This window comes from Methylobacterium aquaticum, assembly GCF_016804325.1.
Classification (GTDB): Bacteria; Pseudomonadota; Alphaproteobacteria; order Rhizobiales; family Beijerinckiaceae; genus Methylobacterium; species Methylobacterium aquaticum_C.
The window spans coordinates 3,720,066-3,944,172 of sequence record NZ_CP043627.1 but is presented as its reverse complement, the minus strand read 5'-3'; the positions used below and the strand labels follow the sequence as shown (position 1 = coordinate 3,944,172).

Annotated in this window: 193 protein-coding genes, 1 tRNA gene and 11 pseudogenes (2 of these 205 only partly in view); 112 read left to right on the top strand and 93 right to left on the bottom strand. The window is 70.4% G+C overall.

What is annotated here, in order from left to right; all coding sequences use genetic code 11:
- The 4 genes from F1D61_RS17870 to F1D61_RS17855 form a co-directional block, all read right to left on the bottom strand.
- Positions 1-68 carry the 5' portion of a quinone oxidoreductase family protein gene (locus F1D61_RS17870; RefSeq protein ID WP_203153015.1) on the bottom strand. It extends 913 nt beyond the left edge of the window, so 68 of the gene's 981 nt are visible here — the first part of the coding sequence; the start codon lies at positions 66-68; its stop codon lies off the left edge, out of view.
- Between the two features lie 302 nt (positions 69-370).
- Complete coding sequence (locus F1D61_RS17865; protein ID WP_203153014.1) at positions 371-751, bottom strand: response regulator; 381 nt, start codon at positions 749-751, stop codon at positions 371-373.
- Positions 752-945: 194 nt separating this feature from the next.
- Positions 946-1,530 (bottom strand): hypoxanthine phosphoribosyltransferase, encoded by a 585-nt coding sequence (gene hpt / locus F1D61_RS17860; protein ID WP_203153013.1) that lies wholly within the window; start codon positions 1,528-1,530, stop codon positions 946-948.
- The gene (locus F1D61_RS17855; protein WP_203153012.1) at positions 1,527-2,261 is read right to left on the bottom strand and encodes a zinc-ribbon domain-containing protein; all 735 of its coding nucleotides are present in this window, start codon (positions 2,259-2,261) and stop codon (positions 1,527-1,529) included. Before F1D61_RS17855 ends, hpt begins: the two co-directional genes overlap by 4 nt.
- Positions 2,262-2,423: 162 nt before the next feature.
- Here F1D61_RS17855 and ftsE point away from each other — a divergent pair, with 162 nt between their 5' ends.
- The 3 genes from ftsE to F1D61_RS17840 all read left to right on the top strand — a co-directional run bounded on the left by ftsE (position 2,424) and on the right by F1D61_RS17840 (position 5,105).
- Positions 2,424-3,143: a cell division ATP-binding protein FtsE gene (ftsE, locus tag F1D61_RS17850; protein ID WP_203153011.1), complete on the top strand. Its 720-nt coding sequence runs from the start codon at positions 2,424-2,426 to the stop codon at positions 3,141-3,143.
- Positions 3,144-3,161: 18 nt separating this feature from the next.
- A complete protein-coding gene (locus F1D61_RS17845) occupies positions 3,162-4,121 on the top strand; it encodes a cell division protein FtsX (protein WP_203153010.1) in 960 nt (319 codons plus the stop codon).
- Positions 4,122-4,286: 165 nt separating this feature from the next.
- Positions 4,287-5,105 carry a YdcF family protein gene (locus F1D61_RS17840; RefSeq protein WP_246775392.1) on the top strand — a complete coding sequence of 273 codons (819 nt, stop codon included), beginning with the start codon at positions 4,287-4,289 and terminating at the stop codon, positions 5,103-5,105.
- A 356-nt stretch (positions 5,106-5,461) separates the two neighbouring features.
- Here F1D61_RS17840 and F1D61_RS17835 read toward each other — a convergent pair whose 3' ends face one another.
- From F1D61_RS17835 to rpoN, 4 genes and pseudogenes are all read right to left on the bottom strand, one after another.
- Positions 5,462-5,779: a hypothetical protein gene (locus F1D61_RS17835; RefSeq protein ID WP_203153009.1), complete on the bottom strand. Its 318-nt coding sequence runs from the start codon at positions 5,777-5,779 to the stop codon at positions 5,462-5,464.
- Between the two features lie 18 nt (positions 5,780-5,797).
- Entirely contained in the window at positions 5,798-6,262 is a 465-nt protein-coding gene (gene ptsN, locus F1D61_RS17830) for a PTS IIA-like nitrogen regulatory protein PtsN (RefSeq protein ID WP_203153008.1), read from the bottom strand.
- Between the two features lie 91 nt (positions 6,263-6,353).
- A complete protein-coding gene (hpf, locus tag F1D61_RS17825; RefSeq protein ID WP_203153007.1) occupies positions 6,354-6,965 on the bottom strand; it encodes a ribosome hibernation-promoting factor, HPF/YfiA family in 612 nt (203 codons plus the stop codon).
- A gap of 180 nt (positions 6,966-7,145) precedes the next feature.
- Positions 7,146-8,698, bottom strand: a pseudogene (gene rpoN, locus F1D61_RS17820) (RNA polymerase factor sigma-54).
- Here rpoN and F1D61_RS34300 point away from each other — a divergent pair.
- Positions 8,627-8,803: a hypothetical protein gene (locus F1D61_RS34300; protein ID WP_246776025.1), complete on the top strand. Its 177-nt coding sequence runs from the start codon at positions 8,627-8,629 to the stop codon at positions 8,801-8,803. The pseudogene rpoN and the gene F1D61_RS34300 sit on opposite strands and share 72 nt — an antisense overlap.
- Positions 8,804-9,144: 341 nt before the next feature.
- Here the strand turns inward: F1D61_RS34300 and lptB are convergent, their stop codons facing one another.
- The gene (gene lptB, locus F1D61_RS17815; RefSeq protein WP_432443314.1) at positions 9,145-9,972 is read right to left on the bottom strand and encodes an LPS export ABC transporter ATP-binding protein; all 828 of its coding nucleotides are present in this window, start codon (positions 9,970-9,972) and stop codon (positions 9,145-9,147) included.
- Between the two features lie 273 nt (positions 9,973-10,245).
- Here lptB and F1D61_RS17810 point away from each other — a divergent pair.
- Positions 10,246-11,489 (top strand): annotated as a pseudogene (locus F1D61_RS17810) (amidase).
- Between the two features lie 7 nt (positions 11,490-11,496).
- Here the strand turns inward: F1D61_RS17810 and F1D61_RS17805 are convergent.
- The 5 genes from F1D61_RS17805 to F1D61_RS17785 all read right to left on the bottom strand — a co-directional run bounded on the left by F1D61_RS17805 (position 11,497) and on the right by F1D61_RS17785 (position 18,262).
- Positions 11,497-14,217 (bottom strand): bifunctional diguanylate cyclase/phosphodiesterase, encoded by a 2,721-nt coding sequence (locus tag F1D61_RS17805; RefSeq protein WP_203153005.1) that lies wholly within the window; start codon positions 14,215-14,217, stop codon positions 11,497-11,499.
- 324 nt (positions 14,218-14,541) lie between these two features.
- Entirely contained in the window at positions 14,542-15,828 is a 1,287-nt protein-coding gene (locus F1D61_RS17800; protein ID WP_203153004.1) for an NAD(P)/FAD-dependent oxidoreductase, read from the bottom strand.
- 249 nt (positions 15,829-16,077) lie between these two features.
- Positions 16,078-16,809, bottom strand: a complete 732-nt coding sequence (locus F1D61_RS17795; protein WP_203153003.1) for an amino acid ABC transporter ATP-binding protein — start codon at positions 16,807-16,809, stop codon at positions 16,078-16,080.
- Positions 16,806-17,462: an amino acid ABC transporter permease gene (locus F1D61_RS17790; RefSeq protein ID WP_203153002.1), complete on the bottom strand. Its 657-nt coding sequence runs from the start codon at positions 17,460-17,462 to the stop codon at positions 16,806-16,808. Before F1D61_RS17790 ends, F1D61_RS17795 begins: the two co-directional genes overlap by 4 nt.
- 17 nt (positions 17,463-17,479) lie before the next feature.
- Positions 17,480-18,262 (bottom strand): ABC transporter substrate-binding protein, encoded by a 783-nt coding sequence (locus tag F1D61_RS17785; protein ID WP_203153001.1) that lies wholly within the window; start codon positions 18,260-18,262, stop codon positions 17,480-17,482.
- 156 nt (positions 18,263-18,418) lie between these two features.
- Between F1D61_RS17785 and F1D61_RS17780 the strand changes: the two genes are divergently transcribed.
- Together F1D61_RS17780 and F1D61_RS17775 are read left to right on the top strand one after the other, a co-directional pair.
- Positions 18,419-18,979, top strand: a complete 561-nt coding sequence (locus F1D61_RS17780; protein WP_348649362.1) for a cupin domain-containing protein — start codon at positions 18,419-18,421, stop codon at positions 18,977-18,979.
- Positions 18,980-19,100: 121 nt separating this feature from the next.
- Positions 19,101-19,868, top strand: coding sequence for an EAL domain-containing protein (locus F1D61_RS17775; protein WP_203152999.1), 768 nt, complete (start codon positions 19,101-19,103; stop codon positions 19,866-19,868).
- A 463-nt stretch (positions 19,869-20,331) separates the two neighbouring features.
- Here F1D61_RS17775 and F1D61_RS17770 read toward each other — a convergent pair whose 3' ends face one another.
- Positions 20,332-23,730, bottom strand: coding sequence for a DEAD/DEAH box helicase (locus F1D61_RS17770; protein WP_203152998.1), 3,399 nt, complete (start codon positions 23,728-23,730; stop codon positions 20,332-20,334).
- Between the two features lie 173 nt (positions 23,731-23,903).
- Between F1D61_RS17770 and F1D61_RS17765 the strand changes: the two genes are divergently transcribed.
- Both F1D61_RS17765 and F1D61_RS17760 read left to right on the top strand, forming a co-directional pair.
- Positions 23,904-25,325 carry a phospholipase D-like domain-containing protein gene (locus tag F1D61_RS17765; protein ID WP_203152997.1) on the top strand — a complete coding sequence of 474 codons (1,422 nt, stop codon included), beginning with the start codon at positions 23,904-23,906 and terminating at the stop codon, positions 25,323-25,325.
- A gap of 72 nt (positions 25,326-25,397) precedes the next feature.
- Complete coding sequence (locus F1D61_RS17760) at positions 25,398-25,925, top strand: GNAT family N-acetyltransferase (RefSeq protein WP_203152996.1); 528 nt, start codon at positions 25,398-25,400, stop codon at positions 25,923-25,925.
- Positions 25,926-25,935: 10 nt separating this feature from the next.
- On the opposite strand, the gene F1D61_RS17755 is transcribed toward F1D61_RS17760, so the two are convergent.
- The 4 genes from F1D61_RS17755 to F1D61_RS17740 form a co-directional block, all read right to left on the bottom strand.
- Entirely contained in the window at positions 25,936-26,154 is a 219-nt protein-coding gene (locus tag F1D61_RS17755; protein ID WP_203152995.1) for a hypothetical protein, read from the bottom strand.
- Between the two features lie 54 nt (positions 26,155-26,208).
- Positions 26,209-27,207: a lysylphosphatidylglycerol synthase transmembrane domain-containing protein gene (locus F1D61_RS17750; protein WP_203152994.1), complete on the bottom strand. Its 999-nt coding sequence runs from the start codon at positions 27,205-27,207 to the stop codon at positions 26,209-26,211.
- Positions 27,204-27,965 carry an endonuclease/exonuclease/phosphatase family protein gene (locus tag F1D61_RS17745; RefSeq protein WP_203152993.1) on the bottom strand — a complete coding sequence of 254 codons (762 nt, stop codon included), beginning with the start codon at positions 27,963-27,965 and terminating at the stop codon, positions 27,204-27,206. The genes F1D61_RS17750 and F1D61_RS17745 overlap by 4 nt, the downstream gene beginning before the upstream one ends.
- A gap of 154 nt (positions 27,966-28,119) precedes the next feature.
- On the bottom strand, positions 28,120-28,914 hold the full coding sequence (locus tag F1D61_RS17740; protein ID WP_203152992.1) for an SDR family NAD(P)-dependent oxidoreductase: 795 nt from the start codon (positions 28,912-28,914) through the stop codon (positions 28,120-28,122).
- A 106-nt stretch (positions 28,915-29,020) separates the two neighbouring features.
- Between F1D61_RS17740 and F1D61_RS17735 the strand changes: the two genes are divergently transcribed.
- On the top strand, positions 29,021-29,917 hold the full coding sequence (locus tag F1D61_RS17735) for a LysR family transcriptional regulator (protein WP_203152991.1): 897 nt from the start codon (positions 29,021-29,023) through the stop codon (positions 29,915-29,917).
- Positions 29,918-30,081: 164 nt separating this feature from the next.
- Entirely contained in the window at positions 30,082-30,258 is a 177-nt protein-coding gene (locus F1D61_RS17730) for a hypothetical protein (protein WP_203152990.1), read from the top strand.
- On the opposite strand, the gene gcvA is transcribed toward F1D61_RS17730, so the two are convergent.
- Entirely contained in the window at positions 30,227-31,153 is a 927-nt protein-coding gene (gcvA, locus tag F1D61_RS17725) for a transcriptional regulator GcvA (RefSeq protein WP_203152989.1), read from the bottom strand. The two genes, F1D61_RS17730 and gcvA, sit on opposite strands and share 32 nt — an antisense overlap.
- Positions 31,154-31,280: 127 nt before the next feature.
- Here gcvA and F1D61_RS17720 point away from each other — a divergent pair, with 127 nt between their 5' ends.
- Complete coding sequence (locus F1D61_RS17720; protein ID WP_203152988.1) at positions 31,281-31,511, top strand: DUF1127 domain-containing protein; 231 nt, start codon at positions 31,281-31,283, stop codon at positions 31,509-31,511.
- A 743-nt stretch (positions 31,512-32,254) separates the two neighbouring features.
- Here the strand turns inward: F1D61_RS17720 and F1D61_RS17715 are convergent.
- On the bottom strand, positions 32,255-33,286 hold the full coding sequence (locus tag F1D61_RS17715; protein ID WP_203152987.1) for a cysteine synthase A: 1,032 nt from the start codon (positions 33,284-33,286) through the stop codon (positions 32,255-32,257).
- A 213-nt stretch (positions 33,287-33,499) separates the two neighbouring features.
- On the opposite strand from F1D61_RS17715, the pseudogene F1D61_RS17710 reads away from it, so the two are divergent.
- Together F1D61_RS17710 and F1D61_RS17705 are read left to right on the top strand one after the other, a co-directional pair.
- Positions 33,500-36,990: pseudogene (locus F1D61_RS17710) on the top strand (indolepyruvate ferredoxin oxidoreductase family protein).
- A 315-nt stretch (positions 36,991-37,305) separates the two neighbouring features.
- Positions 37,306-38,157, top strand: a complete 852-nt coding sequence (locus F1D61_RS17705; RefSeq protein ID WP_203152986.1) for an urea carboxylase-associated family protein — start codon at positions 37,306-37,308, stop codon at positions 38,155-38,157.
- Here the strand turns inward: F1D61_RS17705 and F1D61_RS17700 are convergent.
- A complete protein-coding gene (locus F1D61_RS17700; protein WP_203152985.1) occupies positions 38,154-38,909 on the bottom strand; it encodes a sulfite exporter TauE/SafE family protein in 756 nt (251 codons plus the stop codon). The genes F1D61_RS17705 and F1D61_RS17700 overlap by 4 nt on opposite strands.
- Before the next feature lie 195 nt (positions 38,910-39,104).
- Between F1D61_RS17700 and ruvC the strand changes: the two genes are divergently transcribed.
- From ruvC to F1D61_RS17665, 7 genes and pseudogenes are all read left to right on the top strand, one after another.
- Complete coding sequence (ruvC, locus tag F1D61_RS17695; protein ID WP_203152984.1) at positions 39,105-39,662, top strand: crossover junction endodeoxyribonuclease RuvC; 558 nt, start codon at positions 39,105-39,107, stop codon at positions 39,660-39,662.
- A 368-nt stretch (positions 39,663-40,030) separates the two neighbouring features.
- Positions 40,031-41,203, top strand: coding sequence for an isovaleryl-CoA dehydrogenase (locus F1D61_RS17690; protein ID WP_203152983.1), 1,173 nt, complete (start codon positions 40,031-40,033; stop codon positions 41,201-41,203).
- A 221-nt stretch (positions 41,204-41,424) separates the two neighbouring features.
- Positions 41,425-43,032 carry a carboxyl transferase domain-containing protein gene (locus F1D61_RS17685; RefSeq protein WP_203152982.1) on the top strand — a complete coding sequence of 536 codons (1,608 nt, stop codon included), beginning with the start codon at positions 41,425-41,427 and terminating at the stop codon, positions 43,030-43,032.
- An 8-nt stretch (positions 43,033-43,040) separates the two neighbouring features.
- Positions 43,041-44,987 (top strand): acetyl-CoA carboxylase biotin carboxylase subunit, encoded by a 1,947-nt coding sequence (locus F1D61_RS17680; protein ID WP_203152981.1) that lies wholly within the window; start codon positions 43,041-43,043, stop codon positions 44,985-44,987.
- Positions 44,984-45,478, top strand: a complete 495-nt coding sequence (locus F1D61_RS17675) for a MaoC family dehydratase (protein ID WP_246775390.1) — start codon at positions 44,984-44,986, stop codon at positions 45,476-45,478. Before F1D61_RS17680 ends, F1D61_RS17675 begins: the two co-directional genes overlap by 4 nt.
- A gap of 261 nt (positions 45,479-45,739) precedes the next feature.
- Positions 45,740-46,605, top strand: a pseudogene (locus F1D61_RS17670) (HpcH/HpaI aldolase/citrate lyase family protein).
- A gap of 8 nt (positions 46,606-46,613) precedes the next feature.
- The gene (locus tag F1D61_RS17665) at positions 46,614-46,835 is read left to right on the top strand and encodes a UPF0175 family protein (RefSeq protein ID WP_203152980.1); all 222 of its coding nucleotides are present in this window, start codon (positions 46,614-46,616) and stop codon (positions 46,833-46,835) included.
- A gap of 22 nt (positions 46,836-46,857) precedes the next feature.
- Here F1D61_RS17665 and F1D61_RS17660 read toward each other — a convergent pair whose 3' ends face one another.
- A complete protein-coding gene (locus F1D61_RS17660) occupies positions 46,858-47,112 on the bottom strand; it encodes a DNA-binding protein (RefSeq protein ID WP_203152979.1) in 255 nt (84 codons plus the stop codon).
- A 155-nt stretch (positions 47,113-47,267) separates the two neighbouring features.
- On the opposite strand from F1D61_RS17660, the gene F1D61_RS17655 reads away from it, so the two are divergent.
- Positions 47,268-48,458 carry a phenylacetate--CoA ligase family protein gene (locus F1D61_RS17655; protein WP_203152978.1) on the top strand — a complete coding sequence of 397 codons (1,191 nt, stop codon included), beginning with the start codon at positions 47,268-47,270 and terminating at the stop codon, positions 48,456-48,458.
- A 31-nt stretch (positions 48,459-48,489) separates the two neighbouring features.
- Here the strand turns inward: F1D61_RS17655 and F1D61_RS17650 are convergent, their stop codons facing one another.
- Together F1D61_RS17650 and F1D61_RS17645 are read right to left on the bottom strand one after the other, a co-directional pair.
- Positions 48,490-50,166: a methyl-accepting chemotaxis protein gene (locus tag F1D61_RS17650; protein WP_203152977.1), complete on the bottom strand. Its 1,677-nt coding sequence runs from the start codon at positions 50,164-50,166 to the stop codon at positions 48,490-48,492.
- A gap of 151 nt (positions 50,167-50,317) precedes the next feature.
- Positions 50,318-50,971: a TetR/AcrR family transcriptional regulator gene (locus F1D61_RS17645; protein ID WP_203152976.1), complete on the bottom strand. Its 654-nt coding sequence runs from the start codon at positions 50,969-50,971 to the stop codon at positions 50,318-50,320.
- A gap of 212 nt (positions 50,972-51,183) precedes the next feature.
- Here F1D61_RS17645 and F1D61_RS17640 point away from each other — a divergent pair, with 212 nt between their 5' ends.
- The 7 genes from F1D61_RS17640 to ycaC all read left to right on the top strand — a co-directional run bounded on the left by F1D61_RS17640 (position 51,184) and on the right by ycaC (position 59,893).
- The gene (locus tag F1D61_RS17640) at positions 51,184-51,993 is read left to right on the top strand and encodes an ABC transporter ATP-binding protein (RefSeq protein WP_203152975.1); all 810 of its coding nucleotides are present in this window, start codon (positions 51,184-51,186) and stop codon (positions 51,991-51,993) included.
- The gene (locus F1D61_RS17635; protein WP_203152974.1) at positions 51,990-53,924 is read left to right on the top strand and encodes a long-chain fatty acid--CoA ligase; all 1,935 of its coding nucleotides are present in this window, start codon (positions 51,990-51,992) and stop codon (positions 53,922-53,924) included. The genes F1D61_RS17640 and F1D61_RS17635 overlap by 4 nt, the downstream gene beginning before the upstream one ends.
- Before the next feature lie 13 nt (positions 53,925-53,937).
- On the top strand, positions 53,938-54,831 hold the full coding sequence (locus F1D61_RS17630; RefSeq protein ID WP_048429761.1) for a branched-chain amino acid ABC transporter permease: 894 nt from the start codon (positions 53,938-53,940) through the stop codon (positions 54,829-54,831).
- Complete coding sequence (locus F1D61_RS17625; protein WP_203152973.1) at positions 54,831-55,904, top strand: branched-chain amino acid ABC transporter permease; 1,074 nt, start codon at positions 54,831-54,833, stop codon at positions 55,902-55,904. Before F1D61_RS17630 ends, F1D61_RS17625 begins: the two co-directional genes overlap by 1 nt.
- 255 nt (positions 55,905-56,159) lie before the next feature.
- Positions 56,160-57,431: an ABC transporter substrate-binding protein gene (locus tag F1D61_RS17620; RefSeq protein WP_203152972.1), complete on the top strand. Its 1,272-nt coding sequence runs from the start codon at positions 56,160-56,162 to the stop codon at positions 57,429-57,431.
- 253 nt (positions 57,432-57,684) lie between these two features.
- On the top strand, positions 57,685-58,521 hold the full coding sequence (locus F1D61_RS17615) for an ABC transporter ATP-binding protein (RefSeq protein WP_203152971.1): 837 nt from the start codon (positions 57,685-57,687) through the stop codon (positions 58,519-58,521).
- A 739-nt stretch (positions 58,522-59,260) separates the two neighbouring features.
- Entirely contained in the window at positions 59,261-59,893 is a 633-nt protein-coding gene (ycaC, locus tag F1D61_RS17610; RefSeq protein ID WP_203152970.1) for an isochorismate family cysteine hydrolase YcaC, read from the top strand.
- Between the two features lie 19 nt (positions 59,894-59,912).
- Here the strand turns inward: ycaC and F1D61_RS17605 are convergent, their stop codons facing one another.
- Complete coding sequence (locus F1D61_RS17605; protein ID WP_203152969.1) at positions 59,913-60,842, bottom strand: DMT family transporter; 930 nt, start codon at positions 60,840-60,842, stop codon at positions 59,913-59,915.
- A 533-nt stretch (positions 60,843-61,375) separates the two neighbouring features.
- On the opposite strand from F1D61_RS17605, the gene F1D61_RS17600 reads away from it, so the two are divergent.
- Positions 61,376-61,627: a helix-turn-helix domain-containing protein gene (locus F1D61_RS17600; protein WP_203152968.1), complete on the top strand. Its 252-nt coding sequence runs from the start codon at positions 61,376-61,378 to the stop codon at positions 61,625-61,627.
- A gap of 277 nt (positions 61,628-61,904) precedes the next feature.
- On the opposite strand, the gene F1D61_RS17595 is transcribed toward F1D61_RS17600, so the two are convergent.
- Complete coding sequence (locus F1D61_RS17595) at positions 61,905-63,569, bottom strand: alpha-amylase family protein (RefSeq protein ID WP_203152967.1); 1,665 nt, start codon at positions 63,567-63,569, stop codon at positions 61,905-61,907.
- A gap of 259 nt (positions 63,570-63,828) precedes the next feature.
- On the opposite strand from F1D61_RS17595, the gene urtA reads away from it, so the two are divergent.
- The 5 genes and pseudogenes from urtA (at position 63,829) to urtE (ending at position 69,547) form a co-directional block, all read left to right on the top strand.
- Entirely contained in the window at positions 63,829-65,121 is a 1,293-nt protein-coding gene (gene urtA, locus F1D61_RS17590) for an urea ABC transporter substrate-binding protein (protein ID WP_203152966.1), read from the top strand.
- A gap of 199 nt (positions 65,122-65,320) precedes the next feature.
- On the top strand, positions 65,321-66,910 hold the full coding sequence (gene urtB, locus F1D61_RS17585; protein ID WP_203152965.1) for an urea ABC transporter permease subunit UrtB: 1,590 nt from the start codon (positions 65,321-65,323) through the stop codon (positions 66,908-66,910).
- A 2-nt stretch (positions 66,911-66,912) separates the two neighbouring features.
- Positions 66,913-68,049 (top strand): urea ABC transporter permease subunit UrtC, encoded by a 1,137-nt coding sequence (gene urtC / locus F1D61_RS17580; protein ID WP_203152964.1) that lies wholly within the window; start codon positions 66,913-66,915, stop codon positions 68,047-68,049.
- Positions 68,046-68,836: pseudogene (gene urtD / locus F1D61_RS17575) on the top strand (urea ABC transporter ATP-binding protein UrtD). The gene urtC and the pseudogene urtD overlap by 4 nt, the downstream one beginning before the upstream one ends.
- A 15-nt stretch (positions 68,837-68,851) precedes the next feature.
- Positions 68,852-69,547, top strand: coding sequence for an urea ABC transporter ATP-binding subunit UrtE (gene urtE / locus F1D61_RS17570; RefSeq protein WP_203152963.1), 696 nt, complete (start codon positions 68,852-68,854; stop codon positions 69,545-69,547).
- Between the two features lie 399 nt (positions 69,548-69,946).
- Here the strand turns inward: urtE and F1D61_RS17565 are convergent, their stop codons facing one another.
- A complete protein-coding gene (locus tag F1D61_RS17565; protein ID WP_203152962.1) occupies positions 69,947-70,303 on the bottom strand; it encodes a nucleotidyltransferase domain-containing protein in 357 nt (118 codons plus the stop codon).
- Positions 70,304-70,620: 317 nt separating this feature from the next.
- Between F1D61_RS17565 and rimP the strand changes: the two genes are divergently transcribed.
- The 7 genes from rimP to F1D61_RS17530 all read left to right on the top strand — a co-directional run bounded on the left by rimP (position 70,621) and on the right by F1D61_RS17530 (position 79,287).
- On the top strand, positions 70,621-71,238 hold the full coding sequence (gene rimP, locus F1D61_RS17560) for a ribosome maturation factor RimP (protein ID WP_203152961.1): 618 nt from the start codon (positions 70,621-70,623) through the stop codon (positions 71,236-71,238).
- A gap of 49 nt (positions 71,239-71,287) precedes the next feature.
- Positions 71,288-73,012, top strand: a complete 1,725-nt coding sequence (gene nusA / locus F1D61_RS17555; RefSeq protein WP_203152960.1) for a transcription termination factor NusA — start codon at positions 71,288-71,290, stop codon at positions 73,010-73,012.
- A 14-nt stretch (positions 73,013-73,026) separates the two neighbouring features.
- Complete coding sequence (locus F1D61_RS17550; protein ID WP_246775389.1) at positions 73,027-73,818, top strand: RNA-binding protein; 792 nt, start codon at positions 73,027-73,029, stop codon at positions 73,816-73,818.
- 114 nt (positions 73,819-73,932) lie between these two features.
- Positions 73,933-76,941 carry a translation initiation factor IF-2 gene (gene infB / locus F1D61_RS17545; protein WP_203152959.1) on the top strand — a complete coding sequence of 1,003 codons (3,009 nt, stop codon included), beginning with the start codon at positions 73,933-73,935 and terminating at the stop codon, positions 76,939-76,941.
- Between the two features lie 197 nt (positions 76,942-77,138).
- The gene (rbfA, locus tag F1D61_RS17540; protein ID WP_432443313.1) at positions 77,139-77,546 is read left to right on the top strand and encodes a 30S ribosome-binding factor RbfA; all 408 of its coding nucleotides are present in this window, start codon (positions 77,139-77,141) and stop codon (positions 77,544-77,546) included.
- 212 nt (positions 77,547-77,758) lie between these two features.
- Complete coding sequence (gene truB / locus F1D61_RS17535; RefSeq protein WP_203159128.1) at positions 77,759-78,841, top strand: tRNA pseudouridine(55) synthase TruB; 1,083 nt, start codon at positions 77,759-77,761, stop codon at positions 78,839-78,841.
- 14 nt (positions 78,842-78,855) lie between these two features.
- Positions 78,856-79,287 (top strand): acyl-CoA thioesterase, encoded by a 432-nt coding sequence (locus F1D61_RS17530; RefSeq protein WP_203152957.1) that lies wholly within the window; start codon positions 78,856-78,858, stop codon positions 79,285-79,287.
- A gap of 491 nt (positions 79,288-79,778) precedes the next feature.
- On the opposite strand, the gene F1D61_RS17525 is transcribed toward F1D61_RS17530, so the two are convergent.
- Positions 79,779-83,405, bottom strand: a complete 3,627-nt coding sequence (locus tag F1D61_RS17525; protein WP_203152956.1) for an AsmA-like C-terminal region-containing protein — start codon at positions 83,403-83,405, stop codon at positions 79,779-79,781.
- Between the two features lie 232 nt (positions 83,406-83,637).
- Here F1D61_RS17525 and F1D61_RS17520 point away from each other — a divergent pair, with 232 nt between their 5' ends.
- Positions 83,638-85,419, top strand: coding sequence for a carbamoyltransferase family protein (locus tag F1D61_RS17520; protein WP_203159127.1), 1,782 nt, complete (start codon positions 83,638-83,640; stop codon positions 85,417-85,419).
- 58 nt (positions 85,420-85,477) lie between these two features.
- Here F1D61_RS17520 and F1D61_RS17515 read toward each other — a convergent pair whose 3' ends face one another.
- The 3 genes from F1D61_RS17515 to F1D61_RS17505 form a co-directional block, all read right to left on the bottom strand.
- Complete coding sequence (locus tag F1D61_RS17515; protein WP_203152955.1) at positions 85,478-85,840, bottom strand: hypothetical protein; 363 nt, start codon at positions 85,838-85,840, stop codon at positions 85,478-85,480.
- A gap of 382 nt (positions 85,841-86,222) precedes the next feature.
- The gene (locus F1D61_RS17510) at positions 86,223-86,489 is read right to left on the bottom strand and encodes a hypothetical protein (protein ID WP_203152954.1); all 267 of its coding nucleotides are present in this window, start codon (positions 86,487-86,489) and stop codon (positions 86,223-86,225) included.
- A gap of 410 nt (positions 86,490-86,899) precedes the next feature.
- Complete coding sequence (locus F1D61_RS17505) at positions 86,900-88,144, bottom strand: IS110 family transposase (protein WP_203152953.1); 1,245 nt, start codon at positions 88,142-88,144, stop codon at positions 86,900-86,902.
- A 591-nt stretch (positions 88,145-88,735) separates the two neighbouring features.
- Here F1D61_RS17505 and F1D61_RS17500 point away from each other — a divergent pair.
- The 3 genes from F1D61_RS17500 to F1D61_RS17490 all read left to right on the top strand — a co-directional run bounded on the left by F1D61_RS17500 (position 88,736) and on the right by F1D61_RS17490 (position 90,925).
- Positions 88,736-89,131, top strand: coding sequence for a carboxymuconolactone decarboxylase family protein (locus F1D61_RS17500; RefSeq protein WP_203152952.1), 396 nt, complete (start codon positions 88,736-88,738; stop codon positions 89,129-89,131).
- A 74-nt stretch (positions 89,132-89,205) separates the two neighbouring features.
- The gene (locus F1D61_RS17495; protein WP_203152951.1) at positions 89,206-90,105 is read left to right on the top strand and encodes an NAD(P)-dependent oxidoreductase; all 900 of its coding nucleotides are present in this window, start codon (positions 89,206-89,208) and stop codon (positions 90,103-90,105) included.
- Between the two features lie 10 nt (positions 90,106-90,115).
- Positions 90,116-90,925 (top strand): N-acyl homoserine lactonase family protein, encoded by an 810-nt coding sequence (locus F1D61_RS17490; RefSeq protein WP_203152950.1) that lies wholly within the window; start codon positions 90,116-90,118, stop codon positions 90,923-90,925.
- A 724-nt stretch (positions 90,926-91,649) separates the two neighbouring features.
- Here F1D61_RS17490 and putA read toward each other — a convergent pair.
- A complete protein-coding gene (gene putA, locus F1D61_RS17485; RefSeq protein WP_203152949.1) occupies positions 91,650-94,739 on the bottom strand; it encodes a bifunctional proline dehydrogenase/L-glutamate gamma-semialdehyde dehydrogenase PutA in 3,090 nt (1,029 codons plus the stop codon).
- A 120-nt stretch (positions 94,740-94,859) separates the two neighbouring features.
- Between putA and F1D61_RS17480 the strand changes: the two genes are divergently transcribed.
- Both F1D61_RS17480 and F1D61_RS17475 read left to right on the top strand, forming a co-directional pair.
- Positions 94,860-95,324 (top strand): Lrp/AsnC ligand binding domain-containing protein, encoded by a 465-nt coding sequence (locus F1D61_RS17480; RefSeq protein ID WP_203152948.1) that lies wholly within the window; start codon positions 94,860-94,862, stop codon positions 95,322-95,324.
- A 148-nt stretch (positions 95,325-95,472) separates the two neighbouring features.
- Positions 95,473-95,763 carry a hypothetical protein gene (locus F1D61_RS17475; RefSeq protein ID WP_203152947.1) on the top strand — a complete coding sequence of 97 codons (291 nt, stop codon included), beginning with the start codon at positions 95,473-95,475 and terminating at the stop codon, positions 95,761-95,763.
- Positions 95,764-96,057: 294 nt separating this feature from the next.
- On the opposite strand, the gene cysK is transcribed toward F1D61_RS17475, so the two are convergent.
- On the bottom strand, positions 96,058-97,038 hold the full coding sequence (gene cysK / locus F1D61_RS17470; protein ID WP_203152946.1) for a cysteine synthase A: 981 nt from the start codon (positions 97,036-97,038) through the stop codon (positions 96,058-96,060).
- A 353-nt stretch (positions 97,039-97,391) separates the two neighbouring features.
- Here cysK and F1D61_RS17465 point away from each other — a divergent pair, with 353 nt between their 5' ends.
- The 3 genes from F1D61_RS17465 (at position 97,392) to F1D61_RS17455 (ending at position 100,948) form a co-directional block, all read left to right on the top strand.
- Positions 97,392-98,771 carry an NAD(P)/FAD-dependent oxidoreductase gene (locus F1D61_RS17465; protein WP_203152945.1) on the top strand — a complete coding sequence of 460 codons (1,380 nt, stop codon included), beginning with the start codon at positions 97,392-97,394 and terminating at the stop codon, positions 98,769-98,771.
- Between the two features lie 134 nt (positions 98,772-98,905).
- Complete coding sequence (locus tag F1D61_RS17460) at positions 98,906-100,321, top strand: M20 family metallopeptidase (RefSeq protein WP_203159126.1); 1,416 nt, start codon at positions 98,906-98,908, stop codon at positions 100,319-100,321.
- Between the two features lie 222 nt (positions 100,322-100,543).
- Entirely contained in the window at positions 100,544-100,948 is a 405-nt protein-coding gene (locus F1D61_RS17455; RefSeq protein ID WP_203152944.1) for a hypothetical protein, read from the top strand.
- A 337-nt stretch (positions 100,949-101,285) separates the two neighbouring features.
- Here F1D61_RS17455 and F1D61_RS17450 read toward each other — a convergent pair whose 3' ends face one another.
- From F1D61_RS17450 to F1D61_RS17440, 3 genes are all read right to left on the bottom strand, one after another.
- On the bottom strand, positions 101,286-101,561 hold the full coding sequence (locus tag F1D61_RS17450) for a GNAT family N-acetyltransferase (RefSeq protein WP_203152943.1): 276 nt from the start codon (positions 101,559-101,561) through the stop codon (positions 101,286-101,288).
- 107 nt (positions 101,562-101,668) lie between these two features.
- The gene (locus F1D61_RS17445) at positions 101,669-102,913 is read right to left on the bottom strand and encodes a hypothetical protein (RefSeq protein ID WP_203152942.1); all 1,245 of its coding nucleotides are present in this window, start codon (positions 102,911-102,913) and stop codon (positions 101,669-101,671) included.
- A gap of 256 nt (positions 102,914-103,169) precedes the next feature.
- Complete coding sequence (locus F1D61_RS17440; protein ID WP_432443147.1) at positions 103,170-103,547, bottom strand: DUF3140 domain-containing protein; 378 nt, start codon at positions 103,545-103,547, stop codon at positions 103,170-103,172.
- Positions 103,548-103,691: 144 nt separating this feature from the next.
- Between F1D61_RS17440 and F1D61_RS17435 the strand changes: the two genes are divergently transcribed.
- Positions 103,692-104,480 (top strand): enoyl-CoA hydratase/isomerase family protein, encoded by a 789-nt coding sequence (locus F1D61_RS17435; RefSeq protein WP_203152941.1) that lies wholly within the window; start codon positions 103,692-103,694, stop codon positions 104,478-104,480.
- Positions 104,481-105,341: 861 nt separating this feature from the next.
- On the opposite strand, the gene F1D61_RS17430 is transcribed toward F1D61_RS17435, so the two are convergent.
- From F1D61_RS17430 to F1D61_RS17405, 6 genes are all read right to left on the bottom strand, one after another.
- A complete protein-coding gene (locus F1D61_RS17430) occupies positions 105,342-105,497 on the bottom strand; it encodes a hypothetical protein (protein WP_203152940.1) in 156 nt (51 codons plus the stop codon).
- 324 nt (positions 105,498-105,821) lie between these two features.
- Positions 105,822-106,139, bottom strand: coding sequence for a hypothetical protein (locus tag F1D61_RS17425; RefSeq protein ID WP_203152939.1), 318 nt, complete (start codon positions 106,137-106,139; stop codon positions 105,822-105,824).
- 162 nt (positions 106,140-106,301) lie between these two features.
- Positions 106,302-106,889 (bottom strand): NUDIX domain-containing protein, encoded by a 588-nt coding sequence (locus F1D61_RS17420; protein WP_203159124.1) that lies wholly within the window; start codon positions 106,887-106,889, stop codon positions 106,302-106,304.
- A 26-nt stretch (positions 106,890-106,915) separates the two neighbouring features.
- Positions 106,916-107,233, bottom strand: coding sequence for a sulfurtransferase TusA family protein (locus F1D61_RS17415; RefSeq protein ID WP_203152938.1), 318 nt, complete (start codon positions 107,231-107,233; stop codon positions 106,916-106,918).
- Between the two features lie 113 nt (positions 107,234-107,346).
- On the bottom strand, positions 107,347-107,787 hold the full coding sequence (locus F1D61_RS17410; RefSeq protein ID WP_203152937.1) for a hypothetical protein: 441 nt from the start codon (positions 107,785-107,787) through the stop codon (positions 107,347-107,349).
- Positions 107,788-108,270: 483 nt separating this feature from the next.
- The gene (locus F1D61_RS17405; RefSeq protein ID WP_203152936.1) at positions 108,271-109,638 is read right to left on the bottom strand and encodes a glutamate--cysteine ligase; all 1,368 of its coding nucleotides are present in this window, start codon (positions 109,636-109,638) and stop codon (positions 108,271-108,273) included.
- 498 nt (positions 109,639-110,136) lie between these two features.
- On the opposite strand from F1D61_RS17405, the pseudogene dnaE reads away from it, so the two are divergent.
- Positions 110,137-113,672 (top strand): annotated as a pseudogene (gene dnaE / locus F1D61_RS17400) (DNA polymerase III subunit alpha).
- A gap of 472 nt (positions 113,673-114,144) precedes the next feature.
- Entirely contained in the window at positions 114,145-116,106 is a 1,962-nt protein-coding gene (locus tag F1D61_RS17395; RefSeq protein ID WP_281437015.1) for an ATP-dependent nuclease, read from the top strand.
- A gap of 140 nt (positions 116,107-116,246) precedes the next feature.
- On the opposite strand, the gene F1D61_RS17390 is transcribed toward F1D61_RS17395, so the two are convergent.
- The 3 genes from F1D61_RS17390 to F1D61_RS17380 form a co-directional block, all read right to left on the bottom strand.
- The gene (locus F1D61_RS17390) at positions 116,247-117,395 is read right to left on the bottom strand and encodes a winged helix-turn-helix domain-containing protein (RefSeq protein ID WP_203152934.1); all 1,149 of its coding nucleotides are present in this window, start codon (positions 117,393-117,395) and stop codon (positions 116,247-116,249) included.
- 4 nt (positions 117,396-117,399) lie between these two features.
- Positions 117,400-119,229: a dihydroxy-acid dehydratase gene (gene ilvD, locus F1D61_RS17385; protein WP_203152933.1), complete on the bottom strand. Its 1,830-nt coding sequence runs from the start codon at positions 119,227-119,229 to the stop codon at positions 117,400-117,402.
- Positions 119,230-119,322: 93 nt separating this feature from the next.
- A complete protein-coding gene (locus tag F1D61_RS17380; protein WP_203152932.1) occupies positions 119,323-119,589 on the bottom strand; it encodes a hypothetical protein in 267 nt (88 codons plus the stop codon).
- 170 nt (positions 119,590-119,759) lie between these two features.
- Here F1D61_RS17380 and F1D61_RS17375 point away from each other — a divergent pair, with 170 nt between their 5' ends.
- The 3 genes from F1D61_RS17375 to F1D61_RS17365 all read left to right on the top strand — a co-directional run bounded on the left by F1D61_RS17375 (position 119,760) and on the right by F1D61_RS17365 (position 121,253).
- Positions 119,760-119,918 (top strand): hypothetical protein, encoded by a 159-nt coding sequence (locus F1D61_RS17375; protein ID WP_203152931.1) that lies wholly within the window; start codon positions 119,760-119,762, stop codon positions 119,916-119,918.
- 583 nt (positions 119,919-120,501) lie between these two features.
- Positions 120,502-120,735 carry a hypothetical protein gene (locus tag F1D61_RS17370; RefSeq protein WP_246775388.1) on the top strand — a complete coding sequence of 78 codons (234 nt, stop codon included), beginning with the start codon at positions 120,502-120,504 and terminating at the stop codon, positions 120,733-120,735.
- Between the two features lie 110 nt (positions 120,736-120,845).
- Complete coding sequence (locus F1D61_RS17365) at positions 120,846-121,253, top strand: hypothetical protein (protein WP_203152930.1); 408 nt, start codon at positions 120,846-120,848, stop codon at positions 121,251-121,253.
- A 7-nt stretch (positions 121,254-121,260) separates the two neighbouring features.
- Here the strand turns inward: F1D61_RS17365 and F1D61_RS34830 are convergent, their stop codons facing one another.
- Both F1D61_RS34830 and F1D61_RS17355 read right to left on the bottom strand, forming a co-directional pair.
- On the bottom strand, positions 121,261-122,997 hold the full coding sequence (locus F1D61_RS34830; RefSeq protein ID WP_203152929.1) for a sensor histidine kinase: 1,737 nt from the start codon (positions 122,995-122,997) through the stop codon (positions 121,261-121,263).
- A gap of 117 nt (positions 122,998-123,114) precedes the next feature.
- Positions 123,115-125,676, bottom strand: a complete 2,562-nt coding sequence (locus F1D61_RS17355) for a PAS domain-containing protein (RefSeq protein ID WP_432443146.1) — start codon at positions 125,674-125,676, stop codon at positions 123,115-123,117.
- A 299-nt stretch (positions 125,677-125,975) separates the two neighbouring features.
- Here F1D61_RS17355 and F1D61_RS17350 point away from each other — a divergent pair, with 299 nt between their 5' ends.
- Positions 125,976-126,221 (top strand): (2Fe-2S)-binding protein, encoded by a 246-nt coding sequence (locus tag F1D61_RS17350; RefSeq protein ID WP_203152928.1) that lies wholly within the window; start codon positions 125,976-125,978, stop codon positions 126,219-126,221.
- Positions 126,222-126,315: 94 nt separating this feature from the next.
- Here the strand turns inward: F1D61_RS17350 and bfr are convergent, their stop codons facing one another.
- Both bfr and ribA read right to left on the bottom strand, forming a co-directional pair.
- The gene (gene bfr / locus F1D61_RS17345; RefSeq protein WP_203152927.1) at positions 126,316-126,813 is read right to left on the bottom strand and encodes a bacterioferritin; all 498 of its coding nucleotides are present in this window, start codon (positions 126,811-126,813) and stop codon (positions 126,316-126,318) included.
- A gap of 141 nt (positions 126,814-126,954) precedes the next feature.
- Entirely contained in the window at positions 126,955-128,082 is a 1,128-nt protein-coding gene (gene ribA, locus F1D61_RS17340; protein WP_203152926.1) for a GTP cyclohydrolase II RibA, read from the bottom strand.
- A gap of 204 nt (positions 128,083-128,286) precedes the next feature.
- Between ribA and F1D61_RS17335 the strand changes: the two genes are divergently transcribed.
- A complete protein-coding gene (locus tag F1D61_RS17335; RefSeq protein ID WP_203152925.1) occupies positions 128,287-128,826 on the top strand; it encodes a cytochrome b in 540 nt (179 codons plus the stop codon).
- Between the two features lie 251 nt (positions 128,827-129,077).
- On the opposite strand, the gene F1D61_RS17330 is transcribed toward F1D61_RS17335, so the two are convergent.
- The 4 genes from F1D61_RS17330 to F1D61_RS17315 form a co-directional block, all read right to left on the bottom strand.
- The gene (locus tag F1D61_RS17330) at positions 129,078-129,749 is read right to left on the bottom strand and encodes an SAM-dependent methyltransferase (RefSeq protein WP_246775386.1); all 672 of its coding nucleotides are present in this window, start codon (positions 129,747-129,749) and stop codon (positions 129,078-129,080) included.
- Positions 129,750-129,930: 181 nt separating this feature from the next.
- Positions 129,931-130,974, bottom strand: a complete 1,044-nt coding sequence (locus tag F1D61_RS17325) for a glycosyltransferase family 4 protein (RefSeq protein ID WP_203152924.1) — start codon at positions 130,972-130,974, stop codon at positions 129,931-129,933.
- Positions 130,974-131,375 carry a 6-pyruvoyl trahydropterin synthase family protein gene (locus F1D61_RS17320; RefSeq protein WP_203152923.1) on the bottom strand — a complete coding sequence of 134 codons (402 nt, stop codon included), beginning with the start codon at positions 131,373-131,375 and terminating at the stop codon, positions 130,974-130,976. The genes F1D61_RS17325 and F1D61_RS17320 overlap by 1 nt, the downstream gene beginning before the upstream one ends.
- Positions 131,376-131,386: 11 nt before the next feature.
- Positions 131,387-132,289 carry a zinc-dependent alcohol dehydrogenase gene (locus F1D61_RS17315; protein WP_432443311.1) on the bottom strand — a complete coding sequence of 301 codons (903 nt, stop codon included), beginning with the start codon at positions 132,287-132,289 and terminating at the stop codon, positions 131,387-131,389.
- A gap of 72 nt (positions 132,290-132,361) precedes the next feature.
- Here F1D61_RS17315 and mdoH point away from each other — a divergent pair, with 72 nt between their 5' ends.
- Positions 132,362-134,158, top strand: coding sequence for a glucans biosynthesis glucosyltransferase MdoH (gene mdoH, locus F1D61_RS17310; RefSeq protein WP_203152922.1), 1,797 nt, complete (start codon positions 132,362-132,364; stop codon positions 134,156-134,158).
- 44 nt (positions 134,159-134,202) lie between these two features.
- Here mdoH and F1D61_RS17305 read toward each other — a convergent pair whose 3' ends face one another.
- Together F1D61_RS17305 and F1D61_RS17300 are read right to left on the bottom strand one after the other, a co-directional pair.
- Positions 134,203-135,189, bottom strand: a complete 987-nt coding sequence (locus tag F1D61_RS17305; protein ID WP_203152921.1) for a Hint domain-containing protein — start codon at positions 135,187-135,189, stop codon at positions 134,203-134,205.
- A 754-nt stretch (positions 135,190-135,943) separates the two neighbouring features.
- Positions 135,944-137,059 carry a D-alanine--D-alanine ligase family protein gene (locus tag F1D61_RS17300; RefSeq protein WP_203152920.1) on the bottom strand — a complete coding sequence of 372 codons (1,116 nt, stop codon included), beginning with the start codon at positions 137,057-137,059 and terminating at the stop codon, positions 135,944-135,946.
- A gap of 296 nt (positions 137,060-137,355) precedes the next feature.
- Here F1D61_RS17300 and F1D61_RS17295 point away from each other — a divergent pair, with 296 nt between their 5' ends.
- From F1D61_RS17295 to F1D61_RS17285, 3 genes are all read left to right on the top strand, one after another.
- Positions 137,356-138,612, top strand: coding sequence for an allantoate amidohydrolase (locus F1D61_RS17295; RefSeq protein ID WP_203152919.1), 1,257 nt, complete (start codon positions 137,356-137,358; stop codon positions 138,610-138,612).
- A 68-nt stretch (positions 138,613-138,680) separates the two neighbouring features.
- A complete protein-coding gene (locus tag F1D61_RS17290; RefSeq protein WP_165089608.1) occupies positions 138,681-139,094 on the top strand; it encodes a DUF3830 family protein in 414 nt (137 codons plus the stop codon).
- 141 nt (positions 139,095-139,235) lie between these two features.
- On the top strand, positions 139,236-142,070 hold the full coding sequence (locus F1D61_RS17285; protein ID WP_203152918.1) for an ATP-binding protein: 2,835 nt from the start codon (positions 139,236-139,238) through the stop codon (positions 142,068-142,070).
- Between the two features lie 333 nt (positions 142,071-142,403).
- Here the strand turns inward: F1D61_RS17285 and F1D61_RS17280 are convergent, their stop codons facing one another.
- The 3 genes from F1D61_RS17280 to F1D61_RS17270 form a co-directional block, all read right to left on the bottom strand.
- Positions 142,404-142,787, bottom strand: coding sequence for a cell division protein ZapA (locus tag F1D61_RS17280; protein ID WP_203152917.1), 384 nt, complete (start codon positions 142,785-142,787; stop codon positions 142,404-142,406).
- A gap of 41 nt (positions 142,788-142,828) precedes the next feature.
- Positions 142,829-143,116: a DUF4164 domain-containing protein gene (locus F1D61_RS17275; protein WP_203152916.1), complete on the bottom strand. Its 288-nt coding sequence runs from the start codon at positions 143,114-143,116 to the stop codon at positions 142,829-142,831.
- A 150-nt stretch (positions 143,117-143,266) separates the two neighbouring features.
- A complete protein-coding gene (locus F1D61_RS17270) occupies positions 143,267-144,397 on the bottom strand; it encodes a GGDEF domain-containing protein (protein WP_203152915.1) in 1,131 nt (376 codons plus the stop codon).
- Between the two features lie 575 nt (positions 144,398-144,972).
- Here F1D61_RS17270 and gap point away from each other — a divergent pair.
- The 8 genes from gap to F1D61_RS17230 all read left to right on the top strand — a co-directional run bounded on the left by gap (position 144,973) and on the right by F1D61_RS17230 (position 152,528).
- Positions 144,973-145,980 carry a type I glyceraldehyde-3-phosphate dehydrogenase gene (gene gap / locus F1D61_RS17265; protein WP_203152914.1) on the top strand — a complete coding sequence of 336 codons (1,008 nt, stop codon included), beginning with the start codon at positions 144,973-144,975 and terminating at the stop codon, positions 145,978-145,980.
- 105 nt (positions 145,981-146,085) lie between these two features.
- Positions 146,086-146,565, top strand: a complete 480-nt coding sequence (locus F1D61_RS17260; RefSeq protein ID WP_246775384.1) for a hypothetical protein — start codon at positions 146,086-146,088, stop codon at positions 146,563-146,565.
- 50 nt (positions 146,566-146,615) lie between these two features.
- Positions 146,616-147,818 carry a phosphoglycerate kinase gene (locus F1D61_RS17255; RefSeq protein WP_203152913.1) on the top strand — a complete coding sequence of 401 codons (1,203 nt, stop codon included), beginning with the start codon at positions 146,616-146,618 and terminating at the stop codon, positions 147,816-147,818.
- An 88-nt stretch (positions 147,819-147,906) separates the two neighbouring features.
- On the top strand, positions 147,907-148,992 hold the full coding sequence (gene fba / locus F1D61_RS17250; protein WP_048430041.1) for a class II fructose-bisphosphate aldolase: 1,086 nt from the start codon (positions 147,907-147,909) through the stop codon (positions 148,990-148,992).
- Between the two features lie 130 nt (positions 148,993-149,122).
- The gene (locus tag F1D61_RS17245) at positions 149,123-149,839 is read left to right on the top strand and encodes a thiamine phosphate synthase (RefSeq protein WP_203152912.1); all 717 of its coding nucleotides are present in this window, start codon (positions 149,123-149,125) and stop codon (positions 149,837-149,839) included.
- A gap of 2 nt (positions 149,840-149,841) precedes the next feature.
- Positions 149,842-150,909, top strand: coding sequence for a tetratricopeptide repeat protein (locus tag F1D61_RS17240; RefSeq protein ID WP_203152911.1), 1,068 nt, complete (start codon positions 149,842-149,844; stop codon positions 150,907-150,909).
- A gap of 209 nt (positions 150,910-151,118) precedes the next feature.
- A complete protein-coding gene (locus F1D61_RS17235; RefSeq protein ID WP_203152910.1) occupies positions 151,119-151,913 on the top strand; it encodes an inositol monophosphatase family protein in 795 nt (264 codons plus the stop codon).
- Between the two features lie 69 nt (positions 151,914-151,982).
- Positions 151,983-152,528 (top strand): adenine phosphoribosyltransferase, encoded by a 546-nt coding sequence (locus tag F1D61_RS17230; RefSeq protein ID WP_058618423.1) that lies wholly within the window; start codon positions 151,983-151,985, stop codon positions 152,526-152,528.
- A 217-nt stretch (positions 152,529-152,745) separates the two neighbouring features.
- Here the strand turns inward: F1D61_RS17230 and purQ are convergent, their stop codons facing one another.
- Together purQ and purS are read right to left on the bottom strand one after the other, a co-directional pair.
- Complete coding sequence (gene purQ, locus F1D61_RS17225) at positions 152,746-153,432, bottom strand: phosphoribosylformylglycinamidine synthase subunit PurQ (RefSeq protein ID WP_203152909.1); 687 nt, start codon at positions 153,430-153,432, stop codon at positions 152,746-152,748.
- Positions 153,429-153,671, bottom strand: coding sequence for a phosphoribosylformylglycinamidine synthase subunit PurS (gene purS / locus F1D61_RS17220; protein WP_048449910.1), 243 nt, complete (start codon positions 153,669-153,671; stop codon positions 153,429-153,431). Before purS ends, purQ begins: the two co-directional genes overlap by 4 nt.
- A 235-nt stretch (positions 153,672-153,906) precedes the next feature.
- On the opposite strand from purS, the gene F1D61_RS17215 reads away from it, so the two are divergent.
- The 4 genes from F1D61_RS17215 (at position 153,907) to F1D61_RS17200 (ending at position 155,984) form a co-directional block, all read left to right on the top strand.
- Complete coding sequence (locus F1D61_RS17215) at positions 153,907-154,644, top strand: helix-turn-helix transcriptional regulator (RefSeq protein WP_203152908.1); 738 nt, start codon at positions 153,907-153,909, stop codon at positions 154,642-154,644.
- A gap of 106 nt (positions 154,645-154,750) precedes the next feature.
- Entirely contained in the window at positions 154,751-155,413 is a 663-nt protein-coding gene (locus F1D61_RS17210) for an acyl-homoserine-lactone synthase (RefSeq protein WP_203152907.1), read from the top strand.
- Between the two features lie 11 nt (positions 155,414-155,424).
- Positions 155,425-155,667, top strand: coding sequence for a hypothetical protein (locus F1D61_RS17205; protein ID WP_203152906.1), 243 nt, complete (start codon positions 155,425-155,427; stop codon positions 155,665-155,667).
- Positions 155,664-155,984 (top strand): hypothetical protein, encoded by a 321-nt coding sequence (locus F1D61_RS17200; RefSeq protein WP_203152905.1) that lies wholly within the window; start codon positions 155,664-155,666, stop codon positions 155,982-155,984. The genes F1D61_RS17205 and F1D61_RS17200 overlap by 4 nt, the downstream gene beginning before the upstream one ends.
- A 28-nt stretch (positions 155,985-156,012) precedes the next feature.
- Here F1D61_RS17200 and F1D61_RS17195 read toward each other — a convergent pair whose 3' ends face one another.
- Positions 156,013-156,858, bottom strand: a complete 846-nt coding sequence (locus tag F1D61_RS17195) for a PIG-L deacetylase family protein (protein WP_203152904.1) — start codon at positions 156,856-156,858, stop codon at positions 156,013-156,015.
- A 772-nt stretch (positions 156,859-157,630) separates the two neighbouring features.
- On the opposite strand from F1D61_RS17195, the gene F1D61_RS17190 reads away from it, so the two are divergent.
- The 9 genes from F1D61_RS17190 (at position 157,631) to F1D61_RS17150 (ending at position 166,833) form a co-directional block, all read left to right on the top strand.
- The gene (locus F1D61_RS17190) at positions 157,631-158,407 is read left to right on the top strand and encodes a ferredoxin--NADP reductase (RefSeq protein ID WP_203152903.1); all 777 of its coding nucleotides are present in this window, start codon (positions 157,631-157,633) and stop codon (positions 158,405-158,407) included.
- A 48-nt stretch (positions 158,408-158,455) separates the two neighbouring features.
- Positions 158,456-159,193 carry an aspartate/glutamate racemase family protein gene (locus F1D61_RS17185; RefSeq protein ID WP_203152902.1) on the top strand — a complete coding sequence of 246 codons (738 nt, stop codon included), beginning with the start codon at positions 158,456-158,458 and terminating at the stop codon, positions 159,191-159,193.
- 262 nt (positions 159,194-159,455) lie between these two features.
- Positions 159,456-161,366, top strand: a complete 1,911-nt coding sequence (locus tag F1D61_RS17180) for a methyl-accepting chemotaxis protein (protein WP_203152901.1) — start codon at positions 159,456-159,458, stop codon at positions 161,364-161,366.
- A gap of 115 nt (positions 161,367-161,481) precedes the next feature.
- Entirely contained in the window at positions 161,482-162,348 is an 867-nt protein-coding gene (locus F1D61_RS17175; RefSeq protein WP_203152900.1) for an isocitrate lyase/PEP mutase family protein, read from the top strand.
- Positions 162,345-163,505 (top strand): GNAT family N-acetyltransferase, encoded by a 1,161-nt coding sequence (locus F1D61_RS17170; RefSeq protein ID WP_203152899.1) that lies wholly within the window; start codon positions 162,345-162,347, stop codon positions 163,503-163,505. Before F1D61_RS17175 ends, F1D61_RS17170 begins: the two co-directional genes overlap by 4 nt.
- Positions 163,506-163,598: 93 nt before the next feature.
- A complete protein-coding gene (locus tag F1D61_RS17165) occupies positions 163,599-164,345 on the top strand; it encodes an SDR family oxidoreductase (RefSeq protein WP_203152898.1) in 747 nt (248 codons plus the stop codon).
- 234 nt (positions 164,346-164,579) lie between these two features.
- Positions 164,580-165,563: a D-erythronate dehydrogenase gene (gene denD / locus F1D61_RS17160; RefSeq protein WP_203152897.1), complete on the top strand. Its 984-nt coding sequence runs from the start codon at positions 164,580-164,582 to the stop codon at positions 165,561-165,563.
- Positions 165,564-165,918: 355 nt separating this feature from the next.
- On the top strand, positions 165,919-166,305 hold the full coding sequence (locus F1D61_RS17155) for a hypothetical protein (protein ID WP_203152896.1): 387 nt from the start codon (positions 165,919-165,921) through the stop codon (positions 166,303-166,305).
- 192 nt (positions 166,306-166,497) lie between these two features.
- Positions 166,498-166,833, top strand: a complete 336-nt coding sequence (locus F1D61_RS17150) for an Hpt domain-containing protein (RefSeq protein ID WP_203152895.1) — start codon at positions 166,498-166,500, stop codon at positions 166,831-166,833.
- A 4-nt stretch (positions 166,834-166,837) separates the two neighbouring features.
- Here F1D61_RS17150 and F1D61_RS17145 read toward each other — a convergent pair whose 3' ends face one another.
- Both F1D61_RS17145 and F1D61_RS17140 read right to left on the bottom strand, forming a co-directional pair.
- Entirely contained in the window at positions 166,838-168,493 is a 1,656-nt protein-coding gene (locus F1D61_RS17145) for a DEAD/DEAH box helicase (RefSeq protein WP_203152894.1), read from the bottom strand.
- 202 nt (positions 168,494-168,695) lie between these two features.
- Positions 168,696-168,947 carry a hypothetical protein gene (locus tag F1D61_RS17140; protein ID WP_203152893.1) on the bottom strand — a complete coding sequence of 84 codons (252 nt, stop codon included), beginning with the start codon at positions 168,945-168,947 and terminating at the stop codon, positions 168,696-168,698.
- A gap of 282 nt (positions 168,948-169,229) precedes the next feature.
- Between F1D61_RS17140 and F1D61_RS35410 the strand changes: the two genes are divergently transcribed.
- Positions 169,230-169,412, top strand: coding sequence for a hypothetical protein (locus tag F1D61_RS35410; RefSeq protein ID WP_432443144.1), 183 nt, complete (start codon positions 169,230-169,232; stop codon positions 169,410-169,412).
- Positions 169,413-169,514: 102 nt separating this feature from the next.
- Here the strand turns inward: F1D61_RS35410 and F1D61_RS17130 are convergent, their stop codons facing one another.
- From F1D61_RS17130 to F1D61_RS17100, 7 genes are all read right to left on the bottom strand, one after another.
- A complete protein-coding gene (locus tag F1D61_RS17130) occupies positions 169,515-170,165 on the bottom strand; it encodes a L,D-transpeptidase (RefSeq protein ID WP_203152892.1) in 651 nt (216 codons plus the stop codon).
- Between the two features lie 174 nt (positions 170,166-170,339).
- Entirely contained in the window at positions 170,340-171,146 is an 807-nt protein-coding gene (locus tag F1D61_RS17125; RefSeq protein ID WP_203152891.1) for a transglutaminase-like domain-containing protein, read from the bottom strand.
- 239 nt (positions 171,147-171,385) lie between these two features.
- On the bottom strand, positions 171,386-171,631 hold the full coding sequence (locus F1D61_RS17120) for a hypothetical protein (protein WP_203152890.1): 246 nt from the start codon (positions 171,629-171,631) through the stop codon (positions 171,386-171,388).
- 151 nt (positions 171,632-171,782) lie between these two features.
- Entirely contained in the window at positions 171,783-172,415 is a 633-nt protein-coding gene (locus tag F1D61_RS17115) for a response regulator (protein ID WP_203152889.1), read from the bottom strand.
- Positions 172,416-172,517: 102 nt separating this feature from the next.
- Complete coding sequence (locus F1D61_RS17110; protein ID WP_432443143.1) at positions 172,518-173,651, bottom strand: transglycosylase SLT domain-containing protein; 1,134 nt, start codon at positions 173,649-173,651, stop codon at positions 172,518-172,520.
- Between the two features lie 217 nt (positions 173,652-173,868).
- Positions 173,869-174,096, bottom strand: coding sequence for a hypothetical protein (locus tag F1D61_RS17105; RefSeq protein WP_203152888.1), 228 nt, complete (start codon positions 174,094-174,096; stop codon positions 173,869-173,871).
- Between the two features lie 135 nt (positions 174,097-174,231).
- On the bottom strand, positions 174,232-174,816 hold the full coding sequence (locus F1D61_RS17100) for a hypothetical protein (RefSeq protein WP_203152887.1): 585 nt from the start codon (positions 174,814-174,816) through the stop codon (positions 174,232-174,234).
- A 338-nt stretch (positions 174,817-175,154) separates the two neighbouring features.
- On the opposite strand from F1D61_RS17100, the gene F1D61_RS17095 reads away from it, so the two are divergent.
- The 3 genes from F1D61_RS17095 to F1D61_RS17085 all read left to right on the top strand — a co-directional run bounded on the left by F1D61_RS17095 (position 175,155) and on the right by F1D61_RS17085 (position 176,487).
- Complete coding sequence (locus F1D61_RS17095) at positions 175,155-175,454, top strand: hypothetical protein (protein WP_203152886.1); 300 nt, start codon at positions 175,155-175,157, stop codon at positions 175,452-175,454.
- 413 nt (positions 175,455-175,867) lie between these two features.
- A complete protein-coding gene (locus F1D61_RS17090; protein WP_203152885.1) occupies positions 175,868-176,164 on the top strand; it encodes a hypothetical protein in 297 nt (98 codons plus the stop codon).
- 134 nt (positions 176,165-176,298) lie between these two features.
- Complete coding sequence (locus F1D61_RS17085) at positions 176,299-176,487, top strand: hypothetical protein (RefSeq protein ID WP_203152884.1); 189 nt, start codon at positions 176,299-176,301, stop codon at positions 176,485-176,487.
- A gap of 35 nt (positions 176,488-176,522) precedes the next feature.
- On the opposite strand, the gene F1D61_RS17080 is transcribed toward F1D61_RS17085, so the two are convergent.
- Positions 176,523-176,720, bottom strand: coding sequence for a hypothetical protein (locus F1D61_RS17080; protein ID WP_203152883.1), 198 nt, complete (start codon positions 176,718-176,720; stop codon positions 176,523-176,525).
- A gap of 209 nt (positions 176,721-176,929) precedes the next feature.
- Here F1D61_RS17080 and F1D61_RS17075 point away from each other — a divergent pair, with 209 nt between their 5' ends.
- Positions 176,930-177,298, top strand: coding sequence for a VanZ family protein (locus F1D61_RS17075; RefSeq protein WP_203152882.1), 369 nt, complete (start codon positions 176,930-176,932; stop codon positions 177,296-177,298).
- Between the two features lie 119 nt (positions 177,299-177,417).
- Here the strand turns inward: F1D61_RS17075 and F1D61_RS17070 are convergent, their stop codons facing one another.
- Both F1D61_RS17070 and F1D61_RS17065 read right to left on the bottom strand, forming a co-directional pair.
- On the bottom strand, positions 177,418-177,708 hold the full coding sequence (locus tag F1D61_RS17070; protein ID WP_203152881.1) for a DUF6894 family protein: 291 nt from the start codon (positions 177,706-177,708) through the stop codon (positions 177,418-177,420).
- A gap of 138 nt (positions 177,709-177,846) precedes the next feature.
- Positions 177,847-177,923, bottom strand: a tRNA-His gene (locus F1D61_RS17065).
- A 281-nt stretch (positions 177,924-178,204) separates the two neighbouring features.
- On the opposite strand from F1D61_RS17065, the pseudogene F1D61_RS17060 reads away from it, so the two are divergent.
- Positions 178,205-180,023, top strand: a pseudogene (locus F1D61_RS17060) (chloride channel protein).
- Between the two features lie 63 nt (positions 180,024-180,086).
- Entirely contained in the window at positions 180,087-181,166 is a 1,080-nt protein-coding gene (locus F1D61_RS17055; RefSeq protein ID WP_203152880.1) for a tartrate dehydrogenase, read from the top strand.
- A 36-nt stretch (positions 181,167-181,202) separates the two neighbouring features.
- On the opposite strand, the gene F1D61_RS17050 is transcribed toward F1D61_RS17055, so the two are convergent.
- On the bottom strand, positions 181,203-182,909 hold the full coding sequence (locus tag F1D61_RS17050; RefSeq protein ID WP_203152879.1) for a hypothetical protein: 1,707 nt from the start codon (positions 182,907-182,909) through the stop codon (positions 181,203-181,205).
- Between the two features lie 312 nt (positions 182,910-183,221).
- Between F1D61_RS17050 and F1D61_RS17045 the strand changes: the two genes are divergently transcribed.
- Positions 183,222-184,049, top strand: coding sequence for a DUF1236 domain-containing protein (locus F1D61_RS17045; protein ID WP_203152878.1), 828 nt, complete (start codon positions 183,222-183,224; stop codon positions 184,047-184,049).
- Between the two features lie 19 nt (positions 184,050-184,068).
- Here F1D61_RS17045 and F1D61_RS17040 read toward each other — a convergent pair whose 3' ends face one another.
- Positions 184,069-185,229: a helix-turn-helix transcriptional regulator gene (locus F1D61_RS17040; RefSeq protein ID WP_203152877.1), complete on the bottom strand. Its 1,161-nt coding sequence runs from the start codon at positions 185,227-185,229 to the stop codon at positions 184,069-184,071.
- A 257-nt stretch (positions 185,230-185,486) separates the two neighbouring features.
- On the opposite strand from F1D61_RS17040, the gene F1D61_RS17035 reads away from it, so the two are divergent.
- The gene (locus F1D61_RS17035; protein ID WP_203152876.1) at positions 185,487-186,689 is read left to right on the top strand and encodes a pyridoxal phosphate-dependent aminotransferase; all 1,203 of its coding nucleotides are present in this window, start codon (positions 185,487-185,489) and stop codon (positions 186,687-186,689) included.
- A gap of 647 nt (positions 186,690-187,336) precedes the next feature.
- A complete protein-coding gene (locus F1D61_RS17030) occupies positions 187,337-187,597 on the top strand; it encodes a hypothetical protein (protein WP_203152875.1) in 261 nt (86 codons plus the stop codon).
- A gap of 486 nt (positions 187,598-188,083) precedes the next feature.
- On the opposite strand, the gene ung is transcribed toward F1D61_RS17030, so the two are convergent.
- Together ung and F1D61_RS17020 are read right to left on the bottom strand one after the other, a co-directional pair.
- On the bottom strand, positions 188,084-188,788 hold the full coding sequence (gene ung, locus F1D61_RS17025) for a uracil-DNA glycosylase (RefSeq protein WP_203152874.1): 705 nt from the start codon (positions 188,786-188,788) through the stop codon (positions 188,084-188,086).
- 27 nt (positions 188,789-188,815) lie between these two features.
- Positions 188,816-190,321, bottom strand: a complete 1,506-nt coding sequence (locus F1D61_RS17020) for a bifunctional metallophosphatase/5'-nucleotidase (protein WP_203152873.1) — start codon at positions 190,319-190,321, stop codon at positions 188,816-188,818.
- A gap of 221 nt (positions 190,322-190,542) precedes the next feature.
- Here F1D61_RS17020 and hemH point away from each other — a divergent pair.
- The 3 genes and pseudogenes from hemH to F1D61_RS17005 all read left to right on the top strand — a co-directional run bounded on the left by hemH (position 190,543) and on the right by F1D61_RS17005 (position 193,084).
- Positions 190,543-191,624, top strand: a pseudogene (gene hemH, locus F1D61_RS17015) (ferrochelatase).
- A 62-nt stretch (positions 191,625-191,686) separates the two neighbouring features.
- Positions 191,687-192,235, top strand: coding sequence for a methylated-DNA--[protein]-cysteine S-methyltransferase (gene ogt, locus F1D61_RS17010; RefSeq protein ID WP_203152872.1), 549 nt, complete (start codon positions 191,687-191,689; stop codon positions 192,233-192,235).
- Positions 192,236-192,305: 70 nt separating this feature from the next.
- Positions 192,306-193,084, top strand: a pseudogene (locus tag F1D61_RS17005) (SDR family NAD(P)-dependent oxidoreductase).
- Between the two features lie 108 nt (positions 193,085-193,192).
- On the opposite strand, the gene F1D61_RS17000 reads toward F1D61_RS17005, so the two are convergent.
- The 4 genes from F1D61_RS17000 to groES all read right to left on the bottom strand — a co-directional run bounded on the left by F1D61_RS17000 (position 193,193) and on the right by groES (position 196,173).
- Positions 193,193-193,705 (bottom strand): GNAT family N-acetyltransferase, encoded by a 513-nt coding sequence (locus tag F1D61_RS17000; RefSeq protein WP_203152871.1) that lies wholly within the window; start codon positions 193,703-193,705, stop codon positions 193,193-193,195.
- Between the two features lie 9 nt (positions 193,706-193,714).
- Positions 193,715-194,014, bottom strand: a complete 300-nt coding sequence (locus F1D61_RS16995; protein WP_203152870.1) for a DUF1778 domain-containing protein — start codon at positions 194,012-194,014, stop codon at positions 193,715-193,717.
- A 126-nt stretch (positions 194,015-194,140) separates the two neighbouring features.
- Entirely contained in the window at positions 194,141-195,781 is a 1,641-nt protein-coding gene (groL, locus tag F1D61_RS16990; protein ID WP_060850024.1) for a chaperonin GroEL, read from the bottom strand.
- A gap of 104 nt (positions 195,782-195,885) precedes the next feature.
- Positions 195,886-196,173, bottom strand: a complete 288-nt coding sequence (gene groES, locus F1D61_RS16985; RefSeq protein ID WP_203152869.1) for a co-chaperone GroES — start codon at positions 196,171-196,173, stop codon at positions 195,886-195,888.
- A gap of 207 nt (positions 196,174-196,380) precedes the next feature.
- Here groES and F1D61_RS16980 point away from each other — a divergent pair, with 207 nt between their 5' ends.
- A complete protein-coding gene (locus tag F1D61_RS16980) occupies positions 196,381-197,379 on the top strand; it encodes a magnesium transporter CorA family protein (protein ID WP_203152868.1) in 999 nt (332 codons plus the stop codon).
- A 190-nt stretch (positions 197,380-197,569) separates the two neighbouring features.
- Here F1D61_RS16980 and F1D61_RS16975 read toward each other — a convergent pair whose 3' ends face one another.
- Positions 197,570-199,006 carry a TIGR03808 family TAT-translocated repetitive protein gene (locus tag F1D61_RS16975; protein WP_203152867.1) on the bottom strand — a complete coding sequence of 479 codons (1,437 nt, stop codon included), beginning with the start codon at positions 199,004-199,006 and terminating at the stop codon, positions 197,570-197,572.
- Positions 199,007-199,261: 255 nt separating this feature from the next.
- Positions 199,262-200,128, bottom strand: a complete 867-nt coding sequence (locus F1D61_RS16970; protein ID WP_203152866.1) for a DMT family transporter — start codon at positions 200,126-200,128, stop codon at positions 199,262-199,264.
- A gap of 170 nt (positions 200,129-200,298) precedes the next feature.
- Between F1D61_RS16970 and F1D61_RS16965 the strand changes: the two genes are divergently transcribed.
- The 8 genes from F1D61_RS16965 to F1D61_RS16930 all read left to right on the top strand — a co-directional run bounded on the left by F1D61_RS16965 (position 200,299) and on the right by F1D61_RS16930 (position 207,824).
- Positions 200,299-201,543: a glycosyltransferase family 4 protein gene (locus F1D61_RS16965; RefSeq protein ID WP_203152865.1), complete on the top strand. Its 1,245-nt coding sequence runs from the start codon at positions 200,299-200,301 to the stop codon at positions 201,541-201,543.
- 336 nt (positions 201,544-201,879) lie between these two features.
- Positions 201,880-203,310: a lipopolysaccharide biosynthesis protein gene (locus F1D61_RS16960; RefSeq protein ID WP_203152864.1), complete on the top strand. Its 1,431-nt coding sequence runs from the start codon at positions 201,880-201,882 to the stop codon at positions 203,308-203,310.
- A 49-nt stretch (positions 203,311-203,359) separates the two neighbouring features.
- Positions 203,360-203,701, top strand: coding sequence for a nucleotidyltransferase domain-containing protein (locus tag F1D61_RS16955; RefSeq protein WP_203152863.1), 342 nt, complete (start codon positions 203,360-203,362; stop codon positions 203,699-203,701).
- Positions 203,688-204,092, top strand: a complete 405-nt coding sequence (locus F1D61_RS16950; protein ID WP_203152862.1) for a HEPN domain-containing protein — start codon at positions 203,688-203,690, stop codon at positions 204,090-204,092. Before F1D61_RS16955 ends, F1D61_RS16950 begins: the two co-directional genes overlap by 14 nt.
- A 95-nt stretch (positions 204,093-204,187) precedes the next feature.
- Positions 204,188-205,366 (top strand): FAD-binding protein, encoded by a 1,179-nt coding sequence (locus F1D61_RS16945; protein ID WP_203152861.1) that lies wholly within the window; start codon positions 204,188-204,190, stop codon positions 205,364-205,366.
- A 21-nt stretch (positions 205,367-205,387) separates the two neighbouring features.
- Positions 205,388-205,864 (top strand): VOC family protein, encoded by a 477-nt coding sequence (locus tag F1D61_RS16940; RefSeq protein WP_203152860.1) that lies wholly within the window; start codon positions 205,388-205,390, stop codon positions 205,862-205,864.
- Between the two features lie 26 nt (positions 205,865-205,890).
- A complete protein-coding gene (locus F1D61_RS16935) occupies positions 205,891-206,790 on the top strand; it encodes a metallophosphoesterase family protein (protein ID WP_203152859.1) in 900 nt (299 codons plus the stop codon).
- Between the two features lie 434 nt (positions 206,791-207,224).
- Entirely contained in the window at positions 207,225-207,824 is a 600-nt protein-coding gene (locus F1D61_RS16930; protein WP_432443142.1) for a L,D-transpeptidase, read from the top strand.
- 195 nt (positions 207,825-208,019) lie between these two features.
- On the opposite strand, the gene F1D61_RS16925 is transcribed toward F1D61_RS16930, so the two are convergent.
- From F1D61_RS16925 to F1D61_RS16905, 5 genes are all read right to left on the bottom strand, one after another.
- Complete coding sequence (locus F1D61_RS16925; protein WP_203152858.1) at positions 208,020-208,538, bottom strand: prolyl-tRNA synthetase associated domain-containing protein; 519 nt, start codon at positions 208,536-208,538, stop codon at positions 208,020-208,022.
- Complete coding sequence (locus F1D61_RS16920) at positions 208,535-209,491, bottom strand: threo-3-hydroxy-L-aspartate ammonia-lyase (RefSeq protein WP_203152857.1); 957 nt, start codon at positions 209,489-209,491, stop codon at positions 208,535-208,537. The genes F1D61_RS16925 and F1D61_RS16920 overlap by 4 nt, the downstream gene beginning before the upstream one ends.
- 1 nt (position 209,492) lies before the next feature.
- On the bottom strand, positions 209,493-210,266 hold the full coding sequence (locus tag F1D61_RS16915; RefSeq protein ID WP_203152856.1) for an enoyl-CoA hydratase: 774 nt from the start codon (positions 210,264-210,266) through the stop codon (positions 209,493-209,495).
- Positions 210,267-210,357: 91 nt separating this feature from the next.
- The gene (locus tag F1D61_RS16910; protein WP_203152855.1) at positions 210,358-211,098 is read right to left on the bottom strand and encodes a phosphatase PAP2 family protein; all 741 of its coding nucleotides are present in this window, start codon (positions 211,096-211,098) and stop codon (positions 210,358-210,360) included.
- Entirely contained in the window at positions 211,098-211,610 is a 513-nt protein-coding gene (locus F1D61_RS16905; protein WP_203152854.1) for a 2'-5' RNA ligase family protein, read from the bottom strand. The genes F1D61_RS16910 and F1D61_RS16905 overlap by 1 nt, the downstream gene beginning before the upstream one ends.
- 99 nt (positions 211,611-211,709) lie before the next feature.
- Here F1D61_RS16905 and F1D61_RS16900 point away from each other — a divergent pair, with 99 nt between their 5' ends.
- Positions 211,710-212,639 (top strand): alginate O-acetyltransferase AlgX-related protein, encoded by a 930-nt coding sequence (locus F1D61_RS16900; RefSeq protein ID WP_203152853.1) that lies wholly within the window; start codon positions 211,710-211,712, stop codon positions 212,637-212,639.
- Positions 212,640-212,701: 62 nt separating this feature from the next.
- Positions 212,702-213,679 carry a glutathione S-transferase family protein gene (locus F1D61_RS16895; protein ID WP_203152852.1) on the top strand — a complete coding sequence of 326 codons (978 nt, stop codon included), beginning with the start codon at positions 212,702-212,704 and terminating at the stop codon, positions 213,677-213,679.
- Positions 213,680-214,120: 441 nt separating this feature from the next.
- On the opposite strand, the gene gyrA is transcribed toward F1D61_RS16895, so the two are convergent.
- The gene (gene gyrA, locus F1D61_RS16890; protein ID WP_203152851.1) at positions 214,121-216,880 is read right to left on the bottom strand and encodes a DNA gyrase subunit A; all 2,760 of its coding nucleotides are present in this window, start codon (positions 216,878-216,880) and stop codon (positions 214,121-214,123) included.
- Positions 216,881-217,373: 493 nt separating this feature from the next.
- On the opposite strand from gyrA, the gene F1D61_RS16885 reads away from it, so the two are divergent.
- The gene (locus F1D61_RS16885) at positions 217,374-218,621 is read left to right on the top strand and encodes an MFS transporter (protein ID WP_203152850.1); all 1,248 of its coding nucleotides are present in this window, start codon (positions 217,374-217,376) and stop codon (positions 218,619-218,621) included.
- A gap of 31 nt (positions 218,622-218,652) precedes the next feature.
- Here the strand turns inward: F1D61_RS16885 and F1D61_RS16880 are convergent, their stop codons facing one another.
- Complete coding sequence (locus F1D61_RS16880) at positions 218,653-218,967, bottom strand: DUF2934 domain-containing protein (protein ID WP_203152849.1); 315 nt, start codon at positions 218,965-218,967, stop codon at positions 218,653-218,655.
- 262 nt (positions 218,968-219,229) lie between these two features.
- A complete protein-coding gene (locus F1D61_RS16875; RefSeq protein ID WP_203152848.1) occupies positions 219,230-220,393 on the bottom strand; it encodes an IS4 family transposase in 1,164 nt (387 codons plus the stop codon).
- A 340-nt stretch (positions 220,394-220,733) separates the two neighbouring features.
- Between F1D61_RS16875 and F1D61_RS16870 the strand changes: the two genes are divergently transcribed.
- The 3 genes and pseudogenes from F1D61_RS16870 to F1D61_RS35405 all read left to right on the top strand — a co-directional run.
- A protein-coding gene (locus F1D61_RS16870) for an IS630 family transposase (RefSeq protein WP_203152847.1) occupies positions 220,734-221,815 on the top strand; the annotation gives its coding sequence in 2 pieces (ribosomal slippage) (positions 220,734-221,226 and positions 221,226-221,815; 1,083 coding nt in all).
- A 118-nt stretch (positions 221,816-221,933) separates the two neighbouring features.
- Complete coding sequence (locus tag F1D61_RS16865; protein WP_203152846.1) at positions 221,934-222,197, top strand: hypothetical protein; 264 nt, start codon at positions 221,934-221,936, stop codon at positions 222,195-222,197.
- A 60-nt stretch (positions 222,198-222,257) separates the two neighbouring features.
- Positions 222,258-222,548 (top strand): annotated as a pseudogene (locus F1D61_RS35405) (GCG_CRPN prefix-to-repeats domain-containing protein); the annotation flags it as partial.
- 427 nt (positions 222,549-222,975) lie between these two features.
- Here F1D61_RS35405 and F1D61_RS16855 read toward each other — a convergent pair.
- Positions 222,976-224,107: pseudogene (locus F1D61_RS16855) on the bottom strand (sigma-54 interaction domain-containing protein) (it continues 703 nt past the right edge of the window).

Here is a 224,107-nt window from a genome sequence, read left to right as displayed (position 1 = left end):
CCGTTTTGCAGGCTCATGACCTGCGGCGGGCCGAACTCGGTGAGCACCACGCGGCGTTGGGTCGTCATGTCGGGTTCCTCCCTCCGATCCGTCCCGCTCGTGCGACCCGGTCGGGACGCGGCCGGCGAGGCGATAAATCCGGGCCCGCCTTCGACGTTCGAGACCCGGCGTTCGACGTCGTCCCGGGGCGAGGGCTTGCCGGGAACCCCGGATCCGTCACCGCCGGCGCCGGGCGGCGTGCCGCCGCATGCCGAGTCGTCGCGCGCCGGCGATCCCGTGTTCCGCTGCACGGCCCAGGATGACACGGAGGGCGTCGAGATGGTCGGGAACAGCACGCGTCCTGTGATTGCGACGCTTCGCCGTGGCGGCGTCAGCGCGCCGCCACCACCCCGGCGCTGCGCAGGGTGCGGGACACCGTGGCGCGCATGTCGGCGAGGGTGAAGGGCTTCGTCAGCACGTCGGCCACGATGGCGTCGAGGCCGCGGGCGCGCTCGCGCTGGTCGGCGAAGCCCGTCATCAGCAGGATCGTCAGGTCCGGGTAGTCGCGCTTGGCCGCGAGCGCCAGGGCGATCCCGTCCATCAGCGGCATGCGGATGTCGGTCAGCATCAGGTCGAAGGCGGTCTCGGACAGGCGGTCGAGACCGTCGCTGCCGTCGATCGCCGTCACGACCGTGTGGCCGTCCATCTCCAGCCCGCGCTTCAGGAAGCCTCGGATCGGTTCCTCGTCGTCGACCAGCAGGATGCGCGCCATGTCCTCTCGTCTCTCTGGGCCGAAAAACCGCGCGGATACGGCAGATGTGATCGGCCCAGCGGCACCGGGTCAAGCCACTGCGGCAGCTAAGGTTCCGATTTCATGCTGCCATGCGGAACGAAACCCGGCCGCGTTGCAACCGCGCATCGCTCCGGGCCCGCGATCCCGGGCCCGGATCTCCTGGTCCCGAAGCCCTAACCCGAAAGATTCTCATCCTTGTCGAACAGATCGGGGCCGCCGTCGCCGTAATCGACGAGGCCGACATAGGGCAATTGCCGGAAGGCGTGGGCCACGTCCATCCCGTACCCGACCACGAACACGTCCGGGCAGGTGAAGCCGACGTAATCGGCATCCATCGTCACCGCGCGCTTGCCGGGTTTTTCCAAAAGGACGGTGGTGAGCACCCGCCGCGCCCCGCGGGCCATCAGCAGGTCCTTGGCGTAGACGAGGGTGCGGCCGGATTCGAGAATGTCGTCGATCAGCAGCACGTCGCGGCCGCGCACCTCGCTCTCGACGTCGCGCAGGATCGCGACCTGGCCCGACGACACGGTCGCGGCGCGGTAGCTCGACAGGTGGATGAACTCGACCTGCGGTGCGAGGCCAGCCCGGTGCAGCGCCCGGATCAGGTCGGCGGCGAACATGAAGCTGCCCTTGAGCACCGCCACCACCAGGAGGTTCTCCAGGGGCTGGCTGGCGATGGCGCGGGCGATCTCCTCGTTGCGCTGGGCGATGGCGGATTCGTCGAAGAGGACGCGGACGCGGGGCAGGGGCGGGGTCATCGGTCTTTCGGGTTCGCCTGGGGGTTCATCGGAGCCCTCAGGCTGACCGCAGAATCCCCGCTGTCAACCGCGGCAAAGCGGACCAGCACCGCGCGCCCCTTCGCCGGGGCGTTCGGCAGCTCGGCCCGGAAGCGGGCGGATTCCTCGGGCTCGAGCCGGTCCCGCGGCGCCTCGGTGGTCCAGCGGTAGACGACCTGGCCGTGCTCGTCGCGCAGCTCGACGCGGAGAGGCGGCACCGGCACCGTGTCCTTGGAGGCGCTCACCACGTCGCCCTCGACCACGAGGCGGCCGACGCCCGAGGCATCCGGCACCTGGTAGGCCGCGACGTCCCGGAAGGTCAGGCCGCGCAGGTTCACCGGCAGGCCGATGCCGGCATAGAGCCGGGCGGTCTGGGGCAGGGCGCGCACGATGTGGGTACGTCCCGCCGGCATGAGGGCCAATCCGATCGCCGCGCAGCCCGCGACGGCGAGCGCCGCCACGGCGAGGCGCCGGCGCGAGGGTGCCGCCTTCGCCGTCGCGGTGCGGGGGCCGGCCCGGCGCGGCGGGGCGGTGTCGGCGGCCGAGAACACCGCCTCGCCGGTGGGCGAGAGCTCGAGGCCCGGCTCGGGCGGGGGGGCGGCGACGAACCAGGGTTCGCGGCAGGCCGCGCAGCGCACGGTGCGCCCGGCCGGGCCGATCTGCTCGGGATCGAGCGTATATTCGCTTGCGCAGGCGGGGCAGACGATCAGCATGGCGAATCAGTCGGGCGCGGCACCGGGGCCGGACCACGACTCCTCACGCCACAGCCTTAATGCGTGGTAAAGCGGCGCGGACTATGAGGCGCCGGCGCATCGAAATCGCCCGAGCGCCCGCGGATCGGGACGCCTCGTGAGGCGATCGCGCAGGGAGACCGGATGGACGCGAGAACGGAAAGGGGAGCCGGACGCAGCCTGCTCGGCGGGATGGACGAGCCGGTGGTCCGGTTCGAGAATGTCGGGATGCGCTACGGGGTCGGCCCCGAGATCCTGAGCGACATCAGCTTCACCATCGCGCCGCACTCGTTCCAGTTCCTCACCGGCCCGTCGGGCGCCGGCAAGACGACGCTTTTGCGCCTGATCCTGCTTTCGGTGCGGCCGAGCCGCGGCCTCGTCTCGGTGTTCGGCGAGGAGGTGAGCGGCATCTCAAGCGGCGCGCTCACGTCCCTGCGCCGGCGCATGGGCGTGGTGTTCCAGGATTTCCGCCTGCTCGATCACCTCACCACCTACGAGAACGTCGCCCTGCCTCTGCGCGTCCAGGGCCGGGCCGAGACGAGCTACCGGGCCGAGGTGGTGGAACTGCTGCGCTGGGTGGGCCTGGGGGAGCGGATGCACGTGCTGCCGCCGCTCCTGTCGGGCGGGGAGAAGCAGCGCGCGGCGATCGCCCGGGCGCTGATCGCCCGGCCCGAACTGCTGCTCGCCGACGAGCCGACCGGCAACGTCGATCCCCAGCTCGGCCGGCGCCTGCTGCGCCTGTTCGTCGAGTTGAACCGCCTCGGCACCTCGGTGCTGATCGCCACCCACGATTTCGCCCTGATGGACCTCGTCGACGCGCGCCGGTTCGTGCTCGGCAACAACCGCCTGCGGATCGAGGGATGAGCCGCGGGGAGACGCATCATGTCTGACGGAGCCACCCTGGAGCGGGCGCCGCGGCGCGAGGCCCCGGCCTCCGACCTGCCGCCCACCCTGCGCCGCAACGCAGCCCTCGTGCCGACCGATACCAGCGCCGGCCGGGCGCTCGCGGCGGTGATCGCGATCCTGACCTTCCTCGCCGCCCTCTGCGCCGGGGGCGCCGAGATCGTCGCGTCGAGCGCGGCGCAGTGGCAGGGCTCGGTGGCCCAGGAGGTGACGATCCAGGTCCGTCCGGGACCGGGCCGCGACACCGACGCGGACGTCGCCAAGGCGGCGGCGCTCGCCGCCAGTACCCCCGGCATCGCGGCGACGCGGCCCTTCACCAAGGCGGAATCGGAGCGCCTGCTGGAGCCCTGGCTCGGCAGCGGCCTCGATCTCGGCGACCTGCCGGTGCCCCGCCTCATCACGGTGCGGCTCGGCTCCGGCACGCCCGATCTCGGCGCCTTGCGCCAGCGCCTCGCCGAGGCCCTGCCCGGGGTGGCGAGCCTCGACGACCACGCGCTCTGGCTCTCGCGCCTCTCGACCATGGCCAACACCGTGGTGGGCGTCGGCGTCGCCGTGGTGGCCCTGGTGCTGCTCGCCACGGGGCTCGCCGTCACCTTCGCGACCCGCGGCGCCATGGCGGGCAACCGCGAGGTGGTGGAGGTGCTGCACTTCGTTGGCGCCGACGCCGACTTCATCGCCCGCGAGTTCCAGCGCCGCTTCTTCCGCTTGGGCCTGCGCGGCGGGGCGATCGGGGCCGCCGCGGCGCTCGCGGTGATCGGGGCCGGCGGCGCCCTCGCCCGCCTCTGGCGCGCGGGACCGGCAGGCGACGAGATCGAGGCCCTGTTCGGCGGCTTCGCCATCGGCTGGCGCGGCTATGCCAGCGTGGTGCTGATCGGGGTGATCGCCTCGATCGTCACCGCGGTCGTCTCGCGCCTCACGGTGCGGCGCTTCCTCGATTAGGCCAGCCCGGCGACAGCCTGGGGCGGTAGCGTCGGTCCGTGCCCGCTCTTCACAAGGAGCGCCGGCTCCGGTGAACGAATCGCCCTCCCGGGCGGTTGCCTCTCGGCCGCCGTAATCGGCACTATGCTCGGCACGGGTGAGATGACCTCGCGGATGCAGCGCGACATGACAACGCGAACCTGGGACGTGGTGGGCTGGTCCTGGTCGGGCGACCGACCGGGAGGAATGCCGCCTGCCAGGCTCCCGCTGTCCCACGCTCCCGATCCCGAACCGTTCGATTCCCGGCCGCCGGGCCCGAAACCATCGTCCTGGAGCCTGCGCCGTCGCCTGGCCGTCGGCATCGCAGGAGCGGGCCTCGCCGCCGGGATCGCGCTCGGCCTCGGCTTCCTCGCCTTCGTGGCCAACCTCGCCCGGTCTGAGCAACTGCCGCTCGGCCCCTCCGACGGCATCGTCGCGCTCACCGGCGGCGCCCAGCGCATCGAGGATGCGATGAACCTGCTCGCCGGCGGCTATGGCCGGCGCCTGCTCATCACCGGGGTCAACGAGCGCACCAGCCGCGACGAGATCGCCCGGCTCAACCCGGGCCAGCAGCACCTGATCGATTGCTGCGTCGATCTCGACTACCGGGCGCGCAACACCATCGGCAACGCCATCGAGATCCGGCGCTGGATGCGCGAGAACGGCTTTCGCAGCGTCGCGGTGGTCACCTCGAACTACCACATGCCCCGCACCCTGGTGGAGCTCGACCACGCGCTGGCGGAGGGCCATCAGGTGGTGCCGCACCCTGTCGTCCCGGAGGGGATCGACCCCGACCAGTGGTGGCGCCACCCGGCCTCGGCGCGGCTGCTGGCCTCCGAATACGCGAAGTTCCTGGTCGCCTGGCTCCGCACCCAGTTCGAGACCGACCCCGAGCATTCGCGGGCGGCGGTGCTGGTCAGCCGCGGCCATCCGGTGAAGGTGGTGGCCGAGCCGCTGGTGCGGTGACGGGTGATGTCGATTGGCCTGACGCCCACGAACACGATCCAGGAGGCTGCGGGGGTGCGGGAGCGACGGCCGAGCGCCTGACCCCTCCCCCTCTGCGGGGGGGTGGCCTACGGAGTAGGCCGGGAGAGGGGACGACGCTTCCGGATAAGGCGGAACTGTTCTGAAGGGCGCGAACTGAATCAGCGTCGCGCTGCCCCTCTCGGCGGGACTTCGTCCCGCTGCGCTCACTGCGTTCGCCACCCTCCCCCGCAGAGGGGGGAGGGTTCGAGCGCGGCGGCCGTCGCTCTCGCACCTGCGCAGCTTGCGATGTCGGTTTCGTCAGTCGGCTCGAACGGGATCGATCGAAGCCGACCGCCTCACCGCCCCTTGCAGCGGCTCCGCAGCAGCTCCGAGAACTCCTTCTCCGAGCCCTGGACCTGCGCCAGGCGCTCGCTGCGCTCCGACCCCGAGAGGCAGCGGCCGTAGACGGTGGCGGCGCGGCGCATGGTGTCGACGTGCTGGCGCCAGCCGCGGCAGCGGTCGGCCTCGCTGTCGCCGATCGTCTCCAGGCGCTCGATCGCCGTCCGCTGCGAGGATTGCGCCACCAGGAGGTCGCGGGCGCAGGTGCCGTCGGTGGCGTGCGCGCCGAGGGGCGCGGCGAGCAGGAACGCCGCCGCGCAGAGGGAAATCCGCATGGTCACGCCGGCTTCACGTCACGCCGCCTGGGCGGGGGATTGGGTCAGGAGGGCGTAGAGCGCGTCGGCGTCGCGGGCGGCGCGGATGCGGTCGATGATGCCGGGCTCGCGCAGCACCCGGGCGACCCGGGCGAGCGCCTTCAGGTGGTCGGCGCCGGCGCCCTCGGGGGCGAGCAGCAGGAAGGCGATGTCGACCGGCTGGCCGTCCAGGGCCTCGAAATCGACCGGGCGCTCCAGGCGGGCCATCAGGCCGAACAAAGTGCCGAGCCCCGGCAGCTTGCCGTGCGGGATCGCCACTCCCTCGCCGATGCCGGTCGAGCCGAGGCGTTCGCGCTGGAGCAGCGTCTCGAAGATCTCGCGCTCGTCGAGGCCCGGCAGGTGGCGGGCCGCCTGGGCGGCCAGCTCCTGCAGAACCTGCTTCTTGCCCTGCGCGCGCAGCGCCGGGAGGACCGCCTCCGGCTTCAGGAATTCCAGCAATGGCATCGAGACCGCTGCCTCATCGGCGGGAAGCGCCCACGGCGCCCCGCACTTGTTCCAGGACCGGAGGCCTTCCGCGAGAGGGGTTCACGCCCGCTCACGGAGTGCCGCGTTCCGGCGGATCGATCCAGCCGATCGCGCCGTCGCCCCGACGATATACGACGTTGACCCGCTCGGTGCCAGCGTGAACGAAGACGAGGACGGGGACACCGGTGAGATCGAGTTCCACCACCGCCTCGCTCACCGTGCGCCGGTGCAGGGTGCGGGTGCTCTCGGCGATGATCGGCGGATGCTCGCCGGTATCCTCCTCGGGCGATTCCATCACCGAATAGGCCGCCTCCATCACGGCGGTGTCGGGGGCGGCGAGACCTGGCAGGCCACCGTCGATGGCGATGTCCTTGGCGGGGCCGTTCGGATGGGCCTTGAGGCGGTGCTTGTAGCGGCGCAGGCGCTTCTCGATCCGCTCGGCGGTCTGGTCGAAGCTTGCATTGGCGTCGTGGGCCGAGCCCGAGGCCTCGAGGGTGATGCCCGAGGGCAGGTGCAGCACGCAGTCGGTGCGGAAGGCGCTGCCGTCGCGCCCGACCGTCACGTGACCGTTGTAGGCACCGTCGAAGTACTTGGCGAGGGCCGCGGAGATCCGCTCCTCCACCCGGGTTCTCAGGGCTTCCCCGAGATCCACGCCACGACCCGACACGCGCAACGCTGCCATCAGCTAGCTCCCTCCGGTCTCGTCGTTCGCGGCCCTTCGCGTCCGTTTCCGGCGACAAGGGCCAGCCCTCAAGAGCTAGGAACGTCCGGACGCGAAGTCAACGAAGCCGGCTCAGTTGCGGCACGGGCCTTTCCGGGGGACCGAGGGCCTTTCCGGGGGCTTGAGCGCAATCGGGAGCGCTCACCGCGCCGGCATCGCCGCGCGCTCGCGCCGGCGCTCGATCGAGGAGGGGATGCGCAGGGATTCCCGGTACTTCGCCACGGTGCGGCGGGCGATGTCGACGCCCTCGCCCTTCAGGCGCTGCACCAGGGCGTCGTCCGACAGGACGTCGTCGGCCTCCGCGTCGATGAGCTGCTTGATGCGGTGGCGCACCGCTTCCGAGGAATGGGCCGCCGCGCCCGCCGCCCCGGGAATCGCCGCGGTGAAGAAGTACTTCATCTCGAAGGTGCCGCGGCTGGTGCCGATCGACTTGTTCGAGGTCACCCGCGAGACGGTGGATTCGTGCATGCCGATCGCGTCGGCGACGGTCTTCAGGTTGAGGGGCCGCAGGTGGGCGACGCCGTTGACGAAGAAGCCGTCCTGCTGGCGCACGATCTCGCTCGCCACCTTCAGGATGGTGCGGGCGCGCTGCTCCAGGCTGCGGGTGAGCCAGTTGGCGGTCTGGAGGCATTCCGACAGGAAGGCCTTGTCGGTCTCCGTCGCCGCCCCGCGCGAGACGGTGGCGTAGTAGCTCTGGTTGACGAGCACCCGGGGCAGGGCCTCGCTGTTCAGTTCGACGAGCCAGGATCCGTCCGGGGCCGGGCGCACGAACACGTCGGGCACCAGCACCTCGACCGGGCCGGCACCGAAGGCGCGGCCGGGCTTGGGGTCGAGGCGGCGCAGCTCGGACAGCATGTCCGCCAGATCCTCCTCGTCGACCCCGCACAGGCGGCGCAAGGCCGGAAAATCGCGCTTGGCGACGAGGTCGAGGCGCGAGACCAGCGCCTGCATCGCCGGATCGAACCGGTCCTGCTCGCGCAGCTGGATCGCCAGGCATTCGGCGAGGTCGCGGGCGCCCACACCCGAGGGGTCGAAGCCCTGGACGATCCCCAGCACCCGCTCGACGACGGCCAAGGCGACGCCGAGGCGCTCGGCGAGGGCCGCGAGATCCTCGCGCAGGTAGCCGGCCTCGTCGACGGCATCGACCAGGAAGCCGCCGACCAGCCGCTCGACGGGGTCGCGGGTGGCCAGCTCCAGCTGGGCCGACAGGTGCTCGTGCAGCGACGACTCGGCGGTCAGCGTCGCCTCGAAATCCGGCGCCTCGCCGTCGAAGCTGCCGCCGCTGCCGCTCCAGGGCGCCGGGGTGAGCGACAGCCCCTCCGATCCCGTCGGCATCTCGCGGGCCACCGGGCCCTCGTCGGGAAACACGTTGTCGAGGCGGGTGCCGAGGTCGCCCTCGATCTCGCTGCGGCTCGGGTTGAGATCGTGGGAGAGCCAGGGCTCGGCCGCCCCATCTCCGTCGAAGCCGCCCCCGTCGAACCCGTCGCCGTCGAAGCTGCTGCCGTCATGGGCCGGATCGGCCGCCTCGCCGCGGGCTTCGCCCGGCTCGGGGCCTCGGCCTCGGCCCGTTCCAGCAGCGGGTTGCGCTCCAGCTCGGCATCGACGTAGGTCGCGAGGTCGAGATGGGAGAGCTGCAGGAGCTTGATCGCCTGCAGGAGTTGCGGCGTCATCACCAGGGCCTGGCCCTGGCGCATCTCGAGCCGTTGCAGCAAACCCATCAGCCAGCCCCGCCCACCGCCGCCCCGGTTTCGGCCGGGGTCGGCACAAGTCTTGCTTCAGACACCGGGCAGCAGCTTTAAACCGAAGCGGGACACGCGTCAAAGCGATCGTAGGGGCGCGGTGCGGTCGGGGGTGAGCGTGGCGCAGGGCGGGGTGTCGCGCCAGTGCAAAAAGGGCTCGCCGCGGCCGGGACGCAAGGGGATGGAACGGCTCCTGGTCGTTCCGGTCCGTTCCTGTCGGATGTCGTCGCGCGGGCCATCCGACGAGACGTGAGGTCCCACCCGCAGCATCATGCCGAGAGCCTGTTCGCGTCGGACGACCGAACTGCCACCCTCGATGTCGTCCCGGGCTCTCGTCTTCGACGAGCTCCGGGATGACGTCGAGAGATGTCGGCGTGCGTGTCGGAGCGCCGTCGTGGCCTCTACAGCCGGAAGTCCTCGCCGAGATACAGCCGGCGCACGTCCTCGTTGGCCACGATCTCGTCCGGCGTGCCCTCGGTGAGGATGCGGCCGGAATGGACGATGTAGGCCCGGTCGATCAGGCCGAGCGTCTCGCGCACGTTGTGGTCGGTGATGAGCACGCCGATGCCGCGGCCCTTGAGGTGCATCACCAGCTCCTGGATGTCGCCCACCGCGATCGGGTCGATGCCCGCGAAGGGCTCGTCGAGCAGCATGAAGGAGGGCGAGGAGGCCAGAGCGCGGGCGATCTCGCAGCGCCGCCGCTCGCCGCCCGAGAGCGCGATCGAGGGCGACTTGCGCAGGCGGGTGATGTTGAACTCGTCGAGCAGCGAATCGAGCTTGCGCTCGCGGGTCTTGCGGTCGGGCTCGACCACCTCCAGCACCGCCCGGATGTTGTCCTCGACGTTGAGGCCGCGGAAGATCGAGGCCTCCTGCGGCAGGTAGCCGATCCCGAGCCGGGCGCGCTGGTACATCGGCAGCCGGGTGATCTCGTGCCCGTCGAGGCTGATCGTGCCGCGATCGGCCGAGACCAGGCCGGTGATCATGTAGAAGATCGTGGTCTTGCCGGCGCCGTTGGGGCCGAGCAGCCCCACCGCCTCGCCGTTGCGCACGGTCAGGCCGGCATCGTGCACGACGGTGCGGGCGCCGTAGCTCTTCTTGAGGCCGGCCACCGCCAGGATGCCGGGCCCGCCGAAGGCCTCGGCGGCGCCGCCCCGCTCCGCCACGGCCTCCGTCCTTCGCCCGCGGCCGAACAGGCGCCCGAGGCGCGAGACGGCCCGGGGGGCGGGCATGGCAGGGGTCTGGGTCACCTGTGCTCGCAGGGGCAGGGCGGAGGGAAAGGTCACGGGCTCTCTCGCGAACGTGCCGGTTTTCGGCGCCCCGCCGCGTCGGCCTGATCCGCCCCAGGCGGCCGTGCGGCGGGTGAACGGCGCCGGTTTAGCCGAAGCCGGGGTCCGGCCGCAACGCGCCCGAAGATCCGCCAGGTTCCGCTTCGTGTTCTGGAACACACAGCCATAATGCGCTTACAAAGTCGTTCATCCGACTCCTCCCGCCCGGACGGCCCGATGCTCCCGCTCCTCGACCTCTGCGCCCGAATCGATGCCGGCCGGCTGACGCCCGAGGGGGCGGTCGGCCTCGTGCGCGAGGCGATCGCGGCCCGCGAGCCGGAGGTCGGCGCCCTGGTCTGCATCGATCCCGCGCCGGCGATCCCCGCCAGGGGCCCGCTCGCGGGAATCGCGGTCGGGATCAAGGACATCATCGACACCGCCGACCTGCCGACCACCATGGGCTCCCCGATCTACGCGGGCTGGCGCCCGCGGGCCGACGCGCCGGTGGTGGCGCGGCTCAAGCGTCTCGGCGCGGTGCCGCTCGCCAAGACCACCACCACGCCCTTCGCCTTCCTCGACCCGACCGCGACCCGCAATCCCCATCACCCCGGCCACACCCCGGCGGCTCCTCGGCGGGATCGGCCGCCGCGGTGGCGGCCGGGATGCTGCCGCTGGCGCTCGGCACCCAGACCGGCGGCTCGATCATCCGCCCGGCGGCGTTCTGCGGCGTGGTCGGGGTCAAGCCGTCGTTCCGGCTGCTGCCGACGGTCGGGGTGAAGTGCTATTCCTGGGCCCTCGACACGCTCGGCCTGTTCGCGGCCGGCGTGGCGGATGCCGCCCACGCCCTGGCGCTCATCGCCGACCGGCCGGCCATCGCGCAGACCGGCGAGGGCGCGAGGCCCCGGATCGGGATCCTGCGCCAGGAGTTCTGCGCCGCCCCCGAGCCGGAGGCGGAAGGAGCGCTCGCCCGGGCGGCCGAGGCCGCCGAGCGGGCCGGCGCGACGATCCGCGACCTGACCCTGCCGGCCCGGTTCGGCGAGGCCTTCGCGGCCCACGGCACGCTCCAGGACTACGAGGCCCGCCAGGCGCTGGCCTGGGAATACGCGGCGCACCGCGACGCCCTGCCGCCGCGCCTGCGCGACGCCCTCGATGCGGCGCAAGGGATCGAGACCGCGGCCTACGACGACGCGCGCCGCACCGCCCACCATGCCCGCCGCGGCCTCAAGGAGGTGTTCTCCGAGGACGGGGTCGACGTGCTCCTGACCTACGCGGCGCCCGGCGCGGCGCCGGCCGGCCTCGACCACACGGGCGATTCGCGCTTCAACCGCCTCTGGACCCTGATGGGCGTGCCCTGCGTGACCCTGCCGGTCGACCGGACCCCCGCCGGCCTGCCGGTCGGCGTGCAGGTGATTGCCCGGTTCGGCGATGACGGGCGGGCGCTGGCCGTGGCGGGGCTGATCGAGCGGGCGCTGCGGGGGTAGGACGGGATCAGGCGGCCGCGGCCGAGACTCCGCCGGCCGCCGTACGGTCCTTCGCGTCCCCGATCGGGCGGGGGCGGCCGAACAGGTAGCCCTGCAACTCGTCGCAGCCCGCCTCGCGCAGGATCGCGGCCTGCGTCTCGGTCTCGACGCCCTCGGCCAGCACCGCCATGCCGAGGGCCTTGCCGAGGTCGATCGTGGCGCGGATGATGGCGGCGCTGCCGTCCTCCTGCCCGAGATCCTGCACGAAGCAGCGGTCGATCTTGATCTTGTCGAAGGGGAAGCGGCGCAGGTAGCTCAGGCTCGAATAGCCGGTGCCGAAATCGTCCATCGCGGTGCCGACGCCGAGGGCGCGCAACCGGTGCAGGATCGCCAGCGTGGCCGCGTCGTCCTGCAGCAGCACCGATTCGGTGATCTCGAGTTCGAGCCGCTCCGGCGGCAGGCCGCTCGCCTCGAGCGCTCCCGCCACCTCCTCGACGAGCCCGTCGCCGACGAACTGCGCCGGGGACAGGTTCACCGCCACCTTGATCTCCGCCGGCCAGGCGGCGGCATCGGCGCAGGCCCGGGCGAGGGCCCAGGCGCCGAGCCCGCGGATCTGCCCGGTCGCCTCGGCGATCGGGATGAACTCGCCCGGGCTGACGACGCCGTCGCGCGGGTGGTGCCAGCGCAGCAGCGCCTCGCGGGCGCGCAAGCCCGACCCGTCGGCGGCGACGATCGGCTGGTAGTGCAGGGCGAGCTGCCCCTCGGCGAGCGCGACGCGCAGGTCGGCGCTGAGCTGGCGGCGGCGCTGGAGGTCGGCATCCATGGCCGGGTCGAAGAAGCGCCAGCCGTTCCGCCCCGAGGATTTCGCCTGGTAGAGCGCGACGTCGGCCCGGCGCTGCAGCTCGGCGGTGGTGACGTCGGCCTCCTCCGTCGTCGCGACGCCGATCGAGGTGCCGATGCCGACCTCGTGGCCCTGGACCTCGAAGGGCTGCCGCAGGAGCCGCACGATCCGCTCGGCGAGCGCCGCCACGCCGGCCGGGTGCGAGGGCGCGCACCGGATCACCGCGAACTCGTCGCCGCCCAGGCGGCCGACGAAGGCCGTGGCGCCGACCACCTCCCGCAGCCGCCGCCCGACGAGGCGCAGGAGCTCGTCGCCGACCGGGTGGCCGTAGGTGTCGTTGACCTCCTTGAAGCCGTCGAGGTCGAGGCAGAGCACGCTCACCGCATCCTCGGTGCGGCGCTCCGCCAGCGCCGCGTCGAGGCGCTCCTGCAGCTGGGCGCGGTTCGGCAGGCCGGTCAGGGCGTCGTGGCCGGCCATGTGGGCGATGCGCGCCTCGTTGCGGCGGCGCTCGCTCACGTCCTCGTGGGTGCAGATCCAGCCGCCGCCCGGGACCGGCACATGCACGACCGCGATGGCGCGACCGTCGGTGAGGTCGCAGGTGAAGCTCGCCGGGCCGCCGGCGGCGATGCGGCGGCGGGCCGCCGCCACCAGGGCCGCCCGCGTCCCGTCCGCCCCGAGATGGTCGAGGAGGGCCGAAAGCGTCGTGCCCTCCCGGCGCAGGGCCTCCGGCACGGCGTGCAGCTCGGCATAGCGCGTGTTCATCACGATCAGCCGGTCGTCGCGGTCGAACAGGCACAGCCCTTGCGTCATGTGGTCGAGGGCGACGCCGAACTTCGCCCGCTGGGCGCCGAGTTCCCGCTCGCCCCGCTCCCGCGCCTCGGCGGCGGAGCGGGCGGCCTCCGCCGCGGCGAGCCGGTCCTGCCCCCGCGCCTGGCGCAAGCCGAGCAGCACCAGCCCGGCGAGGCCGAGATCGAGGAGCAGGGCGGCCGCGCCGATGATCCACGCCTGCTGGCGCCAGGCCGCGAGGCTCGCCTCCGCGGTGCGGCTGACGCTCAGGAGCATCGGGTAGCGCGTCAGCGCCGTCGTGGCGGCGATGCGGTCGTGTCCGTCGATCGGGCTGACCACGCGGATCGTGCCGCCCCCCGGCGCCGTGCCGGCGATCTTCAGGGCCGCCGCACCGGTGAAGATCCGCCCGACGCTGCCGTTGCGCTGGGGATGTCGGACGAGCATCGTGCCGTCCTGGCGGAAGATCGAGACGACGTAGTCGGAAGCCGGGACGATCGCCGCGTAGAGCCGTTCGAAATAGCCGAGCTCGACGGCCCCGAGAACCAGGCCGAGGAACGATCCGTCCGGGGCGCGAACCTTGCGGGCGATGTAGATCGTCCAGGCCCCGTCACCGCGATTCTGCACCGGCTGGCCGATGTAGCGGTCGAGTCCGGGATCGGACTTCAGCATCTTGAAGTAGTCCCGATCGGAGATGTTGACCTTCGGGATCGGCCAGTAGCGGCTGAAGTTCAGGAGATTGCCGTGCCGGTCGATCACCGTGACGGCGTTCACCTGCGGCAGGGCGGCGATGCGGGTCTTGAGTGCCTCGTGCAGCGACGGCCTGCCGGCCAGCGCGGCGTAGTCCTCGTCGCTGGCGATCCCCGCCGCCCGGAACTCGCCGATCACGCTGTCCTGGACCAGCTCGATCGATTGCAGCGCCCGGTCGGCCTGGTCGGCCAGCACCGTGGAGAGTCCGACGAGATTGCGCTCCGTCTCGGTGATCTCGTGCTGGTGCAGGCTTCTCGCCAGCAGCCCCGAGGAGATCGCGATCACCACCGCCAGCAGGCCGGCGGACGCGACCACGATCCGGGAGGAACGGCCGCGCGAGGCACCGGCCGGCGGAGTGTCGATCGTCGGGGCCACGGCTCTCGTCTTGTCGGTGCGGAGAATGCTGTCCTATGCGCCCGCGGCCTTTAAGAAGCGGTGAAACCTCTGGGCCCGATTTCATGCCGGTGGGGACTATGACTTCCGATCAATAGCCGTATCGATCACAGCGACGGTGAAAGAATTGTGTTCCCATTGCCGAGAGTGCCGCCGGGTAGGCTGCACCAAAATCGATCGTACCGGCAGGCCCGCACGGCACTCGAGCGAAGCCGCAATCCCCTTGCGCCGCCATCGATCGGATCCGGCGCGAGGGGCGCGGACCTCGCGGGCGTGCCGGATTGCCGCTGCCCTGCCTGCGTCCCCCTACAGACCCCCATCCTGGAGCCGGTACCACGCCACCACCGCCGAGGCGTAGAGCCGGTGCAGCCCGTGCAGCGGCAGCGGCGTGATCGGGGTCGGGGCGATCGGCAGCGCATCGGGGTCGCTCCGGGCGATGGAGGCGGCGATCGCCTGGCCCATCCGGGTCTGGAGGCCGACGCCCCGGCCCTGGCAGCCGATGTCGATGAGGAGGCCCGGCTCGGGCGCGTGCAGGTGGGGCAGGTAGTCCCGGGTGACCGCGACCCGCCCGCACCAGCGATGATCGAAGCCGATTCCGGCGAGCTGCGGAAACAGCTTCGGGACGATCCGCTCGAGATGCGACCAGTCACTCTGCCCCTTCGGCTCGCGGAACGGCCCGCGCCCGCCGAGCAGCAGCCGGCCGGTATGGTCGAGGCGGAAATAGAGCAGGAGCTTGCGGGTGTCGGAGCAGACCTGGCCCTCGGGCAGCACCGTGCGGCGCAGGTTGTCGGAGAGCGGCGTCGTGGCGACCTGGAACGAGTTCGCCGCGATGATGGTCTGGCGCAAGTTCGGCCACAGGTCGCCCGAATAGCCGTTGGTGCAGAGCACCACCCGCTCGGTGGTCAGACTCGGGCCTCCGGCCGTCCGCACCGTCCAGGTCGCGCCCTGGCGCGACAGGCCGGTCACGGGGGTGTCGGTATGGATCGCCGCGCCGGCCGCGAGCGCCGCCCTGGCCAGGCCGCGGGCGTAGGCGAGCGGCTGCACCGCGCCGGCCCGCCCGTCGAGCCAGCCGCCGCGGTAGCGCTCGGTGCCGAGCAGCCGGTCGGTCTCGGCCTTGTCGAGCAGGCGCACGGGCGCGCCGCGGCGCGACCATTGCTCGGCCCGGCGTTCCGCCACGGACAGGCCCTCGGCGGTATGGGCGCCCTGGATCCAGCCGGTGCGGATATGGGGCACGTCCATCCGGTGCTTGGCGATGAGGTCGAACACCGCATCCGCCGTGCCGGCCCCGAAGGCGGCGAGGCGCTCGCCGCGCTCACTCCCGAACATCTGCACCAATTCGTCGGGATCGTGCTTGAGGCCCGGGATCACCTGGCCGCCGTTGCGGCCCGAGCCGCCGAAGCCGATCTCGCGCGCCTCCAGCACCACGGGCTTCAGACCGGCTTCCGCGAGGTGGAGCGCCGTCGACAGGCCGCAGAAGCCGGCGCCGATCACCACCACGTCGGCCCGGCCGGATTCCGTCAGGGCTTGCATGGCCGGGGCCGGCGGGGCGGTGGCGGCCCAGAGGGCCGGCCCGAGGGGGAAGGGTTCGGTCATGAGATCCTGTTCGAACGAATCGATCTTCCGAAAACTGAAGCGAGGATGGGATCTCCTACCTTCCACCTCATCCTGAGGTGTCAGTCGATCTTCGATCGACTGACCTCGAAGGAGGCCTCCAGAAGCCTCTGTGATCCCTGGAACCCTCCTTCGAGGCCAGCCCATCTTCGATGGGCTGACACCTCAGGATGAGGTCGCGTGTGGGATTGCATGCCCGAATCAGATAAACAGGCTCTGAGACAAAACGCATCACAGCGGGTTCAGCACGCGCCGCAAGAAGTCCTGGGTGCGGGGCTGCTGCGGGCGGCCCAGCACCTCGCGGGACGGGCCCTCCTCGACGATCACGCCGCCGTCGAGGAACAGCACCCGGTCGGCGACCTCGCGGGCAAAGCCCATCTCGTGGGTGACGACCATCATGGTCATTCCCTCCTCGGCGAGCCCGCGCATCACGCCCAGGACCTCGCCGACGAGCTCCGGGTCGAGGGCTGAGGTCGGCTCGTCGAACAGGATCGCGTCGGGCCGCATGGCGAGCGCCCGGGCGATGGCGACCCGCTGCTGCTGCCCGCCGGAGAGCTGCGGCGGGTGCGCCTCCTCCTTGCCGGCGAGACCCACCCGGGCGAGCAGGGCCCGGCCGCGCTCGGTGGCTTGCCCACGGTCCTCGCCCTTCACGAAGATCGGCCCCTCGATGACGTTCTCGAGCGCCGTGCGGTGCGGGAACAGGTTGAACCGCTGGAACACCATCGAGACCTGGACCCGCACGCTCCGGATCGAGCGGTCGGACCGGTCGACCTTGCGGCCATTCACCGTGATGGTGCCGCCCTCGTAGGATTCGAGCCCGTTGATGCAGCGGAGCACGGTCGACTTGCCCGAGCCCGACGGCCCGATCACGCAGACCACCTCGCCCTTCGAGACCCGCGCGGTGATGCCCTTGAGGACGGGCAGCGCGCCGTAGGATTTGCGGACGTCGTCGAGCTCGATCATCGCCGGCCGGCCTGCTGCTTCTCGAAATGGCGCACGATCAGGATCAGCGGCAGGCTCAGGGCCAGGTACATCAGCGCCACCAGGGTGAACACGCTGGTGTTCTTGAAGGTCGAGGAGGCGATGAGCTTGCCCTGGAGCGCCAGCTCGGCCACCGTGATGGTCGAGGCCTGCGACGAATCCTTCAGCATCATGATCATCACGTTGCCGAAGGGCGGCAGGGCGGCGCGAAAGGCCTGCGGCAGCAGCACCCGCCGCATCGTCAGCCCCCAGCCCATGCCGATGGTCTGCGCCGCCTCGACCTGGCCCTTGTCGATCGCCTCGATGGCGGCGCGGAAATTCTCGGCCTGGTAGGCCGAATAGGCCAGCCCGAGGCCGATGATCCCCGCCTGCACCCCCGTGAGCGACACCCCGAAATCCGGCAGCACGAAGTAGATGTAGAACAGCTGCACGATGATCGGGATGCCCCGGATCACGTTGATGAAGCTCGCGGCGATGAACGACAGGACGGGCACGCCCGACACCCGCATCATCGCCCAGACGAGGCCGAGCGCGGTCGAGACCACGAGCGAGCCCGCGGTGATCAGGATCGTCAGCCCCACGCCCTGGAGCAGGATCGGCATGAACTCGCGGGCGTCGGACAGGAAGCCGGACATGGGACGGTCTCAGCCGATCAGGACGGGTTCACCGACGGTTGCAGGCCCCACTTCTCCAGGATCTTCGCCAGCTCGCCGTTCTCCTTGATCTTGGCGAGCCCCGCATTGATCTTGGCGAGCAGCGCCGTGTCGTCCTTGCGCACGCCGATGCCGACCGAGCCGACGACCACCGGCTTGTACGAGGCGACGAGGTGGGCGTTGGGGAAGTTGCCGCTCTTGAGGTTGTAGGCGATGATCGGCGCGTCGGCGAAGATCGCCTTGACCCGGCCGGCATTGACGTCCCGCAGCATGTCCGGGAACGTGTCGTAGGCCTTCACCTCGCCGAACTCGCCGGATTTCTTGAGCGCGTCGACGAAGGCGGTGCCGACCTGGGCACCGACGACCTCGCCCTTCAGGTCGGAAAACGCCGTGTAGGCCTTGGTGTCGGCCTTCGGCACCACCAGCCCCTCGCCATAGGCGTAGACCGGCTCGGAGAAGGCGATCACCTCCTTGCGCGGCGCTGTGATGAACATCGCCGCCGAGATCGCGTCGATCTTCCTGGCGTTGAGCGCGGCGATCAGGCTCGAGAACTGGAACGGCTCGATCTGCACTGAGAAGCCGGCCTGCTTGCCGATGGCGGTGATCACGTCCACCATCACGCCCTGGATGGTGTTGGTCTTGGTGTCGAGGAAGGTGAAGGGCACGCCGGTCGGCGTCGAGCCGACCCGGACCGTCTCCTGCGCCAGGGCGGGGCGGGCGAGCGCGCTTCCGGCGAGCAGCACCAGGGCCGCACCCGCGGCCCGCATCAGACGCCTCGTCATCCTATCTCCCCTGACGGTTGTGTGCGGCCGGCCGCCACATCACTTAAATTTCATTGACATGAACATCAGGCCATAATTCGCTGCATCACGCAATCGAATTTCATGCACATGAAACAGGCGGCAGATCGGCAACCAAATGAGCAGATGGACGGGCCGATGGCGGCCGATCTCGCGGTCGGCCGGCGGCTGCGCGCCTTGCGGCAGGAGCGCGGGCTCTCGCTCAAGGCGGTGGCGGCGCTGACCGGCCTGTCGATCGGCTATCTCAGCCAGGTCGAGCGCGGCCTGTCCTCGCCGTCGCTGCGGGCGCTGACGCAGGTCGCGGACCTGTTCGGGGTCGGGCTCGGCGCCCTGTTCGGCGCGCCGGAGGGGGCGGCCGCCGACGGGATCGTCACCCGGGCCGGGGAGCGGGCGGCGCTCACCCTCTGGCGCGCCGGCATCACCAAGCAGTTGCTGACGCAAGGCGACGCGGCCCTGAGCCTGTTCCTGATGCAGCTCGCGCCGGGGGCCGGCACCGGCGACGCGCCCCTAGTCCATGACGGCGAGGAGGCCGGGCTGGTGATGGAGGGGGGCCTCGTCCTCACGGTCGAGGACACGACGGCGGAGCTCGGGCCGGGCGACAGCTTCCGCTTCGCCAGCCGGCGCCCGCACCGCTACCGCAATCCGTCCGCCGACCGGATCGCCGTGGTCTTGTGGGTCAACGCGGTGCCGCGGGGGTGAGGCGTTTCCGGGACGATCGCGTCGCAGGACAATCGTCTTAGTTTCGCATCCGCGGGGCCGGTTTTCATATTGCGTGAAGATAACGGTGGGAGGGTATCCGCCGACGGAGCCTGGTAGTATCATGACGAAGCGCAGCGGGTGCGGGCAGTGCAGGAGCGGCGAGCCGCTGCCCTTCACCTTCACGATGGCGTTCCACCCGATCGTCGACCTCGAGACCGGGGGCGTCTGGGGCTACGAGGCCCTGGTGCGCGGCACCGAGGGGCAGGGGGCGGGCCACATCCTCGGCCAGGTCGACGACGACAACCGCTACCGCTTCGACCAGGCCTGCCGCACCAAGGCGATCGAGCTGGCCGGCGGGCTGTTTCCGGCCGGCGACGTGCGGCTGTCGATCAACTTCCTGCCCAACGCCGTCTACGAGCCGGCGGCCTGCATCCGGGCGACCCTGGAGGCGGCGCGGCGCATCGGGTTCGCGCACCAGCGGATCATGTTCGAGTTCACCGAGAACGAGCGCATGATCGACGTCGCCCACGTCCAGCGCATCATCACCGATTACCGCCAGCGCGGCTTCCTCACCGCGCTCGACGATTTCGGCGCCGGCTATGCCGGCCTGGGGCTCCTGGCGCGGTTCCAGCCCGACCTGATCAAGCTCGACATGGAGCTGATCCGCGGCATCGCCGGTTCGCCGGCCCGGCGGGCGATCGTCGCGGGCGTGATCGGCATCGCCCGGGCGATCGGCGTCGCGGTGATCGCCGAGGGGATCGAGACGGCCGACGAACTCGCGGCGCTCCGCGAAGCGGGCATCACCCTGTTCCAGGGCTACCTCTTCGCCCGGCCCACGGTCGAGGCCCTGCCGGAGCTGAACCTGCCGGGGATGCGGCAGGCGGCGTGATACCAATGGCCCAAGATGCTGACGCATCGGGCCATTGAGCCATCTCGAATTGTCTACGCCAAGCCAGAGGCTTGACGAAAATTCGAGAACGGAACCAACGGTCGTTTCCAACGACCGTTGGTATGAGAAGCTATTTATTTGAGATCATGCGTGCGCTCCCATCCGCGACCTCATCCTGAGGTGCGACCGCAGGGAGCCTCGAAGGAGGGCTCCAGAAGCCTCCGCGATCCCTGGAGCCCTCCTTCGAGGTCAGTCGATCTTCGATCGACCAACACCTCAGGATGAGGTCGCGGATGGGAAGTGGAATTCGATCACGCAGTCGATGTCGGAAGTCGATCCGGTTCTCGAACCAGCCGCGTCATTCCGGGCTTTCGTCTTCGACGAAATCCGGGATGACAGCGAGGGTTTCATGCCCGGGAGATCGTCCTGAACAGAGGCGCGTGAGCGAAGAGGCATCCTCGCCTCACCCCTCCAGCAGCACATCCAGGTCGGCCTGCGTCAGCGCGCTGGTCGGCGCGCCCTCGTGGTCGAAGAGGGATTCCGCCAGCGCGCTCTTGCGCGCCTTCAGCTCCTCCATCTTCTCCTCGATGCTGCGGGACGCGACGAGCTTGTGGACGAAGACCGGCTTGTCCTGGCCGATGCGGTGGGCGCGGTCGATCGCCTGCGCCTCCACCGCCGGGTTCCACCACGGATCGTAGAGGATCACCGTGTCGGCGGCGACGAGGTTGAGCCCAGTGCCGCCGGCCTTGAGGCTGATCAGGAACACCCGCGCCTCGCCGGTCTCGAAGCGCCGGATCGCGCCCTCCCGGTCGCGGGTGCGGCCGGTCAGCTCGGTATAGGCGATGCCGGCCTGGTCCAGCCGCGGCTTGATGAGCGCGAGCATCGAGGTGAATTGCGAGAAGACCAGCACCCGGCGACCCTCGGCCAGGAGCGCGTCGAGCAGTTCCTCCAGCCGCTCCAGCTTGGCCGAGCCGGCCTCACCTGCCCGGTCGAGCTTCAGGAGGCGCGGGTCGCAGCAGGCCTGGCGCAGCTTGAGCAGGGCGTCGAGGATGACGATCCGGCTGCGCTCCCAGCCCTTGGCGGCGATCGCCTCCCGCACCTTCGCGTGCATGGCGAGCCGGATCGACTCGTAGAGGGCGCGCTGGGCCTCGCCCATCTCGACCTCCTCGGTGATCTCGGTCTTCGGCGGCAGGTCGCGCGCCACCTGCTCCTTGGTCCGCCGTAGCAGGAACGGCTTGATCCGGCGGGCGAGCAGCCGGCTGCGCTCGGCATCGCCGTGCTTCTCGATCGGCGTGCGCCAGGTCCGGGCAAAGGTCTTGCGCTCGCCGAGAAGCCCCGGGCAGGCGAAGGAGAACAGCGACCACAATTCGGCGAGGTTGTTCTCCAGCGGCGTGCCCGAGAGGCAGAACCGGTGCCGGGCCGACAGGCCGTGGATCAGCTGGGTCGTCGTCGCGTCCGGGTTCTTGATCGTCTGCGCCTCGTCGAGGATCAGGAGGTGCCAGTCCTGGCCCGAGAGCACCGCCTGGTCGCGGACGACGAGGGGATAGGTCGTCAGCACGACGTCGTGGCCGTCGATCGCGTCGAAATGCTCGCGCCGGCCCTGGCCGTGCAGCACCAGCACGGAGAGGTCGGGGGCGAAGCGCTCCGCCTCCCGGCGCCAGTTCGCCATCAGGCTCGTCGGGGCGATCACCAGGGCCGGCCGGTCGAGGCGACCTTCCGCCTTCTCGCGGGCGATCAGCGCCAGGGCCTGCACGGTCTTGCCGAGCCCCATGTCGTCGGCGAGGATCCCGCCGAGGCCGGCATCGCGCAGGAAGGCGAGCCAGGACAGGCCTTCCGCCTGGTAGGGCCGCAAGGATGCGCGGAAAGTCTCAGGCGGGGCGACAGGCGGGATGCCGCCCTCGGCCAGCAGCATCCGGCCCATGGCGCGCAAGGCCTCGCCGCCGCGCCAGGCCAGCATCGCCGCCTCGCTCATCCGCTCCAGGGCCGCCAGCGTCGCGGCATCGACGAGGCCGAGCCGCAGGCGCCCGCCCTCGCCCGAGGCGCCGCCGAGGCTGAGCTCGCGCAGAGCGAGCAGGATCGGCTTGAGGCGCGACCCCGGCAGGGCCAGGAGCCGCCCGTCGCCGAGCGGCAGCATCACCGGCTCGGGCGAGGCCTCGTCGATCGCCTCGATGGTGAAGTCGGGACGCGCCAGGAGCGCCGCGATCGGCTCGGCGAGGGGGATGCGCTCGCCCTCGATCTCGACCCCGAGGTCGAGTTCGAGCCAGTCGATGCCGGAGCTTTCGTGGATCTCGAACTCGACCGCGGCATCCGGGTGCAGCACCCGGCCGCGGAAGCTCCGATCCGTCACGATCTCGAAGCCCTCGGCCTTCAGGGCGGGCAGGGCCTCGGACTGGAGCGCCGTCCAGGCCTCCTCGCCGCCATCGGGCAGGAAGTCCCGGGCATGGGTCTTGGGCAGGTCCACGCGGCGCTCCTCAGCCGGCGACAGGCCGTGGGCGAGGAGCCGCGCCACCGCCCGCTGCTCGGCCGCCACGTCGCGCTCGACCACGTAGAGCCGGCCCTTCGCGAGCCGCGTCGGCTTCGCCCGCAGGTCGCCGAACGGCACCGTCACCGGGCCGTAGCGGAAGGAGAGGGCGGCGAGGCGCAGCGGCTCGGGCGGCGGCTGCTGGCCGATCGGATAGTAGGAAATGGGCGCCGGCACCTCGATCTGGGTCAGGCGCAGCACAGGCACCGGCGCCTGGTCCACCACCGTCTCCCGTGGCGGCTCCGGCAGGCGCAGGTCTAGGCCAGGCACCTGCTTGGCCAGGGCGGCGTTGAGGGCGGGCGCGGCGGAGGCCGGCACCGGCGGTGCCGCCAGCAGGGCGGCGGCGAGGTGCGGCGGCAGCCCGACCTCGATCGGCCCGACGAGCCCGGCTTCCGGGTCGAGATAGGCCGGCGGCTGGGCGGCCAGCGCCAGGACGGTGCTCCCCTCGGCCTCTCCGTCGAGGACGGGCCGGGGCGTCAGGGTCTCCTCGCCCTCGATCCAGGCGAGGTGGCCGCGCCGTGCTGGGCCTGCCGCCAGCGCCGGTCCCAGCACGGTCTCGAACCGGGCGCGGCCGGTGGCCAGCACCTGGTCCAGGATCCCGGCGCCGGTCTGGTCGACGAGGGGATAGGCCGGCGGCCCGTCGCCGTCGGTCTCGCGCATCCGCCCACCGAGGGCCTTGAGGATGCGCCGGTCGGACGGGCGCAGGTACTGGGGCGGGCTCCCGACATAGCCGAGGCTGTGTGGATCGACCGGGCGCGCCTTGGCGGACATCGCCCCGCTCTTCAGGATCCGGGCCTGCATCGGCGCGACGGCGAGCCGGGGCGCGGTGCCGCCGCGGCCGGGCAGGGCCAGGACGACGTAGATCAGGCGCCGGTCGATATCGGGCGGAAACTCCTCGCTGCCGGTCTTGCGGACCTGGTCGAGGCGCGCCACCCAGGTCGTCAGCTCGGGCGACAGGGTGTCGTCGGTCGTCGAATCCTGGAGCCGGAGCAGGCGGGCCGCCCGCTCCTCGGGGGTCGGCGGCGCAGGCGGCGGGGGCCGGACGGCGGTGCCGTTCAGCGCCGCGAGCAGCACCGCCGCCACGTGCCGGCAATTGAAGCGGTCCCGGCAGGTGCAGATCCCGCTGATGCCGACGCCGCCGGGATCCTGACCCACCTCGATCGAGACGCTGTACACCGTCCGTCCGCTGCCGCTCTCGACGTCGCCCTCGACGTACTCGTCCCCGTCGGCCTCGATCTCGATCACCCGGCCCTGCGCCAGGTCGCGCGCGCCGTCGTGGAAGGAGGCGTGGCCGCAGTTGCGCAGGATGTCGCGTTCGGTGAAGGACTTCTTCCTGCGCATCGAAACGGGATCCACCTCCGGGCTCTGCGGGCCAAGGTAGGAAGCCGGGCCGGTCAAGGGAACCGTTGCGGCAGCCTCCGGGCAAATCGCCTGTGCGTTTCCCGTCGCTCCGGAACGGACGGCCCCGCCTGCCGTTCCGGGACCAAAGGAATGCGAGGAGTCCACCAGCGCTCATGACCATCGATCCCGCGCGCGCCGAGACCGACACCCTGTTCCACCCCGGCCGCACCTGCCGGTGCGTGGCCCGGGCCGAGCGGGTCGCGGTGATGATCGATTCCGCCGAGTATTTCGCCCGGCTGGAGGATGCGTTGCGCCAGGCGCAGCACTCGATCCTGATCGTCGGCTGGGACTTCGACGGGCGCATCCGCCTGCGCCACGATGCCAGCCCGGAGGAGTCGCCGCCCTTGGGGCCGTTCCTGCGCGACCTCGCGGCGCAGCGGCCCGATCTTCACGTGCGGGTGCTGGTCTGGAGCGTCGCGACGGTGCACGGGCCGGGCGCGGCTTTGCCGCTGCTGTTCGGGGCGGAGTGGGAGGCGCATCCGCGGGTCGAGGTGCGCCTCGATACCCACCACCCGCTCTACGCCGCCCATCACCAGAAGCTCGTCTGCATCGACGACCGGATCGCCTTCTGCGGCGGGATCGATCTCACGGTCGGGCGCTGGGACACCCCCGCCCATACGGCCGGCGACCCCTTGCGCACCAATCCCGACGGCGATCTCTACCCGCCGGTCCACGACCTGCAGATGGCGGTGGATGGCGAGGCGGCGGTGCGCCTCGGCGACATCGCCCGCGAGCGCTGGCGCGCCGCCACCGGCGAGGGTCTGGCGCCGGTGACGGCCGCCGTCCCGGTCTGGCCGCAGGGGCTGGCGCCCCTCTTCACCGACGCCCCCGTCGCCATCGCCCGCACCATGCCGCTCCAGGGCGACGAGCCCTCGGTCGAGGAGGCGGCGGCGCTCACCGCCGCGTCGCTGGCGGCGGCGAAGGAGACGATCTACCTCGAGGCGCAGTACCTCACGGCCAATTTCGTCGCCGATGCGCTGGCCGCCCATCTCGCGGCGGAGGCGGGGCCTGAGATCGTGGTGGTGCTGACGCGCCGCTCGCACAACTTCACCGAGCGCGTCGCCATGGGCACGCCGCGCGACCGGGTGCTGCGGCGCCTGCGCGAGGTCGACCGCTTCGGCCGTCTCTTCGTGGCCTACCCTGTCGTGCCGGGGCCGGAGGGGGATCGCGAGATCGAGGTCCACGCCAAGCTCGTCCTGATCGACGATGTTTTCCTGCGCATCGGCTCCTCGAACCTCAACAACCGCTCGGTCGCCCTCGACACCGAATGCGACCTCGCCGTCGAGGCCCGGACCCCGGAGGAGCGCGCCGCGCTCCGTCATCTACGCGCCCGCCTGGTCGCCGAGCATCTGGGCGTGGCGCCGGAGGTGATGGAGGCGGAGATCGCGCAGGACGGCCTCGTCGCGGCGATCCGCCGGCACATGGGCGGGCCGCGCAGCTTACGGGTGTGCGAGGTGCCCGAGGAGGAGGGCCTGCTCGACCCCCTCGTCAGCTCCGAGCTGCTGGACCCGGAGCGGCCGTTCGGGACGGCGTAGGGAAGCAAGGAAGTGCCCTTGCGTCATTATGGAGCGCTGAAGTAACCGGGATTCCTCGTCCTGGAGGTCTGCGTGGAACTCTCGAATCTCGCTCGCCTGAACGAGAGCCATGACCTGAGCGCCTTCGATACCGGGACGACCGATGTCGAGGGGCAGAGCGCCTGGCTGCGGGACCACGCCCTCACCAACGATCAGCGCGGCCTCACGCGTGTCTTCGTTGCGACGATCCAAGGCGCGGCTCGGGTCGTCGCCTTCGTCGGGTTGGCGCCGGGCACCATCGCGCGGGATACGCTTCCGCGGCGTCTCCGGCCGCATGGCACGCCGCTCATCATACCCGGCCTCCTCATCGCCCGCTTGGCGGTAGACCGGACGCTGCAAGGCCAGGGGGTCGGCCGAGACCTGGTGCTCGCCGCCATCGGCCGGGCGCTCAGTGCGCACGAGCATGCGGGCGGAGCGCTCATCATCGTGGATGCCGCGGGCGAGAAAGCACGGCGCTTCTACACCCACTATCGGTTCACGGGCATCACCGACATCGGTGGCCGGACGACCCGGATGGTGCTGCCAATGCCCGTGGCGGCCGAACTGCTGAAGCGGCCATAGGTCGCCCGCATCATCTCCAGCGACGGTTCGCGATCTCGCGTCGGAGCTCGTCCGACACGGCGGGCGGATCGTCCAGCAGGGCGAGGAGTGCGTCGAACTGCTGGTCCGACACGATGGTCAGTCCGGGATCGTCGCCGGCTTGGCGAGTTTCCTCGAGGGTAGCACGCAGCCTCACTCCGTCCCCGGAGAGCTTGCGAGCATATTGCCGGATCGGAGCGCGCTTCTTCATCGGAACCACCTCCTTTCAAACTACCGCATTCCCCCGACGAGCGCCACGCCCGGCTCATGACGACCGCGCGGGCGCGACCTCCCGCGCCTCCCCGCCCGCATCCCGCCACCGGAACACCGCTTCCGTCACCGCGAAGACGACGAGGCCGAGCGCCAGGGGCCCCAGGAAGTACAGGCACCGGAAGGCGATCAGCGGACCGATCACGTCGGTCTTCGGCAGGAGGTGGACGACCACGCTCTCGATCACCCCGACGCCGCCGGGCACGTGGGTGATGAGCACCGCCGCGTTGGCGATGACGAAGACCGAGGCGACGGCGAGGAAGCCGACATCGGAGACCGCCGCCAGCACCTGGTGCAGGCAGGCCGAGACCAGGGCGAAGTTGACCGCGCCCAGGCCCACCTGCGCCGCCGCGAGGGGCAACGGCGGCATCTCGATCGACCAGCGCCGGAAGGTCAGCGGCTTGCGCCACCAGGCGGCGAGGCCGAGATAGGCCGCCACACCGCCCGCGCAGGCGAGGCCCGCCGCCAGCACCGCGCCCTCGCTCAGGCCGGTCACCTCCCGGGCGAGGCCGGGATGGACCAGCACCGCGACGGCGCCGAGCGCCATCAGGCCGACCGCGACGGTGACGCCGCAGAACAGGACCGCCTTGGCGACGTCCGCGGTGTGCAGACCCCAGCGGGTGTAGAAGCGGTAGCGGATCGCCCCGCTGCTCAGGCCCGCGAATCCGATGCTGTGGCCGAGCGACAGGCTGATGAAGGCCGCCAGCGCGACCCGGGGATAGGGCAGGGGCTTGCCGGCGGCGCGGAGCGCCAGCCAGTCGATCCCGGTCAGGCAGAGATAGCTCGCGGCGGCAAATCCCCCGGCGGCGGCGAGCCGGCCCGCCGGGAGCGCGCGGACCGACTCGACGAGCTGGCCCATGCTGTAGCCGGCGAGCGTCCGGTACAGCAGGTAGCCGCCGAGGGCGACGCTGAGCACGGTGAGGAGGATGGTCCAGAACCGGCGGCGCGCGGTCTTCTCCTGCTTGGCTTCGGTCTGTTCGTGGGCCTGCGTCACGCGGGTTCCTCCCGGGGCACGGAGATGCGGGGGCCGAGGGCCGGCGCGAGGTCGAGGTCGGCGACGAGGGCCAGGTGGTCGGAGGCGACCCGGGCGAGCCGGCCGCCCATCGTTCGCACCGACCGCACCGCGATGCCGCGGCTGACGAAGACGTGGTCGATGCGCAGGAGCGGCAGCCGCGCCGGGAAGGTCGGCCGCATCCAGGCGCTCTTGCCTTGCGCGTCCGGCAGCCGGGCGGCGAGGCGGCGGTGGACGTGCGATCCCGGCAGCGCGTTGAAGTCGCCGAGCAGCACCACCGGGTCGCGGCAGGCCGGATCGCCGAGGAAGGCGGGCCCGAGCAGCGCCTCGGCCTGCGCCCGCCGCTCGTGCCGGCCGAGGCCGAAATGGGTAGTCACGACCTGCACCTCGGCATCGCCGGCGGTGACGGCGACCCAGAGCGCGCCGCGCGGCTCGCAGCCGTCCCGGCCCGGCAGGGCGGCGGCCCGCACCAGCCGGGAGGGGAGGGCGGTCAGGATCGCGTCGCCGTAGAGCTCCTCCTCCACCCGCATCGCCGGGTGGAAGTGGGAGCGCATCCCGAGATGGCCGGCGATGACCTCCGCCTGGTCGATCCCGCCGCTGCGGGCGCGCCCGACATCGAGTTCCTGCAACGCCACCACGTCCGCCCGGCAGCCGGCGATCACCGCGGCGATGCGCCCAGGGTCGAGCCGGCCGTCGGCACCGAGGCAGCGGCGCACGTTGTAGGTGAGGACGCGGAGCAACCGGAGACCTTCTCGCGAGGGGACGAACGTCCCTCAACGGCCGAGCCTGGCTGTGGTTCGGGGGCCTCCACGGCCACCGGAATGTTAGATCCTGAGCCGCCCAGGATGCCGGGCGGCGGCCTTCGCGCGGCGGCTCAGGGCGGCGCCAGGGAGGTCAGGCGATGGTCGGCACGATCCCGCCTTCCACCCGCAGGCTCGCCCCGTTGGTCGCCGCCGCGAGGGGGCTGGCCAGATAGGCGACGAGACCCGCGATCTCCTCCGGCTCGATCATCCGGGCGAGCAGCGAGAGCGGGCGGTGGACCCGGAAGAACTCCGCCTCCAGCTCGTCCGCCGGGGCGTCCGGATCGGAGGCGACGCTCTTCAGGAAGTCGACGATGCCCTCCGAGCGGGTCGGGCCCGGCATCACCGCGTTCACCGTCACGCCGGTGCCGCGGGTGCGTTGCGCCAGGCCCCGGGTGATGGTGAGCTGCGCGGTCTTCGACACCGCGTAGTGCAGCATGTCGGGCGGCGGCACGAGGCCGGATTCGCTCGACACGAACACGATCCGCCCGGAGTTCCGTTCGAGCATGCCGGGGAAGTAGGCCTGGGCCAGCCGCGCGCCCGAGACGACGTTGACCTCGAACAGGCGGTGCCAGTCGGCGTCGGTGATCGCCTCGAACGCCTTGGCTTCGTAGATGCCGAGGTTGTTGACCAGGATGTCGACCGCCGGCACGGCCGCGACCAAAGCCGCCGCGCCCTCCGCCGTGGCCGGGTCGGCCAGCACCGTGCGGGGCGCCCGCGCCCCGGGCTCGGCGGCGACGGCCTGCGCCGCCGCATCGAGCTTCCCCTGGCTGCGCCCGGGCAGCACCACCTCGGCGCCTTCCGCGGCGAGGCGGCGGGCGATGGCGAGCCCGATGCCCGCGGTGGCGCCGGTGACGAGGGCGGTCTTGCCGCCGATCTTGAGGTCCATGGTCGGTCTCCGTCTCTGGAAGCCCCGAGATGACGATGCCGGGGATTGATGACCAGCGCGCGGGCCGGCACGATGATCGTGCATCGGACGCAACAATGAGCCCGCGATGGACAACCGCCTCGGCGAGATGGAAGCCTTCGTGCAGGTGGCCCGCCGCGGCAGCTTCGCGGCCGCCGCCAAGGCCCTGCGCTGCACGCCCTCGGCGGTGAGCCGGGCGGTGGCGCGGCTGGAGGCGCGGCTCGGCGTCGGCCTGATCCGGCGGACCACCCGGGCGATGACCCTGACGCCGGAGGGCGAGACGTATCTCGCGCGTGCGGGCGAGCTGATCGCCGAGTTCGACGCGATCGAGGACGGGTTCGGCCGCGACGCCGCCCAGCCGAGCGGGCTTCTCCGGGTCAACGCCTCGGTGCCGTTCGGCACCAGGGTGATCCTGCCGGTGCTGCCGCGCTTTCTCCTCGAGCAGCCGCGGATGCGGGTCGATCTCGCGCTCACCGACGACGTGGTCGATCTCGTCGAGGCGCGGGCCGACGTGGCGATCCGCATCGGTCCTCTGCGCGACACGAGCCTGCGGGCGAAGCTCCTGGGGCGCAGCCGCCTCGCGGTGGTGGCGGCTCCCGCTTATCTCGAACGCTGCGGCACGCCCGCCCATCCGGACGCGCTCACCCATCACGATTGCCTCAACTTCAGCTTCCGCCGCTCGCTGGACACCTGGCCGTTCCTGGTCGACGGAATGGTGGTGCAGCGACCGGTCCACGGCCGCTTCTTCGGCAATTCCGGCGAGGTGGTGCGGCTGATGGCGCTCGGCGGTGCCGGGCTCGCCCGGCTCGCCCGCTTCCACGTCGACGAGGACATTGCGGCCGGCCGCCTCGTGCCGGTGCTCGAAGAGTTCAGCCCGGGCGATGCGGAGGACATCCACGCCCTCTATGCCGGGCACGAGCGGCTGTCCTTGCGCATCCGCTGCTTCGTGGACTTTCTGGCCGCGCACGCGGTGGTCCGGGGGTGAGGCCGCTTCAGCGAACCGGGGCGGTCCGTCCGCGATCGTTTGGACACGGGGTCTACAAATAGAGACGGACGAGCATGGAGGACGTGGCGAGGCTCCGGCACACTGCAGAGGTTACCGGAGCGCGTACCGACCGCGCCCGAATGCGGCGGAGTCTGCTTGTCGTCATGTCGTCCTGGTTCTCGCGGCTCGTCGCCGCCCTCCTCGGCAAGCTGCCGGGGCGTGCTTCCTCCGATTCCGGCGCCTGGATCCTGCTCGGCGACGGGCGCGGCGTCTCGTGGTCCGGGACCGGCGAGGCGCCCGGCCCGGCGCTCAGCGGTCCGACGCCGCCACCTGCGCGGTGATCCACTCGCGGAAGCGCGCCACCTTCGGGGCGTCGTCCTCGGTCGGGGTGACGAGGAAGAAGCTGTAGGGGCTCGCCACCTCGTCGGGGAAGGGCCGCACCAGGCCGGTGCCGGTGACGAGATCGCCGCCCAGCACCTTCGTGGCGAGGCCGACCCCGCCCCCGGCGGTGGCGACCTGCAGGATCATGAAGGTGTGGGTGAAGCGCGGCCCGCGCGAGGCATCGACCCCGGTGACGCCGACCGCCGCGAGCCATTGCGGCCAGCCCACCGCCTCCACGTCGATCGGGTCGTCGTCGTGCAGGAGCGTGTGGCGGGCGAGATCCCGAGGTGAGCGCAGCGGCGGCTCGCCGTCGCGCAGGGCCGGGCTGCAGACCGGGAAGACGACGTCGTGCATCAGGAGGTCGGAGCGCAGGCCCGGATAGCGGCCGCGCCCGTGCCGAATCGCCACGTCCGCGTCGTCGCGGGCAAAGTCCACCAGGCGGTTGTTGGCGACCACCCGCACGTCGAGGTCGGGATGCTGCGCGCGGAAGCTGCCGATGCGCGGGATCAGCCACAGGCTGGCGAAGGAATGGGTGGTGCTCACCGTCAGCACGTGGTCCTGGCCCTGGCGCCGCAGCCGGGCGCTCGCCTCGGCGAGCCCGTCCAGCACCTCGCCGGCGGCGGCCGCGAAACGCTGGCCCGCCGGGGTCAGGGCGACGCCCCGGCTCGGCAGGCGGCGGAACAGGGCGAGGCCGAACCAGCCCTCCAGGATCTTCACCTGCTGCGCCACCGCGCCGGCGCTGACCCCGAGCTCGTCCCCCGCCTCGTGGAAGGTGGCGTGGCGCGAGGCGGCCTCGAAGGCCCGCACGGCATTGAGCGGCGGCAGGCGGCGGCGGGAAGTCCGGTCGAGGGCCATGAGGCAGTCCCGATGGCGTGACCCAGATTTCCTGGGGCGGCGGACGAGTCGATCTGGTTTGATCGGTGGGCCCGCGAAAGGCAATCTCTCCTCACCGACCACGCCACTTGCCGATCCGGAGAGAGCCATGACGAGCCTCGTCGCTGGCCGAGGAAACCTGCGCCTCGTTCCCACCATCCGTGTCAGTCCGCCACGCCGGCGCTCCGCCGGCTCGCTCCTCCAGCGGCTCGAATTATGGGCCGACCGCCGGCGCGAGCGCCGCGCCCTGATGGCCTGTCCCGAGGGGTTGCTGAAGGATGTTGGCCTGTCGCGGGCCGACGCGGCGCGTGAGGCGGGGAAGCCGTTCTGGATCGAGTAGAAATCTGGTCGATCTGCTCGACAGAATCGAGAGCCTGTTTGACTTGCGAAAATTTAGCTGCAACGACCTTTTCCATCCCTCTCCCGACCTCATCCTGTGAGCCTGTTTGAGTAGAGTGATTTGACAAAAACTGAGAAAAATCAGGAGATATTCTACCCTTCCACCTCATCCTGAGGTGTTAGTCGATCGCAGATCGACTGACCTCGAAGGAGGGCTCCAGAAGCCTCTGCGATCCCTGGAGCCCTCCTTCGAGGCTCACTTCGTTCGCACCTCAGGATGAGGTTAGCGGGTAGGATGATCCCGCTCGCCTCAAGTCTTGGGTGGGAATCCTGCTCAAACAGGCTCTGAGGTGCGACTGAAAGGAGCCTCGAAGGAGGGTTCCAGAAGTCTTCGCGATCCCTGGAGCCCTCCTTCGAGGTCAGTCGATTTTCAATCGATTGACACCTCAGGGTGAGGTCGTGTGTGGGAGCAAGTGCTTGAGTCAATCAAACAGGCTCTGATACCAATGGCCCAAGATGCTGACGCATCGGGCCATTGAGCCATCTCGAATTTTCTATGCCAAGCCAGAGGCTTGACGAAAATTCGAGAACGGAACCAAAGGTCGTTTTCAACGACCGTTGGTATGACGCCCTGCATGTCATTCCGGGCTCCGCTTGCGCGGCCACGGAATGAATCGGTGGGTTCGAGATCCGTAGGCTCACCAAGCCGGTTCTGCGGTCGAGCGAAACGCCCCAACCGCCCCCTTACGCCACCAGCCCCGGATCGATCGCCCGCGGGCGCGCCAGCCAATGCGGCACCGGCAGGTCGCGGGCGCGCAGGAACTCGGGGTCGAACAGCTTCGAGGCGTAGCGGGTGCCGTAATCGCACAGGATCGTCACGATGGTATGCCCCGGGCCGAGATGGCGGGCGAGCCGGATCGCGCCCGCCACGTTGATCCCCGACGAGCCGCCGAGGCAAAGCCCCTCCTCCTCCAGGAGGCCGAAGACCAGCGGCAGGGCTTCCGCGTCGGGAATGCCGAAGGACACGTCCGGCCGGAAACCCTCCAGGTTGCCGGTGATGCGGCCCTGGCCGATGCCCTCGGTGATCGAGGTGCCGGACGCCTTGAGTTCGCCGGTGGCGTAGTAGGGGTGGAGCGCCGAGCCGTCGGGATCGGCGAGCCCGATCGTCACCCCGGGGTTGCGGGCGCGCAAGGCCGCCGCGGTGCCGGCGAGCGTGCCGCCGGTGCCGGCCGCGCAGATGAAGCCGTCCACCTTGCCGCCCGTCGCCTCCCAGATCTCCGGACCCGTCGTGGCGATGTGGGCCTCGCGGTTGGCGAGGTTGTCGAACTGGTCGGCGAAGAAGGCGCCGCCGGGCTCGGTCTCGGCCAGGCGCGCGGCCAGGCGGCCGGCCACCTTCACGTAGTTGTTGGGGTTGGCAAACGGCACCGCCGGCACCTCGACGAGGTCGGCCCCGGCCAGCCTGAGCGCCTGCTTCTTCTCCGCCGACTGGGTCTCCGGGATCACGATCACCGTGCGGTAGCCGCGGGCCGCGCCGACCAGCGCGAGCCCGATGCCGGTATTGCCCGCCGTGCCCTCGACGATGGTGCCGCCCGGCCGCAAGGTGCCGGCGCGCTCGGCCGCCTCGACCATCGACAGGGCGGCGCGGTCCTTCACCGACTGGCCGGGATTCATGAACTCGGCCTTGCCCAGGATGGTGCAGCCGGTCTCCTCCGAGGCGCGCTTGAGGCGGATCAAGGGCGTGCCGCCGATCGCGGCGAGGATGTCGGGGCGGATCATCGCGAAGGTCGTCCGGGCTCGAGCGGGCGAACGCGCCCGCGGGTCAGCGGTGATGCCGCGAAAGCGGGCGGGCGGCAAGGCGCGCCTGCCTGGAATGCCTCCAGAGCGCGTTGACGGGGCCGGCCGCGAATGTCAGCCTTCCTGCCATATCGGCGTGGTCCCGAGAGGCTGGTGAAACCGGCCCGCACCGCGCGAGGAGGAGAGGAACACGCGATGGGTTCGCCCGCGACCACCCCGTCCCTTCGGCCGGTCAGCCTCGACGACAAGTACGATCTCTCCCGCGACCAGGTCTTCGTCACCGGCACGCAGGCCGTGATCCGGATGCTGCTGATGCAGCAGGCCCGCGACCGGGCGGCGGGGCTCAACACCGCGGGCTTCGTCTCAGGCTATCGCGGCTCGCCGATCGGCGGCCTCGACCAGAACCTGGTACGGGCCAAGACGGTGCTCGATCGGGCCAACATCGTGTTCCAGCCCGGCCTCAACGAGGAACTGGCCGCGACCGCGATCTGGGGGCGCAGCAGGCCGAGATGCGGGGCGAGGGCCGCTACGACGGCGTGTTCGGCCTCTGGTACGGCAAGGGCCCGGGCGTCGACCGCTCCGGCGACGTGTTCCGCCACGCCAACATGGCCGGCACCGCGCGCCATGGCGGCGTGCTGGCGCTGATGGGCGACGACCACACGGCGGAATCCTCCACCGTCGCGCACCAGTCGGAGTTCCACTTCGTCGACGTGATGTCGCCGATCCTGAACCCGGCCGGCGTGCAGGAGATCCTGGATTACGGCCTCTACGGCTACGCGATGAGCCGCTATTGCGGCACCTGGGTCGCCTTCAAGTGCGTGAAGGAGAACATCGAATCGACCGCGAGCGTGGATGCGCGCCTCGACCGGGTGAAGATTCACCTGCCCGACGACTTCCTGATGCCGCCGGGCGGGCTCAACATCCGCACGCCGGACGGCATCCTCGAGCAGGAGGCCCGCCTCCAGGACTTCAAGCGCGACGCCATGATGGCCTTCGTGCGGGCCAACACCCTCAACCGGATCGTGCTCTCAGGGGGCCGCCAGCCGAAGATCGGGGTCATCACGGTCGGGAAGTCGTATCTCGACGTGCGCCAGGCGATGGACGACCTCGGCCTCGACGAGGTCAAGGCCAGCGACATGGGGTTGCGCCTCTACAAGGTCGCCTGCCCCTGGCCTTTGTCGCGGCGGGAGCTGGCGGAGTTCGCGGACGGCCTCGACCTCGTGATGGTGGTCGAGGAGAAGCGATCCCTGATCGAGGTCCAGCTGCGCGAGGAGCTGTACGGGTCGCGCCATCAGCCGGTCTGCATCGGCAAGCGCGACGAGGACGGGAATTCGCTCTTCCCCGTGAAGGGCGCCCTCGATCCCAACGACATCGCGGTGGCGCTCGGTGAGCGCCTGCTGCGCTACCACCGCAACGACGACCTCGCGGGCCGCGTCGCCCGCCTCAAGGGCGCGCAGGAGCGGCTGGCCGCGACCGCCGACATCGCGGCGCGCATCCCGCATTTCTGCGCCGGCTGCCCGCACAATTCCTCGACCAAGGTGCCCGACGGCATGCGGGCCTATGCCGGCATCGGCTGCCACTACATGGCGCAGTGGATGGACCGCAGCACCGACGGCTTCACCCAGATGGGCGGCGAGGGCGCGAACTGGATCGGCGAGAACGCTTTTTCCAAGCGCGGCCACGTCTTCCAGAATCTCGGCGACGGCACCTACAACCATTCGGGGTCGCTGGCGCTCCGCTGGGCGGTCGATACCGGCACCACCATCACCTACAAGATCCTGTTCAACGACGCCGTCGCGATGACCGGCGGCCAGCCGCACGAGGGCGGGCTCACCGTCGACCGCATCGCCGCGCAGGTGCGGGCGGAGGGCGTGGAACGCATCGCGCTGGTCACCGACGAGCCGGACAAGTACCCCGCGACGATCGCGTGGCCGCACGGGCTCACCATCCATCATCGCGACGAGCTGGACGCGGTCCAGCGGGAACTGGCCGAGGTGCCGGGCGTCTCGGTGATGATCTACGACCAGACCTGCGCCTCCGAGAAGCGCCGCCGGCGCAAGCGCAACGCGTTCCCCGATCCCGACAAGCGGGTGATCATCAACGAACTCGTCTGCGAGGGCTGCGGCGATTGCTCGGTGCAGTCGAACTGCGTCGCGGTGCAGCCGGTCGAGACCGAGTTCGGCCGCAAGCGCCGCATCGACCAGTCCGGCTGCAACAAGGACTTTTCCTGCGTGAAGGGGTTCTGCCCGTCCTTCGTGACGGTGCATGGAGCCAAGCCGCGGAGCAAACCGGTCAACGTCCCGGCGGCGAGCAACGAGGCGCCGGATGCGGGACTCCCCGAGCCGACGATCCCGGAGATCGCCGGCACCTACAACCTGATCGTCACCGGCGTCGGCGGCACCGGCGTGGTGACGATCGGGGCGATCCTCGGCATGGCGGCCCATCTCGAGGGCAAGGGCCTCGGCATGATCGACATGGCCGGCCTCGCCCAGAAGGGCGGGGCGGTGTTCAGCCACGTGCGGCTGGCGAACCGCCAGGAGGACATTCACGCCATCCGGGTCGGGGCGGGCGCGGCCGACCTCGTGCTCGGCTGCGACCTCGTGGTCAGCGGCAACCGCAAGGTGCTGTCTGCGATCGCGAAAGGCCGCACCCACCTCGTCGTCAACACCGCCGAGGTGATGCCGGGCGAGTTCACCCGCCGGCCCGATTTCTCCCTGCCGGCCGAGCGGATCAAGCGGGCGATCCGCGAGGCGGCGGGCACGGATCGTGCCGACTTCACCGATGCGACGAGCCTCGCCGTCTCGATGCTCGGCAATGCGCTCGCCGCCAACATGTTCATGCTGGGCTTCGCCTGGCAGCGCGGGCGGGTGCCGCTGTCGCGAGACGCGCTCCTCAAGGCGATCGAGCTCAACCGCGAGGCGGTGGCGATGAACCGCGCCGCCTTCGCCTGGGGACGGCGTGCCGCGGCCCACCCTGAGACGATGCGGGCGGTCGAGGCCCCCGCCCCGGAGCAGGCGCCGGATCTCGACGGCGTCGTCACCCGGCGCGTCGCCTTCCTCACCGCCTACCAGGATGCGGCTTATGCCGAGCGCTACGCGAAGAGCCTGGCGGCGCTCCGGGCGCGGGAGGCCGCGATCGTGCCCGGCCAGTCGGCGCTCACGGAGGCTGCCGCCCGCTCGCTGTTCCGGCTGATGGCCTACAAGGACGAGTACGAGGTCGCGCGGCTCTACACCGACGGCAGCTTCCAGGCGCAAGTCCAGCGCACTTTCGAGGGCGAGGCCTTGCGCTACGAGTTCCACCTCGCCCCGCCCTTGCTCGCCCGCCGCGACCCCGCCACCGGCCGGCCGCGCAAGATGACCTTCGGGCCGTGGATGATGACCGCGTTCGGGATGCTGGCCCGGATGAAGCGCCTGCGCGGCACCGCCTTCGATCCGTTCGGCTACACGCAGGAACGGCGCGAGGAGCGGCGGCTGGTGCAGGATTTCGAGGCGCGGCTCGCCGAGATCGCCCGCGACCTCACGCCCGCCAACCACGCCGCGGCGGTCGGCCTCGCCGCCCTGCCCCAGCGCATCCGCGGCTACGGGCCGGTGAAGGCGAGGAACCTGGAGGCGGTGAAGGCCGAGGAGGCGGCGTTGCTGGCGCAGTTCCGCAGCAAGGACGCCCCGCTCGCGACGGCGGCGGAGTAGGGCGCCTTCCTCGTCTCCCTTGCGGCAAATCTGTCCGAGCGAAGAAATAGCACGGACTTCCCCCTCCCCCCTCTGCGGGGGAGGGTGCCCCGCGAATGCGGGGCGGGAGAGGGGCAGCGCGACGCTGATCCAGAGGGTGCCCGTCAGAACGGTTCAGTCTTGTCCGGAAGCGGCGTCCCCTCTCCCGGCCCCCTCCGGGGGCCACCCTCCCCCGCAGAGGGGGAGGGAGAAACCCACGCCCTTCTTTCATTCGTTTGCCCCACTCCCCCGCTTCTGCCACTCCTGGCGCACGCTACCCCACCCGGAGCCCCCGGCATGAAGGACTTTCCCGCCGCCTATCAGGTCAGCGAGGGCTCGGCCCTGTCGGTCGACCGGCCGTTCTACGAGCGGATCGCCGCCGAGACCGGCGGGCGCACCCTGGTCGATGCGTTCACCATCCCGATCCGCTTCGGCCGGGCCTGGAGCGTGCCGGCGGGGCATGTCTTTCGCATCGTCGCGCCGGAGGGGCCGCAGGTCGGAGACCTCAACATCTGGAACCGGCACGACCCGCGCGAGCGGCTCTGGGCGGCGCGGACCCGCCAGCTCCAGGGCGCCCATGTCACGACCTTCGACCGGCTGTGGTCGACCCTGCCGTTCCTGCGCCCGCTCGTCACCATCACGGCCGACAGCCTGAGCCATTACGGCACCGACGAATATGGCGGCCGGGTCCACGACCTGCTCGGCACCCGCTGCGACCCCTATGTCAACAAGCTGCTGACCGGCCAGGACTTCCACTTCCACTGCCACTCGAACCTCACCCGGGCGGTGATGCCGTTCGGCCTGACCGAGTTCGACGTCCATGACGTGCTCAACGTGTTCCAGGTCACCGGCCTCAATCACGACGACCTGTACTTCATGCGCGACTGCCCGGCGAAAGCCGGCGACTACCTGGAATTCTTCGCCGAGATCGACCTGCTCTGCGCGCTCTCGACCTGCCCGGGCGGCGACCTCTCGGTGCCGCTCTGGGGGCCGGACGCCCGCGACCCGATCGACGTCTGCCGACCCCTCGCCGTCGAGGTCTACCGGCTGGACCCGGAACTGACCGAGGGGTGGCAGAGCCCGGCCGTGGCGCCGTATCGCGGCCAGCATGGGCTGCACCCGGAAAAGGGCTGGTGGGATAAGAGTTAACGAAGCGGCAAGGCCAGGCAGACCGCCACCAGGATCACCGCATAGGCGACCACCCGGAACATCCGGTCGGAGGCGCGGGCAAAGCCGTGCGATCCGATCCAGAGGCCGAACCCGTAGGGCAGGAGCAGCGGCACGGCTTCCGCGAAGCGCGGGCCGGTGAGCACCCCGGTCGCCGTGAAGACGACGCCCGAGATCAGGGTCGAGAGGCCGAAATAGGCCATCAGGTTGTCGCGCACCTGACGCGCCGAAGCGCGCTGGCTGGCGAGCCAGAACACGGCGAGCGGCATGCCGCCGAGCGCGGCGAATCCGCTCGCCAGCCCCGAGGCGCCCCCCGTCGCGAGCGAGAGCGGCAGCGAGGGATCGGCCTTGTAGCGCCAGCCCGAGACGAGCGCCGCGAGCGCCAGCAGGATGGCGCCGGCGGTGATCCAGCGGGTCAGGGTCGGATCGAGATGGGTGAGGAGCTGGACGCCGAGCGGCAGCAGGAGGGTGGAGCCGGCAAGCAGCGGCACCACCTCGCGCCAGACCGCCCGCGGGGCGGACCGGGCGCCGAACCACAGCGAGAACGGCGCATCGACGACCCAGATCAGCCCCACCGCCGCCGCCGGCCCGACGGCGGCCGCCGCGACCGGCACGAACACCATCGCGAAGCCGAAGCCGGTGAAGCCGCGCACCAGCCCGCCGACGAGGGCGGCGAGGAACAGGGTGGCGGCCCGGGCATCGAGCGGCAGCAGGGTGGCAGGATCGAGCGACATCACGTCACCACGCGCGCCACGGCTACGATTCGTCAAGGGTCTCGCCCCATGAGTCGTCCAGGCGTGTTCACGGAACGTCCCGTGGTGGCGGCGCAGCCGGTTTCCGGCTAAGACGCGGCGCTCTTCGCGCCGGGACGGTTTTTCGGCATGATGCGGGCGCCGCCTGCACCGGTTGACAAGGAACTTCGAGCGGCGATGAGCGAACCGATCCGCATCCTCGGCATCGATCCGGGCCTGCGCCGCACCGGCTGGGGCCTGATCACCGTCACGGGCACCCGCCTCGCCTTCGTGGCGAGCGGCACCGTGACGTCGAACGGCGACGACGACCTCGCCACCCGCCTGCGGACCCTGCACGAGGGCCTGACCAAGGTGGTTTCCACGTTCCTGCCCGACGAGGCGGCGGTGGAGGAGACCTTCGTCAACAAGGACGCGCAGGCGACCCTGAAGCTCGGCCACGCCCGCGCCGTGGCCCTGCTGGTGCCGGCGCTCGCCGGCCTGCCGGTGGCGGAATACGCCGCCAACCTGGTAAAGAAGACCGTGGTCGGCGCCGGCCATGCCGAGAAGGACCAGGTCGGCGCCATGGTGCGCTTCCTGCTGCCCAAGGCCACCGCCGACACCGCCGACGCGGCGGACGCGCTCGCCATCGCCATCACCCATGCCAGCCACCGGGCGGCGCGGATGCGCGCCGCGACCCATGCCGCGGCGGCGGGGCCGGGCGCGGCGCGGATCGCCCGGGCGGCGGCGCGGGGGTGAGGTTAAGGCCGGCAAGAGCAATCGACCAGAGGCGATCAAGCGACCTGAAGCCCTTCACGTCATCCGGAGCCGCCCAGCGGAGCCCGGAATCCCGAACCGCGGATCGTTCAGGAAAAGGCGAATGGCGTTCCGCTCGCTTCTGTAGGCACTTGAGTTTCTGGATCCCAGGCTCCCGACTGTGGCGAGCCCCGGGGTGACCCTGTGAGGCGGAGAAGTCGAATTCACGCTCGGATCTGCTCGACCGACACGGCGCCATCACTCGGCCGCCGTGCCGGAATGTCCGTTCGGCGACGCGCCCTCTGCCCTCTCCCCGCTTGTCTTAAAAAACGATCGTTCGTATGAATGGGGAAAATCCAGGGAGGGCGCCGATGATCCCGAACGCCGCGCGTGCATTCAATTTCGGCCTGGGCGAGACCGCCGAGGCGATCCGCGACAGCGTGCGCGGCTTCGCGCAAGATAAAATCGCGCCGCGGGCCGAGGAGATCGACCGCACCAACACCTTCCCGCGCGACCTCTGGCCCGAGATGGGGGCGCTCGGCCTCCACGGCATCACGGTCGAGGAGGAGTATGGCGGCTTGGGCCTGGGCTACCTCGCCCATTGCGTGGCGATGGAGGAGGTGTCGCGCGCCTCGGCCTCGGTCGGCCTGTCCTACGGCGCGCATTCCAACCTGTGCGTCAACCAGATCACCCGCAACGGCTCGGACGCGCAGAAGCGCAAGTATCTCCCCAAGCTCATCTCCGGCGAGCATGTGGGGGCGCTCGCCATGTCGGAGCCGGGCGCCGGCTCGGACGTGGTGTCGATGAAGACCCGCGCCGAGAAGCGGGGCGACCGCTACGTGCTGACCGGCTCGAAGATGTGGATCACCAACGGCCCGGTCGCCGAGACCCTGGTGGTCTACGCCAAGACCGATCCGGCGGCGGGACCCCGCGGCATCACCGCCTTCCTGGTCGAGAAGGGCATGAAGGGCTTTTCCACCGCCCAGAAGCTCGACAAGCTCGGGATGCGCGGCTCGGATACCTGCGAGCTGGTCTTCGAGGAGTGCGAGATCCCCGAGGAGAACGTGCTCGGGGCGGTCGGGCGCGGCGTCAACGTGCTGATGTCGGGCCTCGACTACGAGCGGGCGGTGCTGGCGGCGGGGCCGCTCGGCATCATGCAGGCCTGCCTCGACGTGGTGATTCCCTACGTCCACGAGCGCAAGCAGTTCGGCCAGGCGATCGGCGAGTTCCAGCTCGTCCAGGGCAAGCTCGCCGACATGTACGTCTCGACCAACGCCGCCAAGGCCTATGTCTACGCGGTGGCGCAGGCCTGCGACCGCGGCGAGACGACCCGCGAGGACGCGGCCGGCGCGATCCTCTACGCCGCCGAGCGGGCGACGCAATGCGCCCTCGACGCGATCCAGCTTCTGGGCGGCAACGGCTACATCAACGACTACCCGACCGGGCGCCTGCTCCGCGACGCCAAGCTCTACGAGATCGGCGCCGGCACCAGCGAGATCCGCCGGATGCTGATCGGCCGCGAGCTCTTCGCCAAGTCCGCCTGAAGGCCTGTCTGAGCTATTTTTCCAGTAATCGACCTCATCCTGAGGTGCGAACGCAGTGAGCCTCGAAGGAGGCCTCCAGAAGACGCGACGATCTCTGGAGGCCTCCTTCGAGGCCCGCTTCGCGGGCACCTCGGGATGAGGTGAGAGAGTGGGAGGCGCCGAATGATGTTCAGCTCTCGTCAGATCAAGCCGCTCACACAGGCTCCGAGGTTCTGAAGCCGATGCCGGTCATCCCCACCAGCGCCGACCTCACCTCCGGGGCGGCGGAGCAGAACCGCGTCGCCTGGGGCGAACTACGCCAGGCCCTCAAGAGCCACCGCGCCAAGGCCGCCGCCGGCGGCCCGGCGCGGGCCCGCGAGCGCCACGTCGCCCGCGGCAAGCTCCTGCCGCGCGACCGGGTGTTGCGCCTGCTCGATCCGGGCTCGCCCTTCCTGGAGGTCGGGGGACTGGCCGCCCACGGCCTGTACGGCGAGGAGATCCATGCCGCCGGGATCATCACCGGCATCGGCCGGGTCGCCGGCCGCGAGGTGATGGTGGTCTGCAACGACGCCACCATCAAGGGCGGCACCTACTACCCGCTGACGGTGAAGAAGCACCTGCGGGCGCAGGAAATCGCGCTCCAGAACCGGCTGCCCTGCCTCTACCTCGTCGATTCCGGCGGCGCCAACCTGCCGCAGCAGACGGAAGTCTTTCCCGACCGCGAGCATTTCGGCCGCATCTTCTACAACCAGGCGCAGATGTCGGCCGCCGGCATCCCGCAGATCGCCTGCGTGATGGGTTCCTGCACGGCCGGCGGCGCCTATGTGCCGGCGATGTCGGACGAGAGCGTGATCGTGCGCCGCCAGGGCACGATCTTCCTCGGCGGACCGCCGCTCGTGAAGGCCGCGACCGGCGAGGTGGTGAGCGCGGAAGACCTCGGCGGCGCCGACGTCCATGCGCGGCTGTCGGGCGTCGCCGACCATTACGCCACCGACGATGCCCATGCGCTCGCCATCCTGCGCCGCATCGTCGGGGGGCTCAACACCGTCAAGCGGCCCGACCTCGACATCGCGGCCTCCGTCGATCCGGCCTACGACGCGGCCGACCTCGATGCCCTGGTGCCGACCGACCTGCGCAAGCAGTACGATGCCCGCGAGCTGATCGCCCGTCTCGTCGACGGCTCGGAATTCGACGAGTTCAAGCGGCTCTACGGCACCACGCTGGTCACCGGATTCGCGCGGCTGCACGGCATGCCGGTGGGCATCATCGCCAATAACGGCATCCTGTACTCGGAGAGCGCGCTGAAGGGCGCGCACTTCATCGAATTGTGCTGCCAGCGCCGCATCCCGCTGATCTTCCTCCAGAACATCTCCGGCTTCATGGTCGGGCGCGAGGTCGAGGCCGGCGGCATCGCCAAGAACGGCGCCAAGCTCGTCACGGCGGTGGCGACCGCCGCCGTCCCGAAGCTCACGGTGATCGTCGGCGGCTCGTATGGGGCGGGCAATTACGGCATGTGCGGCCGGGCCTATTCGCCCCGCTTCCTGTTCGCCTGGCCGAATTCGCGCATCTCGGTGATGGGCGCCGAGCAGGCGGCGAGCGTGCTCGCCACCGTCAAGCGCGACAACATCGAGGCCGGGGGCGGCGCCTGGAGCCCGGAGGAGGAGGAGGCGTTCAAGGCGCCGATCCGCGCCGGGTTCGAGGAGGAGGGCTCGCCCTACTACGCCACGGCGCGGCTGTGGGACGACGGCATCATCCTGCCGGAGGAGACGCGCCGGGTGCTAGGCCTGTCGCTCTCGGCCTGCCTCAACGCGCCGGTGCCGGAGACCCGGTTCGGCCTGTTCCGGATGTGAGGACCGTCATGACCACACGCCGCCTCGCCTCCGTCCTGATCGCCAATCGCGGCGAGATCGCCTGCCGGGTGATCCGCACCGCCAGGCGCCTCGGGATGCGCACCATCGCGGTCCATTCCGAGGCCGACCGCGACGCGCTCCACGTCGCGCTCGCCGACGAAGCCCACTGCATCGGCCCGGCCCAGGCCTCCGACTCGTATCTGCGCATCGACCGCATCCTGGAGGCCGCCCGCGCGAGCGGGGCCGCGTGCATCCATCCGGGCTACGGCTTCCTGTCGGAACGGCCGGATTTCGCGGAGGCCTGCGCGGAGGCCGGCATCGTCTTCGTCGGCCCGCCCGCCTCGGCCATCCGCGCCATGGGCCTCAAGGATGCGGCGAAGGCGCTGGTGGCGCAAGCCGGCGTGCCGGTGGTGCCGGGCTATCACGGCGCCCGCCAGGACCCGGATTTCCTCGCCGCGGAAGCGGCCGCGATCGGCTACCCCGTCCTGATCAAGGCGGTGGCCGGCGGCGGCGGCAAGGGCATGCGACGGGTCGAGGGGCCGGAGGGCTTCGCGGACGCGCTGGCTTCCGCGCAGCGCGAAGCCCAGAACGCGTTCGGCGATCCGCGGGTGCTGGTCGAGAAGTACATCCTCTCGCCGCGCCACGTCGAGATCCAGGTGTTTTGCGATGGCCACGGCAATGCCGTGCACCTGTTCGAGCGCGATTGCTCGCTCCAGCGCCGGCACCAGAAGGTGATCGAGGAGGCGCCGGCCCCCGGCATGCCCGACGAGGTCCGAACGGCGATGGGCCGGGCCGCCGTCGAGGCGGCGAAGGCGGTGGGCTATGTCGGCGCCGGCACGGTCGAGTTCATCGCCGACGGCCGCGAGGGGCTGCGCCCCGACGGCTTCTGGTTCATGGAGATGAACACCCGGCTCCAGGTCGAGCATCCGGTGACCGAGGCGATCACCAGCCACGACCTCGTCGAGTGGCAGTTCCGGGTCGCCTCCGGCGAGCCCCTGCCGGTCGACCAGGCGGGGCTCGCGATCCACGGCCACGCCGTCGAGGCGCGGCTCTATGCCGAGGACCCGGATCACGGCTTCCTGCCCTCGACCGGCCCCTTGCGGGCGCTGACCTTGCCGGAAGGGGAGGGAATTCGGGTCGATACCGGCGTGCGGGAAGGCGACCGGGTGACCCCGTTCTACGACCCGATGATCGCCAAGGTGATCGCCCACGGCGCCACCCGGGACGAGGCCCTGGACCGGCTGGCGGGGGCGCTCGGCCGCACCCTGGTGGCGGGCCCGAAGACCAACGTCGCCTTCCTGAAGGCGCTCGCCGAGGCGGACGATTTTCGCGCGGGCCGCTTCGATACCGGCTTCATCGACCGCGACCTCGCGGCCCTGACGGCGCCGAGCCCGCACCGCGACGCCGCGATCCGGGCCGGGATCCGGGCGCTGGTGGCGCAAGCGATGCCGGCCCGCACCGGCTCGCCCTGGGACGCGGCGGACGGGTTCCAGCTCGGCGAGGCCCGGCGCCAGAGCCTTCCGTTCGTGCTCGAGGGCGAACCGGCCGAGGCGGTGCTGCATTGGGGCCCGTCCGGCCTCGCGGTCGAATACGGCGAAGCCGGCCCCGAACCCGCTGCGCTCACGGTGGTCGACGCGCCGCCCGGCGTGCTGGTGCTGGCCGAGGGTCGCCAGATCGCCCTCGCTCCGCCCGACCCCTTCGCGGTCGATCTCGACCACATCGACCAGGGCGGCACCATCAAGGCGCCGATGCACGGCCGCCTCGTCTCGGTGCTGGTCGCCCCCGGCGACACGGTGGTGCGCGGCCAGCGCCTCGCGGTGGTCGAGGCGATGAAGATGGAGCACGCGCTCACCGCCCCCTCCGACGGCATCGTGGCCGAGGTCGCGGCTGAGGCCGGCCAGCAGGTCGCCGAGGGCGCCCGCCTGATCACCCTGACGACGGAGGACGCCGCGTGAGCACGCTTCCCGCTTCGACCCACCCGCGCGGCGGGTTGTACTTCGAGGATTTCGAGGTCGGCGCGACGCTCCGCCATCGCCTCACCCGCACGGTGACGCAGATGGACAACATGCTGTTCTCCAACATGACGCTGAACCCGCAGCCGCTCCACATCGACGCGCATTTCTGCGCCACCGAGACCGAGTGGGGCAAACCGCTGATGAACTCGCTGTTCACGCTCGGGCTGATGATCGGCATCTCGGTCAACGACACCACGGTCGGCACCACCATCGGCAATCTCGGCATGACCGAGACCCGCTTTCCCGCCCCGCTCTTCGAGGGCGATACGGTGAGCGTGACGACGGAGGTCGTCGCCAAGCGCGAATCGCGCTCGCGGCCGACCGCCGGCATCGTCGACTTCGTCCACCGCGCCTACAATCAGGACGGCACGCTGGTGGCGGAGTGCCGCCGTCAGGCGATGATGCGCAAGCGACCCGTGGCGGAGGCTTGAGAGCGTGTTCAGGGGGCATCGTCCTGCAGAAGAAATCGCCCCCTGCCTCCTACCCACTCACCTCATCCTGAGGTGTTGGCCGATTGAAAATCGGCTGACCTCGAAGGAGGGCTCCAGACGTCTCGGCGATCCCTGGAGACCTCCTTCGAGGTCAGTCCATCTGCGATGAACCGACACATCAGGATGAGGTCGATGGATGGGACGCAGCCCACAACACGAAACCATTCCTGATAAAACACGCTCGAATAGGCTTTGTGAAAGATGCGCTCGCTGCTGTTCGTTCCCGGTGATTCCCCCGCAAGCAGGAGAAGGGCCTGGAGGTCGGGGCCGACGCCCTGATCCTCGACCTGGAGGATTCCGTCGCGTTGCCCGAGAAGGGGAAGGCCCGCGAGGTCGCCGCGGGCTTCCTGGCGCGGATGCGTGCCGTCGCCGGCCGGCCCAGGCTCTACGTCCGCGTCAACGCCCTCGATACCGGGCTGACCGAGGACGACCTCGCCGCGGTGATGCCGCACGCCCCAGACGGGATCATGCTGCCGAAGGCCGAGGGAGGCTCGAGCGTGGCGCATCTCGGCGCGCGCCTGGCGGTCCACGAGGCCGAATACGGGTTGGAGGACGGCGCCACCCGCATCCTGCCGATCGCCACCGAGACGGCCCGGGCGGTCTTCGCGCTCCAGAGCCTGCCGGGATCGAGCCCGCGGCTGTCGGGCGTCACCTGGGGGGCGGAGGACCTGTCCGCCGATCTCGGCGCGGAGACCAATCGGGCCGAGGACGGCGCCTGGACCGCCCCGTTCGCGCTCGCCCGCAACCTGACCCTGATGGCGGCGGCGGCCTCCGAGGTCGATGCCATCGACACCATCAACGCCCATTTCCGCGATCTCGACGGCCTCGCCCGCGAGTGCCGCGCCGCGCGCCGCGACGGCTTCGTCGGCAAGATGGCGATCCACCCGGCGCAAGTGGCGGTCATCAACGAGGCCTTCACGCCGACCGACGCCGCGCTCGCCCAGGCCCGCAGGGTCGTGGCCGCCTTCGCGCAATCGCCGGGGGTCGGCGTGGTCGGGATCGACGGCGAGATGTTCGACCGGCCGCATCTGCGCCGGGCGGAACGGCTGCTGGCGCGGGTGGGGTGACACAGCGCATGGCAGTCGGTGGAAATGCCTGCGCTCGGCGCGCCCTGGAAGGACATGCGCTTGAGCAGTTCCGGGCCGGGCGGCTGACCCAACCCGAATTGCGCCGCCTCCTCGGTTTCGGCACGCGCACTGCGCTCGACGCCTTTCTGAAGGAGCGAGGCGTCTACACTGATGACGATCATGCAGACCTGATGCAGGATCTGCGTGATCTCGACCGCCTCGGCCTGTGACTCCGTGGCGGTGCTGGCCCTCTCACGGGGCTTCGAGCGGGGCGACACTCATCCTGAGGCCGAGACGGTCCAGCAGATCGATCACGGCGGTCAAATGCGGCGCTCCCGCCTGCACCTCGCCGCGAGCGAGGCCGCGGGCCCGTGCAACGATGTCGAGCGCGTGAGCGACCAGGGCTGGATCGTCCTCAGTGAGCGCGGCGTCGAGATAGGCGGCAATCCGTTCCGGGCTGTCGAGGTAGTCCGCCGTATCGTAGGGGGTGAGCAGGGCATCGGTCATGGGCGTCACCACCGACATTCAGAGAGAAGCTGCCAAGGCCTTCGCTCGGCGGATATCGCGCGACTGAGAGGACTTGTCGCCGCGATCACAAATCCTTCGTTTCAATCGTGACGCAGCGCGCGACCAACACGCGGGCTTTAGGGAGGACGCCGCATATGCCACACCACGAAGCCCCCCAGACTGCAGAATCCACCCTCTTCACCCGCCTGCCCGCCGCCCTCGCCGCCGCCCTCCAGGCCCCGGCCTACGCCACCCACCTCGCGGGCATCGACCCCGCCGCCGTGACCGACCGGGCGGCGCTCGCCCGGTTGCCGGTCCTGCGCAAGGGCGAGATGCCGGCGCGCCAGCGCGAGGCTTTGCCCTTCGGCGGCTTCGTGCCCGGAGCGGCCGGGGCGTTTCCCCGCCTGTTCACCTCGCCGGGGCCGATCTTCGAGCCGCAGCGGGCGGGCGAGGATCCGTGGGGCGGGGCCCCGGCGCTCGCCGCCGCGGGCTTCAAGGCCGGCGAGGTGGTGCTCAACACCTTCGGCTATCACCTGACGCCGGGCGGCTTCATCTTCGACACCGCCGCCCGCGCGCTCGGCTGCGCGGTGATCCCGGCCGGGCCCGGCAATACCGAGCAGCAGCTCGACCTGATCGAGGCCTACCGGCCGGCTGGCTATGTCGGCACGCCGGACTTCCTCAAGGTGCTGCTCGATGCGGGCCGGAAGGCCGGGCGGGACGTGTCGTCGCTCGTGAAGGCGCTCGTCTCCGGGGCGGCCTTCCCGGCCTCGCTCCAGGCCGAGTTCAAGGAGCGCGGCATCGCCGCCGCCCAGGCCTACGCCACCGCCGATGTCGGCTTCATCGCCTACGAGACGCCGAAGGGGGAGGGGCTGCGCGTCGCCGACGGGCTGATCCTCGAGATCGTGCGGCCGGGCACCGGCGATCCGGTGCCGGAGGGCGAGGTCGGCGAGATCGTCGTCACGGTGCCCGATCTCGACCGGCCGCTGATCCGCTACGCGCTCGGCGACCTCACGGCGGCCTTGCCCCACGGCCGCATCCGCGGCTGGATGGGCCGCGCCGACCAGGCCGCCAAGGTGAAGGGCATGTTCGTGCGCCCCGAGCAGGTCGCCGAGATCGCCCGCCGCCACCCCGATCTCGGCCGCCTGCGCCTGGTGGTGAGCCGGGCCGACGAGGCCGACGTCATGACCCTGCGGGCGGAATCCGCAACGACGGAGGCCGCTCTCGCGGAGTCCGTCGCCGAGACCCTGCGGGCGGTGACGAAGCTGCGCGGGGCGGTCGAACTCGTCGCCCCCGGCAGCCTGCCGAACGACGGCAAGGTGATCGCGGACGAGCGGCCGGTGGGCTGACGGAAGCGAGGCCGCCAGCCCTCTGCGGCATTCAGGCCGCCCGGACCTGGGCCAGGAACCGCTCGACCTCGGCCGCGAGGCGCTCGGACTGGCGCGACAGGTCGGAGGCCGAGACCAGGACCTGGCTCGCCGCCGCCCCGGTCTCCTCCGCCGCGCCCGCCACGCCGGCGATGTTGCCCGTCACCTCGCCGGTGCCGGCGGCGGCCTGCGCGACGTTGCGGACGATCTCCTGGGTCGCCGCACCCTGCTCCTCGACCGCCGCGGCGATCGAGGTCGCCACCGTCGAGATCTCCTCGATCCGCGCGGTGATCTGGCCGATGGCGCCCGCCGCCTGTCCCGTGGAGGCCTGGATCGTGGCGATCTGGCCCGTGATCTCCTCGGTGGCTCGTGCCGTCTGGCCGGCGAGTTCCTTCACCTCGGCGGCCACCACCGCGAAGCCGCGGCCGGCGGCGCCCGCGCGGGCCGCCTCGATCGTGGCATTCAGCGCCAGGAGGTTGGTCTGGGCGGCGATCGACGAGATCAGCCCGACCACGTCGCCGATCCGGGCGGTGGCCTCGGTGAGAGCCTGGACCTGGCGGGCGGTCTGCCCGGCCTCGGCCACGGCGGCCTGGGCGAGCCGGGCCGAGCCGTCGACCTGGCGGCCGATCTCCTGGACCGAGGCGCCGAGTTCCTCCGCCGCGACCGCGACGGTCTCGACGTTGGAGGAAGCCTGCTCGGCCGCCGCCGCCACGGTGGTGGACTGGCTCGCGGTCTGGGTGGCCGTCGCGGTCATCGCCTGGGCGGTGCCGCGCAGCTCGCCCGAGGCGGCGGCGACCCCGGCCACCACGCCGGTGATCGAGACCTCGAAACCCAGGATCAGGTCGTTCAGCGACGCGGCACGGCGCATCCGGCGCAACTCCTCGGCTTCGCTCTCGCCGCGCAGGCGCTCGCGCTCGACGGCGTTGTCGCGGAAGACCAGCACGGTGCGGGCCATCGCCCCGACCTCGTCGCGGCGTTCCGCCTCCGGCACCGCGAGATCGGTGCGTCCCTCGGCGAGGGCCGCCATCGTGGCGCGCAGGCGCGCCATCGGCCGCACGACCGAGCGGACGATCAGCAGCGAGACGCCGCCGAGCACCAGCAGGATGACGAGGCCGGCGAGGGCGAGGCGCTGGACCTGCTCGACGATCATCGCCCGCAGGTCGCTGACGTATTCGCTGACGCCGATATAGATGTCGAACGGCGCGTAGTAGCGGAACAGGCCGATCTTCGGCACGGTCGCAGTCTCGCCCTCCGGCACCCAGGTATAGCGGAAGGTCGCCGCGCCGTCGCGCTTGGCCCGGGGCATGACGTCGGCGACGTAGCGGAATCCGGTTGTGTCGGTCACGCCCATCAGGTTGCGGCCGACCACCTTCGCGGCGGGGTGGGCGACCACGGTGCCGGTGCCGTCGTTGACGAACAGGTAGTTGTCGCGGCCGTGCCGCATCGCCGCGATGTCGGCGAGCGCCGCCTCGCGGGCGGCCGATTCGCCCATCTCGCCCTTCGCCGCCTTCTGGCGGTAGCGCTCGACGATGTTGGCGGCCGCCTCGGTGATGAGCGCCATGCGCTCCATGCGCTGTGCCAGCATCGCCTCGTACTGATAAGTCAGCGCGATCCCGCCCAGCGCGACCAGACTTAAGGCCGCGAGCGCGATCAGCAAGGCGAACTTGCGGGGAAGGGTGAGCACGAACATCAGGCCGCCACTCCGGATCCGGTCCTGCGCCGGATGTCCCCCGGACCTAGATCTGCGGTCGTGAACGGCCGGTATACATTGTTAGCTCTTGTGGCAATTTATTCGCCGGCGGCGAATGCTTGCCCATGCGGCAGCATGAGGGGGCGAGCCCCTAGCCGATCCCGGCCCTCAACACGCCGCGCCGCCGGGCCGGCACGGGAACGGCCTGCGTCTCGCCCCCGCGGGCGAGCGCCAGCACCATCCCGGTGAAGATGGCCTGCAACCCGTCCGTCGAGAGGCGCCCCCCCGGCTTGTACCAGGTGCAGATGCCCGACAGCATGGCGAGGATGGCGAGCGTCGCCATCCGGGTGTCGCTCAGGCGGAACTCGCCGGTGGCGCAGCCGTGGTCGAGGATGTCGCCGAGCTTGCGCTCGTAATCGCGCCGCATCGCCACCACGGCGGCGAGGTTGTCCGGCTCGAGGCTGCGCAGCTCCGAGTAGCAGATGAACACCTCCTGCGCCCGCTCGACGTGGTAGGCGACGTGGAACTCGGTGAACCGGGTCAGCCGCGCCTCGGCGCTGCCCTCCGGCAGAAGCGCCGCGTCGAGGGCCGCGTGCAGGTCGAGCATGTGGCCGCGGATGAGGTCGAACAGGAATTCCTGCTTGTTGCGGAAGTAGTTGTAGAGCGAGCCCTGCTGGATGCCGACCTCGGCCGCGAGCTGGCGCAGGCTCATCGCGGCATAGCCGTGGGTGGCGATGAGCTTGAGCCCCGCCCGCCGGATGGCCTCCTCGGTCCGCGGTCCCGACGAGCCTGCGATACGCGCCATGCTGCCTCTAACCCCGCCCTCACGGGGTCCAGCGACCCCTCCCGGGGTCCCCCGACCCCACGACTTTCGTCGCGCCAGTGTAGCACTTGACGCTCGGAAAAAAACAGTCGAACGTATTTCCAAGGCGAATGATCCGGACACATACCGGGCATCCGCCAGAGGCAGAGCGGCGCCGGATACGAGCGCGGCCGCCATCCCAGGGAGGATCAGGCGTGGCGGAAACCCTTGCGGTTCGCCAGATCTCGTTGCGCTTCGGCGGCGTCAAGGCGCTGACGGATGTCAGCTTCGCGGTCGAGAAGGGCGAGCTGTTCTCGATCATCGGCCCCAACGGCGCCGGCAAGACCTCGATGATCAACTGCATCTCGGGCCGCTACAAGCCGTCCGAGGGCCAGATCCTGCTCGACGGCCGCGACATCACCAAGGCGACGCCGAACCAGCGCCCGAAGCTCGGCATCGGCCGGACCTTCCAGAACCTCGCGCTGTTCCACCACATGACCGTGCTCGACAACATCCTAGTCGGGCGCCACCACCTGATGCGCAACAACTTCGTCACCGGGTCGCTCTACTGGCTGCCGGGGGTACGGAGCGAGGAACTGGCGCATCGCCGCCGGGTGGAGGAGATCATCGATTTCCTCGACCTCCAGGCCTACCGCAAGGCGCCCGCCGGCACCCTCTCCTACGGCTTGCGCAAGCGCGTCGAACTCGCCCGCGCCATGGCGCTGGAGCCCAAGCTGATCCTCCTCGACGAGCCGATGGCCGGCATGAACCTCGAGGAGAAGGAGGACATGGCCCGCTACATCGTCGACCTCAACGAGGAGTTCGGCATGACCGTCGTGATGATCGAGCACGACATGGGCGTGGTCATGGACATCTCGCATCGCGTCATGGTGCTCGATTTCGGCCGCCGCATCGCGCTCGGCCGCCCCGAGGCGGTGCTCGCCGATCCGCATGTGCGAAAAGCCTATCTCGGCGAGGAAGACGAGGAGCCGGCCGCTCCCGAACCGGCGAGGGCCGCGTCGTGACGAGCGATTTCTCTGCCATCGCCCGCGAGGCCGACACCTTCCCGAAGCTCCTGCGCCGCAACGCCGCCGCGCATGCGGGCGAGGTGGCTTTGCGGGAAAAGATCTTCGGGTTGTGGCGCCCGACGACCTGGGCCGAGTACCACGCCCGCACCCGCGCCTTCGCGCTCGGCCTCTCCGGTCTCGGAATCGGCGCCGGCGACGTGGTCGGGCTGATCGGCGACAACCGGCCCGACTGGGTCGCCGGCGAGATCGCCGCCCATGCCCTCGGCGCCCTGTCGCTCGGCCTCTACCGCGATGCGCTCGAGGACGAGGTCCAGTATCTCCTGGCCTTTGCCGGGGTGAAGGCGGTGATCGCCGAGGACGAGGAGCAGGTCGACAAGCTCCTCAACCTCGCCGACGGCGTGCCGACGTTACGCCACATCGTCTATTGCGATCCCCGCGGGATGCGCAAATACGACGATCCGCGGCTGATCTCGGCCGATGCGCTCGCGGCGAAGGGCGAAGCCTTGCACGCGGCCGATCCCGGCCTCTACGACCGGCTGGTCGATGCGACCGACGCCGAGGCGGTGGCGATCCTCTGCACCACGTCCGGCACCACGGCGCGGCCGAAGCTCGCCATGCTGAGCGGCGGCCGGGTCCTGCGCCACTGCGCCCGCTACCTCGCCGCCGACCCGAAGGGGCCGCAGGACGATTACGTCTCGGTGCTGCCGCTGCCCTGGATCATGGAGCAGGTCTACGCGCTCGGCCAGGCGCTTCTCTCTCGCATGAAGGTCAACTTCGTCGAGGATGCCGACACGCTGATGCACGACTTCCGGGAGATCGCCCCGACCTTCGTGCTGTTCGCCCCCCGCGTCTGGGAGGCGGTCGCCGCCGACGTGCGCGCCCGGATGATGGACGCCTCGCCGTTCAAGCGCGCCCTCTACGAGCGCGGCATGAAGATGGGGCTCGATGCCCTCGACAAGGGCACCCGCTCGGGCGCCGCCGAGGCCCTGCTGTTCCGGGCGCTCCGCGATCGCCTCGGCTTCACGCGGCTGACCTCCGCGGCGACCGGCGGCGCGGCGTTGGGTCCCGACACGTTCCGGTTCTTCCGCGCCATGGGCGTACCGTTGCGCCAGCTCTACGGCCAGACCGAGACGCTCGGCGCCTACACCCTGCATCGCGGCGAGACGGTCGATTTCGACACGGTCGGCGTGCCGTTCGACGACAGCATCGAGATCCGGGTGCTGGACCCCGACCGCAACGGCATCGGCGAGGTGCTGGCGCGCCACGCCAACATGTTCCATGGCTACTACAAGGCCGATGCCAACACGCCGAGCGACGTGCGCGACGGCTGGATGCACACCGGCGACGCCGGCTACGTCGACAAGAAGGGCGAATTGGTCGTCATCGACCGGATCAAGGACCTTGCCGTCAACGTCCATGGCGAGCGCTTCTCGCCGCAATATATCGAGAACAAGCTGAAGTTCTCGCCCTATGTCGCCGAGGCCGTGATCCTCGGCGCCGGGCGCGAGTACCTGGCGGCCTTGATCTGCATCCGCTACGCGGTGGTGGCCAAATGGGCCGAGAAGAACCGCATCGCCTTCACGACCTACTCGGACCTGGCCTCGAAGCCGGCGGTGATCGAGCTGATCCGCCGCGAGGTCGAGAAGGTCAACCAGGGCCTCACCGACGTGCAGCGGGTCGCCAAGTTCGTGCTCCTCTACAAGGAGCTCGATGCCGATGACGGCGAATTGACCCGCACCCGCAAGGTCCGCCGCGGCGTCATCAACGAGAAATACGGCGATTTGATCGACACGATCTATGCCGGCGCGCCGAGCTACCGGGTCGATACGGTGATCCGGTTCCAGGACGGCACGACGCAGCGCATCCGCACCACCCTGCCGGTGATCGACCTCACGGCGGCCCCCGCCACCCTCGCCGCCGCCGAATAGGGGCCCTGAGGCCATGAACACCCATCTCCTGCTCCAGCTCGTCGTCAACGGGCTGATCGTCGGCGCCCTCTACGGGGTCGTGGCGATGAGCTTCGTCCTGATCTACAAGGCGAGCCAGGTCGTGAACTTCGCGCAGGGCGAGTTCCTGCTGATCGGCGCCTGGGTGTGCTGGTGGCTGCTCACCACCTACCAGCTGCCGTTCCTCGTCGGCATGGGCATCACCTTCGCGTTCATGCTGGTCTTCGGTATCGCGCTGCAGGTCGTGGTGCTGCGGCCGCTGATCGGCGAGCCGATCATCTCGGTCATCATGGTGACGATCGGCCTGTCGATCTTCTTCCAGGCGCTGTGCAAGTGGCTGTTCGGCGTCTTCGCCCAGCCCTTCCCGCCGATCTTCCAGACCCAGTCGGTGTCGTTCCTCGGGCTCGAGATCCAGACCGTCTATCTGATGAGCCTCGGCATCTCGGTCGCCATGATGGCGGGCTTCGCCTGGTTCTTCCAGTATTCGAAGCACGGCCTCGCCATGCGGGCCACCGCCTTCAACCAGCAGGTCGCGCAGTCGCTCGGCATCTCGGTGCGCAACGTGTTCGCGATGGCCTGGGCGATCTCGGCGGTGGTGTCGTCGGTCGCCGGCATCGTGGTCGGCATCGTCAACGGCGTGTCGTCGGCCCTGTCGCTCTACGGCATCAAGGTGTTCCCGGCCGTCATCCTCGGCGGGCTCGACTCTGTCGTCGGCGCGGTCATCGGCGGCCTCGTCATCGGGGTGCTGGAGAACGTCGCGCAATATGTCGACGGCCAGTACCTGCACTGGGGCAACCTCTACGAGATCGTTCCCTTCTACGTCCTGGTGGTGATCCTGATGATCAAGCCCTACGGCCTGTTCGGCACCCGCGACATCGAGCGCGTCTGATGGCGACCCAGAGCCTGATCCCCGCCGGCGACTACCGCACCACGTATGCCGCCGACACCACCATCTTCCCGACCGCCGGCAGCCGCTACGCGGTGTGGGCGGGGCTGGCCTTGCTGTGCTGCGCGCCCCTGGTGCTCGACCGCTACTGGCTGAGCCTCCTGATCCAGATCGGCTACTTCGCGGTGGCGGCTCTGGGCTTGAACATCCTGGTCGGCTTCACCGGCCAGATCTCGATCGGGCACGCCGCCTTCTTCGGCTTCGGCGCCTTCGCGTCGGCCTGGCTGTCGAACAATTACGGGATTCCGGTCTTCTTCGCGATCCCGCTCGCCGGCGTGATGACGACGGCGGTCGGCCTGATCTTCGGCCTGCCGGCGGCCCGGCTGAAGGGGCTCTACCTCGCCATCGCGACGCTCGCCGCGCAATACATCCTCCAGGATTTCTTCGCCCGGGCGAACTGGTTCACCGGCGGCGTGGCCGGCACCCATGCCGAGGCGTTCTCGATCTTCGGCTTCGCCTTCGACACCGACCACCGCTACTTCTACGTGGTGCTGGCCTACCTGGTGCTGACCTTCGTGCTCGCCACCAACCTGATGCGCTCCCGCGACGGCCGGGCCCTGGTGGCGGTGCGCGACCACTACCTCTCGGCGGAGATGATGGGGATCAACCTCACCCGCTACCGCACCCTGTCCTTCGGCCTCTCGGCCTTCTTCGCCGGCATCGGCGGGGCGCTCTACGCGCATTACCTGCAATTCGTCTCGGTCGAGGGGTTCGGCATCCTGCTCTCGATCCAGTTCCTCGGCATGATCATCATCGGGGGCCTCGGCACGATCATGGGCACGCTGATGGGCACCGCCTTCATGGTGCTGGTGCCCGAAGCCATGGGCTGGATCACCGACGCGGTCCGCGGCTCGGCCCTCGACCGGGCGCTGTCGCTCAAGGACAATCTGTCCTTCCTGCGCGAGATGGCGATCGGGCTCGTGATCGTGCTCTTCCTGATGTTCGAGCCCGACGGGCTCGCCCATCGCTGGCGCCAGATCAAGGCGTACTGGAAGCTCTACCCGTTCTCGCACTAGACCCGTCTTGACCTGGGGCGGCAGCGCCGTGAGCATCCCTCTCATCCCACCCGCGACCTCATCCTGAGGTGCCCGCGTAGCGGCCTCGAAGGAGGGCTCCAGCAAGCTCCGAGACTTCTGGAGCCCTCCTTCGAGGCTCGCTTCGCTCACACCTCAGGATGAGGTTGCGGGTGGGGCAGGCGGATCAAACCCGTCCCGCAAATTCTGAATTCACCGACGAGGCTGGAAAACCAGCCCACCCACCGGAGGAAACCCATGCTTCGCCTGTCCCTGGCCTCGGCCACTGTCCTCGCTTGTGCTGTCCCCGCTCTCGCCGCCGAGATCCCGATCGGCCACCTCGCCGACCAGAGCGGCGCCACCTCCGACGTCGGCGTGCCCTACGCCCAAGGGGTGGCCGATGCCCTCGCCTACGTGAACCGCAAGGGCGGCATCAAGGGCGAGAAGATGAACGTCGAGACCGTCGATTACGGCTACCAGGTGCCGCGTGCCGTCGCACTCTACAAGAAGTGGACCGGCGGGCGCGACAAGGTCGCGGCGATCCAGGGCTGGGGTACCGCCGACACCGAGGCCCTGTCGGCCTTCGTCACCAAGGACGAGATCCCGTACATCTCCGGTTCCTACGCCGCGCAGGTCAGCGACCCGACCGGCGCCAGCGGCAAGGCGAAGGCCGCGCCCTACAACTTCTTCTACGGCCCGTCCTACTCGGATGCGCTGCGCGCCATGCTGATGTGGGCCGCCGACGACTGGAAGGCCAAGGGCAAGACCGGCAAGCCGAAATACGTCCATATGGGCGGCAACCACCCCTACCCGAACTCGCCCAAGGAAGCCGGCGAGGCGATGGCGAAGGACCTCGGATTCGAGGTGCTGCCGCCGATCGTCTTCGCGCTCGCGCCCGGCGATTACACCGCGCAATGCCTCACCGCCAAGAATGCGGGCGCGAACTACGCCTATCTCGGCAATACCGGCGGCTCGAACATCTCGCTGCTCAAGTCCTGCAAGGCGGTCGGCACCGACATCCAGTTCATGGGCAACGTCTGGGGCATGGACGAGAACGCCGCCAAGGCGGCGGGCGAGGCGGCGAACGGCGTCGTCTTCCCGGTCCGCACCGCGGCGGTGAGCGGCAGCACGGCGCCCGGCATGGCGATGGCGGCCGAGATCTCGAAGGTGTCGGACCCCGCCGGCACCGCCTACCGGCCGGTGCATTACTATACCGGCATCTGCGCTGCCCTCTACATGACCGAAGCGCTGGCCTGGGCCAAGGACAATGGCGGGCTTGCCGGCCCCAACGTCCGCAAGGGCTTCTACCAGAAGAAGGACTGGGTGCCGGCCGGCATGGAGGGCGTCTGCGTCCCCTCGACCTGGTCGCCCACCGACCACCGCGGGATGATGGAGGTGAACATCTACCGCGCCAAGGTGTCGGGACCGACCGACGGAGCGCTGCCCGACCTGATGAAGGCCGGCACGATCAAGCTCGAGCCGGTCAAGACCGTGACGCTGCCGCGCAAGAGCGAGTGGCAGGGGTGGTGAGAACCATCCTCGAAGGATGACCCGCCCCTGAACCCTCCCCCCTCTGCGGGGGAGGGTGCCCCGCGGATGCGGGGCGGGAGAGGGGCAGCGCGACGGTGCCAAGTATGGCGCCTGTCAGAACGGCTCCGCCTCATCCTGAATCGTGGTTCCCCTCTCCCGCCCGGCGCACGAGTGCTTCGCACTCGCAGCCGGGCACCCTCCCCCGCAGAGGGGGAGGGTTCGACGTCGCATCTCGCTGAATGAAAGCCATCCGATGTCGCAGGTCACGACCCTCGAACGCCCGAGCCAAGACGCCACTCAGGCCCCGCTCCTCTCCCTGCGCAACGTCGAGGTCGTCTACGACGACGTGATCCTGGTCCTGCGGGGCTTGAGCCTCGACGTGCCGGCGGGCTCGATCACGGCTTTGCTCGGCGCCAACGGTGCCGGCAAGTCGACCACGCTCAAGGCCATCTCGGGCCTGCTGCGCTCGGAGGACGGCGAGGTCACCCGCGGCGAGATCGTGTTCGACGGCGCCCGCATCGACGGGATCGAGCCCGACAGGATCGTGCGCCGCGGCATCTTCCAGGTGATGGAGGGCCGCCGCATCGTCGCCGACATGACGCCGATGGAGAACCTGCGCCTCGGCGCCTTCTCGCGCCGCGACAAGGAGATCGGCCAGGACCTGGAGCGGGTGCTGACCTACTTCCCGCGCCTGAAGGAGCGCACGGGTGCGGCCGGCTACCTCTCGGGCGGCGAGCAGCAGATGCTGGCGATCGGCCGCGCGCTGATGGCCCGCCCCCGCCTGATCCTGATGGACGAGCCCTCGATGGGCCTCTCGCCGCTCCTGGTGAAGGAGGTGTTTTCGATCATCCGCCAGATCAACCAGGATCTCGGCGTCACCATCCTGCTCGTCGAGCAGAATGCCCGCGCCGCTCTCTCGGTGGCGGATCGCGGCTACATCATGGAACAGGGCAAGGTGGTGCTCGACGGCACCGTCGAGGAATTGCGCACCAACGAGGACGTGAAGGAATTCTACCTCGGCGGCGCCGGCGATCAGCGTAAGAGCTTTCGCAACCTGAAGAGCTTCAAGCGGCGCAAGCGGTGGATCTGACCGTTCTCATCCTTCGGTTCTGACATCCTCCATGTCATTCCGGGGCCGCGCAGCGGAGCCCGGAATCCAGACGCTCAGAGCCTGTTTGAGCAGGACTTCTACCCAAGACTTGAGGCGAGCGGGATCATCCTACCCTCTAACCTCATCCTGAGGTGCGACCGCAGGGAGCCTCGAAGGAGGGCTCCAGGGATCGCAGAGGCTTCTGGAGCCCTCCTTCGAGGCTCCCTGCGGTCGCACCTCAGGATGAGGTGGAGGGGTAGGATATCTCCTAATTCTTCTCAGTTTTTGTCAAATCACTCTGCTCAAACAGGCTCTGAGGTGATTCAGGAGATTTAGGGCAGCGTTCCGCTTTTTTCTGGACCTTCCGCGGTTCTGGATTCCGGGCTCCGCTGCGCGGCCCCGGAATGACGCGGAGGGTGTCAGGACCGTTGAGAGAAACGAGCCGTCCTCCAACCGTTATTCCTCCACAGCAAGACCGGTCAGGACGCCCCCGCTCTCCATCCGTCATGATGACGGCATGGATCGACCGCCCGCCCCCGACCGGCCGGGCACCGTCATCGACCTGCACGTGCCCGTCGCGGTGTGAGCCCCGATATCCGAGGGAGCGCGATCATCCGTCCGGATTGTCGCGCTTCCGGAAACGATCGTTTTCCATCGTTTCTCTATTCAGTCAGAAACCTCCCGGACATACTCCCCCCATCGACACCGCGCCGCACCGGCCGCCACGATGGAGACGACGATGACGAAGCCCTACAACCGCCTCGACCTCGACCAGGCCGTCGTCCTCCTGGTCGATCACCAGGCCGGCCTGATGTCGCTGGTGCGCGACTTCGATCCCGATCGCTTCAAGAACAACGTGCTGGCGGTCGCCGACCTCGCCGCCTACTTCAAGCTGCCGACCATCCTGACCACCAGCTTCGAGGACGGGCCGAACGGGCCGATCATGCCCGAGCTGAAGGCCAAGTTCCCGGACGCGCCGTTCATCGCCCGGCCCGGCCAGATCAACGCCTGGGACAATCCCGATTTCGTCGCCGCCGTGAAGGCGACGGGGCGCAAGCAGCTCGTCATCGCCGGCGTCGTCACCGAGGTCTGCGTCGCCTTCGTCGCCCTGTCGGCGATCGCGGAGGGCTACGAGGTCTTCGCCGTCACGGACGCGTCGGGCACCTTCAACCCGGTGGTGCGCGACGGGGCCTGGAACCGGATGTCGGCGGCCGGCGTGCAGCTGGTCAACTGGTTCGCGGTCGCCTGCGAGCTGCACCGCGACTGGCGCCGGGACGTCGAAGGTCTGGCGACGCTGCTCGGCGACCACATCCCGGATTACCGCAACTTGATGACGAGCTACACCGCGCTCCAGGGCAGGCACGGCGCCTGACCGCCCCCGCCCGCGGCGGCTACTCGGCCGCCGCGGGCCTCCTGCGCCGCAGCAACCGCCCGTCGATCGCCACCAGCCCGGCCCCGATCAGCGCCATGCCGAGGAGCTGGCGCGGGACCACCGGCTCGCCGAGCACCAGGGCGCCGAGCAGGAGTGCCGAGACCGGGATCAGGAAGGTGACGAGCATCAGGTTGGTCGCCCCGGCGCTCGCCAGCAGGCGGAAGAAGATCACGTAGGCGAACGCCGTCGAGAGCGCCGCGAGGCCGAGCACCGCCGCGATGGCGGTGGCCGGGGGCATCGCCAGGGTCCAGGGCCGGTCGACCGCGAGGGCCACCGGCAGGAGCAGCACGGTCGCGGCGGTGACCTGGCCGGCGGCCGCCGGGAGCGGCGGGATGCCCATCCGCTTGAACCGACGGCCATAGATCCCGGCAAAGGCGTAGGAGAGGGCGGCGAGCAGCACCGCGCCCTGGGCCAGCGCCTCGCCCCCGAGCCCGGCCAGCACCGACGGCCCGACCATCACGGCGACGCCCGCAAGCCCGGCCAGCACGCCGGCGAGACGGTTCCCCGTCAGGCGCTCGTCGTCGGTGAGCCAGTGGGCGACCAAGACGCCGAAGAGCGGCGTGGTGGCGTTGAGGATCGCCGCGAGGCCGGAGGCGATATGGGTCTGCCCCCAGGCGATGAGGCAGAACGGCACCGCGTTGTTGAGGAAGGCCGCCCCCAGGAAGGCGAGCCAGACCCGGGCGCCCCGCGGCAGGGGCAAGCCCCGCACCCGCAAGACCAGGGCGAGGATGATCGCCGCGAGGCCGACGCGCAGGCTGACCAGGGTGAGCGGCGGCAGCGCCCGCAGGGCGACCCCGACGAAGAAGAACGAGCCGCCCCACAGGACCGACAGGCCGAGGAGCAGGCCCCATTCCGACGGGGTCATGGGACGGTTGGCGGCAGGCGGCATCGCGGGCTCTCCGGTGGGTGAGGCCGCACCCTGCCGCATGAGCGGACCCGACGGCATCCCGTTCCTTGCGCTGCAATCGACCGCACCGGCGCCGGGCGGGGACGGGGGGCGTCGATCAAGATCAGCGGGCGACCTGACCGAGGTGACGCCGCCTCCAATCCGCCGGCGCCCCATTCCCGGCGCGCCCGGCCGATCCGGCCGACGGTCGCGGCCCGGATCAGGCGGCGGCCCGGGTTCGATATCGTCGGCCCTCGTCACGGCCCGTCTTGCGCCGCCGCCCGGCCAGATCTCGCCGGACTCGCCCGGACGCCGTCGAATGCCGGAACCCGGCAGCCCTCCACCTGGCACCGACCGGGCTTCATCGATCGATGACCGGCCGTATTGTCTATGTTCTGCTCTGGCCTTTGCAAGCACAGAAAGGCGTAGATGTGCCGGATAGTGACGTTAACGACTTATTAACCATAATTGCGCAGCTTTGACGGGTCGCAAGAACGAATAAATCCGAGGGCCTTCGTCACCAGGAGGAACACAGCATGGCGCCAGCGACCACTCTCGCGGAGGCCGAGCGCAAGCTCGTCATCGAGACGCTCATCCGTTGCCGCGGCAACCGCACCCACGCCGCCAGGATGCTCGGCATCTCGGTCCGCACGGTGCGCAACCGGATCGCGGAATACAGGAGGATCGGCGTCTGCCTGCCGATCTACCGCGACGTCGTCTGGTCCGACTGGCCGGACGGGGTGGTCTCGCCGGAGGAGGCCGAGATGCTGGCGGTGGGGGCGGTTTGAGGGGGGCTTCCGCCTTGCCCGCACAAAGGCTTGGAGCCTGAACAGACTCGGAGCCTGCAAGGACTTGAAGCCTGACTGTCAAATATCCGTCCTCGAACCCTCCGCGTCATTCCGGGGCCGCGAAAGCGGAGCCCGGAATCCAGACACTCGGTTGGGACAGAATAAAGCGGGACACTGGCCGCTCTATCCTCAACCATCCGCGGCTCTGGATTCCGGGCTCCGCTGCGCGGCCCCGGAATGACCGGATAGTGGCAAAACCGGCGAGTGAAGCCGCGGGTCAGATCTCCGTCCGCCGCAACAGGTAGTCCAGCCCCCCGACCCGGAACCACCGGTACCCGTAGCCCTCCATCAGCACCCGGTGGCAGCCATCCGCGTTGGCGAGGCTGCGCTGGCCGGTGAGGAGGTCGATCAGGTTGCGGCCGTCGCCGTCGAGGCCGGTGGCGAAGGTGATCTCCTTCGGCTCAGGCGAAAGGTTGTGCAGGCACAGGACCGAATTGTTGCGCCAGTCGTAGCGCAGGGCGAGGATGCCGGTATCGCCGGTCTCAAGGGCGGTGAAGTCGCCCCAGCCGATCTCCGGCACCTCCTTGCGCATGCGGATGACCCGCTCCATCCAGTTGAGGAGCGATTCCGGCGCGCAGCGCTGCGCCGCCGCGTTGACGTGGGCGAAGGCGTAGGGCCCTTCGTGGATCGGCGGCGATTCCGGGTGATCGGAGAGCGTGAAGCCGCCCTGCGGCTCGTCCGACCACTGCATCGGCGTGCGAGCGCAGTCGCGCTCGGGCAGCGAGAGGTCGTCGCCCATGCCGATCTCGTCGCCGTAGCGCAATACCGGCGTGCCCGGCAGGGTGAACATCAGGCTGTAGGCGAGCTCGATCCGGCGCCGGTCGCCGCCGAGCATCGGCGCCAGCCGCCGGCGGATGCCGCGGTCGTAGAGCTGCATGTCCGGGTCGGGCCCGAATTCCTGGAACACGGTCTGGCGCTGCTTCTCGGTGAGCCGCCCGAGATCGAGTTCGTCGTGGTTGCGCAGGAAGATCGCCCATTGCGCGGAGGGCGGCCGGTTCCAGGTCTTCTGGAGCGCCTTCACCAGCGGGCGCGCATCCGCCGAGGCGAGCGCGTAGAACAATGCCTGGTTGACCTGGAAGTTGAACATCATGTGCATGCGGTCGGCATCGTCGCCGAAATAGTCGAGGTCCTGGCGCGGCAGCACGTTGGCCTCGGCCAGGATGATCGCGTCGCCCTGGCGCCATTGCAGGAACTCGCGGAAGAGCCGCAGCAACTCGAACTGCTCGCGCGGTTCCCCTGAGACCTCCGGCCCCTTCTCGGCGATCACGAACGGCACCGCATCCATGCGGAAGCCCGACACGCCGAGCTGGATCCAGAACCCCATGATCTTCAGGATCTCGGCCTGGACATGGGGATTGGCGGTGTTGAGATCGGGCTGGAAGTCGTAGAAGCGGTGGAAGTACCAGGCCTTGGCTTCCTTGTCGTAGGTCCAGGTGCTCTTCTGCACGCCGGGAAAGACCATGCCCTCGTGGGCGTTCGCCGGTTTCGTCTTCGACCAGACGTACCAGTCGCGGGTGCGGGCATTCGGGTCGGAGCGGGCGGCCTTGAACCACGGATGCTGGTCGGAGGTATGGTTGACCACGAGGTCGATCAGCACCCGCATCCCGCGCTGCTTGGCGGCGTGGGTGAAGGCGACGAAATCGCCGAGCGTGCCGTAGCGCGGATCGACGCCGTAGTAATCGGCCACGTCGTAGCCGTGGTCGCGCCCCGGCGAGGGCTGGAACGGATGCAGCCAGATCGCCGTCACGCCGAGCCCGAGCAGATAATCGAGGCGCCGCTCCAGCCCTTCGAAATCGCCGATGCCGTCGCCGTTGGCATCCATGAAGGAGCCGACCGAGAGGCAGTAGATCACCGCGTTCTTGTACCAGAGGTCCTCGATCACCCCGGTTCTCCCTCGATCTCGACGATGCCGGCGAGTGATCACAACTAGGGCAGCCCCGAGCCGAGCGTAGCCTTGGCGCAGGCTTAGGCAGGATGGCGCTCAGCTGCGCAGGGAGGCTGTCGGAAAACGGGCAGACGGCCCCCAAATCCGCCTCATGCCCAGAATTTGAGCCCCGGTTCCCGGGAACCTTTCGCGATCTGCCTTGGCACGCGCCTTGCGGAACGGGGTTCGGCCGCATCGGCCCAGGGAGACGATGACGATGACGTGGAAGGGTTGGCTCTCGCGCGCCACGGTCGCGGGCGGGTTGGCGCTCGGCACGCTGGCGAGCACGGTCGCCTCGGCGCAGGAGACCATCAAGGTCGGCATCCTGCACTCGCTCTCGGGCACGATGGCGATCTCCGAGACGACGCTCAAAGACGTCATGCTGATGCTCATCGACGAGCAGAACAAGAAGGGCGGCGTGCTCGGCAAGAAGCTCGAGGCAGTGGTCGTCGACCCGGCCTCGAACTGGCCGCTCTTCGCCGAGAAGGCGCGCGAGCTGATCGCCAAGGACAAGGTCGCGGCGGTGTTCGGCTGCTGGACCAGCGTGTCGCGCAAGTCGGTGCTGCCGGTCTTCAAGGAGCTCAACAACATCCTGTTCTACCCCGTCCAGTACGAGGGCGAGGAGAGCGAGCGCAACGTGTTCTATACCGGTGCGGCGCCGAACCAGCAGGCGATCCCGGCGGTCGACTACCTGATGTCGGAGGATGGCGGCGGCGTGAAGCGCTGGGTGCTGGAGGGGACGGATTACGTCTACCCGCGCACCACCAACAAGATCCTCGAAGCCTACCTCAAGTCCAAGGGGGTGAAGGACGAGGACATCATGATCAACTACACCCCGTTCGGCTTCTCGGACTGGCAGACGGAGGTGTCGAAGATCAAGGCGTTCGGCTCGGCCGGCAAGAAGGCCGCGGTGGTCTCGACCGTCAACGGCGACGCCAACGTGCCGTTCTACAAGGAACTCGGCAACCAGGGCATCAAGGCCACCGACATCCCGGTGATGGCCTTCTCGGTCGGCGAGGAGGAGCTGGCCGGCATCGACACCAAGCCGCTCGTCGGCCACCTCGCCGCCTGGAACTACTTCGAGTCGATCAAGACGCCGGAGAACGAGGCGTTCATCAAGCAGTGGCAGGCGTACAAGAAGAACCCCAAGGCCGTCACCAACGACCCGATGGAAGCCAGCTACATCGGCTTCAACATGTGGGTGAAGGCGGTCGAGAAGGCCGGCACCACCAACCCCGACAAGGTGATCGACGCGCTGCCCGGCATCGAGCAGGCGAACCTCACCGGCGGCACCGCCAAGATGCTGCCCAACCACCACATCTCCAAGCCGGTCTTCATCGGCGAGATCGAGGCCAACGGCCAGTTCGACGTGGTGTGGAAGACCAAGGAACTGATCCCCGGCGAGGCGTGGTCGAAGCAGCTCGACGGCTCGAAGGACCTTGAGGCCGACTGGGTGCAGCTCAAGTGCGGCAACTACAACACCAAGACGAAGAAGTGCGGCGGCGCGTAAGTTCCTAGCTGAATCCCCCCTCTCCCGTGTGGGAGAGGGGCCGGGGGTGAGGGTGCTACGGTTCTGATCGAAGCTCGGACGGTCGTGCTGGCAGCTCAACGCTCGGCGCCTTCTGTGGAACCGTAGCACCCTCACCCCTAACCCCTCTCCCACACGGGAGAGGGGAATGTTTGGCACCTTTGCCCCGGACACCCCCTGCATGCGCCGCTGCCTCGTCCTTCTCCTCGCCGCCTGGTGCGCCGGCTGGGCCTTCGCGGCCGCCGCGCAGACCGGGGCTGACGCCGCCTATGGCCGGCTCGCCAGCGACAATTATTCCGACATCGAGGCCGGCATTGCGGGCCTCGCCACCAGCGGCGATCCCAAGGCCGGAGTGGTCTTGCGCGCGCTCACCGACGGCCGCCTGCTCTACCGCCCGGACGACAAGGCGCTCGCCGTCAAGGACGGCGCGACGGCCACCGACGCCCGCACCGGCGCGGCGGTGAACCCCGAGGGCTTCAAGCCCGTGCGGGTCAACAACCGGCTCCGGCGCACGATCGACGCCGCACTCGGCACCCTGAACCTGCTCGCCCCCGACGCCGCCACCCGCCGCATCGCCGCCGACGCGGTGTTCAAGGCCCGCGACGCCGCAGCACTTCCGGCCCTCGATGCGGCGCTCGCCCGCGAGACCGACGCGGGCGTGAAGCGCAGCATGCAGGAGGCCCGCGCCGCGGCGCTCCTCGCCAAGCCCGGCGCGCCCGAGATCGACCGGCTCGCCGCCGTCGACACGATCCAGGCCCGCGGCGATTCGGAGGCGCTCGGCATCCTGCGCGGCCTCGCGACCGATCCGGCCCAGAGCGTGCGCGACGCCGCCGCCCGCGGCGTCTCGTCGATCGAAACCCGCCAGGCGCTGATGGCGAACGTCCAGAACGCCTGGTACGGAATTTCGCTCGGCTCGGTGCTGCTGCTCGCTGCCATCGGCCTTGCCATCACCTTCGGGGTGATGGGCATCATCAACATGGCGCACGGCGAGATGGTGATGCTCGGCGCCTACACCACCTACCTGGTGCAGGAGCTGATCCGCCAGAAGGCCCCCGGCCTGTTCGACTGGTCGCTGCCGATCGCGATCCCGCTCGCCTTCCTGGCGGCCGGCGCCGTCGGCATCCTGATCGAGCGGACCGTCATCCGCCACCTCTACGGCCGGCCGCTCGAGACCCTGCTCGCCACCTGGGGCATCAGCCTGATCCTGCAGCAGGCGGTGCGCTCGGTCTTCGGCCCGACCAACCGCGAGGTCGGCGCACCCTCCTACATGTCCGGCGCCTTCGACCTGTTCGGCCTCTCGATCACCTGGAGCCGGCTGTGGATCGTGGTCTTCGCCATGGCCGTCTTCGTCGCCCTCAACCTGATCCTCAAGGCGACCTCGTTCGGCCTGAAGACCCGCGCCGTCACCCAGAACCGCCGCATGGCCGCCGCCATGGGCATCCGCACGCCCTGGATCGACGCCTTCACCTTCGGCCTCGGCTCCGGCATCGCCGGGGTGGCCGGGGTGGCGCTCTCGCAGATCGACAACGTCTCGCCGAATCTCGGCCAGGGCTACATCATCGATTCGTTCCTGGTCGTGGTCTTCGGCGGCGTCGGCAACCTGTGGGGCACGCTGGTCGCGGCCCTCACCCTCGGCGTCGCCAACAAGTTCCTCGAGCCCTATGCGGGCGCGGTGCTCGGAAAGATCCTGCTCCTCGTGTTCATCATCCTGTTCATCCAGAAGCGGCCGCGCGGCCTGTTCGCGCTCAAGGGCCGGGCGGTGGAGGCCTGACCATGCTGCTCTCCCGCATCGACAAGCCGGGCTGGATCTTCCTCGGCGTCCTCGCCTTGGCCTGCATCGTGGTGCCGGCCCTCAACCTGCTCACCGCGCCCGGCTCGGCGTTCCACGTGCCGACCTACGCCGTCTCGCTGATGGGCAAGTACCTCGCCTACGCGATCCTGGCGCTCAGCCTCGACCTCGTCTGGGGCTATTGCGGCATCCTCTCGCTCGGCCACGGCGCGTTCTTCGCGCTCGGCGGCTACGCGATGGGCATGTACCTGATGCGCCAGATCGGCCCGCGCGGCGTCTACGGCAACCCGGTCCTGCCCGACTTCATGGTCTTCCTGAACTACAAGTCCTTGCCCTGGTACTGGCACGGCTTCGATCTCTTTCCCTTCGCGGCCGTGATGGTGCTGCTGGTGCCGGGCATCCTCGCCTTCGTGTTCGGCTGGCTCGCCTTCCGCTCGCGGGTGACCGGCGTCTACCTGTCGATCATCACCCAGGCGATGACCTTCGCGCTGATGCTCGCCTTCTTCCGCAACGACATGGGGCTGGGCGGCAACAACGGCCTCACCGACTTCAAGGACATCCTCGGCTTCAACGTGCAGGCGCAAGGGACGCGCGTCGTCCTGTTCGTCCTGACCGCCGTGGCGCTCGGTCTCGCCTATCTCGTCGCCCGCTTCATGACGACCTCGGCCTTCGGCAAGGTGCTGATCGCGATCCGGGACGCCGAGTCCCGCACCCGGTTCCTCGGCTACCGCACGGCCCACTTCAAGGTCCTGGCCTTCACCGTCTCGGCGATGATGGCGGGGGTGGCCGGCGCCCTCTACGTGCCGCAGGTCGGCATCATCAACCCGTCCGAATTCGCCCCCGCCAACTCGATCGAGGCGGTGATCTGGGTCGCGGTCGGCGGGCGCGGCACGCTGGTCGGCGCGGCGCTCGGGGCGGTTTTGGTCAACTACGCCAAGACGCTGCTGACCGGGGCGATGCCGGATGCCTGGCTGTTCGCGCTGGGCGCCCTCTTCGTCGTCGTCACCCTGTACCTGCCCAAGGGCATCCTCGGCACGATCAACGAGCGCCTCGGCGCCCGCCGGGCCAGGGTTCGCACCGATAGTCCCCCCGCTCTCGCCGAGGAGGGCCGCGGATCATGAGCGCCGCGATGGCTCTGCCCGTTTCCGACCCGGTCCACGAGAAGCGCCTCACCCAGGCCCTGCTCTACGTCGACGACATCAAGGTCACGTTCGACGGCTACCGGGCCCTGCGCGGCCTGTCCCTGACCCTGATGCCCGGCGAGATGCGGGCGATCATCGGTCCGAACGGCGCCGGCAAGACCACGATGATGGATTGCATCACCGGCAAGACCCGGCCCGATACCGGCCAGGTGATCTATGACGGCCGGCACGACCTCACCCGGATGGACGAGGCGGCCATCGCCGAGCTCGGCATCGGCCGCAAGTTCCAGAAGCCGACGGTGTTCGAGAGCCAGTCGGTCGCCGACAACATCCTGCTGGCACTCAAAGGGCCGCGGACCGCGACCGCCTCCCTGTTCGGCTGGCGCAACCGGGTCGAGCGGGCGCAGATCGACGCGATCCTGGAGACGGTGGGGCTTATCGCCCACCGGGCCCGGCCGGCGGCCGACCTCTCGCACGGCCAGAAGCAGTGGCTGGAGATCGGGATGCTCCTGGCGCAGGACCCAAGCTCCTCCTCGTCGACGAGCCGGTGGCCGGCATGACCGACGCCGAGACCGAGGCGACCGCGACGCTGCTCCGCCGCATCGCTGAAGACCACGCGGTCATCGTGGTCGAGCACGACATGCATTTCGTGCGGGCGCTGCAATGCCGCGTCACCTGCCTGCACGAGGGTGCGGTGCTCGCCGAAGGCTCGATCGATTCCGTCTCGGCCGACCCGCGGGTGGTCGAGGTCTATCTCGGCCGCTGAGGATCTTTTTCAGACATGCTCTCCGTCGAGACCATCGATCTCCATTACGGCGCGGCGCAGGCCCTGCGCGGCGTCTCGCTGAGCGCCGAGCCCGGCAAGGTGACGGCCGTGCTCGGCCGCAACGGCGTCGGCAAGACCTCGCTGATGCGCGCCATCGTCGGCCAGCAGCCGGTGTCGAAGGGCGCGGTCAGGCTCGACGGCCGCGACATCAGCCGCCTCGCCCCCTACGACCGCGCCCGCCAGGGCATCGCCTTCGTGCCGCAAGGGCGCGAGATCTTCCCGCTCCTCACCGTGAAGGAGAACCTGGAAACCGGCTTTGCGCCGTGCAAGCGCGCCGACCGCTACGTGCCGGCCGAGATCTACGACCTCTTCCCCGTCCTCAAGGACATGCTCGGGCGGCGCGGCGGCGACCTCTCGGGCGGCCAGCAGCAGCAGCTCGCCATCGGCCGCGCCCTGGTGACGCGCCCCCGCGTCCTCGTCCTCGACGAGCCGACGGAAGGCATCCAGCCCTCGATCATCAAGGATATCGGCCGGGCGATCGACTACCTGCGGGGCAAGGGCGACATGGCGATCGTTCTGGTCGAGCAGTATTTCGAATGGGCCCGCGATTTGTGCGACACCTACGCGGTGATGGATCGCGGCCAGGTGGTCGAGGCCGGGCCGCGCTCGGGCATGGTCGAGGCGCAGGTGCGGCGGTGGTTGTCGGTGTGAGGGCGGCTTCCGTTATGTCGCGACAAATTTGACACCCTGTTTGTCATTCCGGGGCCGCGTCAGCGGAGCCTGGAATTCAGAGCCGCAGGACGTTCAGGAAAGACCAGAACGCTGCCTGCTTCGTCGTGACCCTCCGCGTGTCGATCCCTTCTCCCACCCGCGACCTCATCCTGAGGTGCGACCGCAGGGAGCCTCGAAGGAGGGCTCCAGAAACCGCAGAGACTTCTGGAGCCCTCCTTCGAGGTCAGTCGATCTCCGATCGACTAACACCTCAGGATGAGGTTGCGCATGGGAAAGCCCGATGCTGACGAATTTCACGCCATTGGCGCGCAACGTGGCCGAGAGATTCGAAATCCATTTTCCACAAAAATCTTAACGACGACGATGGCGATATGAAGATTATCGCTTGAAGACACGGACCGCATGCCCGGCAATGTCCCGCGTCCGCGAATTGGCGACAGCCAAATCCGACAGGAACTCGCTTCTCAGGGAGCAGAGCACGTCCGCGTAGACTCCAGACCCCCGTTGCGTCTCATACCCGAGCAGCGGATCGAGCAGGCGCTCATCGGCATCGTCGGGCAGAACCAACAGAAGGTCCCAGTCGCTGTCCGGTCCCGCCGTGCCCTTCGCGCGGCTGCCGAACAGCAGCACATCCTCTGGGGCGTAGACAGCCTCGATCCGGTCCAAGAGCGTCTTCAGCGCGGGATACTCGCCTGTGGCGGGCACGATTTCTGCTACGGATGCCGGCGTCGTCATGATGCGATCCTTTGGTCCGTCAGGATAGCAAGGGCTCTGAGTCTCGTCATCTGGGAGCACCGCCGAAGGCGCGGCACCCGCTCGTCCGCCGATCTCCTCGGCCGTGACAGGCCCCCACCACCTTGCATTCCGCCCCCACCCGGATTATCTCCCTCTTCATCAGTTCTGTTCGTGGCCGATGAGGCTGCGGTGCGGGAGTGGGTCCCCCGGGGCCCGCTCTTTTTTATTGCCGCAAGCCTCCCCGGGCGCGAGCCGAACGCCAGATTGCCTCCCCTCCAGGGCCCCCTTCGCGGGGACCGCGCCGCGGCACCGACCTCATGACCGACGCCCCAGACCACAACCCGGCCGAGAAGCGCCTCATCACCGAGACCGGTGTCGCCGCGCGCGTCGCGCAGATCATCGAGCCCGCGATCGAGGGCCTCGGCTTCCGCCTCGTGCGGGTGAAGGTGTCGAGCCAGAACGGCTGCACGGTGCAGATCATGGTCGAGCGGCCGGACGGCACCATGTCGGTCGACGAGTGCGAGACCGTCAGCCGCACGATCTCGCCGATCCTCGACGTCGACGATCCGATCGGCGGCGCCTACTACCTCGAGATCTCCTCGCCGGGCATCGACCGGCCGCTGGTCCGGGCCGGCGACTTCGCCCGCTGGGCCGGCTACGAGGCCAAGGTCGAGCTGGCGATGCCGCTCGACGGCCGCAAGCGCTTCCGCGGCATCATCCGGGCACCCGAGGGCGACACGGTCCGCATCGACCTGCCCGACGTGAAGGAGGGCCTGCCCTCCTCCTACGACATCCCGCTGCGCGACATCGGCGAGGCCCACCTCGTCCTCACCGATGCCCTGGTGCGCGAATCCCTGCGGCGCGGCTCGGCCCCGCCGCAGGACGACGAGGAGGATGACGAGGACGAGGGCGCGAGCCCCTCCGTCACCCACTAAGACCGCCCCAGACCTCTCAACGAACCAAGAACCAGGAAGGACTGATCCGATGGCCGTCGTCAGCGCCAACAGGCTCGAACTCCTCCAGATCGCCGAGGCGGTCGCCCGCGAGAAGGTGATCGACCGCTCCATCGTGATCGGCGCCATGGAAGAGGCGATCGCCAAGGCCGCCCGCTCGCGCTACGGCGCCGAGACCGACGTGCATGCCGAGATCGATCCCCGCACGGGCGCGCTGCGCCTGTCGCGCCACCTCCTGGTGGTGGACGAGGTCGAGAACGACGCCCGCGAGATCGACCTGCCGTCGGCGCGGCGCCACAACCCGGCCGCCCAGGTCGGCGACGTGATCTCCGACACCCTGCCGCCGTTCGATTTCGGCCGCGTCGCCGCCCAGTCGGCCAAGCAGGTGATCGTCCAGAAGGTCCGCGAGGCCGAGCGCGAGCGCCAGTACGACGAGTACAAGGACCGCATCGGCGAGGTCGTCAACGGCCTGGTCAAGCGCGTCGAGTACGGCAACGTCATCGTCGATCTCGGCCGCGGCGAGGGCATCGTGCGCCGCGACGAGTCGATCCCGCGCGAGACCTTCCGCCCCGGCGACCGCATCCGCGCCTACCTGTTCGACGTCCGCCACGAGGTGCGCGGGCCGCAGATCTTCCTCTCGCGCTCGCACCCGCAATTCATGGCCAAGCTCTTCGGCCAGGAAGTGCCGGAGATCTACGACGGCATCGTCGAGGTGAAGGCGGTCGCCCGCGATCCGGGCTCGCGCGCCAAGATCGCGGTGATCTCGCGCGATTCCTCGATCGACCCGGTCGGCGCCTGCGTGGGCATGCGCGGCTCGCGCGTCCAGGCGGTGGTCGGCGAGCTGCAGGGCGAGAAGATCGACATCATCCCGTGGTCGCAGGACCAGGCGACCTTCATCGTCAACGCGCTCCAGCCGGCGGAAGTCGTCAAGGTGGTGCTCGACGAGGAGGCCGACCGCATCGAGGTGGTGGTGCCCGACGACCAGCTGTCGCTCGCCATCGGCCGGCGCGGCCAGAACGTCCGGCTCGCCTCCCAGCTCACCGGCTGGGACATCGACATCCTGACCGAGGCCGAGGAATCCGAGCGCCGGCAGAAGGAATTCGTCGAGCGCACCAACACCTTCATGCAGGCCCTCGACGTCGACGAGACCGTCGGCCAGCTCCTCGCGGCGGAAGGCTTCCGCTCGGTCGAGGAGATCGCCTATGTCGAGCCGACGGAACTGGCCAACATCCAGGGCCTCGACGAGGAGACCGGCGCCGAGATCCAGGCCCGCGCCCTCGATTACCTCAACCGCATCGAGGCCGAGAACGACGCCCGCCGCATCGAGCTCGGCGTCGCCGACGAGCTGCGCGACATCGACGGCATCACCACCCCGATGATGGTGGCGCTGGGCGAGAACGAGGTGAAGACCGTCGAGGATCTCGCCGGCTGCGCCACCGACGACCTCGTCGGCTACACCGAGGGCCGCGGCCCCGAGGCGGTGCGCCATGCCGGCTATCTCGACGGGTTCGAGGTCTCCCGCACCGAGGCCGAGGCGATGATCATGGCCGCCCGCATCCATGCCGGCTGGGTCGAGGCGCCCCCGCCGGAGGAGGTGCAGGAGGGCGAAGAGGAGCAGGGCGAAGAGGAGCAGGCCGACCAGGACCAGGATGCGGACGGCGAGGACACCACGGCGGAGCACGCCGAGGGTGACGAGGCCGAGACCGTGCCGGTCGAGGAGGATGCCGCCGCGACCGCCGAGCGGCAGCCGACCTGAGTCTCGACGCAACGATGGACCCGACCATGCAGGATGACGCTCACGACGGGGATGCGCTGCCGCCGGACGTCCTCGACGCCGGCGCCGGGCGCGGCCGCGCCCATGCGGAGCGCACCTGCCTGGTCACGCGGCAGGCGGGCCATCCGGACCGGATGATCCGCTTCGTGCTCGGCCCCGACAACCAGGTGGTGGCCGACCTGCGCGCCCGGCTTCCCGGCCGGGGCGCCTGGGTCACGGCGACCCGGGCGGCGGTGCAGGAGGCGATGAAGAAGCGTCTGTTCCAGCGCGCCTTCCGGCAGAAGGACGCCCGCGTCGCCCCCGATCTCGCCGATGTGATCGAGGCGGGGTTGCGCGACGACCTGAGACAGGGTTTCTCCCTGGCCAACAAGGCGGGCTGCGTCGTCACCGGCTTCACCAAGGTGGAGAGCGCGGTGGACAGCGAGACCGGGGTCAAGGCCCTGGTGCATGCCAGCGATGCGGCCCCGGACGGGCGCCGCAAGCTCGCCCAGGCATTGCGCCGGCGCTATGGCGATGCCATATCGCGGGTTCCGGTCGTCGATGACCTGTCCGGTGAAGAATTGGACATGGCCTTGGGCCGGGATCATGTGATACACGCTGCCCTCGTCGCGGGAGCCGGCACTGCCGGCTTGCTCGCGCGTTGGCGTCGGCTCCACGTCTTCCGCGGCGGGATGGCGACGTCGGGACGTGCCGGAACGGAGCCTCCAGACTCCGACGCAGCGCTCCCGGACGCTGTCCAGGATGGTGGAACATCGCTGCGGACCGGCCCCCCGGAGGCCGGTGGTTGAATGAATCGAATGGGATCGGCCCGATTGGCGGGTGCGCTCCCGGGAACACGATGGGAGGCGGCCGCCGGGAGGCCGGGTCCCGGGACGGACGAGAACCCCCAGGGTCTGAACTGAATGAGTGAGACGAAGAATCCGGGCGACAAGACGTTGCAACCCGGTCCCTCCAAGACGCTCTCGATGAAGCGTCCGGTCGAGCAGGGCACGGTGCGCCAGAGCTTCTCCCATGGCCGCTCCAAGTCGGTCGTGGTCGAGACGGTGAAACGTCGCCCCGGCGGCGCGCCGGCTCCGGCCGCGCCGAAGGATGCCGCCCCGAGCCAGTCGCGCTCCGCCCCGCAAGGGCAGGGCCGCCCGGGTGGGTCGCGCCAGGATCGCCCGGCCGCCTCGCGGTCCGGCGTCGTGCTGCGCACCCTGAGCGATCAGGAGCAGAGCGCCCGCATGGCCGCCCTCGTCGACGCCAAGCGTCGCGAGGAGGAGGAGCGCCGCCGCGCCGCCGAGGAGGCCCAGCGCCGCGTCGAGCGCGAGGCCGCCGAGATCCGTGAGCGCGAGGCCGCCGAGGCCCGCAAGCTCGAGGAGGAGGAGCGCCGCCGCCAGGAGGACGCGCGCAAGCGCCGCGCCGCCGAGGAGGCCGAGCGCCGCGCCCAGGACGAGGCCGCCCGCAATGCGGCCGCCGCCGCCCCGGCTCCGGCTCCGGCTCCGGCCGCTCCCGTGGCGGCTGCGCCTGCCGCGGCCGCCACGCGTCCGGCTGCTCCCGCTGCCGCCCGTCCCGCCGCTGCCGCGGGAACGGCCCGTCCGGCCGCCCCGGCCGGCGCCCGCCCCGCCGCCGGCGCCGCCGCGCGTCCGGCCGCCGGTGCCCGTCCGGCTGCCCCGCGTCCCGCGGCGCCTGCCGGCACCCGTCCGGCGACCCCGAGCACCGGGATCACCCGTCCGAGCGCCCCGGCCGAGCCGCGCCGCACGCTGACGGCCGATGCCCGCAAGCCGCGCGACCTGAACTTCATGGCCCGCCCGGCGCCGAAGCCGGAGCCCGAGCCCGCCAAGCCCGAGCCGACCGCGGCGAAGCCCGCGACGGCCGCCAAGACCGCCACGGGTGCCGCCGGCGCGGCGCGCCCCGCCACCGGCCGTCCGGCTGCGGCGGAGGAGGAGGCCGAGACCAAGCGGGTCATCCGCCGTCCCGGCATGCCGCTCAAGGTCATCACCCCGCCCAAGACGCCGAAGTCGCCGGGCGGCGACCGCAACCGCGGCCGCCTGACCATCGCGACCGCGACGTCCGGCGAGGATGAGCGCACCCGTTCGCTCGCCTCGTTCCGCCGCCGCAACCAGCGCCTGACCGGCCACCGCCAGGTGGAGCAGAAGGAGAAGCTGGCCCGCGAGGTGGTCATCCCGGAGACGATTACCATCCAGGAGCTCGCCAACCGGATGAGCGAGCGGGCGGTCGACGTCATCCGCATGCTGATGAAGCAGGGCCAGATCCACAAGATCACCGACGTGATCGACTCGGATTCGGCGCAGCTCATCGCCGAGGAGCTCGGCCACACCGTGCGCCGCGTCGCGGAGTCGGACGTCGAGGAAGGCCTGTTCGACGAGGCCGATACCGACGAGGACACCCAGCCGCGTCCGCCGGTCGTGACCATCATGGGCCACGTCGACCACGGCAAGACCTCGCTGCTCGACGCGATCCGCAACGCCAACGTCGTGTCCGGCGAGGCGGGCGGCATCACGCAGCATATCGGTGCCTACCAGGTGACCTCGCCCTCCGGCGGCAAGATCACCTTCATCGACACGCCCGGCCACGCGGCCTTCACCTCGATGCGCGCCCGCGGCGCCCGGGTGACGGACATCGTGGTGCTGGTGGTGGCGGCCGATGACGGCGTCATGCCGCAGACGATCGAGGCGATCTCCCACGCCAAGGCGGCCGAGGTGCCGCTGATCGTGGCGATCAACAAGATCGACAAGCCCGACGCGAACCCGCAACGGGTCCGCACCGAGCTGCTGCAGCACGACATCCAGGTCGAGTCGATGGGCGGCGAGACCCTCGAATTCGAGGTCTCGGCCAAGACCAGGGACGGCCTCGACGAGCTGCTGGAAGGCCTCGCCCTCCAGGCCGAGATCCTGGACCTGCGCGCCAACCCCGACCGTTCGGCGGAAGGCACCGTGATCGAGGCCAAGCTCGACCGCGGCCGCGGCCCGGTGGCGACGGTCCTCGTCGAGCGCGGCACCCTGCGCACCGGCGACATCATCGTGGCGGGCGCCGAGTGGGGCCGCGTGCGCGCCCTGGTCGACGATGCCGGCCGCAACGCCAAGGAAGCGGCGCCGTCGGTGCCGGTCGAGGTCCTGGGCTTCAACGGCACGCCGGAGGCGGGCGACCGCGTCGCGGTGGTCGAGAACGAGGCCCGGGCCCGCGAGGTCACCGAGTACCGGGCGCGCATGAAGCGCGAGCGCGCGGCGGCCACCGGCAGCGGTGCCGGCCGGACGCTCATGGACATGATGCGCGACCTCAAGGAGGGCGCCGGCCGCAAGGAGTTCCCGCTCGTCATCAAGGGCGACGTGCAGGGCTCCGTCGAGGCCATCGCCGGCTCGCTCGAGAAGCTCGGCAACGACGAGGTCATGGCCCGCATCCTGCACACGGGTGTCGGCGGCATCACCGAGTCGGACATCACCCTGGCCCAGGCCTCCGGTGCGGTCGTGTTCGGCTTCAACGTCCGCGCCCACAAGGAGGCCCGCGAGGCCGCCGAGCGGGCGGGCGTCGAGATCCGCTACTACAACATCATCTACGACCTCGTGGATGACGTGAAGGCAGCGATGTCGGGCCTGCTGCCGCCGACGCTCCGCGAGGAGCGCCTGGGCGAGGCGCGCATCCTCGAGATCTTCAACGTCTCGAAGGTGGGCAAGATCGCCGGTTGCCGGGTCGAGGACGGTCGCGTCGAGCGCGGCGCCCATGTCCGCCTCATCCGCGACAACGTGGTCGTCCACGAGGGCAAGCTCTCGCAGCTCAAGCGCTTCAAGGACGATGCCAAGGACGTCTCGGCCGGCCAGGAATGCGGCATGGCCTTCGAGAACTACCAGGACATGCGTCCGCGCGACGTGATCGAGTGCTACATCGTCCACGAGGAGCGCCGCTCGCTCTGACGGGCATCCCGCTGCCATCGGCCGTCCGCCGTCATGGCGGCGGCCAAACCAGAGACACCGCGAGCCCGGGACGCCAGCGTCCCGGGCTCTTCAATTCATAAGACGACAGCCGCGAGGGCCCGACCGGCCGAGAAGGCCTAAGCGAGAAGGTCGGGAACGACCGCCCCGCGGCCCGGTCCGAGCCCGGAGAGACGATGGTGCGCAAACCCCAGGAATCCACAGGCCCCTCGCAGCGCCAGCAGCGCGTGGCCGAACTCGTGCGGCACGCCCTGGCCGAGGTTCTGAGCCGCGGCGACGTCCAGGACCCGGTGCTGAGCCAGCACGTGATCACGGTGCCGGAGGTCCGGATGTCGCCGGACCTCAAGCTCGCCACCGCCTACGTCATGCCGCTCGGCGGCTACGACGAGCGCCCGGTGATCGAGGCGCTGGAGCGCAACAAGAAGGTCCTGCGCCAGGAGGTGGCCCGCCGGGTGGCGCTGAAATTCGCCCCCGACCTGCGCTTCCGCCGCGACGAGACCTTCGACGAGGCGGCGCGGATCGACGCGCTCCTGCGCAGCGACAAGGTCCAGCGCGACCTCGGGGCCGACGAGGAATCCGAAGACTAGGCATTCCCCGCCGAATCGGTCACCGGTTCGGCGACGAGGGCGAGGCGACGCCGGCCGGTCGGAGACCCGCGACCCGGCATTCGCCTGCAGGCGCCCGGGCCGCTGAACCGGCGGACGGGCGAGGACTTGAGACACCACAGGATCGGCAGGGTCGACAAGCGGGCGGCACGTCCCGCGGTGGCCGCCGTTCGAGAACGGACACACGGATGACGATGCACGAGGATCAGCCCGCCGAGCCCGCGCCGCAGGCGACCCGCCCCGCCCGCGAGGACGCCCCGCGCCAGGATGGTCAGCGTCAGGAGGGGCAGCGTCCCGACGGCCAGCGCCCGGAGCGTCCGCGCTACGACCGGCCGCGCGGCCGCGGCCGTCCGCCGGGCGACCGGCCCAAGCGCCGCGAGATCAGCGGCTGGGTAATCCTCGACAAGGGCGTCGGCATGACCTCGACCCATGCGGTCGCGGCGGTCAAGCGCGCGCTCAACGCCAAGAAGGCGGGCCATGCCGGCACCCTCGACCCGCTCGCCTCCGGCATCCTGCCGATCGCGCTCGGCGAGGCGACGAAGACCGTGCCGTTCGTGATGGACGGCCGCAAGGCCTACGTCTTCTCGGTGACCTGGGGCGTCGAGACCGACACCGACGACGCCGAAGGCCGTCCGGTCGCGACCTCCGACGACCGCCCCACCCAGGAGCAGGTCGAGGCGATGCTGCCGCGCTTCGTCGGCGCGATCGAGCAGGTGCCGCCGCGCTACTCGGCGATCAAGATCCAGGGCGAGCGCGCCTACGACCTCGCCCGCGACGGCGAGGTGGTCGAGCTGGTCGCGCGCCCGGTGCAGATCGACCGGTTGGCGATCGTGGCGCACACGCCTGAGCGCACGGTGATCGAGGCCGAGTGCGGCAAGGGCACCTATGTGCGGGCCATCGCCCGCGACCTCGGCCGGGCGCTCGGCTGCTACGGCCACGTCTCGGCCCTGCGCCGCACCCGGGTCGGCCCCTTCGCCGAGGACCAGTCCTGCACCATCGGGGCTCTGGAGGCCGCCGAGGCCGAGGCCAATGCCGCCGTGCTCCGCCCGGTCGAGACGGCGCTCGACGCCGTGCCGCACGTGCCGGTCTCCCGCGACATGGCGATGCGGCTGATGCGCGGCCAGCCGGTGATCCTGCGCGGCCGCGACGCCCCGACCGAGGGCAAGGCCTACGCGACCTGCGGCGGCGTGCTGGTGGCGGTCGGCGACGTCGAGCGCGGCGAACTGGTGCCGCATCGCGTCTTCCACCTCGGCGGCACCGCCCCGCGCAACGGCTGAGAGAGGGCAGGGCGATGACCGAGGGGTTCGAGGCCGATCCGCGGGTGCTGTGGAGCGAGGACGTCCTGCGCTACCGCGACACCGATGCCAACGGCCACGTCAACAACGCGGTCTTCGCCGCCTTCTGCGAGAGCGGGCGGGTGCAGTTCTTCGCCCAGCACCTGACGCCGCTGCTCACGCCCGACACCTTCTTCGTCATCGCCCGCTTCGTCATCGATTACCGGGCGGAGCTGCATTATCCGGGCCGGGTCCGCACCGCGACCTGGCTGTCCCGCACCGGCCGCACCTCGCTGGGCTTCCGCCATCGGATCCTCACCGGCGACGTCGTGGCGGGCGAGGCGGAATCGATCTGCGTGCTGATGGCCAAGGATACCCGGCGGCCGGCGCCGCTCGGCGCGGCCGGCGAGGCGGCGGCGCGGCTGGTGATCGAGGCGCCGGCGGGGTGAGGCGGGATGGGCCTGGGGTTGGCTCGCCGCTTCATGCCAGCGGCCCAAGAGGCTGATGCATCGACTCGATCGCGGGCAGCACGCTACACGACAGTGGCGCGAAGCCTGTCGGCATGGGCTCTCCCACCCGCAACCTCATCCTGAGGTGTCAGTCGATCGAAGATCGACTGACCTCGAAGGAGGGATCCAGGTGTTGCCGCGATCACTGGAAGCCTACTTCGAGGCTTTTGCGTGTTAACCTGGGGCATGCTTGAGCACAATTTTCCAAGCAAGACTTGAGGCCAATTAATTAATTCTGCTTCAAGTATCATCCTCAGGTGCTACTGCGTGATGGATGCTTCGAAGGAGAGCTCCAGAGAGGCTTGATACTTCTGAAGCCCTCCTTCGAGGTCAGTCGATCTCCGATCGACTGACACCTCAGGATGAGGTCGTGGGTGGGACAAGCCGGAGGCAGGGAGCGGGGGCGGCGAGCCGCGCTCACCACGCTCCGGTTACGGCCCGTTCGCCTCCGGCGCCCTGGGGCCCTGGCGGCGCGCCTCGTCCTCGGCCTTGTGGCGGGCCTCTTCTGCCGCACGAGCCGCCTCTTCCGCCCGCTGCCTGGCTTGCCGGGCCTCTTCGGCCACTCTCGCGCCTTCGGCCGCGCGCGCCTCGTCCTCGGCCTTGCGGCGGGCTGCTTCGGCCGCTTTCGCCGCTTCGGCCGCCCTCGCGGCTTCCGCCGCACGCGCCGCCTCCGCGGCCCTGGCCGCCTCCTCCGCCCGCTGTCTCGCCTGCCGGGCCTCCTCGACCGCCCGGGCGCGGTCGATCTCCAGGCGGCTGCGGCGGCGGGCGAGTTCGTTGCGGTCGGCCTCGACGGTCTCGATCTTGTCCAGCTCGCGCTGAAGCACCACCGCCGCCAGCAGGTTGCCGAGCGGGACGACGTCGAGCTCGCGCTGCGGCCGGGCGAGCGGGCCGGCGAGGGCGAGGCCCAGCGTCGGCGCCGGGGCGGTCCAGGCCCGGGGCGTCGTGGTGGCGGCGAGCGTGCCGCGGGCGTCGAGGCGCCAGCTCTTGGCGTCGACCTGCACTAGGCCGGTCCAGGTGGCGGGACCCAGATCGAGGGTCAGGCTTCCGGTGCGGAGAACCCCCCCGACCATCGAGGCCGGCACCGAGACGGGGCCCGCCAGCACCAGCGGCCCGCGGTCGAGTTCCTCCGACACCACCCGCTCGACCCGGCCGGCCCGCAGCGGATCCTCCTCGGCGAGCAGCCGGGTCAGGGCGCGGGATAAAGCCGCCGGGTCGAGATCCTGGAGCGTCAGCCCGGCGAGTTCGAGCGCCCCGCTGCCGGCGAGGTTGCCGACGAGGGCCGCCGGGCTGTCGCCCGCCGCGCCGAGGCGCAGGCGCAAGGAGACCTGGCCGCGCAGGGCGTCGCCCCCGGTGAGGGCGTGAAGGGCGGCTGCCGTCAGGCTGCCCTCGGCGGATACGGTCGCCTGGGTGCCCTGGCGGGCCAGGGTGGCGCTGCCGGTCAGACGCCCGCGGGCGAGGCCGGCGGCGAAATCGCGCAAGGAGAGGCCGTCGGACCCGAGCCCGAGGTCGAACCGCGCCCAGTCCGCCGCAAGGCCGCGGCCGAGATCGAGCCGTCGCACCGTCATGGCGACCTGCCCGGCTACCGGCAGGGCGGGAACCGCGCCGAAGCGGGCGGCGGACCAGGAATCCTGGCTCGGCGCCGCCCCGGGATTCAGCACCAGCGCCCCGGCCAGCCAGGGCAGGGAGAGCCGCTCCAGCGACACGCTGCCGGCGATCTCGCCGCCGGCCGGCCGGGTCAGCGTCGCGTCGATCGCCGAGCCGGCGACCGTGCCGGTGACGACGAGGCGCGGGACCTCGCCGGTGCGGCCAAGGCCGAGGCTCAGCCGCGCCGGCACCGGATCCGGCAGGGCGGGGCCGCCGCCGAGGAGCCCGGCCAGCGGCCGCAGGTCGGGCGCCGCGAGGGTGAGCGCCCCGTCCCGGGGCGGGCCCGAGGCCGGCAGCAGCAGAGGCCGGGCGGTGGCGATGGCGGCCCCGGCGATCTCGGCCTCGAGGGTGAGGCTCAAGGGGCGGGTCGCGTCGGGCCCGTCCGTTGCGGACCGGCGCCCGACGAGATGCAGGGTCGCCGGCATCGACAGCGCCGCATCGGCCGGCCGGCCGAGCCAGCGGCCGGAGGAGACGCCGTCGAGGCGGGCATCGAGCTCGTCGAGCCGCCCGGTCCGGGCGGCGAGCGACAGGGCGAGGCGGCCGCCGGCGGCGCTGCCGCGGGCCTGGCCGCGCAGGCGCTCCGCATCCGACCCGGAATCCCGCTCCAGCGTCACGTCGAGGGCGACCGGGCCGTCGCGCAGGAATCCCGGAAGGAGCCGCGCCTCGTCGACGAAGGTGCGCGAGACGAGATCGATCAGCGGGGCGGCGACCGGGGCGCTCACCCGCCCGGTGATGCGCCCGGCCCCGTCGGCGCCGATCCGGCCCGAGAGGCTGGCCCTGGCTCCGGCGAGGTCGCGCACCTCCAGGCTGTCGAGGCGGAGCGCCGCGCCCTCAGATTGCAGGCTGGCGGCGATCTCGCCGGTGCGGGTGCCGGTCGGGCCGTAGCGCAGGTCGCGGGCGAGCAGGGTCAGGCCGACATCGTGATCCTGAAGGGCCGCGATGGCGCCGCGCATCGGCGGCAGCTCGGCGATGTCGAGCCCGTCGGCGATGATCTGGGCGTCGAAGCGCGGGCGGGCCTGGTCCGGCCCGGCCGGGCTGTAGCGGGCGCTGCCGGTGATCTTCGCGGTCCCCAGGGCCACCCGGGCATTGCGCAGCGACAGCACCGGCAGGGCCGCCGCCACGTCGGCCGCCGCCGAGAACGGCCGGCCGTCGAGGAGCCCGGCGAGCGGGCCGCTGATCCCGAGACGGTCGAGGAGGCGGGCGAGCCGGTCCGAGGCGGGGGCGTCGACCGCCGCGTGGCCCGAGAAGCCGCCGCTCGGCGTCACCTCGCCGTCCAGCGCCAGCTTCAGGCCCCCGGCGGCCGTGCCGGCGAGGCGCCGCAGGGTGACGGCGCCGGAGGGGCGCAGCACGGCGCTCAGGGACGCCCCGCTCCACTCCTCGCGGGCGAGCGTCAGGCTGTCGACCGCGACGTCCAGCGCCAGGGTGCCGGGCAGGGAGGCGGGCGCCAGGGCGTGTCCGAGCACCGCCTGGCCGGTGGCGCTCATCAGGAAGCCGTCGAGGTCGAGGCGGCGGGCGTCCAGGCTCATCGTCGCCCGGGCGGTGGCGAGATCGAGGCTGCCGCGGCCGGCAAGGCGCAGGGGCGATTCGCCCGGCACCTCGACGGTCAGGCTATCGAAGGTGGCGAGCCGGCCCTTGGCCTTGAACGCGCCCTGGAGCGAGAACGGCAGGGCGGCTCCGGCGACCTGCGCCGGCGGTCCCACCACCAGGCGGGCGGTGCCGCTCGCCTCCGGCACCCCGCCGCCCTCCGGGCCGGCGGCGACGCTCACGCGGGCGTCGAGGTCGAGCCGGGGCACCGTGTCGCCGCCGGCGCCGAGCTTCACCGGCACCGCCCCGTCGGGCCCGGCTGCCCCGGTGGTGAGGCGGAACGGCACCGTCTCCACGGTGCCCTCGGCCCGCCACGGGCCGGCGAGGCTCGGGGCCGAGAGCCGGACGGTCTCGGCATAGACCTGGTCGGTGCGCCCGGTCGCCGCCACCCGGGTGGTGACGAGGAGCTGCGACACCCGCAGGTCCTCGACGGCGAGATCCCGGCCCTCGGCGAGGGAGGGCAGCGGCAGGAAGCTGCCGGCCTCGGTCATCGGCAGGGTGACCTCGCCGCGGCCGATCCGGGTCTCGGTGAAGCGGATCTCGCCGGAGAGGAGCGGGGTGAGGGCGATCTCGGCCTTGACGAAGCGGGCATCGAGGGAGGGCTTGTCCCGCCCGGCCGCGAGCCGCAGGTGGTCGATCCGCAGGCGCGGCGAGGGCAGGAGGCGCACCTCGAGCCGGCCGTCGCTCTGCGCCTCGACCCCGAGCGAGCGGCCGAGCGCCGCGTCGAAGGTCGAGCGGTAGGCTTCCCACGGGATGAAGGGCGGCGCGATCAGGGCCGCGGCGAGGATCAGGATGACGAGGCCCGCCAGGGCGGTCAGGATGTCGCGCACCGTGAAGCCATCCGTGCCGCCCCGCGAGGGGAGCGCCGCCCCTTCCGTCGACGACCCGGCGGGCCGTACCCCGATGACCGCGCTAGCATATCGGCATCGGAAACGCGGCCGAAATCCGGCACGACCACGCAGCGAGACCCGCCCGCCGATGCGCCCGCGCAACGCTCCCACCCGGCCTGACACCCGGCGCCGGGGCTGTTAGAGCGGCGGCTTGAGAATGCAGATGGACCCGATGCGCTACTATCTCGGCCTCGCCACCACCTTCCACGACCCGGCCCTCGCCCTGGTCGGGCCGGACGGCACGGTGCTCTTCGCCGAGGCGACCGAGCGCTACCTGCAATACAAGCGCGCCCCGAACTGCGAGCCGGATTCGGCGCCGCGCATGGCCGGCCTGCTCAAGGCCCACCTGCCGCCCGGCGCCGAACTGGTGATCGCCACCACCTGGGGGCCGGAATTCAGCCGCTACCTCGCCGACCAGGCCGGGGCCGGGGCCTTCGGGCTCGAGGCGCTCAACGCCCATTCGCCGGCCCTGAACCGCTCGCTGGTGCCGGAGCGTTCCGAGCGCACCTTCATCGCCGAGCTGGCGCTGGCGCAGGGGAGGGCCGGCTACGGCACGCTGCTCGGGCTCGACCGGGCCCATGGAAACCGGGGTTCCGGCGGCCGTTCCAGCATCGCGGGCCTCAAGCGCTATCCCCACCACCTGACCCATGCGGCCTACGGCCTGTGGGGCTCGCCGTTCCGGGACGCCACCTGCCTCGTCGTCGACGGGATGGGCGAGACCGGCGCCTCGGCGATCTACCGCATGGAGGCGGGGCGCCTGATCGAGGTGAAGCGCCATCGCGGGCGCGAATCGGTCGGCTTCTTCTTCGGCTTCGTCACCGACCTCGCCGGCTTCGACCAGGCCAAGGGCGAGGAATGGAAGATCATGGGGCTCGCCCCCTATGGCCGTCAGGACCCGGAGCTGATGGCGCTCCTGCGCCGGCTCTACAGAATCGAGACCGGCCGCCTGCGCTTCTCGGACGCCGCCACCGTGCAGGCGGTGGCCGAGGCGATCCGCGCCCGCCGCCCTCCGCAAGCCGACGAGGACGGCTGGGCGGACCTCTCGGCCTGCGGCCAGGCGATCTTTTCGGAGATGATGGACGTGCTGGTCGCCGAGGCGTGGCGGCTCAGCCCCCACGAGAACCTCGTCGTCACCGGCGGCTGCGCGTTGAACTCGTCCTATAACGGAAAGCTGCTTGGTAACGGAAAGCTGTTTGGGCGCAGCGACTTCCGGCGCCTCCACGTCCCCTCGGCGCCGGCCGACGACGGCAACGCGCTGGGGGCGGCCTGGCTCGCCTTCCAGGAGGACAATCCGGGCTGGACCGGGCCGGGCGCGCTCGCCACGCCCTATCTCGGCTCGCGGGTCTCGACCGGGCCGCTGGAGCGCATGGTCGATTGGGAGCCGCGCCTGCGCCGGCTCGGCCATGACGGGGTGACGCAGGCCGCTTCCGGCATCCTGGCGGCGGGCGGGCTCGTCGGCTGGGTGCAGGGGCGGGCGGAGTTCGGGCCCCGCGCGCTCGGCAACCGCTCGATCCTGGCCGATCCGCGCCCCGCCGACGCCAAGGCGATCCTGAACGCCAAGGTGAAGTACCGCGAGGCGTTCCGGCCCTTCGCGCCCTCGATCCTGGCCGAGGCCGGGCCGGACTGGTTCGAGGATTACCAGGACAGCCCCTACATGGAGCGCACCCTGGTCTGGCGCCCGGAGATGCGGGAGAGGGTGCCGGCGGTGGTGCACGAGGACGGCACCGGCCGGCTCCAGAGCGTGACCGAGGACCGCAACCCGGCCTATGCCGCCCTGATCCGCGCCTTCGCCGAGCGGACCGGCGTGCCGATCCTGCTCAACACCAGCTTCAACGTAATGGGCAAGCCGATCCTCCACACCGCCGAGGACGCGATCCTGATGTTCTCCACCACCGGGCTCGATGCCGTGGTGATCGAGGACTGGATCCTGGTGAAGGACGGGGTGAAGACATGAGAAGGGCCGGCCCCGCCCCCGGGTGCCGGCCCCTGAACTCCCGGAGAGGCTGCGAGATTTACTCGCAGACCTCGACGCGCTTGTAGGTGAAGGACTCGTCGTCGAGCCACACCTTGCGGCGCTCGAAATGGCAGATCGGGCCGCGGCGCGGGCGCACGTACACGGTCTCGGGCTCCTCGACATAGACCCGGCGCGGCGGCGGCGCGGCATACATCGGCGGCGGCGGGGGCGGCGGCTGCATGCCGTTCATGAGGGCGCCGGCCGCGACGCCGCCCAGCACGCCGGCGGCCGCGCCGCCGATGATCGCCGCGCCGACATTGTCGCGGGCCTGGGCCTGGGGGGCGGCGGTGACGATGAGGGCGGCGACGAGCGCCGCGCCCGCGCCGAGGCGCGGAAGGCCGTAAGAGGTCGGAGCGCGCACGCTGAGGGTCTCCCGAAGGTGTTGGCGCGAGAATGCGAGGAACTGCTTAACGAAGTGCCAAGCTTGCCGCCCGACCGGGAGGTCGGGCACGGCCCGGGGCCGACGAAAGCCTCGCGCCGTCGGCCCCGAGAGATGAGGGCGGTTTGCGGCGATTTCCGGGTATGCCCGAGCTTCCACAGGGGGTGTGTATTCCGGGTCACGGTGGCGCCGGGCTCAGGCCGACGCGAAAAGGGCCGCCCTGGGGCGGCCCTTCGGTCGGATTACAGGTTCATCAGGGCGCTCGCGGTGCCGGCGACCGTCATGGCGAGGCCGCCGGCGAGCACTCCGATCATGCCGTAGGACACGGCGCGCAGGAGCGTCATCTCGCTCATCGTCGCTCCCGTCAGCACCGGTAGCCGCCCGTGGTCTGGCCGTACTGCTTGACCGGGAAGTTCTGCTGCTTGGCGTTGCCCTCGGCGGCCGAGCTCATCGGGCAGGCGCCGTAGAACGGCACGCTGGTGTTGGCGCGCCCGCCGATCGAGCCGGTGGTCTCGACGTCGCGGGGCCAGAACACATTGGCGGGGCCGTTCGGGCCGAAGGCCATGGCCGAGGAGAGCGGGGCGGCCACGAGGGCGAGGGCGGTGACGGCGGCGGCGATACGGGTCTTCATGTGAATTCAATCTCCGGTTACTGAGGTGGCCGGGGCTTGTTGTCCCTGTGCCTTTCGATGATTTGAATATAGTTGGCCGGTCACCGCTGCGATGTGTCCCCGCGCACGCGGGATGATGGAATAAAAATCGGCAGAACTGGGCGGGCGGATGGGGAGCGGGGCCGTTCGCCGGCCGCTTCGGTCACGCTGCCTCTCCGGCATGCGCTGCGGGCTGCGGATCGTCACAGCGGCAGGTGCGATGGTGCGCGCTGGATGCGGCCGTGACGGCACGTCTGCTGCTCCAGCGTTTCCCACCCGCGAACCTCATCCTGAGGTGCGGGCGATCGAAGATCGCTGAGCCTCGAAGGAGGGCTCCAGATGTCGCTGCGATCTCTGGAGCCCTCCTTCGAGGTCAGTCGATCGTTGATCGACTAAATAGAAACTGTCTCTACGGCCTTGATTTCGCACGCAAATCCAAGGCGCTCGATTTGCCGGGCGAGCGCCTTGGCGCGGATAGTCGGGGCACCCTTGCGGCCGTGGTCAGGCCCGGGATCGATGTATGCCGTGCCGGTTTTGAGCATGTGGTAGATCGCCGTCAGCAAGGAGGCGGCGACCGCGCAGATCGCCTTCTTGGGGCCACGCCGGCTGCGCAGACGCTGGAACTGCGTCCTGATGGAGCTCGTCTTCTTGCGCACCCCGGCCCAAGCCGCCTGGACCAGCGCCGTCTTGAGCCAGGGCGCGCCCTTGCGCAGCCGCGTCGAGCGCCGCTTGCCTGCGCTCTCGTCGTTTCTCGGGCACAGCCCGGCCCAGGAGATCAGGTGGCCAGCGGTCGGGAACCGGCTCATGTCGGGGCCGATCTCGGAGAGGATCACCTGCGCGGTGAGGTCACTGATGCCCGGGATTGTCACCAGCAACTTCACCGCCTCCCGGAAAGGGCCGAGGTCGCGCTCCACCTGTGCGTCGATCTCCGCGATCGCCCGCCCCAGCCCGTCGTACTGGCGCAGATGCACGCCCAGCAGGAAGCGATGATGATCCCCGATCCGGCCCGTCAGCGCGGCACGGATCGCCTCGGGCGCCGCCTTCACCCGCGGGCTGACCAGCGCCTGCAACCCGGCTGGATCGCACTCGCCCTTGACCAGCGCATCGAGTACGGCGCGACCGGACTGGCCCATGATGTCGGTGAGCACCGAAGCGAGCTTGAGGTTGGCTTCCTCGAGCGTTTTCTGAATGCGCTGGACGTGGCTGGCCTGCTCGCGGACCAACTGCTTGCGGGTGCGCAGCAGGTCGCGCATCGCCTGGGTCTGGGCCTCGGGCACGAAGCTGGCGCGGATCAGGCCGTGGGCGAGCAGGTCGGAGAGCCAGACCGCGTCGGCCACATCGGTCTTGCGGCCGGGCACGTTCTTGACGTGGGCGGCGTTGGCCAGGATCAGGGTGCGGCTGTCGGCGTCGAGCACCTGCCAGACCGGGCGCCAGTAGATGCCGGTGGCCTCCATGGCAACGTGGGTGCAGCCCTGCTCGTCGAGCCAGGCGGACAGGTCGAGCAGGGCGGGCGTGGTGGTGGCAAACGTGCGCACCTCGCTTTGAACCTCGCGGCCTTCGGCCAAGCGGATGGCTGCGACGACGGTGTCCTTGTGAACGTCGAGGGCGGCGCAGCGGGGGTAGAGAACCTCCGTCACGATCTCCTTGCCGTCAGGCCGTCGGCGCAGGCTCCCGTGAGATCAAATCTAAATAGCGCGCTCCGGGGCTGGCCCGAGGACCGGCCCGTGACGCAAACGGGGGGACTGAAGAGGAGCCCGGATCCAACTGATACGCGGGGTCTGGCACACCAAGAACGAACCGATCTCTCCGCCGACGGCACATCCACTATGCCATAAGTTTCATCCGCTGGGGACGGCGAAGCCGGTGACGAACTGATACCAACGGTCGTTGGAAACGACCTTTGGTTCCGTTCTCGAATTTTCGTCAAGCCTCTGGCTTGGCATAGAAAATTCGAGATGGCTCAATGGCCCGATGCGTCAGCATCTTGGGCCATTGGTATGACACCTCAGGATGAGGTCGAGGGTGGGAGAGCCCCAGGGCCGGCAGGCTTCAAGCACTGTGGTGTACCGCGGTCCTCCCGCTCGACCATTCGCGGGCGGAAGAGATGTCTTGCCCTATCGCCCGTCTGGGACGCCGCGCATCGCCGGATTCGTCCAGCCCCCCGGTCGCCCTCGGCGACGTTGCCTGATAGCCTTCCGGAAAAGGATTCGTCAGGGAGGGAAACGGCGATGGCCGAGAGCGACCAGTTCGAGAAGGGTCTCGAGGTCCGCCGGGCGGTGCTCGGGGCGGATTACGTCGATGCGAGCCTCGCCAAGGCCGACGATTTCATGATGGCGTTCCAGCGCATCACCACCGAGTGGTGCTGGGGCTATGCCTGGACCCGCGACGGGCTCGACCGCAAGACGCGTTCGATGCTCAACCTCGCGATGCTGACCGCCCTGTCGAAGCCGGCGGAACTGAAGCTGCACGTCAAGGGCGCGCTCGCCAACGGCGTCAGCGTCGACGAGATCAAGGAGATCCTGCTGCACGCCACCGTCTATTGCGGCATCCCGTCCGGCCTCGAAGCGTTCAAGGCCGCGCACGAGGTCCTCAAGGCCGAGGGCGCCATCCCCGACAAGGCCTGATCGGGGTTCATCCGGGAAACGCCAGGACAACAGGATCACGTTCGCCATGAACCTCGCGCCATGAACCTCGCGCCATGAACCTCGATCGTTCCTCCGCCCGCATCGCGTTCCTGGGGCTCGGCAAGATGGGGCTGCCGATGGCGAGCCGGCTCGTGGCGGCGGGCTGGACGGTCGCCGGGTTCGATCCCTCGCCGGCCGCCGCCGACGCCTTCGCGGCGGCCGGCGGCCGGGCGGCACCCTCGGCGCGGGACGCCGCGGAAGGGGCGGGCGTCGTCGTGACGATGCTGCCGGACGGCCGTGCGGTGCGCGCCGTCCTCGTCGGGCCGGACGGCGTCGCCGGGCATCTCGCGCCGGGGGCGATCGCGATCGACATGAGTTCGTCGGCACCGGTCGGCACCCGGGAACTCGCCGACGACCTCGCCGCCCTGAACGTCGTGCTCCTCGACGCGCCGGTCTCCGGCGGGGTGAGGCGCGCGGTCGACGGCACCCTCGCCATCATGGTCGGCGGGGACGCGACGACTGCCGCAGCCGTGAGGCCGCTCCTCGACTGCCTCGGCGCCTCGATCTTCGAGACCGGGCCGATCGGCTCCGGCCACGCCATGAAGGCCCTCAACAACTACGTCTCCGCCGCCGGCCTCACCGCGGCCTGCGAGGCGCTGCGGATCGGCGCCCGCTTCGGCCTCGATCCCGAGCTGATGACGGACATCCTCAACGTGTCCACGGGCCGCAACAACGCGACCGAGGTCAAGCTCAAGCCGTTCGTGATCCCCAAGGCCTACGCCTCGGGCTTCTCGATGGCGCTGATGGCCAAGGACCTGCGCACGGCGGACGATCTCGCCCGCCACGAGGGCATCCCGGCGCCTCTGTCGCGGACGATCGCTTCCCTGTGGCAGGACGCCCTCGACGAACTCGGGACGGAGGCGGACCACACGGCCATCGACGCGTTCCTGGCCACGCGGCCGGCTCGGGAATGAGGAGGGCGCCATGCCGGTCTACGAGGTCTTCGCGTTGCGCTACGCGACGCACCAGCGCCCGGCCTCGGCGAACCTCCTCTATCCGCCGGAGGGCGGGGACCCGCATGACGGGCCGATGCCGATCGACTACTTCGTCTGGGTGATCCGCGACGCGGAGCGCGTGGTCCTGGTCGATACCGGCTTCGACTGGCCCGCCTGCGCCGCCTACGGCCGGACCATGGTGCGCCACCCCCTGGAGGGGCTGCGGCGTCTCGGCGTCGATCCGTCCGAGGTGCGCGACGTGATCGTCACGCATCTGCATTACGACCATGCCGGCAACCTGCCGGCCTTCCCGAATGCGACGTTCCATCTCCAGGATGCCGAGATGGCCTACGCGACGGGGCGCTGCATGTGTCATGCGCGCCTGCGCGGCGCCTTCGCGGTGGAGGATGTCTGCGCCATGGTGCGCAAGGTCTACGAGGGCCGGGTCGCCTTCGTGGACGGGGACGGCGAGGTCGCCCCGGGCATCACGGTCCACGCGGTGCCGGGGCACACGCGCGGGCTGCAATGCGTGCGGGTCGAGACCGAGCGCGGGCCGGTCGTCCTGGCTTCGGACGCGGCGCATTTCTACGCCAACCTCGCCCAGCAGAACCCCTTCCCGATCGTGGTCGACGTCGCCGCGATGATGGAGAGCTGGCGCCGGCTCGCCCGGCTCGCGGGCGACCCGGAGCGGATCGTGCCCGGTCACGACCCGCTGGTCATGGCGCGTTATCCTCGGCATCCGGACATGGAGATCGAGGCGGTGCTGCTGCATCGTTCGCCGACGGGGTCGGCCTCGTGATCGGCGAGACCGTCGGGGAAAAGAAGAGGCGCGGGGGTTCCCCATCTCCCCACCCGCGCAGGGCTGTCCGGATACGGAAACGGCGCGGGTCAACCCTTCCCCGTAGAGGGCAGGGCCATCCGGGGAAAAGAATGGCGCGGGAACCCTCCTCTCCCCGCGGGCGGGGAGAGGCCTGAGCTCCGAAGGGGCTCAGGAAGCCCGAAGGGCGAGGGTGAGGGGTGTTTCCGAAGGAGCCTCATCCGGAAACACCCCCTCACCCTCGCTCCGGCCATAGCCTGCGCTCCTTTCGCCCCAACAAGGGGGTCTCCCCTCTCCCCGCCCGCGGCAGGGCTGTCCGGGGAAAGATTGAGGCGCGAGTTTCCCCCTCTCCCCGCGGGCGGGGAGAGGCCTTCACCCCCCTCGTCGGGGGTGAAGGGAGCCCGCAGGGCGAGGGTGAGGGGGTGTCTCAGAATGAGGCTCTTCCGGAACCTCCCCCTCACCCTCGCTCCGGCTTTCGCCTCCGCTCACTTCATCGACGACAAGGTCGATGAAGTCCTCTCCCCGCCCGCGGGGAGAGGGGGATTTCCCCCGCCTCTTCTTTTCCCCGGACAGCCCTGCGCCCGCGGGGAGAGGGGAGACCCCGCGCCACAACTTTCCCCGGACAGACCTGCGCAGAGGGGGAGGGGGAAAGCCCGCGCTTTGTCCTTTCTCCCCGCAGCCCTGTGTGATGCGCCGGGTGCCTCCGTCACCCCTCCATGGCGATCAGCGCCGCGTCGCCGCCTGCCGCCGCGGTGTTGATCGTCACCGTCTGCTCGGTGGCGAAGCGGGTGAGGTAGTGCGGACCGCCGGCCTTCGGGCCGGTGCCCGACAGGCCGTGGCCGCCGAAGGGCTGCACGCCGACCACCGCGCCGATCATGTTGCGGTTGACGTAGACGTTGCCGGTGGAGAGCCGCGACACCACCCGCTCCACCGTGGCGTCGATGCGCGAATGCACGCCGAGCGTCAGGCCGTAGCCGCTGGCCTCGATTCCATCGAGCACCCGGTCGAGATCGGCGGCGTGATAGCGGGCGACATGCAGGATCGGCCCGAACACTTCCTCCGTCAGGGCTTCCGGGCCGGCGATCTCGTAGATCTGCGGCGCCACGAAATGGCCCTCGCCCGGCACCTCGCCGACGTAATGCGCCTTGGCGGAGCGGCGCAGGGCGGCGCCGTGGCGGTCGAGGCGGGCGCGGGCCTCCGCGTCGATCACCGGGCCGACATGGGTGGCGGGGTCGCGGGGATCGCCGAGGCGCAGTTCGCGGGCGGCGCCCGCCACCATGCCGATCACCTTGTCGGCCACGTCCTCCTGCACCAGCAGCAGGCGGAGTGCCGAGCAGCGCTGGCCGGCGGAGCGGAAGGCGGACATCACCACGTCGTCGGCGACCTGCTCAGGCAACGCCGTGGCGTCGACCAGCATCGCGTTGATGCCGCCGGTCTCGGCGATCAGCGGCACGATCGGGCCGTCCTTGGCGGCGAGCGCCCGGTTGATGTGGCGCGCCACCTCGGTCGAGCCGGTGAAGACCACCCCGGCCACGTCGCGATGCGCCACCAGAGCCGCGCCGACCGCGCCGTCGCCCGGCACGAGGTGGAGCGCCGATGGGGCGATGCCGGCCCGGTGCATGAGGCGCACGGCCTCGGCCGCCACCAGAGGGGTCTGCTCGGCGGGCTTGGCCACCACGGCGTTGCCGGCCATCAAGGCTGCGGCGACCTGGCCGACGAAGATCGCGAGCGGGAAGTTCCACGGCGAGATCGCCACGAAGACGCCGCGGCTGCGCAAGGAGAGCCGGTTGCTCTCGCCGGTCGGGCCCGGCAGGGCCAGCGAAGCGTCGAAGAGCTTGCGCCCTTGCGCGGCGTAGTAGCGGCAGAAATCCACCGCCTCGCGCAGCTCCGCCACCGCATCGTCGAGGGTCTTGCCGGCCTCCGCCTGGAGCAGGTGGATCAGGCGACCCGTCGAGGCTTCCATCGCGTCGGCGGCCCGCTCCAGGGCGGCGGCGCGCTGCTCCGCGGGAACCTTGCCCCAGGCGATCGCGCCCTTGCGGGCGGCGCGCATCGCGAAGGCCGCAGTTTCCGGGGAGGCCTCGGTGACGGTGCCGACGATCGTGCGGGCGTCGTTCGGGCTCAGCACGTCGCGCGGCGTGCCGGCTTGCGCGGCGCCGTCGATCATCGGCGCCGCCTCGGCGGGACCGCGGGCGGCGGCGACCGCATCCGTCAGACGTTCCAGGGCCGCCCGGTCGCCGAACTCCACTCCGGCGGAGTTGACCCGCTCCGGCGCGAACATCTCGGCGGGACGGCGCAGCTTGGCGTGCCGGGCGCGGTCGGGATTGCCGACGCTCTCGGCGGGGCGGCGCAGCAGGCTCTCCACCGGCACCGCCGGGTCGGCGGCCTGCGAGACGAAGGAGGAATTGGCACCGTTCTCGAGCAGCCGCCGCACCAGGTAGGCCAGCAGGTCGCGGTGGCCGCCGACCGGCGCATAGGTGCGGCAGGCCGCCCCCGGCACGGCGGCCAGCAGGCGCGCGTAGAGCGCCTCGCCCATGCCGTGCAGTCGCTGGAACTCGTAGGTGCCGGCTTGCGGCCCCGCCCGCTCGACGATGGCCGCGACGGTGAGCGCGTTGTGGGTGGCGAATTGTGGGAAGAGCCGCGGCCGGTGGGCCAGCATCCGCTCGGCCGCCGCAAGATAGCTGAGATCGGTCATGCTCTTGCGGGTGAAGACGGGATAGTCGGGCAGGCCCCGCTCCTGGGCTCGCTTCACCTCGGTGTCCCAGTAGGCACCCTTGACGAGGCGGACCATCAGCCGCCGGTCGAGGCGGGCGGCGAGGTCCGCGACATGGTCGATCACCTGGAGGCAGCGCTTCTGGTAGGCCTGGACCGCGAGGCCGAACCCGTCCCAACCCGCGAGCGAGGGGTCGCCAAGCACGGCGGCGATCACGTCGAGGGAGAGCTCCAGCCGGTCCGCCTCCTCGGCATCGACCGTGAAGTTGAGGTCGTAGCTCCTGGCGGCCTGGGCGAGGCTCAGGAGCACGGGGACCAGCTCCGCCATCACCCGGTCGCGGCCGACCGCCTCGTAGCGTGGATGCAACGCCGAGAGCTTGACCGAGATGCCCGGCCGGTCCGGCAGCGGCTTGTTGCCGGCGGCCCGCCCGATCGCCTCGATGGCGGCGGCATAAGAAGCCGCGTAGGCCCGCGCATCCTCGGCCGTGCGGGCGCCCTCGCCGAGCATGTCGAAGGAATAGCGGTAGAGCCGGCCCTGGCCGCTCGCCGAGCGCTTGAGCGCCGCCTCGATCGTCTCGCCGAGCACGAAATGCCCGCCCATCACCCGCATCGCCTGGCGGGCGGCCTGGCGCACGGCCGGCAGACCGAGACGCTTGGCGAGGCCGGCGAGGATGCCTTCGGGCGTGTCGCCGGGCTGGATGATCCGGGCCGAGAGGCCGAGCGCCCAGGCCGAGGAGCGCACGAGAAGCGCCTCCGAGCGGGTGGCGTGCTGCTCGAACCCGCCGAAGCGCAGCTTGTCCTCGATCAGGCGGTCCGCGGTGGCGGCGTCCGGCACCCGCAGCAGGGCTTCCGCCAGCACCATCAGCGCCAGGCCCTCCTTGGTGGAGAGCGAGTATTCGCGCAGCATCGCCTCGACGCCGCCGAGGCCCCCGGTCTCCTGCCGGATGGCGCCGACGAGATCGCGGGCCAGCGCGTCGACCTTGGCCTCGCGCTCCGGCGGCAGGCTCGCCCGTTCCAGGAACAGGCGGGCGAGGGCGGCATCGTCGGCGGCGTAGGGGGCGTGGAAGACGGGGAGCGGGGCGGGCATCGGGGCGGGTCCGGGGCTGTGCGACGATCCTCAGCGTATTTCGCCTTTCGCCGCGCTTCGATGGCGCATATCGCAGGTTGGCCGCAGGATCGGCGGCGGAACCGGGGCTTGGTAGAGAGAATGACGGACGGGCTCGACCGGGTCGACCGGCAGATCCTGAAGATCCTTCAACGGGAGGGGCGCATCCCGAACGTGGAGCTGGCCGAGCGGGTCGGGCTGTCGCCCACCGCCACCGGCGAGCGGCTGCGCCGGCTGCAGAAGGACGGGGTGATCACCGGCTTCGGCGCGCGGCTCGACCCGCATCTCCTGGGGCTCAGCCTGCTGGTCTTCGTGGAAGTCTCGCTCGACAAGACCACGCCCGACGCCTTCGCGCGCTTCGCCGCCGCCGTGCGCCGCGCGCCGGAGGTGCTGGAATGCCACATGGTCGGGGGCGGGTTCGACTACCTGGTCAAGGCCCGGGTCGCCGACATGCCGGCCTATCGTCGCTTCCTCGGCGAGGGCCTGCTGTCGCTGCCGGGGGTCAACAACACCCGCACCTACGCGGTGATGGAAGAGGTGAAGAGCGACGGGATGCTGCCGCTTTAATCCCTCACCTCATGCGTCCAGCGCATGATTTCCCTGCGACATAACGGAGCTTTGCAGCGGTTGCGGAGTTGGCAGAAGGCGCAACGTGTCGCAGTCTCGCATTCACCAAGCCGCCGCAGAGCGGTTCGACGAGAACGGAGGTACGCCGATGGTCAATCCGAACCGCCTCGTGAAATCCGCCTGGATCGCCGCCGAAGTCTCGCGCGAGAAAGCCGAGAAGGTCCTGGTCGTGGAAGCTTATATTGCGGTCTCACCGCTGGAGAGCGGCTACGACGCCGAGCGCTACGGCCGGCTGGTCGAGGATGTGCGCCGCATCCTGGCCGACAATCCCGATATCGACCGGGCCTCGATCCTGAGCGTCCACCGCGAGTCGCGCTGCGCGGCGTTGTTCCGCCGGGGCGCTTGCGAGGAGGAGCGGCGGCCCGAGCTGGTGGCGTGATTATATTTATGGCCTCAGGGTCCGCTCGTATCCCGCTGCCGACCTGACATCCACAGGGTCATTCCGGGGCCGCGTAGCGGAGCCCGGAATCCAGACACGCGGGTCTTGGAGAACAAGACGACACCTGATCCGCTTCATTCTCAACCATCCGCGGCTCTGGATTCCGGGCTCCGCTGCGCGGCCCCGGAATGACGCGGAGGGTTCGAATGTCGTGTAGGGATCAAACCCTGCTCGATCACCCGAACAGGGTTCGAAACAGGGCGGAGTCCTAGAAGGAACCCCGCCCTCGATCCCTCACAGCCCCTCGAACAAGGCCGACGAGATGTAGCGCTCGGCAAACGAGCAGGCGACCGTCACGATGCGCTTGCCCTTGAACTCGGGCCGGGCCGCGATCTCGAGGGCTGCCGCGACGTTGCCGCCGGTCGAGATGCCGCCGGGGATGCCCTCGATCCGGGCGAGCAGGCGGGCGGTGTCGAAGGCGGTCTGGTTGGAGACCGTCACCACCTCGTCGATCACGCCGCGATCGAGCACGCCCGGCACGAAGCCGGCGCCGATGCCCTGGATCTTGTGCGGGCCGGGCTGGCCGCCGGACAGGACCGGGGAATCCTCCGGCTCGACGGCGACGACGCGAAGCGACGGCAGGCGCTGCTTGATCACCTGGCCGACGCCCGTGATGGTGCCGCCGGTGCCGACCCCCGCCACGAAGGCGTCGAGCTGGCCGTTCGTGTCGGCCCAGATCTCCTCCGCGGTGGTCTTGCGGTGGATCTCGGGGTTGGCCGGGTTGTTGAACTGCTGGGGCATGATCGCGCCCGGGATCTCCTTCAGGAGTTCCTCGGCCTTGGCGATGGCGCCCTTCATGCCCTGCGGGCCGGGGGTCAGGGCGAGTTCGGCGCCGAGATAGGCCAGCATCTTGCGCCGCTCGAGCGACATCGTCTCGGGCATGACCAGGATCAGCCGGTAGCCGCGGGCGGCGGCCACGAAGGCGAGCGCGATGCCGGTATTGCCCGAGGTCGGCTCCACCAGGGTGCCGCCCGGCTTCAGCATGCCGGAGGCCTCCATGGCGTCGATCATGTTGACGCCGATGCGGTCCTTCACCGAGGCGATCGGGTTGAAGAATTCGAGCTTCAGCAGGATCTCGGCGTCGATCCCGCGCTCCTTGGCGAGGCGGTTGAGGCGCACCAGCGGGGTGTTGCCGATGGTCTCGGTGATCGACTCGTAGACCCGGCCATGGCCGATCCGGCGGCCGGTTTCCGAAGTGGCGGTGGCGTCGGCCATGGTGTCTCTCCCTCGAGGATGCGTCGTCCGCCGCACGCGTAGCGGAAATCCGGCCTGCCGTCGAGGTATGCCGATTTATACAGTTTTGATCTGTGAAATAGGGGTTTGGCTCGGTGTTCCAGCTGCCACCGGAGCAATGTTAGCGCTTGGCGGTGGCGCGGCATCGCTACCGGCCCGCGACAAGGCGGCCACAAGGGCAATCCCACCGCGCTCGCCAGGAGCGTAACCTTGGGAGAGAGTGTCGCTTCGGCAAGTCCCCCGCCCACAAGTCCCCCGCCGGCAAGTCCCCCCACCGGCACGTCTTGACGGGGGGACCGCCGAACCGGCCGCCCGACACCGTCCGAGAGAGCCGCATGTCCGAGATCCTGCACCGCACCCCGCCCGACCCCGCTCCCCTCGACGGGACGACCCGGGCGCAGGTCCCGAAAGGCGGGCCGCACCGGGTGGTGATCGTCGGCGGCGGCTTCGGCGGCCTCACCACGGCGCGGGGTCTCGGCGGGGCCGAGGGGATCGAGGTCACGCTGATCGACCGGCGCAACCACCACCTGTTCCAGCCGCTGCTGTATCAGGTCGCGACCGCGGTGATCGCGCCGGGCGAGATCGCCGAGCCGATCCGGGCGATCCTGCGCTGGGACCGCAACGTCCGCGTGCTGATGGGCGAGGTCGTGGGCGTCGACGCAGAAGGACGCGCGGTGCGGCTCCGCGACGGCACCCGCATCCCCTACGACACGCTGGTGCTGGCGACCGGCGCCACCCACAGCTATTTCGGCCATCCGGAATGGGAGCGCTTCGCGCCGGGCCTCAAGACCCTCGACGATGCCCGCCGGATCCGCGCCCGGGTGCTCCTGGCCTTCGAGGCGGCGGAGCGCGAGGACGACCCGGTCGCGCGGGACCGGCTGTTGACCTTCGCGGTGATCGGCGGCGGGCCGACCGGGGTCGAGATGGCCGGCGCCATCGCGGGCCTCGCCCACCATGCCCTGTCGAAGGATTTCCGCCGCATCGACCCGAAGCAGGCCAAGATCCTGCTGATCGAGGCGGCGCCCCGGGTGCTCGGCACCTTCACCGAAGACCTCTCGGCCTATGCGAGGGAGGCGCTGGAACGCCTCGGCGTCACGGTGCTGACCGAGCACGCCGTCGAGGACGTGTCGGAGGAGGGCGTCACCGTGGCAGGCAAGCTGATCCCGGCCGCCACCATCGTCTGGGGCGCGGGCGTGCGCGCCTCGCCGGCGGGGGAATGGCTCGGGGTCGAGACCACCCGCACCGGCCACGTGCCGGTCGGGCCGGACCTCGCGGTGATCGGCCGTCCGGGGGTCTACGCGCTCGGCGACCTCGCCATGGCCAAGGCCGAGGACGGCAAGCCCCTGCCGGGCCTCGCCCAGGTGGCCGACCAGCAGGGGCGCTATCTCGGCCGGGCGCTGCGCGACCGCATCCTGCACGGCAAGGCATCCGAGCCGTTCCGCTTCCGCAGCCGCGGCAACCTGGCGATCATCGGGAAGAATTCCGGCGTGGTGCAGTGGGACCACGTCAAGCTCAAGGGCTTCCTGGCCTGGGTGGTCTGGGGCGTCGCCCACGTCTACCTGCTGGTCGGCTTCCACAACCGCCTCGTCGTCACGTTGCGCTGGCTCTGGGCCTATTTGAGCTTCCAGCGCGGCGCCCGCCTGATCTCCGAGCGCGACGAGGCCGTGATGGCGCTGATCCGCGGCACGCCGCCCGGGCGCATCCCCCCGCCCTGATCGTTCGGTTCTGCGGGCCTTTGCAGACCTGGACCGAGCCGGACGCATGGCGCCCGGCCTCCATCGTGCGACAAGGGGCGGGGCCTAACAACCAATGGGCCCCCGAGAACAAGATCCCGATGGCGCGAGGAAACATGCACAACAGCGAGGCGATCTGGCGGCACGTCGAGGAGCACGCTCCGGCCTTCGTCGCCCTGTCCGACCGGGTCTGGGAGATGCCGGAACTGAACTTCCAGGAGCTGCGCTCGGCGGCCGAGCACGCCGCGATGCTGCGCGCCCAGGGGTTCCGGGTGACGGAGGGGACCGGCGGCATCCCGACCGCGATGATGGGCGAGGCGGGGGAGGGCGGTCCGGTGATCGCGATCCTCGGCGAGTACGACGCCCTGCCGGGCCTGAGCCAGGAGGCCGGCGTCGCCGAGCACCGGCCCCGGCCGGGCGAGGGCGCCGGCCATGGTTGCGGCCACAACCTCCTCGGTGCCGGGGCACTCCTCGCCGCCACCGCGGTCAAGGACTGGCTCGCCGCGCAAGGGCTGCCGGGGCGCGTGCGCTATTACGGCTGCCCGGCCGAGGAAGGCGGCGCGGCCAAAACCTTCATGGTGCGCGACGGCGTCTTCTCCGACGTCGACGTGGCGATCACCTGGCATCCGGGGCCGTTCGTATCGATATGGGAGCCGGTCTCGCTGGCGATCCAGCTCCTCGACTTCACCTTTTCCGGCAAGGCCTCGCACGCGGCCGCCGCCCCGCATCTCGGCCGCTCGGCGCTCGACGCGGTCGAGCTGATGAATGTCGGCGTCAACTACATGCGCGAGCACATGCCGAGCGACGCGCGGGTGCATTACGCATATCTCGATGCCGGCGGCATCGCCCCGAACGTAGTCCAGGCCGGCGCCACCGTGCGCTACCTCGTGCGCGCCGCCGACCTGCCCGGCCTCCTCGACCTCGCGGCGCGGGTGGAGAGAATCGCGCAGGGCGCGGCTTTGATGACCGAGACCACGGTGACGAGCCGGGTGGTGAGCGCGATGTCGAACCTGCTGGCGAACCCGCCGCTGGAGCAGGCGCTCCACGCCAACCTGATGCGGCTCGGCCCGCCGCCCTTCGACGCCGAGGACCGCGCCTTCGCGGAACAGATCCGGGCGACGCTGACCCGTGAGGACATCGTCTCGGCCCATCGCCGCTTCGGCGTGCCGGTGACCGATGCCCCGCTCTGCGACACGGTCGTGCCCCTCGGCGCGGTGGGAGAGCGGATGATGGGCTCGACCGATGTCGGCGACGTGAGCTGGGCGGTGCCGACCGTGCAGGCCCGCGGCGCCACCTACGCCATCGGCACCCCCGGCCATTCCTGGCAGATGACCGCGCAGGGCAAGACCCCGGCGGCCCACAAGGGCATGGTCCACGTCGCCAAGGCGATGGCCGGCACGGCGGTGGACGTCCTGCGCGATCCCGGGTTGCTCGCCCGCGCCAAGGCCGACCATGCCGAGCGGCTGGCCCGCACGCCCTATGTCAGCCCGCTGCCGGCGGGGCTCGCCCCGCCGCTCGACATGGCAGGGTGAACCGGCGGTCTGGCCTCCCGGCGCCGGACCCGCGCCCGGCCCGGAGGCGATCCACGCGATCGTCCCCCGGGCCCCAGGATTCCGCCGGATTCATCAAATTCGAATGATTCGCATCACCAACCGACCAGACCTCCCCTCGTACTGACTCCTCGATGAAAGCGACCGCCCCACCAGGCGGCAACCGGCGCGAAGGCTGCGTCGCTCGTCGGAACGGAGCAGGTCATGATCGTCACGGGCGCGTCCCTCCTCGGGCAGATCCTCACGAACCGGACCTCGTCCGGTCTCGCCTCCGCCCAGGCCGCTCCCGTCCCGGCCGAGCCCGCCTCCGCGGCCCGGTCCGAACCGATCTCGACGCGGACCTCCGTGACGATGTCGCTCTCGACCCTCGACGCGTTGTTCGCGCTGAAGGCGTCGTCGCACGGCGCCGGGGCGGCGACCGGGACCCGGGCTCCCGCGGACGGCTCCGCGCCGATCGTCGCCCCGTCGGGCCTCGATGCCGGCCCGCCGCGACGGGACATGACCCTGGCGGGCGGCCGGACCGTCGTGGATCCCGACCTCGTTCGCCAGATCGCGGCTGCTCTCGAGAGCCGCAAGAGCATGGGGGCGGCGCAGGGGGCGCAGGCGTGAGCCGGGGCGCGGCAGGTTCCGGTGAGAGCCTGATGTTGCGGTGAAGGCGTGGCCTGAGATGTAGGCTCGACCAACTGCGCCGGTTGATCTGATGCAGAGGCCGACAACTCTCCACGTCATCCCGGGGCTCGACGAAGTCGAGAACCCGGGATCCATAACCGCTGAGATTTCAGGATGAAGCGGAAGGCCAGCCGTCTCGTTTACCACCGTCAGCGGTTATGGATCCCGGGTTCCGCTTTCGCGGCCCCGGGATGACATCGAGGGTTTCAAGTCGGTCGGATCACCCGAATGGGCTCTCGGGCTGCCTTTGCAACGCTCGAAGCTTCGTGACGCCTCGTCAGCTCACCAGATCGCCATGCTCGCGGTGGCGCCGCAACCACGACGCCGCATAGCCGCAGAGCGGCCGGATCCGCGCGCCCTCCGTCCGGGCGGCCGCGGCCACGCCCTGCATCAGCCGGTCGGCGGCGCCGGTGCCGCGCAGGCGCGGCGGCGCGTAGACATAGGCGATGACGAGGGTGCCGGGCTGGCGGCGGTAATCGGCATAGGCGACCTCGCCGTCGATCTCGAGCTCGAACCGGCTCCGCTCCGGGTTGTCGCGCAGGACGGCCTTCATGGGCGCCTTCGTGGTCGGCTGATCCGCATGGTCGGGCATGCGCAAGGACAAGGAGCGGGAGCCGGGGAGGTTCCGCTCCCGTCCCTCTGCCGCGCCTGACACGCGCCCTACGGTTCTCCCGGCAGGGCCGAGGCTTCCAGGCGCCGGGCGGTGCGGCCGAACAGGACCTCGCGCAGCCGCAAGGCGTCGCCCCGGCCCAGGACCGCCGCGAGGCGGCGGCGCAGGTCGGCGCAGGCAAGCGCCCGGGGCGGCGGAAGCGTCACACCGGTCGGCACGATCGGCGCCGGCCCGGCAAGGGCCCGGTCGAGGAGGGCACGCATCCGCGCGACACCGCCCGATCCGCGACGCGCCGGGAGGGCCTCGGCGGCGGCGAGGAGGTCGCCGTCCTGGCCGATGGCGCGGCACGTCTCCTCGCTTCCGCTCGCCGTCATCGCCTCGACGACGAGGCGGCCGAGGGCGGCGAGGGTCGCGTCGTCGGCGCCCGAAAACGCCGTCCGCAGCGCGTCCACCGCCTCGGACCGGATCAGGTCGAGGCCGTCGCTCTCGCTGCGTCCCTGCCGGTAGGCCTCGCGGTAGCGGGCGGCGATGCCGTCGAGCACCCCCGGCCGGCGCGCCGCGAAGGCGGCGAGGAGGTCGACGGCCCGCAGCGCCGCCGCGCGGGCGCCTGCCGGGGAATCGTCGTCGTCGAGGGTCGAATCCGGCAGGTCGCTCGGTCCCACCACCCGGGTGACGACCCCGGCGGCGCGCAGGCGGCCGGCATCGGGCATCCAGACGTCGCGGGAGGGCGTGGCGAGGGCCTGGTCGACGAAGGCGGGCTCCAGGCCGGCGGCGAGGTAGCGGCCGCGCTCGTCGCTGGCATCGACCGGGATCATCTGCCCGAACAAGCCGGGCTCGTAGGGGGCGTGGAAGCCGAGCCGACTGTCGCCGACGATGATGCGCTCGCGCCCGCGCACGAAGGCGAGGGTGCAGGCCGAGACGCAGTAATCCGGCACGTAGGTGGTCAATCCCCGCTCGGCGACGAGGTCGCCGATCGCCACCCCCTCGTCGACGAGGCCGCCGTCGCTGGTCAGGTGCAGCCGCGTCGCGCCGGGATGGGCGTCGAGCAGGGCACGCAGGCGCGCGGCGGTGCCGTCGTTGAGGTCGCCCCACAGGCGCACGTCCCGCCCGCCGGGGCCGAGGGTGACGCGGGCCGGCGGCCCGTCGGGGGTGGTGTCGAGAACGGCCTCGAGGTCGCGCGACAACCCGCCGAAGGCCGGGCTCCGGGTGCCCGCGACCCCGGCGAGTCCGAGGCACGCCAGCACGAACCCGACGCCGGCCCAATGCCGGCCCCGCCGCACATCCGTCGCTCCCATTCCGGTCCCCCACGCCTTGCCGGGCTCGGCCTCTTCGGGCTCAGACCCTGTCCTTGACCCCACTCAGCCACATCGCCGGGGCGATGCGAAGACGTTGAGGTACCCTCAAGGGTCAGCAAGATCCGGGCCGAACTGCGGCCGGAGCATGGTTCGTTTCGGCAATGGCGCGCGGGGCAGAAACAAGTCTCGGAGGAGGGGTGGCGCGGGAGAAACTTGCGCTCCGCCCCGCGCCACCATGTCGCGGCGGCGGGATTGCTCAATCCTTCGCCGGATCGTGGCCCCAGTTCATCAGGGAGTAGCGCCAGCGCGAGGTCTTCATGTCCTCCTTCGGCCCGCCCTGGGCGAGGTGGCGTTTGACGTAGGCGACGACCTTGCGCATGTCGGCATAGTCGTCGTCCGAGAGATCGGCCTTCTTGGTGTGCTTAATCTCGACGATCCGGCGCCCCTGGTGATGACCGACCGACTCGCCGCCCTTCGCGCTCTCCTTCTTGGTGCCGTCGCTCCAGCCGACCGATCGGCTCTCCTCGCTGTCGAGCCACTTCTCCAGTTCGGCCGGCGCCATGTTCACCGCCTCGCGGAAGGCCGCGTAGGTGTCCTCGTGGTCGCCGGCATCCGATTCGGCCTTCTTGCTCACGCGTCGTCTCCTCGGGTGATCGCACGTCGCGCATCAACGCCACGACGAGCCTCCCCGTTCGCCGCCCGGTGTGGATCGTCGGGAGACGGGAGGAAGGCCGAGCGGTAGGGTCGGGCACCCGTCCCATCCGGATTGCCTCCGCCCATGACCGAGACCGACGAACTGCTCTACGAGGTCGATGCCGAGGGCATCGCCCGCATCACCCTGAACCGGCCGCAGGCGCGCAACGCCCTGACCTTCGCGATGTACGAGCGCCTGCACGACCTTGGCCGGGCGATCGATGCCGATCCGGCGATCCGCGCGGTGGTGATCCAGGGCGCGGGCGGGCGCGCCTTCGCGGCCGGCACCGACATCGCGCAGTTCCGCGCCTTCTCCACGGCCGAGGACGCGCTCGCCTACGAGCGGTTCATGGACCGGGTGCTCGGCGCGCTCGAACGCTGCGCGAAGCCGACCATCGCGGCGATCGCCGGGGCCTGCACCGGGGGCGGCGCGGCCATCGCCGCATCCTGCGACCTGCGCATCGCCAGCCGGGACGCCCGCTTCGGCTTCCCGATCGCCCGCACCCTCGGCAATTGCCTGTCGGTCGCCAACCTGCGCCGGCTCTCGGCGCTCGTCGGCGCCGCCCGGGTCAAGGAGATGATCTTCACCGCCCGCCTGGTCGAGGCGGAGGAGGCGCGGGCGATCGGCCTGGTGAGCGAGGTGGTGGAGGATGCCGCCGCGTTGGCCGAGCGCGCGACCGAGCTGGCCCGCCTGGTCGCTGGCCACGCCCCGCTGACGCTGGCCGCCACCAAGGAGGGCCTGCGCCGGGTCCGCGACGAGGCGCCGTCAGAGGCCGGGGACGACCTCATCCTGCAATGCTACACCAGCGCCGACTTCCGCGAGGGGATGGAGGCCTTCCTGGGCAAGCGCCCGCCGCGCTGGCAGGGACGGTGAGCGGTCGCGTCGCGGATCGGGGCGAGATGCCTCGGCAGGCTCGGCTTGGCCGACCGCCCTTCCCGGACGCGACCTCATTCAGAGGTGCGGGCGTTCGGGACGCGGGCACAGAGCCCGCTGGCGTGATCCGACCGGGCTGAAGCCCTCGATGTCATCCCGGGGCCGCATAGCGGAACCCGGGATCCATAATGTCCGAGAGTTCAGGATGCGGTGGGGCGCGGCCCGCCGGGTTCTCGGCTGTCAGCATGTATGGATCCCGGGTTCTCGTCTTCGACGAGCCCCGGGATGACGAACGGAGATGTCGGCGTCGTCCTGTTTCGGCAACGGTGCGGGCTCAGAGCCTGCTTGAGTGGATCGTTCTGACCAACGCTGAAAGGGATCATGGGGTATCCTATCCTTCCACCTCATCCTGAGGTGCTGCGAAGCAGCCTCGAAGGAGGGCTCCAGAAGCCTCGGCGATCCCTGGAGCCCTCCTTCGAGGCTCACTTCGTTCGCACCTTAGGATGAGGTCAGAGGATGAGACGATCCCGCCTCACTCAATGTTTTATGAAAATCCTAACCCAGGCCAGGCGCTCGAAGGAACGGCAATCGTCCGCCCGCATGAGAGGAGCGGCAAACGAACTGCATCCGCAGGGAAAATCGACGAATAGTCGATGTCGGAGAAGCCTGTTCGACTTTGAATATCGGTGCCGAGACTGAATTTTCCCTCTCGCGATCTCGGGATGAGATCGCGAACGGGATTGCACGCCCGAAACGAACACGGCCTGAAAAGGACAACGCCGACGACGCAGGACGTCATCGGCGCAAGCCGGCATGGAGGCGCCGGATCCGGGGCGCGCCGCCTCTCGCGGCGCGGCGCGGTCAGTGGATCGGCTGGTCCTTGCGCTCGGTCTGGGCGAGCGTCGCCTCGTAGCTCTCGGCCTGTGCACGGGTCAGGCCGCTGACGAGTACCAGCGCGCCGCGATAGACCGTGTAGGTGCCGTCCTGGGTGGGCTTGACGCGAATGATCTGAGGCATGCGCTGGCTCCCTTGCGCGAATCACGACTGATTTTCTTGGATTTGAACGTGACGTTAACGACTCGGTGGGGCCGCGCAAGAGGGGTTACCGCGAAACCGCCGGATTCCCGACACGTTCTTGACCAAAGTACAGTCGGCCGGGGCGGGTGCCGCCCGCCAGGGCGAAGGCGCTGCCGGTCGAGGCGAGGGCGCCGCGCCGTTCTCGCATCCCGCGCGGGGCCCGGTCGGACCGCTCGGGGAACCTGATGATGGGCCGGCCCGAGATCGGGGCCGGCTCAGCGTTTCGACGGATCATACCGCGGAAACGACGGGGAGGTCCCGGCGTCAGGACGGCGAGCGGACGCTCGTGAGGTGGATCTTCGGCCCTTGCAGCGTCGGCGCGCTCTGGGCGGAGGGAGCCAGGGTCGGGGCGTGGCCGGGCAGGGTCCACCAGCCGACGGCCGAATGCACCGCCAGCGTGAGGCACAACAGGACCAGCATCGACACGGCTTGGCGGGCCATGCCCGGCGCCGCCGGGGGCTGTGAGGATTCGCGCTGCGGGCCCGCGGCGCGATCCAGGGGCTCGGGCTCCAGCGGGAGCATCGTGTCATAAGGACCGACGGGCTGGCCGGTCGGGCGGTGGAAGGGTCCAATGCTGAACATCGGCGTCTCCTGTCGAGGCCCCTGCGACGGAGGGCTATCGGAACCGCCCAAAGTTAACAATTACTGAACAAGATGCCAGCCCCGATCACGAACCCGTGAACGAGGCGCTTGTACACCGGCCGTTCAGGTTCGCGGCCAGGATGGCGCCGACACCGCCGGCGCTCAAGGCCGCTCTTCGGAGCAAGGCCGCTCTTCGGAGGAGGCGAACAGTGCCGGGTGTCGCAGGCGCAGGGTCTGGACCAGGCACAGCGTCTTCATGTCGGCGACCTCGCCCCGCTCGGCCATGGCGGCGAGATCCGGCAGCGCCACCTCCACGACCTCGATGCTCTCGTGTTCCTCCGCCAGGCCGCCCCCGGCGCCCTCGCGGTCGGCGGCCCGGTAGGGGGCGAGGAACAGGTCCATCCGCTCGGTCGAGAGGCCCGGCAGCGACCAGACCCGCCCGGCGGGTTCGAGGGTCGAGAGTCGCAGGCCCACCTCTTCGAAGGCCTCGCGCCGGGCGCAGGTGCCCGCATCTTCCTCCTCGCGCAGGCCTGCCGGCGCCTCCAGCACCGAAGCGGTGCCGTCGACGAAGCAGGGCGGCGTGCGGAACTGCCGCACCAGCAGGGCGACCCGGCGCTCGGGATCGTAGGGCAGCACCGCCACGGCGGGTCCGTGATCCTCGACCTCGCGGCCGATCCGGCTGCCGTCCGGCATCCGCACCTCCGCGACGAGGTAGCGCGCCCAGCCCTCGTAGACGGTGCGGGTGCCCATGATCCGCGGCGGGGTCTCGTCTCGGCTCACGCGGCGCTCTCCTCGGTCTCGTCGGGTGCGGCGGCGCGGCGGATCTCGAAGGTCAGGATGCCGTCGTGGCGCAGCATCCGCTCAAGGTGGTCCCCGCGCTCGCGCAGCAGATTGGGGATGTCGATGGCGGCCATCGGGTCGGTGCACCGCACCGAGAGGCCCTCGCCGGGTGCCAGGCCGCGCAGGGCCTTGGCGGTGCGCAGGACGGGCAAGGGGCATTTGAGCCCGCTCAGATCGAGATCCGGCAGGTCCGGATACGGCAGGTCCGGATTCGGATGATCCAGATCGCGCCGGTCGAGGTCTCGGTGTCGCATGGCCGTCCGTGCCGCTGGTCGCACGACCGGTTGAGCATATCCGGCGCGAACGAGAAAGCCCGGCGCGGGGGCATCCCGCGCCGGGCTTCCGTGACTTCAGCCCGTACGGCCGATCAGTAGCCGTAGCCGTAATAGCCGCCGTAGGACGGGTAGCTGTAGCCGTAGGACGGGTAGCTGTAGCCGTAGCCGTAGCCGCCGACCGGGGCGTAGCCGCCGCCGTAATAGCCACCATAGGCCGGGTAGCCGCCGTAGCCGTAGCCGTAGGACGAGGCCGAGCCGGCCGCGAGCGCGCCGCCGATGATGCCGAGCGCTGCGCCGGCCGCCAGAGCGCCGCCGGCACCGATGCCGCGGCGGTAGCCGTAGCCGCGGTAGCCGCCGCGGTACCCGCCGTAATAGCCGCCGCCGCGCCAGCGCACCTGATCGACGGTCGCGCCCGAGCCGGCGATGGCGGCAGAGGTGGCCGCCGGCAGCGGCGCAGCCTGGGCGCCGACGGTGCCGGCGGTCAGGGCAGCGGCGGCGCCGGCCGCGAGGGCGAGGGTCGTGAAGCGAGACATGCTGGATCTCTCCGAGGGGTCTGAGGAACGTGCCCCGATGGCCTCAAGAACACCCAAGGGGCGGCCTGTGTTCCAAGATCCGGCGCGAATTGACCAACCGTCAATCGGTAGCGGCTACGCTTGTGCTGCGGGTGCGCCATGTCGCACCCGGCGCGATTGCAAGGTTCCGACGGGATAAGCTTGAGCGTTCGCCGGATCGCTGCGGCCGTCACTGGCTTGACTGTGGGGCGAGCGGACGTCGTCGGGTCCTGCTCGACCGCATTGACACCCTCGATGTCATCCCGGGGCCGCGCAGCGGAACCCGGGATCCATAACCGCTGACGGTGCAGGACGATGCGGAACGGACTACACCTCGTTCTTCGATGTCGCGGTTATGGATCCCGGGTTCTCGACTTCGTCGAGCCCCAGGATGACGCCGAGTGACAGCAGCGTCTGCGCCAAGTCACCGACGCCAAGCCACCGGCTGGTCGAATCAAACACGCCTCAGAACACGCAAGTCCCGAAGGCCGGATCGACCGAGCGGTTCCATGGCCCGTCATAGAGCGCCAGCAGGTCCTCGGCCCGGCTGCGCGAGGCGGCGATGGCCTGGAGCGGGGCGAGGTAGAGCGTCTCGTCGCGGCCTTGCGCGTCGCGGCGCGCCCGTGCCTTCAGGCCGGCTTCCGCCAGCGCCAGCGCGTCGCGGGCGAGCTCGCGCAAGGGGCGCTTGCCGGCCGGGGCGTCGAGGCCGAGCCGCGGCACCTCGGCCCGCATCGTCTCGCGTTCCTCCGCCGTCAGCTCGCGCACCAGCTGCCAGGCGCCGTCGAGGGCGCCGGCATCGTAGTACAGCCCGGCCCAGAACGCGGCTTGCGCGGCGATCATGTTGGCGTCGCCGACATCGGCGCCGCGCATCTCGAGGAAGCGCTTCAGGCGCACCTCGGGGAAGGCGGTCGAGGCGTGGTTGGCCCAGTCGGAGACGGTGGCGCGCTCGCCCGGCAGGGCCGCAAGCCGCCCATCCATCAGGTCGCGGAACGAGGCGCCGGAGACGTCGTGGTAGGTCTCGCCGCGCTTCACGAAGTACATCGGCATGTCGAGGAGCCAGTCCGCATAGGCCTCGTAGCCGAACCCTTCGTCGAAGGCGAAGGGCAGCATGCCGGTGCGGTCGCGGTCGGTGTCGCGCCAGATCTCGGAGCGGCGCGACAGGAAGCCGTTCGGCTTGCCATCGGTGAAGGGCGAGTTGGCAAACAAGGCGGTCGCCACCGGCTGCAGGGCCAGCCCGACCCGCATCTTCGTCACCATGTCGGCCTCGGACGCGAAGTCGAGGTTCACCTGCACGGTGGCGGTGCGCAGCATCATGTCGAGGCCCAAGGACCCGACCTTGGGCATGTAGCCCTTCATGATGCGATAGCGGCTCTTCGGCATCACGGGAGTTTCCTCTCGTGTCCATTTCGGGCTCATGCCGAGGGTGAGGAAGCCGATGCCGAGGGGATCGGCGGCCTGTCGCACCGCGTCGAGGTGCTGGCTCAGCTCGTGGGCGGTGGCATGCACGTCGGGCAGCGGCGCGCCCGAGAGCTCGAACTGGCCGCCGGGCTCGAGCGAGATCGCGCCCCCGCCCTCGACCGCGGACAGGCCGATCACCTTGCCCGCATCCTCGATCGTCTCCCAGCCGGTGATCGCCCGCAGGCCGTCCAGCAGGGCCTCGATCCCACGCTCGCCCTCGTAGGGCACCGGCGAGAGGTCGGCGCGGTAGAACGGGACCTTCTCATGCTCGGTGCCGATGGCGAAGGCGTCCTGCGGCTTCTCGCCGGCCGCGAACCACTCGATCAGCTCGGACCGCGCGCTGAGCGGGGTCGCGTCGGACACGTCGCGCGCCATGCGCCACCTCGTGCTTGAAAGCGAAAAACGATGACTCCCGGCGGGCCGGCGGCCCACCGTCAAGGTTGCGCCTAAATAGGCCGCGGACGACCGAGCCGCAACGCGGCCGCGACACACCCCCGCGAGCCATGCTTCCCGGACCTGTCAACCAACCGTTCATCATAGCGGCCGGATCCGGCGCCAACCCCCTTTGACATGGAACAAAACAGGAACGAACATCCGGACATCGCAAGGGGACAGACCATGAACATACGCAAGATCCTCATCGCTGTCACGGAGGTCGCCTCGATGGGCCTGCTCACCGGCGCGATCGCCTTGTGGGCGGTGGCTCTGTCGCCGATGCACTGACGGACCGGCGTGGCCCTGCGGTCACGTCCAGGACGGTTCCGGAGATTCGGCGGTGAATCCCCATCGATTTTCGGACGGGTGATGCGCGCCGGGTCGTGACTCTCCGGGTCTCTGCGGGAATCTTAGCCCGCTCGGTAGGAGTGAGTCGCCTTGCAGATCCTGAAGCCCGTCGGCTACGTCCACCTGCACGTCCACTCCTCGTACTCGCTGCTCGAGGGCGCGCTGAAGATCGGCGACCTTGTGAAGGCCGCGGGCGCCGACCGGCAGCCCGCCCTGGCGCTCACCGACACCAACAACCTGTTCGGCGCGCTCGAATTCTCCGAGAAGGCGGCCGGGTCGGGCATCCAGCCGATCGCCGGGATGCAGCTCAGCGTGGCGTTCGAGGCGCCGGAGGCGAACGCCAAGCTGAACGCCTCCCACCCGCACATCGTGGTGCTGGCCAAGGACGAGACCGGCTACGGCCACCTGCTGCGGCTCGCAAGCCGCGCCTATTTCGACAACCATCTCGGCGAGGTGCCCCGCGTCTCGGCCCAGGCGCTCAAGGACTGCGCCGGCGGCCTGATCGCGCTCACCGGCGGCATGGGCGGCCCGGTCGATGCGGCCTTGCGGGCGAACCGCCCCGAACTGGCGCTGGCCCGGTTGGAGGCCCTGAAATCGGCCTTCGGCGAGGACCACCTCTATGTCGAGCTGCAGCGCCACGGCCTCGCTGACGAGCGCGCCGTCGAGGGCGAGCTGATTCGCCTCGCCGACAAGCACGGCCTGTCCCTCGTGGCGACGAACGAGCCCTATTTCGCCAAGCCCGAGGATTACGAGGCCCACGACGCGCTGCTGGCCGTCGCCGAAGGACGGCTGGTCTCCGACGACAAGCGCCGGCGCCTGACCCCGCGCCACGCCTTCAAGACCCGGGCCGAGATGGCCGAGCTGTTTCGCGACCTGCCCGACGCGCTCCAGGCGACCGTCGAGATCGCGATGCGCTGCGCCTACCGGGTGCGCACCCGCAAGCCCATCCTGCCGAGCTTCGGCGCGCCGAGCCTGACGACGCCTTCACAAGGAACGCCCGAGGGTGCTGCCCTCCAGGCGCAGGTCGCCGCCGCCACGACGGCCGTCGCCAAGGAGATCGCCCCCGACGAGGCCGCCGAATTGCGCCGCCAGGCCGAGGAAGGCCTGACCGAGCGCCTGCGCCAGCACGGCCCGGCCGAGGGGCTGACGGAGAAGGATTACCGCGACCGGCTCGAATACGAGATCCGCGTCATCACCAACATGAAGTTCCCGGGCTACTTCCTGATCGTCTCGGACTTCATCAAGTGGGCCAAGGAGCACGACATCCCGGTCGGGCCGGGCCGCGGCTCGGGCGCCGGCTCGCTCGTCGCGTGGTCGCTCCTCATCACCGATCTCGACCCGATCCGCTTCGGCCTGCTGTTCGAGCGCTTCCTCAACCCCGAGCGCGTCTCGATGCCGGATTTCGACATCGATTTCTGCGTCGAGGGCCGCGAGCGGGTGATCCGCTACGTGCAGGAGCGCTACGGCGAGGAGCAGGTCGGCCAGATCATCACCTTCGGGACGCTGCTCGCCCGCGGCGTGCTGCGCGATGTCGGCCGGGTGCTGGAGATGCCCTACGGCCAGGTCGACAAGCTGACGAAGCTGGTGCCGCAGAACCCGGCCAACCCCGTGACGCTGGCGCAGGCCATCGAGGGCGAGCCGAAGCTCCAGAGCGCGATCGAGGAGGAGCCGGTCGTCGCGCGCCTGATGAGCATCGCCAAGAAGCTCGAGGGCCTGCACCGCCACGCCTCGACCCACGCCGCCGGCGTGGTGATCGGCGACCGGCCGCTGGAAGAGCTGGTGCCGCTCTACCGCGATCCGAAGACCGGGATGCGGGTGACCCAGTTCAACATGAAGTGGGTCGAGCAGGCGGGGCTGGTGAAGTTCGACTTCCTCGGCCTCAAGACCCTGACGGTGCTCCGCGCCGCGACCGACCTGCTGAAGCTGCGCGGAATCGAGGTCGACCTGCCCTCGCTGCCGATCGACGACACCCTCACCTACGAGCGCCTGAGGAAGGGCGAGACGGTCGGGGTGTTTCAGGTGGAATCGGCCGGCATGCGCAAGGCGCTGGTCGAGATGAGCGCCGACCGGTTCGAGGACATCATCGCGCTGGTGGCGCTCTACCGCCCGGGCCCGATGGCCAACATCCCGGTCTATTGCGAGCGCAAGCTCGGCCGCGACGCCGGCAACGAGAAGAACTGGTACCCGCACGAGAAGCTGGAGCCGATCCTCGCCGAGACGTTCGGCATCATCGTCTACCAGGAACAGGTGATGGAGGTGGCCAAGGTCCTGGCCGGCTACTCGCTCGGCGACGCCGACCTCCTGCGCCGCGCCATGGGCAAGAAGATCAAGGCGGAGATGGACGCCCAGCGCGACCGCTTCGTGAAGGGCGCGGTCGAGCGCGGCCTCGACAAGGGCAAAGCCAACGAGATCTTCGACCTGCTGGCCAAGTTCGCCGATTACGGCTTCAACAAGTCGCACGCCGCGGCCTACGCGCTGATCACCTACCAGACCGCCTATCTCAAGGCGAACTTTCCCGTCGAGTTCATGGCCGCCTCGATGTCGCTCGACATCGACAACACCGACAAGCTCGCCGAACTGCGTCAGGACGCGCAGCGCCTCGGCATCAAGGTCGAGCCGCCGAACGTGAACCGCTCCGGCGTCACCTTCGAGGTGCATGACGGCGCGATCCGCTACGCGCTCGCCGCCATCAAGGGCGTCGGCCGCGCCGCCGTCGAGGCGATCGTGCAGGCCCGCGGCGACACACCGTTCCGCGATCTCGGCGACTTCGCCCGGCGCCTCAACCCGAAGCAGGTCAACAAGCGCACGCTGGAAAACCTCGTCGCCGCCGGCGCCCTCGACGCGATCGAGCCCGACCGGGCCAAGGCTTTTGCCGCCGTCGAGCCGATGATGCGGCTCGCGCAAGGAGCCGCCGAGGCCGAGACCGTCGGCATGATGGACATGTTCGGCGGTGTCGCCGCCGCCGAGGTGAATTTGCGCATCCCGGCTTACGAGAACTGGCCGATGGCCGACCGGCTCAAGCGCGAATACGACGCGGTCGGCTTCTTCCTCTCCGGCCACCCGCTCGACGAGTACGGCGACCTCCTGCAAAAGCTCCGGGTGCAGACCTGGGCCGAGTTCTGCCGCTCGGTCCGCGCCGGCACCTCGACGGTCGGCCGCGTCGCGGCGAGCGTGCTCGACCGCGCCGAGCGCCGCACCAAGACCGGCAACAAGCTCGGCATCGTCACGCTCTCCGACCAGACCGGCCATTTCGAGGCGATCATCTTTTCCGAAGGCCTCTCGCATTACCGCGACATGCTGGAACCCGGCGCCGCCCTGGTGCTCCAGCTCCAGGCCAGCACCGAGGGCGAGGACGTCCGCGCCCGCATCCAGACCTGCGAACCCCTCGACCAAGCCGCCGCCCGCCATCAGAAGGGCATGCGCATCTACCTGCGCGACGAGCGCCCGATCTCCAGCGTGCAACAGCGGTTGCAGGTGAAAGGGGAGGGGGAGGTGTCGCTGATCCTGATCCTCGATGGGGGTGAGCGGGAGGTGGAGGTGAAGCTGGGGGGAAATATCAGGCGACGCCGCAGATTGCGGGGGCGCTCAGGGCGGTGCCGGGGGTGGTGCAGGTGGAGGTGAGTTAAGGGGCAAATCGCGCCGGCATGACTTCTTTCATTGCCGGCGCCATTTTAGCTAACACTCTCAATCTCTAATATAAAAACGTTTTCAGGAATATTTTTCGTGACCATAGCAAAATATGCAAGAGATTTAGGTATCGTCTCGGCGTTCCTGGATTGAAGAGAATCATCTTCAGTTTAAATTAATTTACTGTGAAATACGTTTTATCTTTTTTAACATTTCACTAAAATTGCAATCAAATTCATTTTTGGAGAGATATAAAGGAAAATATTTATATGACATCTAAATTTTTATTTATTGAACGACTCATGACTGCATCAATTATTATTTATAGTTGATTGACAATAAATAGCTGCGTCCATTAATTAATCATAATACCATCGCCATCATGGTAGTCTGAACTTCGCCATAAAGTCTTTGCGTTCTGCATTTGTTTCGGTAGTATGTGTAGGTGGCAAAAATTAAGGAATATATCTGATGAGATTGATATCAGTTCAGGTGCAGAATTTTAGATCCGTGGAGGACTCGACCGAATTTAAAGTAGATGATTTAACATGCTTGGTTGGAAAAAATGAAGCAGGGAAAACGGCTATTCTGCAAGCTCTTCATGCATTGAATCCTCTTAATAAGCCAAATACACTATTTGATGTTGATCAAGACTACCCTCGGCGCTTCGTAACTCGATATAATCAGAGGCATCCTGAGACACAAGCAGTTGTTGTTGCTACATCATGGGAAATCAATCAATATCTAAAAGACGAATTGGCTGTCGAGTATGGTGCAGATGCGGTCACTGGGTCAATTTTTACAATTACGAAGCATTATAAAGCTCCCGGCACATATTGGACTGTTCCGATAGATGAGAACGCTGCTGTAAGATATTTCATCGAACAGTCGCGCCTAAACGCGGCTGAGAAAAAACAAATTCAAGGCGCAGATAGTGCTAATGATTTGATTTCAAAATTAGAGAGTATCTCTGGGCGGACTGAAAAGCACAATAGTCTTTTAAAGCAAATCAAAGAGCGGGTATCTGACGGCTTATACAGCAAAGCGCGTCAAATTCTTGAAGCAAAACTTCCGAAATTTTTCTATGTTTCGCATTACGATCGTATGAGTGGGCAAATTTCAATTAATAAGCTCGCTCAAGATCGTCAGCAAGATAAAGTTCAGATTGGAGACGAAATATTTCTTAATTTTTTGGAGCTCGCAGGAACATCTATCGAAGAATTGCAGAAATCTAAAAAATATGAAGAACTTATAGCGAAATGTGAAGCGGCGTCGAACGAGATCACTGAGCAGATATTTACTTATTGGACACAAAACGATTCACTCGAAGTTAAACTCGATTTTTCAGAAGGACGTCCAGAAGATCCTGCACCGTATAGTTCTGGTACTGTTGTTCGCGCTCGCGTGTGGAATATTTTGCATAGAGCCAGTGTACCATTCTCCGAGCGTAGTGCAGGTTTTGTGTGGTTCTTCTCATTTCTAGTGCAATTTGCGGCGCTTAGAAACCTAGAAAGCAACATAATTATATTGTTAGATGAGCCAGGATTGACCTTGCATGGAAAAGCGCAGGCAGATCTTTTAAGATATGTAGAAAAGGAACTGCTGCCTCATCATCAAGTTATGTTTTCTACACATTCTCCGTTTATGGTGCCGGCTGATCGGTTTTCCTCTGTGCGAATTGTAGAGGATGTTGTTATAAGATCTGGGTCTCGCCCCGAAGTGAAGGGCACTAAGGTTCGTGCCGATGTTCTGGCAAACGATCGGGATACTTTATTTCCTTTACAAGGTGCTCTTGGTTATGATATCGCGCAGTCTTTATTCATAGGTCAAAATTCGCTCCTCGTTGAAGGGCCGTCGGATATTTTGTACTTGCAAGCTCTATCTGCTGCACTCAAACGCCGAGGCCGTGCGGGGTTGAGCGGCAGATGGATAATCTGTCCTTCTGGAGGTATTGATAAAATACGCCCCTTTGTCTCCCTATTTGGCGGCAATGGTTTAAATGTTGTCGTTTTGACCGATTTCGGAGCCGCCGATAAACGTAAAATTGAAGATTTGAGACGAAGCGAAATTTTAGCATCGACCAATATTTTTACTGCGGCGGACTTTACGGGGAAATCAGAAGCAGACGTAGAAGATTTTTTCGAGCCAGGGTTATTTGCGGAGATATTAAACCAGGCATATAATCTTCCAGAAGAAAGAAAGCTTTCGGCAAAATTATTGGCAGAAGCTGAAAATACACCTCGCCAAGTCAAGCAGGCGGAAGCAGCGTTTCGCAGGATGCCAAATGATATTCCCGAATTTGATCATTTTACTCCATCTGACTGGTTGATCCGCCATCCTCAAATTCTTGACTCGACCTCTCAAGACGTAGATAAAACCTTGGAAAGGGCTCAGCTCGCGTTCGACAGATTAAATACATTAGTTAAGTCATAGCATGGGCGCTGCCGGCGGTTCCGCCGGCAGCATATCGACGAAAGGTTTCGATCTAAATATCTCAGAATATACAAGTAATATCTATACACACAACGAAAATATTTTTATAGATAAGAATTTTCATAAAATGAAAATGATATTCAGTTTGTCATTGCCAACTCCAACCACCCCGCCAAAACCCCCAACTCCACCCCCAACGCCTCCCGCGCCTCCTCCACCACCCCCGGCTCCCAATGCACCGCGTGGACGATGAGCCGTCCCCCCGCCCGATCCGCCTTCAGATCCACCCGCCCCACCAGCTCCTCCCCGAACAGGAACGGCAGCACGTAATACCCGTACTGCCGCTGCGCCGCCGGGGTGTAGATCTCGATGCGATAGCGAAAACCGAACAGGCGCTCGGTGCGGGCGCGCTCCCAGACCAGGGGGTCGAAGGGGGCGAGCAAGGCTCGGGCCGAGACGCGGCGGGGGATCGTGGCGTCGCGGTGGAGGTAGGCGGGGGGCCAGCCGGGCACCTCGGCCGGGAGCAGGAGGCCCTCCTCCACCAGCCGGGCGATGGCCGCGGCGGCATCCGGGGCATCGAGGCGGAAATAGTCGCGGAGTTCTGACGCCGTGGCGAGGCCGAGCGCCCGGGCGGAGAGGGCGACCAGCTGGGCCTGCGCCTCCGCCTCCGGCACGTCGGGCAGAGACAAAATGTCCGGCGGGATCACCCGCTCGGTGAGGTCGTAGACCCGCTCGAAGCTGCGCCGCCGCGTCGCAGTGGTGACGTGGCCGGCGTAGAACAGCCATTCGAGCATGCGCTTGGGCTCGCTCCATGCCCACCAGCCGGCGCGGCCGGTCTGGATGTCGGACGCCGAGAGCGGGCCCTCGTCGCGAAGCCGCGCGAGCAACGCCATCGCCTCGGGCCGGCGCTCGGTGGCGAAGGTCCGCATCGCCCGGTAGCCGGCCTCGCCCCGATCGGCCCGGGCCATGCGCCAGCGCAGGAGCGGGTGGAGGGAGAGCGGCAGCAGCGAGCATTCATGCGCCCAGTACTCGAACAGCCGACGGTCGCGCTTAGGCCCCCAGGCGCGGCGGTCGAGGAGGGCGGTGTCGTAGGCGCCGAGCCGCGAGAAGGCCGGCAGGTAATGCGCCCGCACCAGGACGTTGACGCTGTCGATCTGGTGCAGGCCGAGCCGGTCGATCGTGGCGGCGAGATGCCGGGGACCGGCGGTGGCAGGGCGTGCGGCGTGAAACCCTTGCGCCGCGAGGGCGACCCGGCGGGCTTCGGAAGGCGTCAGCCGCACGATCCCCATCAGGTCAGATCTTCCGCACGGCCCCGTGCGCGGCGCTGGTGGTCATGCTGGCGAAGGCCCGGAGCGCGGCGCTCACCTTGCGCTTGCGCGGCGCGGCGGGCTGCCAGCCCTTCGCGACTTGCGCGGCGCGGCGGCGTTCGATCTCGTCAGAGGAGACCGCGAGGTGGATGCGCCGGTTCGGGATGTCGATCTCGATCCGGTCGCCCTGCTCGACGAGGCCGATCAACCCGCCTTCCGCCGCTTCCGGCGAGACGTGGCCGATCGACAGCCCCGAGGAGCCGCCCGAGAAGCGCCCGTCGGTGACGAGCGCGCAGGCTTTGCCGAGGCCCTTCGACTTCAGGTAGCTCGTCGGATACAGCATCTCCTGCATGCCGGGGCCGCCGCGGGGGCCTTCGTAGCGGATCAGCACCACCTCGCCGGCCTTGACCTTGCCGCCCAGGATGCCTTCGACCGCCGCGTCCTGGCTCTCGAAGACGTGGGCCGGGCCGGAGAAGCTGAGGATGCTGGCGTCCACACCGGCGGTCTTCACGATGCAGCCGTCCTCCGCCAGGTTGCCGTACAGCACCGCGAGGCCGCCATCCTGCGAATAGGCGTGGGCGGCATCGCGCACCACCCCGCCCTCGCGGTCGAGGTCGAGCTCGTCCCAGCGCGAGGCCTGGCTGAAGGCGACCTGGGTCGGGATGCCGCCGGGGGCCGCGCGGTAGAACTCGCGCACGCTCTCGCTGGTGGTGCGGGCGACGTCCCAGCGCGCCAGCGCCTCCTTGAGGGTGCCGGAGCCGACATTGCCGACATTCGTGTCGATCAGGCCGGCCCGGTCGAGTTCGCCGAGGATCGCCATGATACCGCCTGCGCGATGCACGTCCTCCATGTGGACGTTGGCGACGGCCGGCGCGACCTTGCACAGGACCGGCACCCGGCGCGACAGCCGGTCGATATCGGCCATGGTGAACGGCACCTCGCCCTCGTAGGCCGCGGCGAGCAGGTGCAGCACCGTGTTGGTCGAGCCGCCCATGGCGATGTCGAGGGTCATGGCGTTCTCGAACGCCGTCATCGAGGCGATGGCGCGCGGCAGAACCGAAAAATCGTCCTGCTCGTAATGGCGCTTGGCGAGGTCGACGATGAGGTGGCCGGCCTCGACGAACAGGCGCTTGCGGTCGGCATGCGTCGCCAGCACCGAGCCGTTGCCGGGCAGCGACAGGCCGAGCGCCTCGGTGAGGCAGTTCATCGAGTTGGCGGTGAACATGCCCGAGCACGAGCCGCAGGTCGGGCAGGCCGAGCGCTCGATCACCTGCACGTCCTCGTCGGTGACGCGGTCGTCGGCGGCGGCGATCATCGCGTCGACGAGGTCGACCTTCTTGATCCCGGTCGAGAGGTTGACCTTGCCGGCCTCCATCGGCCCGCCGGAGACGAAGACCACCGGGATGTTGAGGCGCAGCGCCGCCATCAGCATGCCGGGGGTGATCTTGTCGCAGTTCGAGATGCACACCATGGCGTCGGCGCAATGCGCGTTGACCATGTACTCGACCGAATCGGCGATCAGGTCGCGGGACGGCAGCGAGTAGAGCATGCCGTCATGGCCCATCGCGATGCCGTCATCGACCGCGATGGTGTTGAACTCCTTGGCGACGCCGCCCGCCGCCTCGATCTCCCGCGCCACGAGCTGGCCGAGGTCCTTGAGGTGGACGTGGCCGGGCACGAACTGCGTGAACGAGTTCACCACCGCGATGATCGGCTTGCCGAAATCGGCGTCGGTCATGCCGGTGGCGCGCCACAGGCCGCGGGCGCCGGCCATGTTGCGGCCATGGGTGGTGGTGCGGGAGCGATAGGCGGGCATCGGAACTCTTCTAAGGGAGGCTCCCCCGCGTCATGCCGCCGCGACCCCGTTTCCCGCAAGTCCCTGAATGCAGATCAGGTCCGCGAGCAGCCGCTACTTCGAGCAGCCGATGCAGATGCCCTTCATGATCGCGTCCTCGCGCTTCGCCTCCCGGCGCATCTGCGGCGAGACGGTGGCGGTCTCGTTTGGACCGAGCGCGCCGGGCTTGGGCACCGTCTGCCCGGTGCCGGTGGTGTTGGGCGCCTTGATCGTCGAGGCCGGCCCGCCGCCGGTGCCGGTCTCGCTCACCTGCGCGAGGGCGGGGAGGGGGGCGAGGAGCCCAAGGGCGAGCAGAGCGGGGAGGAGGGGGCGGGCCGGCATGGCGGAACGGTTCCTTGGCTAACTCTCTTGCCGGAGTCGACGCGGCGCGGCCGGCGAAGTTCCCGCATCCTGGCCGTGTCCATCCGTCCGTGATCGAGGCGCGTCGATGCGGCGGCTCCCCTGCCGCCGCGGTAACGATTTGTTAACCATTCCGGCGCCACGAATCGGCGATGTACACACAACTCCGCCACTACGGCTGGCGGCCGCTCGAAGCGGTCGGCCACATCGCGTTCTGGATCACCCTGCTGACGGTCGGCATCGCCTGCACGGGGGCCGACCTCCTCGGCGGCTGGGAGCAGGCCGGCCGGCTTCTCACGGGACGGGGCTGATTCATCAGCTTTTCGGTTAATCTGACACAATCGTCGACATCTCTCCTCGTCATCCCGGGGCTCGTCGAAGACGAGAACCCGGGATCCATGAACGCTGACGAGGACGAATTGTGTGGAATGCGTTCCGCTTCTCCCTGAGGCGTCGGCGATCATGGATTCCGCTTTTGCGGCCCCGGAATGAATCGAGGGTGTCGAGTCCGTCGGGCAACTCGAGACGGGCTTCGAGCGACGGCATCCGCCGGCCGCGCGCCGCCGTCCTGCGGGCGGGATTCACCCGTCCTGCGGCCGGATACGGTCTCGAAACCATCCGGGTTGCATCCCGAGGCTCAACTGCTAAGCTTGGCCGTGCCGGCCGACGGGCCATGCCCCGGCCCGCCTCGCCCCCCGCCGACGGGGCGCCACAGGTCTCCCGCGCCGCCGGAGAGCGGCGCCGGACTCTTCCGCGCCACGCGACCCGATCCTCGGGTGCGGGCGCATCCTCGATCCATCCGGGCGCGATCGTCGCGCCCTCCAGGCCGCGCCGCCCGCCGCTCCCGCGTCGGGGTCATCGCGCGTGGCCGCACCAGCCGAAGGATCCGACGCGATGATCGATCACCGCCGCCGCCTCCTGAGCCGCGCCGCCCTCGCGGACGAGGGCCGCATCACCGTCCGGCGCGAGCCGGACCGGGCCTGGCCCGGCGACCACAGCCGGCTCTGCGCCCTGGAGAATGACGGCGACCTGCTGTTCCTGGGCGAGCGGCCCGGCCCGCTGCCCGGCGGCGCCTCGGCCGAATGGCGCCTCACCGCGCAGGGCCGGGACGCCTTGCGGGACGCCTGAGGGCCGCGGCCGCCCGAGGGCGTAGCGACGCACCGGCGCTTCAAAAACGGTCTGCTCGCCCCTACCTCCCAGGAGTAGGGCCGCCGGCCCGGAGACCGCCGAGGTGAGCGATGGACTATGTCTGCGACGTCACGGGCGGAAAGACCTGGTTCCGGATCGAGACGGAGGCGGAAGCGATCCAGGAATCGGCCCTGATGGGCCACGCGGTCGAGAAGCACTTTCGGCAGGCGCGGGAGCGGGCCGAGGCCTCCTACGTGCCGCCCCCGGGGCCGTTCATCGAGCAGCAGATCGGCCTCAAGGCGCATCTGCGCCGGACCATGCCGCGCTTCTTCACCCTGCGCGACCAGGAGGGCAACGGGCTCGCCACCGCCATGGTGCCGTCGGGGGCGGGTTGCCCGATCATCGTCGGCGTCGGCAACCGCGACCCTTACGTCGCGCATGACGAGGCGATCCGGGCGCTGGCGGCGCATCTCGGCCTCCCGCTCGAGCGCAGCCGCTGCTACCCGTACGGGCGCTGACTCGTCATCACGCGGCCTGCGTCCGGGCCGCGAGCGGCACCGCGATCCGGCAGGCGAGGCCCGACGCCGCGTAGTCGAGCCGGACCGCGCCGGCGAGCTCACGCTCCAGGCTGGTGCGGATCAGCCGGGTGCCGAATCCGGTCCGGGCCGGCGGCACCACTGCGGGACCGCCGCTCTCGCGCCAGCGCAGGGAGAGGGTTCCGGCGCCGGCCTGCCACGCCACCTCCCACTCCACCGCCACCTGGCCCATCTCGACCGAGAGCGCGCCGTACTTCGCCGCGTTGGTGGCGAGTTCGTGGATCGCCATCCCGAGGGGCAGGGCCATCGCCGGGGTGAGGGAGACCGGCGGCCCGTCGAGGCGGATGCGGTCGGGGCGCCCGCCGGCATAGGGCTCCAGCTCCGCCGACAGGATCCCGCGCAGGCCCGCCCCCTCCCAGTGGTTGGCGGTGAGCACGTTGTGGGTCTGGGACATCGCCAGGAGCCGGGCCTCGAAGCTGCCGGTGAAGTCGGCGAGGCTGGCGGCGCTGCGGGCGGTCTGGCGCGCCATCGACTGGACGGTGGCGAGCGTGTTCTTCACCCGGTGGTTCAGCTCGTGGATCAGCAGGTCCTGGCGGGCATCCGCCGCCCGGCGCTCCTCCTCCTGCCGCCGCAGGGCGTCGGCGGCGGCGGTGAGGGCGAGGCTGATCGCCTGCGCCTCGCGCACGGCGGAGGCCGGCACCGCGACCGGCTCGCCCCGGCCGAGCGCCGCGGCGGCGATGGCGAGGCGGCGCAGGGGCCGGGCGAGCAGGCCGGCGGCGAACCAGCCGATGCCCGCCGCCACCGTGGCGACGACGAGGCCCCAGAGCAGGATCTGGCGCCGGAGCTCCGCCACCGCCGCGAAGGCGGTGCCGGCGTCCTGGCGCACCAGCACGGTCCAGCCGAGGCCCGGGAAATCGCGGTAGCCCCGGCTCGGCCGGTAGCCGGTGAGGTAGCGCTTCCCGTCGGGCCAGGTCTCGGCCACGGTACCGGAGCGGCCGGCCCGGGCGGCGGCGACGCTCGGCAGGTCCGCCGGCAGGTCGGTGCGGCGCAGAGCTTCGGGGCCGAGCAGCACCGTGCCGTCCCGGGCGAGCACCAGGGGGGTGACGTCGCGCTGGCCGGCGGCGGATTCGTGCAGGGCCGCCTCGGCCGCCCGGGCCCAGGTCCAGTCGAGATGGCCCGAGACCACCCCGACGAGGCGGCCGGCATCGTCCCGTACGGGAGCGGCGATGTCGAGCACCCGCGGCGGGTCGGCGGGATCGCCGTCCGGTCTCAGGCTGGCGAGCAGCGCGGCGTCGTGCACGTCGCCCACGAAGGGGCCGCTGCGGCCCCTGACGAAGTACTCCCGATGCGCGACGTCGATCCCCTCGAGCGCGCCGGTGCTGGTCACCGCGACCCGGCCGTCGGCGCCGATCAGCCCGATGATGGCGTAGTCGGAATAGGTCTCCTGCGCCCGCCACAGCACCCGGCGCTTGCGCTCCGCCGGCACCGCAGGATCGCGAATCGTGTCGTTCTCGGCCAGGATCACCATGTCGCGCCAGCGCTCGAACAGGCCGCGGTCGAGCCGGCCGGCCATGGTGACGGCGAGGTCGCCGAGTTCGGCCTCGATGCGCGCCTCGAGACGATCGCTCGCGACACGGGACGCCACCAGGGCGAGCACCAGGGTCGCCACCAGGCCCGCGGCCCCGAAGCCGAGGGCCAGGAAGACGCGGAGCGGCGGCTGGAGCACGGGCGATCCGGGTCCTGGAGGCGAGGGCAGGGGAGGCCGCCCCGCGGGCGGGGCCTACCTTATCTTAAAGCAATCCCCGCGCGGAAGCCTTGCCGTCCCGGATCCCTCGCAAAACCGTCAGCCCTCGCGCCGTCGCTCCTGCGCCGGCTCGATCATCGCCCGGACCTTGGCGGCGAAGGCGTCGATGGCGAAGGGCTTGGTGATCATCCGCATGCCGGGCGCGAGGTGGCCGTTGCCGAAGGCGGCATTCTCGGCGTAGCCGGTGATGAACAGCACCCGCAGGTCCGGCCGCGCCGCCAGGGCCTCGTCGATCATCCGGCGGCCGTTGAGGCCCGGCAGGCCGACATCGGTGACGACGAGGTCGATCCGCCCGGGAGATTCGAGGAGGCGCAGCCCCGTCCGCCCGTCGGGCGCCTCGATCACCCGGTAGCCGAGATCGGTCAGGGTCTCGCCGATCAGCGCCCGGACGGTGGCATCGTCCTCCACCACCAGCACCGTCTCGCCGTGCTCGGCCCGCGGCACCGGCAGGTCCCGCTCGGGCGCGGGCTCGTCGGCGATCCGCCCGCGGTGCCGCGGCAGGTAGAGCTTGACCGTCGTGCCGGCGCCGACCTCGGAATAGATCCGCACGTGCCCGTCCGACTGCTTGACGAAGCCGTAGATCATCGAGAGCCCGAGGCCCGTCCCCTCGCCCATGGCCTTCGTGGTGAAGAACGGGTCGAAGGCCCGGGCGATCACGTCCGCCGGCATGCCGGACCCGGTATCGCTGACGCACAGGCAGACATATTGCCCCGCCCGGACCCCGATCTCGCTCGCGACGTAGGCGTCGTCGAGATGGGCGTTGGCGGTCTCGATCGTGAGCCGCCCGCCGTCGGGCATCGCGTCGCGGGCGTTGATGGCGAGGTTGAGGATCGCGTTCTCGAGCTGGTTGGGGTCGCAGAGGGTCAGCCACAGGCCGCCGGCCACCACCACCTCGAGCTGCACCCGCTCGCCGAGCGTCCGGCGCAGCAATTCGTCCATCGAGCTGACCAGCCGGTTGGCGTCCACCGCCCGCGCCTCGAGCGGCTGGCGCCGGGCGAAGGCCAGGAGCCGGTGGGTGAGCGCGGCGGCGCGCTGGGCCGAGGCCATGGCGAGGCCGGCATAGCGGCTCAGGTTCTGCGTCCGGCCCTCGTTGATGCGGGTCTGCATCAGGTCGAGGGAGCCGACGATGCCGGTGAGCAGGTTGTTGAAGTCGTGGGCGATGCCGCCGGTGAGCTGGCCCACCGCCTCCATCTTCTGCGACTGGCGCAACGCCTCCTCGATCCGGGCCCGCTCCTCCATCTCGGCGGTCAGGCGCGCATTGGCCTCGGCGAGCGCCGCCGTGCGCTCGGCCACCTGCGCTTCCAGCACCTCGCGGTTCCGCGCCAGGGTCTCGCGGGCCCGGACCTGATCGTCGATGTCGGTGCAGGTGCCGAACCAGCGCTCGATCGCGCCGGTGCGGGGATCACGGATCGGCATCGCCCGGCCGAGCACCCAGCGATAGATCCCGTCGTGCCGGCGCAGGCGGTACTCGATCTCGTAGGGCTCGCCGGTGGCGAGCGAGTGGCGCCAGCGCCGCCAGGCCTCCGGCTGCTCGGCGGGGTGGAAAATCGCGTTCCAGCCCTCGCCGTCGGTCGAGCCATCGGGCATGCCGGTGAACTCGTACCAGCGCGGGTTGTAATAGTCGTGGTAGCCGTCCGGCAGGGTCGACCACACCATCTGGGGCATCGATTCGGCGATGGCCCGGAACTTCAGGGCGCTGTCGGCCAGCGCCGCCCGCGCCTCCTTCTCGGCGGTGATGTCGACGCCGAGCAGGTGCAGGTCGACGATCGCGCCGCCGGGCTCGCGATGGGGGACGTAGCGCACGAGCGCGTGGCGTCCGTCGCCACCGGGATGGGGCGCCTCGAACGAGACGGTCTCACCGGAGAAGGCTCGGGCGAGCAGCGGCTGCCGCGCGGCGTAGGCCGCCTCGCCCACGATCGCCCGCAGCGGGCGCCCGACGGTCTCGGACGGATCGAGGCCGAACCATCGCGAAAAGTTGCCGTTGGCGAAGCGGCAGACCTCGTCGTGGTCGAGGGCGGCGATCAGCGCGGGAGCGGCCTCGGTGATGCTGCGCAGGTCGTCGCGATCGGCCCGGGCTTCGGCGAGCGCCCGGGCGAGGCCGATCTCCCGCGCCGCCTGCCGGGCTAGGGTGGCGAGTCCCTCGGCCTGCCGCAACGTCAGCCCCTCCGGCCGTGCCTCGGGATCGAGCACGCAGAGGGTGCCGAGGGACTGTCCGTCCGGGCCCGGCAGGGCGATGCCGGCATGGAAGCGCAGGGCCGGCGGGTCGGTCACGGCGGACAGGTCGGCGGTGCGTCCGTCCCGCGCCAGGTCCTGAACGATCACGGGGTCGGCGCCGGCGAGGCGCGCGAGTGCCGCGGCATCCTGCGGGGACAACCCGGGCGGCAGCAGCCCGACCAGGGCGGCATCCGGCATGTGGACCAGCGCGAAGGCGCTCGCGCAGACCGCACAGGCGAGGCGGGCGGTGTCGGTGAGATCCGGCGGCAGCAGGTTCGGTGTCAAGAGATCCGGTGCCTGGAGATCCGGGATCGCAGCCTCGTCCGGGAGCCTCGCGGCGCCCCCTCCGGCCGGTTCCCTCTGTCCGCTCGCGTCGTCGCTGGTCATGGCTGATCGTTACGGCCCACCCCCGCCGGACCCTGCGGAACCGCAGCCGGATAGACGGAGCGATACCTCTCGGCAACCGCCAAGACGGCGCAGGGTTTCCCAGAGGTGCTTACCCGCGTCACCGGATCGACCCGCGGGCGAGCGCCTGCGGCGCGATGACCGCACCCGTTCGGGTTGCGGCCGGGGAGCCGAATCGGTAAGCTGTTGATTATGTTGTAGTTTTCAAAAGTTCTAATCTGAGAGCCGTCAGCGGGAGCGATTCCCCCGGCGCTCCGCGGATCGGGTGCTCCAGTCACAACATGATCGTCTGTTCCTGCAACGTGCTCTCCGACGGCCAGGTGCGCGCCTGCCTCAATCCCGGTCCGGGCTGTCCACGCACGCCCGCCCAGGTCTATGCCTGCCTCGGCTGCAGCCCGAAATGCGGCCGTTGCGCTCGCACGATCCGAGGCATCCTTGATCGTGCGCTGTCCGAGGCGCATGCCGCCTGCACCACCACCTGCGGGGCGGCCTGCACGCTGAAGGAATTGAAGGAAGAGGCCGCCTGAGGCGGCTCCCTCCCTTTGCGGTCCCGGAAGCGGATCACGGGTCGCAGATCCCGCGATCTGCGATCATGGGGATCTCAGATCGCGGGACCCGAGGTCACATGGCCTCGGGCTGGATCGTCTCCAGGCCGCCGATGTGGCGCTGGCAGTAGAGCGGCAGGCCGACCTGGCGGATCAGCTCGAGCTGCGTCTCCAGGAAGTCGATATGGCCTTCCTCGTCGGCGGCCAGCGCCTCGAAGAGCTGCTTCGACACCCGGTCGTTGATCGAGTCGCAGTACTTCGCGGCTTCGAGATAGAGGCTGCGGGCCTCGTTCTCGGCGGCGAGGTCGCACTCGATGATTTCCTGGACGTTCTGGCCGATCCGCAGCGGGTCGAGTTCCTGCAGGTTCGGGAAGCCCTCGAGGAACAGGATCCGATCGACGAAGCGATCGGCGTGGTTCATCTCCTCGATCGATTCCTTGCGCCAGAACTTGGCGAGCTCGACGTAACCCCAGTCGTTCAGCATGCGGAAGTGGAGCCAGTACTGGCTCACCGCGGTCAACTCGCTGCGCAGGCCGCGGTTGAGGTACTCGACGACCTTGGCGTCACCCTTCATCGCTCGATCTCCCGTGTCGATGATCCATGGGACCGGGCGGGTGCCGGCCCAACCGGGGCCCTAGCTAGCAGCGAATGTGCCGCAGGGCCACCGGGTCGAAGCGCTGACAGTGCAGGATGTGGCGATCGACCGGAAACAGGATCACACGTCGAGGCAGGCGAAGGCGTCGAGGTCGAGGGCGTGGCCGGCCCGGTCGCGCTTGGCGGTGAGGTAGCGGATGTTCTCCGGCGTGATCCGGCCGAGCGCCCGCTGGGTCTCGACCACGGTAAGCCCCGCCTCCTCCAGGCTCGCGGCCTTCTCGGGGTTGTTGCTGAGGAGCCGGACGGAGGTGACGCCGAGCGCCTTCAGCATCGCGGCCGCGAAGTCGAACCGGCGCTGGTCGAGGCCGAAGCCGAGGGCCTCGTCGGCCTCGTAGGTGTCGAGCCCGCGCGCCTGGAGGTCGTAGGCGCGGATCTTGTTGGCGAGCCCGTTCCCGCGGCCCTCCTGGTCGAGGTAGAGCACGATGCCGCCGCCATGTTGCGCCATCCAGCCGGCGGTGCCGCGCAGCTGGTCGCCGCAATCGCATTTGAGCGAGCCGAACAGGTCGCCGGTGAGGCAGGCCGAGTGCAGCCGCACCGCCACTGGCTGCGACAGGTCGGGCCGGCCGATCACCACCGCCACTTGGTCGCGCAGCCCCTCGCCGCCGCGGAAGACCACGAACTCGCTGTCGGGGGCGCTCGCCAGCGGCACCGGCGCCCGGCTGACCGGCCGCAGGGACGCCGCCTGCCGGCCCGGATAGGCCGCAACCGCCGCCGCCTCGACCGCGAGGGTGCCGGGAGGCGCCGCCTCGCCCGGCACCACCAGGACGGCCGGCAGCACCTGCGCCAGCGCCATCAGGGCGAGGGCCGCCTCGTCGCCGGCCGAGACCGGGGCCACGGGCGCGTCGATCCGGCCGTCGAGGCGCAGGGCCAGGGTCTCGATCCGGGTGGGGTCGATCGCCGGCAGGGCGACCGCGCCGGCCTCGACCCGGTCCGCCAGGCCGAGGCGGCGCAGGCGCGGCGCCGGCAGGACGAGGCGTGCGCCTGTCCCGGCGAGCGCCGCCAGGACGGCGGTGAGGTCGCCGTCGAGGGCTTCGACCGACAGCGCGAGGACCGGGTCCGCGCCGCGCAAGGCCACGGGCCGGCCAGCACGGATCTCCGCCAGCGCCCGCTCGACCTCGACCTGCGCCTGTACATGAACCTGGGCCTGTTCGCGGCCCGCCGCCGGGCCTAGAGTGCTGTGGCTCTGCATCGTGACCGACATCATCGACCTGAGAGAGATGGCCCCGGCGCGGTCGCGACGGGCCGGGAACCATGGGGACGAACCGGTGAGGGGACAAAGCCACGGTTCGACGCCGGACGGCATGTGGGGCGTTCCGCCCCGCTTCGCTGCCGATCCCTCCATCAACCTTTCGCGATTGTCCAGATCATCCATACACCCGGGGAGTGAGGCCGCATGACGCCGCGCAGCTATGCTCCGTCCCAGAAGGTGCTGCACTGGGTCGTCGCCATCCTGGTCGTCGTCCTGGTGCCGATCGCGCTGGCCATGGCCAACCTGCCCGACGGCGCCCTGAAGAACGCGCTCTACGAGTGGCACAAGTCGTTCGGGCTCACCGTGCTGGCGCTGGCCCTGGCGCGGCTGCTGGTGCGCGCCGCCCGCGGTGCTCCGCCGCTGGTGGCCGGCCTGCCCGCCTGGCAGCGCCGGGCGGCCCATGCCTCGCACCTGGCGCTCTACGCCCTGATCGTGGCGGTGCCGCTGCTCGGCTGGGCCGGCACCTCGGCCTGCTGCGCGCCGGTGATGCTGTACTTCACCCTGCCCCTCACCCTGCCGGTCTCCGGCGGCATGCCGGTGGGCGAGGCGATCCTCCGGGTGCATCAGGTCGCCGCCTTCACGCTGGTCGCGCTGGTACTGCTGCACGCCGCCGCCGCCCTGCACCACCATCTGGTCCGCCGGGACGGGACCTTGCGGCGGATGCTGCCGGGGCGGACGGGGTGAGGCCGGCCGCGTCCGGGTGCGCTGTCGTCCCGGCATGCCCAGAACACTCTGCCGGAAATCAGCATGATCCCGGACAGGCACTGAGAGCGGTGCGTCAAGGCAGGCCCTGCACGGGATCATGCGCCGCTCAGGACTGCCCTGCTCGCATTGCCTTGCCATAAGTCAGGAATGGTCGGGCCCGGTCGACGATGGTCGACCCGGGTTTGCCGGCCGCCGCTGCTGTGCGCCCGGTCGAGGGCAGGAGGAGGACGTCAGGTGGATGCCCGCATCGCCGCGGCCGGCATGGCCAGCAGGTCGCGATGACCGATCACCGCCCCCGTGCCGGTGCGCTGCCGCAGGGCCGACCATGACGCCGCGTCCGATGCCGCGACCCGCCCGGTCTCCCGCGCCGCCTGCGCCGTTCCCTCGGCGAGCCGGTGCAGCAGGGCGGCCTCGTCCGGCCCGAGGTGCCAGGGGCTGGCGGCGGTCTCGACCGCGTAGCCGTGCTCCCGGAAGGCCTCGGCCAGCGCCTCGGTCGCGCCCGGGCCGCTCGCCGGTCCGAACCCCTTGTCGCCGGCCTGGTGGACCAGGAAGGCGGCGTGGATCGCGGCGTCGGCCGGGTGCGGCGGCGTCCAGCGTTCCTGCCCGTCATAGGTGAGCGCGGTGTAGAAGACCGCGCCGGCGCGCGCCACCGCTCCGGCGACGGTGGCGATCCAGCTCTCGGAGGCGAGGTCGAACAACGCCGCCGCGGTGACGAGGTCTGGCCCCTCCGCGAGCGCCGCCGCCGGATCGGCCGCGAGGTCGAGGGCCCGGAACCGGACCGCGATCCGCGCGCCGCCGCGCTGCAGGACCAGGCCGTCCCCGGCCGCCTCCGCCCGCTCGGCCCAGGCCGCGAGGCGGACCTTCGCGGCGGCGAGGAGGGCGGGATCGTGATCGACGAGCACCCAGTCCTGGGCGGCACCGAGATGGGGGCGAGCGCCCGGAGGTTCGAGCCGGTGCCGCAGCCGAGATCGACCGCCCGCGGGCGCGGCGGCAGCGCCCGCGCCAGGGCGGCGACGAGGCCCGCGTCGCGGGCGGCGTGGTCGGCGGGCTCGCGCAGGGCGAGCCAGTCGGGGCTGAAGCCGCTCATGCTGGCATCCTCATGGCATCGGCGATCACCGCGGCGGTGTCGGGCCAGTCCGGCAGGCGCTGCCCGGCGGCCCAGGACGCCGCGGCGGCCTCGGCGCGGCGGGCGGGATCGGCGATCAGCGCGCGCAGGGAGGCGGCGAGGGCCGGGGCGTCGCCGGGCGCAACCGCCTGGCCGGCGCCTTCCGGCACCGTCTCGGCGGCGGCGCCCCCGGTGGTGGCGACGAGGGGCAGTCCGCGGGCCAGGGCCTCGGCCAAAGCCATGCCGTAGCCCTCGAACAGCGAGGCCGAGACCGCGAGGTCGGCTTGCCCGTAGAGCCGCTCCAGGGCCTCGGGCGTCACCGCGCCCGCGAGCGTGATGCGGCCGCCGAGATCCGATGCGTCGATCCGGTCGCGCAGGGCGGCGGCACTAGCAGGCGCCCGGTCGAGGCTGCCGGCGATCGTGAGCGACCAGTCGAGATCCGTCAGCCCGGCAAGCGCCCGAACCAGCACGTCGTAGCCCTTGCGCGGGGTCACGGTGCCGACGGCGAGCAGCCTGGCATGCGGGCCCTCGCGCGGCACCACCCGGGCGGCGGGGGCGGTGCCGGGCTCGGCGACGGCGATCCGCGAAGACGGCACGCCGAACTCGGCCGTGAGCAGCCGGGCGGTGTAGCGGCTCGTCGCGACGACACGGTCGGCCAGCGCCAGGGCCGCGCGCTCGACGGCGATCAGCGCCGCCGCCCGCTCCGGCGACAGGCCGGTCTCGTAGCCGAGGGGGTGGTGCACCAGGACCGAGACCGGGCGTCCGACGGCGCGGATCAGCTCCGGCGGCAGCGCCCCGTAGGCGAGGCCGTCGACGAGGAGGCCCGTCCCGGCCGGCACCTCCGCCAGGAGGGCCATGGTGCGGGCAAGCTCCTCGGCGCCCGGATCGGGGAAGCCGCCCGGCAACGCCAGATGCGTCGCCGCGACGCCCTGCGCCGGCAGATGCGCCAGGACTTCGCGGGCATAGGCGTAGCCCCCGGTCGGGGCCGAGAGGTCGCCCGGAACGGCCAGACAGACGCGCATCAGGCGAGCGGCGCCTCGAACCAGGCCCGTGCCAGGTGGGATTCGTGCAGGGTCACGCGGATGCGGCTCACGCCCTCGCCGCCGGGGCCGAGATCGCCGGCCCGGGTGGCGGCGGCCATCGCGCCGTGGATGTGCCCGCACAGGAACTCGGTGGTGGTGTTCTTCCCTGCGAAGTCCGGCAGGTCGTCGAGGTTGCGGTAGTTGATCGGCGCCAGGATCGCCTTCAGCGCCTCGCTCGCCCGGCCGATATCGACCACCACCCCGTCCGGGGTCAGGCTCTCGCGGAAGAACGCCACGTCGACCACGAAGGTCGCCCCATGCAGGGCCTGCGCCGGCCCGAACAGCTCGCCCCGGAAGCTGTGGGCGATCATCACGTGGTCGCGGACCTCGACGGCGTACATGGGGACTCCTGTCAGTAACGGATCACGGTGCACAGGCCCGGCGCGCCGGGCGCGAGCAGGCGGGGGAGGGCGGCGGGCAGGGCGTCGAACGCGACCTCCTCGGTGAGGAGGGCGTCGAGGCGGTCGTCGCGCAGCAGGTCGAGGGCCTTGGCGAGGCGGCGCCGGTGGCTCCAGCGCGGGCGGCGCGACGCCGCCACCGCCCCGACCTGGCTGGCGACCAGGCGCAGGCGCCGGGCATGGAAGGCGAGGCCGAGCGGCGCGGCGACCGCGTCGGTGCCGTACCAGCTCAATTCGACGATGGTGCCCTCGTCGCCCGCGAGCGACAGGGCGAGCGACAGCCCGGCGGCGCTGGCGCTGGCATGGAACACGATGTCGGCCTCCCGCGGCGCCGCCTCCGGCAGGGCGAAGGCGACCCTGAGCGCCCGCGCCGTCTCCGCCCGGGCGGGGTCGCGGTCGATCAGGCAGACCTCCGCCCCCGGCAGGCCGGCGCAGAGATGGGCGACGAGGAGCCCGACCACCCCGCCGCCGACCACCGCGATCCGGTCCCCCGGCCCGGCGCCCGAATCCCATAAGGAGTTGAGCGCCGTTTCCATGTTGGCGGCGAGCACGGCGCGGCGCGGCGGCAGGCCTTCCGGCAGCGGGCACAGGCCGTCGCGGGGGGCGTTGAACGCCTCCTGGTGCGGCTGGAGCGCGAAGACCCGCTCGCCCTCTTCCGTCTCGGCGACCGCGCAATAGCCGTACTTGACCGGGAACGAGAAGGCGCCGCCCTGGCCCGGGACCCGCATCCGCTCGGCCACCGCCTCCGGCACCCGGCCCTCGAAGACCAGCCGCTCGGTGCCCCGGCTCAAGCCCGTCCACAGGGTGCGCGCCCGCACCTCGTCGGGCTCTGGTGGAGGCAGGCGCTCTTGCCGCAGCTCCGCTTGGCCGGCTGCGCTATACCAGAGCGCCCGCACGGCCTCCGCCGTGTCGCTCCCGGATGCCTGACGATGCCGCAAACCGACTCCTCGGTGGTCACCCTCGCGGAGGGGCCCGCTCGCGCTCCTCTCACGACGCCGACGGGCCTGCAAGCCTGCGTCACCTTGCGTCGCCGTCGTCTCCTGGTGCTCGGGCTGAACCTCGCGACCATGCTGGGCCTCGCGGCCGGCCTCTGGGCGGTGCTGGCGCAGGACGGGATCGACGGGCTCGACCTCGCGCTCCTCGCCTGCGGCCTCGCCACCCTGCCCTGGACGGTGCTGGGATTCTGGAACGCCACGATCGGGTTCCTGCTGGTGCGGGCCGGCCGCCGGGGCGTGCTCGCGGCCGCGCCCCAGGCGGCGGCAGGGGAGGGGGAGGCGCCGCTCCACGTCACCACCGCCGTGGTGATGACGCTGCGCAACGAGGATCCGGCCCGGGCCCTGTCGCGCCTCGCCCTGGTGCGCGAGAGCCTGGAGCGCACAGGCCAGGGCGCCGCCTTCCGCTACCACGTGCTGAGCGACAGCGACGACCTGGCCGTCATCCGGGCCGAGGAGGAATGGGTCGCATCCTGGCGCGCCGGGCTGCCCGGCCCGGAGGCGGAGCGGATCCAGTATCGCCGGCGCCGCGACAATGCCGGCTACAAGGCCGGCAACCTGCAGGAGTTCTGCGCCCGCAGCGACGCCGAGCTGATGCTGCCCCTCGACGCCGACAGCCTGATGACGGGACCGGCGATCCTGCGCCTCGTGCGGATCATGCAGGCGCATCCGCGCCTCGGCATCCTCCAGAGCCTGGCGGTCGGCGCGCCGGCGGACAGCGCCTTTGCCCGGCTGTTCCAGTTCGGGATGCGCCACGGCATGCTGCCCTACACCCTGGGAGCCGCCTGGTGGGGGGCGGAATGCGGCCCGTTCTGGGGCCACAACGCGCTCGTGCGCATCGCTCCCTTCGCGGCCCATTGCCGGCTGCCGCCCCTGCGCGGCGGCGGGGCCGTGCTGTCGCACGACCAGGTCGAGGCGGTGCTGATGCGCCGGGCCGGCTACGAGGTCCGGGTGCTGCCGATCGAGGAGGGCAGCTTCGAGGACAATCCGCCGACGCTCCTCGACCACCTCACCCGCGATGCCCGCTGGTGCCGTGGCAACCTGCAATACCTGCGCCTGCCGGCGATGCCGGGCCTCCAGCCGATGAGCCGGTTCCAGCTCGCCTGGGCGGTGCTGATGTTCCTCAACCCGCCCGCCCTGACCCTGGCGCTCCTGCTGCTGCCCTGGCGCGCGGCGACGCAGGGAGGTCCGGCGACGGGGGCCGTCGCGCTCTACCTCGTCTGGCTCCTGCTCTCGCTCGCCCCGAAGCTCGCCGGCTACGCCGCCGTGCTGGCGGATCGCGAAGCCCGGGCGGCCCATGGCGGGGGGATCCGCTTCCTCGCCGGGATGGCGGCCGAGGTCGCGGCGTCGTTCCTCTTGCTCGGCGCCTCGTCGGTGCGGCTCACCGGGGTGATGATCGGGCTCGCCGTCGGCCGTGCCGGGCTCTGGACGGCGCAGGGCCGGGACGCGCGGGGCCTGCGCTGGAGCGAGGCGTTCCGGGCGCTCGGCGGCGTGACGCTGTTCGGGCTCGTCGTCTGCGCGGCGCTCGCGGTGATCGCGCCGACGCTCCTCGCCTGGAGCCTGCCGCTCACCCTTGGCAGCCTGCTCAGCGTGCCCTTCGCGGTCCTCACCGCGGCGCCGGAGGCGGGCCGCGCCATGGTCCGGTCCGGGCTCTGCGCGACCCGGGAGGAGATCGCCCCGCCCTGGGAGATCGCGCGGCTCCAGGCCGGCGGTCCCGAGGCGGCGGGGTCCTGACGGGGTGGGCCGGGCCGTTGCGGCCCGGCCTGTCGCCGCTGTCGCTACGCCGCGATCCAGGCGAAGCGCTCGGCCTCGTCCCAGCCGCAGGCGGCGCCGAGCGACGCCGCGAACACGCCCGAGAGCCGCGCCCGCTCGGCCTCGACCACCGGACCGTCGACCGCGACCGGCCGGCAGCGGGCGGCGAGACCCGGCACGACGAAGTCGGGGTTGTGGAGCGCGTGGTCGGAGCCTTCCGCGAAGAACGGACGGTCGCCCCAGTCGAGGTAGCTCTCGGCCGGAAGGCCCTCGGCGAGCAGGATGTCGTGGGCGTCGAGCTCGACGTGCCAGTAGGTGACCGAGGCCACCGGCTCGCGGGCGATGCTGGTGCCGTTGATCAGGCACATCACCGGCACGAGATGGCCGCCCGCGCCGTCCGCATCGGCGCCGACGAGGACGGGGTGGCCCGGCGAGAGGCGCAGGTCCCGGGTGGGCAGGCCCGCCCCGAAGGCGCCGGCGCGGACATGGATCGGCTGCTGGTCGTGATGCAGGGCCCGGCCGGCGCCGTCGATGGCGCGGTGCCCGATCCAGATGATCGGCCGCAGGGCGCCGGAGGCGGTCACCGCCCGGTCGCCGACCCGCAGATCCTCGACCGCGACTTCGCCGCGGGCGGTGCGGATGAGGGTGCCGGTGACGAAGCACACCGGCGGCGCGTAGTCGGTCGGGCTGTTGTTGTCGTCGAAGGTGACGCGGTCGCGCTTGGCGAGCGTCGTATTCGACAGGACGTAGCGCGTCGTGGGCGCGGTCGGGCTGTCGGAGAACAGGATCATGCCCTGCGAATCGTACTGAGTCGCATAGAGCGTCTTGGTGGTGGACGTGCTCTCCGCCGGGAAGATGCCGGTCGCCTGGACAGTGTCGCCGGCCTTGGTGACCGTGCCGGTCACCGTGATGTTCGAAGTCGACACGTCGTCGAGACGGAAGCTGGCGGACGGTGCTCCGTCATCCGAGCCCACGAATCCCGCCCCGTACACGGTATTGTTGAAAACAGGCATCGGATGACCCTCCCCGGCTTATTCGAACTCATGGCCGCACAGGCAGAGCCGATCGCGCGAACGAGCATTCGCGTGATGGTGGGGCCGATCACGCGACGCGTGCCGGCAGCCGTTGCGGCGATGCACGCAGGGTAAGCACGTCACGGGCCGGGGCGACACCCGCGCCTGCGGGTATATCCAGTGGTTTATCGCGGCATGTGATTTTAATGCTACGATCTCGTAGCGGCCAAGAGGCCGACGTCTCGGCAGGTCACTGGCAGGACAGGCAATCCTTTTGCCGGACTTTCCCGATATACATTGCCGGATTATCCCGAGCCTCGGCATCCGCCGTGGCGAGGCCGGTGCGGCGCGCCGGCGTCGCGTCCCGTGAAAGGCCTGTCGGCTCCGCGCACGCTGGCAGTCAGGTCAAATACGATCGCACGCAGCCAAGAGCCCGGTTGGACGACCGCCCAGGGTCAGGCGAAGAGCGTCCCGCTCGATGCCGGGCAACCCGATCGTCCGGATGCCCGGCCCCGCGGTGCGTCCCCGCAACGACGCGGGGAAAATCAAGCGTGTCGAGCGGGACGACATATCTTCCGGGTGAGGCCGCTCATCGGGCGTGTCTCCGGTCACACCGCCACGCCGGGACGAGGGGCGCCCCTGCGGCCCCCGTGCGAGACCGGGGAGGGGAATGCCGACGTGATCGTCGTCCCGTTCCCGGCCGGGAGCGGCGTACCGCTCCCACCCCGATGCCCTCCTCGAAAGGGGGGAGCCGCTACCCGACGAATTCCCGCTTCAGCCCCCGCCGCGTCCGGTGCCGCTCCAGCGCCAGGTCGACGAGGCGGGTCAGCAATTCCGGATAGGGGATGCCGGAAGCCTCCATCATCTGCGGGTACATGCTGATCGAGGTGAAGCCCGGCAGGGTGTTGACCTCGTTGAGGTAGAAATCCCCGCTCTTGCGGTCGAGGAAGAAGTCGACGCGGGCCATCCCGCTGCATTCGAGCGCCTCGAAGGCGCGCAGGGCCAGCGCCCGCACGCGCTCCATCTGGTCCGGGCCGATATCGGCCGGCAGGTCGACGGTGGCGCCCTCGGGGTCGAGGTACTTGGCGGCGTAGGAGTAGAAGTCGTGGTGGCCTTGCGGGTTCAGCTCGCTCGCGACGCTGACGAAGGGCGGGTCGCCGTCGAGCACCGCCACCTCGACCTCGCGGGCGTCGATGCCCTGCTCGACCAGCACCTTGACGTCGTACTGGAACGCGTCGGCCAATGCCGCGGGCAGGGCGGCCCAGTCCTTGACCTTCTGGATGCCGACGCTGGAGCCCATGTTGCAGGGCTTGACGAAGACCGGCAGCGTCAGGCCGGCGGCGATGTCGTCGAGGAAGACGTCGCCGCGCTCGTAGGCACGCCGGGTGAAGGCGCGGTAGGGGGCGATCGGGATGCCGGCGAGGCCGGCAAGCCGCTTGGTGACGTCCTTGTCCATGCCGACCGCCGAGGCCATCACGCCCGAGCCGACATAGGCCGTCTCGGTCAGCTCCAGCAGGCCCTGCAGCGTCCCGTCCTCGCAGAGCGGCCCGTGCAGGACCGGGAAGACCACGTCGATCTCGGCGCGGGCCGGCGCGCCGTCGAGCCCGACCACCGCAGCGCGGCCATCGGTTCCCTGCGCCAGCCGCACCTCGGGGCTCTCGGCGGGGATCGACAGGCTCTCGTCCCCGGTCTGGGTGATCCGGCGCAGGTCGTGGCGCTGCCAGCGCCCGGCCTTGTCGATGCTGACCGGGATCACCTCGAAGCGGTCGCGGTCGAGGTGGCGGATCACCGAGGCGGCGGAGCGCAGCGAGACCTCGTGCTCGCCGGATCTGCCGCCATACAGGACGGCGACGCGGGTCTTCTCGGTCATGCGCGAACCCTCGTTCACCTGAAACTCGTGTGTCGAACCCGCGCGGGCACCCGCGGGGCGTCCCTGATTATCGCCCGTGGAGGATTTCAGAAACCCTACGAGGCGGCGCGGTCCGGGAGCCCCGATGGGCGAATATCGGCCACGGCCCGAGACCTCGAAGGGGAGGTCGCGGTCTGCCTCGACCAAGGGAAGGCTGGACAGTTCCCCGCCTCGGCCATACCCCGGGGTCATCGAGTCACCGGCCATTGATCACCCGGCCATCGATCCTCCAGCGCCGCCGATCGGAGACGACCGCCATGCAGCAGGACCGGCCGCCCACCTCCCTCGGCGCCGAGGTGATGGCCCGCCTCGACGCGCTCGCGGGCTTCAGCGCCGACGCGGACGGGCTCACCCGCCTCTACCTCACCCCCGCCCATGCCGCGGCCGCCCGGCAGGTCGCGACCTGGATGGAGGAGGCGGGCATGAGCGTCCGCGTCGATGCCGCCGCCACAGTGGTCGGCCGCTACGAGGCCGCGACGCAAGGCGCCCCGACCCTGCTCCTCGGCTCGCATATCGACACCGTGCGCAATGCCGGCCGCTACGACGGCAATCTCGGCGTCGTGACGGCGATCTCCGCCGTGAAGGCGCTGCACGAAGCCGGCCGGCGCCTGCCCTTCGCGGTCGAGGTGCTGGCCTTCGGCGACGAGGAGGGGGTGCGCTTCCCCGTCACCCTCACCGGCGCGCGGGCGCTGGCCGGGCTGGTCCGGCCCGACTTCCTGGAGGCCCGCGACCGCGACGGGATCAGCATCGCCCAGGCGCTCGCGGAATTCGGCTGCGACCCCGACGGCGTGACGCGGCTCGCCCGCGACCCGGCCTCGGTGCTCGGCTATCTGGAGGTCCATATCGAGCAGGGGCCGGTCCTGGAGGATGCGGACCTGGCCGTCGGCATCGTCACGGCCATTGCCGGGGCGAGCCGCCTCGTCGTCACGGTCGAGGGCCGGGCGGGCCATGCCGGCACGGTGCCGATGGCCTTGCGCCGCGACGCCCTGGCGGCTTCGGCCGAGATGGTGCTGGCGATCGAGGCCGAGGCGAACGGGACCCCCGACCTCGTCGCCACGGTGGGCCAGATCGAGGTGCCGCGGGGCGCCGTCAACGTCATCCCGGCGCTCACCCGCTTCAGCCTCGACCTGCGCAGCCCGAGCGACGCCGTGCGCCACGCGGCCCTCTCACGCCTCGACGCCGCGTTCACGGCCATCGCCGAGCGCCGCGGCGTGACGGTGACGACGCAGGGCAGCTACGACGAGCCGGCCGCGGCCTGCGCGCCCGGGCTGATGGACGCTCTGTCCGACGGCATCGCGCGCCTGGGCCTCAGCCCCTTGCGCCTGGCGAGCGGGGCCGGCCATGACGGCCTGGCGCTCGCCGGCCTGTGCCCGATCGGCATGATCTTCGTGCGCTGTGCCGGCGGGCTGAGCCATTCCCCGGCCGAATCCGTCACCGAGGCCGATGTCGACGTGGCGACGCGCCTGCTCGTCGACGTGCTGCGCCATCTGCGGCCGGAATCGTTGCGGCCCTGACCCGTCTGGCCCGGCTCTCGCTAGAGGCCACGCCCCGCCCGTTCCACCCCACAACCAGGAGAGACCCCGTGAAGGAACTGAAGATCAAGGCCGGCCCGTTCGACCTCGTCGGCCGGCTCGAGCTCGAGAAGGCGCCCCAGACCTGCGCCGCCTTCCTCAAGGCCCTGCCCTTCGTGAGCGAGGTGATCCACGTGCGCTGGAGCGGCGAGGGCGTGTGGATGCCCCTCGGTGATCTCGATTTCGGCGTCGGCTACGAGAACCACACCAGCTACCCGGCGCCGGGCCAGATGATCCTCTATCCGGGCGGCATCAGCGAGACGGAGATCCTGCTCGCCTATGGCGGCGTGCATTTCGCCAGCAAGGTCGGGCAGCTCGCCGGCAACCACTTCCTGACCATCACCACCGGCATCGAGCACGTCTACGACCTCGGCCGCATGACGCTGCTCAAGGGCGCCCAGCCGATCCGCTTCGAGGCGCCGTAGGCGCCCTCGCGGCGCATGGCTCCTGCCTTGCTCTTACAAAGTCCCCTTGCGGCGGGGCGATCCGCCCCGTACGCCTGACGGGCACCCCGTCCGGGCGGCCGTTCTCGGCCCCGGACGGGGCGCGCGTGGGGCGCTCGTGAGATGAACCTGAAACGGTCCTACCGCTCTCTCGTCGGCGGCGTCTGGGCGGGCGTGCTCACGACCTGCCTCGGGCTCGCCACGGTCACGGTCTGGACCGACACCCGCGACTACGAGCGCACGATCCGCGACGCCCGCAGCACCGCCGAGGCGGTGGCCCAGGCGCTGGGCCAGGAGGCGAACCGCCTCGTCTCCTCCGTCGACATGCTGCTCAGCGCCGCCGCCGCCCGGGTCGACGCGCACACCTTCGGGGCGAGCCAGGTCTATACCCGCCAGCTCCTCTCCGGCCTGATGGCCCATATCCCGGCGGTGATGGCCGTGCGGGTGCTCGACGGCAGCACCGACAGCGCCCTGTTCGGCCACGGCGGGGCGGGCAGCGGAGGCCGGCCCACCGATGCCGACCTCGTCCGCGCCGCCCTGGCGGTGGGCCAGTCCGAACTCGCGATCGGGCAGCCGACCCGGATCGGGCCGGCCGATTCCTGGTTCGTCAGCGTCGCCCGCCTGGTGGTGCCGCGCCCCGGCGAGACGCCGCTCGTGGCGGTGGCCGACCTGTCGCTCACCGAATTGCAGCGGCTCTACGGCCGGCTCGATCTCGGGCCCAACGGCGCCATCGGGCTCCTGCGCAGCGACGGCGTGATCCTGGTGCGCCATCCCTACGTGCCCGACAAGGTCGGCCGCACCATCACCGGCGGCACCCTGATGCGGGCCGCCGCCGGAGCCGCCGCCGGCACCTTCGACGGGACCGCCTCGCCGATCGACGGCGTGCGGCGCTACGGCAGCTTCCAGCGCGTCGCCGGCGCGCCGCTCCTCGTCACCACCGGCGTCTCGAAGGACGAGACCCTCGCGGCCTGGCGCGAGGGCGTGCAGCAGGACGCCGCGGTGGTGCTCGGCATCAGCGCCGTCCTCGTCGGCCTCGGCTTCGGGCTGACCCGGGCGCTGATGCGCCACCGCGACCTCGAGGAGGAGGCCCGGCGCGCCGCCGGCATGCTCTCGGCCGGGGAGGCGCGCTACCGGCTGCTGGCCGAGAATACCAGCGAGCTGATCGTGCTCGCCCACGACGACGGCCGGCGCAGCTACGTCTCGCCGGCGGTGCGGCGCCTGCTGGGCTACACGCCGGAGGAGGCGGTGGCGATGCGCCTGCGCGACGGCGTCCACCGCGAGGACCTCGCCCTGCTGGTGACCCAGGCCCGCCGCCTCGCCGCCGGCGAGGCGCAGGTCAGCGTCGTCTGCCGCGCCCGCCACCGCACCGGGGGGTGGGTCTGGGTCGAGGGGGCGTTCCGGCGCATCCCGGGCGCCGCCCCGGGCGAGCCCGCCATCATCGCCACCTTCCGCGACGTCGGCGAGCGCCAGCGCCACGCTCGCGCCCTCGAGGAGGCGCGGATCACCGCCGAGCGGGCGAGCCAGGCCAAGACCGACTTTCTGGCCTCGATGAGCCACGAGATCCGCACGCCGCTGAACGGCGTCATCGGCTATGCCGACCTCCTGCTCGCCGACCGCACCCTGCCGGGCCGGCACCGGCGCTACGTCGACCGGATCGCCGCGGCGGGCGGGGCGCTGCTCACCGTCGTCGACGACATCCTCGACTTCTCGCGCATCGAGGCCGGCGGCATCGCGCTCGCCGAGGTGCCCTTCGCCCCTGCGGCGCTGATCGACAACGCCGCCTCGATCGTGCGCGGCCTGTCCGAGCCCAAGGGCCTCGCCCTCGACGTCGCGCTCGACCCCACGGTACCGGACTGGGTCCGGGGCGATCCCGACCGCCTGCGCCAGATCCTGCTCAACCTCCTCAACAACGCGGTCAAGTTCACCCCCGCCGGGCGAGTCGCGGTGCGGGTCGAGGCCGAGGGCGGGACCTTGCGCTTCTCGGTCTCCGATACCGGCATCGGCATCGCCCCCGAGCAGCATGGCCGCCTGTTCCAGCGCTTCAGCCAGGTCGACGGCTCGATCCGTCGCCAGTACGGCGGCAGCGGGCTGGGGCTGGCCATCTGCAAGGGCCTGGTCGAGCTGATGGGCGGGACGATCGGCGTCGAGAGCCGGCCGGGCGCCGGCTCGACCTTCTGGTTCCGGATCAGGCTCCCGGCCTGCGCCGCGCCGGCGGCGGAAGCCGCGGAGGGCCGGCCGGAGCCGGTGCGGCCGGCCCGCCTGCTGCTCGTCGAGGACGTGCCGATCAACCAGGATCTCGCCCGGGCGGTGCTGGAGGCGGACGGCCACCACGTCGACGTGGCCGGCGACGGCGCGGCGGCGATCGAGGCGGTGCGGGTCAAGCCCTACGACCTCGTGCTGATGGACGTGCAGATGCCCGGCATGGACGGGATCACCGCCACGAAGGCGATCCGGGCGATGCCCGCCCCCCTCGGCGCCCTGCCGATCGTCGCGATGACCGCCAACGTGCTGCCGGCCCAGATCGAGACCTTCCGGGCCGCCGGGATGGACGGCCATGTCGGCAAGCCGTTCAAGCGCGCCGAACTCGCCGCCGCCATCGCGCGGCACCGCGCCGACGGCCCCGCGGCGCCCGCCGTTCCGGTGCTGGTCGATGTCGAGGCCTTCGCGGCGGCGCGCCGGCTGATGGGCCGGGAGCGGATCGACGGCCTGCTCGGGATGCTGGCGGCGGAGCTGGAGCAGCGCTTCCGCGCCCGCAACGGCGACCGCGCCGGCCTCGCCCGCGACGCCCACGCGATGATCTCGGCCGCCGGTCTCCTGGGGTTCACCGGCCTGTCCGACCTCTGCCGCGAGATCGAGGAGGCCTGCCTCGCCGGTGCCGACCTGCCGGATCTCCAGCGCCGGATCGAGGCGGCCCGGGCGGAAGCGCTGACGCAGATCGAGATGCTGCGGGCGGCGTGACTGGAGTGGCGGTGGCGGGCTGCACTGGGACACGACACGGCACGTTGAGGCATGCGGGAGCGACGGCCGCCGCGCAGAACCCTCCCCCCTCTGCGGGGGAGGGTGGACCCTGCGTCAGCAGGGGCCGGGAGAGGGGCGGCGCGACGCCGATCCGGAGGGCGCCTGTCAGAACGCTTCAGATTTGTCCGGAGGCGGGTTCCCCTCTCCCGCCCCGCATCCGCGGGGCACCCTCCCCCGCAGAGGGGGAGGGTTCGTGCTCTCGGCCGTTGTTCCCGCGCCTAGGCACCCTCCAGTGTCCTGTGGGGCCGGCCCGGCAGGACCCCGCAACGGCCGCTACCCCCCCTGCTGCGCCCCGCCCGGCACCGGCCCGAGCCGCTTGGCCAGGCGCTCGATCCGCTCCGCCGTGCGCTGCACGGTCTCGGCCAGCCGCGCCTCCGAGGCTTCCCGCTCGGCGCTGCCGGCATCGGTGGATTCGCGCAAGGCCGCGGTCTCGCGCTCCATCGCCTCCATCCGGCGCTTGGTCTCGGCCAGCTCGTCGGCGAGCGTCAGCGCCGCCATCACGTGCAGGCGCATGTCGCCGATCTCGCCGAAGGCCTTGCGCATGTCGCCGATGCGGGCGTCGAAGCTCGCGGCCAGCCCTTCGAGGTGGCGCTCCTCGCCCTCGCCGCAGGCCATGCGGTAGGTCTTGCCGGCGATGGTGACCGTCACTTGAGGCATCGCCCCCTCCTCGAACGCATGAAACGCCAGTGCGGCGGCCGTCAGCCCTCGCCCCGCTCGCCGGTGCGGCCGAGCACGCCCTCGACGGTGCCGATGGCGCGGCCGAGGCGGTGGTCGACCTCCTCGGTCACCGACTGCATCTCGGCGAGGCGCGCCGTCGCCCCGTCGAGTTCCGCCGCCAGCCGGGCCCGGTCGTCGCGCATGATCTCCAGCTCGGTCTCGAGGTCGCCGTGGCTGCGCTCCGCGTCGAGCCGGCGCGTCACCGCGGATTCGAGCAGCGACACCGAGGCTTCGAGGCGGCGCAACGCCTCCTCCACCGCTGCGGTCATGCTCACCTCCGAAAAACGCCGGACGCGACGACGCCGACTGAAAGCCCAGGGATACTCGGCCGAAACCCTAATGGTCCGGGGGCCGCGTCGCAATCGCCGTGCCGGCCCGAGGGCCCGGGAGTGGTATCGCCCTGGGGACGGCGGGGACAATCAGGCCGCCGCCACCTCCAGCCGGTTCCGCCCGGACGCCTTGGCCCGGTAGAGCGCCCGGTCGGCGGCCGCGAGCAGGTCCGGCAGGGCCCCGCCCCCGGCCGCCAGGCCGACGCTGACGGTCGCCGGGATGCCGGGCCCGTCGCGGTGCCGGGACGCCGCGGCGAACCGGCGGGCGATGCCCTCGCCGACCTGCCGCGCCGTGGCGAGGTCGCAGCCGGGCAGAAGGGCGGCGAATTCCTCGCCGCCGAGCCGGGCGACCAGCGCGTCCGGCCCGGCCGCCCGCCGCGCCGTATCGGCGAAGAGCCGGAGCACCGCGTCGCCGGCGGCGTGGCCGTGGCGGTCGTTGATCGCCTTGAAGTGGTCGAGGTCGAAGGCGAGGAGCGCCGCGGGGCCCTCGCCGAGGCGCCGCGCCCCGTCCTCGAAGAAGCCGTGACGGTTCTGCAGACCGGTGAGATGGTCGGTGCGGGCCGCCGCCAGGGCGCTCGCCTGCGCCTCCTCGCGCACCAGCGCGATCAGCCCCATCGGCATGGCGACGGAGTAGAGCACCCCTTCGTACATCGTCATCTTGCCGAAGACCGGCAGCAGCCAGTCCCCGTAGACGGCCACGAGCACCGGCGTCGCCAGGGCGCGAGCCACGTAGAACAGGGCGTGCCCGCCCGCGACCGCGATCGCGACCTGGCGGGCGCGCAAGGTCCGGGCGGTGCGGCTGCGCGCGAGTCGCCAGGCGGTCAGACCGCAGGCGAGCGCGATCGGCAGCGAGCCGACATAGGTCCAGAGCGCGACGGGGAAGCGCGTCCCGAAGGCGGCCCACAGGAGGGCGAGCACCGCGAGCACGGCGAGCGGCAGGCGCAGCCGCGCCCGCCCGTCGAGGAGGGTGACGCCGTGCAGGATCATCAGGTAGCCGGCCACGATCAGCAGGTTGGCGAGGGCCGAACCCAGGATGCCCGGCAGGACGGCCCGGTTGATCGACACGACGAGGCCCGCCGCGAAGGCCAGGAAGGCGCCGGTCCAGAATCCGAGCTCGCGCGACCGCTGCGGATGGGCTTGGCGCTCCCACTGCATCGTCGCGGCGGCGACCAGCACCGTCCCCACGATCAGGCAGTAGAGGGTGTGAAGATCGATCTGCATCTATGTCGTCACCTACGCCTCACGGCATAGGCGCCGGCGATTGCCATCTTCGTAACGGTTCCGGTCGTCCCCCGCCCGTTGCGCCGGCATGGTTAAGCGTCCGTGCCGCGATGTCCGGGCCGTCTCGTCGCCGGCGTCGCGCCAAGAGGCCGGCATCGAGGCCGACATCGAGGGCGACATTACGTGCGCGAGCGCCGATTCATCCGGCGCATGACCGCGCGGCGATTCCGGGCCGGACCGGCCGGGCGGGAGGGTTTTCCCCAAAGCTCCGCTCGGGTTTGACACGCCCCGGCACCATGTTAGGAAGCCCGCGCCCCCGCCGGGCGACTGTCGCCGGCGGATTGACAGAAGTTACGAGCTGCCGTGACGCCTCCCGTGCTCCCCGCCAGTGCCGTCCCCGTCGGGACGGCCGGCGCGTGCGGCACGACGCCGAGCGTCATGGGCCCCGCCGGCACAAGCCGGCCTTTCGTCAGCGTCGACATGCGCCGTGCCGGTTCGATCCGCGCGGCCTCCTCCGCTGCGGGGCCCGTCGGCTCCTACCGCCTCCGCCACACCGATTCCACGGGAGAGAACACATGACGGTCAAGGTCGCCATCAACGGCTTCGGACGCATCGGCCGCAATGTCCTGCGCGCCATCAAGGAAGCCGGCCGCACCGACATCGAGGTCGTGGCCATCAACGATCTCGGCCCGGTCGAGACCAACGCCCACCTGCTGCGCTTCGATTCGGTCCACGGCAAGTTCCCCGGCACCGTCACGGTCGAGGGCGACCACATCGTGGTCGACGGCCAGCGCATCCGCGTCACCGCGATCAAGAACCCGGCCGAGCTGCCCCACCGCGAGCTCGGCGTCGACATCGCGATGGAATGCACCGGCATCTTCACGTCGAAGGACAAGGCGAAGCTCCACCTCGATGCCGGCGCCAAGCGCGTCCTCGTGTCCGCTCCCGCGGACGGTGCCGACCTCACGGTCGTCTACGGCGTGAACCACGACAAGCTGACGGCCGACCACCTCGTGGTCTCCAACGCCTCGTGCACCACCAACTGCCTGGCTCCGGTCGCCAAGGTGTTCAACGACGCCGTCGGCATCGAGCGCGGCTTCATGACCACGATCCACTCCTACACCAACGACCAGCCGTCGCTGGACCAGATGCACAAGGACCTCTACCGGGCCCGCGCCGCGTCCCTGTCGATGATCCCGACCACGACCGGCGCCGCCAAGGCCGTCGGCCTGGTGCTGCCGGAGCTGAACGGCCGCCTCGACGGCACCTCGATCCGCGTCCCGACCCCGAACGTCTCGGTCGTCGACTTCAAGTTCAATTCCAAGCGCGCCACCTCGGTCGCCGAGATCAACGAGGCGATCAAGGCCGCGGCGAACGGCCCGCTCAAGGGCGTGCTCGGCTTCACCGAGGCCCCGAACGTCTCGATCGACTTCAACCACGATCCCCATTCCTCGACCTTCCACATCGACCAGACCAAGGTCATGGACGGCACCTTCGTGCGCGTGCTGACCTGGTACGACAACGAGTGGGGCTTCTCGAACCGCATGGCCGACACCGCCATCGCGATGGCCAAGCTCATCTGACGCGGCAGACGGGCCGGCCCGCACGGGGCCGGCCTTCGTGCTCGGGCGGCCCCGTCGCGGGGCCGCCCATCATGCCCTTCCAGGATTCGCCCCGAGGATCCGCCGATGACCGAGCCTGCGCCCTCCATCCGCCCCGCGACCGCCGCCGACACCGCCCCGATCCAGGGACATGTGCCGAGCCCGGCCGCCCCCGTCCCGACGACCGTGTCCGCCGTTCCGGCGCAGGTCCCGCCGGCTGCGGCTCCTGCCGCTCAGCCCGTCGCGCTGCCGACGCAAGTCGCGGACCAGCTCGCCCGCATTGAGGACAAGGCCTCGCGGATTGAGGACAAGTATGCCCGCTCCGAGGCCCTGCTCGCCCGCGTCGAGGACCGGGTCGAGGCGGCCGGCGCCCGCATGAACGAGGCCGCCCGCCAGTCCGACCTGGCCGCCCTGCGCAACGAGGTCCGGGCGATCGCCGAGCGCACCCGCCGCCTGCCGGGCGCCGGCGCCCTGATCGTCACCGCGCTCGTCACTGCCGTGCTGACGGTGGCGCTGACCCTGGTGGCGCAGCGCCTCAACCTCCAGGGGCTGATCCCGCTGCGTTGATCCGCGCGCCGACCGCCCTCCCTTTTCCCGCTTGCAAGGTGCCCCCGCCGATGACCCAGTTCCGTACCCTCGACGATGCCGGCGACCTGAAGGGCAAGCGCGTCCTCGTCCGCGTCGACTTCAACGTGCCGATGGACCAGGGCCGCGTCACCGATTCCACCCGCATCAAGCGCGTGCTGCCGACGCTCCACGAGCTCGTCGAGGCCGGCGCCCGGATCGTGCTGCTCGCCCATTTCGGCCGCCCGAAGGGCAAGCCGGTCGCCGCCGAATCCCTGCGTCCGATCGCCGAGGCGACCGCCAGGGAACTCGGCCGCCCGGTCGCCTTCGCGGAGGACTGCATCGGCGAGACCGCCGCCGCCGCCGTGGCGGCGCTGAAGGACGGCGACGTCCTGATGCTGGAGAATACCCGCTTCCACGCCGGCGAGGAGAAGAACGACAAGGCCTTCGTCGAGGCCTTGGCCGCGAACGGCGACGTCTACGTCAACGAGGCGTTCTCCGCCGCCCACCGGGCCCACGCCTCGACGGAAGGGCTCGCCCACGTGCTGCCGGCCTATGCCGGGCGCCTGATGCAGGCCGAGCTCGACGCGCTCACCAAGGGCCTCGAGGCCCCGGCCCGGCCGGTGGTGGCGATCGTCGGCGGCTCCAAGGTCTCGACCAAGATCGACCTGCTGAAGAACCTCGTCGCCAAGGTCGACGCCCTGGTGATCGGCGGCGGCATGGCCAACACCTTCCTGCACGCCGCCGGCCTCGGCGTCGGCAAGTCGCTGTGCGAGCGCGATCTGGCTCCCACCGCCCAGGCGATCATCGAGGCGGCGCGGGAGAACAACTGCGCCATCATCCTGCCGGTGGACGGCGTGGTGGCCGAGGAATTCAAGGCCGGCGCCCCCCACCACACCTACGGGGTCGACGCGATCCCTGAGACCGGCATGATCCTCGACATCGGCGGCCTGTCGGTGGACCGGATCTCGGCCGCGATCGACGACGCCAAGACCCTGGTGTGGAACGGCCCCGTCGGCGCCTTCGAGATCGCGCCCTTCGACCAGGGCACGGTGGCGGCGGCCCGCCATGCGGCCGAGCGCACTAAGGCCGGCAAGCTCGTCTCCGTGGCCGGCGGCGGCGACACGGTGGCGGCGCTCAACCATGCCGGCGTGTCGAAGGACTTCACCTACATCTCGACCGCCGGCGGCGCCTTCCTCGAATGGCTCGAGGGCAAGCCGCTCCCGGGCGTCGACGCCCTGCGCCGGCAAGCTTGAGGGTTTTCGTTCAGGTCGGCCGCGCTAGGACGCCGGCCGACCCATCCGCTATAAACCAGCAACAGTCACAGTCTCGGAGGATTTCGACATGGCGCGCATCACGCTCAGGCAGCTCCTCGACCACGCCGCCGAGCACGGCTACGGGGTGCCGGCCTTCAACATCAACAACATGGAACAGGGCCTCGCCATCATGGCGGCGGCCGACGCCACCGATTCGCCGGTGATCCTGCAGGCGAGCCGCGGCGCGCGCTCCTATGCCAACGACGTCGTGCTGGCCAAGCTGATCGACGGCCTCGTCGAGATCTATCCCCACATCCCGGTCTGCATGCACCTGGATCACGGGAACAACGAGGCGACCTGCGCCACCGCGATCCAGTACGGCTTCACCTCGGTGATGATGGACGGGTCGCTCAAGGCCGACGGCAAGACCCCGGCGGATTACAACTACAACGTCGAGATCACCCGCAAGGTGACCGAGATGGCGCACTGGGCCGGCTGCTCGGTCGAGGGCGAGCTCGGCGTGCTCGGCTCGCTCGAGAGCGGCGAGGGCGAGGCCGAGGACGGCCACGGCGCCGAGGGCGTCCTGTCGCACGACCAGCTGCTGACCGACCCGGCCGAGGCCGAGAAGTTCGTGGCGGCCACCAAGGTCGACGCGCTCGCCGTCGCCATGGGCACCTCGCACGGCGCCTACAAGTTCACCCGCAAGCCCGACGGCGCGGTGCTGGCGATGAACGTGATCGAGGAGATCCACCGCCGCCTGCCCAACACCCACCTGGTGATGCACGGCTCCTCGTCGGTCCCGCAGGACCTCCAGGACATCATCAACCAGTATGGCGGCGAGATGAAGCCGACCTGGGGCGTGCCGGTGGAGGAGATCCAGCGCGGCATCAAGCACGGCGTGCGCAAGATCAACATCGACACCGACAACCGGATGGCGATGACCGGCCAGATCCGCAAGATCCTGATGGAGAACAAGGCCGAGTTCGACCCGCGCAAGTACCTGAAGCCGGCGATGGACGCGATGACGAAGCTGTGCAAGCAGCGCTTCGAGGAGTTCGGCACGGCGGGCAACGCCGGCAAGATCCGGCCGATCGCGCTGTCCGAGATGGCCAAGCGCTACGCCGCCGGCAAGCTCGACCCGTCCTTCGCCCCGTCGAAGGCCGCCGCGGAGTAATCCCGGCGCGGCGATGCGGCTCTCGCGCGCCGTATCGCCGCCCCATTGACCATGCAGCAGGGCGGGCGGCCGGCGGGCCGTCCGCCCCGTGCGTTTGTGCCCCATCCGCCCCGAAGGCTCGAAGACCCCGATGGCCGATCCCCAGACCCGCCTGATCCTCCTCACCGCCCCCGAGGCCGGCCCGGACCTGAAGGACCGGCTGGCGCGCGCGGTCGCGGCCGGCGACGTCGCCGCGGTGATCCTGCGCCTGCCGCCCGGCGACGAGCGGGCGCTGGTCAACGCCGTCAAGGCGGTGGCGCCCGCGGTGCAGGAGGCCGGCGCCGCCCTGGTGCTGGCCGGCGGCGGCGGCATCGATCTCGCCACCGTCGCCTCCCGCAGCGGCGCCGACGGCGTCCACGTGCCGGCGAATTACGGGGCGGAGGACCAGCCGGAGGCGGACATCCACGCGGAGGCCGACGGCGACGGGGATGAGGACGAGGAGAGCGACGGCCCGCTGCGCGCGCTCCGCGAGCGCCTGCGCGACGGCCGCATCCTCGGGGTCGGGCGCCTGCGCACCAAGCACGCCGCCATGGAGGCCGGCGAGGCCGGCGCCGACTACGTCCTGTTCGGCGACGAGGCGAAGCTTGCCCACGACGACCTCGTGGCGCGGCTGAGCTGGTGGGTCGAGATCTTCGAGACGCCGTGCATCGCGCTCGCCCGCGACCTCGCGGCCGTGCCGGACCTCGTCGCCACGGGGGCCGAGTTCATCGGCCTCGATTCCGGGCTCTGGGTCGGGGAGGGGGGCGAGGCCGCGGTGGCCGAGGCCCAGGCCGCGATCCTGAACCGCCCCGCGGGCGCGGAGGGATGAGGATGCGCGGTCCCTGCTCGGTACCCTCGCCTCGCCTCGCGACCCTCGCGCTCCTGGGGACCTTGAGCCTCGCGGCCGGGCCGGCCGGGGCCGCCTCCGGTCCCGGCATCCCGGGAGGCGCCTCGCCGGGCGTCGTCCCGCCGAATTTCGGCGCGACCACCAACACGTTCGGCTCGTCCAAATCGAGCCAGACCCTGCCGGGGGCGGCCTCGCTGCCGCCCGCGCCCTCGAACGACCCGAATGCCGACCTCGCCTACGGCGCCTATCAGCGCGGCTTCTACGTCACCGCGTTCCGCGAGGCGACGAAGCGGCTCGAGAAGAACAAGACCGATTTCCCCGCCATGACCCTGCTGGCGGAACTCTACAGCCAGGGCCTCGGCGTGCGCCAGGATCCCGCGCGGGCCGCCGAGTGGTACCGGCTGGCCGCCAATCTCGGCGATCCCCACGCCGCCGCCACCCTCGGCATGATGCAGATCGAGGGCCGCGGCGTGCCGAAGGACCAGTCCGCCGGCCGCGCCCTGCTGGAGAAGGCCGCGGCCCGGGCCGATGCCACGGCGAGCTACAACCTCGCGCTCATCCTGCTCGGCACCGGCGTGCCGGCCGACCTGACCCGCGCCGTCGAGCTTCTGCGCCAGGCCGCCCACCAGGAGCTGGCCCCGGCCCAGCACGCGCTCGGCGTGCTCTACCTCCAGGGCCGCGGCGTGCCCAAGGACACCACCAAGGCCGCCGGCTGGTTCCGCCGCGCCGCCGATAACGGCGATCTCGCCGGCGAGGTCGAGTTCTCGATCCTGCTGTTCAACGGCGAGGGCGTGCCGAAGGACGAGGCCCGCGCCGCCCGCTACTTCCGCCACGCCGCCTTCCGCGGCAACGCCGTGGCCCAGAACCGGGCCGCGCGGCTCTACGCCAGCGGCCGCGGCGTGCAGAAGAACCTCGTCGAGGCCGCCGCCTGGGACATCGCCGCCCGGGCCCAGGGGCTCTCCGATGCCTGGCTGACCCAGGCGGTGTCCGGTCTGACGCCCGAGGAGAAGGCGCGGGCCGAGCGGCTGGCGGCGGACCGGGCGGGGCCGTGAGCGGGAGCCCGTCGACGCGCACCAGCCCCGCAGCGACCGAAAAGTGGTTTCCCCGCCGCGTGCCGATGCTCTAGAGCCAATCATCAGCCAAGCGCCCCGCCTCGCCGCGGTCGCGCGCTTTTGCCGTTTTCATCCGACGCGGGCGCCAGTGCCCGCCTTCGAAGGACTTCGTCCATGACCCCGACCCGCATTCCGGGAGCCGTCGCCCGATGATCGTCTCCCCCCTGATGACCGTGATGGTCGATGCCGTGCGCAAGGCGGCGCGCGGGCTCAAGCGCGACTTCGGCGAGATCGAGAACCTCCAGGTCTCGCGCAAAGGGCCGGGCGACTTCGTCACCGCCGCCGACCGCAAGGCCGAGGCGACCCTGCGCGAGGCCCTGATGAAGGCGCGGCCCGGCTACGGCCTCATCATGGAGGAGAGCGGCGTCATCGAGGGCCAGGACAAGACCCATACCTGGCACGTCGATCCCCTCGACGGCACCACCAACTTCCTGCACGGCGTGCCGCATTTCTGCATCTCGGTCGGCCTCGAGCGCGAGGGCACGATGGTGGCCGCGGTGATCTACGAGCCGATCAAGGACGAGCTCTACATCGCCGAGCGCGGCAAGGGCGCCTTCCTCAACAACAAGCGCCTGCGGGTCGCCGGCCGGCAGGACCTCGCCGACAGCCTGGCGCTCTACGGCTCGCCCTATCTCGGCCGCGGCAGCCATCCGCGCCTTCTGAAGGAACTCGCCGCCGTGATGGCGGTGACCGGCGGCGTGCGCCAGACCGGCTCGGCCGCCCTCGACCTCGCGGCGGTCGCCTGCGGCCGGGCCGACCTCTACTGGGAGCGCGACCTCCAGACCTGGGACATGGCCGCCGGCCTGCTCCTGGTGCGCGAGGCCGGGGGCTTCGCCAGCAGCGCCGATGGCGGCGCCGACCCGATGACCGCCCGCTCGGTCGCCTGCGGCAACGAGGTGCTCCAGCGCGAACTGGTCGCCATCCTGCGCAAGGTCGGCGGCTGACCCCGCCCCCGGGCCGGTGTCCGACCGGCCCGGGGCCCTCGCCGACATCTCGAACAAAGGCCTTACGCCATGGACCCGCGCACGACGTCCGCCCTCAAGGACGCGATCCGCTCGATCCCGGACTATCCGAAGCCCGGCATCATGTTTCGCGACATCACCACCCTGCTCGGCGATGCCCGCGCCTTCCGGCGCGCGGTGGACGAGCTGGTGCATCCTTACGCGGGCGGCCGGATCGACCAGGTCGCCGGCATCGAGGCGCGGGGCTTCATCCTCGGCGGCGCCATCGCCCACCAGCTCTCCTCGGGCTTCGTGCCGATCCGCAAGAAGGGCAAGCTGCCCCACACCACGGTCTCGATCGCCTACGCCCTCGAATACGGCACCGACGAGATGGAGATCCATTCCGACGCGGTGAAGCCCGGCGACCGGGTGATCCTCGTCGACGACCTGATCGCCACCGGCGGCACCGCCACGGCGGCGGTCGAACTCCTGCGCCGGATCGGCGCCGAGGTGGTGGCGGCCTGCTTCGTCATCGACCTGCCGGAACTCGGCGGCGCCGACCGCCTGCGCGCCCTCGACCTGCCGGTGCGCACCCTGATCGAGTTCGAGGGGCACTGACGAAAAAAAGCGGGCCGTTTTAGGCCCGCCTCGTTACTTTACTCACTCCACTCTCCCCACCTCATCCTGAGGTGTCAGTCGATCGAAGATCGACTGACCTCGAAGGAGGGCTCCAGAGACCACAGCGAGTCCTGGAGCCCTCCTTCGAGGCTCCCTGCGGTCGCACCTCGGGATGAGGTCGTGGGCGGGATGAGGCAGAAGCTCCCCGACAGAACGCTCAGGCCGCCTTGGCCAGGCTCTCGAACAGCCCGCGCCCGTCGGTGCCGCCGACCAGGCCTTCCACGAAATTCTCCGGGTGCGGCATCAGCCCGAGCACGTTGCGGGTCTCGGAATAGATGCCGGCGATGGAGTTGAGCGAGCCGTTGCGGTTGGCCTCGACCGTGATCTGGCCGGCCTCGTCGCAGTAGCGGAACGCCACCCTTCCCTCGCCCTCGATCCGCGCCAGCGTCTCGGGATCGGCGAAGTAGTTGCCCTCGCCATGCGCGATGCAGACGTCGATCACCTGGTGCTGGCTGTAGGCCTTCGTGAAGGCGGTGTCGGTGCGCTCGACCCGCAGGGTCTGCCGGTGGCAGAGGAAGCGGCGGTTGACGTTGCGCATCAGCACGCCCGGCAAAAGGCCGGATTCGCACAGGATCTGGAAGCCGTTGCAGATGCCGAGCACCAGGCCGCCGCGGGCGGCGTGGGCCCGCACCGCGTCCATGGCGTGGGCGCGCCCCGCGATGGCGCCGCAGCGCAGGTAATCGCCGTAGGAGAAGCCGCCGGGCAGGACCGCGAGGTCGGTGCCGGCGGGCAGCTCGGTGTCGGTGTGCCAGACGTTCACCACCTCGGCGCCGGAGAGGCGCAGGGCCCGGGCGACGTCCCGCTCGCGGTTCGAGCCCGGGAAGACGACGATCGCGGCCTTCATCGAGCGATCTCGACGCGGTAGTTCTCGACCACGGTGTTGGCGAGCAGCCGGTCGCAGGCCGCCTTCACGGTGGCCTCGGCGGCGGCCTCGTCGGCGGCCTCGACCTCGACCTCGAAGAACTTGCCCTGGCGCACGCCGGCGATGCCGGTGATCCCGAGCGAGCGCAGCGCCCCCTCGATCGCCTTGCCCTGAGGGTCGAGGACGCCGGTCTTCAGGGTAACGGTGACGCGCGCTTTCATCGGCCAGACCTTCGGCAGCGGAGGGCTTGTTTCAGGCTTTCCGATAGTGCGGAACGGGATCAGAGGCAACGCCGGCTGCGGCACCGTGCGGGAGGAGTGAGCACGCGCCGGAGCGCGTTTCGCACGCGCGCATTGATCTTTGCTGGAGGGATTCTAATACTGGTCCCGGGCCGGCGGCGATCGCGCGGCGGACGAGTTCGCTTCGCGCGGGGGCGCGGGGTTCAGGGGTGGGTCCATGTCGGACGCCGACGACGCGTTCATTCGTCAATCATTCGACCTGATCGACGGTCTCGACGGCCTGTCGGACCCGCTCGACGTGCAGAAGACCATCTTCGACCTCGTGTCCCGCTGCGGCTTTTCCTACTTCGCCATCACCCGGCTGCCGCAGCCGAGCGAGCGGATCGGCCCCAACCTCCTGCTCAGCGTCTGGCCCGAGGGCTGGCTGTCGCATTACGACCGGGTCGGCCATTACCGCCACGACCCGGTGGTGCGCCACTGCTTCCGCACCACCGAGCCCTTTGCCTGGAACGAGGTGCCGCACGATCTCCACGACGACCACCGGGCCCGCCGGGTGATGGAGGAGGCGCGGGAATACGGCATGGGCGCGGGCTATTGCGTGCCGATCCACGACGCCCACGGCTTCCAGGGCGGAATCTCGCTCGCCGGCGAGCGGGTCGAGATGACCCCCCGGGTGCGCCGCGCCATCCACCTGCTCGGGCTCTACGCCTGGTCGGCGGCATCCCGCACCACGAGCCGGGGGCGCAAGCCGGGTGGGCGCCTCCTGAGCGCCCGCGAGCGGGACGTCCTGTCCTTCGCCGCGCAAGGGCGCACCCGGGAGGAGACCGCCGATCTCCTCGGCGTCTCGGTCGAGACCGTCGCCACCCACCTGCGCAACGCCCGCAGCAAGATCGGCACCCGCAACATCACCCACACGGTGATCGAGGCCCTGCGCCTGCGCGAGATCACACTCTAGAAGCGCGCTTACGCACAAAACTCGTCCCGGACCTACCGGTTTTCGGGGATACCGGACGACGTTCCCGTCTGGCCTTATCGGGGCCGGACGCAAGGGACGTCAGTGCATGATCCGCCTTCACGTCGTCGACCGGCCGGGCCGCTTCACCTACGCCGATGCGCTGGCGCAGCACCATGCCCTGCGGCGCGCCGCCGCCGAGGAGGGCGGCTGCCGGGCGCTGCGCGCCGTCGACGCCGCCGGACGCGACCGCTTCGACACCGAGGCCACGCGCTACCTGCTGGCGATCGACGGCGAGGGGCAGGTGGCGGGCGGCACGCGGCTCCTGCCCGCCGACCGGCCGACTCCCCTGAGCGAGGTTTTTCCCCATCTCGCCGACATCCGCGGCTTCGCGCGCGAGCCCGGGACCTGGGAATGCACCCTGTTCTTCGTGTCCCCGCGCTTTCGCGAGAACCGGCCGCCGTCGCGGGTGGCCGGGATCGTGGCGGCGGGCCTGATCGAGCATTGCCTCGACCAGGGCATCCCGCAGCTGAACTTCGTCGCCGAGACCTACTGGATCCCCCACATGGCGGAGATCGGCTGGCGCCCTCGGCCCCTCGGCCTGCCCGTCGCCGAGACGGGCGTCTCGCTCTGCGCCGTCACCATCGCGATGACCGAGGAGGCCCTGGAGGAGACGCGGGCGGCCTACGGCCTCGTCGCCCCCGTGCTGGCCCATCCCCGTCGATCGATCCCGCCGGACCGGGCCAGGCCCGGGCGCGGCCTGTCAGCGTGAGGTCGTCAGCGATGCCGCGTTACGGCGACACCCGCCTCTCCACCCCGATGCCCCGCCTCGCGCAGCCGGCGGCGAGCCCGCAGCCGCCGGCCGACCGCCTGGCCGAGCACCTGATCGAGGCCTACCGGAGCGCCGCGGAGTGCGGGGATCCGGTCGCCCTCGACCTGATCCGGCTCGCGCTCTGGCATGTCGGCCGCACCTATCCGCCGTCAGGCCAGCCGTCCGTTCAAGTGCCGGGGGAGCATTGGTCGTGACGCTTCCCGCATCCCGTCCGCTCCGGCCCCGCGCCCGTCGCGAGGCGGCCCGTCCCATCCCGTCCACCCACGCCCAGGCCCGCACCATGACGCCCGCCCTCCACTCCTCCCCGTCGCAGTCCCATCTCTCCCAGGCCGCCCGGGCCGAGATCCAGGCCCTGCGCCTCGCCGCCGGCATCCTCGACCTGCAGCACACCGCGAGCCCGCAGATCCGCGACCTGCCCTCCGTGCAGGCGATGATCCGCGCGGCCGCGGCCGTGTTCGACGAGCTCGGCTTCGGCGAGGAGGGCGAGGGGGAGCGGACGATGTCGTCCTGACCAGCGCCGGGCGCGGATCGGTCGCCGGTCAGCCGGTACCGGCGATCTCCCGCTCCGCCGTCTCGGCGAGCGCCTGGAACCGCGTCCCGTCGAGGCCCGATTTCCCGTAGAGCAGGCGCCCGCCGTTCGGCAGGATTCCGAACGGGCCGTCCGGTGCCTCGCGGAAGCGCTCAAGGGCGATCGGGACTTGGTTCAGGGTCGCGGCCTGGCTCGCATGGGCGGCGAACAGGGCGGCCTTGAAGGCGCAATCCTCGGGGTCGAGATGGAGCGCGATCGCCCGCCGCGGCGGATCGGCGGCCAGAAAGTCGGTGGCCCACAGGTCGGCGTCGAACCCCTCCGGCCCGGCATGGTAGAACGGCATCTCGATCACCACGAGGCGCTCGGGACCGAGCAGGCGCCGGGCGCCGCGAAGCGCGAGCGCCACCGCGTCGTGGTCCGGATGGCCGCCCTCGCAGGCATGAGTCAGCGCCACCGTGATGCCGCGCGCGACGAAGACCTCGGCCAGGTGCCGGGCGAGCGACGCGATGCGCTCCGCCACACCCCCGTCGGGATACCCGAGCGTGATGCGCCGCTCGGGCGGGATGCCGGCGAGGCTCAAGGCGGCATCGAGCTCCCGGGCGCGGGCGGCCGCGTAGGCTTCGGGATCCGAGAATCCGCGGCGCGCGGCGTCGCGCCCGTCGCGGGGCGCCCCGTCGGTGACGTGGATCACGGTCAGGCCGGCAAGGCGCGGCAGCTGCGCGCCGCAGCCGATGCACTCGTCGTCCGGATGGGCCACCACGAGCGCGGCGGCCTGCGCCGCCACCGGCCGGCAGGCCGGATCGGCGAGGGCCGCCAGAAAGGCTTCGGCGGCGGGCGAGGTCGGGCCGATCGCCATCGCGGTCAGTGCGCCTTCCGCGGGCCGGGGGCGGGACCTGGCCGGACCATCGCGGCGCGGATTCCGGCGAAGTCCTCTCTCATCTGCGGGGGACGAGCAGGGTGGGGGGCGAGGCCCCGGTGCGCGGGGGTGAAGCAGAAGGTCACGGTCACGTCGAACTCCGCTCGAGCATTTTCCGACGAAGTGGATACCGGTTCGTCGCAGAAATGCGGCAAAATCAAAGGCCTGGAGAGCTTCGCGATTGCAGCGCGATCGTGAAGTGCTCTAGGGGGCTCCATCCGCCGGTCGAACCGGCGAGGACATCGGCCCGGAATGAATCGGCCCGGGACGGGCCGGTGCGGAGATACGTCACCCCGGCCGCATCCAGGCCGCCGTCCGGTCGAGCCGGTGATCCTGGTCGTGGACCCACCGGCACCGGCCGCGGGGTGCCGTCCTTGCACAGGAGACCCATATAGGAGCGTCGGTCACAGGAGGAGCCCTCCGCTCGCCGGTGCCGGGCGCCCGCGCCCTGGGGCACGTCACGATCGCGCTGCAACCGGGGAGTGCTTCAGGTCTCTGGTTTTGCCGCATTTTCTGCGGCGGACCGGTCTCCACGTCATCGGGTCGCGTGTTGGAAGCATTCCGAAGAACAGCCGGTTTTCCCTGCGGCTTGACGGCCACGCAGACCTCGCTTGTGCGCCGACGCCTTGACGGCGATGCCGCACCTGCGAGATGAGCATCCCAAACCGACAACCTCGCGACCCGTCGAGCGCCTTTCAGGATTCCTGGCACGATGAGCAACTTCAACGAGGAGCGCGTCCTGTCCGTCCATCACTGGACGGACTCGCTCTTCAGCTTCCGCACCACCCGCGACCCGTCGTTCCGCTTCCGCAACGGCGAGTTCACCATGATCGGCCTCAAGGGCGAGGGCGCCAAGCCGCTGCTTCGCGCCTACAGCGTGGTCAGCGCCAACTACGAGGACGAGCTGGAGTTCTTCTCCATCAAGGTGGCTAACGGCCCGCTCACCTCGAAGCTGCAGCACCTCAAGGTCGGCGACCCGATCGTGGTCAGCCGCAAGGCCACCGGCACCCTGGTGCTCGACAACCTGATGCCCGGCCGCAACCTCTACCTGCTCGGCACCGGCACCGGCCTCGCGCCGTTCCTGGCGATCATCAAGGATCCCGAGACCTACGAGCGCTTCGAGAAGGTGATCCTGGTCCATGGCTGCCGCCAGGTCCAGGAGCTCGCCTACGGCGAGACGATCACCGAGACGCTGCCGCAGCACGAGCTGATCGGCGAGATGGTCCGCGACCAGCTGATCTACTACCCGACCGTGACCCGCGAGCCGTTCCGCAACCGCGGCCGCATCACCGACCTGATGACCTCGGGCAAGCTCTTCTCCGACATCGGCCTGCCGACGATGACGAAGGAGGCCGACCGCTTCATGCTCTGCGGCAGCCCCGACATGATCCGCGACACCCGCGACCTGCTCGCCGGCGCCGGCTACGTCGAGGGCAACCACGGCGAGGCCGGCCACTACGTCATCGAGAAGGCCTTCGTCGAGAAGTAGCCGCGTGATAGGCGGGATGCGCCGGGACACCTGCGGGGAGACCTGACCGTGCGCATCCTGCTCATCAATCCCAACACCACGGCCGCCGTCACCGAGCAGGCGGCCGCCCACGTCCGGCAGGTGCTTCATCGGCGCCTGATCCCGGCCGAGATCGTGCCGGTGACCGGCCGCTTCGGCGCCCGCTACATCGCGAGCCGCGCCGCCGCGGCCATCGCCGGCCATGCCGCCCTCGATGCCCTGGCGGCGAACGTCGCCGGCTGCGACGCGGTCTATCTCGCCTGCTTCGGCGATCCCGGCTTGCTCGCCCTCAAGGAAGTCTCGCCGGTGCCGGTCGTCGGCATGGCCGAAGGCGCCTTGCACCTCGCCTGCACCCGGGGGCGCCGCATCGGCATCGTCACCGGCGGCGTCCTGTGGAAGCCGATGCTGACCGAGTTCGTGGCGATGCTCGGCCTGACCGAGCGCCTCGCCGGCATCCGCACCGTGGCCCCCACCGGCGGCGAGATCGCCCGCGATCCCGACGCCGCGCTCGGCCGCCTGGCGGCCGCCTGCCGCGACTGCGCCGAGATCGACGGGGCCGACGTGGTGGTGCTCGGCGGCGCGGCCCTCGCCGGCCTCGCCGAACGGGTCCAGCCGCAGGTCGCCGTGCCGGTGATCTGCTCGGTCGAGGCCGGGGCGCGGGCGGTGATCGCAACGGCGGGTCTCGCGGGCGCCCGGCCGGCCCTGCCGCCGACCGAGAGTGTCGGCCTGTCTGAGGATCTGGCGCGGATGCTGTCCGCCGATCGGTGACGGGCCCGCCCCTGAAGGCAGGCCGAGGGGGCGCCGTCGCTGCCCGATGATCGATACTCCAGTCTTGTACGCGAAAGACTGTTAGTCTTTTGCGTCAGATAGCCGTTATGTCACGCAACGTTTCCACCCGTACCGGATCTTAACTGGTGTCCGGCTAACGTCATGGCCCGTCCTTCCGGTGGGTCGTCCAATGAAGCTCAGCTTCCCCAGCCCTGGTCTGCGCGCACAGATCGCGGCCCTCGGTATCGGTGGCGTCCTTCTGTTGGGCATCGTCTTCGGGTGGGGTTCCTGGACGCAGGAGAGGAAGCAGGCGAGCGCCGACCGGGCCGCCGAACTGGCAAGCCTGATCACGGTGGTCTCCGACAGCCTGCTCAAGGCGCACCAGATCGAGACCGATTTCCTGCTGCACCGGCGGCACACGCTGATCGCTGAGCGCCAGGCCCTGCTGACGAAGGCGGGCGAGACCCTGGAGGAGATCGAGCGGCGGGTCGCCCCCCTGCCGGGCGATGCGCCGCTCAAGGCGGCGGAGGCGCTGCGGGCCGGCCTCAACATCTATGCCACGCGCTTCCAGAACGTCGCGGCCGCGCAAGCCACCCTCGGCTTCACCGAGAAGGACGGGCTGCAGGGGCGGCTGCGCGCGGCGATCCACGACGTCGAGGCCCGCCTCGCCCGGATCGACGATCCCCGCCTCGCCGTGCTGATGCTGACCATGCGCCGGCACGAGAAGGACTTCATGCTGCGGGGCGACGAGGCCTATGGCGACGCCCTGCGGGCGCGGGCGGCGGAGTTCGAGGAGGCCCTGGGGCGCACAGGCCTGGGCGCGGACGAGAAGGCGGAGATCGGCGGCCTCGTCGGGCGCTACCGCGACGGCTTCATGGCCTATCTCGTCGGCGCCGGCAGCCTGAAGGAGGAGGCGGACGACCTCGCGACGATTCATGCGCGCCTCGCGCCCCGCATCGCCGCGGTGGCGCGGGCCGCCGAGGAGGAGCGCGCCCGGGCGCAGGCGGCGGTGACGGCCTCCCGGGACTGGACGGGCCGGATGATCCTCGGCTGCATCGGCCTCGTCGTCCTGTGCGCCGCCGGCCTGTCCTGGTGGGTCGGCGAGCGCATCTCCCGCCCGCTGACGCATCTCGCGGCCGCGATGGGGCGGGTCGCCGGCGGCGACCTCGCCGTCGCCGTGCCAGCCTCCCGGCGCCGGCTCTCCGAACGCAAGGACGAGATCGGCGCCATCGGCCGGGCCTTCGCGGTGTTCCACGCCACCATGGTCGAGAATGCGGCCCTCGTCGCCGACCAGGCGGCCCGGCGCGCCAGCAGCGAGGCGGAGCGGCGGGCGGCGTTCCGCGACATGGCTGACCGGTTCGAGCAGGCGGTGGGCGTGGTGGCCGCCACGGTCTCGGCCTCGGCCGGCGCCCTCCAGGAGACCGCCCGCGGCATGAGCGGCATCGCCGCCGGCACGGCCGAGCGCTCCGCCACCGTGGCGGCGGCGGCCGAGGAGACGGCGCGGAACGTCGAAGCGGTCTCGGCGGCGGCCGGGCAGGTCGGCGCCACCGTGGCGGCGATCGGCCGGCAGGTGCGGGATTCCGCCGACCTCGCGCGGCGGGCCGTGGCCGAGACCGACGAGGCCGGCGCCTTCGTCCAGGCCCTCGACGGCGCCGCCCGCCGGATCGGCGACGTGGTGCAGTTGATCTCGACCATCGCCGGGCAGACCAACCTTCTCGCCCTCAATGCGACGATCGAGGCGGCCCGGGCCGGCGAGGCGGGACGCGGCTTCGCGGTCGTGGCGGCGGAAGTGAAGCAACTGGCGAGCCAGACCGCCCGGGCCACCGAGGAGGTCGGCGGCCAGATCGGGCAGATCCAGGCCGCCACGGCCCGCGCCGTCGCGGCGATCGGCACCGTCACCGCCCGCATCCGCGAGATCGACGGGGGCGCCGCCGCGATCGCCACCGCGGTCGCGCAACAGGGCGAGGCGATGCGCGAGATCGCCCGCAACGTCGCCGAGGCCTCGACCGGCACCGGCGAGGTGACGCGCACCATCTCCGGCGTCGCCCAGGATTCCGAGGAGGCCGGTACCGCCGCCGCCGAGGTCCTGGCCTCGGCCTCCGCGCTGGCGCAGCAATCCGACCGGCTCGGGGCCGAGGTCGCGGCGTTCATCGCCTCGGTGCGCGCCGCCTGAGACCAGCGCCCGAGAACACCGCTCGAGAACACCGCCCGAGAAACCGGGCGCGCGGTTTACAGCGGGCGGCGCCCTATGAAAGGCTGGCGCCCCCGATTCCCGCGAGACGCTTCCGATGACCGACCCCGCCGCAGCCCGCGCCGCCTTCCGGCGGCTCCACGAGGGCGGCTGCTTCGTGATGCCGAACCCTTGGGACATCGGCACCGCTCGCTACCTCGCGGCGATGGGGTTCCCGGCGCTCGCCACCACCAGCTCGGGCTTCGCCTTCACCCGCGCCCTGCCGGATACCGACTGGGCGGTGCCCCTCGACGCGATGCTGGCCCACATCGCCGAGATCGCCGCCGCCACCGACCTGCCGGTGAACGCCGATTTCGAATCCGGCTACGCCCACGATCCCGAGGGCGTCGCCCGCAACGTCGCGGCCTGCATCGCCACCGGAATCGCCGGCCTGTCGATCGAGGATGCCACCGGTGACCCGGCCCGGCCGCTCTACGACATCCGGGAGGGCGCCGAGCGCATCCGTGCCGCGCGGGCCGCGATCGACGCCTCCGGCACCGGCGTGGTGCTGACCGGCCGGGCCGAATGCTACCTCACCGGCCATCCCGAGCCGTTGCCCGAGGCGATCCGCCGGCTCCAGGCCTATGCCGAGGCCGGGGCTGACGTGGTCTACGCCCCCGGCCCGAAGCGGCGCGAGGAGATCCGCACCCTGGTGGAAGCCCTGGCGCCGGTGCCGGTCAACATCCTGATGAGCACCAATCCGGGCCTCAAGGTCGCGGATCTCGAAGGCCTGGGCGTGCGCCGGATCAGCGTCGGCTCGTCCCTGGCGCGGGCGGCCTGGACCGGCTTCATCCGCGCCGCCCGGCGCATCCACGACGAGGGCAGCTTCGGCGGCTTCGACGGCTCGGTCGGCTTTTCCGAGATCAACGGCTTCTTCCGCCAAGACCTGAAGAACCGGGACCTGAAGGAGCGGGGCGGCGCATGAATCCCGATCGCGATCCCGTCACCGGCCTGCCGATCGGCCACCCCGTCGCCACGACCGGCCCGGCGCCCGGACCCGAAAGACGTCGCCTCGACGGGCGCCACGTCACGATCGTGCCGCTCGATGCGGCGGCGCACGGCGCCGACCTCGCCGAGGGCGCGGTCGGGCCCGGCCGGGAAGCCCTGTGGCAATACATGGCCGCCGGCCCGTTCGACGACCGCGCGAGCTTCCAGGCCTATCTCGCGGGGTGCGAAGCCTCCGCCGATCCCCTGTTCTACGCCATCCTCGACGCCGGGAGCGGCAAGGCCGTCGGCCACGCCGCGCTGATGCGGATCGACCGGGCGAACCGGGTGATCGAGGTCGGCAACATCCTCTACACCCCGGCCTTGCAGCGCAAACCCGGCGCCACCGAGGCCATGCGGCTGCTGGCCGGGTACGTGTTCGATCTCGGCTATCGCCGCTACGAGTGGAAGTGCAACGCCCTCAACGCCCCCTCCCGGAGCGCGGCGCGGCGCCTCGGCTTCTCCGACGAGGGGCTGTTTCGCCAGGGCATGATCGTGAAGGGCCGCAACCGCGACACGGCCTGGTTCTCGATGCTCGATTCCGAGTGGCCGCAGATCCGCCAGGGCTTCGACCGCTGGCTCGATCCGGCAAACCTCGCGGGCGGCCAGTCCTTGCGCCTCGGCGCGCTGACCGCCGCGGCGATTCCCGGCACCGCCTTGCGCCGGGCGACCACGGCCGACGAAGGCGCCCTCGCGGCCTTGCAGGAGGCGGCCTACGCGCCGAACCGCCCGATCCTCGGCGTCGAGCCGGTGCCGCTCCTCACGCCCGCCGCCGAGGTGCTGGCGCGCTACGAGGTCTGGCTCTGCGACCGGGGCGAGGCACCCGCCGGCGCCCTGGTGCTCGATCCGCATCCCGATCACCTGACGATCTGGAGCGTCGCGGTCGCTCCTTCGCATCAGGGCAGCGGCCTCGGCAATGCCCTCCTGGCGGCGGCCGAGGCGCGTGCGCGGGACCTCGACCTGTCAGACCTCCGGCTCTACACGGGGGACAAGCTCGTGCGGAACATCGACTGGTACGCACGGCGGGGCTACGCCACCGACCGGGTCGAGGACCTGGCCGATCGGCGTCTGGTCCACATGCACAAGACCCTCGCCTGACGGCGAGATGCACAAGACCCTCGCCTGACGGCGACACGGTTTCACGACCAAGCCCCGCCGCCGAGCGGGGCGCGACACGACGGGAGGATACACATGGCGGGACGGCTGACGGGCAAGCGCGCGGTCGTGACGGCGGCGGGCCAGGGGATCGGACGCGCCATCGCGGCGGCCTTCCTGGCCGAGGGCGCCGAGGTGCTGGCGACCGACCTCGACGCGGGGAAGCTCGAGGGCTTGAAGGGCGCGCAGGCCGCCTCCCTCGACGTGCGCTCGGACGCGGCGGTGGCCGAGTTCGCGAAGGGGGCGGGCCCGGTCGACGTGCTGGTGAACGCCGCCGGCTTCGTCCATCACGGCACCATCCTCGATTGCACCGACGCCGAGTGGGAGCTGGCCTTCGACCTCAACGTGCGCTCGATGCACCGCACCATCCGGGCCTTCCTGCCGGGGATGCTGGAGCGCGGCAACGGCTCGATCGTCAACATCGCCTCGGCGGTCGGCGCCGACGCCACCGCGCCGAACCGCTACGTCTACGGCGCCTCGAAGGCGGCGGTGGTGGGCCTCACCAAGGCGGTGGCGCGGGACTACATCCGCAGCGGCGTGCGGGCGAACGCGATCTGCCCCGGCACGATCCAGTCGCCCTCCCTCGACGAGCGCATCGCCGCCCTCGCCTCGATGAACAAGACCTCGGTCGACGAGGCCCGCCAGGCCTTCATCGACCGCCAGCCGATGGGCCGGCTCGGCACGACGGAGGAGATGGGCGCGCTCGCCGTCTATCTCGCCTCGGACGAGTCCCGCTTCACCACCGGCCAGTGCCACGTCGCCGATGGCGGCTTCACGCTCTGAGAGCCTGTTTGATCGACTCAAGCACTTACTCCCACACACGACCTCATCCTGAGGTGTCAGCCGATTGAAAATCGACTGACCTCGAAGGAGGGCTCCAGGGATCGCGAAGACTTCTGGAGCCCTCCTTCGAGGCTCCTTTCAGTCGCACCTCAGGATGAGGTCGCGAGAGGGATGGAAAAGGTCGTTGCAGCTAAATTTCCGCAAGTCAAACAGGCTCTGAAGGGAAACGCTTCGATGCATGTCCTCATTCTCGGCGCCGCCGGCATGGTCGGCCGCAAGCTCCTCGACCGGCTGGTCAAGGACGGCAGCTTGGGCGGCGAGACCATCTCCCGCCTGACCCTGCACGACGTGGTGCCGCCCGAGGCGCCGGCCGGCACCAAGATCCCGGTCTCGCTCTCGGCCTCCGACTTCTCCGATCCCGGCGAGGCCGAGCGCCTGGTCGCCGGCCGGCCCGACGTGATCTTCCACCTCGCCGCCATCGTGTCCGGCGAGGCCGAGGCCGATTTCGACAAGGGCTACCGGATCAACCTCGACGGCACCCGCCGCCTCTACGACGCGGTGCGGGCGATCGGCGAGGGCTACAAGCCCCGCTTCGTCTTCACCTCGTCGGTGGCCGTCTTCGGCGCGCCGATGCCCGAGCCCATCCCCGACGAGTACCTGACGGCGCCGCTCACCAGCTACGGCACCCAGAAGGCGATCGGCGAGCTGCTGCTCTCCGATTACTCGCGCCGGGGCATCTTCGACGGCGTCGGCATTCGGCTGCCCACCATCTGCGTGCGGCCGGGCAAGCCCAACAAGGCGGCCTCGGGCTTCTTCTCCGGCATCATCCGCGAGCCGCTCGCCGGCCAGGACGCCGTGCTGCCGGTCTCCGACCAGGTCCGCCACTGGCACGCCTCGCCGCGCTCGGCGGTCGGCTTCCTGATCCACGCCGCGACGATCGACACCAAGCGGCTCGGCGACCGCCGCAACCTGACCATGCCGGGCGTCGGCGCCACCGTCGCCGAGCAGATCGAGGCCCTGCGCCGCGCCGCGGGTGATTCCGCCGTCGCCCGCATCCGCCGCGAGCCCGATCCGACGATCGAGCGCATCGTCGCCGGCTGGCCCCGCACCTTCGACACCCGGCGGGCGCTGGAGCTCGGGTTCAAGGCCGAGCCCGACTTCGACGCGATCGTGCGGGCGCATATCGAGGACGAGCTGGGCGGAAAGGTGCCGGCGTAGCGGCGTTTCCCCTCCCCGCCGTCCGGATCGTGGACGGGGGTCACAGATGGTCGGGCGCCCGGATCACCGGGTGAGCCCGCCGGGCCGGTTGGATCGGATCGATCCGACCGGTCCTCGATGAATACGACCTCGCCTCGTCCGTCCGGGCGCGACGGCGCCCGCAGGGACGCTGGTCTATCGAAGCGGCCCTGCTTCCCCGGATCCCGCGCCGTGCCGGTCGTCCATTCCATAAAATTGTTTAAGACGGCGAAACGTCGATTTAATGCAGTCTTTAAGCTCCTCTCCGTCGTTAACATCCGGGTAGGGCTCGTCGCGGCTAACTGATCGGGACCAGTACGCCCGAAAGGACTTCGCAGTGTTCGAGACCAGCAGCCTTGCCGCGGCCCCTCCGCCGGCCGCGATCGAACCCGTGATGCGGATCGCCCCTCCTCCTCCCGCGGCCCGGGGACCCGTCGAGCCGCCCCTCGACCCGGCGGTGACCTTCGACCTGAGCCCCGACGCCCGCAAGGCGGTCGCCCGCGGCACCGCCGCGCCGACGGAGGGCCTCGAGGCCCAGGCCGACCGGGCCCATTACCGGCGCGACGCCGACAGCCAGCAGATCGTGTTCCAGGTCATCGGCCCGGACGGGTACGTCGTCGAGCAGTTGCCCTCCGAGGCCATCCTGCGGGCGCGCACCTATGCCCGGGAGGCGGAGGCCGCCCGGTCGGCGGAGATCGGAACCTCGGTGGCGCGGTCGGCCTGAAGTCGCGACCACGGCGGCGATCCGGGATCGGCCCCGATCCTGAAGGGATCGGCCCCGATCCGTCGAGGATCCCCCTCGATCCTGAAGGGATCGGCCTGATGGCCGAGCATCGCGACCGCCCCATATCCTGTAGCATCGCGCTCCGAGAGCCGACGCGCGCGACTTCACGCGGCGCTACAGGAGCCGGACGCCATGGCGACGACGCCCCCCTCACTCGACGCCGCGACCTATGCCGACCTGCGCCAGGCGGTCGGCGACGAGGCGATGCCGGTGCTGCTCGGCCGCTTCCAGGCTCAGCTGCGGGACTGGTCGGTGCGGGGAGAGCCGGCGGCTCTGGGCGCCGCGGCCCATGGGGTGATCGCCTCCTCGGGGCTGATCGGCTTCACCCGGCTGTCGCGCCTCTGTGCCGCCCTCGAGACCGCCTGCCAGGGCGGCGACCTCGAGGCGGTCCGAACCCTCGCCGCCGATGTCGCCGCCGAGAAGTCCGTGGCCGAGGCGGAGATCGCCCGCCTGATCGCCGCCGGTTGATCCCTCAGGCCACGCGTCGGGTGTCGGTCCAGGTCGCCCCGTCGGCGAGGCGGTAATCGACGGTCTCCGACAATCGGCCGGTCGGCACCACCCGGACCGCCTCCGGCCGGGCGAGCTCGTCGCAGCGCGCCAGGGCCTCGGCGACGTCGAGGGGCGGGGGCATCTCGCCGCCCAGGCGCCGCCACCATTGCACCGCCTTCTCGCGGGCGAATCCCGAGGCCTCGAGATCGAGATGCACGATCATCGCATCCTCGTCGCCCTCCAGCGCCACTACCAGGAGATCGGGCCCGCGGGCGCGGGTCTCGCGCCGGAAGCGCCAGCCGGCGACCGGCCACCAGCGCGCATGGGCCTCACGCACCACCGCGACGGTGCCGGCGGAGAGCACGGCGGTCTCGTCGTCGGCCACCGCCTCGTGCGGCAGCTCGGCCTCGTCCTCGTCCTCGGGCTCGACCCAGCAGCCCTCGCAGGTGCTGGCATTGAGCGCGATCAGCGCGCCGCAGCCCGGGCATGGCTTGGCCCGGGGCCCCCCGGTATCGCCCAGCAGCCGGGCGCGGGCCACCGCATTGGCCGAGAGCACGTCGATCGGCCCGTGCCGGCGCACCAGGCCGGCATAATCGAGCACCAGGGCGTCGGTCTTGCCCTTCGCGAGGCGCAGGCCCCGGCCGACCTGCTGCACGTAGAGGCCGGTGCTCTGGGTCGGGCGCAGGAGTGCGATCAGGTCGACCTCCGGCACGTTGAAGCCCGTCGCCAGCACCCCGACCGAGGTGAGGCAGCGCAGGCGCCCGGCCCGGAACTCGCGCACGATGCGGTCGCGCTCGCGCTTCCCCGTCTCGCCGGAGATCGACTCGCAGGAAAAGCCCTCGGCCCGGATCGCGTCGCGCACCGCGTCGGCGTGCTTGACCCCGGCGCAGAAGGCGAGCCAGGCCCGGCGCTCGGCGCCGTAGGCGACCATCTCGGCCACCGCCGCCCGGGTGATGACGTCGCGGTTCACCGCCGCTTCGAGGGCTCCCGGCACGTAGTCGCCGGCCCGCAGGGGGACCCCGCTGACGTCGAGGATCGTGGCGGTGGCCTTCGAGACCAGGAGCGCGAGGTAGCCCTCGCGGATCAGGTCGCCGACCTGCGCCTCGTAGACGATGGCATCGAAGACGCGGCCCTTTCCCTCGTCGAGGCGCCCGCTGTCGAGGCGGTAGGGCGTGGCGGTCAGCCCGACGAGGCGCATCTCGGGCGAGCGCGCCCGCACCGCGTCGAGGAAGCGGCCGTAGCGGGTGTCGGCATCGCGGGGGATCAGGTGCGCCTCGTCGACGATCACCAGGTCGAAGCCGCCGGTCGCCTCGACCCGGTTCCAGACCGACTGGATGCCGCAGAACAGGATCGCCTTCGTCTCCTCCCGCCGCCCGAGCCCGGCCGAGACGATGCCGGCCGGCGCCCCGGGCCAGAGCGCCATGAGCTCGGCGTGGTTCTGGGCGATCAGCTCGCGGGTATGGGTGACGACGGCGATCCTGGCCTGCGGATCGCGGGCCATCGTCTCCCGCACCAGGGTGGCGATGACGAGGCTCTTGCCGGCCCCGGTCGGCAGCACGATCAGACCGTTGCGGCCCCCGCGCGCCCAATCGGCCTGGAGCGCGTCGAGGCTCGCGCGCTGGTAGGGACGAAGCAGCATCGCGCCGCCATAGCCGGAGAATGCGCGGGCATCCAGGCTTGACAGCGAGGAGAGGCGGCTCCCGCCTCCTGGATCCGCGCGTCGGCGACGGTCGCGTCGAGATCGCCCCGTCCGGTCGGCCGCCGCGTCGCGCGCCGCCACGGCCGGCCTTTGCGGTCACGGGGAAACGTCACCCGAGATCTCGCCGGACGCGGAACCGCCCTCACACCGCGTCCGACGCCTTGCGGCGGCTGAGCGGACCGACGCCGACATCCATCTCGTCGAGATCGTCCGTCGCCAGATCGTCCGCGTCGAGGTCGCCCGCGCCGGCCCGGTGTTCGGGCGGGTCGACGGCGCGCAGGAGCCGGACGATCTGCATCGCCCGGTCGGCGCAATCGGGCGAGATGCGGGCGATGTCCTCGGCGAGTTCGAGGACCGCATCGAGGGTACGCTGCCACTCGGCCGAGGTGGTCATGCCGGATCTCCCTGGCTCGATCCCGGGACGCGATTCGCACGGCACGATCGCCGCGGATTTGCCGGGCCGGGGCGGTTCGGCTACCGATGCGGCGCCGGGGCGCCCCACGCGCGGCGTCACGTACGGTAACTCCCCGCCAGAGAGGAACGCAATGATGCGAGGGTTCGTTCGCGCCGGCCTGTCGTCGGCCGTCCTGTTGGTCGCGGTCATGACCGGCGCGGCCCAGGCGCAGTACTACCGGGAGGACACGCCCCCGGCTACGGCTACGACCGGTACGAGCGCGTGCCGCCGCGGCGCGCGGTCGGCTACAATTGCGATGCAGTGCAGCGCGGCTTCACCGGCGCGCAGCCCTATTCCTGCCCGCTGCCCGGCCCGCGCCCCCTCGGCGCCCGCTGCTTCTGCGACGTGCCGCTGGCGAGCTTCAGCGCGCCGCAGCCGCCGGCGCCCGGCCGCGTGGTACCCTGACCCGGGCCGACGGACGGGGCCTTCGAGCGCCGTCCGACAAAAGGAAAGGGCCGCCCTGCGGCGGCCCTCGTCCAGGAAGCGTCGTCGGCGCTCCGGTCGGCGTCAGTTCAGCACCACCACCTTGGCGCCGACCTTGACCCGCGAATACAGGTCGGTGACGTCGTCGTTGGTCATGCGGATGCAGCCGGAGGACACGGCCTGGCCGATCGTGTCGGGCTCGTTCGAGCCATGGATGCGGTAGAGGGTGCCGCCGATATACATCGCGCGGGCGCCGAGCGGGTTGTCGATGCCGCCGGCCATGTAGCGCGGCAGGTCGGGGCGGCGGGCCAGCATCTCCTTCGGGGGCGTCCAGGACGGCCATTCGCGCTTGGCGGTGATCGTCTTCGTGCCCGACCAGGTGAAGCCCGGACGGCCGACGCCGACGCCGTAGCGAAGCGCCATGCCGTCGCCGAGCACGAGGTAGAGCCGGCGCTCGGCGGTCGAGACCACGATGGTGCCCGGGGTGTAGGCACCGTTGAACGGCACCAGCTCGCGCGGGATCGGGGCGACCTGCGCCTGGTCGGTGCTGCCGGCGGCCTGTCCCTGGCCGTAATAGCCCTGCGTCCGGGTGCCCGGCGCGCCGTAGGGCTGGCTGGCGTAGTAATCCTCGCCGGGATTGGCGTCGAAGGGGTCGTAGGGCGCCGCCTTGGCCGGCGCGGAGGCAAGAACACACATGCTCAGGGCGCCCGCCAGGGCGGTAGCGAAGATCTTCATGGCCGGAGCCTTACCTCAGCAGTTACCTTTGCTGTACAATGCTGTCCCGTCGCAGTGGTTCCCGGTTAAAGCGACGCTTTCGGCGACGTCGGATTACCGAGCCTCGGGGAACGTGGGGAGGGTTCACGCCCCGTTGACCGATCGCGTCGCATCCGAGGGATCAAGACGCCGCGTTCACGCCACCTCGTCGGTATGGACCTGGAAGCCGGCGAGCACCGAGGGGCCGAAATTGGTCGAGATCGCCACGTCGGTGGCGTCGCGTCCCCGCGCCATCACGATCCGGCCGATCCGCGGCTTGTTGTGGCGGGCGTCGAACGTGTACCAGCGCCCACCGAGATAGACCTCGAACCAGGCCGAGAAATCCATCGGATCGGGCACCGCCGGCACGCCGATATCGCCGAGATAGCCGGTGCAGTAGCGCGCCGGGATGTTCATGCAGCGGCAGAACGTGACGGCGAGATGCGCGAAGTCGCGGCAGACGCCCTCGCGCTGGTTGAAGCCGTCGAGGGCCGAGCGGGTGGCGTCGGCGCGCTGGTAGTCGAAGCGGATGTGGTTGTGGACGTAGTCGACGATGGCCTGGACCCGGGCCCAGCCCTCCGGCGTGTTGCCGAAGAGCTGCCAGGCGGTGTTCGACAGCTTGTCGGTGTCGCAGTAGCGGCTGCCGAGGAGGTAGACCATCACCTCGTCGGGCAGGTCCTGCACCGGGTGCTGCATCGCGTTGGGCGCGTATTCGTCCGGCCAGCCGCTATCCTGGATCACGAAATCGGCCGAGATGGTCAGCCGGCCCGCCGGGGCGACGATGCGGGTGCAGGTGTTGCCGTAGCGGTCGGCATAGTCGCGCGCCGGGATCGGCGGGTCGAACCGCATCGCCGGCGAGGTCACGCAATCGCCGAGCCGCGAGGGATGCACGCTGAGCATCAGCAGCATCGGCGTCGGGGCCGGGGAATCGAAGGTGATCGCGTACCCGGTCCGAATTCTCATGATGCCGCTGGCTCCCTCACTGGCGCCGATGGGCCGATGCCCTCGATCGCACCACAGGGTAAGGCCGTCGCGGCACGGCCGGTTGCCCGAAGAATCGGCAGGCGCTGAGCGAAGTTTCGCCGCGCCGGCCAATCCGCGGACATCGGTCGCGGGCATCAGTCGCGGAGGCGGGCCGCGGAAGCGAGCGCGCCGCCGCCCGCGTGGTGAGATGGCCGACCGACCGCTTCGCGGGGTGGAAATCAGCCGCGGCGGGCGCGGGCCTCGAAGGCGGCCGCCATCGTGTCGTCGTGGCGCCCCAGGGTCTCGAGCCGCTCGGCCCGCCGACTCTGTTCCAGGCTCTCGTCGCCCGGGCTCAATTCGGCGAAGACCCGCGCCTGCTCGGCCTGCTGGCGGTGGTGCTCGGCCTGCTCGCGGAAGAAGGCCGCCTGCTGGCCCGCGGTCGCGGCGTATTCGGCCCGGTAGCTGTCGCGCTCGTTCGTCGTCATGCCAGATCCCCCGATCCGTTCAGACCTCCCGGTGGCCGCGCGGCGCTCGGCCGCGCGGCCATCCTGCCCGATAGTAAGGCACGATCGCCGCGCCGATCAAATCCGCCGGAAGGGGAAACCTTCGGGCGAAGGCCCGTGCCGCACCGCGACCCTACGCCACCGGCGAGCGCGGGCTGCGCGCCGCCTGCTCGGCGAGGCCCAGGAGATCGGGCGCGCGGTCGAGCGGCACCGCCTGCGGCGGCAGCAGCGTGTCCGGCACGCGGGCCTCGGGCCGGGGCGGCTGCGCCACGACGAGGTGGACGGTCGGCCACAGGGTCGCGACGGCCCGGGCGAGCCCGGCCCCGTCGAGGGCTCCGTCGCGCGCGGTCGGCAGGCCGATCAGCACCAGGGCGACCCCGCCGCCATGGACGCGCAGGGCATCGAGGCCGGCATCCGGATCGAGGCAGCGCCGGACGTCCAGGCCCGCGCGGGCCAGGAGCGAGGCCGCGTCGTCGGCCGCCGGCACGTCGCCGACCAGCAGGGCGAGCCGTCCGGCGGGAATCCCGCACGGATTGCGCGGGGATGCGTCCGCACCGTCCGGGCGCCGTGCATCGCGGCCGGTTTCCAGGCCCGCTTGCGCCTCGCGCCATTCGAGCTGCCGCAGCAGCGCGCTCAACCGCTCGGGCACCGCCTCGGCCACCAGGCCGTCATAGGCCGCGGCGAGGCCCGCCCCGAGGGTGTCGAGGGAAAGGGTCGGTTTGAGTTGCGTGCCGCCCGTCCGGCACCCGGCGCCCGCCGCGCCCATCGCCACCTCCTGATCCCGTGAACTCGGTCAGGAGAATAAATCTCGACATGCGGCAAGGTTGCCCCAGCAGGAGCTGCGACGACGAGGCTTTTTCGCGATCTCTCAGGGGGTATCGGCGGCGTAGGCCATCACGCCCATCAGGGCGCCGACGTCGCGGTAGCGCGCGCCGCGGGTGCTCATCATCGCCTCGAACTTGTCGTGGACCTGGGCCACCGTGAGGCTGCGGGCCTTCCGGCGGCCGACGCGCTCGTAGAAGATCGGCCGGTTGGCCTTGGCGGGTTTCGGCAGCAGGGCGGCGGCCTCGGCCTTCGGCTCCTCGACCACCTTGGCCATGAAGCGCTCGGCGTCGTCCGGGCCGAGGAAGTGGGCGAGGTAGGTCTCGCCGAGGGTGAGGTCGCGGCCGATCCGGGCGGCGATGCGGGCCGAATCGCGCTTGAGCATCTCGCCCGCCAGCACGGCGGAGAGGGAGGGATCGCGGCGCAGGTCGAGGATGCGGGCGCGCTCGGCCGGATCGGCGACGCCGTTGTCGTCGCCGATCAGCCTCGCCTCGCGGGCATAGCCGTGCTGGGCGCCGAATTCCCGCATCACCTGCAGCCAGGTGCGCTCGATGAACTGGTAGAGGCCGGTGGCCGAGGAGGTCCGGGCCTGGACCTCGGTGATGAAGCTCGATTCCTTGTCGGCCACCGCCATCAGCAGCACCGGGTCGGTCCGCACGGTCGCGGCGGCGCGCACGATGGTCTGGACGAGGTGGCGGCGGATCCGCATCGGCCCGAAGGTCAGCACCTCGTTGGGATCGCCCCCGGCGCTGGCGGCCAGGATGTCGTCGTAGGAGACCCGGTCGACGCCGGACGAGCCCAGCGCGGTGTCGAGGTCGTGGACCGGCTCGCGCAGGGGCGCGATCGCGGCGGTGTCGCGGGTCGGCGCCTTGACGGTGTGGATCTTCGGGGTCGGCATCACCAGGAGGTCGGCCATCATGGTGACGGCCGGGCGGGCCGTCATCAGGTCGGCGCCGTACTGGTGCAGCAGCGCGGAGAGGCCCGCCGCGAAGCACCCCGCGGCGAGCAGCGTGCGCGCCATGCAGGGCATGCCGCCATGCGCGGCACGGGTGCCGAGCGCCAGCGTGTCCGACGAGAGGACGTTCCCCGAGACGGCGCGCCCGTGAGCGACGGCACGACCCTGGGCCCCCGCCATCCGCAAGCCGCCCCGCCGTGCCGTTCCGTCCGCTCGACGCTGCATGTCGTGTATCGCCCCGGTTTCCTCGCCTCTGGTGCGCAAGAAGCCGGCGAGATGTGGCGATATGACGGCGACGCTCGCACAGCTCAGCCCGATCGCCGTCAAGCTTCACCGTGGGCGGTTGCGAGCATTCGTGCCCGCTTACGGCCAAGCTCGACCTGAGGAGCCGGATCGGTGACTGCGCAGGTCGATGCTGCGGTGCGGCGAGAGGACCGCCGGCTCAGCGGGCGGGAGCGGGCTGGACGGCGGTGTCGCGGTCGCGCTGGCGCTTGTTGGCCTGGTGGCGGCCGAGGGCGCAGCCCGCGGCCGCCCCCGCGAAGGTGTGGCCGACCGCGTGGCCGGCGATGCCCCCGACGACCGCACCCTTGATGCAGCCCTTCGCCTCCGCGGCGCCGGCGAACCCGGCCAGACCCACGGCCAGGATGGTTCCGGCAATCATCTTGCGCATGGTCATCTCCACTACGTCACGTCATCGACGTCGCTGAACAGCGCAATGAACAGCGTCCGGCATCGTCCGGTTCCGAAGTCATTCGGTTTCCATTATGTTTCTACGCGGCGTGACCGGTGCCGGACGGGACGGCCTTCACGCGGAGGTGAGGACGTAGATCTGCAGCGCGACCTCGACCGCGAGCAGGAATGCGATCACCGCGAGGAGCAGGGCCAGCACCGCCTGGCCGCGGGTGTCGAACAGGGCCAGGGCCTGGGCCGCGATGCGCCGCGGCGGCCCTGCGGCCGGAGCGGGCGGTGCCGGAACCAGGACCGGGACCGGGGTGGCGACGGGACGCGGAGTTTCCTCCGGCGGGGCGTCCTCGCCGGCCTGAAGCTCGAAGGTCGGACGGTAGGCCCCGACCGGCACCAGGATCCGCACCGGCAGCTGCCGGCCCTCGTCGGAATAGACCTCGTCGAGGACACGGCGCAGGCGGCCGGCCTCGACCCGCACGCTCGGATCGTTGCTCGGGTCGAAGCTGTCGGCCCGGCCCAGCGCCTGGGTGGCGATGGTGTAGGCCTTGATGCCCTCGCCCCGCCCGGCCAGCTCCTCCTCGACGACGTAGCTCAGGAAGGCCGCCAGCTTCTGCGACCGCCGGAATGCGGGCGCGCGCAAGCAGCCGTCCAGGCTGCGGCGCACGGCTTCGGCCGAGACGGCCTCCGCATTGGTCTGTTCAGTCATCACGTCTCAGTCCGGTCCGCCCGTCGCCGCGGGAATCCCACTACAATCTTCCGCGCGAAAGGTTGCTCCATACGTTATGCGCATGATCCCGCCCAGCACGAGCCCGGCGCATTGATCCACGACGCGGGAACGAGGCCGCAGCCGCCGATCTGATCGTTGCGGTTCATCGCCACATCGGTGGGCGCGACCGGGACGACGACAAGCGTAAAGCCGATGCGCTCCCCTCCGGCAAGGCCCGCGGGTTCGAGGGGGCCGAGGGTGCGGCCGCGGGAGCCTTAACCGATCGCTAACCATGGCATCCGAGGATCGGGCGAAGCTGAACCGCACCGAGGTGATCCATGCCGCAAGCTCAGACCCGCCCGCTGCCCACGGCGTTCGCGCGCTACCCGATTCCCCTCGAGCTTCTGGCCGTCCTGCACCGGGCCAGCGAGGACGACGTGGATGCGCTGGTCTCGCGCATGCCCGTGACCGGGCGGGCGCGGCTCGCGGCCTATTGCACCGACAAGGACCACCTGCACCGGCTCGGCCTGCGCATCGCCGGCACCTGCGACCAGGCCGCCCTGGTGCGGGTCGTGGGGGCGGATGCGGGGGCGAGCCTCTACGCCCAGTCGCGCCCGGCGGAGATCGTGCCGAGCTGACGGCGCGGCCCCGCAACCGATCCGGGTCGTCCGTCGTCGAGGGGCTGCGCCGTGCGCGGCCCCTTGTCGCGTCGGAGCCTCGCGGTTGCCGAAGGGCATCGCTCAAGAAAAAAGGCCGCCCTTGCGAGCGGCCCGAAGTCTAGGGAGGAAACGCCCAAAGAGGGCAGCAGGGCCGCGACGCCATCGCGACCGTGCGATGCACACATTATCGTGCAGCGCACAAAACGCAAGCGGTTTTTTCGGTTTCGTCGAACCGAAGCAAATGGCAGCGCTGCCTCCAGGCCAATCTTCGAAATCAGGTTTCGGATCGGCGCGATCGCGAAGATCGACCCGCCACGCCGCAGCCGAATGGCGAAGGAACCCGACCACCCGGCGATTGTTGAGCCCGCACAACAACCCTCGGAGGAAATACGATGACCCGCCTGACTGCGCTTGGTGCCGGCCTCTTCCTGCTCGCCGGGACCCTCGGGGCCGCTGCCGGCCCCTGCGCGCCCGGCCAGACTGCCGGCAATACGACGCAGAAGATGGACAAGACCTCGAACGTCGATCCGTCCGCCACCGCCTCGGTGACGCCGGGCGCGAAGGCCGAGTCGCCCGGCACGGTCGGGGCGATGCAGAACATCGGCTCGCAGACCGCGACCTCGCCGTCCGACGTCAGCAAGCAGTCGAAGGGCGAGAAGACCGCCGCGCAGCAGGCCAACGACTGCTGATCCCGGTCCCGTCTTCGGACGGGGCCTTCTTGAGATTACGATCGCAGGCGCAGGTTCCTCTCGCGGGGGGCCTGCGCTTCGCGTCACGCACCCGGATCGTCGCGGCCGGCAGATTCATGCATCGGAGGGACAGGATGGCCGACAGGACACCCGAGATGGCCAGGGCCCAGATCGCCTTCGCGCTCCAGGCCAAGCGCGAGTCGCTGGCGGCGGCGTCCGACGCCCTGCGGGCCTCGCCCGAGGATGACGAGGCGCGGCGCGCGGTCGAGCGGCTGGCGGAGGATGTCGGCCGCCTGGAGATCCGGCTGCGCGGCGCTGCCTGACCGGCCGCGGACGGCTCGAGCCGAGGGCGTGCCCTTCAGGTAGCCCTCGTCAGGTAGCCTTTGGCCTTGAGATATTCCCGCAGGATGAGGCAGATCGCGTCGCCGCGGGACAGCTGCTCCACGGCCGCGAACTCGGTCAGCGCCAGCGCGAGCTCGTCCGGGATGTGAAACGCCTCCTCGTCGCGCTCCGCCTCGGGGGCGGTTGAAGGAGACGTCTCGGTGGTATCGGTCATCGGGCGCCTCCGGTTCCGTTTCCGGCTGTCTCGTCCTGCGGCTATCGCACCGGATGGCCGATCGTTCCACCCGCTACCGCCATCGGCGTAATCCCGATCGCCAGGGCAGGCGCCGGTCCCGCATCGGATGGCACGCTTGTCTCGCCGGTCCCGTCCATCCGACCATCCGGCCGAGCACCGGGTGCTGCCGGGGCGGAGGGAGGCTCGGCATGGGACCGATCGCGCAGCCGGATCTGCGGCGCATCGCCGGGATGGCGGGCCTCGCCTGCCTGCCGGTGCTGGTCTGGCTGTCGTGGATTCCGAAGGAGTGGGAGATGCGCACCGGCGCGGCCGGACAGGTCGAGCACCTTCTCGCCTATGCGGGCACGGCCGGGCTTCTCGGTCTCGGCTTTTCCCGCATGCCGGCCTGGCGGCTCGCGCTCGCGCTCGCCATCCTTGCCGGCATCCTCGAGATCGGGCAGCTCTGGGTCCCGGGCCGGACCGCGCAGGTCGTCGATTTCGCGGCGAGCGCGGGCGGCGCCCTCATCGGGCTCGCCGCCGCGCGCGCGCTGGGCGGCCGCAGGATCGCGGCCGGCTGAGCCGATTTCGCCGAAGCGGTTACCGGTTCGACGCGAAAGATCTGCGACGAAGCAAGAACCCAAGCGGGCGAAGCGTTGGCCTGCCGACGCAAGTCTGCTCGGGGCGGCTCATGGGGGCGTCAGGCGGCCCGCACCATCCGGGGCCTTGCCGTTTGCGATGCCAGACGCACCGGCTCCTCCGGCCCGCGCACGGTGAGGGCGAGGCTCACGGTCATCACGGGCTCGCCGGCCCGGTCGCGGACCCGGACCTTCAGGTCGGAGAGATCGGCCCCAGTCAGGCCCGCCCCGGCGAACGCGATCGCCGTCCGGGTCGCCTCGCCGCGGATCTCGTCCTGGCTGCACAGGATCAGCCCGATATCGTCCCGGCACTGCCAGGCGCCGGCGCTCAGATCGAAGAAGTAGCGCTGCACACCGTCCTCCCCTCGTTCCGGGAACAGATGTGCACAGACCACTTGGCCGATGCTTTAACAAATTTGAAAGGATTGGCTCGGATCGTTCCGCCCGTCTGCAGCGCATGGCGCCGGGGGGCTTCGATCCGCGAGTGTCCGTGGTACCGCCACCCCGGCTCGAACGGGGGACCTCTAGATCCACAATCTAGCGCTCTAACCAACTGAGCTATGGCGGCTCGCGACGGGGTGGTGTTTAGTCCGGCCGGAGCGCCGTAGCAAGCGCCGATCGGCGCCTTTCGCATCGAAAACGTGGGAAACCGCGCCGTCCCGGCGGGGCCGCCTCATGGGATCGAGGCGAAGCCGTTGTCTTCGCATCGGTTTTCCCCATGGAGCCGGTGACCGCGCCGGCGGAAAAAACGATGCATGGGCCCCGGAATGGTGATCGACCGGCCGGCTCGGGCGCCCTAAACCGCTGCCGGCGCCCGCCGATCCCCGACAAACCCGATCCTCCGGTCCGATGACGCCGAAATCCGAGATGGTCCGCCGCGCCCTGACGGAGAGCGCCCTCGTCCTGGCGCCCGGGCGCTTGCGCGCCTGGGTGCGCGGCGGCGAGATCGGCCTGATCCTGCTTGCGGCCCTCGTCGGCTGCCTGTCGGGGGGCTCGTCAGCATGATGGGCTGGGCGGCGCAAGGCGCCCACGAATGGCTGTTCGGCCTCGACCTCGACGAGCGCCTGAGCGCGACGGCCCACGTCCCGCCGCTGGTGGCGCTCGGCGTGCCGGCTCTGGGCGGCGTCGTGCTGGGTCTGGCGATCTGGCTCGGAAACCGCCTGCGGCGGGTCCCCGGCAGCCCGGTGATCGACCCGATCGAGGCCAACGCGCTCCATGGCGGCCGGCTTTCGCTCCGCGACTCGGTGCTGGTCGCGGTGCAGAACCTGATCTCGAACGGATGCGGCGCCTCCGTCGGGCTCGAGGCCGGCTACACCCAGATCTCGGCCGGATTCGCCTCGCGACTGGGCCTGAGCTTCGAGCTGCGCCGCAACGACATGCGGATCCTGGTCGGCTGCGCGGCGGCGGCGGCCATCGCGGCGGCGTTCGGGGCGCCGCTGACCGGGGCGTTCTACGCCTTCGAGCTCATCATCGGCACCTACGCCATCGCCTCGCTGACCCCGGTGGTCACCGCGGCGCTCGCCGGCGCCTTCGTGTCGCGGGCGATCCTCGGGCACCAGACGGTCATCACCATCGGGCCGACCCCGCCGGTCGGCCGGCCGACTACCTGCCGACGCTCGGCCTCGGGCTGATCTGCGCCGGGCTCGGCATCCTGATCATGCAGGGCGTCACCCTGGTGGAGGAGGGGGTGCGCCGCACGAAGGTGCCGCCGCAGGCCCGGCCGGTCCTCGGCGGCCTCGCGGTCGGGCTGCTGGCGCTGGTGGCCACGCCCCAGGTGCTCTCGGCCGGGCACGGGGCGCTCCACCTCAACCTGGCGGAGGACGGCGCGGCGACCGGCGCGGCCGGGCTGATCCTCCTCTTCCTCGCCAAGGCGCTCGCCTCGGCGGTCTCGATCGGCTCGGGCTTTCGCGGCGGGCTGTTCTTCGCCTCGCTGTTCCTGGGCGCGCTCGCCGGCAAGATCTTCGTGATGCTGGCCCCGCCGCTGGTCGCCATGGTGCTGCCGCCGGTGACCTACGCGGTGGTGGGGATGAGCGCGCTCGCCGTCGCGGTGATCGGCGGGCCGATGACGATGACCTTCCTGGCGCTGGAGGTCACCGGCGACTTTCCCATCGCCGGCCTGGTGCTGGTGGCGGTGATCGCCTCCTCGCTCACGGTCCGCAAGACCTTCGGCTACTCCTTCGCCACTTGGCGCTTCCACCTGCGCGGCGAATCGATCCGCAGCGCCCACGATGTCGGCTGGATCCGCACCCTGACGGTCGGCCAGCTGATGCGCCGGGAGGTCCGCACCGTGCGCGGCGACACCACGCTGGCGGCGTTCCGGCGCGCCTTCCCGCTCGGCTCCGGCACCCAGGTCGTCGCCGTCGACGAGGCCGGGCATTACGCCGGCATCGTGCTCGTGGCCGAGGCCCATGCCGCGCCGATCGACGACAAGGCGTCCGAGACCCGGGTCGCCGACCTTCTGCGCTACCGCGACCAGGTGCTGCTGCCGCAGATGAACGCCAAGGAGGCGGTCGCCCTGTTCGACAAGGCCGAGAGCGAGGCGCTGGCGGTGGTCGAGAGCCGGGAGGCCGCCCGGGTGATCGGGATCCTCACCGAGAAGCACACCCTCAAGCGCTACAGCGACGAGCTCGACCGCCAGCGCAGGGCGAGCGTCGGAGAGGTGGCGTGAACGGCGATTGACCGGCGTCGTCCGATAGGCGAGGCGGGGGCTCTATAAAACAGGAGGAGACCCATGCCGTCAGCAAAACGCCACTACCGCATCGCCGTGATCCCCGGGGACGGCATCGGCAAGGAGACGGTGCCGGAGGGCGTGCGCGTGCTGGAGCAGGCGGCCAAGCGCCACGGCTTCACGCTGCAGCAGGACTGGTTCGACTTCTCGTCCTACGATTACTACGCCAAGCACGGCCGCATGATGCCGGAGGACTGGAAGGCGCAGATCGGCGGGCACGACGCGATCTTCTTCGGCGCGGTCGGCTGGCCGGAGAAGATCCCCGACCACGTCTCGCTGTGGAACTCGCTGATCCTGTTCCGGCGTGAATTCGACCAGTACATCAATCTGCGCCCCGTGCGGCTGATGCCCGGCGTGCCGAGCCCGCTCGCCGGCCGCAAGCCCGGCGACATCGATTTCTGGGTCGTGCGCGAGAACACCGAGGGCGAGTATTCCTCGGTCGGCGGCCGGATGTTCCAGGGCACCGACCGCGAATTCGCCGTGCAGGAATCGGTCTTCACCCGCCGCGGCACCGACCGGGTGCTGAAATTCGCCTTCGAGCTGGCGCGCTCGCGACCGAAGAAGCACCTGACCTCGGCCACCAAGTCGAACGGCATCTCGATCACCATGCCGTACTGGGACGAGCGCGTGCAGGAGATGGCGCGCCACTATCCCGACGTCGCCTGGGACAAGTACCACATCGACATCCTGACGGCTCATTTCGTGCTGCATCCGGACTGGTTCGACGTGGTGGTGGCCTCGAACCTCTTCGGCGACATCCTGTCGGATCTCGGTCCCGCCTGCACCGGCACGATCGGCATCGCGCCGTCGGGCAACATCAACCCGGACCGGGACTTCCCGTCGCTGTTCGAGCCGGTCCACGGCTCGGCCCCCGACATCGCCGGCCAGGGCATCGCCAACCCGATCGGCCAGATCTGGTCCGGTGCGATGATGCTGGAGCATCTGGGCGAGAAGGACGCCGCGGCCGAGATCGTCGCCGGCATCGAGCGGGTGCTGGCCGAGCGGACCCTGCGCACCCGCGACCTCGGCGGCAACGCCGACACGGCGGCCTGCGGGGTCGCGGTGGCCGAGGCGATCGGCTGAGGGGAAGGCGCCCGGCTCGCCGCCGGGCGCCTCCCGTCACTGGCGGATGATGCTGCGGATCGAGCGCTGCTGCCCCGGCGCCCCCGCCCGCAGCGCCTCGGCTTTGGCCGGGCAGCCCGGCGTCACCTGTCCGGCGATGCAGCTGGCGAACAGGAAGCCCCAGACGAAGTCGGTCTGGATCGCCAGCGGCGTCGCCGGCTGGCGGCTCGTGGCGTACCAGTTCGGGTCAGGCACGCCGTTCGCGCTGCGCAGATAGCCGACATCCGAGGCTTCGCTCACGAACACGCTGAGCGGCAGAGGCCCCGTCGAGCCGTTGGCGCCGAGGCTCGCCCGGGCGTGGCAGCTGATGCAGGACGACGAGTTGACGAAGCCGCCCTCCGTGACCGAGTTGCCGAGGCGGGTGGCCTGCCCGATCGAGGAGGTGAACTCGGTCTGCGTTCCCTTGAGGCGGTAGCTGTTCCAGGCCGGATCGCTGGCGATCGGCCGAAGCGGGTTGCCCGAGGCGGCCGGGCCGGTCCCGACCCTGAGATCCGACAGCACCTTGCCGAGGGCCTGCGAGCGGGTGCCGCCCGGATAGGTCTCACCGAGCTGGAACACGTAGTCGCTCAGCAGGAGGTTGTCGCAGGTCGTCTTCGGCCGGGTGAAGTTGGTCGCCTGATCCGGCCGCAGGCCGGCATCCGACGAGGCATAGCCGTAGGAATCGTTGCAGCCGGTATAGTCGCAGCGGCCCGGATTCCCGACATGTTCGAACGTCGCCCAGATCCAGTTGGGAATGTCCTTCGAGGAGATGTGGAACGCGACCAGCCAGTGAATGCCTTCTTCGAAGATGTCGGAATTGTTGTCGTTGGCCGCGCTCTTCATCATCATCTTGATGTGGGGGCTGGCGGGATCGTCGCGCAGCCCGAGCTCCTGGGCGCGCTTCTCGCTGAGCCAGTTGCTCTTGATCATCACGGCATCGACCGGGAAATCGACCTCGACCAGGGCGCCCGGCTTGCCGACCTGGCGATAGGGCATGAAGTCCGCGTCGGGACCGGGATTGGCGTAGGCGGTCGCCCGCTGGAAGATCGCCTGCAATCCCTGCTGGTTGTAGAGGTCGTTCTTGAACACGAAATCGAGCATCGGCTTGTTGCGGAAGACGAGCTCGGCCATCGATTGGCGGATCTTGCGGCCGGGATCGGGGTCGGGGGCGGCACCGACGCCGACCGGGGCATTGCGCGCCGCCTCGCCGCCGAAGCGCGTCGCGTGCGCCTTGGACAGCGGCTGCCCGACCCGCAGGGCCATGGTCCCGGGCGAGCCCGCATGGTCCCCGGGGAAGTAGGGACACTGCCCTCCCGGCTGGGTGGGATCGTTGTAGCCGGGATTGCTCGCCGCATCCGGCGTGCAGCACTGGGTGCCCGGCGGTTGGCCGGGCTTGCAGAGTGCCAGCGGCGTGTTGGGCCAGGTCTGCTGGTCGGAGGCCCAGTCGGTCCAGAAGCTCTGCTGGATGCTCTCGGCGAACAGCTTCCAGGCGACCATGTCCGGGCAGGTCATGGCCGGGTTCGTGGTCGGCCCGGTGATCCGGATCTTGCCGTCCTTGACCTCCATCGCGCAGCCCGCCGCGTCCTGGGGCTTGCTGTCGCGGTAGAGCGCGTCGAGGATGCCGTTGCGCCCCATGCACTGCGCCGCCTGCGCCATCGTCTGCCCCGCCGTCGCAAGCAGGCACGCCGCCAGTCCCAGGCGACTCAAGACTGAATTGATCGACATCGCACTCCTCCGCCACCCCATTCGAGGTCTTGTCGAGAGGTCGTGATTCGCGCACCGCTTGCAATTTATTATTTCAGATTATTCTGGATAAGACTTTTCCAAAACGCAGGAGGGCGCCGGAAACGAGCGCAGGGGCGCGGAGAGACTGGTGACGGCGGTTCGGCGAGAACGAAGAGACAGGACGGGGCGTGCGGCGTCGCCGCCTCCGCGGGTCGCGCTCCGGAACCATTTCCCACACCTCCCCGTTGCGGCCCGGCACTGGAGCAACCCGCGGCATCGGCCGCGCGGGGACGGTGTCGGGAGAGGGGTCACATGAGCAAGCTCATTCGCGGCAAGGCGCTTCGCGGAACGATGACGGCGGCCGTGCTGGTGCTCGGCGCGGCCACGGCCTTTGCGCAGGGCGGTGCGGGCGGTGCCGGCGGCGGAGCCGGGGGTGGCGGTGCGGGTGCGGCCAGCGGGGCCGCAGGTGGCGGCGGAGCGGGCGTCGGCGGGGCCGGTGGTGGTGCCGGCGGTGGTGCCGGAATGGGGGCGGGCGGCGGTGCGGGTGGTGCGGCCGGTCCCCGTGGCGGTGCCGGTGCGGCGCAGCCGGGCGGCGGGGCCGGGCCGGCGGGCGGCGCAGGCCAGCAGCCGGGTGCCCCCGGTGGCCGGGCCGGGGGCGAGGGCGCTCAGCCGGGTGCCGGCGGGCGCGGAGCCGAGCAGGGCGAACGGGGCGGACGCGGGGCCGAGCCCGGCGGCGAGCGTGGCGCGGAGCGGGGAGAGCGCGGTGAGCGCGGCGCGGAACGCGGCGAGCGGGGAGAGCGGGGAACCGAGCGCGGCGAACGCGGTGAGCGTGGGGCCGAGCGCGGCGAGCGCGGCGGCGGTCGCTCCGAGGCGCGGGGCGCCGTGTCCCGCCTCGACACCACGAAGCGCACCGAGTTCCGCCAGACCATCGTGCGCTCCGGCGTGCGGCCGTTGACGGGCGTCAACTTCGCCCTGCGCGCCGGCGTCGCGGTCCCGCGCTCGGTGACGCTGCACGCCCTGCCGCCGGCGATCCTCACCCTGGTCCCGGCCTATCGCGGCTTCCAGTACGTGCTGGTCGGCGACGACATCGTGATCATCGATCCGGACACCTACGAGATCGTGGACGTGATCCCGGGCTGATCTCTGTCACTCTTCCGGCTCACGCGCCCTGCTTGAGCCGGAGGATGAACACCGCAAGCTCGGATTGCCGCGACACCCCGAGCTTGGCGAAGACCTGGCGCAGCTGCGAGCGGGCGGTCTCGTGGCGGATGCCGAGGCTCTCGGCGGCCTGGACCAGGGAGCGCGACCCATCCATCGACAGGGCGAGCCGCGCCTCCGCCGGGGAAAGCCCGAAATCGGACAGCCGGTTCGTCCCGTCGCCGCCCGCGGTCGCGGTGCGGCGCAGGACCACGAGGGCGAGCCGGTCCGGTGCCAGCAGCCGTGCCATCCCGAGCACGCCGCGCAGGTCCTGGCGCAGGCCGATCGCCGTGACATGCCAGGCCTCCCGGCCGATCCGCACCGGGCCCGGCGGGATACCAGGGGAGGGGGCATCGCCGCAGGCGAGCGCCGCCTCGCGGGCCACCGCCGCGGCAAGGTCCGGGTTCCGCACCTGGAGCCGGTCGAGGGCGCCGACCCGCAGCACCTCGCCCTCGGCGATCAGGGCCCGGCCGGCGCAGCTCGCCTCGACGAGGCGCAAAACCCGCATGCCTGAGTCCCGCGTGCACAAGTCCCGCGTCACCACGAAGGCGGGGTCGGCGATCCGCTCCAGCAGCGTCTCCCCGGGCGCGAGGGCGGCTTTGGCCGGGAAACAGGCCCGGTTGGTCTCGATGGCGCGGCGCATCCGCGGGCCGATCCGCTCCATCACGGCGGCGAGCCGGCCGTGGTCGCGGGACGCCCGGGCGAGATCGTGCTGGAGGTTCAGCACCGCCAGGCGGCCGTCGGCATCGATCAGCTTGATCCCGCTCGAGGCCGTCATGCCGCCCAGCCGCGACAGCCAGTCCGCGTAGAATTCGGTGCGCCGCAGGGAGGAGACCGGCATCCGCTCCTCGGAATGCATCGACACCATCACGGGCGTCGCCAGGATCACGGAGATCCACGGGTTCACCGCGCCGTAATGCGCCTCGTAGGCCCGGACATGGGCGGGATCCCAGCCCCACTGGACCAGGGGCAGGCCGGTCCCGGCGGCGGCGTCGACGACCTGGAGCACCGGCAACACCCCGGGCAGCAGGCGGCCGATCTCGGCCATCACGGCGTCCCAGGCCGCCGGATCGCAGGCCGCGTGGTCGACCGCGAGGCCGATCTCCTCGGATGCCCGCCGCACACGCTCCGCCTCGCCCATCGCCGATCGATCCCGCCCCCGCCCGGGCGCTCGGGCCCGGTCCGGCACGGTGTCACGGGGTGCGCGGAAAAGTCCAGAACCGGCGATTTCGCGAGGCGGGACAGCCTCTTCTTCGAGCATCGCGCCGCTTGCCCGCACCGGCGCGCGGGACTAGGGTCCGGCCCGCTCGAAGACCCGGACGGCCCGTGCGCGGCCAGGCCGGGCCTTGTTTCCAAGCCTCTTGTCCGGAGTCGATCGTCATGGGCTTTCTGGCCGACGCCCTCTCGCGCGTGAAACCCTCCGCCACCATCGTGATGACCCAGAAGGCGCGGGACCTGAAGGCCCAGGGGCGCGACGTCATCAGCCTGTCGGTCGGCGAGCCGGATTTCGACACGCCCCAGCACATCAAGCAGGCCGCCGTCGAGGCGATCGCGCGGGGCGAGACCAAGTATCCGCCGGTCTCCGGCATCGTGCCGCTGCGCGAGGCGATCGCCCGCAAGTTCAAGCGCGAGAACGGCCTCGACTACAAGCCGAGCCAGACCATCGTCGGCACCGGCGGCAAGCAGGTGATCTACAACGCGCTGCTCGCCACCCTGAACCCGGGCGACGAGGTGGTGATCCCGCGGCCCTACTGGGTGTCCTACCCGGAGATGGTCGGCCTGTGCGGCGGCACCCCGGTCTTCTGCGAGACCACGATGGCGACGAACTTCAAGCTCCAGCCCGAGGAGCTGGAGCGCGCCATCACGCGTAAGACCAAGTGGGTGATCCTCAACTCGCCGTCGAACCCGTCGGGGGCCGCCTACAGCCACGCCGAGATGAAGGCGCTGACCGACGTGCTGGTGCGCCACCCGCATGTCTGGGTGCTCACCGACGACATGTACGAGCACCTGGTCTACGGCGACTTCACCTTCGTGACCCCGGCCCAGGTCGAGCCGGCGCTCTACGACCGGACGCTGACCATGAACGGCGTCTCGAAATCCTACGCCATGACCGGCTGGCGCATCGGCTACGCCGCCGGCCCCGAGCAGCTGATCAAGGCGATGGACTTCGTCCAGGGCCAGCAGACCTCGGGCGCGGCCACGATCTCGCAATGGGCGGCGGTGGCCGCCCTCGACGGACCGCAGGACCACCTGGCCGAGTTCCGGGCCGCGTTCCAGACCCGGCGCGACCTCGTCGTCTCGATGCTGAACCAGACCAACGGCCTGCGCTGCCCGACGCCGGAGGGCGCCTTCTACGTCTACCCGTCCTGCGCCGAGCTGATCGGCAAGCGCACGGAAGGCGGCAAGGTGATCGAGACCGACGAGGATTTCGTCACCGAGCTCCTGATGGCCGAGGGCGTCGCCTCGGTGCACGGCTCGGCCTTCGGCCTCGGGCCCAACCTGCGCATCTCCTACGCGACCTCGAACCAGCTCCTGGAAGAGGCCTGCCGCCGCATCCAGCGCTTCTGCGGCTCGCTGCGCTGAACAGGCCCTAGGCCGATCGCGTGATTCGACCCGGCGGGCCCTGAGCCCGCCGGTTTTTTCTTGGGGCCCGTCAAGCTTTTCCGGCCGGCGCGTTTCGACGCAAGGGCCAGGGCCGCATTCCGGTTGCCCCACCCGCCCGGTCTGGCTTACACGGGCCGTCCTCGATGCCGGCGCGTCCGGAGGCTTCCGGAACCCATCCGGGCTGTGCGGCAAAGAGGTCGGCGACGACGGGATGGGGCGGACCAGTTCTCTGCACCCATTCCTGTGAGGCTCAGTGGGCCGAGCAGTCGCAGGAGCGTCACGGGTTCGGGGAACAGGAACCGCGACCCTGGCGCATGGCCCACCAGACTTTTCGGGCATCGCTCCGGGCAATCCGGAATATTGAGCGCCGTCGATCCGTCATCCCGTGTTCCGCTGTCGCGGCGCCGGGATGACGGGGGAGAATTCGAGCGCGCCCGACCCGATCGAGCGGCCCCCGGATCGACCGCCTGCTGCCCCTCGACCTCGTTCGACCCGTCTTCATCGGAACTCCCGTTGTGGGACGACCCGATCCGCGCCGCGAGGGGCCACGCGTTAAGCATTGTGGTCCGATACTGTCGGCATGGGCCGGACCGACGGCCCACCGAGATCACGGGTCCCGACCAGTCATGTGGCGCCTCCTCACCGGCGGAATCAAAGTCATCATCGCGATCGCCGCGCTGACCACGGCGGCGAACTGGATCGCGCTACGCGAGAAGGACCGGGCGCCGAGCCCGGCGCTCGCCGCCATTCCCGATCCGGCCACCACCGGCGCCATCGCCCCCGGCAAGGCGGCGGCCAAACCCGCCGAGGCCAAATCCGCCCGCCTCGACCAGCGTGGCCTCGGCCGGCTGGTGTCGGAGGCGTCCAGCGATACGCGGCGGCGCTGAAGGTCGGGCGGGTTCCCTCTCGAGAGGCTCAACCCCCGGGGCTCGAAATCTCATCGACGGGCCGGCTTCGCAGGAGGCCGGCTTTTTTTGTTGAACGAACCTACGGCCGCCGTGCGACGACCCTCCCGCTCCCTGCGCAGGGCCGTCCGGGGAAAACAGGGGCGCGTCCCCTCTCCCGAGCGGGGGAGGGGCCTGGGGATCGAAGATCCCATGCGAGGTCCGCAGGGCTCGACCACAGGCCGGGGAGTGCTGGCAGACAGAGGCCGGCACCTGTTCGCGATCGGCAACGCGGAGCTGAGTGCGGGACATGGCGGGACCTGCCGCCACTCACCCCGGAACCCGCATCCATCAGACGGCAAACTTCGCCGTCCCGGAAAAACGACTCTCGCAACCGAAACCAACTGGGTTGATGACGAGGAGAATCGTCGACGGTTGCGCCAGAGCGGCAAGAGCAGCCGGTCGAACCGGCGCCTCTGCACCATCTCTCTATGCCAGCCGCCAATCGATCGGCTCCAGACCCTTCTCCTCCAGCCACGCATTCGCCCGCCCGAACGGCCGGCTGCCGCGGAAATCGGCCTTGCGGTTGAGGGGCGACGGGTGGCCCGATTCCAGCACCAGGTGCTTCGTCCCGTCGATCAGGGCGGCGCGCTGGCGGGCCGGAGCGCCCCAGAGCAGGAAGGCGACCGCCGGGCGCTCGGCCGAGACCGCCTCGACCGCCTGATCGGTCAGCGCCGACCAGCCGAGCTTCATGTGGGCGCCGGATTTCCCCGCCTCGACGGTGAGGGCCGAATTGAGCAGCAGCACGCCCTGGCGCGCCCAGGGGGTGAGGTCGCCGGAGGTCGGCACCGGGGAGCCGGTCTCCTCCGCCATCTCGGCCAGGATCACCTTGAGCGAGGCCGGCAGCCGGCGCCCGCCGACATACGAGAAGGCGAGGCCGTGGGCGTCGCCCGGGGTCGGATAGGGGTCCTGCCCGAGGATCACCGCCCGCACCCGGTCGAGCGGCGTCAGCGTCAGCGCGTTGAAGATGGCCTCCGGCGCCGGCAGCACCCGGGCGCCGGCCTCCCTGCGGGCATCGACCGCCGCGGCGACCCGCTCGGCGCCGCCGTCCCGGAAGAACGGCAGGGCGAGCCAGGGCGACCCGGAGGCCTGGAAGCGGGCGAGCGCGCCCGCCACGGAATCGTCGTTCGGCATCGGAACCTGGGATGAGAGCGGCGGGGGTCAGCGGAGGATGAGGCGCCCGGTCGCGATCGTCAGCGGCGCGTTGGCGCGGATGTAGGACATCACCACGTTGGCGACGAGCGTGCCGTCGGTGGCGCCGACGAGCGTCCGCCCCTCCGCCAGCATCCCGTAATCGTTGCCGCCGGCGAGCATGAAGTTGTTGGCCGCCACCTTGTAGGTCCTGCCTAAATCGAGGGGAGTGCCCCCGACCTCGACCGAGACGACCCGCTTGCCGATCGGCGCGCCAGGATCGACCGTGACGGTGATCCCGGAGACCTGCGGGAAGCGCCCGGCGGAGCGGCCGATCTCCGAGAATCCGTTTTCCAGGGCGGCGAGCACCTGGGCGCCCGAGATCCTGACCAGCACCGAGGTGTTGCCGAAGGGGAGTTCCGTCAGCACGTCGCGCCGGGTCAGCTCGCTGTCGGCCGGATAGGTCCGGTTGCCGCGGATGCCGCCGCCATTCATCAGGCCGATCTCGGCCCCGGCGGCGTGGCGGAGCGCATCCGCCACGAGGTCGCCGAAGGCGGCCTCGCCCCGGCGCACCACCTCGATCCGGGTGTCGAGGGCATTGGTCACCCGGCCGAGCGGCACGTCGAGCTCGCGGGCCAGCTCGCCCTCGAGGCGCTGGACCACCGCCAGCACCTCCGGGTCCGGCTCGATTTCGGCGGTGTCGTGGATGCGGAAGGCGGCGGTCCAGGTCAGCGCCTTGCCGCTCCCTTCCGCCTTGATGTCAATGGCGGTGACGTATTCGGCGTCGTGGCCGGATTCGGCGAAGACCGTGCGGCCGTCGTAGCGGAGCGCCAGGTCGTGGTCGTGGCCCGAGAGCACGATGTCGGCGTGCCGGCTCGCCACCAGGGCCTCGTCGGTCGCCCGGTCGGTGTGGCAGACCGCCAGCACCATCTCGGCGCCCGCCGCCCGCAAGGACGCCGCCTCGCGGGCGAGCGTCGCGACGGCGGGGCCGAACACCCAATCGCCCGATTGCGACTTGGCCGGGGTCTCGGGCAGCGCGATGCCGACCACCCCGAGCTTGATCCCGCCGATCGTCAGGATGCTCGATTCGCGCGTGCCCGGCACCGGCGCGCCGTCGGGCCGGCGCAGGTTGGCGGCAAAGACCGGAAAATTCGCGGCCCCCATCCGCTCCAGGTAGACGGCTTGGCCGAAATCGAACTCGTGGTTGCCGGGCACGAACACGTCGGGCTTGATGAGGTTGGTCAGTTCGATGATGTGGCGGCCCTTGTCGATGCCCGACATCAGCGAGGGCGAGAGCGTGTCGCCGGCATGAGCCACCAGGACCGGCCGGCCCTTCGCCCGCTCGGCCTTGACCACGGCGGCGAGCTTCGGGAAGCCGCCGCGGCCGTCGACCGGCCCCATCCGGTAGATGTCGTTGACGAGGACGAGGGTGAAGTCGGTATCCGGCGCCCGCGCGGCGGCGCGTCCGGCCGCCAGACCGGCAAGTCCGGCCCCGAGGCCGAGGGCGAGGGTCTGGCGGCGGCTCGGCGAGGTCATGCGGGGTCTCCGGCAGGGCAAGATGCCCGGGATGCGCGCGGCACTCTTCCACGGGAATCTTGACCGGTGAATGTCTCGGGGAAACATCCCGTGCGCAAAGCGGTGCAGCGTCGCGACGCGTTGGTTCGGGCGGCCTTTGCGCTATGTAGACGGCCACCCGACGCGAAGACAGACGGGCCCGGGCGCGCCATCCTCCGGGCCGACAAGCAGACCGGACGATCATGAACGAGGTGACCCCGAACGCCGCGCTCGCCCGCGGCGCCACTCCCGTGGGCCAGACCGGTGCCGGCGCTCTGCCGACCGGCCACCCGGCCGTGCGCTGGGGCCGGATCGGCGTGCTCCTGATGAATCTCGGCACGCCCGAGGGCACGAGCTACTGGCCGATGCGCCGCTACCTCAAGGAATTCCTCTCCGACCGGCGGGTGATCGAGGTGCCGCGCGCCATCTGGTGGCCGCTGCTCAACCTCGTCATCCTGACCAAGCGCCCGGGGCCGAAGGGGCGCGACTACGCCTCGGTCTGGAACAACGAGCGCGACGAGGGCCCGCTCAAGACCATCACCCGCGGCCAGGCCGAGAAGCTGCAGGCGGCGATGGGGATCGTGTCGTGGTCGATTGGGCGATGCGCTACGGCAAGCCCGAGGTCGACCAGCGCATCCAGGCGCTCCTCGACCAGGGCTGCGACCGCATCCTCCTGGTGCCGCTCTATCCGCAATACGCCGCCGCGACCTCGGCCACCGCCTGCGACCAGGCCTTCCGCGCCTTGATGAAGATGCGCTGGCAGCCGACCGTGCGGGTCTCGCCGCCTTACCATGACGACCCGGTCTATATCGACGCGGTGGCGAGCGCGATCCGCCGCGACCTCGCCGCCCTCGACTTCGAGCCCGAGGTCATCCTCACCTCGTTCCACGGCGTGCCGAAATCGTACCTGATGAAGGGCGATCCCTATCACTGCCAGTGCGTGAAGACCGGCCGGCTGATCCGTGAGGCTTTGGGCTATTCGCCCGAGCGGATGCGCACGACCTTCCAGTCGCGCTTCGGCAACGAGGAATGGCTGAAGCCCTATACCGACGAGACCGTGAAGGAGCTAGCGGCGCAGGGCGTGAAGCGCCTCGCCATCGTGGCGCCGGGCTTCACTGCCGATTGCCTCGAAACTCTCGAGGAATTGGACGGCGAGAACCGGCACTATTTCGAGGAAGGCGGCGGCACCCACTTCGCCTACCTGCCCTGCCTCAACGACGGAGCGGAGGGCATGCGGGTGATCGAGCACGTCGTCGTCCGCGAGCTGAGGGGCTGGCTCGACTGAGCGGTGGACGGGCCGCCGCCTCCGTCGCGGCGGCCTCGCGCCCGGGTTACGCTTGGGCGGTCATGTCCGCGCCTGCCACCTTCCTCGTCGGCACCTTGCCGAGCCCGATCGGCACGATGCTGCTGGTCTTCGACGAGGAGGCGCGCTTGCGCGCCCTCGACTGGTCGGACCACGAGGAACGGATGCGGCGCCTGCTGCGGCTGCATTACGGCACCGCCTTCGCGTTGCGCGACGCCGCCGTGCCATCGGCGATCCATGATCCGCTCGCGGCCTATTTCGCCGGCGATCTCGGCGCCATCGACGGGCTGGCGGTGTGTACCAACGGCACCGCCTTCCAGCGCGAGGTCTGGGCCGCCCTCCGCACGATCCCGGCCGGCACCACGCTCAGCTACGGTGCCCTCGCGCAACGGCTCGGCCGGACCAAGGCGGTGCGGGCGGTCGGGCTCGCCAACGGCGCCAACCCGGTCGGCCTCGTGGTGCCGTGCCACCGGGTGATCGGGGCGAACGCGACGCTGACCGGCTATGGCGGCGGGCTCCACCGCAAGCAGTGGCTGCTGACCCATGAGGGGGTGAGCCTCGGCGGGCGGCAGGGGAGGCTGGATCTCGGGTGAGGCGGGTTGGCCGCCAAGCGAGGCATCCCGTAAGGTCAGGTGATCCCGAGTCTTGACCCGAGGAGCCTTCATGCAGCGACTGATCGGCAAGACCTGCCTCGTCACCGGCGCCGCCCGCGGCATCGGCCGTGCCATCGCTTTCCGCTTCCGTCACGAGGGGGCGAGGTGATCGTCACCGACATCGACGAGGCGGCCGGCGCGGCGACCGCGTCCGAGATCGGCGCGCGGTTCATCCCGCTCGACGTCGCCCGCGAGGAGGACTGGCTGCACCTCGCGGACCTCGTCCCGGAGGTGGATGTGGTCGTCAACAATGCCGGCATCACCGGCTTCGAGGATGGGCCGATCCGCCACGATCCCGAGCATGCGAGCCTGGAGGCGTGGCGGGCGGTGCACCGCGTCAACCTCGACGGCACCTTCCTCGGCTGCCGCTACGCGATCCGGGCGATGAAGGCGCGCGGGACCGGCTCGATCGTCAACGTCTCGTCGCGCTCCGGCCTCGTCGGCATTCCGGCGGCGGCGGCCTACGCCTCCTCCAAGGCGGCGATCCGCAACCACACCAAGACCGTGGCGCTCTACTGCGCGCAGCAAGGCTGGGCGATCCGCTGCAACTCGATCCACCCCGCGGCGATCCTGACGCCGATCTGGGAGCCGATGCTGGGCGAGGGGCCCGGGCGAGAGGCCCGGATGGCGGCCCTGGTCGCCGACACGCCGCTCAAGCGGTTCGGGACGCCGGAGGAGGTCGCGGCGGTGGCGGCGATGCTGGCCTCGGACGAGGCCGCCTACATGACGGGGGCGGAGATCAATCTCGACGGCGGGTTGCTGGCCGGGTCGGCGGCGAGCCCGGGATAGCCACAGATTTGCAGCGAGCAAAAAAGTCTCGCACCTGTCGTTTCTTCGACGATTATGGAACTCGATCGCGGGCAAACGAGTAACGGATTTAGGATCTGGGCGTTAACCTCAGGGCGCGACTTTGCTTGCCAGGACCATCGGCAGAATCAGCCTGAGCGACTCCGGAAGACGTACGAAACCGTAGGCTTCGTAGAAGCTTACGATGGCGTCGTTCAGCGCGTCCACGACGATCATCGACGAGCCCACCGTTCCGGCACTCGCGTAGGCACGTTGGAGAGCATCCGCTACCAGAATGGAGCCGAGCCCACGGCCCTGCGCATCGCGGTCGACGGCCAGTCGACCGATCAGCGTCGCGCTGACGAGCGGATATCGCGGGACATGCTTGCGGGCTGCGGGCGGAACGTCTCCCTGCGCCACGGCGAGCGCACAGAGTGTGTAGTAGCCGAGAATGCGGTTCGGCGCGTCGTCCGCGCTGAGAACGAAGACTGCGTTCGCCTTTCGGCGGAGGTCCTGCTTCGCCTGGGTATGGAGATAGCGATCGAGGTCGGCGACGCCCGACGAGAACGAAGTTCTGTCGTGCCCGTCGTCGAGCAGGCCGATGCGCAAGTCCGGCAGCGACATGTCACCCGTTCACCGCGCGACGCGGCGCGCGTGTTCCGCGAAGGCTGTCCGAAGCTTCTCGTTCGCACGCGGCGGATTGATGAGCGTGTCGAAGAAGACGGCGCGGTCACGGTCCGATAGGACGAGTGTCTCGTGTTCGGCGATGGTGCGGCGAGCCGCTTCCGCGAGGGCGGTCAAGCAGAAATCCGTCACTTTCCGTCGCTCGAGCTTAGCCGCGCGCTCGATCAGTGCTTTGGTCTCCTCGTCGATGCGGAAACCCAGCCGCTCATCCCGGGCCGCTTGGCCCTCCCTGCGCGTCGCTGCCGTCATTACTGCCTCCGTCCATTAAAACGTACGTCAAACAGACGTACATCGCAAGCGTGCGGAGCCCCCCAACGGAAAAGGGGCCGCCTTTCGGCGACCCCCTCCCGTCTTCTCAGGACTGGTTGGCTGGACTTAGAAGTCCATGCCGCCCATGCCGCCGCCCGGCATCGCCGGAGCAGCGCTCTCCTTCTTCGGGGCGTCGGCGACCATCGCCTCGGTCGTCACCAGCAGGCCGGCCACCGAAGCGGCGTCCTGCAGGGCGGTGCGCACGACCTTGGCCGGGTCGACGATGCCGGCCTGGATCATGTCGACGTACTCTTCGGTCTGGGCGTTGAAGCCGTAGGTCTCCGAGTCGCCCTTGTCGGTGATCTTGCCGACCACGATCGAGCCCTCGACGCCGGCATTGCCGGCGATCTGGCGGATCGGGGCCTCAAGCGCCTTCAGCACGATCTTGATGCCGGCCTGGACGTCGGCGTTGTCGCTGGTGAGAGCGGCCACGGCCTTCTTGGCACGCAGGAGCGCGGTGCCGCCGCCGGGGACGATGCCTTCCTCGACCGCCGCGCGGGTGGCGTGGAGGGCGTCGTCGACGCGGTCCTTCTTCTCCTTGACCTCGACCTCGGTCGCGCCGCCGACGCGGATCACCGCGACGCCGCCCGCGAGCTTGGCCAGACGCTCCTGGAGCTTCTCGCGGTCGTAGTCCGAGGTGGTCTCCTCGATCTGCGCCTTGATCTGCTGGACGCGGGCCTCGATGTCCGACTTCTCGCCGGCGCCGTCGATGATCGTGGTGTTCTCCTTCTCGATGCGGACGCGCTTGGCGCGGCCGAGCATCGGGAGGGTCACGTTCTCGAGCTTGATGCCGAGGTCCTCGGCGATCATCTGACCCTGGGTCAGGATCGCGATGTCCTCGAGCATGGCCTTGCGACGGTCACCGAAGCCCGGCGCCTTCACGGCCGCGACCTTCAGGCCGCCGCGCAGCTTGTTGACGACCAGGGTGGCCAGAGCCTCGCCCTCGATGTCCTCGGCGACGATCAGCAGCGGCTTGCCGGTCTGGACGACGGCCTCGAGCACCGGCAGCATCGCCTGGAGCGACGACAGCTTCTTCTCGTGGATGAGGATGTAGGGGTCCTCGAGCTCGGCGATCATCTTCTCCGCATTCGTGATGAAGTACGGGGAGAGGTAGCCGCGGTCGAACTGCATGCCCTCGACGACGTCGAGCTCGGTCTCGGCGGTCTTCGCCTCCTCGACCGTGATCACGCCCTCGTTGCCGACCTTCTGCATGGCATGGGCGATCATCTCGCCGATGTCCTTGTCGCCGTTGGCCGAGATCGTGCCGACCTGGGCGATCTCCTCCGAGGCCGACACCTTCTTGGCGCGGCTCTGGATGTCCTTCACGGCGGCCTGGGTGGCGAGGTCGATGCCGCGCTTCAGGTCCATCGGGTTCATGCCGGCGGCGACGTACTTGGCGCCCTCGCGGACGATCGCCTGGGCCAGCACGGTGGCGGTGGTGGTGCCGTCACCCGCGATGTCGTTGGTCTTCGAGGCCACTTCGCGCACCATCTGGGCGCCCATGTTCTCGAACTTGTCGGCGAGCTCGATCTCCTTGGCGACGGTCACGCCGTCCTTGGTGATCCGCGGGGCGCCGAAGCTCTTCTCGATCACGACGTTGCGGCCCTTCGGGCCGAGCGTGACCTTCACCGCATCCGCCAGGATGTCGACGCCGCGCAGCATCTTCTCGCGGGCGTCGGAGGCGAAACGAACGTCTTTCGCTGCCATGGTGAATCCTCACTATCGATCGGTGTTGCAGGGGAAAGCCGTCCGGCGTCAGCTCCCGGTCGGGGCGCCGCCGTCAGGCTTGGGGGCATCGCGGGAGGTGGCGGTTACGCCAGCACGCCCATGATGTCGGACTCCTTCATGATGAGGAGGTCCTGGCCGTCGATCTTGACCTCGGTGCCCGACCACTTGCCGAACAGGACGCGGTCGCCGGCCTTGACGTCGAGCGGGTTCAGCTTGCCGGACTCGTCGCGGGCGCCGGGGCCGACGGCGACGATCTCGCCCTCTTGCGGCTTCTCCTTGGCGGAATCCGGGATGATGATGCCGCCCTTGGTCTTCTCCTCGCTCTCGATGCGACGGACGACGACACGGTCGTGCAGCGGACGGAATTGCATGTGCTGCCCTCTTGCTTCGCAGAACGCATTGCGGTTGGTGCTGGCGCCGAAGCCACCTGCCCAACCCGGGCATTAGCACTCCCATGAGGTGAGTGCTAAGGCTGGCGTGGAGATAATCGGGCCGCGGACCCGAGTCAAGGCGCTGGCCTGTGGCGCGCACGGCACAATTCCGACGGGGCCTCCCGTCGTGCAGGAGCCCATCCGGTCATGATCACGCTTCACGGCGCCGAGGGCGTCGTCGCCGAGGGGCATGCCTGCGCGGCCCATCCCCTGCCGGCCCACGGCACCTGGCTCGACCTCGAGGATCCGAGCGACACCGAGACGGCCTTGGCGGAGACCGCGACCGGGCTCAAGGTCCCGTCCCGCGCGGCGCTGAGCGAGGTGCAGAATTCCCGCCGGCTCAACCGGCGCAAGGACGCCTTCTATCTCAGCACCCCGATGATCTCGTTCCGCGACGACGACCTGACAATCCGTCCCCTCGGCTTCGTGCTGACGCCGGAGCGGCTGTTGACGGTCCGGTTCCAGCCGCTCGCCGCCTTCGACACCGTGAAGGAGCGCCAAGCCGAGCGGGACGGGCCGGCCTCCAGCGTCGAGACCTTCCTGGCGCTCAACGAGGAACTGATCGACCGCATGGCCGACACCCTCGAGACGATGAGCGACGAACTCGATTCGCTCTCGACCCGGATCTTCACCTTCGACACCAGCGCCAACGGAAACGGCCGGCGCGAGGGGGCGGCGCCGAAGCGCCGCGACCTCGCCCTGCGGCGCCTGCTCCGTGCCATCGGCCGGCGCGGCAAGGCCCTGGCGAAGCTGCGCGCCTCGCTGCTCGGGCTGGGCCGCATCCTGCCCTACGTCGCCGGCGAGGCGGAGGGCTGGTTGAAGCCCGAGGAGAAGGCCCGCTTCGAGAGCCTGCGCCTCGACGTCGCCTCCCTCGACGAGTTCGAGACCCGGCTCTCCGAGACGGTGCAGTTCCTGCTCGACGCCACCCTCGGTCTCATCAACATGGAGCAGAACAACACCTTCCGGGTGCTCACCGTGGTCTCAGTGATCGGCATCCCGCCGACCTTGATGGCCTCGGTCTACGGCATGAACTTCAAGCACATGCCGGAGCTGGACTGGGCCTGGGGCTATCCCTACGGGCTCGCGATCATCGGACTGAGCGCGCTCGCCCCGGCTGTCTACTTCAAGCTGAAGGGGTGGTTTTGAGTGGCGCACCGCTGAAGAGTGTCGTGCCGGATCCGCTTGACGGAGTGAGAACTCCATATCGTCTGATCACGATCAGGCAATCGATCTCGAAATCGTCCCGCAGCAATCATTTCTATGACTGCTGCGGGCGCAATTCAGTAAGCTTTACGATTCATGGATCGATGTTATACAGACTACCAAGCTCGACCGGCTAGCTGGTCGCCGGCACCGACTTGTTCCGGCTGAAGGAAATTTTGTCGGTGATGGGAGTCGTCGTCCCGGCCATGTCGGCCGAGCCGCTGACGCGGACATAGGGACCGAACTGGTTGTCGAGCGGGAGAAGGGGGGACGGGTTAGGTGTAGCTTCGACTTGAACGACACCTCCATTGGTCGCTCCGATGACGATATTTTCTGCTATCTCGGCATATCCACGATAGTCGCGCGCGGAATATCCGATTGAGATCGGCGTATTCTTGACGATGTTGTTCGCGGCAATGATGGCAACAGAGTTCTGATCCCGGACATGGCCAGCCGAGGGATCATAACTGCCCAGCGGGGTCACGACGAGCCCCGGTCCCTGACAATCCTCGACGACATTGCTGGCGATGACTATATCGGCCCCCTCGCCGGTGATCCCCGTCGCTTGCGTGGTCACCGTGTACTGCTTCGTCGGATCCCGGTCAGGCGTCAACCACTGATCGAACGTGTTGGCAATGACGTTTCTGACGATGTTGTTCGAGACGATGACTTGCCGCCCGCCGTATTCCGGATTGACGGCGCAGATCCCGCGGCCGACCGTATCGAGGACGTTTCCAGTCACCGTCACACCTTGATATCCAGGAACCGACGGATCGGGCGCTTCCACGAAGAGCGCGGTTTCCCTTGCATTCATGATGTTGTTGCCGCTGACCTGTGAGTCGCTGCATGTATTCAGACGAATGCCGGAAAAATTCGTCCCGTTTGTCACATTCGAATCGACGACGACGTTGAAGGCCTGAACGGCGAAGATCGCATTCCCGAATTGCCCGGAGCCACCGGTCGCATTGTCGACAGTGAAGATGCGATTTCTGCTGATGATCGTTCCATCGTAGGACGGTGATATTCGCTGGACAACGATCCCGTTGTCCTTCGTGTCCCGAATGTAATTGCTAGATACTTCAAGTCCCGCCGAGTCTTCGGCAAGGACGGCAGTCCTGCAATCGTAAAATTCATTGCCGTGAATCTTTCCGGCAACCGACTTGAGGTCGATTCCTGATTGTGTCGAGCGCCCGATGAAGCAATTTTCGATTAGCAGACGATCGACGTTGCGCGCACGAATGAGGCCGGGTTGGGTGCCTATGTCGAATGCTTTATCGACGCCATCAAACGTCATGCCTCTCAGTGTAACGTCGGAGATTCGGCCCGAAGAGGCCGGTGCGATCGTGATGTAGAACGACGTGTTTCCGCTCGATTGGAATGTCACGGTGCCCGGCATTGCAGAAATTGCAATGCTACCGCTAATCGAAATGCCCGCGATCGGATAAACGCCGGGGCCGACGAAGAGTGCCTTTTGGCTTGCCTGGGCCTGGTCGATGGCACCCTGAAAGGTGGCGCTCCCCGATTGGTTTAGGAAGAGGATCTTCTCATCCGTCGAGACAATCACGGGCATCGTATATCTCCCAATATCAGAAATACATGCTGACATTCCGGCAGGAATTGCTTCGCCGACCGGCTCGGGATAGGTAGGCGACACGCCAGAGTGACGCAAGGTAGTTATTTTATTTTCAATTATTGACGCATTTTTATATTGACATGATCGGCGAATCGATTCGAATCGAAAGATTGAGTATATTAAATATATTTTGGATTGATCGAGAGAAGCCTCTGGCAATGCACTCTGCTAGGCTCCATGCGCCACCCCCGCTCACCGCCGCGCCGCCAGCGCCGACCCGGCGAGGATCAGGCCGGCGCCGGCGAGCGTCGCGACCCCCGGGACCTCCCCGAAGGCGAGGTAGCCGAGGCCGATCGCCCAGAGGAGGGCTGTGTATTCCATCGCGGCGAGCCGCGAGGCCTCGGCCTTCGCATAGGCGCGGCTGAGCACGAGGTGGCCCGCGACGCCGAGCACGCCGACGAGAACGAGGAGCGCCCAGTCGGGTGCGGCCACCGGCGTCCAGGTCCAGGCCGCGGGCACGGCCAGCATCGCCGCGGGGCCGGCATTCTGGATCGCCACGATGGTCACCACCGGGTCGTGGCGGGCGCGGGCGCGCAGCAGCACCATCGAGAGCGCGTAGGTGAGCGCCGAGGCCAGGATGGCGGCGATGCCCCAGGCGGAGCCCGCTGCCCGCGGTTCGTCCGTGCCGACCTGGCCCGCCACCACGATCCCGACGCCGAGGAAGCCGACGACGAGGCCGGCCCAGACGGGCGGGCGCACCCGTTCGCGCAGCAGGAGCGCGGCGAACAGCGCGATGAAGATCGGGCTCAGGAACGACAGCGCCAGCGCCTCGGCGAGCGGCAGCACCGACAGGCCGTGGAAGAAGCAGAGCGCCGTCACCACCACCAGCACGGCCCGCAGGCCGTTGGTGCGCCAGGTCTCGGCGGAGGGCCAGCCGGGGCGCAAGACCGCCAGCACGGCCGCCATCACGATCGTGCCGACGACGTAGCGGGAAAAGGCGATGCCGGTGACGCCGTAGCGGTCGGACAGCCCCTTGATGGTGGCGTCCATCAGGGACAGGAGCCCGATGCCGAGGGCGGCGAGCAGGATCGCGGAGGCGGGGGAGGGGCTGGGGCGCATGGTCTAAGCCGGATGGCCTGGCCAAGCCCGCGGCGCAAGGGCCGGCGGCGATCGAAGCCCGATGCGTTTCCTTAAGGGGTCCGCTCCATCCTCGAACCCGATCCGCGTCGCCCGAAGGAAGCCCGACCGATGCTGCATGAGGGGCCCGCCCAGCCCGAGCGGGGGCGGCGGTGAGAATCATCCTCGTCGCCGACCACGCCTACATCAATGGCGGCCAGGCCAAGGTGTCGCTGGAGAGCGCGCTCGGGCTGTCGCGGCGCGGCCACGAGGTCGTGCTGTTCGCCGCCGTCGGCCCGGCCGATCCGCGGCTCGCGGCGGCCGGGATCCGCACGGTCCTGCTCGACCAGACCGACGTGACGCAGGCCCGTTCGCTCGCGCGCTTCGGCGTGCAGTGGCTGTGGAACGCGCCCGCCGCCGCCCGGCTGCAGGAGGTCATCGGCGAATCCGACCCGCGCGACACGGTGGTCCACGTCCATGCCTGGGCCAAGGCCCTGTCGCCCTCGATCGGGCCGGTGCTGCGGGGCACGGCAGCCCCGGTGGTCTACACCGCCCACGAATATTACCTCGCCTGCCCGAATGGCGGCTTCTACGATTATCCCGTCGCGGCGTCCTGCCACCGGGTGCCGAACGGGCCGGCCTGCCTCGCCCACAATTGCGATTCGCGCACCTATCCGCGCAAGCTCCTGCGGGTCGCCCGCCACGCCCTGATGCGCCGCACCGGCCTCGTCCAGGGCATCGACGCGATGATCACCATCAGCCGGCTCCAGCGCGAGGTGCTGGCGCCCTACCTTCCCGCGACCACCCGCTATCACGACGTGCCGAACCCGGTCGACGTCGCGCCCCTCGGCCACCGGGCAGGCCCGCCGGGCGACTTCGTGTTCGTCGGCCGGCTCTCGCCCGAGAAGGGGCCAGGAATCTTCGCCGAGGCCGCGCGGCTCGCCGGGGCCCGGGCGGTCTTCGCCGGGGACGGGCCGGCCCGGGCGGAGCTGGAGGCGCGCTACCCGGACGCCTCCTTCCTCGGCTGGCAGAACCCGGACCAGGTAAAGCAGGTCCTGCGCGGCGCCCGTGCCCTGGTCTTTCCCTCGGTCTGGTACGAGGGCCAGCCGCTCACGGTGCTCGAGTCGCTGGCGCTCGGCACGCCGGTCCTCGTCAGCGACGTCTGCGCCGGCCGCGAGGCGGTGCGCCACGGCGAGAGCGGATTGTGGTTCCGCTCCAACGATCCGCGTTCGCTCGCCGACGCCATGGGTCATCTGACCAACGACGCGACGGCATTGCGGATGGGGCGGGCGGCCTACGACCTGTTCTGGGCCGATCCGCTGACCCTGGACCGTCACCTCGACGGGCTGGAGCGGGTGTATCGCGCGGTGGCAGGGGAGGTGGCGCGGGAGCGGCCGGCGGCGCGGGCGGTGGGGTAGGGCTTCCGCTCACCTGCATTCTGACGGATCGCGCGGGTTTCTCCCTCCCCCCTCTGCGGGGGAGGGTGGCGAGCGTAAGCGAGCGCAGCGGGACGAAGTCCCGCCGAGAGGGGCAGCGCGACGCCGATCCAGGGGCGCCACTCGGAACGGTTCTGCCGTATCCGGAAGCGTGGTTCCCCTCTCCCGCCCCAGCACGAGTGCTTCGCACTCGCAGTGGGGCACCCTCCTCTTCGGAGGAGGGCGGGCGGAACCTCCGCTCCATCCTCGAGCCGTTCTCCCATCGCATCGCGCCCAACCACACCCTCTCGCCGGCCCCTCGAACGAGCATCCACCCCAATGGCGGTCATCGCGGCCTTCGTGGTCAATGCGGTCCTGAACCTGGCCCTCGGCCTGCTCATCGCGCAGATCCTCGGGCCGGCGGATTTCGGCCGCTTCGCCCTCGGCACCGCCGGCGCCGTGGTGCTGAGCATCATGCTGTTCGAGTGGCTGCGCCTGTCGGCCACCCGCTTCTATTCCGCCCGCGTCCGGGAGACCGAGCCCTGGATCCGCGCCATGCTCGACCGGGCCTACGCGGCGACGGCGCTCGGCCTCGCCGGGGCAGCGCTGCTGGCCTTGGCCGGCCGGCCCCTCGTCGGCGAGCCGGCCCTGCTCGCCGCGGCCGCGGCCGGGGCGGCGGTGGGCATCGGGCTGTTCGATTACCAGGCGGCCTTGGCCCGGGCCCGCTTCGTCGGCGGGTTGTACCTGCGCCTCGTCCTGATCAAGAACGGCCTCGCCCTCGTGCTGATGGTCGGCACCGCCTGGGTGACCGCGGATGCAAGCGCGGTGATGCTCGCCGCGGGCCTGAGCCAGCTCCTCGCCGCCCTCCTCATCCGACGCGCGCTGGCGGACCCGCCCATCCCCCATGACGGAGCCCGCCGCCGCGAGGCCCTGCGCCGTTTCATGGCCTACGGCCTGCCGGTGGTCGCCGCCAACGTGGTCTACCAGCTCATGCCCTTCGCCAACCGCTGGGCGGTTGCCGGCGCGGCCGGCTTCGCCGAGGCCGGCTACTTCTCCCTCGCCGCGGATATCGGCGGGCGGATCTTCACCACGCTCGGCGCCGCCCTCGACCTGCTGCTGTTCCAGATCGCCGTGCTCGCCGCCGAGACCCACGGCCACGAGGCCGGCGAGGAGCAGGTCGCCCGCAACGGCAGCGTGGTCCTGGCGCTGCTCCTGCCGAGCGCCGCCGGCCTCTGGGCCGTGGCCCCGGCCCTGGATGCGATCGCGGTGCCGGCGGCCTATCGCGGCCATTTCGTCGATTACACGCTCCTGCTGATCCCGGGCCTCGTCGCCCTGGCGGTGATGAACTTCGCCCTCAATCCGGTCTTCCAGATCCGCCGCCGCACCCTGCCGCTCGTGGCCGCGGGTCTCGTCGGGGCTCTGGTCAATTTCGGGGCGGCCCTCGCGCTGGCCAAACCCTTCGGCCCCCACGGCATCGCCGCGGCGCAATCGCTGGGCTTCCTCGCCGCCATGCTGTTCCTCGGGTTTCGTGCGCTGACCGGGCCGGGCCGCCTGCGGATGCCCTGGCGCGACCCGCTCGCCGTCCTGCTCGCCACCGCCGCGATGACCGTCGCGATCCTGCCCTTGCGCGGGCTCGATCCCTGGCTCGCCCTGCCGGCCTGCGTCGTCGTCGGCGGCCTGGTCTACGGGGCGCTGGTCTGGTGCTTCGACATCGCGGGCCTGCGGGCGGCGGTGCTCGCGCGGTTCGGGCGCGCGGTGCCGGCGGCGTAGGGGCTTGCGGCCCGCCCGGTCCCGGCGCACGATCGGACCTGAGGTTCGCATGACTGCCATCCCCCGTCACGCCGAGGTTCCGGACGCCTTGAGGCTGCTCGTGTCCCGCATCATCCGGGACGCCGCTCCCCTCGACATCTGGCTGTTCGGAAGCCGCGCCCGGGGCGAGGCGCGGGTCGACAGCGATTGGGATTTGCTGGTCGTCCTCCCCGACGATGCCGACGAGGCCCTGCTCGATCCAGTCTTCGGCTGGCGCCTCCAGCGCGACAGCGGAATCCGGGCGGACGTGCTGACGGCGACGCGGGGAGACCTCGATGCGGTCTGGGGGGTGCCGAACACGATCGGATATGTGCTGGCCCAGGAAGGCATTCGTCTGAATGTCGGCCGATAGGGCCAATGCTGCTCTGTTGCGGATTGCGGCATCGGATCTCGCCGATGCACGCATTCTTGCAGGCGTCCGATCCCGCAACGCGCCGTATCTCTGTTCCCAAGCCGCAGAGAAGATCGTGAAGGCGGTCCTCACCGCCGAAGGCATCCACGTCCACCGAAACGTCGCACACAGAATCGACCTGATGGTCGACCTTCTGCCCGATGCCAACGCGTACAAGGCGCGCTTTCGCAAGATCGAGCACTTGGCGTCATACGCCACGAGCTATCGTTATCCCACGCCGACCGGTCGCGTTCCGGCCGCACCCTCTCCGGACGAACTGGCTTCGTTGATCGATGAGACGGACAGCCTCCTGCGAGATGTGGCCGATCGGTTCGGCATCGACCTGACCTGACGCCGCCCCGCTTGCAACCCGTCCCGGTTGCCCGCAATGATCCGCGCCCCATCCCCCGTGCCTCCGGGCGCGGCCCCTGCCCGAGTGAGCCCGCGATGAGCATCTACCAGCCCAACAGCGAGGCGGAGGCCGCCACCCTGATCGGCGCGGCGGCGGCGCGGCGTGAGCGGCTGCGGCTCGTCGGCGGCGGCACCCGGGCGGGGATCGGGCGGCCGGCGCAGGATGAAGCGACGCTCTCGGCCGCGGGGCTGACCGGCATCACCCTGTACGAGCCGGCCGAGCTGGTCATCGCGGCCCGGGCCGGCACGCCGCTCGCCGAGGTCGAGGCGCGGCTCGCCGAGGGCGGCCAGATGCTGCCCTTCGAGCCGATGGACCACCGCGCGCTGCTGGGCACCACCGGCGAGCCGACGATCGGCGCGATCGCGGCCGGCAACATCTCGGGGCCGCGGCGGATCGCCGGGGGCGCCGCCCGCGACAGCCTGATCGGCGTGCGCTTCGTCAACGGGCGCGGCGAGGCGGTGAAGTCCGGCGGGCGGGTGATGAAGAACGTCACCGGCCTCGACCTCGTCAAGCTGATGGCCGGCTCCTGGGGGACGCTCGGCTTCCTCACGGAAGTCACCTTCAAGGTGCTGCCCGTGCCCGAGCGGACCGCCACCCTGGTGCTCGCCGGCCTCGACGACGCCCGCGCCGTCGAGGCGATGAGCCTCGCCCTCGGCTCGCCCTTCGAGATCACCGGCGCGGCCCATCTGCCCGAGGGGATCGACGGCCCGGCCCGCACGCTCCTGCGCATCGAGGGATTCTCCGCCTCGGTCGATTACCGCCTCGGCCAGCTGACCCGCCTGCTGCGCGGCTTCGGCGCCCCCGACACGAGCGAGGGCGAGCCGGCCGCCGTCCTGTGGCGCAGGGTGCGCGACGTGCTGCCCTTCGCCGGCAGCGACGAGGCGGTGTGGCGCCTCTCGACGGCACCGGGCCGCGGTCCTGCCGTCACCGCCGCCGTCGCGGCGGCCCGGCCCGCGCGCTTCTTCTACGATTGGGGCGGCGGCCTCGTCTGGCTCGCGACGCCGGCGACCGGCGATGCGGGCGCGGCCGACATCCGCGCGGCCCTCGGCGGCGCCGGCCATGCGACGCTGGTGCGGGCGCCCGACTCCGTCCGGGCGGCGGTGCCGGTCTTCGAGCCCCTGTCCGAGCCCTTGATGCGGATCACCGCCGGTCTCAAGGCCGCGCACGACCCCGCCGGCCTGTTCAATCCGGGGCGGATGTACGCGGGGATCTGAGCCGATGAGGAGCCGCCGGTCATGAGCGTCATCTCGCATGTCTGCCTCGGCACCGCCGACCTCGCCCGCGCCTTTCCCTTCTACGCCGCCTTGTTCGACGAGCTGGGCCTGAAGCTCCGCTTCCACGAGCCGGAGAACGGGTGGGCCGGCTGGATGCCGCGGGATGCCGACCGGCCCCTGCTGATCGTCGGCCGCCCCTGGAACGGACAGGCGCCCGATCCGGGCAACGGTCCCATGACCGCGCTGACGGCCCGCTCCCGGGCGAGCGTCGATCGCTGCCACGCCCTGGCGCTCGCGGCGGGCGGCACCTGCGAGGGAAAGCCCGGGCTGCGGCCGCACTACCATCCGGCCTATTACGGCGCGTATTTTCGCGATCTCGACGGCAACAAGCTCTGCGTGGTCTGCCACGAACCTGAAGGCGATGGGCCGGAAGGGATGCGTGAGGGCCCGGTCCGCTGCTACGGGAGACCGGCCGCGACATCTCTGCAGCGGACCTGATCCTCTCTCATGCGTTCCTGCCCTCGATGACGTTCCGCCTCGCCCACCTCACCGACCCCCATGTCGGGCCGCTCCCCCGCCCGCGCCTGCGCCAGCTGATGAGCAAGCGCGCCACCGGCTGGGTCAACTGGAGCCGCGGCCGCAAGCTCACCCACGACATGGAGATCCTGGCCGCCCTGGTGGCCGACCTGCGCGCCAGCGCCCCCGACCACATCGCCTGCACCGGCGACCTGTGCAACATCGGCCTGCCGAGCGAGTGGGAGACCGCCCGCACCTTCATGGAGGGGTTGGGCGAGCCCGGCTTCGTCAGCTTCGTGCCCGGCAACCACGACGCCTATGTCCGCGGCTCGCTGAAGGGGCTCCTCACCGCGGTGGCCCCCTGGACCCGGGACGATGCCGGCCGCGACAAGGCGTTTCCCTACCTGCGCCGGCGCGGCCCCCTGGCGCTGGTCGGGCTGTCCTCGGCGATCCCGACCGCGCCCTTCGTGGCGACCGGGCGCCTCGGCTCCGACCAGATCCGGGCCGCCGAGCGGATGCTGGCCGACCTCGCCGCCGAGCCCGAGCGGCCGTGCCGGGTGGTGATGATCCACCATCCGCCGCATGTCGGCGGCGCCAAGGCGGGGCGCAACCTCACCGACGCCCATGCCTTCGAGGCGATGATCGGCCGGGTCGGCGCCGACCTCGTGCTGCACGGCCACAACCATGTCGGCTCGGTCGCCTTCGTGATGGCCCCGGGCGGGCGGCGGGTGCCGGTGATCGGCGCCCCCTCGGCCTCGGCGCGGGGCGGGGCGCTCAAGCACTGCGCCGGCTACCATCTCTACGAGATCGAGCGCACCGGCTCCGGCTATTCCCTGACGGCCACCCTGCGCGGCCTTTTGCCGGAAGGGGGCTTGGGCGATCTCGGCACCCTGACGCTGCGGGGCTGACGCCCCGCCTGCCGCCCGGGGGCCACCGCGCCCGGACGGGCGCGGCTTCGGCGGGCGCGCCGCCATGCGCCTCCGGCTCAGCGGAAGAGCGAGAGGATGTTCTGGCTCGAATTCGGCAAGATTCGAAAATGAAACGCGTGGAATTACTTTCGCGTTTCCGGATCGCGCGGGTCGCAGGCCGAAGACGTGAGGCGGCACGGGTGGATGACCGCTCGGCGGCAACCGGCCTCCGGCGCCGCGAGTCCCGTGCGCCCGACAGAGCCGCAACATTTCAACGGGGCCGGCATTGCCCGCCGACGGCGCCGTGGCGACCGGATCGTGCCACGCGTCCTGTGGCGCGGATGCACCACGGGCCGGCCGGCGATTGTTTCCGCCCTGTTTTCGCCACAGCCCGGCGGCCAACCCGTTCGACGTTAACCGAACGGGAGGGGACGATGACCCGTCAGACCGCGCCGCGGCGCTTCATGAGACCGAGATTCGCGAAGCCGATCCTGGCAGCCGCCGCCCTCCTGGCCCTCGCCGTTCCGGCCCAGGCCATCAGCCTCCTCGACCGCGGGCCGATCGCCGACTTCCTCACGGTCTTCCGCCAGCAGGGCGTGCCGCGCCAGACCATCGGCTGGAACAGCCCCTACAAGCCCGGCACCGTGGTGATCTCGACCAGCCAGCGCCGGCTCTACTACATCCTGCCGAACCAGGAGGCGGTCCAGTACGGCGTCGGCGTCGGCCGCGAGGGCTTCTCCTGGTCCGGCACCAAGACCGTGACGATGAAGAAGGAATGGCCGGCCTGGCGCCCGCCGGAGCAGATGATCAAGCGCCGGCCCGACCTGCCGCGCTACATGGCCGGCGGCAACGACAACCCGCTCGGGGCGCGTGCGCTCTATCTCGGCTCGTCGCTCTACCGCATCCACGGCTCGAACGAGCCCGAGACGATCGGGGCGGCGGTGTCGTCGGGCTGCATCCGCATGACCAACCGGGACGTGATCGACCTCTACGACCGCGTGAAGGTGGGGACCAAGGTGGTGGTGCTGCCTTAAAAATATTTTCCGATCGATTGCGTGGAGAGGGACGGCAAATCCCATCCATTCACCTCATCCTGAGGTGTTAGTCGATCGAAGATCGACTAACCTCGAAGGAGGGCTTCAGAAGTCTCAGCGCTATCTGGAGGCCTCCTTCGAGGCTCGTTTCAGCCGCACCTCAGGATGAGGTTGTGATTTGGATGAAAATTGCATTCAACCAGGCTCGTCCGCCGGCTCCGGCAGCGCCATCACCCGGGGCGGATGCCCGGTCGCCTCCAGGAAGCGGATCAGGTCGCCCGGTGCGACCGCCGTGGTGGCGCCGTTGTGGAGCGGGTGAAAGTTCACCGGATCGTGCGCCATCAGCCCGGCATCGAGGATCACCGCGACGGTGCCGTCGCGGTCGTTGATGAGCCCGAACGGCGTCACCGAGCCGGGGCGCACGCCGAGCCGCTCATGGAGCAGGTCCGGCGAGCCGAAGGACAGCCGGCCGCGGGCGCCGATCGGCCCGTGCAGGCGCTTGAGGTCGATCCGCGCCTCGGCCTCGGCGACGACCAGGAACAGCCGTCCGTCCTTGTCCTTGAGGAAGAGGTTCTTGGAATGCCCGCCCGGCATCCCGGCCTTGAGGTCGCGGGATTCCGCCACCGTGTGCACGGGCACGTGCTCCACGGTGGCATGCGCGATCCCGAGGCCGTCGAGGAACGCGAACAGCTCCTCCGGGGTCGCCGCACTCATGCGGCGAGATGGCGGCCCAGCGCCGCCGGGTCGACGTTGCCGCCCGACAGGATCACGCCGACGCGCTTGCCCTTCACCGGCACCGCGCCCTCGAAGGCGGCCGCGGCGGCAAGACACCCGGTCGGCTCGACCACGAGCTTCATCCGCTCGACGAAGAACCGCATGGCGGAAACGAGCTGCGCATCCGTCGCCGTCACGATGCCGGCGGCCTCGCGCCGGATGATCGGGAAGGTGTGCTGGCCGAGATGCGTCGTCAGCGCCCCGTCGGCGATCGAGACCGGGACCGGGATCCGCACCACCTCGCCCTTGGCGAGCGATTGCTGGCCGTCATTGCCGGCCTCCGGCTCGACGCCCCAGATCTCGACCTCCGGCGACAGGGCCCGGGCCGCGAGGCAGGAGCCAGCGAGCAAGCCACCGCCGCCGAGGCAGACGAGCAGCACGTCGAGGGGGCCGACCTCCTCGATCAGCTCCTTCACCGCCGTGCCCTGTCCGGCGATCACGTCCGGATGGTCGTAGGGCGGGATCATCGACAGGCCGCGCTCCTCGGCGAGCCGCCGGCTCACCGCCTCGCGGTCCTCCTTGTAGCGATCGTAAGTCACGATCTCGGCGCCGTAGCCGCGGGTCGCCGCGACCTTGATGGCGGGGGCGTCGTGCGGCATCACGATCACGGTCGGCACGCCCTGGAGCGCGCCGGCATAGGCGATCGCCTGGGCGTGGTTGCCCGACGAGAAGGCCAGCACCCCGCGGCGCCGCTGCTCTGCCGAGAGCGCCGCGATGGCGTTGCAGGCGCCCCGGAACTTGAAGGCGCCGGCCCGCTGCAGCGGCTCGGCCTTGAAGAACAGGGTGGCGCCGGTCCGGGCGTCGGCCGTGCGGGAGGTGAGCACCGGGGTGCGGTGGGCGATGCCGTCGATGCGGCCGGCGGCGGCCTCGACGTCGGCGTAAGTGACGCTCATGTCAGCGGTTCTCGAAGTTGGGCTTACGCTTCTCGACGAAGGCCGTCATGCCTTCCTTCTGGTCGTGGGTGGCAAACAGCCCGTAGAACACCCGGCGCTCGTAGCGGATGCCCTCGGTCAGCGTGGTCTCGAAGGCGCGGTCGATGCTCTCCTTGGCCACCATCACGGCGGGCAGCGACATCGACGCGATGGTCTCGGCCGTCTTCAACGCCTCGTCGAGCAGCTCGGCCGCCGGGACGATGCGGGCGACGAGGCCGGAGCGCTCGGCTTCCGCGGCATCCATCATCCGGCCGGTGAGGCAGAGCTCCATCGCCTTGGCCTTGCCGACGGCGCGGGTGAGGCGCTGGGTGCCGCCGGCGCCCGGGATGACGCCGAGCTTGATCTCGGGCTGGCCGAACCTGGCGGTGTCGGCGGCGAGGATGAAGTCGCACATCAGCGCCAGCTCGCAGCCGCCGCCGAGCGCGTAGCCCGCCACCGCGGCGATGATCGGCTTGCGGCGCCGCCCGACCTTGTCCCACTCGCCGAACGGGTCGGCCATGTAGAATTCGGGATGGGTCCGGTCCTGCATCTCGCGGATGTCGGCGCCGGCGGCGAAGGCCTTCTCCGAGCCGGTGATGACGATGCAGCCGATGCCGTCGTCGCGCTCGTAGCCGTCCAGCGCGTGGTTCAGCTCGGCGATCAGCGCGTTGCACAGGGCGTTCAGCGCCGCCGGACGGTGCAGGGTGACGAGCGCCACCCGCCCGCGCGTCTCGACCCGGATGTTCTCGTAAGTCACGGCCTGTCCTCCCGCTCGTCTCCCCCGCTTGGCTAGGGGAGGGCGGGGCGGGGCGCAAGCGGGTCGGCGGGAGGGCAGGGCTGCCGGGGGATCACGCCGGCGGCGGCGGATCCGGCGCCTCGACCACCGCCTGCCGCTGGAGCTGGAGGGCGACGAACCAGCACAGGGACGCCCAGGCGGCGCCGATGCACCAGCCGGCGAGCACGTCGCTCGGCCAATGCACCCCGAGATAGATCCGGCTGATGCCGACGAGCAGCGTGGTGACGACGCCCAGCCCCATCACGAAGGCTTTGACCTTGCCCGAACGCTCGACCCGGGCGAGCAGGATCGCCAGGGTCAGGTAGGCGATGGCCGACAGCATGGCGTGGCCGCTCGGGAAGCTCGCCGTGAAGGTCTCCATGCCGTGCGGCACCAGGTCGGGCCGGGGACGGCGGAAGAACAGCTTGAGCCCCGTCGACAGCAATTCGCCGCCGCCGATCGCGACCACCACGAACAGGGCGGCGCGCCGCCGCGCCGTGATCGCCAGGTACAGGACCACGCAGGCCGTGACGTAGACGATGCCGAACACGCTGCCGAAGGCGGTGATGTCCCGCATCGTCTCGGGCAGCCAGGACGGCCCGATCGGCTGGGCGAGGTCGCCCGGCACCCGGAGCGCCAGCAGGAGGCGATCGTCGAAGCCGAACGAGCCGCCCTCGCGGATCTCGTCGGCGAGCTTGAAGAATCCGAAGCCGAACAGGCTGACGGCGAGCAGCGAGGCGAGCGGCCCGATCTCGTTGAGGCGCAGGCGCCGCCACACCGCCGTGGCGTGGTTCTGGAACGGAATCTGGACCATCAGGCGCCCCCGCACGGAAACCGGCCGCGGGCTTCCCACGGCCCGCCGAGATAGCGCCAGAGCAGGAGCCCGGTGCCGGTGATCTCCCGGGGCACGAAGCCGGCCTCGAGCTCGCGGTGGAGCGCCCGCGCCTCCTCGGGCGCGACCTTGTTCTGCACCGTGACGTGGGGCCGGTAGCCCTGCCGGTCCTGCGGCGTCAGCCAGTGTTCGAAATGGGCGGCGAGGCGACCGCGCAGGGCCGAGAGGCGGGGGGATTCCAGCCCGTAGGCGACGCCGCGGCCGATGAAGCGCAAGGACGCGACCTCGATCGGGATCGGGCCTTCCGCCCGCATCTCCGCGGCCAGCGTCTCGACGATGCCGCGCTCCTCCTCGCCCGGCAGGTGGTGGAAGAGCGTGACGTGGGCCGGAATCTTGTTGAGGGCGGCCGGGAAGTGGCGGCGGCGCTGGCCGTCGAACTCCGCGAAGGCGTCCTCGTCGAGCTCCAGGGTGAGGATCAGGGGCTGTTGCGGCATGCTCCCGGCGAAATGGCGCGCGGGACCGGAATGGCCAGGGCGGAACGGCCAGGATCGGCGGCGCTGTTCAGCTCGGTCACTTCCCGCTACACGCCCCGCATGCGCGACAGCACCGACATGGTCCATCTCGGCCGGGACGGATGGCTCTTCCTGACCGGCGGCACCAACCGGGTGCGGCAGCAATACCGGGCGAGCCTGCCGGTCGCCTGGCGGCTGTGGCGCTGGCGCCGGCTGATCGAGGCCCGCACCGCCCGGGCCGCCGCCCTGGGGACGCGCGCCTTCCACGTCGTGGTGCCGGAGAAGCTGAGCATCTACGACGACCGCCTCGACGGGCTCTCCCTCGATCCCGCCCTGTCGCCGGCCCGCCGCCTCGGCGCGCGCCTCGCCCTCTCGCCCGCGGCGCGGGCCTGGATCGACCTCGTCGGCCCGTTGCGGGCGGCGCGGGACGCCGAGCCGCCGTTGTATCTGCGCACCGATACCCATTGGAGCCAGGAGGGCTGCCGGCTGGCCTATGGCGAGATCATGCGGGCGATGGGCGCCGTGCCGCCGCCCGATCTCGCGAGCCGGCCGTTCCACGACCATGACGGCGTGCGCGATCTCGGCGCCAAGCTCGATCCGCCCCGTCGCGAGACGATGCGGGTCTACGAGATGCAGCGCGACGCCGTGCGGGTCTTCGCCAACCCGCTGGTGGAGGCGCATGAGGCGCGCGGCACCGCCGCCGATCTCCATGTCGGCGCCCACGTCGTCTTCCGCAACGACAGCCCGGCCGCCGATCCCCGGACCCTGATGCTGTTCGGCGATTCCTGCTCGCATTTCCACCCGATCTTCCTGACCGGGCTCTTGGCCGAGAGCTTTCGCGAGCTGCACTTCGTCTGGTCGTCGAATCTCGACTGGGCCTATGTCGAGCGGGTGCGCCCGCACCTGCTGCTGGTCGAGGTGGCCGAACGCTTCCTGGCGCGCGTGCCGACCGATCGCTTCGACGTGGAGGCGGAAGGGGCGCGGGCTCTCCCGCCCCGGGACGCGACCTGAGCGACGGCCATTGCGGCGCGGAACGGACGCCCCACCTTCGGGCAGAGCTTGAGGAGGGTGCGATGGGGCTTCTGGTCGACGGCGTCTGGCACGACCAATGGTACGACACCAAGGAGACCGGCGGGCGCTTCGTGCGCAAGGATGCGGTCTACCGCAACTGGGTGACGCCCGACGGCGCGCCCGGCCCGAGCGGGGAGGGCGGCTTCCCGGCCGAGTCAGGGCGCTACCACCTCTACGTCTCGCTCGCCTGCCCCTGGGCGCACCGCACGCTGATCGTGCGGGCCCTCAAGGGGCTGGACGAGGCGATCTCGGTCTCGGTGGTCGATCCGCTGATGGGTGCCGAGGGCTGGGTATTCGGCGACAGCCCGGGTGCCGGGCCGGATCATGTCAACGGCGCGACCCGGCTCTACGAGGTCTATCTGAGGGCCGACCCGCACTATACCGGCCGGGTCACCGTGCCGGTCCTGTGGGACAAGGTCCGGAACACGATCGTATCGAACGAGTCGGCCGAGATCATCCGGATGCTGAACGGCGCCTTCGGCGGGACCGGCCCGGATCTCTACCCGGCGGACCTGGCGCCCGGGATCGATGCCCTGAACGCGCGGGTCTACGACCGGGTCAATAACGGCGTCTACAAGGCCGGCTTCGCGACGAAGCAGGAGGTCTACGAGGAGGCGGTGACGGCGCTCTTCGAGGAACTCGACGCCCTCGACGCCCGTCTCGACCGCTCGCGCTATCTGATGGGCGCTCCGTTGACCGAGGCCGACATCCGGTTGTTCACCACGCTGGTGCGGTTCGACCCGGTCTATGTCGGGCACTTCAAGTGCAACCTGCGCCGGATCGCCGATTACCCGAACCTCGCGCCCTACATGCGCGACCTCTACCAGACCCCCGGCATCGCCCCGACGGTGAACCTCACCCACATCAAGCGGCACTATTACGAGAGCCACCCGACCATCAACCCGACCGGGATCGTGCCGGTGGGGCCGGTGGTGGATTACGAGGCGCCGCATGGGCGGGGGGAGCGGTTCGGACGCTGACCGGCGGTCCCGCAAGAACCCTCCCCCCGCTGCGGGGGGGGTGCCCCGCGACCAATCGTGACAGACGGAAGGTCCCCTTCGGCGAGCCGACGATCGCCAAACTCACACAGGCCGAGATCCTGCAGCCGACTCCCCTGAGCAGGGATCGGCCCCCGGCCGCGAAGCGGACGACAGGCACCGTGCCGACCCCGTTATGTGACCATGCTCGCCTACAAGGGGGGAGGGTTCACGCTTGGCAGCCGCCGCGCCCGCATTCCGCACCTTATCGTGTTGCGGATTGCACTCGCCGTCCTGCCGGGGCCGGGGGGCGGAGCATGTCATGACACGGACGGCTTCGAGACAGGCCAAACAGAGTTCATCGCCCGAAACGAAACGCCGCATCTGCAAGCTGGCTCACTCGCAGACACGGCGGTCGTTCGTCAGGCCGGTGAAACGGCCCGATCAGACCCCCTCGATCTCGCCGCCATCCCCGTCGATCTCGACTTCCGCCTCGCCCTCGCCTTCGATGTGCTCGACCGACACGACCTTCTCGGTCTTGTCGGTATTGAACACCGTGACGCCCTGCGAGGCGCGGCCGACCACCCGGATGTCGTCCACCGGCACGCGGATCAGCTTGCCGGCATCGGTCACCAGCATGATCTGGTCGCTGGTCTCGACCGGGAAGGAGGCGACGAGGCTGCCGTTGCGGGCATTGACCTCCATCGCCTTGATGCCCTTACCGCCGCGGCCGGAGATCCGGTACTCGAAGGACGAGGTCCGCTTGCCGTAGCCGCGCTCCGACAGGGTGAGGACGAACTGCTCCGCCGCGCCCATGGCGATGTAGCGGTCCTGCTCCAGGTCGATCGAGGCCGCGGCCTCCTCGGCCTCGGGCTCGGGGGCCGCCGGCAGCTCGATCGCCTCGCCGGTGGCGCGGCGGTCGGCATTGGCGCGCTTCATGTAGGCCTGGCGCTCCTCGGGCGAGGCCTCGAAGTGGCGCAGGATCGTCATCGAGATGACCCTGTCGTCCTTGCCCAGGTTGATGCCGCGCACGCCGGTCGAGTCGCGGCCCTTGAACACCCGCACGTCGGTGACCGGGAAACGGATGCACTGGCCCGCGCCCGTGGTCAGCAGCACGTCGTCTCCTTCCGTGCAGATCTCGACATGGACGATGTGGTCGCCCTCGTCGAGCTTCATGGCGATCTTGCCGTTGCGGTTGACCTGCACGAAGTCGGACAGCTTGTTGCGCCGCACGCTGCCGCTGGCGGTCGCGAACATCACGTCGAGCGTTTCCCAGGACGCCTCGTCCTCGGGCAGCGGCATGATGGTGGTGATGCGCTCCTTGCCCTGGTCGAGGGGCAGGATGTTGACGAGCGCCTTGCCGCGCGCGTTCGGCGCCGCGAGCGGCAGCCGCCACACCTTCTCCTTGTAGGCCTGGCCCTGCGAGGAGAAGAACAGCACCGGGGTGTGGGTGTTGGCGACGAAGAGGCGGGTGACGAAATCCTCGTCGCGCATCGACATGCCGGCCCGGCCCTTGCCGCCGCGACGCTGGGCCCGGTAGGTCGAGAGCGGCACCCGCTTGATGTAGCCGGCATGCGACACGGTCACGACCATGTCCTCGCGCTGGATCAGGTCCTCGTCCTCGACGCTGGAATCCCAGTCGAGGATCTCGGTCCTGCGCGGGGTCGCGTATTCCGCCCGCACCTCGGCCAGCTCGTGCTTGACGATGCCCATGATCCGGGCGCGCGAGCGCAGGATGTCGAGGTAGTCGGCGATCTCGTCGGCGAGCCGCTTCAGCTCGTCGCCGATCTCGTCGCGGCCGAGGGCGGTCAGGCGTTGCAGGCGCAGGTCGAGGATGGCGCGGGCCTGGGTCTCGGACAGCCGGTAGGTGCCGTCCTCGCGCAGGCGGTGGCGCGGATCGTCGACGAGCGCGATCAGGGGCGCGATGTCCTCGGCCGGCCAGTCGCGGGCCATCAGGGCCTCGCGGGCCGAGTTCGGATCCGGCGAGGTGCGGATCAGCCGGATCACCTCGTCGATGTTGGCGACCGCGATGGCGAGACCGCACAGGACGTGGGCCCGCTCGCGCGCCTTGTTCAACAGGAACTTGGTGCGGCGGGAGACGACCTCCTCGCGGAAGTCGATGAAGGCCTGGATCAGGTCCTTGAGGTTGAGCAGTTCGGGCCGGCCGCCGTTCAGCGCCACCATGTTGCAGCCGAAGCTCGTCTGCAACGGCGTGTAGCGGTAGAGCTGGTTCAAGACCACGTCGGCGACGGCGTCGCGCTTCAGCTCGACCACGATCCGCATGCCGTCGCGGTCGGATTCGTCGCGGAGATCCGCGATGCCCTCGACGCGCTTCTCGCGCACGAGGTCGGCGATCTTCTCGACCAGCGAGGCTTTGTTCACCTGATACGGGATCTCGGTGAAGACCAGGGCCTCGCGCTCCTTGCGCAGCTCCTCGATGTGGGACTTCGCCCGCATGATGACCGAGCCGCGGCCGGTCAGGTAGGCCGAGCGGGTGCCAGAGCGTCCGAGGATCGAGCCGCCGGTCGGGAAGTCCGGGCCCGGGATGATGTCGTTCAGGCCCTCGATGGTGATCGCAGGATCGTCGATCAGCGCGATGCAGCCGTCGATCACCTCGCCGAGATTGTGCGGCGGGATGTTGGTCGCCATGCCGACCGCGATGCCGCCGGCGCCGTTGACGAGGAGGTTCGGGAAGCGGGCGGGCAGGACCGCCGGCTCGTCCTTCGACTCGTCGTAGTTCGGGTTGAAGTCGACCGTGTCCTTGTCGATGTCCTCGAGCAGCGACATCGAGGGCTTGGCGAGGCGCGATTCGGTGTAGCGCATCGCCGCCGGCGGGTCGCCGTCGACCGAGCCGAAATTGCCCTGGCCGTCGACCAGCATCAGCCGCATGGCGAAATCCTGCGCCATGCGGACGAGGGCGTCGTAGATCGACTGGTCGCCGTGCGGGTGATACTGACCCATCACGTCGCCGACGATGCGCGCCGACTTCACGTACTTGCGGTCCGGCAGGTAGCCGTTCTCGTACATGGAGTACAGGATGCGGCGGTGAACCGGCTTCAGGCCATCGCGCGCATCCGGCAGCGCCCGGCTGACGATCACGCTCATCGCGTAGGCCAGGTAGGACTGGCGCATCTCGTCGGTGATCGAGACGGGCTTGATGTCGGTCGCGGGCGGGGGAGCGCCGGTCGGGTCGTTCTCTGCCAAGGTCTGTCTCTCGTCGCGGCCCGCGCGGGCTCACACTCTCTTGCCGGACGGCTTAGCCGATTTGCGCCCCGGGCACCAGCGTGAAGCGCGGAAGGCGAAGCAAATCAGCATCTTAGATGGGAGTTCCGGGGATGTTCCACAACCCTGCCGGACTCCGGTGGACGAGTGTCCCGCGAACTCGTTAGAGATTGGCAAAGGATGCGGGGGCGGTCTGGCCCGCCCGATGCGGGAGGCCGCCGCCGATGGACGCCGTGATCGACCGCGACGCGGCCTGCCGTCCGGTGCGCCTGGCGACCGGAACTCCTCGACCGGGGCGCCCCGCCGGACGGCGAGCGGGCCGCCGACGCCCCCGTGGTCGCCACGGCTTCGGCAGATTGCGCCAGGGCGGCTGCCGGTTTCGCGACAAAAATCTGCGACGAACCAAGACACTGCCCGCACGACGTGTCGGCGTGCCGACGCGACTCCGCCGGGCGCTCACGAGGGGCCGCTTGCTATGATCGTTCAAGGGCGCTGGCCGGTCATCTCGGCGCTGGGCATCGTGCAGATCTTCGCCTGGGGCTGCAGCTACTACCTGCTGACGGTGCTCGGGCCATCGATCGCGGCGGAGACCGGCTGGGGGCTGCCCTGGATCTTCGGCAGCCTCACCGCCGGCATGCTGGTGGCGGGCGCCGTCGCGCCGACCGCCGGCCGGATGATCGGCCGCCATGGCGGGCGCCCGGTGCTGGCGGTCTCGACCGGGCTGCTGGCGCTCGGGCTCGTCCTGCTGGCGCTGGCCCCGAACCTGCCGGTCTTCGCCCTCGCCTGGCTGGTGATCGGCGCCGGGATGGGGTCGGGGCTCTACGACGCCGCCTTCGCGACCCTCGGGCGGCTCTACGGGGCCGACGCGCGGCCGGCGATCACCGCGCTCACCCTGTGGGGCGGCTTCTCCAGCACCCTGTGCTGGCCGCTCTCGGCCTTCCTGCTCGCGCATCTCGGCTGGCGCGGCACCTGCCTGACCTATGCGGCGCTGGAACTCGGCCTGTGCCTGCCGCTGATCCTGGGGCTGGTCCCGCCTGCCGCGCCGCGGCCAGGGGTGGGACAAGCAACGGGCAAATCGGCGAAGGGCGGCCGGTCGGACACGGTCTCGCTCGATGCCTCGGAACGGCCGGTCTTCCTGGTCCTCGCCGCGATCGTGACCTGCACCGGCATCAGCACCTCGATCTTCTCCGTCCACCTGCTGACCCTGTTGCAGGATCGCGGCCTGTCGCTGGCGGCGGCGGTGTCGCTGGGCACCCTGATCGGGCCGGCGCAGGTGGGTGCGCGTCTCATGGAGGTCGCCAACCGCAGCCGGCACCATCCGATCTGGACGCTCACCGTCGCGGTGATGCTGATGGCGGTCGGCTTGGGCCTGCTGTGGAGCGGGCTCCCGGCGCTCGGCCTGGTTCTGGTGATCTACGGCGCGGGCAACGGCCTCTACTCGATCGGCCGGGGGACCCTGCCGCTCGCCGTGTTCGGGCCGGAGCGCTACGCCGCCCTGCTCGGCCGGCTGGCGAAGCCGAACCTCGCCGCCCAGGCGCTCGCGCCGTCCGCCGCGGCCTACCTGATCGCCCATGCGGGGACCGACGCGACGCTGCTGGCGCTGATGATCCTCGGGCTGGTCGACGTCGCCCTGGTCGCGGTGCTGTGGCGGGTCCGCCGCCGCGCCGCGATGCCGGCGCGGATCGTCGACGAAAAACCCCTCCCGCAAGGCGGAAGGGGCTGAGGCCGGGCGCGGTCCGCGTCCGACGGTCGGTTTAGTGGGTGGTGACGTTTTCGCCCGCGGCGGCGCGGCGGCGGCGCGGCGCCGGCTTCGCCACGGCCTCGGCCACCTCGGCCACCGTCTTGGCGGCGGCGCTCCTGGTCGCCGGCTTGCGGGCCGCCGGCTTGCGCACGGGCTTGGCGGCGACGGCTTCCACCGCGGCCGGCGCCTCGGTCGCGATCGCCAGCGCCTGCGCGGCGAGTTCTTGCTCGGCCATGCGCCAGTAATGCTCGTCACGGCCCGGCACGCGGCCGTCCCGCTCCCACAGGGCATAGGCCCGCTCACGGATGCTCGTCTGGACGTGATCCATCCCGATCTCCTCGGTGTTCATGTGAGCGAACCATCGCGGGTCGTGGTTAAGGAAACCCTAAACGCTCGATCCGAGAGTCTTCGGCGGGTGGGCGGTTCGAGGAAAGACGAGGCGTCAGGCTTTCTCATCCTTCGCGCGGCAGGGTTATGCTGGAAAAGAAGAGGCGCGGGTTTTTTCTCTCGCCGGGAGCGCAGGGCTGTCCGGGGAAAGACGAGGCGCAGGAAATTCCCTCTCCCCGCGGGCGCAGGGCTGTCCGGGGAAGTTAGGAGGCATGGGCCGTCCTCCTTCTGCGCCTGGTTGCGGTCGGTCTTGGCGATAGCAGGGCCCGGACCTCGGCCCAGGTCTGCGGCTCGAACAAGCCCTGTCGCGGCAGGTCGACGAAGCGCAGGATCGGCACGCGCGGGCAGTGGCGGCGCAGCGCCAGGCGCAGCAGCGCGAAGGTGATCATCGCCGCCACCAACTGCAGGCGCACGGCTTCCTCGCTGTGGCCCAGGAAGCGGCGGATCGCCAGGTGCTGCTTGAGCCAGCGGAACAACAGCTCGATCTGCCAGCGCGTCTTGTAGAGGGCGGCGATCTGGGTGGCGGGACGGGTCAGGTCGTTGGTCACCAGCGTCAGGCGTGCTCCGCCCTCGTGGCGGCGCAACTGGATCCGGCGCAGGCCCATGCCCAGGCGCGAGTCGCCCTTGCTGGCCAGGGCGACCTCGTGATCGGCCAGCAGCGTGAAGCCGTCGCCCTCCCGCTCGGGCTCGGGCGGCAGGGGACGGCCGGTGCGCACGCGCAGGCGCATGTTGGTCTTGGGTCGGGTGACGAACGTCGCCTGGGCCTCGGCGATGGCGCTCCACCAGCCGTAGTGGCAATAGCCCTTGTCGAAGACGTATGTGGCGCCGCGCTCCAGCGGGATCCGGCGGCCGATCTCGGCATCGTTGCGGGTGGCGGGGGTGAGGTCGAGCAGGCGGGGCTGGTGGGTTTCGGGTGTGTAGGCCAGGTGCAGCTTCATCCCGCGGATGCGGCCGTTCGAGCGGGCCCAGCCGTGCAGGGCGCCGAGCGGGATCGGGGTGGCATCGATCAGGCGCAGCAAGGTGCGTCCGTCGCGGCGCAGGCGACGGTCGAGTTGGCCGACCAGGCGGGCGAAGGTCTCGGTGAACACCGCCAGGGGGCGGCGCTGGTTGGCATCCGAGAGGGTCGAGCGATGCAGCCGCCCGGTGCCGAGCTGGGGATGGGCCGCGGCGTGAGCGTTCCAGGCGACCTCCAGGGCGCGCAAGCTGGCGGCGGGGCTGAGCTGGGCGAAGATCAGGGCCAGCAGGTGATCCCAGGAGGAGAAGCACTTGTCGTAGGCGTCGGCGCCGTGGCGCGCGACGCTTTGGGCGATCTGCTGGCGATCGAGGCCTTCCAGCAGCTGGGCGAAGCGGGTATCGCTGGGGTGCATGTCCTGCCCGGATGTTCGTGTCTCGACAACCGGACAACTCCCGGATCACCTCCGGCGTGGCAGGGCATGCACCCAGACCCAAATTTTCCCCGGACAGCCCTGCCGCGGGCGGGGAGAGGACTTCATCGACCTTGTCGTCGATGAAGTGAGCGGAGGCGAAAGCCGGAGCGAGGGTGAGGGGGTGTTTCCGGATGAGGCTCCTTCGGAAACACCCCCTCACCCTCGCCCTTCGGGCTTCCTGAGCCCCTTCGGAGCTCATACCAACGGCCGGTGAGTGTGACTCGGCGTGTTGCGCCGCGGCTTGGCTTCTGATTCGGTTGCCGGATCAGGAGAGATCGCCATGGCCGGGATCGCTATCACCCGCACGGATTTGACCGCCGAGGAGTTGCGCGCGGCCTCCTCCAAGGCACCGAGCATTCCGGCGGCCCGTCGGATGCTGGCGCTCGCTCTGGTGCTGGAGGGCGCCGACCGCACCAGAGCGGCCCGCTCCTGTGGGATGGACCGCCAGACCCTGCGCGACTGGGTGCATCGCTACAACGCCGAGGGTCTGGCGGGTCTGCGCGACCGTAAGGCGCCGGGCCGCGCCGCCAAGCTGACGCCCGAGCAGATGCAGCAACTCGCCGCCCTGGTCGAGGCGGGGCCGGACGTGGACACGGATGGCGTGGTGCGCTGGCGCCGGGTCGACCTGCAGGCGCGCATCAGGGAGCTGTTCGGGGTCGAGATGCACGAGCGTACGGTCGGCAAGCACTTGGCCAAGCTCGGCTTCGTGCGGCTCTCGGTGCGCCCGCAGCATCCCAAGGCCGACGAGGCGGCACAGGAGGCTTTTAAAAAACCTTCGCCTCGCGGGTGACGGAACTCCTCCCCGAGACCGCCCACGGCAAGCCGCTCGAGATCTGGTTCCAGGACGAGGCCCGCGTCGGCCAGCAGGGCACGCTGACGCGGGTCTGGGCGCGCAAGGGGACACGCCCGCGAGCGCCGCGCGACCAGCGCTACAAGTGGACATACCTGTTCGGAGCGGCCTGCCCGGCGCGGGGCACCAGCGCGGCTCTGGTGCTGCCGACGGTCAACACCGCGATGATGTCGCTGCATCTGGCCGAGATCAGCCGGCAGGTGGCGCCCGGCGCGCACGCGATCCTGGTGCTGGACGGGGCTGGCTATCACGGCACCGCCAAGAAGCCTCGCCCGCGCGGCCTGGTGGTGCCGGACAACATCACGTTGCTACACTTGCCGGCCTCGTCTCCAGAGCTGAACCCGATCGAGTTGGTCTGGCAGTACCTGCGCCAGAACAAGCTCGCCCACCGGGTCTACCGCACCTACCAGCAGATCGTCGACGCCTGCTGCGACGCCTGGAACTTCTTCACCAACGACCCAGACCTCGTCACCTCCATCACCGCGCGGGACTGGGCACAGGTCAAACTTTAGGGCCGTTGGTATAACACGTGGGATGACTGCGAGGGCGAACCTTCACTCGACCGATGCGGCACGACCGCCGCCGGGACGGGGCGGCACCGTGCCGTTCCATTCGAGAAGGAGATTCCCGATGCTGAAGGTCCTCGCCCCCGCTGTATTGATTGCCGCCCTCGCGGTGCCGGCCACCGCCATGCCGCTGGTCCAGGACGCGGTGTCCGACGGGGCCGACGGGCCCCAGATCATCCAGGTCTACGGCGGATACGGGCCTTACGCCCACCGGGGCATCTACGGCTACTGCCGTCCGGGCGGCCAGTGGGGCGGCTACGTCCGCGGGGTGTCATGCCCGGCAGGCTTCCACATCGGTCCCTACGGCCGCCGCTGCTGGCCGAACTGAACCCACCCCTCCTGTGACCCGCGACGTCCGGCCTCCCGCCGGACGCCCATGGAGCGCGCCATGATCCGCAAGCTCGTCATGTCCATCGCCCTGGCGTCCGGCATGCTGCTCACCGCACCCGCTGCGGAGGCCCGCGACGGATGCGGTCCTGGCTTCCACCGCGTCTATGATGGCTGGTGCCGACCGAATTGGCGGCCCTACGCGTATCGCCCGTTCGTCTACGGGCCTGGCTATCCCCGCTTCGGCTACCACCGCCGGGGCGGCTACCACTGGCACTACCGCCATCACGATGGCTGGCACCGTGGCTTGGCCTGGCATGGGGGCCGGCACCGCTGGAGCGGCTTCCGACATGGCGCATCGGCGCTTCTGAAGGATCGAGGCCGATCCGCCGGAACGCTGGCCGGCATGCGGCTGTGCCGCCGCATCGATCATCTCGCCTCCGCCAGTTCGCCGGCCGGTCCCGCGCAAATCCGCGCCCTATCGCGAGCAGTAGGCCCGGAAGGACTCGACGAGGTGGTTGAACAGGGCGTCGATGCGGGCGCTGCGCCGCACCTCCTCGTGCGCCTGTGTATCAGCACTGAAGCGGATCCCCGTCGCAAATATATCTTAAATGTTTGATTTAAAATCATAAATCGTCGTCCGGGTGGGGTCCCACTTCGAGGTCGACCCACACTGTCGCGACGCTCACGCGTCATCACGCCGTCGTTGCAGCTCCCGGTCTGGCTTAGGCAACGGGCTCTAGCTGCAATGACCCCGGCGGCTCCGGATCGTCCGGCCATCAGGGCTTCTTGATACCGTGGGATTTGATGCGGGATGCAAGCGTCGTCGGGCGAATGCCGAGCAGTTCGGCGGCGCCGCCCGGCCCGAATACCCTGCCGCCGCACAGGGCCAGCGCCTCGACGATCTCGGCCCGGTCGCGGGCGCGCCGCTCTGCCTCGCTGCGCGGACGGTGACCGGACGCGGCGGCGGAGTGATCGGGCCGGGCGGCAGCCTCGCCCGGGGCGGCCTCCTCGGCCTCCCCCTCCGACAGGTCGAGGCGCAGGCGCCCGCGCTGGGCCAGGATGACGCCGCGCTCGATCACGTTCTCCAATTCGCGCACGTTGCCGGGCCAGCCGTAGCGGATGAGGCGGCGGACATCGCCCTCCGTCAGGCGGGGCTCGGGCACGCCGAGGCGGTGGGCGGCGCCGGTGAGCATGTGCCGGGCGATGAGGGGGATGTCCTCCGGCCGCTCGCGCAAGGGTGTCGCGCCGATCGGGAAGACGTTGAGGCGGAAGTAGAGGTCGCCGCGGAAGCGGCCCTGGCGGACCTCCTCCTTCAGGTCGCGGTTCGTGGCCGCGACGAGGCGCACGTCGACCGCGCGGGTGCGTTCCTCGCCGACGCGCTCGAACGAGCGCTCCTGGAGCACCCGCAGGAGCTTGCCCTGAAGATCGAGGGGGATCTCGCCGACCTCGTCGAGGAACAGCGTGCCGCCGTCCGCCAGCTCGAACCGCCCGACGCGGTCGCGCAACGCCCCCGTGAAGGCGCCGCGGGCATGGCCGAAGAACTCGCTCTCGAACAATTCGCGCGGCACCGCGGCGCAGTTCACCCGGATCAGCGGGCGGCCGCGGCGGCGGCTCGCCTCGTGGATCGCGCGGGCGATCAGTTCCTTGCCGGTGCCGGATTCGCCGGTGACCAGCACCGTGGCGTCGGTGCTGGCGACGAGGTCGATCTGGCGCCGGATCGCCTCGATGGCCGGACTCTGCCCGATGATGCCCTGGTGATGGCTGCCGGCCCGGATCTCCTCCTTGAGGTAGGCGTTCTCGAGCTCCAGGCGCTCGCGCAGGGACACGACCTCGGCGAGCGCGTGGCGCAGGCGCTCGTCCGCCTCGCGGCGCTGGCTGACGTCGCGAAACACGATCACGGCGCCGACG

What these genes read in the sequence shown, in the direction of transcription:
- F1D61_RS17335 (WP_203152925.1), top strand. Translation starts at nt 128,287, where the DNA reads ATGACGCCGCGCAGCTATGCTCCGTCCCAGAAGGTGCTGCACTGGGTC.
- F1D61_RS16875 (WP_203152848.1), bottom strand. Translation starts at nt 220,393, where the DNA reads ATGCACCCCAGCGATACCCGCTTCGCCCAGCTGCTGGAAGGCCTCGAT.
- F1D61_RS16910 (WP_203152855.1), bottom strand. Translation starts at nt 211,098, where the DNA reads ATGGTCCAGATTCCGTTCCAGAACCACGCCACGGCGGTGTGGCGGCGC.
- lptB (WP_432443314.1), bottom strand. Translation starts at nt 9,972, where the DNA reads ATGCCCGCCCCCCGGGCCGTCTCGCGCCTCGGGCGCCTGTTCGGCCGC.
- F1D61_RS17130 (WP_203152892.1), bottom strand. Translation starts at nt 170,165, where the DNA reads ATGAAGATCTTCGCTACCGCCCTGGCGGGCGCCCTGAGCATGTGTGTT.
- nusA (WP_203152960.1), top strand. Translation starts at nt 71,288, where the DNA reads ATGGCCGTCGTCAGCGCCAACAGGCTCGAACTCCTCCAGATCGCCGAG.
- F1D61_RS17235 (WP_203152910.1), top strand. Translation starts at nt 151,119, where the DNA reads ATGATCGTCTCCCCCCTGATGACCGTGATGGTCGATGCCGTGCGCAAG.
- F1D61_RS17085 (WP_203152884.1), top strand. Translation starts at nt 176,299, where the DNA reads ATGGCCGACAGGACACCCGAGATGGCCAGGGCCCAGATCGCCTTCGCG.
- F1D61_RS17415 (WP_203152938.1), bottom strand. Translation starts at nt 107,233, where the DNA reads ATGCGACACCGAGACCTCGACCGGCGCGATCTGGATCATCCGAATCCG.
- F1D61_RS17450 (WP_203152943.1), bottom strand. Translation starts at nt 101,561, where the DNA reads ATGAAGGCCGTCCTGCGCGACAACCCGGAGCGGAGCCGGTTCGAGCTC.
- F1D61_RS16895 (WP_203152852.1), top strand. Translation starts at nt 212,702, where the DNA reads ATGGGGCTTCTGGTCGACGGCGTCTGGCACGACCAATGGTACGACACC.
- F1D61_RS17420 (WP_203159124.1), bottom strand. Translation starts at nt 106,889, where the DNA reads ATGGGCACCCGCACCGTCTACGAGGGCTGGGCGCGCTACCTCGTCGCG.
- groES (WP_203152869.1), bottom strand. Translation starts at nt 196,173, where the DNA reads ATGCAATTCCGTCCGCTGCACGACCGTGTCGTCGTCCGTCGCATCGAG.
- F1D61_RS17700 (WP_203152985.1), bottom strand. Translation starts at nt 38,909, where the DNA reads ATGTCGCTCGATCCTGCCACCCTGCTGCCGCTCGATGCCCGGGCCGCC.
- F1D61_RS17150 (WP_203152895.1), top strand. Translation starts at nt 166,498, where the DNA reads ATGGCGACGACGCCCCCCTCACTCGACGCCGCGACCTATGCCGACCTG.
- F1D61_RS17075 (WP_203152882.1), top strand. Translation starts at nt 176,930, where the DNA reads ATGGGACCGATCGCGCAGCCGGATCTGCGGCGCATCGCCGGGATGGCG.
- F1D61_RS17845 (WP_203153010.1), top strand. Translation starts at nt 3,162, where the DNA reads ATGTCTGACGGAGCCACCCTGGAGCGGGCGCCGCGGCGCGAGGCCCCG.
- rimP (WP_203152961.1), top strand. Translation starts at nt 70,621, where the DNA reads ATGACCGACGCCCCAGACCACAACCCGGCCGAGAAGCGCCTCATCACC.
- F1D61_RS17190 (WP_203152903.1), top strand. Translation starts at nt 157,631, where the DNA reads ATGAGCAACTTCAACGAGGAGCGCGTCCTGTCCGTCCATCACTGGACG.
- F1D61_RS17270 (WP_203152915.1), bottom strand. Translation starts at nt 144,397, where the DNA reads ATGCAGATCGATCTTCACACCCTCTACTGCCTGATCGTGGGGACGGTG.
- F1D61_RS17765 (WP_203152997.1), top strand. Translation starts at nt 23,904, where the DNA reads ATGACCATCGATCCCGCGCGCGCCGAGACCGACACCCTGTTCCACCCC.
- ung (WP_203152874.1), bottom strand. Translation starts at nt 188,788, where the DNA reads ATGCCGAACGACGATTCCGTGGCGGGCGCGCTCGCCCGCTTCCAGGCC.
- F1D61_RS17375 (WP_203152931.1), top strand. Translation starts at nt 119,760, where the DNA reads ATGTACACACAACTCCGCCACTACGGCTGGCGGCCGCTCGAAGCGGTC.
- F1D61_RS17495 (WP_203152951.1), top strand. Translation starts at nt 89,206, where the DNA reads ATGAACCTCGATCGTTCCTCCGCCCGCATCGCGTTCCTGGGGCTCGGC.
- urtC (WP_203152964.1), top strand. Translation starts at nt 66,913, where the DNA reads ATGCTGCTCTCCCGCATCGACAAGCCGGGCTGGATCTTCCTCGGCGTC.
- F1D61_RS17285 (WP_203152918.1), top strand. Translation starts at nt 139,236, where the DNA reads ATGAACCTGAAACGGTCCTACCGCTCTCTCGTCGGCGGCGTCTGGGCG.
- F1D61_RS17500 (WP_203152952.1), top strand. Translation starts at nt 88,736, where the DNA reads ATGGCCGAGAGCGACCAGTTCGAGAAGGGTCTCGAGGTCCGCCGGGCG.
- F1D61_RS17115 (WP_203152889.1), bottom strand. Translation starts at nt 172,415, where the DNA reads ATGGGCGCGGCGGGCGCCGGGTGCCGGACGGGCGGCACGCAACTCAAA.
- F1D61_RS17035 (WP_203152876.1), top strand. Translation starts at nt 185,487, where the DNA reads ATGGGCTTTCTGGCCGACGCCCTCTCGCGCGTGAAACCCTCCGCCACC.
- F1D61_RS17840 (WP_246775392.1), top strand. Translation starts at nt 4,287, where the DNA reads ATGACAACGCGAACCTGGGACGTGGTGGGCTGGTCCTGGTCGGGCGAC.
- F1D61_RS17800 (WP_203153004.1), bottom strand. Translation starts at nt 15,828, where the DNA reads ATGACCGAACCCTTCCCCCTCGGGCCGGCCCTCTGGGCCGCCACCGCC.
- F1D61_RS17030 (WP_203152875.1), top strand. Translation starts at nt 187,337, where the DNA reads ATGTGGCGCCTCCTCACCGGCGGAATCAAAGTCATCATCGCGATCGCC.
- F1D61_RS17740 (WP_203152992.1), bottom strand. Translation starts at nt 28,914, where the DNA reads ATGGACCTCAAGATCGGCGGCAAGACCGCCCTCGTCACCGGCGCCACC.
- F1D61_RS17105 (WP_203152888.1), bottom strand. Translation starts at nt 174,096, where the DNA reads ATGCGCAAGATGATTGCCGGAACCATCCTGGCCGTGGGTCTGGCCGGG.
- F1D61_RS17735 (WP_203152991.1), top strand. Translation starts at nt 29,021, where the DNA reads ATGGACAACCGCCTCGGCGAGATGGAAGCCTTCGTGCAGGTGGCCCGC.
- purQ (WP_203152909.1), bottom strand. Translation starts at nt 153,432, where the DNA reads ATGAAGGCCGCGATCGTCGTCTTCCCGGGCTCGAACCGCGAGCGGGAC.
- F1D61_RS17685 (WP_203152982.1), top strand. Translation starts at nt 41,425, where the DNA reads ATGCCGGTCATCCCCACCAGCGCCGACCTCACCTCCGGGGCGGCGGAG.
- F1D61_RS17430 (WP_203152940.1), bottom strand. Translation starts at nt 105,497, where the DNA reads ATGCCTCAGATCATTCGCGTCAAGCCCACCCAGGACGGCACCTACACG.
- F1D61_RS17080 (WP_203152883.1), bottom strand. Translation starts at nt 176,720, where the DNA reads ATGACCGATACCACCGAGACGTCTCCTTCAACCGCCCCCGAGGCGGAG.
- F1D61_RS17090 (WP_203152885.1), top strand. Translation starts at nt 175,868, where the DNA reads ATGACCCGCCTGACTGCGCTTGGTGCCGGCCTCTTCCTGCTCGCCGGG.
- F1D61_RS17785 (WP_203153001.1), bottom strand. Translation starts at nt 18,262, where the DNA reads ATGACGAGGCGTCTGATGCGGGCCGCGGGTGCGGCCCTGGTGCTGCTC.
- F1D61_RS17790 (WP_203153002.1), bottom strand. Translation starts at nt 17,462, where the DNA reads ATGTCCGGCTTCCTGTCCGACGCCCGCGAGTTCATGCCGATCCTGCTC.
- urtE (WP_203152963.1), top strand. Translation starts at nt 68,852, where the DNA reads ATGCTCTCCGTCGAGACCATCGATCTCCATTACGGCGCGGCGCAGGCC.
- F1D61_RS16945 (WP_203152861.1), top strand. Translation starts at nt 204,188, where the DNA reads ATGAGCATCTACCAGCCCAACAGCGAGGCGGAGGCCGCCACCCTGATC.
- F1D61_RS17480 (WP_203152948.1), top strand. Translation starts at nt 94,860, where the DNA reads ATGACGGACGGGCTCGACCGGGTCGACCGGCAGATCCTGAAGATCCTT.
- gap (WP_203152914.1), top strand. Translation starts at nt 144,973, where the DNA reads ATGACGGTCAAGGTCGCCATCAACGGCTTCGGACGCATCGGCCGCAAT.
- F1D61_RS17405 (WP_203152936.1), bottom strand. Translation starts at nt 109,638, where the DNA reads ATGGCGCGCGACGTGTCCGACGCGACCCCGCTCAGCGCGCGGTCCGAG.
- F1D61_RS17510 (WP_203152954.1), bottom strand. Translation starts at nt 86,489, where the DNA reads ATGAAGACCCGTATCGCCGCCGCCGTCACCGCCCTCGCCCTCGTGGCC.
- ftsE (WP_203153011.1), top strand. Translation starts at nt 2,424, where the DNA reads ATGGACGCGAGAACGGAAAGGGGAGCCGGACGCAGCCTGCTCGGCGGG.
- F1D61_RS17490 (WP_203152950.1), top strand. Translation starts at nt 90,116, where the DNA reads ATGCCGGTCTACGAGGTCTTCGCGTTGCGCTACGCGACGCACCAGCGC.
- F1D61_RS16980 (WP_203152868.1), top strand. Translation starts at nt 196,381, where the DNA reads ATGATCACGCTTCACGGCGCCGAGGGCGTCGTCGCCGAGGGGCATGCC.
- denD (WP_203152897.1), top strand. Translation starts at nt 164,580, where the DNA reads ATGCATGTCCTCATTCTCGGCGCCGCCGGCATGGTCGGCCGCAAGCTC.
- F1D61_RS17280 (WP_203152917.1), bottom strand. Translation starts at nt 142,787, where the DNA reads ATGCCTCAAGTGACGGTCACCATCGCCGGCAAGACCTACCGCATGGCC.
- F1D61_RS17465 (WP_203152945.1), top strand. Translation starts at nt 97,392, where the DNA reads ATGTCCGAGATCCTGCACCGCACCCCGCCCGACCCCGCTCCCCTCGAC.
- F1D61_RS17000 (WP_203152871.1), bottom strand. Translation starts at nt 193,705, where the DNA reads ATGTCGCTGCCGGACTTGCGCATCGGCCTGCTCGACGACGGGCACGAC.
- F1D61_RS17655 (WP_203152978.1), top strand. Translation starts at nt 47,268, where the DNA reads ATGCCACACCACGAAGCCCCCCAGACTGCAGAATCCACCCTCTTCACC.
- F1D61_RS17170 (WP_203152899.1), top strand. Translation starts at nt 162,345, where the DNA reads ATGAATCCCGATCGCGATCCCGTCACCGGCCTGCCGATCGGCCACCCC.
- ycaC (WP_203152970.1), top strand. Translation starts at nt 59,261, where the DNA reads ATGACGAAGCCCTACAACCGCCTCGACCTCGACCAGGCCGTCGTCCTC.
- F1D61_RS17380 (WP_203152932.1), bottom strand. Translation starts at nt 119,589, where the DNA reads ATGCCGGCCCGCCCCCTCCTCCCCGCTCTGCTCGCCCTTGGGCTCCTC.
- hpf (WP_203153007.1), bottom strand. Translation starts at nt 6,965, where the DNA reads ATGGCAGCGTTGCGCGTGTCGGGTCGTGGCGTGGATCTCGGGGAAGCC.
- fba (WP_048430041.1), top strand. Translation starts at nt 147,907, where the DNA reads ATGGCGCGCATCACGCTCAGGCAGCTCCTCGACCACGCCGCCGAGCAC.
- F1D61_RS17365 (WP_203152930.1), top strand. Translation starts at nt 120,846, where the DNA reads ATGGACTATGTCTGCGACGTCACGGGCGGAAAGACCTGGTTCCGGATC.
- F1D61_RS16930 (WP_432443142.1), top strand. Translation starts at nt 207,225, where the DNA reads ATGACCCGTCAGACCGCGCCGCGGCGCTTCATGAGACCGAGATTCGCG.
- F1D61_RS17620 (WP_203152972.1), top strand. Translation starts at nt 56,160, where the DNA reads ATGCTTCGCCTGTCCCTGGCCTCGGCCACTGTCCTCGCTTGTGCTGTC.
- cysK (WP_203152946.1), bottom strand. Translation starts at nt 97,038, where the DNA reads ATGGCCGACGCCACCGCCACTTCGGAAACCGGCCGCCGGATCGGCCAT.
- F1D61_RS17210 (WP_203152907.1), top strand. Translation starts at nt 154,751, where the DNA reads ATGATCCGCCTTCACGTCGTCGACCGGCCGGGCCGCTTCACCTACGCC.
- F1D61_RS17615 (WP_203152971.1), top strand. Translation starts at nt 57,685, where the DNA reads ATGTCGCAGGTCACGACCCTCGAACGCCCGAGCCAAGACGCCACTCAG.
- F1D61_RS17140 (WP_203152893.1), bottom strand. Translation starts at nt 168,947, where the DNA reads ATGACCACCTCGGCCGAGTGGCAGCGTACCCTCGATGCGGTCCTCGAA.
- F1D61_RS17055 (WP_203152880.1), top strand. Translation starts at nt 180,087, where the DNA reads ATGCCGTCAGCAAAACGCCACTACCGCATCGCCGTGATCCCCGGGGAC.
- F1D61_RS17205 (WP_203152906.1), top strand. Translation starts at nt 155,425, where the DNA reads ATGCCGCGTTACGGCGACACCCGCCTCTCCACCCCGATGCCCCGCCTC.
- truB (WP_203159128.1), top strand. Translation starts at nt 77,759, where the DNA reads ATGCACGAGGATCAGCCCGCCGAGCCCGCGCCGCAGGCGACCCGCCCC.
- F1D61_RS16925 (WP_203152858.1), bottom strand. Translation starts at nt 208,538, where the DNA reads ATGAGTGCGGCGACCCCGGAGGAGCTGTTCGCGTTCCTCGACGGCCTC.
- F1D61_RS17645 (WP_203152976.1), bottom strand. Translation starts at nt 50,971, where the DNA reads ATGGCGCGTATCGCAGGCTCGTCGGGACCGCGGACCGAGGAGGCCATC.
- urtA (WP_203152966.1), top strand. Translation starts at nt 63,829, where the DNA reads ATGACGTGGAAGGGTTGGCTCTCGCGCGCCACGGTCGCGGGCGGGTTG.
- F1D61_RS17110 (WP_432443143.1), bottom strand. Translation starts at nt 173,651, where the DNA reads ATGCAGCGTCGAGCGGACGGAACGGCACGGCGGGGCGGCTTGCGGATG.
- F1D61_RS17350 (WP_203152928.1), top strand. Translation starts at nt 125,976, where the DNA reads ATGATCGTCTGTTCCTGCAACGTGCTCTCCGACGGCCAGGTGCGCGCC.
- F1D61_RS16920 (WP_203152857.1), bottom strand. Translation starts at nt 209,491, where the DNA reads ATGAGCGTCACTTACGCCGACGTCGAGGCCGCCGCCGGCCGCATCGAC.
- F1D61_RS17835 (WP_203153009.1), bottom strand. Translation starts at nt 5,779, where the DNA reads ATGCGGATTTCCCTCTGCGCGGCGGCGTTCCTGCTCGCCGCGCCCCTC.
- F1D61_RS16970 (WP_203152866.1), bottom strand. Translation starts at nt 200,128, where the DNA reads ATGCGCCCCAGCCCCTCCCCCGCCTCCGCGATCCTGCTCGCCGCCCTC.
- F1D61_RS17390 (WP_203152934.1), bottom strand. Translation starts at nt 117,395, where the DNA reads ATGGGGATCGTGCGGCTGACGCCTTCCGAAGCCCGCCGGGTCGCCCTC.
- ribA (WP_203152926.1), bottom strand. Translation starts at nt 128,082, where the DNA reads ATGCAGAGCCACAGCACTCTAGGCCCGGCGGCGGGCCGCGAACAGGCC.
- F1D61_RS17325 (WP_203152924.1), bottom strand. Translation starts at nt 130,974, where the DNA reads ATGCGCGTCTGTCTGGCCGTTCCGGGCGACCTCTCGGCCCCGACCGGG.
- gcvA (WP_203152989.1), bottom strand. Translation starts at nt 31,153, where the DNA reads ATGGCCCTCGACCGGACTTCCCGCCGCCGCCTGCCGCCGCTCAATGCC.
- ruvC (WP_203152984.1), top strand. Translation starts at nt 39,105, where the DNA reads ATGAGCGAACCGATCCGCATCCTCGGCATCGATCCGGGCCTGCGCCGC.
- F1D61_RS17600 (WP_203152968.1), top strand. Translation starts at nt 61,376, where the DNA reads ATGGCGCCAGCGACCACTCTCGCGGAGGCCGAGCGCAAGCTCGTCATC.
- F1D61_RS17780 (WP_348649362.1), top strand. Translation starts at nt 18,419, where the DNA reads ATGGCGGCCGATCTCGCGGTCGGCCGGCGGCTGCGCGCCTTGCGGCAG.
- F1D61_RS17605 (WP_203152969.1), bottom strand. Translation starts at nt 60,842, where the DNA reads ATGCCGCCTGCCGCCAACCGTCCCATGACCCCGTCGGAATGGGGCCTG.
- F1D61_RS17145 (WP_203152894.1), bottom strand. Translation starts at nt 168,493, where the DNA reads ATGCTGCTTCGTCCCTACCAGCGCGCGAGCCTCGACGCGCTCCAGGCC.
- F1D61_RS17770 (WP_203152998.1), bottom strand. Translation starts at nt 23,730, where the DNA reads ATGCGCAGGAAGAAGTCCTTCACCGAACGCGACATCCTGCGCAACTGC.
- F1D61_RS17410 (WP_203152937.1), bottom strand. Translation starts at nt 107,787, where the DNA reads ATGTCTCGCTTCACGACCCTCGCCCTCGCGGCCGGCGCCGCCGCTGCC.
- F1D61_RS17730 (WP_203152990.1), top strand. Translation starts at nt 30,082, where the DNA reads ATGTCGTCCTGGTTCTCGCGGCTCGTCGCCGCCCTCCTCGGCAAGCTG.
- F1D61_RS17020 (WP_203152873.1), bottom strand. Translation starts at nt 190,321, where the DNA reads ATGACCTCGCCGAGCCGCCGCCAGACCCTCGCCCTCGGCCTCGGGGCC.
- groL (WP_060850024.1), bottom strand. Translation starts at nt 195,781, where the DNA reads ATGGCAGCGAAAGACGTTCGTTTCGCCTCCGACGCCCGCGAGAAGATG.
- F1D61_RS17530 (WP_203152957.1), top strand. Translation starts at nt 78,856, where the DNA reads ATGACCGAGGGGTTCGAGGCCGATCCGCGGGTGCTGTGGAGCGAGGAC.
- F1D61_RS17305 (WP_203152921.1), bottom strand. Translation starts at nt 135,189, where the DNA reads ATGCCTGTTTTCAACAATACCGTGTACGGGGCGGGATTCGTGGGCTCG.
- F1D61_RS17455 (WP_203152944.1), top strand. Translation starts at nt 100,544, where the DNA reads ATGATCGTCACGGGCGCGTCCCTCCTCGGGCAGATCCTCACGAACCGG.
- F1D61_RS17245 (WP_203152912.1), top strand. Translation starts at nt 149,123, where the DNA reads ATGGCCGATCCCCAGACCCGCCTGATCCTCCTCACCGCCCCCGAGGCC.
- F1D61_RS17230 (WP_058618423.1), top strand. Translation starts at nt 151,983, where the DNA reads ATGGACCCGCGCACGACGTCCGCCCTCAAGGACGCGATCCGCTCGATC.
- F1D61_RS17125 (WP_203152891.1), bottom strand. Translation starts at nt 171,146, where the DNA reads ATGAGAATTCGGACCGGGTACGCGATCACCTTCGATTCCCCGGCCCCG.
- purS (WP_048449910.1), bottom strand. Translation starts at nt 153,671, where the DNA reads ATGAAAGCGCGCGTCACCGTTACCCTGAAGACCGGCGTCCTCGACCCT.
- F1D61_RS17300 (WP_203152920.1), bottom strand. Translation starts at nt 137,059, where the DNA reads ATGACCGAGAAGACCCGCGTCGCCGTCCTGTATGGCGGCAGATCCGGC.
- bfr (WP_203152927.1), bottom strand. Translation starts at nt 126,813, where the DNA reads ATGAAGGGTGACGCCAAGGTCGTCGAGTACCTCAACCGCGGCCTGCGC.
- F1D61_RS17195 (WP_203152904.1), bottom strand. Translation starts at nt 156,858, where the DNA reads ATGGCGATCGGCCCGACCTCGCCCGCCGCCGAAGCCTTTCTGGCGGCC.
- F1D61_RS17435 (WP_203152941.1), top strand. Translation starts at nt 103,692, where the DNA reads ATGACCGAGACCGACGAACTGCTCTACGAGGTCGATGCCGAGGGCATC.
- F1D61_RS17100 (WP_203152887.1), bottom strand. Translation starts at nt 174,816, where the DNA reads ATGACTGAACAGACCAATGCGGAGGCCGTCTCGGCCGAAGCCGTGCGC.
- hpt (WP_203153013.1), bottom strand. Translation starts at nt 1,530, where the DNA reads ATGACCCCGCCCCTGCCCCGCGTCCGCGTCCTCTTCGACGAATCCGCC.
- F1D61_RS17720 (WP_203152988.1), top strand. Translation starts at nt 31,281, where the DNA reads ATGACGAGCCTCGTCGCTGGCCGAGGAAACCTGCGCCTCGTTCCCACC.
- F1D61_RS17775 (WP_203152999.1), top strand. Translation starts at nt 19,101, where the DNA reads ATGACGAAGCGCAGCGGGTGCGGGCAGTGCAGGAGCGGCGAGCCGCTG.
- mdoH (WP_203152922.1), top strand. Translation starts at nt 132,362, where the DNA reads ATGCCGCAAACCGACTCCTCGGTGGTCACCCTCGCGGAGGGGCCCGCT.
- F1D61_RS17650 (WP_203152977.1), bottom strand. Translation starts at nt 50,166, where the DNA reads ATGTTCGTGCTCACCCTTCCCCGCAAGTTCGCCTTGCTGATCGCGCTC.
- F1D61_RS16905 (WP_203152854.1), bottom strand. Translation starts at nt 211,610, where the DNA reads ATGCCGCAACAGCCCCTGATCCTCACCCTGGAGCTCGACGAGGACGCC.
- F1D61_RS17475 (WP_203152947.1), top strand. Translation starts at nt 95,473, where the DNA reads ATGGTCAATCCGAACCGCCTCGTGAAATCCGCCTGGATCGCCGCCGAA.
- F1D61_RS16900 (WP_203152853.1), top strand. Translation starts at nt 211,710, where the DNA reads ATGCGCGACAGCACCGACATGGTCCATCTCGGCCGGGACGGATGGCTC.
- urtB (WP_203152965.1), top strand. Translation starts at nt 65,321, where the DNA reads ATGCGCCGCTGCCTCGTCCTTCTCCTCGCCGCCTGGTGCGCCGGCTGG.
- F1D61_RS16960 (WP_203152864.1), top strand. Translation starts at nt 201,880, where the DNA reads ATGGCGGTCATCGCGGCCTTCGTGGTCAATGCGGTCCTGAACCTGGCC.
- F1D61_RS17320 (WP_203152923.1), bottom strand. Translation starts at nt 131,375, where the DNA reads ATGTACGCCGTCGAGGTCCGCGACCACGTGATGATCGCCCACAGCTTC.
- F1D61_RS17755 (WP_203152995.1), bottom strand. Translation starts at nt 26,154, where the DNA reads ATGAAGAAGCGCGCTCCGATCCGGCAATATGCTCGCAAGCTCTCCGGG.
- F1D61_RS17680 (WP_203152981.1), top strand. Translation starts at nt 43,041, where the DNA reads ATGACCACACGCCGCCTCGCCTCCGTCCTGATCGCCAATCGCGGCGAG.
- ogt (WP_203152872.1), top strand. Translation starts at nt 191,687, where the DNA reads ATGTCCGCGCCTGCCACCTTCCTCGTCGGCACCTTGCCGAGCCCGATC.
- F1D61_RS17865 (WP_203153014.1), bottom strand. Translation starts at nt 751, where the DNA reads ATGGCGCGCATCCTGCTGGTCGACGACGAGGAACCGATCCGAGGCTTC.
- F1D61_RS17565 (WP_203152962.1), bottom strand. Translation starts at nt 70,303, where the DNA reads ATGACGACGCCGGCATCCGTAGCAGAAATCGTGCCCGCCACAGGCGAG.
- putA (WP_203152949.1), bottom strand. Translation starts at nt 94,739, where the DNA reads ATGCCCGCCCCGCTCCCCGTCTTCCACGCCCCCTACGCCGCCGACGAT.
- F1D61_RS17550 (WP_246775389.1), top strand. Translation starts at nt 73,027, where the DNA reads ATGGACCCGACCATGCAGGATGACGCTCACGACGGGGATGCGCTGCCG.
- F1D61_RS17240 (WP_203152911.1), top strand. Translation starts at nt 149,842, where the DNA reads ATGCGCGGTCCCTGCTCGGTACCCTCGCCTCGCCTCGCGACCCTCGCG.
- F1D61_RS16865 (WP_203152846.1), top strand. Translation starts at nt 221,934, where the DNA reads ATGCTGAAGGTCCTCGCCCCCGCTGTATTGATTGCCGCCCTCGCGGTG.
- F1D61_RS16950 (WP_203152862.1), top strand. Translation starts at nt 203,688, where the DNA reads ATGTCGGCCGATAGGGCCAATGCTGCTCTGTTGCGGATTGCGGCATCG.
- F1D61_RS17355 (WP_432443146.1), bottom strand. Translation starts at nt 125,676, where the DNA reads ATGACCAGCGACGACGCGAGCGGACAGAGGGAACCGGCCGGAGGGGGC.
- F1D61_RS34300 (WP_246776025.1), top strand. Translation starts at nt 8,627, where the DNA reads ATGGGAGAGCTGCAGGAGCTTGATCGCCTGCAGGAGTTGCGGCGTCAT.
- F1D61_RS17045 (WP_203152878.1), top strand. Translation starts at nt 183,222, where the DNA reads ATGAGCAAGCTCATTCGCGGCAAGGCGCTTCGCGGAACGATGACGGCG.
- F1D61_RS17050 (WP_203152879.1), bottom strand. Translation starts at nt 182,909, where the DNA reads ATGTCGATCAATTCAGTCTTGAGTCGCCTGGGACTGGCGGCGTGCCTG.
- F1D61_RS17395 (WP_281437015.1), top strand. Translation starts at nt 114,145, where the DNA reads ATGAGATTGATATCAGTTCAGGTGCAGAATTTTAGATCCGTGGAGGAC.
- F1D61_RS16995 (WP_203152870.1), bottom strand. Translation starts at nt 194,014, where the DNA reads ATGACGGCAGCGACGCGCAGGGAGGGCCAAGCGGCCCGGGATGAGCGG.
- F1D61_RS17275 (WP_203152916.1), bottom strand. Translation starts at nt 143,116, where the DNA reads ATGACCGCAGCGGTGGAGGAGGCGTTGCGCCGCCTCGAAGCCTCGGTG.
- F1D61_RS17795 (WP_203153003.1), bottom strand. Translation starts at nt 16,809, where the DNA reads ATGATCGAGCTCGACGACGTCCGCAAATCCTACGGCGCGCTGCCCGTC.
- F1D61_RS17370 (WP_246775388.1), top strand. Translation starts at nt 120,502, where the DNA reads ATGATCGATCACCGCCGCCGCCTCCTGAGCCGCGCCGCCCTCGCGGAC.
- F1D61_RS17665 (WP_203152980.1), top strand. Translation starts at nt 46,614, where the DNA reads ATGGCAGTCGGTGGAAATGCCTGCGCTCGGCGCGCCCTGGAAGGACAT.
- F1D61_RS17095 (WP_203152886.1), top strand. Translation starts at nt 175,155, where the DNA reads ATGCCGCAAGCTCAGACCCGCCCGCTGCCCACGGCGTTCGCGCGCTAC.
- F1D61_RS17255 (WP_203152913.1), top strand. Translation starts at nt 146,616, where the DNA reads ATGACCCAGTTCCGTACCCTCGACGATGCCGGCGACCTGAAGGGCAAG.
- F1D61_RS16955 (WP_203152863.1), top strand. Translation starts at nt 203,360, where the DNA reads ATGACTGCCATCCCCCGTCACGCCGAGGTTCCGGACGCCTTGAGGCTG.
- ptsN (WP_203153008.1), bottom strand. Translation starts at nt 6,262, where the DNA reads ATGCCATTGCTGGAATTCCTGAAGCCGGAGGCGGTCCTCCCGGCGCTG.
- F1D61_RS17460 (WP_203159126.1), top strand. Translation starts at nt 98,906, where the DNA reads ATGCACAACAGCGAGGCGATCTGGCGGCACGTCGAGGAGCACGCTCCG.
- F1D61_RS16940 (WP_203152860.1), top strand. Translation starts at nt 205,388, where the DNA reads ATGAGCGTCATCTCGCATGTCTGCCTCGGCACCGCCGACCTCGCCCGC.
- F1D61_RS17690 (WP_203152983.1), top strand. Translation starts at nt 40,031, where the DNA reads ATGATCCCGAACGCCGCGCGTGCATTCAATTTCGGCCTGGGCGAGACC.
- F1D61_RS17295 (WP_203152919.1), top strand. Translation starts at nt 137,356, where the DNA reads ATGCAGCAGGACCGGCCGCCCACCTCCCTCGGCGCCGAGGTGATGGCC.
- F1D61_RS17625 (WP_203152973.1), top strand. Translation starts at nt 54,831, where the DNA reads ATGGCGACCCAGAGCCTGATCCCCGCCGGCGACTACCGCACCACGTAT.
- F1D61_RS17445 (WP_203152942.1), bottom strand. Translation starts at nt 102,913, where the DNA reads ATGGGAGCGACGGATGTGCGGCGGGGCCGGCATTGGGCCGGCGTCGGG.
- F1D61_RS16935 (WP_203152859.1), top strand. Translation starts at nt 205,891, where the DNA reads ATGACGTTCCGCCTCGCCCACCTCACCGACCCCCATGTCGGGCCGCTC.
- F1D61_RS17520 (WP_203159127.1), top strand. Translation starts at nt 83,638, where the DNA reads ATGCGCTACTATCTCGGCCTCGCCACCACCTTCCACGACCCGGCCCTC.
- ilvD (WP_203152933.1), bottom strand. Translation starts at nt 119,229, where the DNA reads ATGCCCGCCTATCGCTCCCGCACCACCACCCATGGCCGCAACATGGCC.
- F1D61_RS17630 (WP_048429761.1), top strand. Translation starts at nt 53,938, where the DNA reads ATGAACACCCATCTCCTGCTCCAGCTCGTCGTCAACGGGCTGATCGTC.
- F1D61_RS17855 (WP_203153012.1), bottom strand. Translation starts at nt 2,261, where the DNA reads ATGCTGATCGTCTGCCCCGCCTGCGCAAGCGAATATACGCTCGATCCC.
- F1D61_RS17215 (WP_203152908.1), top strand. Translation starts at nt 153,907, where the DNA reads ATGTCGGACGCCGACGACGCGTTCATTCGTCAATCATTCGACCTGATC.
- F1D61_RS17260 (WP_246775384.1), top strand. Translation starts at nt 146,086, where the DNA reads ATGACCGAGCCTGCGCCCTCCATCCGCCCCGCGACCGCCGCCGACACC.
- F1D61_RS17165 (WP_203152898.1), top strand. Translation starts at nt 163,599, where the DNA reads ATGGCGGGACGGCTGACGGGCAAGCGCGCGGTCGTGACGGCGGCGGGC.
- F1D61_RS17715 (WP_203152987.1), bottom strand. Translation starts at nt 33,286, where the DNA reads ATGATCCGCCCCGACATCCTCGCCGCGATCGGCGGCACGCCCTTGATC.
- infB (WP_203152959.1), top strand. Translation starts at nt 73,933, where the DNA reads ATGAGTGAGACGAAGAATCCGGGCGACAAGACGTTGCAACCCGGTCCC.
- F1D61_RS16885 (WP_203152850.1), top strand. Translation starts at nt 217,374, where the DNA reads ATGATCGTTCAAGGGCGCTGGCCGGTCATCTCGGCGCTGGGCATCGTG.
- F1D61_RS17660 (WP_203152979.1), bottom strand. Translation starts at nt 47,112, where the DNA reads ATGACCGATGCCCTGCTCACCCCCTACGATACGGCGGACTACCTCGAC.
- F1D61_RS16975 (WP_203152867.1), bottom strand. Translation starts at nt 199,006, where the DNA reads ATGCCCGTGATTGTCTCGACGGATGAGAAGATCCTCTTCCTAAACCAA.
- F1D61_RS17705 (WP_203152986.1), top strand. Translation starts at nt 37,306, where the DNA reads ATGAAGGACTTTCCCGCCGCCTATCAGGTCAGCGAGGGCTCGGCCCTG.
- F1D61_RS17175 (WP_203152900.1), top strand. Translation starts at nt 161,482, where the DNA reads ATGACCGACCCCGCCGCAGCCCGCGCCGCCTTCCGGCGGCTCCACGAG.
- F1D61_RS17120 (WP_203152890.1), bottom strand. Translation starts at nt 171,631, where the DNA reads ATGACGACGAACGAGCGCGACAGCTACCGGGCCGAATACGCCGCGACC.
- F1D61_RS17425 (WP_203152939.1), bottom strand. Translation starts at nt 106,139, where the DNA reads ATGTTCAGCATTGGACCCTTCCACCGCCCGACCGGCCAGCCCGTCGGT.
- F1D61_RS16880 (WP_203152849.1), bottom strand. Translation starts at nt 218,967, where the DNA reads ATGGATCACGTCCAGACGAGCATCCGTGAGCGGGCCTATGCCCTGTGG.